The following is a 178,135-nucleotide window of genomic DNA, read 5'->3' as shown; positions in this document are numbered from 1 at the left end:
CGGAGCCGGGGAAGAGACAACCACCTTCTCTCGCGGAGGGGGGGGGGGGGGGGTGGGTTGGGTGTTCCCCCCCCCCCCCCCCCCCCCCCCCCCCCCCCCCCCCCCCCCGCCCGTCATCACAATCAGCTTCGGGGTGCCCCCACGAGGCCCCACCCGCAATGTCGCCGCCAGGCGACGAGCCGAGCGCGGCTCAGGACCCAGGCAACGCAGCCAACCGAGCCTCAATCCGCCCAATATCCGCCACCGCGGTCTCCCGCCGCACCTTGATCTTCTCGATCACCTGCTCCGGCGCCTTCGCGATAAACGCCTCATTCCCCAGCTTCCCCTCAGTCTGCGCCAATTCCTTCCGCGCAACCCCGAGGTCCTTCTCCAACCGTTTCCGCTCGGCAGCGACGTCAATGGTCCCGGAAGTATCCACCTCCACCGTCACCACGCCCCCAGCCAACGCGACCTCCAGCGAAGCACTGGCCGAGAACCCGTCCTCCGGCTCAGTAAGCCGCACCAACGACCGAATCGCCCCGGAATGCCCCTCCGGGAACGCCTCCCCGATCAACCGCGCAGCAACCTTCTGCCCCGGCTTCAACCCCTGATCCGCCCGGAACCGCCGAATCTCGGTAACCAGCTTCTGCACATCAGCGATCCGAGCATCCGCAACAGGATCCCCATACCCCTCAACCGCCGACGGCCAATCCGCGATCACCAACGACTCGCCACCAGTCAACGCCGTCCACAACTTCTCCGTCACAAACGGAATGAACGGATGCAGCAACCGCAGCACCGTGTCCAGCACATGCCCCAAGACCTTCCGCGTAGCCTCAACCCGCGCGGAATCCCCTTGGTACAACTGAACCTTGGCCAATTCCAAGTACCAGTCGCACAACTCATTCCACGTGAACTGATACAACGCATTGGCGACCTTCGCGAACTGGAAGTCCTCGAACAGTCCGTCCACTTCGGACACCAACGCCGCGAGCCGCCCGAGAATCCACCGATCGGACTCGGTCAACTCGGACGCAGCGGGAAGCGACCCGTCGGCAGTAGCACCGTTCATCATCGCGAACTTGCTGGCGTTCCACAGCTTCGTGCAGAAGTTGCGCGACCCCGCGGCCCACTCGTCCGCCAAAGCCATGTCCGCACCCGGATTGGCCCCGCGGGCGAGCGTGAACCGGGTGGCGTCCGCCCCGTAAGCGTCCATCCACTCCAGCGGATCGATGACGTTCCCCCGCGACTTCGACATCTTCTTGCCGTTGGCGTCGCGGATCAGCCCGTGCAGATAGACGTGGTCGAACGGCTGCCGCCCGGCCATCTCCTGCACCCCGAACATCATCATCCGAACGACCCAGAAGAACAGAATGTCGTACCCGGTCGACAGCACGCTGGTCGGATAGAACTTCGCCAGGTCGGCGGTCTCGTCCGGCCAGCCCATGGTCGACATCGGCCAGAGACCGGACGAGAACCACGTGTCGAGCACGTCCGGATCCTGCGTCCAGCCCTCGCCGGACGGGGGCTGCTCGTCCGGGCCCACGCACACGACCTCGCCGTCCGGGCCGTACCAGACCGGGATCCGGTGCCCCCACCACAGCTGGCGCGAAATCGTCCAGTCGTGCATGTTGTCGACCCAGTCGAAGTACCGCTTCTCCAGCTCCGCCGGGTGGATCTTCGTGCGCCCGTCGCGCACCGCGTCGCCGGCGGCCTTGGCCAGCTCGGCGACCTTGACCCACCACTGCAGCGACAGCCGCGGCTCCACGACCGTGTCGCAGCGGGAGCAGTGCCCGACCGCGTGCACGTACGGCCGCTTCTCCGCGACGATCCGGCCCTGCTCGCGCAGCGCGGCGACCACCGCGGGCCGCGCCTCGAACCGGTCGAGGCCCTCGAACGGACCGGGCACGGTGACCTCGGCGCGCTCGTTCATCACGGTCAGCATCGGCAGGTCGTGGCGGCGGCCGATCTCGAAGTCGTTCGGGTCGTGCGCCGGGGTCACCTTGACCGCGCCGGTGCCGAATTCCGGGTCGACGTGCCGGTCCGCGACCACCGGGATCTTCCGGCCGGTGAGCGGCAGCTCGATCTCGGTGCCGACCAGGTGCGTGTAGCGCTCGTCGTCCGGGTGCACGGCCACCGCGGTGTCGCCCAGCATCGTCTCCGCGCGCGTGGTGGCCACGACGATCGAGGCGTCGCCGTCGCCGTAGCGGATCGACACGAGTTCGCCGTCGTCGTCGCTGTGGTCGACCTCGATGTCCGACAGCGCCGTCTGGCAGCGCGGGCACCAGTTGATGATGCGCTCGGCGCGGTAGATCAGGCCCGCGTCGTAGAAGTTCTTGAACACCGTCTGGACGGCCTTGGACAGGTTCTCGTCCATGGTGAAGCGCTCGCGCGACCAGTCGACGCCGTCGCCGAGGCGTTTCATCTGGCCGAGGATCTTGCCGCCGTACTCGGCCTTCCACTCCCAGACGCGCTCGACGAACTTCTCCCGGCCCAGGTCGTGCCGCGACAGGCCCTCGCCGGCCAGCTGGCGCTCGACGACGTTCTGCGTCGCGATGCCCGCGTGGTCCATGCCCGGCAGCCACAGCACCTCGTAGCCCTGCATCCGGCGGCGGCGGCTCATCGCGTCCATCAGGGTGTGGTTGAGCGCGTGGCCCATGTGCAGGCTGCCGGTGACGTTCGGCGGCGGCAGTACGATCGAGAACGGCGGCTTCTCCGACGAAGCGTCAGCCGTGAAGTACCCGGCCGCTACCCAGCGGTCGTACATCGGGGCTTCCTCGGCGGCCGGGTCCCAGGCACCCGGAAGGTCGGTTTTCTGCTGCGGAGCGTTCTCGGTCACAATGGACAAGTCTACGAACCCGCCGCGGCGGGGTTACGCAGGGGGAAAGGCGGTGCGCCGATGACTCGGCCGGAGGATCCGGACGACCGGATGGAAACCCATCCCGACCTCATGGACCCCGAATGGCGCAAGCACGCCCAGCGGGACGCCTGGCTCGGCGCGAAGAAGGACATGAAGAAGCGGCGCAAGCGCGAACGCCGCAACGCTCCCGCCCCGGTCTACGGCCGCGGCGGCGCGGCGCCCAGCCGCTGGCCCGGCATCGCGGCGATCGTCGGCCTCGTGCTGCTGCTGGCCGCGGCTGTCGTGGTGCATCAGGTGCAGCCGGTCGGGGTGAACGACGGGAAGATCGGGTACATCCTCGGGCTCGGTTCCGCCGCGGAGACCAGCAGCCAGCCGCTCTAGCCCGAAGTCCGTGAAGGGCTCCTCGCGGGAATCAGATTCCCGCGAGGAGCCCTTCGCTGTTTTCCGGCCAAGGTGCACAGCCTGAACTCAACAGGCTAAACTGTGCTTATGCCCGACGACCCGACCGTCCCGCCGCACGTCGCCGAATCCGCCGGATGGATCCGCGGCGTCGTCGGCCAGCTGCACCGCAGGCTGCGGCAGGTCGACAACGCCGAGATCCTCACGCCGACCCAGACCGCGGTGCTCAACCGGCTGCACCGCGAAGGCCCGGCGACCCAGGCCGAACTGGCCGCCGCGGAGCACGTCCGGCAGCAGTCCATGGCGGCCACGCTCGGCGTGCTCGATTCGCTCGGCTACCTGAACCGCACGCGCGACCCCGCCGACGGCAGGCGCGTCGTGATCTCGCTCTCCGATCTCGGCGACAAGACCGTCGTCGGGATCCGCCAGCACCGCGACGAATGGCTCGCCGCCGCGCTGGCCGACGAGCTGACCGAAGACGAACTCGAAACGGTCCGGCGCGCGCTGCCCTTGCTGCAGCGGATCGCCCAGCGCTGACCGCACGGAACCCGAGGAGCACTGACGAATACCGCGACCGCCCCCGCGAAATCCCGTTTCGGCGCGCGCCTGGTGACCCCGCTGGTCGCGAGCGCCGTATTGAATCCGATCAACTCCACGCTCATCGCCGTCGCGCTCGTCCCGATCGGACAGGCCTTCGGCGTCGGACCGGGCCGCACGGCCTGGCTGATTTCCTCGTTGTACCTGGCCACCGCGGTCGGGCAGCCGGTCGTCGGACTGCTCGTGGACCGCTACGGCGCGCGGCGCGTGCTGCTCGGCGGCGCGTCGGTGGTGATGATCGCCGGGATCGGCGGGATGATCCCGATCTCCGTCGAATGGCTCACCGGGGTTCGGGCCGTGCTCGGCATCGGGACCTGCGCCGGATTCCCGGCGGCGATGGCGGTGCTGCGAAGGCGCGCCGACCAGAACGGCGAAGGCGTGCCCGCGCGGGTGCTGTCGGTGCTGGCGATGTCCTCGCAGACGATCATGGTGATCGGCCCGACCCTCGGCGGCGTGCTGATCGCGCTCTTCGGCTGGCCCGCGATCTTCGCGGTGAACCTGCCGCTGGCCGGGATTTCCCTCGTGCTGACTTTGCTGTGGGTGCCCAAGGACGCTCCCGCGGAGAAACCGGCCGAGCGGATCGACGTCGCCGGGATCGTGCTGTTTTCCGCCGCGCTGCTGGTGTTGCTGTGCTACCTGATGGCGCCCAGCGTCGGCGATCTGTGGCTGCTGGCCGCGGCGATCGTGCTCGGCGCCCTGTTCGCGAGGGTGGAACTGCGCGCCCGGAAGCCGTTCATCGACCTGCGGATGCTCGCCGCGAACGGACCCGTCCTGCGCACGTATTCACGCCAGGCACTGAGTTTCCTGGCGATCTACACGATCATGTTCGGCTACGTGCAATGGCTCGAAGAGGCTCGCGGGTTCGCCGAATCCGCCGCGGGACTGCTGCTCCTGCCGATGTCCGGGACCGCCGTGGCCGCGGCGGCGCTGTCCGGGCGGCCGACCGGCGTTCGGCTGCGGCTGGTGCTGGTCGGCGCCGCGCTCCTAGCCGGATCCGTCGCGCTGTTGTTCGTGAACGACGGCACCGCGCTGATCTGGCTGCTCGTGCTCGCCGCATTGTTCGGGCTGGCCCAAGGACTCACCAGCGTCGCCAACCAGACCACGCTCTACCGCGAAACCCCGGCCGAGACGATGGGCACCGCGAGCGGTCTTTTCCGGACCGCGCAATACCTTGGCGCGATCGTCGCGGCCACGATCATCGCCCAGTGCTACGGCGGGCACGCCGACTCCGGCGGGCTGCACCGGCTGGCCGTCGTGCTGATCGTGACCAGCGGCTTGCTGCTGATCGTGACCGCCGCGGACCGTGCGCTGGCGCGGGCCGAACGCCGCGCACGGGACGAGCGCGAGAAGGTGTGACGACCCCCGTCTTGGGTTCCGCACCGCGAAGGCGGACGATGTGCCCATGACTCGCGAAGCTCCGACTGGTGACGTGGACGAAGCCCGCCTCGAAGCAGGCAAGCCGAAAGGCTGGGCGGCCGGGATTCCGGGAGTCGCGGTTTCGCTCGCGCGCGGAGTGGAGCAGATGGGCCCGGTCCGCACCGCGCGCACGCTGCGGCTGCTGAACCAGCGGGACGGCTTCGACTGCCCGGGGTGCGCCTGGCCCGAGCCGCGGCAAAGCGACGGCGAGAAGCGAAAACTGGCTGAGTTCTGCGAAAACGGCGCGAAGGCGGTCGCCGAGGAAGCGACGAAACGCCGGGTCGGCCGCGAGTTCTTCGCCGCGCATCCGGTGTCCGAACTGAACGAGCGCACCGACTACTGGCTGGGCCAGCAGGGCCGGCTCACCGAACCGATGGTGCTGCGCGAAGGCGCGTCGCACTACGAGCCGATCTCCTGGGACGACGCGTTCGGCTTGATCGCCGGCGAACTGCGCGGCCTGGCGAGCCCGGACGAAGCGATCTTCTACACCTCCGGCCGCACCAGCAACGAAGCCGCTTTCGTGTACCAGCTGCTGGTTCGCTCGTTCGGCACGAACAACCTGCCGGACTGCTCGAACATGTGCCACGAATCGTCCGGCGCGGCGCTGTCGGCCACCACCGGCATCGGCAAGGGATCGGTGTCGCTGGCCGACATCCACCAGGCCGACCTGATCGTGGTCGTCGGGCAGAATCCCGGCACGAACCACCCGCGCATGCTGTCCGCGCTGGAGCAGGCGAAGGGCCGCGGCGCGAAGGTCATCGCGGTCAACCCGCTGCCCGAGGCCGGGCTGATGCGGTTCAAGAACCCGCAGAACGTGCGCGGCGTGGTCGGCAAGGGCACGCCGCTGGCCGACGAGTTCGCGCAGATCCGGCTCGGCGGCGACCTCGCGCTGTTCCAGGCGGTCGGGCATCTGCTGCTGCAGTGGGAGGACGCCGCGCCGGGGTCCATTGTGGACCGCGAGTTCGTGGAGAAGTCCACGCACGGCTTCGAGGACTGGGCCAAGCAGCGGAGCGAGGTCGACTGGCCGGAGACGGAGAAGGCGACCGGCTTGGCGCGCGAGCAGATCGAGCACGTCGCGCGGATGATCGCGACGTCGGAGCGCACCATCTACTGCTGGGCGATGGGGCTGACCCAGCACAAACACGCGGTGCCGACGATCGCCGAGGTCGTGAACCTCGCGCTGGTGCGCGGGATGATCGGCAAACCGGGTGCGGGCCTGTGCCCGGTGCGCGGCCACTCGAACGTGCAAGGCGACCGGTCCATGGGCGTATGGGAGAAGATGCCCGAGTCCTTCATGGACGCGCTGGACCGCGAGTTCGGCATCACCGTGCCGCGCGAGCACGGCTGGGACACCGTCGACTCGATCCGCGCGATGCTCGACGGCCGCGGCAAGGTGTTCTTCGCGATGGGCGGCAATTTCGCCTCCGCCACCCCGGATTCGGACCGGACCGCGGACGCGCTGCGGTCGTGCTCGCTGACCGTGCACGTGTCGACGAAGCTCAACCGTTCGCACGTCGTTCCCGGCCGCACCGCGCTGATCCTGCCGACGCTCGGCCGCACCGAACGCGACGAGCAGGAATCCGGCCGGCAGTTCGTGACGGTCGAGGACTCGATGTCGCAGGTGCACGCCTCGCGCGGACGGCTGGCCCCGGCGAGCGACGAACTGCTGTCCGAGGTCGCCATCGTGTGCCGGCTCGCGGAGCGGCTGCTCGGAGCGGACCACCCGGTGCCGTGGCGGTCGTTCGAAAAGGACTACCACCTGATCCGCGACCGCATCGCCGCCGTGGTGCCGGGCTGCCACGACTACAACCGCCGCGTCCGCGAACCGGACGGTTTCGTCCTGCCGCACGCGCCGCGCGACTCGCGCGAATTCACCGGCACGGCTACCGGCAAGGGCACGTTCACGGTGTCGGATCTGGAGTACCCGGAGGTGCCGGAGGGCCGGTTGCTGCTGCAGACGCTGCGCAGCCACGACCAGTACAACACGACGATTTACGGGCTGTCGGACCGTTATCGCGGCATCGAGGACGGCCGCCGGGTGGTGTTCGTGCACCCGGACGACCTGGCCGAACTGGGCGTCGCGGACGGCGAGATCGTCGATCTGGTCTCGGAATGGCGGGACGGGGAACGACGGGCGCCGAGCTTCCGCGCGGTGGCGTATCCGACGGCGCGGGGGTGCGCGGCGGCGTACTTCCCGGAGGCGAACGCGTTGGTGCCGTTGGATTCTGTCGCGGAGAAGTCGAACACGCCGGTGTCGAAGGCAGTGGTGATCCGGATGGAGCCGCACCGCCACGCGTGAGGGGGCGGAGAGCGACTCTTAGGCCGAACTGCTGTGCGCGCTGGCCGACTTCGCGGCATGGACCTCGGCAGACGTCTAGCCGCACGGGGTGGAAAGCGCCGCCGACGGCCGGATGGCCACTGCGGTCGTGAGGAGCGGCCCAGGTTCTCACTGGGCCGCCCCTCACGACGCCTCAGTCGATGCAGTTGTCCCCCTCCGACGTCACCGGCGGCGGCTGATCCGTCTTCACCGGCCCGCCAGCGCCAGCCCCGCCGTCCGACACCCCCGGTCCGGAGTAGACCTTCCCCAGCACCACCTGGATATGCCCGGCCGGAACGTCCGCTGATTCCTTAGTGGACAGTCCACCCAGCTCCTTCGCCACCTCCGCGCCCTCGGCGGCGAGCGCGGCCGGATACCGCACGATCGACGTCCGCTGGGCAGGCGCGTTGCCCGCGGCCGTCGCGGCGAATCCCTTGCCCTTCAACACATCCGCGACCCGCGCCGCGAGGCCGGAGGCACCCCCGGCGTTGGACACCTCGACCGCTGCTTTCGCCGCACCATCCGGCGCGGCGGGCGGCGCGGCCCCGATCAGCCCGGCCGCGAACGCTTTCACCTTCGCGGGATCCACCTGCACCGCGGTCGCCGTGGGATGGGACTTGTCGTACCGGTAGTCCTGGTTCTCCACCGGGATCGTCGTGAACTGGATGCCGCCGCCGGAAACCCCGCGCATCTTGCCGACGAAGTCCAGGATGTTCCACGACTGGTCCAGCACCACCGAGCGCTTCACCGCGTCGATGAGGTCGCTCAGCTTGCCCGGGTCGGCGAGCGTCCCGGCCGAGAGCACCTGGTGCGCCATCGACGCGAGGAACACCTGCTGCCGCCGCATCCGGCCGAAGTCGGTGCCGGGCAGGTTGTCGCGCTGGCGCACGAAGGCGAGCGCGGCTCCGCCGGAGAGCCGCTGTTTGCCCGCCGGGAAGTCCGCCCCCGAGTTCTCGTCCTTGGTGGCCTTTTTCAGGCACACCTCGACCCCGCCGACAGCCTTGCTGATCTCGGAGAAGCTCAGCAGGTTGACCTCGGCGTAGTGGTCGATGGTGACGCCGGTGAGGTCCTCCACCGCCTGCCGCGTCGCCTTGCGCGCCGCGGTCATCGACTCCTGCTCGATCTTGTCCTTGTCGGTCTCCCCGGCCGCGCGCAGCTTCGACGCCTCCGCTGCCTTGCCGCGGCCGAACGCGGCGTTGATCTTGCCTTTCCCGCCGGGCATCGAGACGTACGAGTCGCGCGGGATGGAGAACGCCTTGACCTCCTGCTGCCCGTCCGGGATCCGCAGCACGATCAGCGTGTCGGTGAGGTCGTCGCCGTTCGCGCCTGCGCGCAGTTCGTCCAGCACGCTCTGCGGCAGCGGGTTCCCCTGCGGGTCCTTCCGCGCGTCCCGGCCGACCAGCAGGATGTCCAGCGCCCCGTCGGCGTGCTTCTGGCCTTCGTCCACCGATCCGCCGCCGCCGATGACGTCGCTGCGGGTGATGTCGTCGAGCGCGCTCAGGGTCGAGAACCCGTACGCCGTTCCGGCGAACACCACCGTCGACAGCGCTCCGGCGATAACTTTTCCTGCGATCCGCACGCCCCTCTGGACGTCCGGCGAACCCGGCTTGCTGCATTCGTGACACAGCTCACAGCTCAGCGCAGGTGCGAGGCCCCGTTCATGTCCAGGATCGCGCCGGACGCCCAGGGCGTCTCCGCCGAGGCCAGGAACACCACCGCTTCGGCGATCTCCTCCGGCTCGGCGACCCGGCCGAACGGGCTCTGCTCCCGCACGGTGTCGGTGAGCCGGTCGGCGACGCGCTCGGTCGCGGTGAAGCCCGGGGCGACCGAGGTGACCGAAATGCCGTGCGGGGCCAGCTGGACCGCCAGCGACTGGCCGAACGCGTGCAGCGCGGCCTTGCTCGCGCCGTACGGCAGGTACTCGGGTTCGCCGCGGAACGCCCCGCGCGAGCCGATGTTCACGATCCGGCCGGGCACGCCGCGCGCGATGAGGTGGCGCGCGACGTGGAAGGAAACGTTGGCCGCGCCGAGCAGGTTGACGTCCAGCGTGTGCCGCCACGCCTCCTGCCAGTCCGCATAGGACATTTCGCCGATCGGCGTGCGGGTGGCCGGGGTCGTGCCGACCGCGGCGTTGTTGACCAGGACGTCGACCCCGCCGAGCTGTTCCTCGGCCACGTCGGCGATCCACTGCGCGGCGTCGGGGTTGCCCAGGTCGCCGGACACGAGCACGTGCCCGGATCCGGGCAGCGCCTCGAGCGTTTCGCGCGCGGCCTCCCGGTTGGATCCGCAGTGGACGGCGATCCGGTCGCCCCGGGTGGCGAAGGCGACGGCGATGGCGCGGCCGATTCCGCGCGAGGCTCCGGTGACGAGGACGTTCATTTCGCGAACAGCTGCGTCTCGTCGCGGAAAGCCTTGAACTCCAGCGCGTTTCCGGCCGGGTCGTGCAGGAACATCGTCCACTGCTCCCCCGCTTCGCCGGCGAACCGCTGATACGGCTCGATCACGAATTCGGTGCCCGCGGCCCGCAGCCGCCCGGCCAGCTCGTGGAACCCGTCGACGTCGAGCACCAGCCCGAAGTGCGGCACCGGCACGTCGTGCCCGTCGACCGGGTTGCGGCCCGCCTCCGCGCGAGCGCCCGGGACGACGTGCGTGACGACCTGGTGGCCGTGGAAGTTCCAGTCGACCCACGCGTCCGCCGAGCGGCCTTCCGCCAGCCCGAGCACGTCGCCGTAGAACTCGCGGGCTTTCGGCAGGTCGTCGACCGGTATGGCCAGGTGGAAGGCGGGACGGACAGCCATGCGGCACTCCTTCGGCGCGGGGATCGGTCTCTTCACGTTGACCGGCAGATGTCTGAATGTCAACATTAGGACGTGGAAGTCACCCCCCCTGAGGAAGGCGGCGCGCCGCGGGCTCGCCGACGAGGCCGCCGACCGGGTGCGCGAAGCGATCTTCGCCGGGCATTTCCGGCCCGGCGCCCCGTTGCGCGAGGTCGAACTCGCCGCCTCGCTGGAGATCAGCCGCGGTTCAGTGCGCGAGGGCATCGCGCAACTGGCGCGGGAAGGCCTGGTCCGCTGCGACTGGCACCGCCCGACCACGGTGGTCGACGTGACCGTCGAGGACGTCGAAGAGGTCTACTCGGTCCGCGCCGCCCTCGACCGGCTGGCTGCGGTTACGGCGCGCACAAACGCGTCCGCTGAGGATTTGGACGCACTGGATGCGCTGGTCACCGACCTGGAACAGGCAATCCGGTCAAAGGCCGACGGGCCGCACTTGCTAGCGCTGGACATCGCCTTCCACGACCGCGTGTACGCCGCCGCGGGCAACAGCCGATTGACCGAGGCGTGGCAAGCGGTGCGGTCGCAGGTGTTTCTGTTTCAGCTGCAACGGGTTTCGCTCGGGCATGAGCGTTACCGGGCCCGGGTGGTCGACGAACATCGCGAACTGGCGCAGCTGATCCGGAACGGGGACCGGGACCGGTTGGCCCGAGTGGCCGAGCAGCACGTGGAGTCCGCCCGGGAAAGCCTGCTCAAGCGCATCCGAACCGAGTAGTTCCCCGCATCCGCCGATCCTCTCGACCTGACAGGATCGCGGAATGGCCACCGAAACCGCCGAGCCGAGCCGGACGCGCGTCGCGCTCACCGGCGCGATGCACGGTCTCGGCGCCTTCCTGGCTTGCGCCCTGGTGCTGTGCGCGCTCGCCGTGGGGCTGGCGGCCGGTTCGAAGGGGCTGAGCCTGCCTGCCGTCTTCGCGATCCTCGTGCTCTTCTCATTCCAGCACTTCGGAATTTTCGCGCTGCCGATCGCCGTCGGAATCGGCGCGCTGGTCGCCTCGCTGGGTCAGCCGAAGCGAGCAGCGCGCCGCGCATGGCTCACGGTTTTCCCGCTCACCTTGCTGTTCCCGATCGTTTTCCTCGCCACGGCGACTATGCAACAGGCGTAGCCGCTTTCGCCCGCGTGAGCGCCTCTTCGATCCGCTTGTTGCTCGTCATGCTCATCGTCACCAAAGTCATCGACACGAGCACCCCCGCCGCCGCCACGTACGGCACTCGCACCCCGGCTGTCGCGGCGAGCCAGCCGCCCAGCACGGCACCCGATGGAGCGGCCGAGGCCGAGACCAGGCGCGACGCCGCGGCGACCCGGCCCATCAGCCGGGCCGGGACGATGACCTGGCGCAGAGAAGCGCCGAGCACCATGGTCGTCGCCATCGCGCAGCCGCACAGGGCGAACATCGCTCCGGCGAACCACGGGTTTCGGGCGAGGCCGAACGCCAGCACGGCGCCGCCCTCGATCACCGCGGTGACGGTGAGCGCGGTTCCGGTCCCGAGCCATTTCTCCAGCGGTCCGGCGAGCACCATCGCGCCTACCAATCCCCCGGCGGCTTCGGCGGCGAGCAGGAAGCCGTATCCGGCGGACTCCAACCCGAGGGCGTCCTTCGCGAATACCACCAGCACCGCTCCGAAAGCACCGAACGCCAGGTTCCCCACCGCGGGCCGCAGCGCGAGGCCCAGCAGCAGCCGTTCCTTGACTACGTAAGCGAAACCCTCCTTCGAATCCGCCCACACCGACCGGCCCGGCGCACGCTCCGGCACCGGTGTCGGCGGCAACGTCCGGATCAGCACCGCACTGGTCGCGTAGGTCAGCGCGTTCACCGCGAACGGCAGAGTTCTTCCCACGGCGAAAAGGAAACTCCCGACCGGCGGCCCGGCGAACTGCCCGGCGGCGGTGGACGCCCCGCGCAGGTAGCCGTTGGCCCGGCGGAGCAACGTCTGGTCCCGCGCCAGCAGATCCGGCAGGTACGCCTGCGCGGCGGTGTCGAAGAACAGCGTGCCGGTGCCGAGCAGGAACGCAACCCCGAGCAGAACGGGAATGCTGAGCCATCCCAACGCGCCCGCGGCCACCGTCAGCACCAGCAGCGCGGCCCGCACCAGGTCCGCGATCCACATCGTGCGCCGCCGGTCCCAGCGGTCGACCAGCGCGCCAGCGAACAGCCCGGCCACCGGATAGGGCGCGAGCACCGCGACCGTCACCAGACTGACCACCAGCGGATCGCTGTCCAGCACCACTGCTAGCAAGGGCAAGGCCGCGGCATACGCGCCGTCTCCGAGAGAACTGACCGTCGCGGCTGTCCACAAGCGACTGAACGCGGGAGGCATCTTCGTCTTGGTCATCGGGCAGCACCCGGCCCCGGACGGAAGAACGCGACCGCGACGGTGGCGGCGGCCTCGTCGGCGTCGCGGGCGTCCCGCACCTCGTCGAGCAGTTCGGCCAGCCGGCGCTCGAATTCCTCGAACCGCTCCTCGCTGATGCGCGTGTGCTGCATCCGGACGAACCGGCGCGAGCCCTCGGGCGCGGTCGAAAGGTCGTCGAGCGCGTGCCGCAGCAGCACGTCCCGCTGCCCCGCGGCCGGTTCGGGCAGTTCGATGCTTTTCCCGACGTGCGCGTAGTAGCGCTCCTGCACGCCGCGGACCTTCCGCGTGCGCACGACGTGCACGATCCCGGCGCGCTCCAGCACCCGCATGTGGTAGCTGGAACTGCCTTTCGCGATGTCCAGCTTCTCGGCCACCTGCGTGATCGTCGCGGGCCCGTCGCGCAGCACCGCGAGCACGCGGTGCCGCACGACGTTGCTCACGGCGCGCAGCTGATCGGTGGTCTCCACCTGGACAGATTCTTGGGGCGGGACGTAGCCCGCCTGGTCGTCCCCAGTCACGGGGACAATGGTCAACGACTCTTGACCATTTGTCCAGCCTTTATTTTTCCCTGGCGGTGCTCAGCCGCCGAACAGCCCGACCACCTTCCGGATCAGCTCGACCACGCCGTAGCCGAACGGGGCGAGCACCCACAGCCAGGCGATCACCAGCAGGAGGGTCCGGCCGCCGGAGCGGCCCTCGGCACTCGTCATCAGGCTTCACTCCCCACCGCGGCCGCACCGGCCGGTTCGTGGAATTTCTCCTTCACCGGGCGCACGCATTCGTTCGCGACGAACCCGACCACCAGCAGGCCGATCATGATCCAGAACGACAGCTGGTAAAGGTCCGGACCGGCCTTGCCGGCGGCCTTCTGGCTGTCGGCGATCCCGTCCACGATCAGCGGCCCGAGCACGCCCGCCGCCGACCACGCGGTCAGCAGCCTGCCGTGGATCGCGCCCACCTGATAGGTGCCGAACAGGTCCTTGAGGTACGCCGGCAGCGTCGCGAACCCGCCGCCGTAGAAGGACAGGATCAGCATCGCGCACAGCACGAACACGAGCTTCGAGCCGTTCGTGGTCAGCGCGATCACGAGGTACAGCAGCGCGCCGACGCCGAGGTAGAACCGGTAGATGTTCTTGCGCCCCACCAGATCCGAGGCCGACGACCAGACGAACCGGCCCAGCATGTTGGTCAGCGAGAGCAGCGCGACGAACCCCGCGGCGGACGCGGCGCCGACCGGGGCCGAGGTGCCCTTGAAGAAGTCGGTGATCATCGGCGCGGCCTTCTCCAGGATGCCGATGCCCGCGGTCACGTTGAGGCACAAGACAATCCAGAGACACCAGAACTGCGGCGTCTTCAACGCGTTCGCCGCCGAGACGTTCGCCGTGGAGATCATTGGCTTCGCCGCGGCCTGCTTCACCTCGCCAGCCGGACGCCAGTCGTCGGCCGGGACGCGGACGATCAGCACGCCCATCGTCATGAAGACCGCGTACACGATCCCGTGGATCAGGAACGCCGTCGCGATGTCGCCGGTCGTGGGCGAGGTGCCGAGCATCGCCGACGACCACGGCGACGCGATCAGCGCGCCGCCGCCGAAGCCCATGATCGCGATCCCGGTGGCCATGCCCGGCCGGTCCGGGAACCATTTGATCAATGTCGACACCGGCGAGATGTAGCCGATGCCGAGGCCGATCCCGCCGACCCCGCCGTAGCCGGCCACCACGAGCCAGAACTGCCCGGTCGCGACGCCGAGCGCGGCGAGCAGGAACCCGGTCGAGAAACAGACTGTCGCGACGGCCATCGCCCAGCGCGGCCCGTTGCGCTCGACCAGGGTGCCGCCGAACGCGGCGGACAGCCCCAGCATCACGATGCCGAGCTGGAACGGCAGGCCGGACTGCGTGCCGGACAGTCCCAGGGTCTTCTCCAGCGGCGTCTTGAAAACACTCCACGCGTAGGCTTGGCCGATCGACAGGTGGATGGACAGCGCCGCGGGCGGCACGAGCCAGCGGGTCCAGCCGGGCGGTGCGACGATGCGGGAACGGGCAAGAAAGCCGGGGACAGCCATCGGCGGTCTCCTCCCAACAGTGACGAGGTGCTGGGAATGGTTTACCAGATCCTCGGCGTTGCGCCGGATGACTGTCGAATGACCTGAGGCTGTCTTGTCGATGACGACAACCGACAGCGCCAAAGACGACAAAACGAGCGGGAGCGGGCGATGGGCAGAGTGACGGTGCGGCGGCCGGTACGGCGGATCTCCGCGACCGGGCAGCGGAGCCGGCCGGACTCGCTGGCCGCCGAAGAACCGCTCGAACTGCGGGTCGGCGGCAAGGCACTGGCGGTGACCATGCGCACGCCGGGTCACGACGTCGAACTGGCGCACGGATTCCTGCTGTCCGAGGGCGTGCTGGGGTCTCGTGAGGACGTGGCCGTGGCGCGCTACTGCGACGGGGTCGACGACCAGGGCCGCAACACCTACAACGTGCTCGACATCGCACTCGCCGAGGGCGTCGCCCCGCCGGACACCGGTGTCGAGCGGAACTTCTACACCACCTCGTCGTGCGGCGTCTGCGGCAAGGCCGCGCTCGACGCGGTGAAGCTGCGCAGCCGGTTCTCCCCCGCCGCGTCCGAGTTCACGGTGAAGACCGACGTCCTCACCCAGCTGCCGGATCGGTTGCGGGAAGAGCAGAAAGTGTTCGCCTCGACCGGTGGCCTGCACGCCGCCGGACTGTTCACTTCGGACGGTCAGCTCGTCGTCGTGCGCGAGGACGTCGGACGGCACAACGCGGTGGACAAGGTGCTCGGCTGGGCTCTGCAGGCGGGCCGGATCCCAGCGCCCGATCTGGGCTTGCTGGTCTCAGGCCGCGCCTCGTTCGAACTCGTGCAGAAGGCCGCGATGGCCGGTATCGGCCTGCTCGCCGCGGTGTCCGCGCCGTCCTCGCTCGCGGTCGAACTGGCCGAGGAGAACGGCATGACGCTGATCGGTTTCCTGCGCGGCGACAGCATGAACCTCTACACCGGGGACCAGCGCCTGCTCACCTGATCACGCCCCGGCGGGCACCCAGTTGCCGTGGAAGCCGTGCGGGACCCGGTCCGGCAACTGCACGGCGGCGACGGTTTCGAGGGTGCCCGCGTCGAGCAGGACAAGATCGCTGCGCGCCTCGGCGGCGTCGTAGACATAGCCCATCAGCACCCCCTCGTCCTCGCCCGCGTCCGCGCCGGACGGAACGAACACGAATTCGCCCGGCTCGCGTCCGGGACCGAACCGGTGCACGTCCACGGTTCCCTTGCGCAGGTCGTGTTTGTACACCGCGCCGGCGCTGCGCGCCCGGTCGTCGACCGCCGTCGAGTAGCCGTAGCGATGCGGCAGGCCGACCAGCCGCTCGTCCACCCGCGGGAACTCCTGGCCGTGCTCGTCGATCCGGTCCTCGACCACTTTCCCGAGCGCGAGATCGACGGTCCAGCGGTCGAGCGTCGGCTCGCCTTCGGCCGGACCGTGCAGCGCGCGGTCGAACATCTTCGGATGCCGGACCACGTCGAGCACGATCCGGTCGTCCTCGTCGTAGGCGTTGAGCGGGTGGAACACGTAGCACTGGCCGACGTCGAACCAGCGGACGTCGCTGTTGTCCCCTTCGCGCGGCATCACGCCGACGCGCGCCGGGTAGTCCGGATTCCATCGGTAGGGCAAGGAACTCACGCCGCGTCCGGTGCGCGCGGTCAGCGGGTCGGGCACGTCGACCGGCGCCGGGGCCTGGTCCGGATCGAAGGTGACCGGCAGGTCGTAGAACACGACATACCGTTCGGTGAGCGAGAAATCATGCATCATCGGCGCGCCGGTGACCTCGACGTCGACCGTGCGCCGCGCCCGGCCGTCGGTGCCGATCACCGAATACTGCACCCGGTTCCCGAGTCCGAATTGGTAGGAGACCGCGTGCAGCTCGCCGGTCCGCGGATCGCGCTTCGGGTGTGCCGTGTAGCCGAAGAGGGTGCCGTCGAAATCGCAGACGCCGAGGGTGTCCAGCTCCTCGCTGAGCTCCCACTGCGGCAGCCCGCCCTCGACGAGCGCGATGGTGCGCCCGGCGTGCCCGATGACGTTGGTGTTGGCCCCGGCTTCGTCAGTCCCGACCCGGCGGCTGCGGTACCACTCGGCCCGGCCGTCGCGCAGCCGTACGCCGTGCACCATGCCGCGGCCGAGGAACCAGTGGTGCGTTTCGGGATCCGGATCGGCCGGATTCGGCCCGTTGCGCAGGTAACGGCCGTCGAGGTAGTCCGGCAGCCGTCCGGTCACCGTCAGCCGGGTGCTCGTGTATTCGCGCTCGACCGGCGCGAAGTTGCCTTCGAGGAAGTGATTGTTCATGACCCGCTCCCGCCCATAACGTGGTTATGAGCACCGGTATAACAGGGTTATGGGATACTGGCAAGCATGAGCGAGCGGACTCGGGGCGAACACGCGCGGACGGAACTGGTCGAGGCGGCGATCCGGCTGCTGGCCGACGGCGGCGCGGAAGCCCTGCAGGCCCGCAAGCTGGCGGCCGAAATCGGTGCCTCCACGATGGCCGTCTACACCCACTTCGGCGGGATGGCCGCGCTCACCGAGGCCGTTGCGCGAGAAGGGTTCCGGCGGCTGATCGCGAACATGGCGACGGTCGGCCAGAGCGACGATCCGGTGGCCGATCTGTATCAGCTCGCCCTCGCCTACCGCCGCACCGCGGTGGAGCACCCGGAACTGTTCGCGCTGATGTTCCGCGAGGCCGGCGCGCAGGGCCAAGCGGTGAGCGATCTGTTCAAAGAGAACTCGGACACCGAAGCCGCGGCGTCGTTCCGGGGCATGGTCGCCACCGTCGCGCGCACCATCGACGCCGGACGCCTCAAGGGCGACCCGCTAGCCGTCGCCTCGCAGGTGTGGAGCGCGGTGCACGGCTACGTCACCCTCGAACTGCTGGGCCACTTCGGCCGGGGCGACCGCGGCGTGACCGAGGTGCTCGCGCCACTCTGCGTGACGCTGATCGTCGGCCTCGGAGACCGTCCTGCCGCCGCCCGGGCGTCCGTGGGTCTGATCACAACAACCGAGTGAAGATCCGCCGAGGGCAACGTTTCGCCCGTTCCTCACGTCTTACGCTATATGGGTGAGGGGGATCGGGTGAACGAGGAGACTGAGGGCCGAAGGCGGGTGAGCCGCCGGTCCCTGCTGATCGCGGGCGCTTCGGGCCTCGGCATCGCCGGGCTCGCGGTGGGCAGCGCGACCGGCGTAGTGCCGTACAACCAGGCCATGCAGCGAGCACTCGGCGTGACGTCGTCGACGCCGGTGACCCAGCTGGGCAGCATGCGGGTGGAACGCGTCTACTCGCACGCCCGCGGCCGGGAAGTCGATCTCGTGTTTTTGCTGCCGAGCAAGAAGCCGCCGGCCGGACTGCCGATCTCGCTGATGCTGCACGGCCTGCACGGTTCCGCACGCTCCGCTTCGCCGAGCGGCCTGCTGAAACAATTGGGCAGCGACGTCGCCCGCAAGGCCGTGCCCGCCTACGGCTTCCTCGCCGTCGACGGCGGCGACAACTACTGGCACCAGGTCCGCCCCGGCGACGACCCGATGGCGATGCTGCTGGAAGAAGTCCCGCAATGGCTGCGCGCCCGCGGCTTCGGCGGCACGGACGGCCTGCCGTTCGCGTGCGCCGGAGTGTCGATGGGCGGCTTCGGAGCGCTGCTGTACGCCCGCCGCCGAGCCGAACGCCGCCAGCCGCCCGCCGCGGTCGCCGCGATCGCGCCCGCGCTGATCACGTCGTGGCCGGAAATGGCGAAGCGGCGCATTTTCACCGGCATGACCGACTGGACTTCGCTCGACCCGCTGCGCCACCAGTCCGCCCTGCAAGGCATTCCGACGGCGGTTTACTGCGGGACCGAGGATCCGTTCATCACCGGAGTGCGGCGGTATATCGCGGAAACGCGTCCGGCCATTGGGTATACGGCACACGGAAAGCACAGCGACACGTTTTTCCGGACCACGGTGCCCAGCATGGTGGGATTCTTGGGGAAGCATTTGCGGCAGAAGGCGTGAGCTTGGTTCGCTGAGGTCAGAAGAGGCTCGCCAGTTCGTCGATCACGTGCGTCGGGGTGCCAGCGGCGAGGATTCCCGTGCGGAGTCGTTTCCAGTTTTCACCCGCAGCCGAACCGTCTACCTTTTGAGACGAACCGTCGAAATGCAGCGACGCTAGCGCTTTCTCACGTCCGCCCTCCCCGCCATCGGATTGCGGGGCGCGAAATCAGCCTTCGGACATCCGCACTACGTGAAAAGGACTTCCCGCGAGGGAATTACGAGACCCAGCGGGCCACGACCGACATCACCCAGAATCCGACCATCGCCGCCAGCGCCATCAGCAGCGACCAGCGCAACTGCTGCGCCCGCGTCTCCGATCCGCGCAGGCGGCGCAGGAACAGCCACGACACCACGAACAGCGGGATCGGCAGCAGCGGCAGCGCCGACAGCCGGGTGCCGACCGCGACCAGGCATACCAGGGTGAACAGCGCGAGCAGGATCTCGGAGGCGCGGAGCAGCCACGGGAACCGCGTCAGCACGGACGCGGCGACCCGTTCGCTCAGCTCCACGAGGCCGACCGGCGCGGCGGACGGCTCGGTTTCGGCGGGTACCGCTTCGCCGGGGTCGGCAGTCTCGTCCCCCCGGGGTGCGGTCAGCGGCACGGTTGTCATCCTGTCCATTATCGCGCCTGCCGAGGACACCCGGACAGCCGACTCCTGCTAACGCCCGGCGAGGGCCGGGTCAGGCCGACTTCTCGCCGCGCTCGCTGCGGGTGCGGCGCGACGGCTGGCGAGCCACGATCGTCGGGTTGACGTTCTCCCGCACGGTCTGCTCGGTGATCACGACCTTCGCCACGTCCTCGCGGCTCGGGATGTCGTACATGACCGGCTGGAGGACTTCCTCCATGATCGCGCGCAGGCCCCGGGCTCCGGTGCCGCGCAGCACGGCCTGGTCGGCGATGGCCTCGAGCGCGGTCTTGGTGAACTCCAGCTCGACGTTGTCCATCTCGAAAAGTTTCTTGTACTGCTTCACCAGCGCGTTGCGCGGCTGCGTCAGGATCGAGACGAGCGATTCCTTGTCCAGGTGGTTCACCGTCGCCACGACCGGGAGCCGGCCGATGAACTCCGGGATCAGCCCGAACTTGATCAGGTCCTCCGGCATGGTCTCGGAGAACACGTCGCTGCCCTCGATCTCGGCCTTGGTGCGGATCTCCGCGCCGAAGCCGAGGCCGCGCTTGCCGACCCGCTCGTTGATGATCTTTTCCAGCCCGGCGAACGCGCCCGCCACGATGAACAGCACGTTCGTGGTGTCGATCTGGATGAATTCCTGGTGCGGGTGCTTGCGCCCGCCCTGCGGCGGCACCGACGCGGTGGTGCCCTCGAGGATTTTCAGCAGCGCCTGCTGCACGCCCTCGCCGGACACGTCGCGGGTGATCGACGGGTTCTCGCTCTTGCGGGCGATCTTGTCGACCTCGTCGATGTAGATGATGCCGGTCTCGGCGCGCTTGACGTCGTAGTCGGCCGCCTGGATCAGCTTGAGCAGGATGTTCTCGACGTCCTCGCCGACGTAGCCCGCCTCGGTGAGCGCGGTGGCGTCGGCGATGGCGAACGGGACGTTCAGCAGCTTCGCCAGCGTCTGCGCGAGGTAGGTCTTGCCGCAGCCGGTGGGGCCGAGCATCAGGATGTTCGACTTGGCCAGCTCGACCGGCTCGTCCTTGGAGTCCTTCGGGCCGGACTTGTCGTCGGCCTGGATCCGCTTGTAGTGGTTGTACACCGCGACCGCGAGCGTCTTCTTCGCGTCGTCCTGGCCGATGATGTACTGCTCGAGGAACTCGTGGATGTCGGCGGGCTTGGGCAGCTCGTCGAGCTTCACGTCGCCGGCTTCGGCGAGCTCCTCTTCGATGATCTCGTTGCAGAGGTCGATGCACTCATCGCAGATGTAGACCCCTGGCCCGGCAATGAGCTTCTTCACCTGCTTCTGGCTCTTGCCGCAGAAAGAACACTTCAGCAGGTCGCCGCCGTCACCGATCCGTGCCATGGCCGTTGACCTCGTCCCCTCCGGTGCGCGAGCGCACCTGCACAACTGGATGGCGGCCCCGGGACTGCCAGGCGTTCCCGGAACCCACACGCATTGCCACCGACGGTACCCGCCCGGAGGCGCGGGCGGGAACACCCGACCCCCATAGGGCACGTCGACGACCGACAGTAGACCAGCGGGCCGGTGCGCGTCGCGGATTCGCCGCGCACCGGCCCGTCGCGGTCAGTTCGCCGAGGCCTTCCGGTACGGGAGCACCTCGTCGATCAGGCCGTAGGCCTTGGCCTCCTCGGCGGTGAGGATCTTGTCCCGCTCGATGTCGGCCTTGATCTCGTCCGGTTGCTTGTTCGTGTGCTTGGCCAGGATGACCTCCATCTGGCGGCGCACGCGCTGGATCTCGTTGGCCTGGATCTCCAGGTCCGAGACCTGCCCGTAGGTGCCCTCGGTGGCCGGCTGGTGGATCAGCACGCGCGCGTTCGGCAGCGCCATGCGCTTGCCCGGCGTGCCCGCCGCCAGCAGGACCGCGGCGGCCGAGGCGGCCTGGCCGAGGCACACGGTCGAGATGTCCGGGCGGATGTACTGCATGGTGTCGTAGATCGCCATCAGCGACGTGAACGACCCGCCCGGGGAGTTGATGTAGATGCTGATGTCGCGGTCCGGGTCCTCATGCTCGAGGTGCAGCAGCTGGGCCATCACGTCGTTGGCCGACGCGTCGTCCACCTGCACGCCGAGGAAGATCGTCCGCTCCTCGTACAGCTTGTTGTACGGGTTGGACTCCTTCACGCCGTAGCTGGTGCGCTCGACGTAGGACGGGAGGATGTACCGCGACTGCGGAGTCTGCGGGGCCCGGAAGTCACCCGGGAGCCGGAAGTTGCTCATGACGCTCTCCTGTGTGCTTGCGGGCTCAGTTGCTCGAGGTCAGGCCGCTGTCGCGGGTCAGCACGTGGTCGACGAAGCCGTAGTCCTTCGCCTCCTGCGCGGTGAACCAGCGGTCGCGGTCGCCGTCCTTGATGATCTGCTCGGTGGTCTGCCCGGTCTGCTCGGCGGTGATCTTCGCCAGCTCCTGCTTCCACTTGTTGAACAGGTCCGCCTGGATCGCGATGTCGGAGGCGGTGCCGCCGACGCCCGCGGACGGCTGGTGCATCAGGATGCGCGCGTGCGGGAGCGCGTAGCGCTTGCCGGGGGTGCCCGAGGAGAGCAGGAACTGCCCCATCGAGGCCGCCATGCCCATCGCGTAGGTCGCCACGTCCGGGCGGATCAGCTGCATGGTGTCGTAGATCGCGAACCCCGCGGTCACGGACCCGCCCGGCGAGTTGATGTAGAACCGGATGTCCGACTCCGCGTCGTCCGCGTCGAGCAGCAGGAGCTGCGCGGTGAGCCGGTTGGCGACCTCGTCGTTGACCTCGGAGCCGAGAACGACGATGCGCTCCTGGAGCAACCGCTCGAACACCGAGTCGGTGAGGTTGAGCCCCGCGGTGCCGGTCCGCCCCTCGGGCATGTGCTGCTTCACGTCTGCCTGCCTTTTCACCGGCGGCGGGCCGCCTGGAAGAGCCGCGCCGCCGCTGTCGTGTTCAGATGCTTGAGATCTTGCAACCGACCCTAACGAACTTGGGCGGTGCAGAATGCCTGACACCGCCCAAGTTCGCTTACAGCTTTACTCGGCCGGGGTCGCCGCCGCTTCTTCGGTGACCTGAGTCTCTTCGGCCGGGGCTTCTTCGTCCGTGCCGAACAGCTCGCTCAGGTCGACCTCGGACCCGGACGCGTCCTTCACCGTGGTGCCGCGCACGACCGAGGCGAGCGCCTTGCCGCGGCGGACGTCGGCGTAGATCGCGGTCAGCTGGCCGGACTGCTGGGCCCGCTGCACGTACTCGTCCGGGCTGACGCCGAAGCGCTGCGCCTGGTAGATGATGCGCTCGGTCAGCTCGCCGTCGTTGACCGACGTCTTCTCCTTGTCGGCGATGGTGTCCAGCAGCAGCTGCGTGCGGACGGCCTTCTCCGACTCCTCCTTGACCTCGGCGTTGAACTCGTCGAGGGTGCGGCCCTCGGCCTCCAGCGCCTTGGCGAACTGCTCCTCGTCGTGGTCGAACGGGTGGACCGCGTCGTGCTTGCGGTTCTCGATCTCGGCCTCGACGACCTTCTCCGGCAGCGGCACCTCGGTGCGCTCGAGCAGGATCTCGAGGACCTTGTCGCGTGCCTGGACGCCCTGCTGCATCTTCTTGACGCGGCCGAGCCGGGTGCGCAGGTCCTCGCGCAGCTCGTCGATCGTGTCGAACTCGCTCGCCAGCTGCGCGAACTCGTCGTCGGCCTCGGGCAGCTCGCGCTCCTTGACCGACTGCACGGTGACGGTGACCTCGGCGTCCTGGCCGGCGAACTCGCCCGCGACCAGCTTGGTGGTGAACACCTTGGTCTCGCCCGCGGTCGCGCCGACGATCGCCTCGTCGATGCCGTCCACGAGCTGGCCGGAGCCGATCTCGTAGGACAGGCCGGTGGTGGAGGCCTCCTCGACGGCCTTGCCGTCGACGGTGGCCGAGAGGTCGATCGACACGAAGTCGCCGTTCTGGGCCGGGCGCTCGACGCCGGTCAGGGTGCCGAAGCGGGCGCGCAGCTCGTCGAGCTGCTCGGCGACCTCTTCGTCGGTGGTCTCGACGTCGTCGACGCTGATCTCGAGGCCGGCGAGGTCGGGCAGCTCGATCTCCGGCCGCACGTCGACCTCGGCGCTGAACTCCAGCACCTCGCGGTCCTCGAGCTTGGTCACCTCGAACTCGGGCTGGCCGAGCGTCCGGACCTCGCCCGCGCGGACGGCCTCGATGTACTTGGCCGGAATGGCCTCGTTGACGACCTCGTCGAGCACCGGCGCGCGGCCGATCCGGCTTTCCAGGACGCGAGCGGGGACCTTGCCGGGACGGAAACCGGGAACGCGCACCTGCTGGGCGATCTTCCGGTACGCGGCGTCGAAGTTCGGCTTGAGCTCGTCGAACGGCACCTCGACATTGATCTTCACTCGCGTCGGGCTGAGCTGCTCGACGGTGCTCTTCAAGGTCTTCTCCTCGAGCGGTAAACGATGGGGGCGGACAGTCCCTCAGGACCGCCCCGGTCACCTGCTGACCGGGACATCCGAGTCTAGGCCAGAGGGTTGACAAGACGGCCTGCGGGGCACCTGCCACACCCGCACCGATCAGCGGACGCCGCCGCGCACCCGTAGCGTCGGGTACGTGGTTTCCGGGCAACAGAACGAAGGACCAGCCGCCGCGGCGACGCGCCTCACCGGTCTCAAGGCAGTCCCGCACGGCACCCCAGGCACGCTCAGTAAGGTCACACTGACCGACGGCGACCACCGTTTCGAGGCGATAGTGAAACGCGGCCACGCCCCAGGCGCGACCCGCGCCGAGGCAGCCGGACTCCGCTGGCTCGCCGAAGCAGACGCGGTACGCATCCCCCGGGTGCACGGCGCCGACGACACCTGGCTGGTACTGGACCGAGTGGCCGAGTCCACCCCCTCACACGCGGAAGAGTTCGGCCGAAACCTCGCCCACCTGCACGCGGCCGGAGCCCCAGCCTTCGGCGCCCCTCCCCCAGACGGCCCGACCGACGCCTGGATCGGAACCGCCCCGATGCGCAACTCCCCAGGCGACTCATGGCCGGAGTGGTACGCCGAACACCGAATCCTCCCGTACGTCCGAATGGCCTCCCACATCCTGGATCCCGCAGTATTCGAACGAGCCTGCACACGAATCCCGTCGATAGCTGGCCCACCCGAACCACCCGCCCGCCTGCACGGAGACCTGTGGAACGGCAACGTCCTGTGGGACGAAGACGGCGCAGTACTGATCGACCCAGCAGCCCACGGCGGTCACCGGGAAACGGATCTAGCGATGCTGCACCTATTCGGCTGCCCGCACCTAGACCGAATCGTCGCCGCCTACGACGAGTTCGCACCCCTGGCAGACGGCTACCGCGACCGAATCGCCCTGCATCAACTCTTCCCACTCCTGGTCCACACAGTCCTTTTCGGACGCTCCTACGCCGAACAAGCGACCACCGCCGCACGCTCGCTGGGCTGACCCCCGCGACTCACGATCCGTGAGGGCCACCTTCACAGACTCTGATTCCCTCAGGGTTCCCCTCACGACCAGCCACCCCACGCACCCAACGCCACATTCGAGCCCAAGCCCCACCACAAAACCGCAGCCCACACACCCACCTCATCGAGGCACCCAGCCCCTCCCCCACACCCCGATACGAAGCCTTCTCTGCGGTTCGGGGGTGCTTGTCAAGGCATCTTTCCCGCCTTGACAAGCACCCCCGAACCGTCAGCACAATCAACCTTCGGGGTGCCCCACGCAACCACCCCCGGCGCAATGTCGCCCCCAGGGCGACGAGCCGCCGCCCACAGCGCACTCACAGCGAGCACACATCGCCCCCACACCCGCAAACCGCACGCTCGACACATGAACTCCCGCGCGAGACCGACCGCCCACCCGGGCAGGCGATCCCTGCGCACGAAACTCACCCTCTCCACGATCACCCTCCTCTCCCTGGTCTGCCTCGCCATCGGCGTCATCAGCGAATTCGCCCTCCGAGCCTTCCTCCTCGCCCAAACCGACACCCAGCTCTCCGCCGCCACCGCCCGAGCCCTCGACTTCTCCACCCACCCAGCCCCTCCCTCCGACAACGACAACGACAACGAACGCACCCCCCTCGACGCCCCCGGCCAAGCCGCAGGCACCGTCACCGCCCTCTTCTCCCCCGACGGCACAACCGGCACCGGCGGCTGGCTCTCCCCCCACGGCCAGCGCATCACCCTCACCCCCGACGAACTGACCGCCCTCCGAGACCTCCCCACCACCGGCCGCCCCTACACCCGCACCATCGGCCCCCTCGGCGACTACCGCCTCACCGCGTTCCCCGTCCCCAACGGCATCGTCATCACCGGCGTCCCCCTGGCCCCTATGCAGCAAACCCTGCTGACCGTCGGCCTGATCCTCTTCGGCGTAGCCGCCGCCGGAGTAACCGGCGCTGCGTTCCTAGGCGCCTTCGCCGTCCGCCGCACCCTCCGCCCGCTGGACCGAGTCGCGGAAACCGCCTCCCGGGTCTCCGAACTCCCGCTGGACCGAGGCGACGTAGACCTCTCCGTCCGCGTCCCCGCTCAAGACACCGACCCCCGCACCGAAGTCGGCCAGGTCGGCGCGGCACTGAACCACATGCTCGGCCACATCTCGTCCGCGCTCGAAGCCCGGCACGCCAGCGAACTGCGCGTCCGCCGGTTCGTCGCCGACGCCAGCCACGAGTTGCGCACCCCGCTCGCCGCCATCCGCGGTTACGCCGAACTCGCCGGGCGGTCCGACAGCCACGCGCCGCCGGACGTCGCGCGTTCGATGGCCCGGATCGAGTCCGAGGCCGACCGGATGACCGCGCTCGTCGAGGACCTCCTCCTGCTCGCCCGCCTCGACGCGGGCCGTCCGCTGGACGTCGCGGAAGTCGACCTGACTCGCCTGGTCGCGGACGCGGTCGGCGACGCGCACGTAGCCGGCCCGCACCACGTCTGGCAGCTCTCGATGCCGGACGAACCGATCCTCGTGCTGGGCGATGTCCAACGGCTGCACCAGGTTTTGGCGAACCTGCTCGCGAACGCCCGCGTCCACACGCCGCCCGGCACGACGGTGGTCACCGCCCTGAGCCGGGCCGCGGACGGCAGTGCCATGGTGACCGTGACCGACGACGGCCCGGGCATCCCGCCGGACCTGCAGCCAGCGGTGTTCGAACGCTTCGCGCGCGGCGATTCGTCCCGGTCGCGGGCAGCCGGTTCGACCGGGCTGGGCCTGGCGATCGCGTCGGCCGTGCTGACCGCGCACCACGGCGCCATCGCCATGCGCAGCCGTCCCGGCCGGACGGAATTCGCGGTGCGGCTGCCGATCGCGGTCCCGGCTCAGCGCACGCCAGCAGCCAATGACCGCAAGTCCCACAGCGGGCACACAGGGTAGGCACATCCCGGCCCCAGCTCACGCCGCGAGGCTGGCCGCATGACCGCAGTCGCGACCTCCTCAGCCGTTCCCGCCGCGCCGGTACAGCGCGCCGAGCCGAGGTGGGTGCGTCCGGCCCTGGTGTCGCTGCTCGTCGCCACGGCTGTGCTGTACCTGTGGGATCTCAGCGCGTCTGGCTGGGCCAACGCGTTCTACTCCGCCGCCGCGCAAGCCGGATCGCAGAGCTGGAAGGCGTTGCTCTTCGGCTCCACCGACGCCGCCAACGGCATCACCGTCGACAAGACGCCCGCCGCGCTCTGGGTGATGAGCCTGTCCGCGCGGCTGTTTGGCGTGAACGCGTGGAGCATCCTGGTGCCCCAAGCGTTGATGGGTGTCGGCTCGACGTGGCTGCTTTACGCGACTGTCCGGCGCCCTTCGGGCGCGGCGGCGGGATTGCTTGCCGGTGTGGTCCTTACCCTCACCCCGGCAGCGGCACTGATCTTCCGCTTCAACAACCCGGACGCCTTGCTGGTCCTGCTCCTGATCGCCGCCGCCTACTGCGTGGTTCGGGCGATCGAAAAAGCCAGCCCCCGATGGATCGTTTTCGCCGGCGTGGCAATCGGATTCGGCTTTATCGCCAAAATGCTGCAAGCGTTTCTCGTCCTGCCCGCCTTCGCACTCGCCTACTTCGTAGCCGCGCCGGTCGCGCTGAGCAAGCGTCTCCTGCACTTGCTCGCCGGGCTCGCCGCAGTTGTGGTTTCCGCGGGCTGGTACCTCGCGGTCGTGGCGTTGTGGCCGGTCGCCGACCGGCCGTACATCGGCGGGTCGCAAAACAACAGCCTGCTCGAACTTACCTTGGGCTACAACGGTTTCGGCCGCATCACCGGCGACGAGACCGGCAGCGTCGGCGGAAGCCCGGGCGGCGGCTGGGGCAGCACCGGGCTGTTCCGGTTGTTCGGCGGCGAAATGGCGGGCGGCATCGCGTGGCTGCTGCCCGCGGTGGTGCTCGGGCTGGGCGCTGGCCTGTGGTTCACCCGGTACGCGCCCCGCACCGACCGCGGCCGGGCTTCGCTGCTGCTCTGGGGCGGCTGGCTGATCGTGACCGCCGCGGTGTTCAGCTTCATGGGCGGGATCATCCACCCGTATTACACCGTCGCGCTCGCCCCGGCGATCGCCGCGCTCGTCGGGACCGCCGCCGTCCAGTTGTGGCGGATCCGCGGCAATCCGGCCGCTGTCGGGCTGCTCAGCGGCGGCGTCGCGGTGACGACCGTGGCGAGCTACTTGCTGCTGAACGGTTCTTGGCAACCGTGGCTCGCGCCGACGGTCCTCGTCCTCGGCATTCTGGCGGCTCTCGCGCTGTTTTTCGTCCAGCACTTCGGCCGGACCGCCGCGGTGCTGGGGCTGGCCGTTCTGCTCACTGGCTCCGGGGCGTACAGCCTCGCTACCGCGGCGACTCCGCACAGCGGCGCGATTCCATCCGCCGGACCGAACACGCGGCAGATGTTCGGCGGCGGCGGACTGCTCGGCACCACGATGCCCGGCGCGAACCTGACCGCCTTGCTGCGGAACTCCGGCGACTACCGGTGGGCCGCCGCGACCGTCGGGTCCAACAACGCCGCCGGATACCAGCTCGGCAGCGGCAAACCAGTGCTCGCGGTGGGCGGATTCAACGGCACCGACCCGTATCCGACGCTCGCGCAGTTCGAGCAGTACGTCCGGCAAGGGCAGATCCGCTACTTCCTCGGCGACGGCATGACGATGCGCGGCTCCAGCGGCTCCAGCAGCGGAAGCGACGCCGCCGCCCGGATCGTCCAGTGGGTGGCCGAGAACTACCGAATGACCACAGTGGACGGTGTCTCCGTTTACGACCTGACTGCCTGATTCCTCGCCGTGCAGCCAAGATCACCCGAGCGGGCGTACGTCGCACAGCGCTGGCACAGGAACACCACAACGTGGCCAAAGCCCGGCGGACGACGGTGAACCCATGAACGCCACCGCCCCCTCCCGCAGCGGCGCCCCGCGGCCCGGGACGACTCCGGTCGGCCTCGGCGGCCCGCATCCCGTGCTGGACGTCGTCATCCCGGTTTACAACGAGGAAACCGACCTCGAACCGTGCATCCGCAGACTGCGGGCGCATCTCGCCGAACGCGCCGGCTACCCGTACCGGATCACCGTCGCGGACAACGCGAGCACCGACGAAACCCTTGCCGTAGCGGAGAAACTCGCCCGGGAGTTCCCCGAGGTCGAGGTGTGCCACCTGGACGAGAAGGGCCGCGGGCGCGCGCTGCGGGCCGCCTGGTCCGCCTCGGACGCCGCCGTACTGGCCTACATGGACGTGGACCTCTCCACAGACCTGGCCGCGCTGGACCCGCTCGTCGCGCCGCTGCTGTCCGGACACTCGGACGTCGCGATCGGCAGCAGGCTCGCCCGGGGCGCCCGCGTGGTGCGCGGGCCGAAACGCGAGTTCATCTCCCGCTGCTACAACCTGATTCTTCGCGGCACGCTCGCCGCCAGGTTCTCCGACGCGCAATGCGGGTTCAAGGCGATCCGCGCCGACGTCGCCCGCGCGCTGCTCCCCCACGTGCGCGACACCGGCTGGTTCTTCGACACCGAACTGCTCGTGCTCGCCCAGCGCGCCGGGTTGCGGATCCACGAGGTGCCGGTCGACTGGGTCGACGACCCGGACTCGTCGGTCGACCTCCTCGCGACCGCCGCCGCCGACCTCAAAGGCATCGCCAGGGTCACCCGTGCGACCCTCACCGGCGAAATCCCCGTGCACCGGCTGCGCGAGCAGCTCGGCCGCGAACCGATCGGCGTGGAGGCCCCCGGAGTGTCCCCGAGCCTGGTCAAGCAACTCGTGCGGTTCGCCGCGGTCGGCGTCGCCAGCACGGTCGCGTACCTGCTGCTTTTCCTGCTGCTGCGAACCATGGTCGGCGCGCAGGCGGCCAACTTCACCGCGCTGCTCGTCACCGCGATCGCGAACACCGCGGTGAACCGGCGGGTGACGTTCGGCGTCCGCGGCCGCGCCGGTGCCGGGCGGCACCAGTTCGAGGGACTGCTCGTGTTCGGCCTCGGACTGGCGCTGACCAGCGGTTCACTCGCCCTGCTCAACCACACCACCCATCCCGGGCTCGCCCTGGAGACAACCGTGCTCGTGCTGGCGAACCTCGCCGCCACCGTGCTCCGTTTCCTGCTGCTGCGGGGCTGGGTCTTCAATCCGCGCCGGACCGCTACCGAGGAGTCGTCTTGAGCACTGTCCTGTCCGCCCGGCCTGCCGCCTCGGAGACGCCGGACCGCGCGCAGCCGCGTTGGATCCGTCCGTCGGTGTCCGGCCTGCTGGCGCTCACCGCTGTCCTGTACTTCTGGAACCTGACCGCTTCCGGGTTCGGGAACTCGTTCTACGCCGCGGCCGTGCAATCGGGAACGCAAAGCCTGAAGGCGTGGCTGTTCGGTTCGCTGGACGCCGGGAACGTGATCACTGTCGACAAACCGCCTGCCGCACTGTGGGTCGGGACGGCTTTCGCGCGGGTCTTCGGGTTCTCCAGCTTCACCGTGCTCGCTCCGCAGGCGCTGATGGGCGTCGCGTCGGTGGGGTTGCTGTACCTGACTGTGCGCCGGGTTTCCGGGCCGCTGCCTGGGTTGCTGGCCGGAGCGATGCTCGCGCTGACGCCGGTCGCCGCGCTGATGTTCCGCTTCAACAACCCGGACGCGTTGCTCACGCTGCTGCTGATCGCTGGTGCGTACTGCACGGTGCGAGCGATCGAGAAGGCCAGCCCTCGATGGCTCGTTTTCGCTGGCGTGGCCATCGGTTTCGGGTTCTTGACGAAGATGCTGCAAGCTTTTCTCGTGCTGCCCGCGTTCGCGCTGGCGTACCTGATCGCCGCACCTGTCGCGTTGAGCAAACGGTTGCTGCACTTGGTTTACGCCGGGGTCGCGGTGCTCGTATCGGCCGGTTGGTTCGTGGCTTTAGTGGAGATCTGGCCTTCGGCTTCGCGGCCGTACATCGGCGGGTCGACCGGGAACAGCCTGCTGGAGCTGGCGCTCGGGTACAACGGGCTCGGCCGGATCTTCGGCGGGCAGGGCAACGGCGGTGGCATGGGCGGAGGTCCGGGCGGCGGCGGGAACACCGCGTTCGGCGGCAGCTCCGGCCTGGGGCGGATGTTCGGCGCGAGCTTCGGCACCGAGGTCTCGTGGCTGCTGCCCGCCGCGCTGATCGGCCTGGTGGCCGGGTTGTGGTTCACCCGGCGGGCCGCGCGCACCGACCGGACCCGGGCGTCGCTGGTGGTCTGGGGCGGCTGGCTTTTCATGACCGCGCTGGTGTTCAGCTTCATGAGCGGCACCGTGCACCCGTATTACGCGGTGCAGCTCGCGCCCGCGATCGCCGCGCTGGTCGCGATTTCCGGCCACGCGCTGTGGCGCGGCCGGGCGCATCCCGCGCCGCGAATGGTGCTGGGCGGGATGATCGCGGCGACCGCGGTGTGGGACTTCATCCTGCTCGACCGCACGCCGGACTGGTTTCCCGCGCTGCGTTGGGTGATCGTGGTGCTGGGGTTGCTCGTCAGCACGACGGTGGTGGTCGGCGTGCCGCGGCTGCGGACAGTGGTGGCCGGGCTCGCCGTCGCGATCGTCATCACGCTAGGCGTCGGCACTGCCGGGTACGCAGTGGAGACGGTTTCCTTGCCGCACAGCGGTTCTATCCCAACCTCGGGACCGCGTACCAGCGGCATGGGTTTCGGGATGATGGACGAGGCGAACGGGTCCGTCGGGCAGTTGCTGGGCGGAACGACGACGAAATGGGCCGCCGCGACGACCGGTTCGCAGTCGGCCGCGAGCCTGGAGCTGGCGAGCGGCAAGTCCGTGATCGGCATCGGCGGGTGGGACGGCAGCGATCCGGCACCGACGCTGGAGGAGTTCAAGCAGTACGTCGCGGCGGGCGAAGTGGCGTACTACGTCGAGGGCGGCCGGGGCGGCGGGTCGAGCGACATCTCCGAGTGGGTGGCGGCGAACTTCCCCGCGACCGCGGTCGGTGGCCAAACTGTCTACCAGCTCACCCGGTAGGCCGGGGAATCCTCAGCCTCTTCCCAGGAACGAGGCGCATTCTGGAACACACGGGGAGTCACCCGCCGCGAACGTCCGGGAGGTCACGATGGCCGGATATCCACGCTGGCACACCGCGAGCGAGCAGGGTCCGCGCGAGCGCAACGCCGACGCGGTGAGCGCCTGCGCGGCCGCCGGGGCGCGCGGAATCACCTTCGCACTCGCCGACGGCGTCGGGGACGACCCCGGCGCCGGGCGAGCCGCCCAGGTCGCCGCCGCGGCCGCCGCGCGCACCCCGCTGGAGTCCGGCCCGGTGAAGGCGATTCTGGCCGCACAGCAAGCGGTCCGGCGGCTGGGCGGCACCGGAGACGCGGTCCTCGTGGTGGCCATGCCCTTCGCCGGCGGGTACCGGATTGCGTGGGTCGGCGACGCGCGGGCGTACTCGTGGGACGGGTCGATGATCCACAAGCTGACCCGGGACCACACGATGGCGGAGTACTTCCGTTCGCGGCACCAGCCGTACTCGCCGCGGATGGAACACCTGGTGACCACGAGCGTCCGCACGACGAAGCCAGAGGAAATCGGCACGACGGAAGCCCCGAACGGCGGTCTCCTGCTCACCAGCGACGGCGTGCACAAGGTCCTGACGCCCGCCACCATCGACGAAATCCTCGCCGACCCGGCCCGCGGCGCCTCGGCTTTGGTCGCGACCGCCATCGCACTGGGCGGCCGCGACAACGCGACGGCGCTGTTCGTGGAAGCTCCGGATGTGGCCGCGCTGACCACCGAAAGGTTTACCACCGCGGCTTAAGCACGCTCGCGTTTGAGGTTCCGGTACTCGCGATAGACGAGCACGATGATGATCGCGTCGAGCGCGGCGAAGAACGGCAGCGCGATGGAGTGCGTTTCGAAGGCGCGGTAGATCTCGTACACGACGAACGCGGCGAGCACGATCATCGCGACCGGATAGGCGCGCACCCACTTGCGCGCGAGCGCCCAGACGAGGCCGAGCTTGAGCAGCCCGTGCGCCAGCAGGTACGCGACCGCGAACGTCTTGGTGCCCCCTCCGGCGAAATGCTCGGCCGCGGTTTCGAGATGCCGCGCGAGCGTGCCGGAGGGGTCGCCGAGCAGGTCGCGGGTGATGATCGCGTTGACGAACCCGGTGACCACCGTCGCGGGGATGAACGCCAGGATCAGCGCCCCGATCAGCTGAAGGGCCCCGTCGAGGCCTTTCAGCGTGATCGCGATCTTGAACAGCCGCTCGGTGGAACGGGTGGAGGTCTCCTCGCTCATCGGTCCAGGAAACCGGAAAAGGGCGCGGGGTGCTGGGTTGAAGGCCGGTTTCGGCCGGGTGATCCGGTTTGCACGGCCTGCGGCGTGGGTTGGGGATGGTGATCTGGTTCGCACGCCTTAAGGCCTGGCTGCGGGCTGGCGATCGGACTCGCAGCAACCTGCGGTCAGGTCCGGGCGAGCGATCCGGTTCACGCGACCTCCGGCCCGTGTGGACCGGCGATCTGGTGCGCACGCCTCATGGCCTGGTTGCGAGCTGGCGACCGGGCCCGCAGCGACCCGCAGCCAGCTCCGCGCGAGCGATCCGATTCACACGACCTCCGGCCCGTTTGGACCGGCCATCTCGTTCGCGCGCCTGACGAGTTCGCGGCGACGTGCGGCCATGCTCGGCGAGCGATCCGGTCCACGCGGCCCACCGCTGGGGTCGTTGCTCTCGCTCCAGTTGACAAGCTTGGGAACCGTTGATCGGATGCGCGCCGCGGCTCGGGCCATGGCTCTGGCGCGACCACAACTGCCCCCCTGCCCCCAACCTCGTTCCAGCATTCCCAGCACGCCCGGGCCGTTCCCCGGCCCCCCTCACTCGCGCTGCATCGCCACACCGCCCTTGCGCTGGCATTCCGGGCACCGCGCGTACCGTTTGGTGTGATTGTGCGGATCCTGCCCGAACACCGGAAAACACGCCGCGCCGCACAGTCCCAGGTACACCGGTCCGCAGCGCAGTGGCCGGCGTCCGACTTGATGGGCCAGCCGGGTCGCTTTCTCCGGTGCGCCCGCCTGGGGCAGCCAGCCGTGCGCGGGCAAGCTCGCCAGGACGGTCTCGTTCAGGTGATCGGCCCGGCGGATCAGGGCCCGGCCGAGGTCGAGGAGCCGCTCGCCGAGGTCGCGTACCGCGTCGGGGCGGGGGCATCGTTCGTCGAGGGCGCGGGTCAGGAAAGTGAGGTCCAGGGCCAGGGTGGCTTGCAGGTCGCGGATCCAGGTGACCAGTTCGGGGCCGGTGAGTCCCACGGCCGAACTGCGTTGTTCCGGCAGCCTGCTCCAGTGCCCGGTCATGCGCTGCTCCCAGCGAATGCCGAGCCGCCTGCGCTCCGGAGTCCCACTGTGGGGGCCGCCCATCGCGACCCCGCGCCGGGCGACCGTCCCGATGCCAGCGTGGGCGTTCCCGCCGTCTCAGGCACCGGCGGCATGGACCCAGATTTCGCTCTGAGCTTCTGGCTCTCCACAGCATTTGTCGCCGAATCCGGTCTCGCGGCGTTCCCCGCGCGCAAGGCCGTCACCGCAGCGCTCACGCCGGGCACCGTTCTTCGCCCGCGCGGGCCTGCCCCTCCTGGCGGAGCCATTCCTCCGCGCACCCGGAACACGTCGGATCGAACCAGTGGCCGCCGAGCTGCGGGACGTCCCGGCGGGCGACCGTGACTTCGGCCCCGCATAGTGCGGTGAACGTTTCCCCGGGTCGCGGCGCGAACGGCCCGTCCAGTGCGTGCCGTTTTCCTTCCGCCTGCTGCCATCTGAACACCGGACTCCTCCCCTTGTGCTGCTTGGAGTCCCATTTGGGATGTCGCCGCCGCGTAACGCAAGCCCCCGGCCCGGGTGATCATCGGGGACCGGATTTCCCTGCGGCCACAAGCACTTTCCGCGCGCACCGGGTTCCGAGCGCGGGTTACCGGCGGGTTAGATGTCACCAGATGGTGACACCCCCGGCAGACGGACGCCGCCGCGGCTGGTGCGGTGCTCGTGCTGCCTCAGCGATGCGAGGCGCGGCGGCAGACACGGGCGCAGCGAGGGGGAAGGCGGCGGGCGTCCGTTCGGCATCACCTCGCTTTCCGGAGTGCGGTCGCCGCAATGACTGCTGTCGCCAAGCGCATACGCAACCCCCGCGCGCGGGTTGTCACACGACCGTGGACCGGATAGGCGGCTCGCCCAGCAGGATCAAGCCACCATCGTGCGGCTGATCAGCACGTCGAGGCCCGGCCCGGTCAGATCGTCCGCTGCCGCGCGGCGGCCGGCCAGGGCGAGCAGCAAAGCCTCCGCCGGGCCGCGGACTTCGATGCCGTTCCCGGCCGCCCAGTCGACGTCGGTCGCGACCGCGCGCAAACCGGTCAGCCGGCGCGACACCCCGAGCGGAGGCGCGCGCAGCGACAATTCCAGCGCCCGGCGCAACCGCGTCGCCGGGATCGTCCGCGGCAGCCCGAGCGGACGGCGGATGTCCTGCTGATGGATCAGGCCGTCGAGGAACCCGACCATCCCGCCGAACTTGCCCAGGATCCTGCCCGGCTGCGGGTTTCGCCGCATCACTTCGATCAGTTCCTCCGGCGGGCGCACCCGGTACTCCGCGAGGCCGATCTCGTTGCACCGTTTCAGCGACAGCCCCGCACGGAAGAACCGTTGGGCCAGTTGGAGTCCGCCGAGTTCGTCGTAGCTCACGACATGCGCGATGACCGAGCGCACGTTCCAACCGGCACACAGCGTGGGCTCGTCCCACTGCTCCGGCGTCAGCGTTTCCAGGAAGTCCGCGAAATCGGCGCGCTCCTCGCGTGCCAGCGTCCGTGCGTCCATGCTCTCCCCATCGGCGGCGAACACTCACAGTAGCAGCGACGCGGCCCCGTTCGCCGGGTTGATCAAAATCGCGAACTCCACAGTGGAAGACTGCAAACCTTCACCCGATCGGGTTGAAGATGTGCGCATTGATAACGTCCGGAATAGCCCGGCAGATCGTGAATACCCGTTCCGGAAACTCCACTTCGGACGGGTTCGCCGAAGAATTTTCCGCCCCGGGTTAGCGCGACCGGCGGCGGGCATGCAAAGATAGCGTTGCCGCAGGCAGGAGGGGTTAACGGGGTGGAATATTCCATTCCTCGGACGCCCGCCGCGGCGGCCGGAACCAGTTCCCCTCGGGGGCGGGCTGGGAACTGTGTTCCGGCACTTTTCCGGCGGACAAGAAAGGATGCGCAATGACCGTTCCTGGCGCGGAAAATGCAGGCCAGGCATACCGTCGGACAGAAGAACCGGACAACGGCGACGACAGACCGTATGCCGTCGCCGTACGTCAACGCCCCAGCCGGGTGACCGTGACCTTTCACGAACCGGGCATGCCCCATCCGGTGCCACCCCTGCCCGCGCCGCGGCCGAGCAGGCGCCCGGCCTATCCGTCGTGGAAAACCACGCGGACGTCGGTCGAACTGGCCGCCCAGCAGCCGGACGGCGGCACTCGGCCGTGGCAGCTGATCGCTCTCCTGCTGGTCCTGCTCGTCGGGGCGACCGCGATCGTCTTCGCGACCGCTGGCGTCCTCGCCGGTCTCGCCACCGCGGGCGGCGTAGTTCTCGTGCACGTCACCGGCGCTGTTCTCCGCAGGCGGCAGACAGCGAGCCGGAACCTCTGACCACCCTCGAAGCGGACGCCGGCGGCGGCTCACGGCCGCCCGCGTTCTGCGCTCCCGGTGCCCGGTCGGGCAGGGCCGGGCACCGGGAGACGAGGGATGCTTGGTCCAGGTTCGCTTCCGAGTTCCCGCCGGGCGCCGACGACGGCGCACGAGGGCAGGTCAGCGCGGGCGCGCTACGTCCGCTCGGCCTGGGCCGGTGGAGCGTCTGCAGATGGTGACGCTCTGCGGGCGGCGGACTGGGCGGCGTTTTGGGAGCCGCTTTGGTGCGGTGCTTCGGGATGCGGTGCCTGAATTGTCCTGCGGGTGGAGTGGTTGGGTTGTCGCGGCCGAGCGGTGCAGTCCCACTGTGGATCGTGGCCTGGGCGAGGCACCTGAAATCCAACTCCGCAAAACCACGAAAAAAGCACCCCCACCCCCAAACAACAGCGAAATCCGCACCACCAATTCCGGAATTGCACGTGCGAAAGCACCCCCCAATGCACGCGAAGTGTCCATTCAGGTGAAATCCCCGGCGCACGGCGCGATTGATCCACCAGCCCACTACCCTCAGGAATATTCCGAACACATTCCGTTCCCTGCGGAATATTCCATTCCCCATCCGATAACGAGAAAACGAGGGGTTGCAGTGGACACCTACGACCCGCACGAGCAGCAGCACGCGCACCCGGCGCGGCACATCCCGGCGGCCGGCCCCGGCGCGCGCTTCCCGGACGGCGCCTGGCGGAAACCTTCCGCCTGCGGGCCGAATTCGGGCAATTGCGTCGAGGTCAACCTGGCCGCGGACGGGCTCGTCGGAGTGCGCGACAGCAAGATCGACAGCTCCCCCGTCCTGGTCTTCGACCGGGGCGAATGGGCGAGTTTCGTCGACGCCGTGCGGCGCGGGGAATTCGACGGCTGACCAGGCACGACCGCACGATCGGCCGCCGAAAACCCCGCCGTGGCGCGGCGAACCTTGCGAAAACGGCGCCGACCCGGCGCGCACAGTGCCGGGTCGGCGCATTATTATCGGACGTTCCCCCATCGGCCCCTGGACGAAATGACGGAGCCCCTGGTGACCACGCCGATCCGGCAGCCGCCGCCCTCCCTGCGGACCCAGCGTTCCCGGCTGGGCTCCCGGATCCTCAAGTGGCGCACCGCGCGCGGGCTGACCCAGGTCGAGCTCGCCGAAGGGGTCGGCTGCAAGCAGCCCAAGATCCAGAAAATCGAATCCGGCAAGGCGGGCACCCGGCCGGACGACCTCGAGCGGATCATCGAGGTGCTGGGCATCCCGCCCGCCGAGGCCGACCAGCTGCGGGAACTCAACCAGGCCAACGATCCTTCCGCGCGCCGTGCCGAGCGGAGGATGATCACGCCGCAGTGGTTCCGCGAGATTCTCGAACGGGAGCAGGCCGCGGCGGAAATCCTGAGCTGGACCGGCAACCGCATCCCGGGACTGCTCCAGTCGGAGTACTACATGCTCGCGCAGTTCCAGGCCAGCCGCCAGGAGCGGGTGACCGAGCGGGTCGCCGAACGCAAGGCGCGGCAACGGCTTTTCGACGCCTGCCCGGGTCCGCGGGCGGTCTTCATGCTGGAGTACAGCTGCGTGGAGAAACTCGTCTACGGCACCAGGACCAGCATCGCCATCGACCAGCTCGAGCACATGATCCGGATCGTCGAGACGCATCCGCGCGCCGAGGTCCGGATCCTCCCGCGCGACGCGGCCGCCTACCCGGACGAGGACTTCACCATCCTCCGCTTCGCCCAGCCCGACCTCGCCGATTTCGCTTACCAGGAAAGCAAGGTCAAGCTCATCACCGTGCCGGAGGGCCAGGACGAGTTCGCCTCCTACGAGGAGTCGTGGGAAGCCCAGCTCGCCGCCACCCTGCCGCGCGAGGAGTCCCTGCAGTACCTCAAGGAATGGGCGAGCCGCTGCGCGCCGCCCGCCCGCTGACCGCGGGTCCCGGACGAAAGGAACAGCCACCGGTGGCCGACGAACCCTTCCCGCCTCCCGGGGTCGACCTCGACCACCCGAGCGTCGCGCGGGTGTACGACTACTACCTCGGCGGCACCACGAACTGGACGATCGACCGGGATTTCGCCGACGAGGTGATCCGCGAGTTCCCGCTGATCCGCCCGATCGCGAAGGCCAACCGGCTGTTCCTGCACCGGCTCGTGCGGCACCTCGTCAAAAAGGGCGTGCGGCAGTTCGTCGACATCGGCTCCGGCGTGCCGACCATGGGCCACGCGCACCAGGTCGCCGACGAGCTCGCGCCGGGCGAGAGCCGCGTCTGCTACGTCGACTACGAACCGGTCGCCGTCGCGCATTCGGAAACCCTCCTGCGCGAATCGGGCGACCTCGGCCGGCACGCGGTGATCCACGCCGACATGCGCGACCCGCGACGGCTGTGGCAGCAGATCGCCGACACCGGCGTGATCGACGTCGAGAAGCCGCTCGCGCTGCTGCTGATCGCGGTGCTGCACGTCCAGCAGCCGCCCGCCGAGGACAGCGGCAGCACCGAGGACCTCGGTCCGGCGATCGTCGCGCAGTACCGCGATCTCCTCGCGCCCGGCTCGTTCCTCGGCATCTCGCACATCACCGACCAGGGCGTGCCGTCGGACGTGGAATCCGGCCTGGTCGAGCTGAAACAGCTGTACGACCGGTCGAGCAGCCCAGTGATCTGGCGGTCGCGCGAGGAGATCCAGGCGCTGTTCGGGTCGTTCGAGATGCTCGAACCGGGGCTCACCTGGACGCCGTCGTGGCATCCGGAGGAATCCGGCGAGGGCGCGCCGCAGGTGGAGTTCCAGACCCCGGCGCATTCGGTGATCCTCGCCGGAGCCGCGCGGAAACCGTAATTCGCTCGCTCCGGGCCGGAACCGCTGCGACCATCGGCGCATGCGCACGAGCACCGTGGCGGACCGGATCCGCGAGGCCACCGTCCTGCTCGGGGACGGACCGGATCGCCACCGCTTCCCCGACCCGACGGGATGGTGGCGCACGCCCGAACTGCTGCGGGATCTGGGACCGGCGCTGGCCGGGCTGTTCGCCGACGAGCAGCCGAATGTCGTGCTGGGCCTCGAATCCCGCGGCTCGCTGCTCGGTCCGCTGGTCGCGGTGGCGCTCGGCGCGGGCTTCGTCGAGGTGCGCAAAAACCGGTACCCGGCCGGTGATTCCGACCGGTGGCTCCAGCGCACCTCGCCGCCGGACTACCAGGACCGCCACCTCCGGCTCGGGTTCGGCCGGCGGCTGCTGCGAGCGGGCGACCGCGCGCTGCTGGTGGACGACTGGATCGACACCGGCGGCCAGGCCTTCGCCGCGCAAGCCCTGGTCGCCGACGCCGGGGCGACCTGGATCGGGGCCGCGGTGATTGTCGACGGGCTTCGCCGCCACGAGCCCCGCCGGCAGCTTCGCGTGCGGTCCCTTCTGCACTCCCGCGACTTCTGATCACCGGAACGCATCGGCGTTACGGCTGGCCCACGAAGCGAACGACGTCGCCGGACGGCCCAGAACGCGCTCCACGTCGGGGCTGAGGCGAAGCTCGTCCGGAACCGGCTGGCCGAGGATGTCGAGCGTCCCGTCGGCGACCGGCTCCGGCATTTGCTGCAGCATCTGGTCGCGGGCCTGCTCTCGGCTCAGCTCGACGAATTCCAGCGGCTCGCCGAGCGCGGCGCCGAGGATCTCCGTGCGCTCTCGCGGGCTCGTCGCCGCCGGTCCGGTGAGGACATACGTCTGTCCGGCATGGCCAGACCCGGTCAGCGCCGCCGCGGCGACCTCGGCGATGTCGAGCGGGTCCACGGCAGGAAGCGCGACCTCGCCGAACGGCGAGAAAACCTTGCGCTGAGCGCGAATCGACGGGATCCACGCGAAGGTGTTGGTCGTGAATCCGCCAGGGCGAAGGACTGTCCATTCCAGACCGGACTCGCGCACCGCTGCCTCCAGCGCGGCCAGCGGCGCGTACGAAACCGCCTCCGGCCGGGTCCCCGCGGCCTGTGACGACTGCACAACGATCCGCGAGACACCGGCGTCGGCCGCCGCTTGAACGACGGCTGCCCCGTCGACGTGCGCTCCCGCGCCGGAGACCAGCAGATACAGGGCGTCCGCGCCCTTCAAGGCCGGGGCCAGGCTGCCGGCGTCAGCCAGATCCACGACCATCGGGGTGACCCCGGGCAGCGACGGCGGCGGAGAGGACACCCCGCGGGAAACGGCGGTCACGGCGTGACCGGATTCCGTCAGGGACTCGACAAGCAGGCGGCCGACGTTGCCCGTGGCACCAGTGACGACGATCAAGACTTGCTCCTCAGCTAGGGGTCGTAAGCGACCCTGCGAGGCTAAAAGCCGCCGTACAGTAGGTTCCCCAGGGAAAGTATTGGAGCCGCATGACCGCCACCGCGCAGACCGGGGCCGATCCGCTGGCCGCGTGCCGGATCAGCCCGGCCGTCGACCTGCTGTTCAGCCGATGGACGACCCCCATCCTGTGGACGCTCAGCCAGTCCGGGCCGGTGCGGTTCAGCGAACTGGAACGACGGCTCGGCGCGACCGGGAAGGTCCTCACGCAGCGGCTCCGCCAGCTCGAACGGGACGGTTTGGTGCAGCGGCGCTACTACGCCGAGGTGCCGCCCCGCGTCGAGTACGAGATCACCGAACTCGGCCGCAGCCTGTCGCCGGTGTTCGCCGCGCTCGCGGAGTGGACCGACGAGCATTTGCCCGCCGTCGAGAAGGCCCGCGACGCCTACACTGGCCCGCTTCCGCGCTGACGCCCTCGGCTAACCGGCGAACTGCTCGTTCCCCAGCACACCTAGCAGCTGGATCTTCTCGAACGCCTCGCTGCGCGGCGGCGCGGTCAGCACCAGCAACGCCTGCGACTGGTCCTCGGTGAACAACACCTGGCAGTCCACCTCGATCTCGCCGAGCTGCGGATGCACGAGCACCTTGTGGTCCTCAAACCGTTTGGCCACTTGGTGTTCTTCCCACAGCCGCGCGAACTCCGGGCTCTCCCGCCTCAGCGCGCGCACCAGTTCGCCCGCCCGCGAGCGCGGGCCCATCGACCCGTGCACCACCCGCAGGTTCGCCACCAGCGCGCGGCTCTGCCGGTCCCGGTCGTGCTCGGGATAGACGAGCCGTTCGTCCGGGTCGGTGAACCACCGGTAGATCTCGCTGCGCGCCAGTCCAGTGTAGTGCGAGCGGTCGCCGTACAGCGCCTCCGCGAAGCGGTTCTGCACCAACACCTCGCCGAGGTTCGACAGGATGAGCGCGGGGGTGTCCGACAGCCGGTCGAGCACCCGCAGCAACGCCGGCGCGACGTGCGTCGCCGCGACGATCGGTGACGGGGCGTTGCGGCCCGCGAGGTGGAACAGGTAGTCCCGCTCGTCGTCGGTCAGCCGCAACGCCCTGGCCAGCGCGGCAAGCATCTGCTCGCTCGGCTGCGGGCCGCGTTGCTGCTCCAGCCGCGTGTAGTAGTCGGTGGACATCGCCGCCAGTGCCGCGACCTCTTCGCGCCGCAGTCCGGCTGCCCGCCGCCGCGCGCCCGCGGGCAGCCCGACGTCCTCCGGCCGCAATCCCTCGCGACGGCTGCGCAGGAAGACAGCCAGCTCAGCTCGATCCATGGCTCCAGTATCGGGCGGGCCCGGCGCGTCAGCCAGGGATCGCCGATCCCCCGATGCGCGGTCTCTGCCGCCGCCGCTTCCGGCCGCCGAAACTCAGTGGCATGAACATCACCGGAAACACCGTCTTCATCCCCGGCTCGACCAGCGGCATCGGCCTCGCTCTGGCCCGCGAGCTGCGGGCGAAGGGCAACACCGTCATCGTCGGCGGGCGGCGCACCGAACTGCTCGCGCGGATCGCCGCCGAGAACCCCGGTCTCGACACCGTGCGGATCGACACCGCCGACCCGGCGAGCATCGAAGCCGCGGCCAAGGAGGTGCTCGCCAAGCATCCGGACCTGAACGTGCTCGTGCCGATGGCGGGCATCATGCGCGTCGAGGACTGGCACCGGCCTGAGTCCTTTCTGGACAGTGCGGAAGCGACCGTGACCACCAACGTCCTCGGTCCGATCCGGCTGATCGCCGCGTTTGTCGAGCACCTCCAGACCCGTCCGGACGCCACCATTCTCACGGTTTCTTCCGGCCTCGCCTTCGCGCCGCTGAAAGCGACCCCGAGCTACAACGCGTCCAAGGCCGCCGTCCACATGCTCAGCGAATCGCTGCGGCTGCAGCTGGCCGACACGTCGGTCAAGGTCACCGAACTGGTGCCGCCGTCCGTGCGCACCGCGCTCCTGCCCGGCCAGGAGGAAAGCGAGTTCGCGATGCCGCTGGACGCCTTCGTCAGCGAGGTCATGACGCTGCTCGAAACGCAGCCGGACGCGCACGAAATCCAGGTCGAGAACGTCAAATTCCTCCGCCACGGCGAGGCTCGCGGCGACTACCACCAAGTGGTGGCGACACTCAACGCCGCGGACCCGCACGGCAAGTGAGCTACGCCAGGTAAGTCGTCCGTCCCGCCACGATCGTCGCGGACACCGGCATTTCCCGGAGCTCCTTCGCGGACAGTCCGCTCGGGTCGGCCGCCGTCAGCACCAGATCGGCCACGTCGCCGACCTGGACGCCGCGACGGCCGCCCGAGGACGCCGCCAGCGCGTCGGCGAGCGGAATGGCCTGCTCCGGATGCCACGGCGGCCGCTCGTCGTCGGTGCGCCCGACCGCGGCGGCGATCCCGTCCCACGGATCGAGCGGCGCGACCGGCGCGTCCGAGCCGAATTCCAGCCGGGCGCCCGATTCCAGCAAGGCGCGGTAGGCGTACGCGCGATCGGTGCGGTCGTGCCAATGCCGGTCGGCGACGTCGCGGTCGTCGGGCTGGTGCGCGGGCTGCACGCTCGCGACCAGCCCCAGCGCGGCGAACCTCGGCACATCCTCGGGCCGCAACAACTGCGCGTGCTCGATCCGGCCCGGACAGCCGACCTCGGCGAACGCGTCCAGCGCGATGGTGTTGGCGTGGTCGCCGATCGCGTGCACCGCCGGGGTCAACCCGTGTTCGTGCGCGCGGCGCAGCAACGGCACCAGTTCCTCCGGCGGCAGCTCCAGCAACCCCTTCTCGCCGGACCCCGGGTACGGCTCGTGGCAGTACGCGGTGCGGGTGTTGAGCGAGCCGTCGACGAACAGCTTGAACGGACCGACCGTGAGCAGCCCGTCTCCCGCTTCCAGCACATCCCCGGTGCGGTGTCCTCTTTGGATGGTCTCGTCCAGCAAATACCGGGCGACGACACAGGAAACCCGGGTCGCTGGTTTCGCGGCGGCGGCCCGGCGAGTCCAATCCGCGACCGTGTCCGCGTATTCGTAATCGACCACCGCCGTCACGCCCCGCTTCGCCGCGGCAGCCAGCGCGTCGGCGACCCAGCCGTCCTGGACGTCGACCGGCGCGGTCGGCAACGCGGCCGTGGCGCTCATGCAGTCGTTCTCCAGCAGCACACCGGTCGGATGCTCGCGGCCGATCAGCTTCAACGCGGCGGGACTGAGCCACAACGTGTGCAGATCCGCGCTGAACAACGCCACCGCGCGGCCCGGAAGCGCCCGCTGCAGCAGATCCTTGTGCGGCCGATCCGGCCACAGCCCGTCCCGGAACCCGACCCCGACGACGAGTTCCCCCGCCGGGGCGTCAAGCAGCTTCTCCATCAGCAGCTCGACCGCGCCCACCGCGGATTGCGCGCCGTCCAGCGGGATGCGCCTGCGGAAAGCGGCCCACTGGACAAGGTGCGCGTGCGCGTCGACCAGGCCCGGCAGGAGCGTGCCGCCGTGCCCGTCGAGCACGCGAGCGGCGAACCCGGTGCCAGCACCCGGTTCCTCGACCGCCGTCACGACACCGTCGCGAACCCGCACGTCAGCGAGCGGTCCCCGCAGCCCGGCCCGGACGCGACGGAGCAGAAGATCGTCCATGCGCCCACCCTGCCAGGCCGCCCCGTTCGGGTGAAGCGGGAATTCGGGTGCTGAGTCCGGCGTTGAAACGGGTATCCGGAAAACATGGCAGCCGTCGCCCGCCGAAGGGTCAGGGCCGGTCAGGAGCGCCGCCTTCACAAGCCGCGCAGGGTTCGACTCCCTCGGTTGCCGCTACGCTTTCGCTGAACCACGCGGTCGCGCGTGGACTGCTTTGATCGGCGGCTTGCTGGCCCGCGGTCGAACGGGCCGGACTGGGCTGAGGCCGACTCAGCCGTCGGGGAAGCTTCGACCTCCGGTTGCGAGGTGCGTGCCATCTGCTCTGCCCTGTGAGCTAGCACGTTTCGGTCAGCACGCCCTCTTTTCTGCCTCCCCGTCCCGTCGGCCCGCCCCGAACACTTAGCCCTTGCGCTAACCATTCTGGCCCGCGATACTTAGCCTCATGGCTCAGTATTCGACCACGCTCGACGGGGTCTTCGCCGCCCTCGCCGATCCGACCCGCCGGGCCGTCGTGCGGCGGCTCGGGCAGGGTCCAGCGAGCGTCGGGGACCTGGCGGACGAGGCGCCGATGACGTTGCCCTCCTTCATGAAGCACGTGCGGATGCTCGAGTCGCACGGGCTGATCCGCACCGTGAAGTCGGGGCGGGTGCGGACGTGCCAGCTCAATCGCGACCGGTTCGCGCTCGTCGAGGACTGGCTCGCCGAGCAGCGGCGCGTCTGGGCCGAGCGCACCGACCGGCTCGAGCAATTCGTCACCGGCCAGGAGGACCAGCCGTGAACCCCGACCTCGATCTCTCCCTCGACCGCGTCATCCGCGCGCCCCGCAAGCGCGTCTGGGACGCCTGGACCGACCCGGCCAGCCTCGCGCGGTGGTGGATTCCCGCGCCGCTGCGGTGTCGCGTCGACGAACTGGACGTGCGCGCTGGGGGTGCGTTCGTCACGCGGATGAGCGAGGACGGCGACACCTTCCTCCCGCACCTCGACGCGTGTTTCCTCGTCGTAGAGGACTACGAGCGGATCGTTTTCACGAACGCGCTCGACAGCGGCTGGCGGCCGGCGAAGCCGCAGCCGGTCGCGATGACGGCGGAGGTCGTCCTTCGCGATCACCCGGAGGGCACGGATTACCGCGTCATCGTCCGGCACGGGGATCCGGCATCGAGGCAACGGCACGCTGATCTCGGGTTCGCGGACGGGTGGGGCGCGGTCACCGCCCAGCTCGCGCGCATAGCGGAAAGCGGTTCCTGATGCAGGTGACGATCACGGCGTTCGTCACCCTGGACGGCGTCAGCCAAGGACCGGGATCGTCCACAGAGGACACCAGCGACGGATTCTCCCGCGGCGGCTGGTTCGTCCCGCATCTCGACCAGAGCTTCGTCCAGCGTGCCTCCGAGTGGCTGGACCGCGCCGACGGCCTATTGTTCGGCCGCCGTACCTACAGCTCGTTCGCTCGGGACTGGCCCGCCGTCGACGATCCCGGCGATCCGTTCGCCGAGCGGATGAATGCGCTGCCGAAGTACGTCGTGTCGAACACGATCGGAACCGGCGGCTGGGCGCCGACCACCGTGCTGCGCGGCGATCCCGCGGCCGCAGTCCGAAAGCTCAAAGCGCAGCCGGGCCGGGAGCTGCAGATCCACGGCAGCGCCCGGCTCGGAAACGCCCTGCTGTCCGCGGGAGTCGTGGACAAGGTTCGCTTGGTCGTGACGCCGACGGTGCTGGGGGCGGGACGACTCCAGTTTCCGCATCCGGCGTCGGCGACCGGGTTGCGGCTGACCCACCACGAAGCCACGCCCAGCGGCTTGGTGCTGCTGGAGTACGACGTCACCGGAGAAGCCGCGGTCGGCGACTACGACGGCGTGACGAACTTGGCGTCTTGAGCTTCACAGGCGGGCGGCGGAAACCATCGCCCGATAGACGTCGGTGTTGTCCAACGTCCCGTCGAGCCGGTCCGAACCGGGCCCGGTCGCGGTGACCGGGGCCGGGACGCCGCTGTGGTCGCCGGTCGTCCAGTCGACGGTCAGCGACAGTTTGGTGCCCGGCACGGGGAACGGGCCGTCTTCGTTGCCTTCGAGAGCGCCATCGGTGTCCTCGATGGCGAGTCCGCCAGTCTCGTGGTCGCCGCCGATGATCACCAGGGTGTCGGGGTGCGAGCGGGTGAAGCGAAGCACCTCGGCGACCGCCGCGTCGAGGGCCCGGCCCGCGTCGAGGACGCCGTGCGCGTTGTTCTCGTGGGACATTCCGTCGATGCCTTCTTCTTCCAGGAACAGGAAGAAACCACGCGGGTTGGCGGAAAGCGTGTCGAGCGCCTTCTTCGCCATCACCGGCAGCGCGACCTTCGGCTGGTACGCGCCCTTGCCGTCCGGGCCGTAGTCGACCATGTCCTCGTTCGCGAACAGCCCGAGCAGCCGCGGCGCGCGAGTGGCGGCGAGTTCGCTGGCGTTGCGGACATAGGTGTAGCCGGAGCGCTTCGCCTGCTCGATGAGATTTCCGTGCGTACTGCGGCTTTCCTCGCCCGGCTTGTCCGGCCACGCGCCGGGATCGCCCTTCGGCAGCCACCAGTCCTCACCGCCGCCGAGCAGGACTTCCGGGCGGCTTTCGGTGATGTACTGCTTCGCGATGTCGCTCTGCAGGTCCCGCGAAGGCACGTGCGACGCGAACGCGGCCGGCGACGCGCCGGTGACCTGCGCGGTGGTGACCAGGCCGGTCGATTTGCCTGCGCGTTTCGCCTGCTCGAGGACGGTCAGCAGACGACGGCCCTGCGCGTCCTGCCCGACCGCGCCGTTGCGGGTCTTGTGCCCGGTCGCCAGCGCGGTCGCCGCCGCGGCCGAGTCGGTGACGAGTTCTTCCGGGTCGTCCGGATCGGTGTGCACCATGCCGGTGACCGGGAGCCGGTTCATGAACAGGTCGCCCGCGCGGCCGGTCGTCGCGAGCCGGACGAACTCCCGCTGCGCCGCGCCCATGCCGTCGCCCTGGATGTAGACGATGTTGCGTGCCTTCGGATGCCAGCCGGAGTCCGCGACCGGATCGTCCCCGGCCATCGCGACCGCCGGGACCGCTCCGGCCGCCGCGAGCACGGCCGCGGCGAGCACCATCGTCTTGCGCATCCGGATCCTCCTTTAGTTAGGAAGCTTTCCTAACATGTTTCCCGGAGTCACCGCGAGAGGGTCACCTGAATGGCCGTGTCCGCCGACGGTGAACAGTGCCCCGCCGGGACCCGGCGCTCACTACGGTGGGACGCATGGAGACCGTCACGACGCGCACCGTCGAATACCCGGCCGACGGCCTCACCATGGTCGGGCGTCTCGCGCTCCCGGCAGGCACCGGTCGCAGGCCCGCGGTCCTGATCGGCCCCGAAGGCACCGGCCTCAACGACTTCCAACGCGAACGAGCCAACGCACTGGCCGAACTGGGCTACGTCGCACTGGCCTTCGACATCCACGGCGGCCGCTGGTTCACCGACCCCGACGAGATGCTGGCCCGCTGCCTTCCGCTGCTCGACGACCCCGACCGGCTGCGCGACATCGGCCGCGCGGCGCTCGACGTGCTGCTCGCCGAACCGCGGACCGATCCCGCCCGGATCGCCGGGATCGGCTACGGCACTGGCGGCGCGGTCGTCCTGGAACTCGGCCGCGCGGGCGTCGACCTGCGCGCGATCGGCACGATCAACGGGCTGGTCACCGGACGGCCGGGCGAGGCGGCGAACATCCGCTGCCCGGTGTGGGCGGGCGTCGGCTCGGAGGACCCGATCATGCCGCCCGCGCAACGGGAAGCGTTCGCTGCGGAAATGCAGGAAGCGGGCGTCGATTGGCGGCTCACGGTCTACGGCGGCGCCCAGCACGCGTTCCACCATCCGCCGATCGGGCCGGAGCAGAGGCTGCTCCCCGGCGTCGGCTACCACGCGAAGCACGCCGAGCGGGCCTGGCGCGACGTCGTGGCCCTGCTCGCGGAGAACCTCGGCTAGCGGACGAGAAACAGCCCAGGGTCAGCCAAAACGCCATGGATGGTGCGGCCCGCGGCGCCCAGTGTCGCGGCGGAATCCCCGAGGGCCGACGGGCTCAGCACCGGCACCGAGCCACGCAAGCCGGTCAAGCGCGTCCGCAGCACCGTTTCCGCGGCGGGAGCCAGCCAGGGAAACAACGGCCCGAAGATTCCGCCAAGCACCACGCGGTCCACATCGACCAGGTTGACCGCCGAAGCCAGCGCCAGCCCCAAAGCCTCCCCCGCCGCCGAGACGGCCGACAACGCCGCGTCGTCGCCCGCGGTCAAGGCCTTGACCAGAGAGTCCACTGTGGATACTCCGGCCGCGGCCAGCATCGCCTCCTGCCCGGCGTAGGTTTCCAGGCAGCCCACCGCACCACAACGGCACGGCGGGCCGGACGGGGAAACCAGTACGTGCCCTAACTCCCCGCCAGTGCCGCGGAACAACCGCGAGTCCACGACAAGTCCCGCGCCGATGCCGATCTCGCCTGATACGTAAAGGAAATCCGCCCCGCCCGCGCCGAACCACAGCTCGCCCAGCGCACCGAGGTTCGCCTCGTTGTCCACCGAAACCCGCACCGGCAGCTCCAGCGCAACGGGCACGTTCCGCCAGCCGAGGTTCGGCGCGCTCAGCACCACGCCGTCGCGCACCGGACCGGATACCGCGAGCACCGCACCGGCGACCGTCAAGCCCAGCTCGCGCGCTTCCTTCAGTTCGGCGGAAGCCAGCTCCCGCACCGCCTCCAGCACGGTTTCCGCCGGTGCCGCGCGGTTGTCGCGCTCGATCCGGACCGACCGGCGGACCGTGCCGGTGAGGTCCAGGACGCACGCGGCGAGATAGTCCACATTGGCCTCGAGGCCCAGCGACGCGATCCGGGCCCCGCTCAGCGAAACCTCGACTCCGGGACGCCCGCGTTCCCCCGCGCGCACCGCGGCGGTCTCGGCCAGGAAACCCGCGTCCAGCAGCGAGCCGACCAAAGTGGACACAGTCGATTTGGTCAGCCCGGTCAGCTCCGCCAGCGCGGCGCGGGTCAGCGGGCCGCCGCGGCCGATCTCGCCGAGCACCAGCTCCAGGTTCCGCGCCCGCATCGCGTCGTGCCGGACCGGTTCCATGCAGACCTCCGCTCTTGACGGCCGGGACGACCGTAGCGCAGTATTTAGTCTACAACGTGAACTAAATGAAAGGACGGGCATGGCCGACTACGCCCCCGCGCCGGAGGACAAATTCTCGTTCGGGTTGTGGACCGTCGGCTGGCCCGCGGCCGACCCGTTCGGCGTCGCCACGCGCCTGCCGCTCGACCCGGTCGAGAGCGTGCACCGGCTGGCCGAACTCGGCGCGTACGGCGTCACCTTCCACGACGACGACCTCCTCGCCACCGAACCGGACCGCGACACCGCGATCGCCAAGTTCAAGCGCGCGCTGGCGGAAACCGGCCTGCGCGTGCCGATGGCGACGACGAACCTGTTCAGCCACCCGGTCTTCAAGGACGGCGGCCTGACCAGCAACGACCGCGACATCCGGCGGTACGCGCTCACCAAGGTCCGGCGCAATCTCGACCTCGCCGCCGAACTCGGCGCGCAGACTTACGTCCTGTGGGGCGGCCGCGAGGGCGCGGAATCCGACGCGGCGAAAGACGTCCGCGCCGCGCTCGCCCGGTACAAGGAAGGACTCGACGTCCTCGCCGACTACGCCGTTTCGCAGGGCTACGACCTGCGGTTCGCACTGGAGCCGAAGCCCAACGAACCGCGCGGCGACATCCTCCTGCCGACGATCGGCCACGCACTCGGGTTCATCTCGCAGCTGGAGCGGCCCGAGTTGTTCGGGCTCAACCCGGAGGTCGGCCACGAGCAGATGGCCGGGCTGAACTTCGTGCACGGCATCGCGCAGGCGCTGTGGCAGGGCAAGCTTTTCCACCTCGACCTCAACGGCCAGCACGGGCCGAAGTACGACCAGGACCTGATCTTCGGCCACGGCGACCTCACCAGCGCGTTCTTCCTCGTCGACCTTCTGGAGCACGGCGGCTACGACGGCCCGCGGCATTTCGACTACAAGCCGCTGCGCACCGAGGATCCCGAGGACGTCTGGGTTTCCGCGGCGGCGAACATGCGCACTTACCTGATCCTGCGCGAGAAAGCCCGCGCGTTCCGCGCCGATCCGGAAGTCGCGGAAGCACTCGCCGCGTCGCGGGTGCCGGAACTGGCCACGCCGACGCTGGCGGAGGGCGAAACGCTGGACGACCTGGCCGCCGACGAATTCGACGTCGAAGCCGCCGGACGGCGCGGCTACCACTTCACCCGGCTCAACCAGCTGGCGCTGGAGCATCTGCTCGGCGTCCGATAAATCAGGCGACACGGGCCGCGATGGTGTTTTACCGTTGCGGCAACGCGTTGACGGAGACAAGTAGCGCAGGTGCCCGCGAGGGACAGAGAGCTGCCGCCGGTGAGAAGGCAGCGTCGCGGCCCTGCGCGAAGACACTCCTGAGTGCGGGGAGGAAATGCCCCGCCGGCCCGGCCGCCGTCATCCGGCCAGAACGAGGCCGCCCTCCGGCGGCGAAGGTGCGGTGGCACCGCGAGTGTCCCTTCTCGCCCGCACCCCCAAGGGGTCGCCGAGTGCGCTCAGGAGAAGGAATGAGTACCCGCACCCCGGTGGCCTGCCTGCGTGACCGCGTGGGCTCCACCGCAACTATCGCCGGCTGGGTGCACCGCCGGCGAGTGCTGAAATCCGTGGCTTTCCTGGTCGTTCGCGACCGGTCCGGGACCGCGCAGGCGGTGTTCGCCGAGCCGCCGGACGTCGCCGAGGAGACTGTCGTCCGGCTTACCGGGCCGGTGGTCGCGAATCCCCAAGCACCGCAAGGGGTCGAGCTGCGAGAGCCGGTCGTGGAGGTGTTGTCCGCGCCGGAGAAACGGCCGCCGTTCGATCTGTATCGGCCGGAGGTGGCCGCTGGTTTGCCTGTGGTGCTGGACAATGCGGCGGTCGCGTTGCGGCATCCGTTGCTGCGTCGGCGTTTCGAGGTGGCCGCGGCCAGTGTCGCGGCGTTTCGGCGCGTGTTGGACGGTCAAGGGTTCACTGAGATTCATACGCCGAAGATCGTGGCTACCGCGACGGAATCCGGGGCGAATGTGTTCCGGCTCGATTACTTCGGCCGTCCGGCTTACCTCGCGCAGTCGCCGCAGTTTTTCAAGCAGGCCATGGTCGGAGTGTTCGAGCGGGTTTACGAAGTGGGCCCGGTTTTCCGCGCCGAACCCCACGACACCGCGCGGCATCTAGCCCAATACACGAGCCTCGACGCGGAACTGGGCTTCATCGCCGACCATCGCGACGTGATGGCGGTGCTGCGCGACGTCGTAGCGGAGATGGCCGCTGCCGCCGGTCCGGACGCACCGTTCGTGCCGGAAGAGATCCCGTCGATCGATTTCGCCGCGGCGCAAGAACTTCTGGCCCGGCACACCGGCGAGGACCCGCACGGCGAACCGGACCTCGCGCCCGCGCACGAACGGTGGCTGTGCGAGTGGGCCGAGCGGGAACACGGGTCGGAATTTCTGTTCGTGACCGGGTACCCGATGGCGAAACGGCCGTTCTACACCCATCCGGACCCGGCGGACCCGGCGCGGTCGAACAGCTTCGACCTGCTCTTCCGCGGCCTCGAACTGGTCACCGGCGGCCAGCGGCTCCATCGCTACGCGGACTACCTGGCCGTGCTCGGCGAGGCGGCCGGGCAGTACTCGGACTACCTCGACGCGTTCGCCTACGGAATGCCGCCGCACGGCGGGTTCGCGATCGGGCTGGAACGGTGGGTCGCCCGAGTGCTCGGCGTGGCCAACGTGCGCGGGGCGACGCTCTTCCCGCGAGACCTGCATCGCCTGCGCCCCTGAGAAGTCCGTGAGGGGAACCCTGCGGGAAACAGGGTTCCCCTCACGGCACGTCACTTGGCGGCGAAGGTGAGCGACCCCAGCGCGGTCACCAGCGGCGCGAGCTCCGGAAGCTCCTCCGCCTCGGCGAGCGCGGCGGACAGCGCCGCGTCGTGCGTCGGGCGGGCGGCGGCGAGCAGCTTCCGCCCGGACGGGGTGACCTCGGTGTAGATGCCGCGCCGGTCGTCCTGGCACAGGTACCGCGAGAGCAGGCCGCGCTCCTCCAGCCGCGTGACCAGCCGGGTCGTCGCCGACTGGCTCAGCACCACGGCGTTGGCCAGCTGGCTCATCCGCAGGTGGAAGCCGTCCTGGCGGCCGAGCACGTCGAGCACCGTGTACTCGCTCACCGACAGCTCGTGCTCGCTTTCCAGCGCGCGGTTCAGCCGGTCTTCGATCCGCGCGTGCAGCGCCGCCAACGTCCGCCAGCCTTGCGCGCGCGCCTCGACGGCGTCGTCCGACACCGACATGGTGCACCTCCTCCAGACGGCCCCGGTTGCGGGCGGCCGCGGCCCCGGGCCTGACCGGCGCCGGTCTCGATGCCGCTGCAAGTATTGCGCGCGCCGGTAGTACCCACCTGCCACTGTACCCGCGACGAGCACGCGGCCTCGGCCGTCGTCTCCTGAGCCGCGGCTCAGCTTTCGCCCTCGCCCGGCGGCGAGTAAATTGTCCCCGCTGCCCCGGGGAAAGGCGATCGGCGATGACCGGCACTGGCGATTCGGACGCGGCCACGACCGCGAGACGGTTCGCGCTGGGCCGGTACGGGCCCGCCCCGCTGGTCCTGGCCGGCCGGTACGAGCTGCGCGAGCGGATCGGCGAAGGCGCGACGGCCTCCGTGCACCGCGCCGAGGACCTCGAATCGGGTGCCGAGGTCGCGGTGAAGCTCTTCCACGCCGGAGCGGTCGAACTGGGCCACAGCCGCCGGGACCAGGAAATCGCGGCCCTGCGCGCGGTGCGGCATCCGGGGCTGGTGGGCTTCGTGGACGCCGGTGTCGACGAGGGGCACGCCTACCTCGTCATGGACTTCGTGCCGGGGCCGAACCTGTCCGAATGGCTGCGCTCGGGACCGCTGCCCGCCGACCGCGTCGCGGAGCTGGGCGCGCAACTGGCCGAGGCGCTCGCTCACGTGCACGCGCACGACGTGACCCACCGGGATCTCAAGCCCGCCAACATCCTCATGTCCGGCGACGGCCCGCGGATCGCCGACTTCGGCGTCGCGCGCATCGTGGACGCGACCCGGGTGACCGACACCGGCGCGGTCGTCGGGACGGCGGCTTACCTCTCGCCGGAGCAGGTGCTCGGCGAACCGCCCGGCCCGGCTTCGGACGTGTACGCGCTCGGGCTGGTTCTCCTGGAATGCCTCACCGGCGTCCGCGAATACCCGGGCACAGCGGCGGAAACCGCGGTGGTGCGGCTGCACCGGTCGCCGAGGATTCCGGCGGGCACGCCGGAGCCGCTGGCCAGAACGCTGCGCGCGATGACCATGCGCGATCCGGAAGAACGGCCGTCCGCGACCGCCGTGGCCCGTGCGTTGCGCGGTACGGAACCGCTACGGTTCCCCATCAGAACGCGGTTCGCGGTCTTCCGCCGCCGCCACCGGGTCTCGCGGCGGCGCGCGGTGCTCGCGGCGGGTCTGCCGGTCGCGCTGGTCGCGGCGGGGACGCTGCTGCTCGCCACTCCGCTCCGGCCGAGCACCGGGTCCGCGCCGGAGCCCGGCCCCGCGCCGCTTCCGGTTTCTCCGCCCTCTTCCGCTCCGTCCGATTCACCGGATCCGAGTCCGCGGCATTCCTCGTCCGCTCCGCCGGTCCGTTCGGCTAACCCGGACAAGCCCGCGCTGACCACGACGGCGCCGCCGGGCACGACGACTCAGACAGTGGCCGCGCCGCCGGATCCGCCCAGCCAAGCGAGCCAGCCGTCCCAGGCCCCGCGGAAAACCCCGCCGGGACAGACCAGGCAGCCCCGGAACCCCAGCACCGGCCCGCCGAGCGACAAGCATCCACATTAGACAGACCGGGCCACCCGGTCGGCTGACCCCGCGCAATTCGGTGGCGAAGTCCGGCCCGGCGCGCGATCCTGGTGGCGAGCCGGGGAGGTGGCAGGCGATGACCGCACACGCACGTCGATTCGGACGGCAGTGCCGCGAGCACTTCGAGCGCCCGCAGCCCGCCCGCGCGGCCGAGCCGCGACCGGAAGCCGAAGCCGTTCCGGCTCCGGAGAGCGCGGCGAAGGCCGAACCGGAGCCGGAAGTCCAGCCCGGGAAGTGATTTCCCTTGCCGGGCGGGCGATTCCGGCTTACTCCGCGCGCGCCGCGGCCTCGATCGCCAGCACCGCGATGTCGTCGTGGCCGGAATTCCCGAGCCATTCCCGCACCGCCGCGCGCAACCGGCGCACGACCTCGCGCGCCGGTTGCCCGACGCAGTCCTCCAGCACCGTGTAAAGCCGTTCGTCGCCGAACAGTTCGGTGGATTCCGTGCGGTTGCGGGCTTCGGTGACGCCGTCGGTGTAGAGCAGGCAGACGTCGCCCTCGTCCAGATGCGCCGTCGCCTCGGCGAACCGAGCCTGCGGCGACACGCCGACCAGCGTGCCGGGCACGCTGATCTCCTCGACCCTTCCCCCGCGCCGCAGCACGAGCGGGGCGGGATGGCCGCCGGAGGCGAGGGTGAGGTCGAGCCCGGACTCCGCGGCCGTGACCGAACCGAGCACGAGCGTCGCGAACCGGTTGCTGCCGCCGGAGATCAGGAGTTCGTTGAGCAGCCGCAGCATCGTCCGGCCGTCCCGTTCGACCAGATGCAGCGCGGCCAGCGAATGCCGCACCCGGCCGGTCAGCGCGGCCGCCTCGGCGCCCTTCCCGCAGATGTCGCCGACGACCACGAACGCGCTGCCGTCGTCGCGAGGCAGGACGTCGTAGAAATCGCCGCCGACGCCCAGCACTCCGCCGGCCGGCTCGTACCAGAGTTCGAAATTCGCGCCGTCGACGTGCGCGGGCGGCGTCGGCAGCAACGTCGATTCGAGCCCGCGCGTGGCTTCCTCCTGGCGGGCGTAGCGCTGGGCGTTGGCCAGCGCCGTCCCGGCCGCGTCCGCGAACGCCTCGACCGCCTCGTCCTGCGCCAGCCCGAACGCGGGCTCGCCGCGCCTGCCGAGCAGCACCGCGCCCGCCATGCCGGAGCCGAACGAGACCACCGACACCTCGAGATGCCCCTCGAACGGCTCGGCGACCGCCGCGGGCAGCGCGGCGACTTCGGTCGCGGGCACCGCGCGGACCTCCGGCCGGGCGATGTCGGTGACCGCGTCGGAGACCACCGGCGCGAGCTGCGCCGGAACCCGCCGGATCCGGCCGTGGCCCGCCGCGCCGTGCTCGGTGCAGCTCCACCACTCCCAGCGGCCGCGGGTCGTCGGCAGCAGCACGAAGGCGCAATCGCCCAAAGCGGACGCCGCCAGCTCGGCGATCACCCGCGCCGTGCCGTGCCGTCCCCGGGCCAGCGCCAGTTTCGGACCGGCCTCGGCGAGGAACTCTTCGGGACGGCGGCGGCCGTCGTCCACCACGGTCCAGGCTCGCCAGCCGCCGGGCAGCGCGCGGACCTTGGCCGGCCGGTGGCCGACCTTGCCGGTGGTCTCGGTCACGCTGACCAATTCGGCCGGGCCTAACCGTTCGGCGGCCGCGTTGGCCCAGCGCAGGGAGCCTTCCGGGTCCTGCAGGAAGACCGGCTCCCGGACGTCGTCGAGCACCGAGCGCCAGAATCCCGCGTGCCCGGGCAGCTCGGAGCCGGGTGGCAGGGCCGACGCCGGAGCGGGCCGTGACACCATGCACGAACCTCCTGCCTCCGGGTCGACCTGACGGTCCTGGTCCTTCCAGGTTGGCACAGTGTGCGCGGGCGGACTGGGTCGAAGTGTAGGGCGAACCGTGGCAGGCTGGGTCGACGACCATGGCTGGCACACGCGTGGTGGGAAGGTCGGCAGAGATGACAGAGTCCCCCCAGACTTCCGGGCGCTCCCGGAACGCCGGGGCCCAGGAACCGGAATCCGTCCCGGCGAGCGAGGCCGCGGCGCTGGAACGGCTGCTCGCCGCGGTCCACGACCTCGGGGACGGCAACTTCCGCCGCCGCTTCGTGGCGCACGGCGACGGGATCACCGCCCGGCTCGCCTCGGCGTTCAACGACATCGCCGAGCGCAACCAGCGGCTGGTGACGGAACTCATGCGCGTGCGCACCGCGGTGGGCCAGGAAGGCAAGCTCACCGAGCGCGTGCGCGCCGAGATCGGCCCCGGCGGCTGGAGCGCCGCGGTCGACACGGTGAACGGGCTGATCGAGGACGTCAGCCGCCCGGTCGTGGAGCTGGACCGGGTGCTCGGCGCGGTCGCCGAGGGCGATCTGTCGCAGCCGATGGCGCTGCAGCTGGACGGCCGTCCGCTGCGCGGGCAGTACGCCGAGCTGGCGAAGACGGTGAACGGCCTCAACGCGCAGCTGTCGCGGTTCGCCGCCGAAGTGATCCGGCTTTCCCGCGAGATCGCCGGGGAGGGCCGCCTCGGCGGCCAGGCCGAGGTCCCCGGCGTGGCCGGGACGTGGCGCGACCTCACCGACTCGGTCAACTTCCTCGCCGACAACCTCACCGAGCAGGTCCGCAACATCGCCTCGGTCACCACCGCGGTGGCCCGCGGCGACCTCACGCAGAAAATCAACGTCGACGCCCGGGGCGAGATCCTCGAGCTCAAGAACACCATCAACACGATGGTCGACCAGCTCTCGTCGTTCGCCGACGAGGTCACCCGGGTCTCCCGGGAAGTCGGTTCCGAAGGGCGCCTCGGCGGCCAGGCGCGCGTACCGGGCGTGGCGGGCACCTGGCGCGACCTCACCGATTCGGTGAACCTGATGGCGGACAACCTGACCGACCAGGTCCGCAACATCGCCCAGGTCGCCACCGCGGTCGCGGCGGGCGATCTGACGAAGAAGATCGACGTCGACGCGCGCGGCGAGATCCTGCAGCTCAAGACGACGCTGAACACGATGGTCGACCAGCTCTCGTCCTTCGCCGACGAGGTCACCCGGGTCGCCCGCGAGGTCGGCTCGGAAGGCCGCCTCGGCGGTCAGGCGGAGGTTCCCGGCGCGGCCGGAACGTGGCGCGGCCTGACCGACTCGGTCAACCAGATGGCCGACAACCTCACCGACCAGGTCCGCAACATTTCGCACGTGACCACGGCGGTCGCGAAGGGCGACCTGACGCAGAAGATCACCGTGGACGCGCGAGGCGAGATTCTCGAGCTCAAGACCACGATGAACACGATGGTCGACCAGCTCTCGTCCTTCGCCGACGAGGTCACCCGAGTCGCCCGCGAAGTGGGTACGGAAGGGCAACTGGGCGGCCAGGCCACCGTGCCCGGGGTCGCCGGCATCTGGCGGGATCTGACCGGCTCGGTGAACTTCATGGCCAACAACCTCACCGCGCAGGTCCGCAACATCGCGCAGGTCGCGACGGCGGTCGCGCGCGGCGACCTGACAAAGAAGATCGCGGTCGACGCGCGTGGCGAAATCCTTGAGCTCAAAACGACGCTGAACACGATGGTCGACCAGCTATCGTCCTTCGCCGACGAGGTCACCCGGGTGTCGCGAGAGGTGGGCACGGAAGGGAAACTCGGCGGCCAGGCGACCGTGCCGGGCGTGGCGGGGACCTGGAAGGACCTCACCGACAACGTCAACTTCATGGCCAACAACCTCACCGACCAGGTGCGGAACATCTCCCAGGTCACCTCCGCCGTGGCGCGCGGCGACCTGACGCAGAAGATCACCGTCGACGCGCGCGGCGAGATCCTCGAACTCAAGAACATCCTCAACACGATGGTCGACCAGCTGTCCGCCTTCGCGGACGAAGTCACCCGTGTTGCCCGCGAGGTCGGCACCGAGGGCCGGCTAGGCGGTCAGGCGCGCGTTCCGGGCGTCGCGGGGATCTGGAAAGACCTCACCGACAACGTGAACGTCATGGCCGACAACCTGACCGTGCAGGTCCGGAGCATCGCCACGATGGCGAGCGCGGTGGCGAACGGCGACCTGTCGAAGAAGATCTCGATCGACGCGGCGGGCGAGGTCGCGGCGCTCGCCGGGACGCTGAACGACATGGTCGAGACGCTGCGCGCGTTCGCCGACGAGGTCACCCGCGTGGCCCGCGAGGTCGGCACCGAAGGCATCCTCGGCGGTCAGGCGCGGGTGCCCGGCGTGGCCGGGACCTGGAAGGACCTGACCGAGAACGTCAACTTCATGGCGCACAACCTGACCAGCCAGGTGCGGAACATCTCGCAGGTCACCACGGCGGTCGCGCGCGGCGACCTGTCGCGCAAGATCGACGTCGACGCCCGGGGCGAGATCCTGGAGCTCAAGACCACGATGAACACGATGGTCGACCAGCTGTCCGCGTTCGCCGCGGAGGTCACCCGGGTCGCCCGGGAGGTCGGCACCGAGGGCAAGCTGGGCGGCCAGGCCGAGGTCGAGGGCGTGTCCGGCACCTGGAAGCGGCTGACCGAGAGCGTGAACCAGCTGGCGGGCAACCTGACCACGCAGGTCCGCGCGATCGGCCAGGTCGCCACGGCGGTGACCGCGGGCGATCTGACCCGGCACATCACCGTGGACGCGTCCGGCGAGCTGGCGGACCTCAAGGACAACATCAACCAGATGATCGCGAACCTCAAGGAGACCACCTCCGCGAACCGCGAGCAGGACTGGCTGAAAACGAACCTGGCGCGGCTGTCCGGGCGGATGCAGGGCCACCGCGACCTCGCGTCGGTGGCGACGCTGATCCTGTCCGAGCTGGCCCCGCTGGTGAGCGCGCAGCAGGGCGCGTTCTTCATCGCGCACGACGACGAGGACTCCGCCGACGCGGACAAGCTGCTCGACTGCATCGCCGCCTACGGCCTCGCCCAGGCCCGCACCGGCCTGCGGTTCCGGCTCGGCGAATCGCTGATCGGCCAGGCCGCGGTGGACCGCAGGACGATACTCGTCAACGGCGCTCCCCCGGAGTACGCGCTGGTGTCGTCCGGGCTCGGCTCGGCCCCGCCGGTGAACGTGATCGTGCTGCCGGTGCTGTTCCAGGGCGAGGTGCTCGGCGTGCTGGAACTGGCGTCGGTCAACGAGTTCTCCGCGGTGCACCTGGACCTGCTGGAGCAGCTGCGGCACACCATCGGCGTCAACGTGAACACGATCCTGTCGAACTCGCGCACCGAGGCGCTGCTGACCGAATCCCAGCGGCTGGCCCAGGAACTTCGCGCCCGGTCCGAGCAGCTGCAGGCCCAGCAGGGCGAACTGCGCCGGTCGAACACCGAACTGGCCGAGAAGGCGGCGCTGCTCGCCCAGCAAAACCGCGACATCGAGGTCAAGAACATCGAGATCGAGCAGGCGCGCCAGGAACTCGAGGAACGGGCCGGCCAGCTGACGGTCGCCTCGCAGTACAAGAACGAGTTCATGGCGAACATGTCGCACGAGCTGCGGACTCCGCTCAACAGCGCGCTGATCCTGGCGAAACTGCTGTCGGAGAACCCGGAGGGCAACCTCACCGAGAAGCAGATCCAGTTCGCGAAGACGATCTGGGCGGCGGGCAGCGACCTCCAGCAATTGATCAACGACATCCTGGACCTGGCGAAGGTCGAGGCCGGGAAGCTGGACCTGCAGATGTCGGATGTGACGCTGCCGGAGCTGGTGAACTACGTCGAATCCCTGTGCCGCCCGCTGACCGCGGACAAGGGCCTGGAGTTCGCGGTCCTGATCGACCCGCCGGTGCCCGGCAGCGTGCACACCGACGAGCACCGCTTGCAGCAGGTGCTGCGGAACCTGCTGTCGAACGCCGCGAAGTTCACCGACGAGGGCGGCGTGCGCCTGCACATCCGGATGGCCGACCCGTCCGAGGTCGAACAGGAGTCCCTGCGCTCCGCGGCCGGGATCATCGCGTTCGCTGTCGAGGACACCGGCATCGGCATCCCGGAGGAGAAGCTGGAGGTCATCTTCGACGCCTTCCGCCAAGCCGACGGAACGACCAGCCGCAAGTACGGCGGGACGGGCCTGGGCCTGTCGATCAGCCAGCAGCTGACCGAGCTGCTGAGCGGCGAACTGCGCGTCAGCAGCGTCCCCGGCAAGGGCAGCACCTTCACGCTGTACCTGCCGGTCGGCGCCGCGAACCTCATCGCCCCCACGACCCCCGTGCGCCCGACCCCGAAGCTGCCGGTCCTGCCGAGCACCATCACCGTGGCCGAACCGAACAGCGCCCCGAAACGCTTCAACGGCGAAAAGGTCCTGATCGTCGACGACGACCTGCGCAACGTCTTCGCCCTCGCGGCGGTCCTGGAGCAAGCCGGACTGGAAGTCATCTACGCCGACACCGGCGTGGCCGGAATCCGGGCCCTGGAACGCCACGAGGACACCGCACTGGTGCTGATGGACGTCATGATGCCGGAGTTGGACGGCAACGCGACCATCGCCGCCATCCGCGCCGAAGCGGCCCACGAGGACCTGCCAGTGATTGCCGTCACAGCGAAAGCGACGGCAGAAGACCGCGAACGAACCCTGGCCTCGGGAGCGGACGACTACATCACGAAGCCGGTCGACACGGATCTGCTGCTGGACGTGATCGCCGCCCGCCTGGAGGCGGACGCGGCGTCGTCCGAGGTAGAAGCATTGGAGCGGGTGACGGGAATCGAACCCGCGTAGCTAGTTTGGAAGACTAGGGCTCTACCATTGAGCTACACCCGCAGCGCCCTCGGTGACCCGGGAGCGAAGCCAGCTTAGCGTGCCCGCTAGGGTGGGTCGTACACCCCCCGGGTACATGGGTTTCCGGAGGTTCGCGGAGGCTTGTTCGGAGGCTTGGCGGGGGTGCCGGGATGTGGCGCAGCTTGGTAGCGCATCCGCTTTGGGAGCGGAGGGTCGCAGGTTCAAATCCTGTCATCCCGACTCGGCTTCGGAGGGGCTGGACCTGCGGGTTCAGCCCCTTTTTCGTGCCGCCGGACGCGGTGCGGGAGCTAGCACAGCGCTTAGTGACACTCCTATTTGAGGATTTTCACACGCGCACCCGAGCCCTGATCCCCGCGCACAAGCCGCTGCTATTGCGATGCCGTGCGCTTCCTCCATCTCTGGCTCGCCGACCCGGTCGCGCCGCCGAAGCCGACGACCCCGACACGTGGCTGGCATCGGTTCCACCCGAACCGGCCGAACCAGAGGACTACGAGCCGAACCACGTCAAGCGGTGGATCGCCTACCGCCTCGCGACCACCAGCCCGGGCAACGCAAACAACAACTACCGGGCGCTGAACGCCTGGTTCAACTGGCTTGTGGCTGAGGAGGAGATCGAACACCACCCGATGGCCCGGATGAACCCTCCGCACATCCCGGACAAGCCGATCCCCATCACCCCGGTGGAGTTCATCAAGGAGGTGCTCCGGGACTGCCAGGGCCGCGATTTCCACAGCCGCCGCGACGAAGCGATCATCCGGCTTATCTGGGACACCGGCGGCCGACTGTCCGAGATCGCCAACATCGATCTGGAACGCGACCTCGACCTGTCCCGCCGCGTCGTCAACGTCCTCGGCAAAGGCAGCAAGTGGCGCGCCCTCCCCTTTGGTGCCGCCACCGGCAAAGCCCTCGGCCGCTACCTCCGCGTCCGCGCACGCCACCCCTACGCCGACACCACCACCAGGCTGTGGCTCAGCGACCACCGCCGCAGCACACCGCTCTCGCCGAACGGCATCAAAATCATGCTCCGCCGACGCGGCAACGACGCCGACGCCCACGGCGCGCTCGGCCGCAACCTCCACGCACACCTCGGACGGCACTTCCAGTCGCACACCTTCCTTAAATCCGGCGGCAGCGAAGGCGACCTGATGCTCCTCAACGGATGGACTACCGCACAGATGGCCCGGAGATACGGAGCCAGCGCCGCCACCGAACGAGCCCACGAATCCGCCGCAAAATCCGGGTTGGCGACGCACTATGAACCAAAGGCACGGGCTCGCGCTCCCGACCCGGGTCAGTGTCCGCAAGCGAAAAGGCGAGTCATCGGCGAACGTTGGGCCAAAATTTCTTGGGTTTGGCACCCCGACCGGGACCGCGCTCGACCGGGAGCGGTCAGGCACCGCGGGTCGATCACCGTTCAGCCCTCCCCTTCGTTGTCGGCGTGGTCGGCGGGACGCGCTGTATCTCACCCGCTTCGGGGTGGACCGGGCGCGCAGCAAGCCGGGCGTCGGCACCTGGATGCTCGGCCAAGCGCCGGCGGCAGGCCGCCGGACAGGGCAAGCGGTGCCTGGGTCCGGACGTCTGGAAGAGCAACACCGGCCTCCAGGATTACTACCGTCACCACGGGTTTCGGCATCTCCGGATAGTCGACGTACCTGGGCGCGGCACCAGCGCGCCGTTCCAGCGGCCGGTTTCCTGAAGCTCGCCTTCTGGACCGCAGCTGCGCGGCACGCGGCCGATCTGAAGACAGCCCGGCTATCGCTTTCGCGCGGCAGGAGCTGCCAATCGGGGGATCGTGGCCAGCAGTTCCTTCGTGTAGGGGTGGGCCGGTTCGGCGAAGACCGCGGCGGTCGGTCCGGCTTCTACCACCTCGCCGGAACGCATGATCATCACGCGTTCGCAGACGTCGGCCACCACGCCGAGGTCGTGCGTGATGAACAACAGCGCCACTCCGGTTTCCTCGCGCAGCCGGGCCAGCAGCTGCAGCACCTGCGCCTGGACCGAGACGTCCAGCGCCGACACCGGTTCGTCGCAGACGAGGATCCGGGGACCGGTGGCCAGCGCGCGGGCGATGGCCACGCGCTGCCGTTGCCCGCCGGAGAGCTGGTGCGGGCGCCGGTCCGCCAGCTCCGGGTGCAAGCCGACCTGATCGAGCAGTTCGGCGACGCGCGGGCGGCGAGCCGAGCGGGGACCGGGCACCGCCCCTCCGACGATCCGGCCGACTGTCCACCGTGGATCGAACGCAGCGGACGGATTCTGCTGGACGAACTGGATTTCCCGCCTTCGTGCACGTCGGCGCCGTTCCGGTTCGGCCGACCACGGTTGTCCGTCGAGCAGGACGGAGCCGGAACCGGGACGGGTCAGGCCGAGCACGACGCGAGCGAGGGTGCTCTTGCCGGAGCCGGATTCGCCCACCACGCCGAGCGCCTCCCCCGCGCCGAGGCGGAACGACACGTCGCGGAGGGCGATCCGGCCGCCGCGGTAGGTCTTGCCCAGGCCGCTCGCGGAAAGCACGGCGGTGGCGGGCTCGACGGGCGCCGGGCGCGCCTCGCCCTTGGGGATTGCGTCGATCAGCTGCCGGGTGTAGGGATGCTCGGGCCGGCCGAGCACGCGACCGGCCGGGCCGGACTCCACCAGCCGGCCGCCGCGCATCACCAGCACCCGGTCGGCCAGCTGGGACACCGCCGCGAGATCGTGGCTGATCAGCAGGATGCCCCAGCCCTGATCGCGGTAGTGCCCGAGCAGACCGAGAATCCGTTCCTGCACCACGACGTCGAGTGCGGTCGTGGGCTCGTCGGCAATCAGCAGCCGCGGACCGGTCGCGAGCGCCGAGGCGATCAGCGCACGCTGGCGCAGCCCCCCGGAGAGCTCGTGCGGGTACTGCTCGGCGCGCGTGGCGGGATCGTCGATCCCGGCCCGGGCCAGGAGATCCAGCACGGTCGCCGAGCGTGCCGCGGCGGTCTGCTTCGGCTCGTGCACGACCAGCGGTTCGGCGACCTCGGCGCGCACGCGGCGTAACGGATCGAGGCTGCTCAGCGCATCCTGCGAAACCAGGCCGACGCGTGCGCCGCGGACCTTCCGCCATTCCGCCTCGTCGAAGGCGAGCGCGTCGCGGCCTTCGACGAGCAGCCGCTCGGCACGCACGTGCGCGGTTTTCCCGGCGAGGCCCAGCAAAGTCCGGGCGGTCACGCTCTTGCCCGAACCGGACTCCCCCACCAGGGCAACGCATTCGCCCGCCGACACGGTGAAATCGACGCCGTGGACCACGGGGGCGGGATGGCCGTCGAACCGCACCGTCAGGCCGGCGACGTCGACGAGACGTTCGTCCACAGTGGTCATCGCGCTGCCCGCGCCCTCAGATTCCTGCCCAGTACCGTGAAAGTGACGACCACGAGCACCACACTCAGTCCGGGGAACACGGTCAGCCACCACGCGATGCCGAGAAAGTCCTTGCCGTCGGCGATCATCAGGCCCCACTCCGGGGCCGGCGGCGCCGGGCCGAGCCCCAGCAGGCTCAGCCCGGCCGCGGAGATGATGGTGGTCCCGGTGCCCATCGTGGCGAGCACGACGAGCGGGCCGGCGATGTTGGGCACCACGTGCCGGATCAGCGCGACCGAACGGCGGGTGCCGAGCACCTTCGCCGCCTCCACGTATTCGGCGAGCACGACCAGCCGCGCCTGGGAATACACCAGCCGGGCGTAGTTCGGCACCGCGGCCATGCCGATCGCGATCGCGACCCCACCGGCGTCGCCGCCGATCACCGCCACCACCAGCAGCGCGAGCACAATTTCCGGGAACGCCAGCAGCACGTCGACCAGCCGCATCAGCGGACCGGCCGCGAACCGCCCGCCGGCCACCGCGAGCGCGCCGATCACCAGCCCGCCCAGAACGCCGATCATGGTGGCGGACATCGCGATCGTCAACGACGCGCCGGCGCCGTAGACCACTCGCGAGTAGACGTCACGGCCGAGCTGGTCGGTGCCGAAGACGTGCGAGATGCTCGGGCCCTCGAAGGTGTGCAGGAAGTCCGTATCGGACGGCGACTGGGTGGCGAACACCGCGGGGGCCAGCACTGCCAGCAGCAACAGGGCGAGAATCGCCAGGCAGACCACGACGGTGCGGTTCTTGGGCTTTCCGCGCACCGAGACCGCGATGGACGTCACCGGTCGGCCTCCGCTCGCAACCGCGGATCGACGAACGGCAGCAGCAGGTCGACCCCCAGGTTGATCACCACGAACGCGGTGGCGGAAAGGAGCACCACCGCGGTCACCACCGGCAGGTCCCGGCCTGCCGCCGCGGCGACCAGCACCCGGCCGAGTCCCGGACGGGCGAACACGTTCTCGATCAGCACCGCCCCGCCGATCAGCATGCCGAGGATCCAGCCGGTGAGCGTCAACGCGGGCAGCAGGGAATGCCGCAGCGTGTGGTTCAGCCGCAACCGCCGGTCCGTCGCTCCGCGCGCACGCACGGTCAGCGCGAACGGCATTGCCTCCGCCGTGCGCACTTCCTGGGCCATCACCTGCGTCAGCGCGCCCGCGATCGGGAACGCCAGAGTGAGCGCGGGCAGCACCAAACCGGCCGGGCCAGTGTCGCCGATCGCCGGGAAGAGCGGGATCGCGAACGAGAACAACCCGAGCAGCAACGCGCCTACCCAGAACGTCGGCACCGAGACCGACAACACGCTGATTCCGGCGAGCACGGTGTCGGCCACCTTCCCCCGGCCGGTCAGGAACGCCGTCACCAGCACGGCAATACCCGCGCCCAGCACCGCCGCGGTGATCGCGAGCTGCAGCGTGGGGCCGACCTGCGACGCCAGCAGACGCGTCACCGGTTCGTCGCGCTGATACGACCAGCCGAGGTCTCCGTGCAGCAGCGAGCCCAGCCAGCGCAGATACCGTGTCCACAGTGGATCGTTCAAACCGTACTCGGCGACGATGCGGGCCCGCAGCTCCGGCGTCGGCGGCGGACCGGCGCCCAGGATCGCGGACACGGTGTCACCGCGCACGGAAAGCACGAGGAAACACAGCGTCGCCGCGCCCCACAGCACGAACACGCCGGAGGCCAGCCGGCTCACGACGTGCCGTGCGAATCCCCGGCTCATGCGTCGGCCAGCCAGAGATCGATGAGCGCGGGCGTGCCGGAATTCTCGTAGCGGACTCCGCGAACCCGGTCCGCCAACGCGAGCGACCGCAGCGAGGTGTAAGCCGGAACGACGTAGGCCTGCTCGATCACCCGATGCTGGACCTTGCCGTAGAGCAGGCTCTGCTCCTGCGGGTCGAGCGTGGCACGGGCGGCGTCCAGCCACGCGTCGAGTTGCGGATCCCGTACGCGGCTCTGGTTGCTGCCGCCTTCGGAAAGGAACCGCTTGGAGTGGAACAGCTCCCGCAGTACCCCCGGGTCGGCCGACGCCCAGGCGACCGACTTCAGGTCGTACTCGCCGGCGATCACCCGGCTGGCGAACTCGGCGGTGTCCACTGCAGACAGCACCACCTCGATCCCGGCCTTCCGCAGCGAATCCTGCAACGCCACGTCGAAAGTCCGCCGATCGGCGGTGCTGTAGTCGGCGGCGAACGGAAATTCCGCGCGCAAGCGCACCCCGCCACGAACGCGGTAGCCGGCACTGTCGCGTTCGGAGTAACCGGCCTCGTCCAGCAACCGGGCGGCCTTCTCCGGGTCATATCCCCAAGTGCCGGCCAGATCCGGGGCATAGTCCCGGGTCTTGGGCGTCAGCACCGACCAGGCACGCTGGTACTCGCCGCGGAAGACGCCCTTGACGATGGCGTCCAGATCGATCGACGACTGCACCGCACGGCGCACCGCCGGATCATCGAACGGAGGCCGCGAGACGTTCAGGTAGCAGCAATAAGGCGAACCGGGCGCCGGGTTCTCCTCGATCCGCATCCCGGCCTGTCTGCGCAAGGTGGACAACCGCGCCGAGGGCATCTCGTCGGCCACGTCGACCTGGCCCGAGCTGACCGCGCCGACGCGGGTCTGGTCCTCCGGCAGGAACGACACCCGACAACCGTCCAGATAGGACTCGCCGCGGTTGCCCGTTCCGGGCGGCGGCCAGTGGTAACCCGGCCGGCGGCGGAACACGGCTTCCTGGTTGGGCACCACCGATTCCAGGATGAACGGCCCGGTGCCGGCCAGGTACTTGCCCGAGGCCAGTTCCGTGCCGTGCTCCCGCAGCGCGCGTGGCGAGTGAAAGCCCAGGAACGTCGTGCTCAACGCGGGCAGCAGGGAGGAGTACGGCTCGCGCATCCGGAGCACGACGGTGTGCTCGCCGGCCACCTCCACTTTCGCAAGCGGACCGAGCAACGCCAAGGGGAAGCTGGATTTCGTGGCCGGGTCGACGATGTGCGCGAGATTGTCCCGCACCGCGGCAGCGTTGAACGGTTCACCGTCGGAGAACGTCACGTCGTCGCGGAGCTGGAAGGTGTAGTCCAGCCGGTCCGGCGTGACTGTCCACTTTGTCGCCAGCCACGGCTGGAAGGTGCCGTCCTGGCCGGCGGAGACCAGGGAATCGAAGACCGGGCGAAGCAACACCGCGGAAATGTCGGTGGCGGCAGTGTGCGGATCCCACGAGTCGGCCTGGGTGGCGACCGCCAGCCGGAGCGTGCCGCCTTTCCGCGGTGGTCCCGCGGTGTTCAGCAGCCGGGTCCCCTCGCAGCCGGCCAGCGCCAGGCCCAGTACCGCACCGCCGGAGAGCGCGAGGAAGCTCCGGCGAGAACGATCGGCTCGTGCGGGCTTCATCGGGCCCGCAAGGCGGTGATCACCGGCGCGAAGTCGGCCACCATCCGGTGGTGCATGGAAAAGGAACCGACGCCGAGCTCACGGGCGTCGGCGCGGATCTGCCCGGCGATCTCGTCGGTCGTGCCAAAGAGTGCGTGCGGCAGATCCAGCAGCTGCTTCTCGGTGAGCGTGGGCGCGGCTTCCGGCCGCAACTCGGCCGCGGCCGCGGACCGGTCGTGGGTAGGCACGAGGTGCTTGATGCCGAGGTCGATCTCCACCGGCCGGTCCGCCAGCTCGCGCACCCGGCCGATCTGTTCGGCGATCCGGGCGCGGCTGTGCAGGTGCAGCCCGCCGCCGGGCACGAGATCCGCGCCGACGATCGACACGATGTCGGCGCGTTCGGCGGCCAGCGGGAGGTCGTCGTCGGCGAAGACCGCGAGCAGCAACCGCGGCCGGCGGCCGGGATCGATCCGCGCCTCGACGGCGTCCAGCGCGGCCGCCACCGCCATGGGACCGGCCCCCGGCCCGGAGGGCCGCGGCACTCCCAGGCCGAGTTCGAACCGGCCGCCGCTGAGCGTGACCGCGGTGTCGACCTCGCGCGCCAGCAGCGCGGGGGACCACTGGGTGGGATCGACGAGGTAGGTGCCGGTGGCCGCGCCTGCGCCGGCCGCGACCGCGAGCGCCTGGAACGGCGCGCCCATGCCGAGGTGATCGCCGGTCACGACGGTGTCATAGCCCGCCGCCAGCACGGCTCTGGCCGCGGACTCCCATTCCTCCGGCGGAGTGAGCAAGAGGCTCGCGGCGAACCGGAGGTTCTCGGTGGTCACCTGGCGTCCTCCACAACGGTCGGATCGTGTTTCGCGGCCGGAGCCAATTCTCCGAAGCGCCGATAAGGCTGCGCTAAAGCCGTGCCAAGGCAGGATTCCGCGGCCGGGGGTCCGTTCTTAGAGTGCGCAACCATGACCAGTCTGAATCCGGCACCGCCGAGGGAAACCGAACTGCCCGAGTTCCCGATGCAGCGCACCTGCCCCTTCCAGCCCCCGCCGGGCTACGCGGCGCTGCGGGCGCACGGCCCGCTGACCCGGGTCGCGCTGTTCGACGGGCGGCCCGCGTGGCTGGTGACCTCGCACGCGGTGGCCCGCGAGCTGCTCACCGACCCGCGGATCAGCTCGGACTGGACCGATCCGGCGTTCCCGGTGCTCAGCCCGGTGCGCGGGGTGATCCAGAAGCAGACCGTGATGATCGGGATGGACGCGCCGGAGCACACCCGGTACCGGCGGATGGTGATCCCGGCGTTCACCGCACGCCGGATCAAAAGCCTGCGCGAGACGCTCGAGCGGATCGTCGACGAGCGGCTGACCGAGCTGCTGGCCGGCGAGACCCCGGCGGATCTGGTGGAGTTCGCGGTGGCCGTGCCCTCCGTCGCGATCTGCGGGCTGCTCGGCGTGCCGTATGCCGACCACGAGTTCTTCGAGACCGAGACGCGCAAGCTGGTCCTGCGCACCTCGGCCGAGGAGGCCGGGGCGGCGCTCGGCAACCTGCAGGAGTTCCTCGACGGGCTGATCGGGCGCAAGCTCGCCGAGCCCGGCGAAGGCCTGATCGACGACCTGATCGGCGGGCCGTACGCCGAGGGCCGGATCGACCGGCCGACGATGGTGCAGATGTGCACGCTGATGCTGATGGCCGGGCACGAGACCACCGCGAACGTCATCCTCCTCGGCCTGCTGACGCTGCTGGAGCATCCCGCCGAGTTCGCCGCCCTGCGGGCCGAGCCGGATCTGGTGCCGGGCGCGGTCGAGGAGCTGATGCGCTTCCTGTCGGTCGCCGAGACCATCCCCCGGGTGGCCGCGGCCGACGTCGAGGTCGAGGGCGTGCTGATCCGCGCGGGCGAGCCGGTGCTGCTGGCCAACTCCGCGATCAACCGTGACGAGCGGGCCTTCCCCGGCGCCGGCCGGTTCGACGTGCGCCGGGCCCCGCGCACGCACACCGGCTTCGGGTTCGGCACGCACCAATGCGTGGGCGGCAACCTCGCCCGGGCGGAGCTGGAGATCGTGTTCCGCGCGCTGGTCGCCCGGTTGCCGGAAACGGTGCGGCTCGCCGTGCCCGCCGAAGAGATCCAGCCGAAGGGGCCGGCCGGGCCGCAGGGCGTCTTCCGGCTGCCGATCACCTGGTGACAAGGTCGGCGTCCGTACCCGATAATGGGTCGCGGACGGCAACCCCGCGCTCGGGACGAACGGCATCTTCCCGCGCGCGGCATGGGTGGTCCCGGCGGTGTGGCCCGGACACGAATCCTGTTCTACGAACCAGATTGGGAAACCACTGCCATGTCCGCATCTCCCGTCCTGAGCGTCTTGGACACCCATCCGGTCTTCGAGGGCGTTCCCGCGCAGACCTCGATCCGCAACGGCCTCGAGCTGGCCCGTGCCGCCGAACGGCTCGGCTACCACCGTTACTGGGTCGCCGAGCACCACAACACCCCGGGGCTCGCCTCTTCCGCGCCGACCGTGCTGATCGGCCGGGTGGCCGCGGCGACCGAGCGGATCCGCGTCGGCTCGGGCGGGGTGATGCTGCCCAACCACCCGCCGCTGGTGGTCGCCGAGCAGTTCGCCACGCTGGAGATCTTCCATCCGGGCCGGATCGATCTGGGCGTCGGCCGCGCGCCGGGCACCGATCCGCTCACCGCGGGTGCGCTGCGCCGTTCGTCGGACCCGTTGTCCGCGCAGGATTTCCCCGAGCAGGTCAAGGAACTCGAGTACTACCTGGACGGCGGGAAGACCCCGCGCGGGCAGGGCATGGAGATCCGCGCGGTGCCGGAGATCGCGGTCCGGCCGCCGGTGTGGATGCTCGGGTCGAGCCCGTCCAGCGGGCTGCTCGCCGCCGAACGCGGCATGCCGTATGCCTACGCCAACCACCTGCGGCCGGACGCGGCGGAGGCGGCCACCAAGGCCTACCGGGAGAATTTCCGGCCGAGTGCGGCGTTCCCCGAGCCGTACGTGATCGTCACCGCGTTCCTCGTCGCCGCCGACACCGAGGAGGAGGCCGCCTACCAGTCGGGGCCGCTGGCGCACGCGCTGGTTGCCGGGCGCAGCAACCCGTTCGCGTTGTTCCCGCAGCCGGACGAGGCCGCGCGGCGCCCGCTGTCGGCAGCCGACCGGCACATCGTGCAGGCCTCGTTCGCCGGTCAGCTGATCGGCTCGACGGACACCGTGCGCACCCGGCTGGCGGAGCTGGTCGAACGCAGCGGCGCCGACGAGGTGATGGCCGTCGCCCCGATCGCCGAACACGCGGCGCGGGTGCACGCGTACGAGATCCTCGCGCAGTAACCACTGCGGACGGTGAAGGGAACCTTGCCGGGCTCCGATCCCCCGCAAGGTCCCCTTCACCGCTGTTCGCGGGCCGGGATCAGGAGCCGGTCAGCGGCAGCAGCACATCGTCCACTATGGACTCCAGCTGCGCAGCGGTGAGCATCGGCCTGCCCAGCGTGCAGTCGTACATCACCATCGCCGGCGCGACCGACGCGATCAGCGCGTTGCGCGGACCGGCGTCCACACCGCAGCGTTTCATCAGTTCCAGCAGGCGTTCCTGGCACGGGTCGAGCACCCGTTCCCGGAACAGCTCGCGCAGCATCGAAGTGTCCTCGCCACTGTGCGCCGCCACCGCCTGGAAGGCCGCGCGCTTGGAGTCGAACAGCGCCGCGTTCAGATAGGACACCAGCTCGATCATCCCGGCCCGCAGCGTCGTGCTCTCGGACACCTCCGGCGGCGGGGGCAGCATGTCGCCGAGGGTGTCACGGACCAGCTCGTCCAGCGAGCTCCACCGCCGGTACAGCGCGGCCTTGCCGGTGCTCGCCGCCGCGGCGATGCCGTCCATGCTCAGCCGGGCGTAGCCCACCGAGCACAGCTGCTCCACGGTCGCGGTGTAGACGGCGTGCACGAGGTCCTCGCCCCGGCGGCGGGTCTTGCGCGGCGGGGCCGCCTCCGTCATTGGTCTCTCCTCCGTCTTCCCGCGGGGTTTCCCGGATTCGCCACCGGGGCGCCCATCTCGGCCCTCGTCACCCGGCGCGCCACCGGGCGACCGTTGCCCACGCGCCGACCGGCTTGTATAGTGTACGGTGCCGTTCACTATACCGCCCGAACCACTCTCCCGGCGGGACCTTCCCCCGCCGGGGCCGTTCCGCGCCGCCCCCGGCCGCGTCCCGCCCCACCGTACCCGAGGAGAACCCATGTCAAGCTCGCCGCAGCCACCCGCCGAGCAGGGAACGGAGGCGACCACCCGCGTCACCGCGCTCACCCTGGCGATCATCGTGTCCTGCGAACTCATGCTGATGCTCGACAGCACGATCATGAACGTCGCGCTGCCGATGATCGGCGAAGGACTCGGCTTCAGTCCGAGCGGCCTGTCCTGGGTGACCAACTCGTTCCTGCTCGCCTTCGGCGGCCTGCTCCTGCTGGGCGGACGCGCCGGGGACATCCTCGGGCGCCGCCGGGTGTTCCTCGTCGGCGTCGCGATGTTCACCACGGCGTCGCTGCTGGCCGGGCTCGCGCAGAACCCGGCGTGGCTGATCGCCACCCGCGCGCTGCAGGGCGCGGGCGCGGCCCTGGCCGGACCGAGCACGCTCGCGCTGCTCACCACGAACTTCACCGGCGAACGCCAGGGCAAGGCGCTGAGCGCGTACTCCTCGGTGACCGCCTCGGCGATGACGCTCGGTCTCATCCTCGGCGGCATCATCACCACGCTGGTGTCCTGGCGCTGGGTGCTGCTGATCAACGTGCCGATCGGGGCGCTCGTGCTGCTGCTCGCGCCGAAGCACGTGACCGAGTCGCCGCGGCACAGCGGCCGGTTCGATCTCTCCGGCGCACTGACGTCGGCGATCGGCGTGCTGGCGGTCGTCTTCGGGCTCGTGCGTGCGGCCGACCACGGCTGGGGCGACCCGGTCTCGCTGGTGATCCTCGCCGCCGGCGTGGTCCTGCTGGCGGTTTTCGTGGCCGTCGAACGCCGCGCCGAGCAGCCGATCATGCCGCTCGGGCTGTTCGCCGACCGCGCCCGAGCGGCCGGGTTCACGAACATGCTGCTGGTGCCGATGGTGACCATGAGCTTCCAGTTCCTGATCATCCAGTTCTTGCAGCTGGTGCTGGGCTTCTCGCCGCTGCAAGCAGGACTGGCGTTCCTGCCGATGGCGGTCGGGCTGCTGATCACCTCGCGCAGCGCGATCAAGGTGCTCAGCCGGTTCGGCGCCAAGCCGACCGCGGCGGGCGGGCTGGTGCTGCTCGCGGCCGCCGCCGGCTGGCTCATCACGATCAGCGCGACGACCGGTTACTTCGGCGGGATCTTCGGGCCGATGTTGCTGGTCGGCCTCGGGCTGGGGTTGATCATCGTGCCGATCAACATGACCATCATGTCCACAGTGGAGCCCTCGGACGCGGGCGCCGCCTCCGGCGTTCTCCAGACGACGATGATGACCGGCTCAGCGCTGGGTATTGCGATCCTGTCGGCGATCTACGCGAGCACCGTGCACTCCGATTCGGCGGTGCGGATCAGCCCCGATTCCATCGCACTGGGCATGCGGCACGGCTTCGTGGCCAGCACCGTCTTCGCCGTCCTGGCGCTGCTGATCACGCTGCTGATTCTGAAAACCCCGGCACGTCCGGCTCCGGCGGCCGCCGTTCCGGAAGAGGCTCAGGCCGAGCCGTCCAGCTCGGCTTCCTGAGGTACGAAAGGTCTCGTGAGTGGCTACTCCGGTGCACACTGGGGCAGCCACTCACGAGCGTCAGCGGCAGGTGCGGCCGAAGCAGGCGCGCAGCGCGTCGCCGACGCGGTAGGGCTCGGTGCCGTCCGGGTCGACGGCGGCCACCCGGCCGTCCGGGCGGATGAGCAGACGGGTGCCCGGCGAGTCCACATCGGACACTTGTACCAAGGCCAGTCCGCAGGCGCCGGGCGCGCCGACCGCGTCAAGCCACTCCGGTTCGGTGTAGGTCAACGCGCCGCGGCCCTGCCGCAGGGCTTCCGCCACTTCGCCACCACCGAGGGTTTTCAGCCGGGCCGGGCTGAGCATGGTGCCCACGATGCCGTCCGGATCGGTGCCGTCCGGTTCCGGATAGCGCGCGTCCAGTCCGGTGACCAGGTCCACGAGGTAGTCGTTGACCTGGGGCAGACGCACCAGCGTGGCGAACAGGTCCCGCAGCTGCGGCACTCCCGGCGAGGGGGCGCCGAGGGCCAGCTGCGCGGCGGTGCTGTTCGCGGCGGCGATCGCGACCGGCTGCCGTTCCTGCTGGTAAGTGTCCAAAATGGTCTCCGGCAGCGTGCCGCGCAGCACCGCGGACAGTTTCCAGCCGAGATTCACCGCGTCCTCGACGCCGGTGTTGATCCGGGCTCCGCCGAGGGCAGGGAACACATGGGCCGCGTCGCCGGCGAGGAACACCCGGCCCGCGCGGTATCGTTCGGCCATTCTCGTGCGCTGCCGGTATCGCTGTGCCCACACCACTTCGGCAGCCGACGGCAGCTCGGCTCCGGTGACGCGGCGCAGGCCCGCGGTCAGCTCTTGCGAGCCGAGCGGGCCGGTTCCGGTGCCCGGCCGGGCGCCGAACTCGGCGGTCATGAACCGCAACAGGCCGTGCCCCGCCGGGGCGCCGGTGTAGAAACCGCCGTTGCCCGGGTGCCGGTGGACGCCGAACAGTTCCGCCGGCAACGCGGCGAAGTCGGCACGGAGGTCGCCGACGAGTCCGTACGACGGAATTTCCGTTTCGCTGGAACCGATTCCGGCCAGCCCGCCGACCGGACCGTCCGGGCCGTCCGCACCGACCAAATAGGACACTCGCAGTTCGTATTCGCCCTCCGGGCCCCGCAGCCGTGCGGTCACGCCGTCGGCGTCCTGAGCGAGGTCGAGCAGTTCGGTGCCGCGGCGAAGGTCCGCCCCGAGCGACCCGGCACGCTCGGCGAGGACCCGTTCGACCGCGCTTTGCGGAATGAGATAGGCGTTTTCCCGTTCCGCTGCCCGCACCGCCGGGTCGAGACCGACCAGCGCGAAATGCGCGGCGGGCAGCACCGTGCCGATCGCCCGGATCGGGTCGAGCCAGTTGCGCTGTGCTAGCAGCTCGGCGGTACCGATGTTGATCGCGATGCCGGGCGCGTCCTCGCGCGGCCTGGGGTTCCGGTCGATCAGCACGGCCGGGATCCCGACCAGCCCGAGCTCGCAGGCCAACGTCAAACCGGTCGGACCGCCGCCGACGATGAGAACACTCGGGTCCGGAAGGGCGATTACCACTACTCTCACCTCATTGTAAGAACCGTTCCGCGAGGTGCGGACGGCGTTGATCGGTCAGCGGGGCGCGAGGCCCTTGGTCAGTTCGGCATGCAGATACCGGACGAGATCGTGCGGCGTCGGGTTCTCGAACACCACGACCGGCGGCAGCAGCAGCCCGGTCGACTCGCAGAGCCGGTTGCGCAGCTCCAGCGCGGTGAACGAGGTGAACCCCGCGTCGGTGAACGGAGTGCGTGCGTCGACCGCGTCCATCGAACTGTGCCCGAGAACCTCGGCGGCCTGGCTGCGCGCGAGGTCCAGCAGCAGCTGGATCTGGCCCTCGGGATCCGCGGCGGCCAGCAGCCGGCGCAGCTCGTCGGACTCCTCGCTCGCCTCGGCGGCCGGGATCGGTTCGGATGCCGGGGCCCGCCAGGTGGCCAGCGCGGGCAGCACGACGGTGAGTGCGTCCCGCTGCTCCGGGGTCAGGGTCAACCGCGCGGCCAGGGCTTCGACGTCCGCGTCGTCCACTGCGGACCAGAACGCCGCGTCACCCCGTCCGCCGGACGGCCCGGTGAGCCAGTAGTCGTTGTGCTGGAATGGATACTTCGGCAGTTCCACGTGGCGGGCGGGGACGGCCGCGAACAGCCTCGACCAGTCGACGCCGGCCCCGCGCACGGAGGCCTGGGCCAAAGCCGTCATCAGGGAGACCTCAGCCGACCGCTTCCGCCGCAACATGGGCAGCGCGGTGACGTCCTGGCCGGACAGCGTCGTCTGGGCGAGCGTGCTCAGCACTCCGTCCGGGCCGGCTTCGAGCAGCAGCCGCGCCCCGCCGTCGTGCATTGCCCGCACCGCGTCGGCGAAACGGACCGGCATCCGCACCTGACGTACCCAATACGACGGATCGCGCAGCTCGTCCCCGGCCAGGGCGCCGGTGACCGTCGAGTACAACGGGATCCGGGCTTCGCGGAAGTCCAGTCCACTGATGGCTTCGCCGAATTCCTCAAGCATCGGTTCCATCAGCGCCGAGTGGAAAGCGTGACTCACCCGCAGCCGCACGCATTTGACGCCGCGGCCGCGGAGCACGGCTTCCACCGCGGCAACGCCTTCTTCGGTGCCGGACAGCGTCGACGCCTGCAGTGCGTTCACCGCGGCGATGCCGACCTCACCGGCCGGGCCGGAAGCGAGCGCGTCGAGCACCTCGCTCTCCGCGGCGGCGACCGAGAGCATCGCGCCGCCGGGCGGCAACGCGCCCATCAACCTGGCCCGCGCGGCCACGAGCCGGGCACCGTCTTCGAGGTCCAACACGCCTGCGGTGACCGCGGCCGCGATCTCGCCCACCGAATGCCCGCACACGTGCGCGGGAACGACGCCCAGCGAACGGCAGACCTCCACGAGAGACACCTGCAAGGCGAACAGCGACGTCTGCGCATACACCGTATGGTCGATGAGGTCGCCTTGACCGCCGTAGACCACGTCGGCGAGCGGCTTCGGCAGCACCGGATCGACTACCGCGGCAACGCGGGCGAAGGTGTCCGCGTAAGCACTGCCGAACACTCCGTTCGGGGATCGCAGTTCGGTGCCCATCCCCGCGCGCTGGCTGCCCTGACCGGTGAACAGGAAGCCCAGTGCCCCAAGGGATTCGGCCGATCCGGTAGCGCTTCCGCGGGCGGTCCGGCCGGCGGCGAGTGAGCTGAGACCGTGCCGGAGGTCGGCCCGGTCGGCGCCGATCACCACTGCCCGCAGCGGATGCCCGGTGCGGTTCGTGACCAGCGCGCGCCCGGCCGACCACAGGTCCACTGCCGGATCCGCGGCCAGCTCGGCCAGCCGGGCGGCCTGTTCCCGCAGCGCCCCGGCGGACCGCGCGGAGAAGACCCACGGCACCGGACCGCTGGGCGCCGGCCCCGCGACCTCGGCCGGTTCGGCAACCGGAGCCGACTCGACGATCAGGTGCGCGTTGGTCCCGCTGATCCCGAAGGACGAGACCGCGGCCCGGCGCACGGGTCCGCGTTCGGGCCATGCCATCGCCCGGCCGGCGAGCCGCACCCCACCGTCTTCCCATTCGACCCGCGAGGACGGGGTCTCGGCATGCAGGGTGGCCGGTACGACCCCGTGCCGCACCGCCTGGACCATCTTGATCACGCCGCCGACCCCGGCCGCTGCCTGGGTGTGGCCCAGATTCGACTTGAGTGAGCCGAGCAGCACCTCGTCGCCGGCGGCCCGGCCCTTTCCATAGACCGCCTGGAGTGCGGTGATCTCGATCGGGTCACCCAGCGTCGTGCCGGTTCCGTGGCCTTCGACCACGTCGATCGCCTCGGGGCCCAGGCCCGCGTCGCCGAGCGCCGCGCGGATGACTCGTTGCTGGGCAAGGCCGTTCGGTGCGGTGAGGCCGTTGGACTGCCCGTCCTGGTTGACCGCGGACCCGGCGAGTACCGCCAGGACGCGGTCGCCGTCGCGCTGCGCGTCGGACAGCCGCTTGAGCACCACGATCCCCACGCCCTCGGCGAATCCGGTGCCGTCCGCGTCGTCGGCGTACGAACGGCAGCGGCCGTCCGGTGAAAGGCCGCGCTGGCGGCTGAACTCGATGAACGGGCCCGGATTCGACATGACGGTCGCCCCGCCGGCCAGCGCCAGCGAGCATTCGCCGGCCCGCAGGGAGTTCATCGCCAAGTGCAGCGACACCAGCGAGGACGAACACGCGGTGTCAACGGTGATCGCCGGCCCGTGGAAGCCGAACGTGTAAGCGATGCGACCGGAGGCGACGCTCGGAGAGCTGCCCTGCCCGAGGAACGCCTCCAGCTCCGGCGGCGCGGCCCCGAGCCGGGTCCCGTAGTCGCTGTACATGAGGCCGACGAACACCCCGGTGTCGCTGCCGTGCAAGGAGTTCGGGTCGAGCCCGGCGTCTTCGAGGCTTTCCCAGCCGACCTCCAGCAGCAGCCGCTGCTGCGGGTCCATCGCGAGCGCTTCCCGCGGCGCGATGCCGAAGAACGCGGCGTCGAATCCGGCCGCGTCGTGCAGGAAGCCGCCGGATCCGGTCACCGAATGCCCGGTGCTGGCCGGATCCGGGTCGACCAGGCCGTGCAGCGCCCAGCCCCGGTTGTCCGGGAAGCCGGAGATCGCGTCGACCCCGCCGGCGACCAGCCGCCACAGCGCGGCGGCCGAATCGGCGCCGCCGGGATAGCGGCAGCCAGCGCCGATCACCGCGATCGGCTCGCGGCCGACCGCCTCGGCCGCACGCAGCCTGCGTTTGGTCGCCTGCAAGTCGATCGTGACCTTGCGCAGGTACTCCACCAGCTCCTGCTCGCTGGGCATCGGCTTCCTCCTCCAGGACGACGGGACGGGATTCGGCTCAACCGTCGACGGTGCTGTCGATGAACCGCAGCAAGGCCTCGGCATCGCCTTCGAGCAGGTCGGATTCGGCTTCCGCGACGCTTTCGGCGGGCGGGCGCAGCTCTCCGAGCAACCGGTGCAACCGGCCGGCCAGCCGCTCCCGGGTCGCCGCGTCCACGGTGGCCGCCAGCAGTACGCGTTCCAGCCGGTCCACCTCGGAGACCAGGTCCACGGCCGGTTCGGCCGGGCGCGCTTGCGTGAGTTCGAGCAGATGCCCGGCCAGCGCGGACACCGTCGGGTAGTCGAACACGACCGTAGTGGCGAGCCGGACGTCCGCGGCACGGGTGATCCGGTTGCGCAGCTCGACCGCGCTCAACGAGGTGAAGCCCAGTTCGGTGAACGGCTGGTCGAGAGGGACCGCGCCGACGTCCTCGTGGCCGAGCACCGCGGCGACGTGGCCTCGGACGAACGTCGTCACCAGCGCCGGCCGTTCGTCCGGTCCGGCGGCCGCCAGCCGAGCCGCCAGCCCGGCCCGCCGGGAAATCGCCGGCGTGGCGGGCGCGATGAGGCCGGCCAGCAGCGGGTGCGCACTGCTACCGCGGGCCCGCAGGCCCGCGAGATCCAGCCGAATCGGCACGGTGACCGGCTCCTCGGTGGCGAGCGCCGCGTCGAACAGGTCGCGGCCGAGCGCGTCGGTGATCGGCTGGATACCGGCGGCGGCCAGCCGGTCGAGGTCGTTCGCGGTCAGCGCGCCGGTCATGCCGCTCGCGGTCGCCCACAGGCCCCACGCCAGCGCGGCACCCGGCAGGCCCAGCGCACGGCGGTGCCGGGCGAGAGCGTCGAGGTAGGCGTTGGCCGCCGCGTAACTGGCCTGCCCGGCGCTGCCGAACGTCCCGGCCGCCGCGGAGAACAGCACCAGCTGCGCGTCGGGCACGATCTCGTGCAGGTGCCAGGCACCCCGCACCTTCGGCCGCAGCACCGCGTCCAGCCGCTCCGGCGTGAGCGTGTCCACCAGGCCGTCGTCGAGCACCCCCGCGGTGTGCAGCACCAGGCTGACCGATCGGCCGGCCAGCGCCGCGGCCACCGCGTCGCGGTCCCCGATGTCGCAGGCCACCGTGTCCACCTTGGCGCCCGCCTCGGCCAGCTCCGTGGCGAATTCCCCGGCACCGGGCGCGGCAGCGCCTTGCCGGCTGAGCAACAGAAGGGCACGGACGCCGTGCCGGGTGACCAGGTGCCGGGCGATGGTCCGGCCGAGCGTGCCCGAGCCCCCGGTGACGACCACGGTGCCTTCGCCGGCGCTCCAGCCGCGGCCGTCCGGCACACTGAGCGGCATCAGCCTCGGGACAAGGGTTCCCGACGAGTTCACCGACAGCTGTGAGTGTCCGCTCCGGAGTGCGGACAGCACCGCCGCGCCGTCCTGCGCGGCGGTTTCGTCGGCGAGGTCGAGCAGCACGACTCGGTCCGGGTGTTCGCTTTGGACGGTCCGCAGCAGACCCCACGCGGTCGCCGCCGCCGGATCGGGCACCGTGGCGGTCGCGCCGGTGGTGACCACGACGAGCCGGGCTTCCGGTGCGTCTTGCCGCCAGCGGTGGACCAGGCTCAGCGCGTCGCGTGCGGCGGTTTCGGCGGCCGACGCGTCGGTGCCGGACGCCGGCAAAGCGGTGAGCACGGATTCCCCGGTCACTGAACCGAAATCGGGTACCACACAGACCCCGCCGCCGGCCGCGATCAGCTCGGCGGCCAGCCGTTCCGCCGGACCGGCGAGCGCGGCCATCGAATCCGGCCAGCCGGCCGGCTCCGCGGGGTCCGCCGGAATCCAGCGCGACACGAACAACGCGTCGTCGACGACGGCAGCCGCGGCGAGGACGTCCGCAGGAACCGCACGCAGCGAGAGCGAGGCAATGCTCAGCAGGACCCGGCCGGTGCTGTCGGCGAGCACGACCGCGAGTTCGTCACCCCGCGGCTCGATCCGGGCACGCAACGGCCCGTCGGCCGCGCTGCCCCCGTACCGGCGGACGCCGGACCAGGCGAACGGCAACCGGATGTGCCCGGCGGGCAGATCGCCGGCCGGGAGCAGCCCGAGCACGTGCAAGGCGGCGTCCACAGTGGCCGGATGGACGTGGTAACCGGCCGCCTCCAGCGGTTCCACCTCGACATACCAGGTGTCCCCCGCCTGCCACGCGGCGCGCAAGCCCTGCAACGCGGGACCGTACTGGTAACCCTGCACGGCCAGGTCCGGATAGAGCCCGTCCACGGCGATCGGCTGCGCCCCGGCCGGGGGCCAGGCCGTCAGGTCGTCGGTCACCGGAGCCACGTCGGGAACCAGCGCGGCAGTGGCGTTCCGAGTCCACTCCGGACTGTTGACCCGGGAATGCACAGTGACCGCGCGGCGACCGGCCGCATCGGACGCTCCTACCGTGACGCGCAGCTCAGCACCGCCGTCCCGCGGCAGCACGAGCGGTGCGACGACGGCGAGTTCGGCCAGTCCGCACCCGGTCCGCAGCACGTCGGCGACGTGCAGAGCCAGGTCCGCGATCGCCGTGGCGGGCACCAGCGTGCTGCCGGAGACGGCGTGGTCGGCGACCCACGGATCGGCCGCGACCGAGATCCGCCCGGTGAAGACGGTGCTGCCGTCGGGCAGGTCCATCCCGGCGCCGAGCACCGGGTGCATCGCCGGTACGAGGCCGAGTGCGGCCGGATCGCCGGTGCCGCGGGCCGGCTCGGGCCAGAAGCATTCGCCCTGGAACGGATACGTCGGCAGGTCCGCGAGCGGCCCGGCGCTGCCCACCGCGGGGGTCCAGTCGACCGGCACCCCGGCGGTGGCCAGTTCCGCCACCGCGGCCAGCCAGCGCCGCCAGCCGCCGCGTTCGCGGACCAGCGTGCCGGCGACGACCGAGGCCGCGCCGCCCGTTGCGGCTTCCACGGTCTCCTCGACCGGAAGCCGCAACGTCGGATGCGGACTCGGTTCGAGGAACACCCGGTAACCCTGTTCGGCCAGCCCGCTCACCGCATCCCGCAGCCGGACCGTCCGCCGCAGGTTCGTGTACCAGTACTCGGCGTCCATAGTGGACGGATCGATCGCGGTACCGGTCACAGTGGACTGCACGACCACCGTGGTCGGCCGCGGCCGGATGCCGGCGAGGTCGCGCGCCAGCCGTTCCCGCAGCTGTTCGACCTGCCGGGTGTGCGACGCGTAGTCCACCGGGATGCGGCGTGCGGTGACCCCGGCTTCGGCGCATTCGGTCAGCAACTCGTCGAGTGCTTCGGGTTCCCCGGCGACGACTGTCGCGGTAGGACCGTTGACGGCGGCGATGGCGATCCGCCCGTTCCAGCGTTCGATCCGGGCGGCCGCTTCGGCGGTCGTCGCGACCATCGAGACCATGCCGCCCTGTCCGGCCAGTTCGCCGATCGCGATGCTGCGCCGGGCGACGACCAGCGCCGCGTCCCGCAGGGTGAGGGCCCCGGCCACGCAGGCCGCCGCGATCTCGCCTTGGGAATGCCCGATCACCGCGTCCGGGTAGACGCCGAAGGACTGCCACAGCCGGGCCAGGGAAACCATCACCGCGAACAGCATCGGCTGCACGACGTCGACCCGGTCGAGCCCCGGCGCGCCCGGTTCGCTGCGCAGGACCGCCAGCGGCGACCAGTCGACGTGCTCGGCCAGCGCCTCGGCGCATTCGGTGAACGCATCGGCGAACGTGTCGCTGTGGTCGAACAACTCCGCGGCCATGCCGGCCCACTGCGAGCCCTGACCGGGGAAAACGAAGGCGATCGGCCCGTCCGCGCCCCGCATGACGCGGCCGCTGACCACGGTGTCGACCAGCGGTTCGGCCGTCTCCCGCAACCCGTCGCGGAGACCGTCGGCGTCCTCGGCGAGCACGACCGTGCGGTACTCGAAGACGTCCCGGTGCCGGGCCAGCGTCCGCGCGACCGCAGCGGCCTCGGCCGGAACGTCAGCGGCAAGTCGCGTCGCGAGCTCGTGCAATGCTTCTTCGGATCGGGCCGAGAGCACGAACGGAAGGACCCTTGCCGGCTCGGCCACAGCGGGACCGGCCGGCTCCTCGGGCTGTTCCAGGATCACGTGCGCGTTCGTGCCGCTGATTCCGAACGACGAGACCGCCGCGCGCCGAGGGCGGTGCGCTTCCGGCCACGGCGTCGTTTCGGTGACCAAGGCGACCGCGCCGCTGTTCCAGTCGACCTTGCTGCTGGGTGCGTCGACGTGCAGGGTCGGGGGCAGCACCCCGTGCCGCAGCGCCTGCACGGCCTTGATCACGCCGGCGACGCCCGCGGCGGCCTGCGTGTGGCCGATGTTGGACTTCACCGAACCAAGCCACAGTGGACGGTCGGCAGGCCGGTTCCGGCCGTAGGTCGCCAGCAGAGCACTGGCCTCGATCGGGTCGCCCAGCCGGGTGCCGGTGCCGTGTGCCTCCACCAGGTCCACGTCGGCAGTACTCAACCCCGCACCGGCGAGCGTGTCCCGGATCAGCCGTTCCTGCGCGGCGCCGTTCGGGGCGGACAGGCCGTTGCTGGCGCCGTCCTGGTTCAGGCCGTGCCCACGGAGGACCGCGAGTACCGGGTGCCCGTTGCGGCGTGCGTCGGACAGGCGTTCCAGCAGTACGAGACCGGCTCCTTCGCCCCAGCCAGTGCCGTCCGCGGCGTCCGCGAACGCCTTGCAACGCCCGTCGGCAGCGAGCGCCCGCTGCCGGCTGAACTCGACGAAAAGGCTCGGCTTGGACAACACCGTGACGCCACCGGCGAGCGCCAGCGTGCACTCACCGGCACGCAGTGCCTTGGCGGCCAAGTGCATTGACACCAGCGAGGACGAGCACGCGGTGTCGACACTGACCGCCGGGCCCTGCAGGCCGAAGGTGTAAGCCAGCCGTCCGGAAAGGACACTGCTCGCCGTTCCGGTGACCACGAAGCCTTCACTAGCACCGGGATCGGCCATCAGCAGCGACGAGTACTCCTGGCCGTTGGTCCCGACGAACACGCCGGTGGACGTGCCACGCAGGTCGCTCGCACGCAGCCCGGCGCGTTCGAAAAGCTCCCACGCGATCTGCAGCGCGACGCGCTGCTGCGGGTCCATCGACAACGCTTCGCGGGGCGAGATGCCGAAGAACGCGGCATCGAACATCGTTGCGTCGTGCAGGAATCCGCCGGTGCGCACAGTGGACTTGCCTGCCGCGTCGGGGTCCGGGTCGTAGAGCGCGTCCGGGTCCCAGCCGCGGTCGGCAGGAAACTCGCCGATCGCATCGGCGCCTTCGGCGACCAGCCGCCACAGGTCCTCCGGCGACCGCACCCCGCCGGGGAACCGGCAGCTCATCGCGACGATGGCGATCGGGTCGTCCGCGGCCGCCACGTCGGTCCTCCGGCCGTCTTCGGTGGCGCCCTCGCCGAGCAAGCCGAGCAGGTGGGTGGCGAGCGCGTCCGGGGTCGGCTGGTCGAACACCACCGTCGTGGGCAAGCTCAAGCCGGTGGCCGCGACGATGCGGTCGCGAAACTCCACCGCCGTCAGCGAGTCGATGCCGAGTTCGGTGAACGGGCGTGCCGAGTCCAAACCGGACGGATCGGAGTGCCCGAGCACCACAGCGACCTGCTCGCGGACCAGGTCCCGAAGAGCGCGTTCCCGTTGTTTCGCCGGCAAACCGGCGAGCTCCGTGGTCGGAACGGGGGTAGCCGCCACCGTGGCCGGTGCGGTGAGCAGTGCGTCGAAGAACCGGGTCGGGCGGCTCGACGTGAACGCCTTGACGAACACTGGCCAGTCGATGTCCGCGATCACCGCGGTGGTGGCCTCGGTGGCCAGCACGTCGGCGAGCGCGGTGACGGCCTGCTTCGGGTCGAGTCCCCGTAGACCGCGTTTGCGCAGATACTCGGCGGCTTCGGCGTCGACCATGCCGTCTCCGGCCCACCGGCCCCACGCGATCGACACGGCTTTCTGCTTGCGGCTCCGGCGGGTGCCGGCGATCGCGTCCAACGCGGCGTTCGCCGCGGCGTACAAGGCTTGGCCGCCCGCACCCCACGTGCCCGAAACCGAGGAGTAGAGGACAAAGGCGTCGAGCTCGGTATCGGCGAAAATCGCGTCGAGGGCTTTGGCGCCTTCGACCTTCGCACCGCACACCTCGGCGACTTCGGCCTCGGTGATCGACTCTGTTTCGCCGCGCCACAGCGCACCCGCAGTGTGCACGACCGCGCGGTACGGCGCGTCAGCGTCCTTCGCGGCCGAGACCACCGAGGCCAGCTCACCGGCGTCGGTGACGTCGCAAGCCAGGATCTCGACCTCGGCGCCGAGTTCAGTCAATTCGGCACGCAGCGCGCCGGCGCCGTCCGCGGCCGGGCCACGCCGGCTGAGCAGCACCACCCGGGTCGCGCCGCGTTCGACGAGCATCCGCGCGACGTGCCCGCCCAGCGCTCCGGTACCACCGGTGATCAGCGCGGTACCGCTGGTACGCCACTGTCCGCCGTGGTCTTCGGCACGGACCAGCCGCGGGACGAACACACCGGCCGCCCGGACGGCGAACTGATCTTCCACACCCGGCTCGGCGAGCACCGCGCGCAGCCGCGCGGCGCTCCGCCGGTCGAGGGTGCCGGGCAGGTCCACCAGGCCACCACGGCAACCCGGTCGCTCGAGCGAGATCGTGCGCAGCAAACCCCATATCGCCGCCTGTTCCGGCCGCATGGCCCGGCGGTGGTCGCTCGGGACCGCGGCGACGGCGTCCCGAGTGACCACCCACACCGGAACTTCGATGCCGGCTCCGGTCACGGCGGCAAGCGCGGCAAGCGTGGCTGTGACGGAGCCGTCGGCCGCGACGACCACACCGGCGACATCGCCGATCGGGTCCGTAGCGAAAGCTTCCGGCGTGACGGTGCGCACGTCGGTGCCGAGCACGGCCACCAGATCCGCCGCTTCGCCGACGACAAGCCAGGTACCCCGCGGCACCGCGGCACTGGTGTCCACAGCAGACCACTGGACCTGCAGTTGCAATTCGGCGGCAGCAGCCCGCTGCGCCTGTCCCCGTCGCCAGGCCGCCAGCGCAGGGACCACCTCGGCGAGCGCGGCGCGGCCGGACTCCGGCAGGTCGAGCTTCTCCCCCAAAGTCGTGATGTCGTCCGCTTCCACGGCTGTCCAGAAGTCCGCACCGGTGTCCCTAATGGACGGTGCTGCCGGGTTCAGCCAGAGGTCGGTCCGCTGGAACGGATAGGTCGGAAGGTCAGTCCGCGTGGCACCGGTCCAGTCGAACAGCGAAACCCGGTCCGGAGACGGAGTCCGCAGCTGCGCGGTCACCACCGCGTCGAGCAGTGTTTCCGCCGCGTCTCGCTTTTCCCTCGCCGCGGCGGCGAACACGACCTCATCGGTGCATTCGCGGGCCAGCGCACTCAACGCACCGTCCGGCGCGATTTCCACCGCCGTCCGGACTCCGAGCTCAGTGAGCGTACGCACGCCGTCGGCGAACCGGACAGCCTGGCGGATATGCCGCGCCCAGTACTCCGGCGACCGGGCGTCCTCGGCAGTGAGCAGCCGACCGGTCACATTGGACACCACCGGGATCGAGGGGTGGTGGAACTCCAGCGCGTCCGCGATCCCGGCGAACTCGTCGAGAATGCCCTCCATGTGCGGGGAATGGAACGCGTGGCTGACCCGCAGCCGGGTGACCTTCCGGCCGGCCGCGGTCCACTGCGCGGCGAGTTCGTCCACCGCTTCCCGATCCCCGGACAACACTGTCGCTTGTGGACCGTTGACGGCCGCGACTTCGACGACGGAACGGTAGTCCGCCAGCGTCTCGCGCACCTCCCTCTCCGAGGCCCGGATCGCCGCCATCGCGCCACCGGACGGCGCGGCCGCCATCAACCGGCCGCGAGCGCCGACCAATACGCAGGCGTCCTCCAGCGACAGGACGCCCGCGGCGTGCGCTGCGGCCAGCTCGCCGATCGAGTGACCGAGCAGCACGTCGGGACGCAAACCCCAGGCGTGCAGCTGCCGGTAGAGCGCGATCTCCATGGTGAACAACGCGGGCTGAGTGAACTCGGTCCGGCCGAGCAAGTCCGGTTCATCCCACATCACCTGTCGCAACGGCGTCGGCAACTGCGAGTCGAAACGCTCGGTGATCTCGTCGAAAGCCTCGGCGAACACCGGGAACGCCGCGTGCAAAGCCCGGCCCATGCCCAGTCGCTGGCTGCCCTGCCCGGCGAATAGGAACGCCAGCCCACCGGTCACCGTGGACGGAGCGATCCGCCCGTCGGCGATTTCCGACAGCGTGGCGAGCAGCCGATCGCGATCCGCAGCGACGACGCCCGCGCGGTACTCGAAGAACGACCGTCCGGCCGCCATCGAGTACGCCGCATCCAACGGCCGAGGTGCAGAATCCGAACGCAGCAACGCATCCAGCCGCCGGGCCTGATCCCGCAGCGCGGCCACGGACCGTGCGGACAGCAGCAACGGCACCGCAGGCAGGGACACCGGCGTGTCGGCGGGCACGGAGGTCTCCTCGGCCTGCTCGACGATCACGTGCGCGTTCGTCCCGCTGATGCCGAACGACGACACCGCCGCACGACGCGGACGCTCGGCTTCCGGCCACGGCATCGCGTCCGCGAGCAGCTGCACCGCGCCACCGGACCAGTCGACATCGGGAGTCGGCTCGTTCAAGTGCAACGTCGGCGGCAGCGTACCGGCGCGCATCGCCATGATCATCTTGATCAGCCCGGCGGCACCAGCCGCCGCCTGCGCGTGCCCGATGTTCGACTTGATCGAGCCGAGCCACAGGGGCCCAGCGGGCCGCGACTGGCCGTAGACCTCCAGCAGTGCCCGGGCTTCGATCGGATCGCCGAGCACGGTGCCCGTGCCGTGGGCCTCGACGGCGTCGACGTCCCCGGCGCGCAGCCCGGCGGCCGCCAGTGCCGAGCGGATGACCCGGGCCTGGGCCGGCCCGCTCGGCGCGGTGAGGCCGTTGGACGCGCCGTCCTGGTTCACCGCGCTGCCGCGGATCACCGCGAGCACCGGGCGACCGTGCGCGCGGGCGTCCGAAAGCCGTTCGAGCAGCAGCAGACCGGCGCCCTCGCCGAGGCCGGTTCCGTTGGCGTCGCTGGAGAACGACCGGCACCGCCCGTCGGGGGACAGCCCGCCCTGCCGGGCGAACTCGACGAACACCTCGGGCGTGGCGAGCACCGTCGCCCCGCCGGCCAGCGCAAGCGAGCATTCGCCCTGCCGCAGCGACTGCACGGCCAGGTGCGTGGCCACCAGTGACGATGAACAGGCGGTGTCGAGGGTGATCGCCGGGCCGCGGAAGCCGAACTGGTAGGCCAGCCGGCCGGACGCCACGCTGTTCTGGGTACCGGTCATCCGATAGCCCTCGACGCCGGGATCCTCGGTGCCCGCGGCGTAGTCCTGGCCGATCACGCCGACGAACACGCCGGTGTCGCTGCCCCGCAGCGTGTTCGCGTCGATTCCGGCGCGTTCGACGGCTTCCCACGCGGTTTCCAGCAGCAGCCGCTGCTGCGGATCGGCCGCGATCGCCTCGCGCGGGCTCATCTCGAAGAACGCCGGGTCGAACCCGCCGGCGCCGGTGAGGAAGCCGCCGCTGCGGGCCGCGGCGCTGCCCAGCCCGCTGCCGGAGGCCAGCCCGGTCAGGTCCCAGCCGCGGTCGGCGGGGAACGGGGTGATCGCGTCGGTCCCGCTCGACACCAGTTCCCACAGGTCTTCGGGACCGCGCACCCCGCCGGGGAAGCGGCAGCCGATGCCGATCACCGCGATCGGCTCGTTCGCCCGGGCCTCGTGCTCGCGCACCTGCTGCCGCGCGGACTTGAGGTCGGCGGTGGCCCGGCGCAGGTAGTCGCGGAGCCGGTCCTCGGTCGAGCCGGCGTTGCCCTGCCGGTCGGTCACGGTCATCACACCTTCTGTTCCGGTGAGGCGGGTGGTGGTCATCTGCCGAGTTCCTCGTCGAGCGCGGCGAACAGCTCGTCGTCCCCGGCCTCGGCGTATGCGGAGGTCTCCACGGCGCTCAGCAGCTCGCGCAGCAGCCGGCCGACCGCCTCGCGTTCGTTCTCCGGGACCCCGGTCACGGCGTCTCGCAGCCGCTCCAGCTCGGGCAGCACCTCGGGTACCGCTTCGGCCGCACGCGACGCCGGTCCGATCCGGGTGCCCAGGTACTCGGCCAGTTCCGCGGGCGTCGGATGGTCGAACACCAGCGTCGCGGCCAGCGACAACCCGGTGGCGGCCTTGAGCCGGTTGCGGAATTCCACCGCGGACAGGGAGTCGAAGCCGATCTGCTTGAACGACTTGGCTTTCTCCACCGAATCGGCACCGCTGTGGCCGAGCACCGCGGCAGCCGTGGTGCGGACCAGGTTCAGCAAATGCCTGCCGCGTTCCACTGTGGACATTCCGGCCAGCAGGCCGGTGAACGACTCGGGGGTCCGCGCACCGGCCGCGGCGGCGAGCCGGACCGGACGCGGCCCGTCCTGGCGCAGCAACGGATGCGCGGTACCGGAACGCGACAGTGCGGCGCGATCGACCGGCACGGCCACCACCGCCGCCGGCCCGGCGGTCAGCGACTTGTCCAGCAGGCGCAGCCCGAGTTCGTCGGACAGCGCACCGAAACCGGCGCGTGCCAGCCGTTCCCGGTCGGCACCGGCCAAATGCCCGGTCATCGCACTGACGCGGGACCACAGTCCCCATGCGACAGACACCGAGGGAAGTCCGAGCGCCTGCCGGTGTTCGGCCAGCGCGTCGAGGTACGCGTTCGCGGCCGCGTACGCCGACTGGCCCGGATTGCCCATCACCGCGGCGGCGGAGGAGAACAGTACGAAAGCCGCCAGCTCGTGGTCACGGGTCAGCTCGTGCAGGTGCCATGCGGCCTCGACCTTCGGCCGGAGCACGGCGTCGAGCCGCTCGGGCGTCAACGAGGACACCATGCCGTCGTCGATCACGCCCGCCGCGTGCACGACCGCGGTGAGCGGATGCGCCAGGCCGTCCAGGACTTTGGCGAGATCGGCGCGGTCCGCCGCGTCACAGGCGACCACGGAAGCTTGCGCGCCGAGCTTCGCCAGGCGGGCGACCAGGTCCGCAGCGCCGTCGGCGGCCGGGCCCCGACGGCTGGTCAGCACGAGCCGGCGCGCACCGTGCTCCCGGACCAGGTGCTCGGCGGTCAGGGCGCCCAGCGCACCCGTGCCGCCGGTGATCAGCACGGTGCCGTCCGGATCGAGCGGAGCGGGCAGGGTGAGCACCATCTTGCCGACGTGCCGGGCCTGGCTCAGGTGCCGCAACGCCTCCGGCGCGCGCGGGGCCGCCCACGCGGTCACCGGCAGCGGGCCGAGGGTGCCGGCACGGAACAGCGGCAGCAGCTCGGCCAGCATCTGCCGGGTCCGGTCGTGGCTGGGATCGCGCACGTCGTAGGCGAGATACGCGACGCCCTCGTGGTCGGCGGCGACCTTCTCCGGATTCCGGATGTCCTGCTTGCCCATCTCCAGGAATCGGCCGCCGGGCGCGGTCAGCCGCAGCGAGGCGTCGACGAACTCCCCGGTCAGCGAGTTCAGCACGAGATCGACCCCGCGGCCGCCGGTCGCGTCCCGGAACTTCTCCTCGAACTCGGTGGTCCGGGAGCTGGCGATGCGCTCGTCCGGGATGCCGCGCTCGCGCAGCAGCGGCCACTTGGCCGGGCTCGCCGTGGCGTACACGGTCAGACCCCAGTGTTCGGCCAGCTGCAGGGTGGCCAGGCCGACCCCGCCGGTCGCCGCGTGCAGCAGCAGCGACTCGCCCGCGCGGGCCCCGGCCAGCTCGGCCAGTCCGTAGTACGCGGTCAGGTAGGCCACGCAGACCGTCGCCGCGTCGGGGAACGACCAGTCGTCCGGGAACGTGGTCAGCAGCCGGTGGTCGGTCACCGCGAACGGGCCGGTGGCACCGAGTTCGAACAGGCCGAGCACCCGGTCGCCGACCCGCAGATCCGGCACGTCCGGACCGAGGGCGACCACGACGCCGGCCGCCTCGGCGCCGACTGCCGCGTCGCCCGGGTACATGCCGAGGCTGATGATCACGTCCCGGAAGTTCAGGCCGACCGCGCGCACGGCGACCTTCACCTGTCCCGGCGCCAGGTCTTCGTCGACGTGCGGGGCGGGCGCGAAGGTGAGCTTGTCCAGCGAACCGTGCCCGGTCAGGCCCAGCAGCCACGGCCCCCGCGGCGGGGTGAGCACGTCGGGGTCCGCCGTGACCGGGGTCAGCGCCGGACGCAGGACGATGCCTTCGCGAATGGCCAGCCGCGGCGCGCCGGCCACCGCGAGCGCGGCCGGCAGCGCGTCGAGCGAGCGGGGATCACTGTCCACATCGATCAGCCGGAACCGGTCCGGATGCTCGGCTTGGGCCGAGCGCAGGAACCCGTCCGCGGCCGCTGCCGCGAGCGCGGGCGTCTCGCCGGGCCGGGCGGACACCGCCGCCGACGTCACGATCGCGAGTCTGCCTTCGTCCGTGGCAAGCCGGTTCTGCACCAGGGTCAAGGCACGGTGAGCCGCCTCGATGGCGGCCTGCGCCTCGGTACCGGGGGCGTCGAAACGGAGGACCGCGTCTGCGAGGTTGCCGGCCGGCCGGATGGCTTCACCGTCGAGCGTCACCGCTGGGGCATCATCGAGTTCGGCCGTGTCGACCGGATGCCACCGCAGCAGGTGCAGGGCTTCGGCCGTGTCGTCGGCACTGTTCAGGAGCTCCCGCAACGACACCGGGCGCGTCGCCAGTGCTTCCAGCTCGGCCACCGGGGCGTCCTGCGGGTCGTAGAGCCGCACGGTGTGCCCGCCCTCCGCCAGCTCGATCACCGCGCGTACCGCGGTCGCGCCCTCGGCGAAGATCTCCACCGCGCCGACGGCGAACGGCAACGCCACCGTGCCCGGTTCGGCCGCCACGGACGCGATCGCCAGCGGATGCAGAGCGGCATCGAGCAACGCCGGGTGAAGGGTGAAGCCGTCCTCACCCTCGGGCAGTTCGACTTCGGCGTAGTGCGTGCCGCCGGACTGCCACGCCCTGCGCAGGCCACGGAACGCGCCGGTGTAGTGGTACCCGGCTTCGGCGAGCTCGTCGTAACGGCCGGCCGGCTCGATCTCGTCACCCTCGGGCGGCCAGGCACTGTTGCGCACGGGGGTTGGACCGGATTCGGCGAGCGCCGCGGTCACGTGCTGCGTCCACGGGCCGCCCGGCACGGCGGAGTGGATTTCCAGCGTCCGTGCGGCTCTGTCCACAGTGATCTGAAGCCGGACCGCGGCATCGCTGAGCATCAGCGGCCGATGAAAGGTGACGTCGGCGAGCCGCGGGAAGCCGGACGACGCGGCGGCGTGCCAGGCGAGTTCGAGGAAGGCAGTGGCAGGCAACAGGACCCGCGAACCGACCTGGTGCCCGGCCAGCCACGGCTGTTCCCCGGTCGAGATCCGGCCGCTGAACACGGTCTGCTCGCGGCCGGCGACGGTGGTCACCGCTCCCAGCAACGGATGCGTGGCCTCGTCCAGGCCCAGCCCAGCCGGCTCTCCGGTGGGGCGAGCCGTGTCGAGCAGCCAGTAGTCGGAGTGGTCGAACGCGTAGGTGGGCAACTCGACAGCACGCGCGGCCGGGTGGTCGGTGAGCTTGGTCCAGTCCACCGGCGCACCGCGGGTGTAGGCCGCGCCGAACGACCTCAGCAGCCGGGACCAGCCGCCCTTCTCGCGGCGCAGGGTTTCGACGAACGCAGCCGGCGCACCGGCCTGTTCGATGGTGTCCCCGATTCCCGCCGCCAAGACCGGATGGGGACTGCATTCGATGAACAACGTGTGGCCGTCCCGCAGGGCGGCGATGACCGACTGTTCCAAAAGGACCGGCTGACGGAGATTGCGGTACCAGTAAGCCGGAGTCATTTCGGCGGTGTCGAATACGCCACCGGTCACCGTCGAGTAGACCGGCACTTGGGACGCGCGCGGGGTGATCCCGGCGAGATCGGCCGGCAGCCGCTCTTCGAGCCGGGCGACGTGTGCCGAGTGCGACGCGTAGTCGACCGGCACCCGGCGGGTGTCTTCTTCCGCGGCGGCGAAGAGTTCGTCCAGCGCGTCGGCATCGCCGGAGACGACGATCGAGGCGGGCCCGTTGACCGCGGCGATGCCTATCCGGCCCTCCCAGGCAGCGATCCGCTTTTCGACGTCGGCTCGCGCGGCGGCGATGGACACCATGCCGCCGAGGCCGCTCAGCTCCGTGATGGCGGCGCTGCGCAACGCAACCACCTTGGCACCGTCCTCAAGAGACAGTGCACCGGCGACGACCGCTGCGGCGATCTCGCCCTGCGAGTGCCCGATGACCGCACTCGGCTCGACGCCGTGGGCACGCCACAACGCGGCCAGCGACACCATCATTGCGAACAACGCAGGCTGCAGGACGTCGACTCGGTCGAGCGACGGTGCGCCGGGCTTCTCGGCCAGCACATCCAGCAAGTGCCAGCCGGTGTGCGGGGCCAGCGCATTCGCGCATTCTGCCATCCGCTCCGCGAACACCGGCGCGGTCGCGAGGAGTTCTTCGGCCATGCCCTGCCACTGCGAACCCTGTCCAGGAAAGACGAACACGGTCGCCGGCGCCGGAGCCGACGCGTCGATCTCGATCGGCTCGGCGGCAAAAACGCCCTCCGCGACCGCGGTCAGCTCCGCAGCCAGCTCGTCGCCGGTCGCGCCGGCCACGACTGTCCTGAGTGGATGCTGACTTCGCGTGGTGAGCAGCGAGTGCGCCAAATCCGCCGGGTGTGCGTCGACCTCCGCGAGACGGGCCGCCTGTGCTCGCAACGCGTTGACGCTGCGAGCGGACAGCACGAGCGGCACCGGCCCGTTCGGCGCCTCCGCCTCGGCTGCCGGCTCGGCTGCCGGAGGCGCCTCCACGACGACGTGGGCGTTGGTGCCGCTGATTCCGAAGGCGGACACCGCGCCGCGACGGGTGCCGGAACGTCGCGGCCACTCACGTTCCGTCGTCAGGACTTCCACCCCGCCGCCGTCCCAGTCGACCTTCGTGGACAGTCGATCGGCGTGCAGGCTGCGCGGCAGCCGGCCGTGCCGGATCGCCTCGACGAGCTTGATCACCCCGCCGACCCCGGCCGCGGCCTGAGTGTGGCCGATGTTGGCCTTGAGCGAGCCGACGAACAGCGGATCATCGGCTCGCTCGCGGCCGTAGACCGCCTGCAGCGCGGCGATTTCGATCGGGTCACCCAGCGGCGTGCCCGTGCCGTGGCCCTCGACGACGTCGACCGCGTCCGGATCGACCCTTGCGTCCCGGAGCGCGGCACGGATGACCCGCTGCTGCGCCACGCCGTTCGGCGCGGTGAGCCGGCTGCTGGCGCCGTCGGAGTTGACCGCGCTGCCGGGAATGACCGCCAGCACCTGGTTTCCGTCCCGCACAGCATCGGAAAGCTTGCGCAACGCGAGAACACCGACGCCTTCGCCCCAGCCGGTGCCGTCCGCGGATTCGGCGTAGGCCTTGCAGCGGCCGTCCGGCGAAAGCCCGCGCTGACGGCTGAACTCGATGAATGTCTGCGGCGACGACATCACGGTGGCCCCGCCGGCGAGCGCGACGGAGCACTCGCCCGCGCGCAACGCCTTTGCCGCCAAGTGAATCGCCACCAGCGAGGACGAGCACGCAGTGTCCAAAGTGAGCGTCGGACCCTGGAAACCGAAGGCGTAGGAAACCCGGCCGGAGGCGATGCTGCCCAGGCTGCCGTTGGCCAGGTGGCCCTCGAAACCGTCCGGGACCGTGGCGAACCGCGACGCGTAGTCGTGGTACATCACGCCGACGAACACGCCGGTGTCGCTGCCGCGCAGCGAGACCGGGTCGATCCGGGCTGATTCCAGGCTCTCCCAGGCGACTTCGAGCAGCAAGCGCTGTTGCGGGTCCATCGCCAGCGCTTCGCGTGGTGCGATGCCGAAGAATCCGGCGTCGAATCCGGCCGCGTCGTAGAGGAATCCGCCGGAGCGGGTGACCGAATGCCCGGCGCGGTCCGGGTCGGGATCGTAGAGCCCGCCGGTGTTCCAGCCGCGGTCGGCCGGGAACTCGGCGATCGCGTCCACGCCGCGGTCGACCAGCTCCCAGAGCCCGGCCGGGTTACGCACGCCACCCGGGTACCGGCAGGCCATGCCGACCACCGCGATCGGCTCGTGCGCCGCGGATTCCGCCTCCCGCAGCCGCCGCTTGGTGGTCTGCAGATCGGCGGTGACCTTGCGCAGGTAGTCGCGGAGCTTGTCCTCCGTGCTGCTGCCCGGGTTCGTCCCGGAGGGGTTCGGCCCCGCGTTGTTCACTGGCCCTGAACTGGTCATCCGGCTGGGTCCTCTCTCCGCCGAGCGATGGCGACGGCGCGAATGTGCCTTCCTACCTTCCCCGGCCGCGCCAAGGACTGCCTTCGATTGCGCTAAAGTCCAGCCAGAGCCGTCTCCAGCCGCGTCACTGTCGGCTCGTAGCCGCCGAGCAGCCGCAGGACCGACAGCACGCACCAGGTTCGCGAAGCGGCCACGTGCGCAGGTGAGCCGTGCACGTCGTCGTGAGTCAGCAGTTCCAGGTCTTTCACCTGTGTCCGCAGCACTTCCGCTTCGGCGGGCGGCACGATCTCGTCTCGTGAGCTGACGATGTAGCGGACTGGGATCGCCGGGGCGGACAGCTCGTCGTCGGTCAGTTCCCAGCCACGCGTACGCTCGGCCAGCTCGCCGGGCAGGCAGCCGACGAGATGGCAAAGAGTGTCCCGCGTGATCCGCGGAATCGTGGTTCCCTTCCGCAGCTCGTGAAAGAACTCGCGGATCGGTGCGCCGGCGGTGACCACTCCGCGGATCCGGTCGTCGTGCGCGGCGGCCCGCAATGCCAAGTGCCCGCTGAAACTCAGCGCGACCACGTGCGTCCGCTCCACTCGCGCCCGGCCGGCAAGCGCGTCCAGCACGGAGGGGAAGATCTGCCAGCTGTCCCGGTCGTAGCACCAGGTGTTCTCGCCGACACCCGGCAGTTCCGCGACCACGCCCGCCAGTCCCAGCTGGTCGAGCTGCAGCAGCACCGGCGCGTACTGCTCCTTCGGCGCGACGATTCCGCCAAGCAGCACGACAAGCGGTCGCCGTTCCGCGGCTGAAAGGCCGACCGTCCACAAGCGAATGTCGCCACGTCCGGACTCAAGCCGCATTTCCCGCAACGGAGTCTGCGCCGCCCTCTGGGTGAACACGTCGATCCCCACCTGTGCGGCCGCGGCCCGCGCCGGACCGTCGACGAAAGGGAAACGGGCAATGGCGGCCAGGGCGCCGGCCGCCGGAAGATCCCCGCGGGCACGGGCTTCTTGCGCCTCGCGGGTCCATTGCACGGCCCAGGAAGCAGGATCGCCTTCGAGGTCGTTGGCGATCCCGGCGAGCACCCGGTCGAGCACGGCGGGCTCGACGTTCTGGTTGGCCGCGTGCACGCCGATGAACTGGCGCAGCTGCGCGATGTCGTTGGTTTCCCGGCTCTGCCGCGCGGTCATCGGACAGCGACCTTCCCGTTGGCCCGGCTGTTCGCCGGCTCGTCGTAGTGGGCGAGGCCTTCGACGAGGTCGGCGAGCACGTCCGCGGCCTCGGCCCCGTCGATCACCCGGTGGTCGAACGCCAGGCTGAGCCGGAACGTCGGCACCACCGCGATTTCCCCGCCGACGACCACCGCGCGCTCGGCGATGCGGCCGACGCCGAGGGTGATCGTGGTTCCCCCGGCCGAATGGAACCCGTCCACCGGGCGGTGTCCCAGCGACGTCACCGAAAACGTGCCCAGCAGCCGGGCGCGGCCGGCCAGCGGGCGGACTGCCTTCCGGTAGGCCACGCGCCCGATCAGCGCGGGCAGGCGGTGCAGCTTCCGCGCGCCGGCGAACTCCGGCATGGTGTCCGGATCGCCGTCCCGGTAGTGCTCCACCTGCGCCTGGATGGTGTCCAGGCCGGCGTCCTCCAGCCCGGGCAGCACCGCGGCCAGCACCACGCGCTTGCCACCGATCCGCCGGTCGAGCGCGAGTTTCCCGGCCACCGAAGGAAACCGGGCCACCTTGGGCCGGATGCCACCGGTGATCGCCGCGTTCGCTTCCGGATGCGCGGCGAGTACCCGTCCGCCGATCTGCAGGAGATAGCTGACGATCGAGTACCGCCTGCCTTCCGCGGCGGCCTTTGCACGGTGGGCCAGCAATGCCCGCGCGTCGACCTCGGTGTCCAGGAACACTGGGGAGAGCGACCGGAACTCCCGCAGGAAAAACAGCGTGTGCCGGCGCTGGGGGGCGATCGGCGTGATCTCGGGCCGGTTCACACTGCCTCCAGGGTCAGGCCGCCCTTGAGCCATTTGCTGGACTCGACGGCCACTGCGACCGCGCGGTCCCCGGGGGCGATCCGGTCGGCCAGCCGGTCCAGCTGCAGCAGCGGCAGCGCGTTGCCGCAGTTGCCGACTTCGGCCACGCAGGACACTTCCTCGGCGCCGGGCAGGCCGAGACCGGCGACGATCCGCTCGGTCATCCGGCCGGACAGCTGCGGAGGCAGCAGGAAGTCGACCTCGCCCGCCGTCCAGTCGGCCTCGTCGAGCAGCTCGGTCACGATTTCCCCGGCCAGGGCGGGCACCGACTCCTCGACCGCCTTGAAGTCCTCGGCCACCGACGGGCGCGGATCATCCCGGTCGGCCGGGCCGAACCAGTCCAGCTCGTGCCCCGGCGGGCGGCCGCCGCCGACCAGCCGGGTGAGGATCCGGCGGATCGCGATCGCGCCGGATTCCGGCTCTGCGGACAGCACGGCCGCGCCCGCGCCGTCGCCGAACAGCACGCAGTTGATCAGCTGGGTCGGCGGCAGCGCGCGGAAGTCCGTCTCCAGGTCGAAGTGCTTGGTGCAGCTGTCCCCGGCGAGCACGAGCACCCGGCGGGTACCCGGGTCGGCGGCCAGCTTGGCGCCGAGCGACAACGCCTGCACCGCGCCGGTGCAGCCGGATTGCAGCTGATAGGTCGGCACGCCGTCGATGCCCAGCCGGTCGGCGATGATGTTCACCGTGGCGGGCATCAGCATGTCCGGGGTGGCGGTGCCGAGCACGACCGCGTCGACCTCCCCTGGCGCGATGCCGCCGGACTCGAGCGCGACCCGCCCGGCCTGCTCGCCGAGATCGGCCAGCGTGCCGAGGGGTTTCCCGGTGTCGAGATCGAACGACAGGTGCCGGCCCCTGGTGCCGACGAAGGTGTCGACCCACTGCTCCCACAGCCGGTCCATGCCGAGCCGTTCGCCGAGCGTCGCGTTGTCGATGGGGTCTCCGGGCAGTGCCGACCCGGTCGAGACGATGTGTGCCACCGGCGGGCTTTCGTTACCGGGCATGGGTTTCCTCCAGAACGCGTGCGGGGGCCGCCCGACGGGCAGGACCGGCCGGGCGGCGAAGGGGAAAGGGGCCGGGGTGCTCAGACCGCGATCGGCCGTGCCCGCAGATCGATGTCCGCGGCCAGGATTTCCTGCTGCAGCAACTGAAGCGGACGGCCGGGTTCGAGCCCGAGGTCCTCGGCGATGCGGGCGCGGGCCTTGCGGTAGACGGCCAGAGCCTCGGCGCGCCGGTCGCAGCGGTAGAGCGCGGTCATCAGCTGCCGGTAGTACACCTCGTGCAGCGGATTCTCCGCGATCATCGCGTACAGCGAGCTGATCAGCTCCCGTTCGCAGCCCAACGCCAGCCCGGCCTCGACGAGCATTTCCTGGCCTTCCTGGCGCAGTACTTCGAGCCAGACGGTGAATCCGGTGAGGATCGGGCCGCTGCCGGCCTCGGCGAGCGCCGGACCGCGCCACAGCGCGCGGGCCTGGCTCAGCGCGGCCGAGGCCTCCGCGTACCGGCCGGCCTGCAGATGGGTGCGGCCGGCTCGGGTCAGCGCCCGGAACTCGTCGAGATCGCAGCCGCCGGGTTCGACGGCGAGGCAGTAGCTGCGCCCCCGGGTGGTGATCGGATTGGCCCCGCCGGCCGACAGGTACCGGCGCAGCTGGGACACGTACACGTGCAGTGTGGCCATCGCCCGCCGCGGCGGGTGCTCCCCCCACAGTTCGGTGATCAGCTGGTCCGCGGAGACCACCTGGTTGGCACGCACGAGCAGCACCGCGAGCAGATTCGCGACCTTCCCCGGCAACGCGGTCAACGCAGTGGGAACCCCGTCCGACACCTCGACCACCCGAAGAGGTCCCAGGAGCTCGAATCGCATCAGATTTCTGACCTCCTACCCCAGAACATCCGCGGGTGTCCCCCAGCGGATCGAACGAGGAAATTCTTTCAGAGCTCCGTTGCCGCCCACATCTGCAAAATTACGTAATCGGAAAGTACGTAACCGGCTACGCAGAAGTAGCGACCATGATGCGACGAAATCTCGAGGATGTAAACAATGGCACACCGAATCCGCGGAAAATTGGCGAGACCGGGCAAGGGCTGCTTGAGACGGATCAGCGGTCGTGAAGGAGATTCTTCACGACCGCTGATGGGCAGACCGCGCCCGAGTCAGGGCGCATGGGCGACGATCCGGGCCAGTTCGGCGCGGGATTCGATGTTGAGCTTGCGGTAGATCCGCCCGAGGTGCACATCGACCGTGCGCGGGCTCAGCGACAGCTGGGCGGCGATTTCCTTGGTCCGTTTGCCCTGTCCGGCGATGCCGGCGATCTCGCGTTCGCGGTCGGTGAGCGTGCCGAGCGTGCTGCCCTCGGCCGCGGCCGGGGCGGCCGGCGCGTCGAGGTCCCGCAGCTGCGCGTCGAGGCGCAGGTACACCTTGCCCGCTCCGCATTGCCGGGCCATCGCCTTGGCCAGCACCAGCAGCGAACGCGCGTAGTCGAGCCGCCCGGCCTCGCGGGCGCATTCGGCGGCGTGGCTGAACGCCCGGGCCTGCGCGCCGATCATCGCCGACGCGCCGAACAGGCCGCCCGCCCGGCGGTACAGCTCGGCGGCGGCCGCGGGGTCGCCCTGTGCGCGGGTCAGGTGGGCCCGGGCGAGCAGCGCGTACGCCCGCTGGCAGGCCAGGTCGAGAACCTCGGCGGCCTTGTGCGCCCGGTCGGCCCAGTCCGCGGCGACCGCGTGCGGTTCGTTATGCGCCAGCGCTTCCAGCGTCAGTACCTCATAACAGCGGGGCCGCAGGATGGCCGGCAGGTCGGGCAGGTCCCGCCCGCCGCCGTTGTGGATGATCAGGGCCACCGAACGGCGCAGGTCGCTGTCCAGTTCGCCGGCCGAGGCGAGGAAAGCCGCCGCGTTGACGCCCAGCCAGCTGCGGCCCATCGGCAACGTCGAGATCGCGCCGACGGCGGTGCCGCCGTCCTCGTGCGCGTCGCACTGCAGCTCCAGCGCCTTGGCGATCTCGGCCAGCGGTGCGGCGTCCAGATCGAGCGCGATCCGGTGCGCGGTCGCCGCGGCCTCGCCGCCTTCGGCATACATGCCTCGGCGCTGCAGCAGCACGCTGAGGCAGATGTTCACCAGCGGAGCCAGCGGCCGCGGCCCCCGCCTGTCGACTACCGTGGCGGCCCGCCGCAGATGCCGTTCGGCCGGCACCTGCCTGCCGGCCAGCAGTTCGGACCAGCCGAGCAGGACCAGTGCGCCGGGATCGGCCTCGGCCATCCGGTCGAGCGCGGCCGCGGGCGGGTCGTACAGCGAGCGGTCGGCGACGCCTTCGGCATCGGCGCCGGTGCATTCGACCGCGCCCCGGTAGGCCCGCAGCACCAGCGCGACCGCCAGCGACGGGCCGCTGCCGTACCGGCGCGCCAGCCGGAACGCGGTGTCCACGTCGGCCGCGGCGACGGTGTGCCCGAAGGTCAGCGCGATCAGGCCACGGGCGAGCAGCAGGTCGGCGACCGCGGGCGGCGGATCGGCGGGCAGTCCGGCGAGTTCGGATGCGATCATCCCGTCCGCCTCGGTGGCGCGCCCGGACAGCGCGTCGAGCGTGGCGCACAGCGCGACCGCCTGGGCGCGGATGGCGGCGGGGGTCTCCGCGCGCTCGCCGAGCAGCGGCACCAGCACGTCCCGCGCTTCGGCCGGGCGCGTACCGGCAAGCGCCCTGGCCAGCAACAGGATCAGCTCGGCCCGCCGGGTCGGCTGATTGCGCCCGCGCAGCGCGGCTTCCAGGAACCGGGCGGCCGCGTCCGGATCTCCGGCCATGCGTTCGCGCGCGGCGGCGACCAGCACCTGCACGTCCTCCGGGCGACGGCGGTGCGCCAGCCGTTCCAGGTGCACCGCGCGTTGCACTGCCCCGGCGCCCTGTTCTTCCAGCACTTCGAGCGCGGCGCGGTGCACCTGCGCCCGGGCATCGACGTCCAGGTCGACGTACACGACCTGGCGCAGCAACCGGTGCCGGAAGGCGAACACGGTCTGCCGTCCGGTCTCACGCAGCACGTCGCGGCGGACCAGCTCGGTGACCGCGGCCAGCGCCTGCTCGTCGGGCAGCCCGGCCACGTCGGTGGCGGCCTCCAGCTCGAACCGGTCGCCCAGCACCGCACCCGCACGCAGCAAAGCCGTTTCGGCCGGCCCGAGCGTGGCCAGCTCGCCGGAGATCAGCGCTGCGATCTGCCGCGGGATCTGCGCGCCGAACGGATCGGGTTCGGTAGTCGAGCGCGCGAGGTAGGTGTAGGCCTGCGCGAGCAGGTACAGCGGCACGCCGGCGCTCTCGCGGTGCAGCCGGTCGAGCCATTCGTCATCAGCGCTCAGCCCGACCAGTTCGGCCGCCTGGGCCAGGCTGAACGGCGGCAGCTCGATCCGCTCGACCTTCCCGCTTTCCATCCCGAGCGCCAGCAGGGTGCGCAGCTGCCGCGGGCTCTGCCGGGGCCGGTGGGTGAGCACGACCAGCACGTCGCCGTCCCGCGGATCGTCCTGCTCGTCAGTCAGCCCCTCGAGCAGATCGAGCGTGCGCTGGTCGGCGTAGTGCGCGTCGTCGATGAGCAGCACCCGTTTGCCGCCGTTCCCGGACGAACGCCCAGAATCGTCATCGGGGACCGCGGCACAGCCGGTCGCCGCCGACCACAGCTGATTCGCCGAATCGCCGCGGGAATGCGCGCCGCCAATCCGGTAAACCTGTTTCGTGGGGTTGAAGCGCAGGCAGCGCACCTGCAGCCCGATTTCCCGCGCGGCGTGGTCGACATCGGCCACGATCCGCGATTTCCCCATTCCGGGTTCGGCCGGGATCTCGACGAATCCTCCGCCGAGCCGGTAAAGCGCCGCGAAAATCCGTCCCCGTTCGACTGTGTCGACGAGCCGCGGATGAAGCCCCCGATCCACGGACCCCCCAGGTATGGTCACGTTCCGGCCACCTCCCCCAGCGCCGGCGAATCGATACTCGCCCGAGTCTAGGACCGCGGTGCTTCATTGCCAACAAGTACCGGATCATGAGACTCGTTCGCCGCGCCGCGCGACGATCACCGCGCCGGACAAGCCTTTTCACCCGCGCGGGATGCCCAGCGCCACTCCGCCGGCTGTGACGCAAGCCACCCCCCACTCCATGAGTGGCGACGCCGATTCTCGCCGGTACAGCCACTCACGAGGTCCTAAGCGGCGCCTAAGCGAGATTTCAGCGGGCCCCACCAGCATCGGCGGCATGGATTCGACGCGCTCCCCCGGCTCTGCGGTGGACTGGCTGCGCGAGCGGCTCGCCGACGGCGACCTGCCCGCCCGCTATCCGGAGCTGGCTTCGCTGCTCACCACCGCCACCCCGGCCGAGCTGCGCCAGGCCGGAACCCTGCTCCAGCGGGTCGAACCCGAAAGGGTGCTCGACGCCCATCCGGACACCCCGCTCGTGCGGGTGGCGGTGACCGGGCATGCCACGCTGGACGCCGTCCGTGGCCCGCTGACCGGGGAATTGGCACGACACGGGCTGCTGGCGAAAACTACGATGACTGATTTCGACAGCTATCTGTTCGAACTGTCCGACTCCGGCAGCGAGCTGTACCGCTGCGACCCCGATCTCGCGCTGTGCGTGCTGGACCCGTGGATGGTGTTCGACGAGGTTCCGACGCCATGGCGGGTCGAAGACGTCGAAGCCGTGCTGAAGGCGAAGCTGGCGTTGCTGAACGGGCTCGCCCGCACGTTCGCCGAGGCCGCACGCGGAGTGCTGGTGTTCAACACCATCCCGCTTCCGGCCCAGTTCCCGGATCAGCTGGTCGACCTGCGCTCGCGGGCCGAACTGGGCGCGGTGTGGCGCGAGGCGAACGCCGCGCTGCTGCGCATGACGCAAGACCACCAGGCCGTCGTCGTGCTCGACCTGGAACCCATGCTCGCCGGTGGCGTCCCGTTGTCCGACGCGCGGATGAGCGTGTACGCCAAGGCGCACCTTTCCGCGGAGCTGCTGGCCCGGTACGCGCACCGAGCCGCGCACGTGGCCCGGGTGCTCACCGGCCGCACCAAGAAGGTGCTGGCGCTGGACTTGGACAACACGCTCTGGGGAGGAATCCTCGGTGACGACGGCATCGAAGGCATCGAGATCGGCGACGGGCACCGTGGCGAGGCGTTCGCCTCGTTCCAGCGGGTCGCCAGGCAACTCGGCGGACAGGGGGTTCTGCTGGCCGCGGTGAGCAAGAACGACCTCGAACCGGTCGGCAAGGTGCTGCGCGAGCACCCGGGAATGGTGCTGCGCGAGAAGGATTTCGTGCGGGTCTCGGCCGATTGGCAGCCCAAGCATCTGCGCCTGGCCGAGCTCGCCGCCGATCTCGACGTCGGCGTGGACAGCGTGGTGTTCGTCGACGACAGCGCCTACGAATGCGGTGTCGTGCGGGAGAAACTGCCCGAGGTGGCGGTGGTTGCGGTGGACGCCGAGCCGGCCCGGCACGTCGAGCGGCTGCTGGCCGACGGCTGGTTCGACACCCGGGAGCTGACCGCCGAGGACCGCCACCGCCCCATGCGGTACCGCGAAGAGCTGGTGCGCAAGGACTTTCTCGCCTCGTTCGATTCGGTGCGCGACTATCTCGCCGAACTCGGCGTGCGGGTCCGGCTGGCCCGGCCGAAGCCGGCCGAACTCGCCCGGATCTCGCAGATCACCTTGCGTACCAACCAGTTCAACCTGACCACCGAACGGCTGCAGCCGGATCGGGTGCACCAGCTGGCCGCCGATCCGGACGCACTGCTGCTGGCCGTGCACAGCGCCGACCGCTTCGGTGACAATGGCCTCGTCGGCGCGGTGCTCGGCTACCGCCGTGACGGTGGCCTCGACCTCGACAACTTCCTGCTCAGCTGCCGGGTGTTCTCCCGCGGCATCGAGCAGGCCACGCTGGCCACCGTGCTGGCGCATGCGAAGGCCACCGGTGCGCACCAGGTCCGCGCGTTCTACCGGCGGACGGCCAAGAACGGCAAGGTCGCCGAATTCTACCCGCGCAACGGGTTCACCGTCGTCGCCGAAGGCGACACCGGCACCGTCTTCCGGCACGACCTGGCCGAGATCGCCGCCGTACCGGAGCACCTCGAACTGACCGCCGACTTGGGGGAGAGCAACCCGTGACCACGATCGAGGACTTCCTCGGCCTGCTCAACACCGAGCTGGGCATGGCGTGGACGTCCACCGACCTCGACCTGGCCCTCGACGATCTGCCGGAGTGGAACTCGCTGCACCTGCTGAGTGTGCTGACCCGGCTGGAACAGCACACCGGGCACGAGGTTTCGCTGCCGGATGCGCTCACGGCCACGTCGCTGCGCGGTCTCTACGACGTAGCCACGGCTCGATGACGGCGAACCACACCGTCGCGTCCTCGCTCGCGGTCGACCCGCCGCCCACGTCGGGCGCCGGGCTCCGGGTGTTCTGCTTCCACCACGCCGGCGGCACCGCCTCGGTGTTCGCCGGCTGGCAGCGCGAACTGGGCCCGGCGGTGTCCGTGCATCCGGTCCAGCTGCCCGGCCGCGAACGGCGGCTGCACGACGCGTATCCCGACGATCTGGCCGCACTCGTCGCCGAGCTGGACGCGGAACTGGCGCCGTGGCTGGAGACTCCGCACGTGTTCTACGGCCACAGCATGGGTGCGCTGGTCGCGTTCGCGCTGACCCGCCATCGCCACGCCCGGGCCGCACGGCTGCCCGAAGTGCTGGTGCCCGGCGCGTTCGGCGATCCCGCGGCACCGCCGCCGCTGGAGATCGTGCCGTCGATGTCCGACGACGAACTGGTCGATCGGCTGATCGGGCTGGGCGGGATGTCCGACGTGGTTCGCCGCTACCCGCGGTGGGCCGGCCCGGCACTCGCGCTCGTCCGGGCGGATCTGGGGCTGTGCCACAGTTTCCACGCCGGTCCGGCGGTGCCGATGCCGGTGCCGATACATGCCTTCGCCGGTGCCGAGGACCCACTGCTGGACGCGTCCTCGGTGAGTGCCTGGGGTGCGCACACCTCGACCGGGTTCACCGTGGACGTGGTGCCCGGCGGGCATTTCTTTCTCGCGAACCCGGCCTCGCGCGCCCGGGTGCTCGCCGCGGTGGCCGCCCCGGCCGGGACCCGCGCGCACTCACTTCAACGCAGGTGAAGTGCGCCTTTGCCCGGCGCACGCACGATGATTCGACGGTTTTCCCTTTCCGGACGTCCTTCGGCGCGCCCTCGATCAGGCGGGCCGGTGGCGTGGACTACAGGTGGTGAAACACGGTGGCAATGGACACCGACCGGGTTCCAGGCGCGGACGAGCCGGTCGCCTGGCCGATGTCGGCCGGCTCCGGGGAAGCACTGACCGGACAGGCCGAGGCGCTGCGCGAGCACGTGCGAGAGCATCCGGAGCTTTCCGCGGCGTCGATCGCGGCATCGCTCGCGGCGCGGACTCCGCTCGAGCACCGCGCCGTCGTGATGGGCGGAGACCGCGCCGAATTGCTGGCCGGACTCGACGCCGTGGTGACCGGCAAGGCCTCGCCCGCGGTCGTGCGCGCGACCGCCTTGCCCGCGCAACAACCGGTGCTGGTGTTCCCGGGCCAGGGTACGCAATGGGCCGGCATGGGCGCGGAACTGCTGGACACGACACCGGCTTTCGCGGTCGCGATGCGGGACTGCGCCGCCGCGCTGGCCGAGTACACCGGCTGGTCGGTGATCGACGTGCTGCGTGGCACCGATGGCGCACCCCCACTGGACGGCGGCGTCGCCGTGGTGCAGCCGGTCCTGTTCGCGGTGATGGTCTCGCTGGCCCGGTTCTGGGAGTCGGCCGGACTTCGGCCGGCCGGCGTCATCGGTGCCTCGCAGGGCGAAATCGCCGCGGCGCACCTCGCCGGCGCGTTGTCCCTCGCCGACGCCGCCCGTGTCGTTTCCTTGCGGGCACAGGCCTTGTCCGCGGTCGCCGGAGACACCGGGATGCTTTCCGTGCCGCTGCCCGCGGAGACCGTGGAGCACGATCTCGCCCGGTATGCCGGGATCACCGTCGCCGCCCGCAACGGACCGTCCGCCACCGTCGTGGCAGGATCCTCGGCCCAGCTCGCTGAGCTGAAGGAAAGCTACGCCGGGAAAGGGGTGCGCGCCCGCACGGTGAACATCGACTATGCCTCGCACAGCGCGCAGGTGGAGCCGATCCGTGAACGGCTGCTGGCCGATCTCGCGAACATCGTGCGCCTCGACACCGATGTACCGTTCTATTCCACGGTCACCGGCGCGCTTCAGGCCGGCAGCGGCCTCGACGCGGGGTACTGGTTCCGCAACGAACGCTCCCCCATCCGTTTCGACGCCGCGTTCACCGCCGCGCTCGACGCCGGGCACCGGCTGTTCGTCGAGGTCAGCCCGCATCCGGTGCTGACCGTCGGCGCGCAGCAGATCATCGACGGCGGCCACGACGCCGCGGTGATCCCGACGCTTCGCCGAAATCAGGGCGTCGTCCGGCTGCTCACCTCGGTCGCCGCCGCCTACGCGCACGGCGCCCCCGTCGACTGGTCCGCTGTCCTGCCCCCGGCTCCGGCCGTCGAACTGCCGGCCGCTGCCGGGAAAGGCGCCTCGAGGGAAGCCAAGTCCGGGAAGGCGCCCTCCGCGACGTCTTCCGAGCGCGATTTCCTGCCCGTGGTGTTGTCCGCGGTCAGCGCGGTGCTGGCCAAGCCCGCCGAGGATCCGGCGTCGACCTTCCGTGAACTGGGCTTCGACTCCCTGGCCGGCGTCGAGTTCGGCGAGCAGCTGGCCGCGGTGACCGGCCGGCGGATCCCGGCCACGTTGATCTTCGACCATCCGAGCCCGGCCGCGGTCGCGGCTTGGCTGTCCGGTGCCGCTGAACCGGCGGCGGCGCACCGCGCGCGGCGGGACGGCGAGGACGACATCGTCATCGTCGGAATGGGCTGCCGGTACCCGGGAGGCGTGCGCGGCCCGGAAAGCCTATGGCAGCTCGTCGCCGGCGGAACCGACGCGATCTCCGAGTTCCCCACCGGCCGCGGCTGGGACCTCGACGCGCTGTATCACCCCGATCCCGACCACGCCGGCACGTCGTCGACCCGCCATGGTGGTTTCCTGCCCGACGCGGGCAGCTTCGACGCCGAGTTCTTCGGGATGAGCCCGAGGGAAGCGCTGGCCACCGATCCTCAGCAGCGGCTGATGCTCACCACCGCGTGGGAGACCTTCGAGCACGCCGGCATCGATCCGCGCGGGCTGCGCCGGAGCCGGACCGGCGTGTTCACCGGCGTGATGTATCACGACTACGGCGCACGGCTGGACCCGGCACCGGCCGGTTTCGAGGGTTTTCTGCTGGCCGGCAACACCGCCGGGGTGGTGTCCGGGCGGATCGCCTACGCACTCGGCCTCGAGGGCCCGGCGATCACCGTGGACACCGCGTGCTCGTCTTCGCTGGTGGCGCTGCATCTGGGCGCCCGTTCGCTGCGAGACGGCGAAAGCGACCTCGCGCTCGCCGGCGGCGTGACCGTGCTGGCGACCTCGCACATCTTCCGCGAGTTCAGCCGGCAGCACGCGCTTTCGCCGGACGGCCGGTGCAAGTCGTTCGCGGACGCGGCCGACGGCACCGGCTGGGCCGAGGGCGCGGGCCTGGTGCTGCTCGAACGGCGGGCCGACGCGGTCCGGCACGGGCACCGGATCCTGGCCGTGCTCAAGGGATCCGCGATCAACCAGGACGGCGCGTCGAACGGCCTCACCGCGCCGAACGGACCGTCGCAGACCCGGGTGATCACCGACGCGCTCGCCACCGCCGGCCTGTCCGGGTCCGAAGTGGACGTTGTCGAAGCGCACGGCACCGGCACGACGCTCGGCGACCCGATCGAGGCGCAGGCGCTGCTCGCGACGTACGGGCAGGACCGAACGGAGCCGTTGCTGCTCGGTTCGCTGAAGTCCAACATCGGCCACACGCAGGCCGCCGCGGGCGTCGGCGGGGTCATCAAGATGGTTCAGGCCATGCGTTACGGCATGGTGCCGAAGACCCTGCACATCGACGCGCCGAGCAGCATGGTCGACTGGTCGGCGGGTTCGGTCGAGCTGGTGACCGAAGCCCGCCCCTGGCCCGCTGTGGAGCGGGCCCGGCGCGCGGCGGTGTCGTCGTTCGGCATCAGCGGGACCAACGCGCACGTGATCCTGGAAGCTCCGGAACCGGCGGAAACCGAGCCGCCCCGCCCAGTTCCGGCCGTGGTGCCGTGGGTACTGTCCGCGCGCACCCCGGAAGCACTCGCCGAACAGGCCGCGCGGCTGCGAGCCGCGACAACGCTCGATCCGGTCGCTGTCGGACGGACGCTGGCGACCGGGCGGACCCGCTTCGGCCACCGGGCGATCGTACTGGGCACGACTGCTGGCGAATTCACCGCCGGGCTGACCGCGCTGGCCGAAGGGCGGCCGTCGCCGGACGTCGTCACCGGCGTCGCGGCCCGGGGGAAGGTCGCGTTCCTGTTCAGCGGCCAGGGCAGTCAGCGCGCGGGCATGGGCCGTGAGCTGGCCGGCCGGGAGCCGGTCTTCGCCGAAGCCCTGCACCAGATTTGTGCCGCGATCGACGAGCACCTTGGCCGCCCGCTGCTGCCGATCATTCTCGCCGGCGACAGCACGGAGCTGGACCGTACCGAGTTCACGCAGCCCGCGCTGTTCGCCGTCGAGGTGGCGCTGTACCGGCTCGCCCGCTCACGGGGACTCGTGCCGGACCTCCTGCTCGGCCACTCCATCGGCGAACTGGCCGCCGCCCACGTCGCCGGCGTGGTGAGCCTGGCCGATGCGGCAAAACTGGCGGTGGTTCGCGGCCGGCTGATGCAGGCGGCTCCCGAGGGCGGCGCGATGGCCGCCGTCGAAGCGGCCGAGGCCGAGGTGACCGCGGCCATCGCCGAACTCGGCGGTGGCGTGGACATCGCCGCGCTCAACGGCCCGGCATCCGCGGTGCTCGCCGGGCATCCGGACCGGGTCGACGCCGTCGCGCAGCGGTTCGCCGGAATGGGCAGGCGGACCAAGCGGCTGCGCGTCAGCCACGCGTTCCACTCCGCGCACATGGACGGCGTGCTCGCCGAGTTCGAGCGCGTCGCGTCCAAAGTGGACTGGCGGGAACCCCGGATCCCGGTCGTCTCCTCGGTGACCGGTGCGCCGGCGGAAGAACTGTCCTCCCCGGCGTACTGGGCGCGGCAGATCCGCTCGACCGTGCGGTTCGCCGATGGCGTCCGGGCGCTCGCCGACGCCGGGGCGACGATATTCGTCGAGATCGGCCCGTCCGCGGCGGTGACCCCGGCCGTCGCCGGGACGCTCGACACCACGGCGGTGGCCTTCGTCCGCGGTCCGGAGACGGAAGCCACGGACTGGCTCCGGGCGCTGAGCACGGCCCACGCGGCCGGCGCCGAGGTCGACTTCGCCGCGGTATTCCCCGAGGCGCCGCGGGTCGAGTTGCCGACTTATCCGTTCGAGGAGAAGACGTACTGGCTGGCTCCGGTCGCTTCGGCCGATTCCGCCGCGCTCGGAGTCGACGCGGCCGCACATCCGTTGCTGGGCGCGGACGTACGGCTCGCCGCCGCGGGCGGGGCGGTGTTCACCGGTGTGTTGTCCCGGGAAACCGCGCCGTTCCTGGTGGACCACAGCGTCGCCGGCGCCGTCCTGGTGCCCGGGATGGCGTGGGTGGAAATCGCCGCTTTCGCCGGGGACCAGCTGGACCTGCCGGTGGTCGAAGAACTCACGCTGAGCGCGCCGTTGGTACTGCCGGAAAACGCGGCGTACCGGCTGCAGGTGTCGGTCTCCGGCGAACAGGACGGCCGTCGCGAGATCGAGGTGCACTCCCGTCCCGCGGCTGAGCCGGATGCCGAGTGGACCCTGCACGCGAGCGGATCGCTGAGCGCCGCGGAGCTGCCTGCGGCGCAGCCGTTCTCGTGGTCTCCTTCGGGAACCGCCTACGACGACCTCTACCCGGCGCTGGCGGAGCGCGGATACGACTACGGCCCGGCGTTCCGGTGCGTGGTCAACGCCTGGCGCGACGGCGAAGACATCTACGCCGAAGCGCGGTTGCCCGAAGGCGTCGACGCGGACGCTTTCACCATCCACCCGGCGCTGCTCGATGCCGCGTTGCACGTGGTGGTGCTCGACTCGCCGGATCCGGCAAAACCGTTGGTGCCCTTCGCGTTCAGCGAAGTCCGGCTGTCCGGCGGGGCGAACGCGATCCGCGTGCGGGTCCAGCCGGCCGGCGAGCCGGATCAGGTTGCGCTGACCGTGACCGACCAGCACGGCGTCGAAGTGGCGCGGATCCGCGCGATGACGTTGCGTCCGATCGCCGCCGACGCGTTGCGCGCGCCGGCTGACTCACTGCTCGAAGTGCGCTGGCAGCCGATCACCGCCCCGGCGGCGGAGCCGGCCGGGCAGGTCGCCGTGCTCGGCGAACCGCCGGAGTGGTTGCCCTACCCCGCTCTCATGGGCGGCGAAACCCCGGACACCGTCGTGGTTCCGCTGACCGACGGGCATGCCCGGACGGCGGTCGGCACGGCGTTGCCCGTCGTACAGGGCTGGCTGGCCGACGACCGGTTCGCCGGCTCCCGGCTGGTCGTGATCACGCGGGAGAGCACCGACCTGACCGCGGCCTCGTTGTGGGGTCTGCTGCGGTCCGCGCAGACCGAAAATCCGGGCCGGATCACGCTGATCGCGCGCGCCGAGGACGCCTCGGCCGCCGCTATAGGCCGGGCGATCGCGTCCGGCGAACCACAAGCCGCCGTGCAGGGCGAAGTCATCACCGTGCCGCGGCTGGTCCCGGCCGCGCCGGCAGCCGAATCCAGCACCGTCGACTGGACCCGCGGCACGGTCCTGGTCACCGGCGGCACCGGATCCCTCGGCCGCCTCGTCGCGCGGCATCTCGTCGAGCGGCACGGCGCACGGAAGCTGCTGCTCACCAACCGTTCCGGCCGGGGGAACGACGTGGTCGCGGAGCTGACCGAACTGGGCGCGGACGTCCGCGTCGCCGCGTGCGACTCCGCCGACCGGGCCGCGGTGGACGAACTGCTCGCGAGCATCCCGGCGGAGCACCCGCTGATCGCGGTCGTGCACACCGCGGGAATCCTCGACGACGGCGCGTTCTCCGCGCTCACGCCGGACCGGTGCGACGCCGTGTTCCGGCCCAAGGGCGGGGGCGCGTGGCTGCTGCACGAGGCGACCGCGAACCTCGATCTGCAAGCCTTCGTGCTGTTCTCCTCCATCGCCGGCACGGTCGGCACCGCGGGCCAGGCCGGATACGCCGCGGCGAACTCCTTCCTGGATGCGCTGGCACGCCACCGGCACGCTGCCGGGCTGCCCGCGACGGCTTTGGCATGGGGTTTGTGGGACACCGGCGACGGGATGGGCGGCGCACTCGACGAAGCCGACCGCGCGAGGCTTGCCCGTACGGGCGTGGCCGCGATCTCCGTCGAAGAAGGTCTGGCCATGTTCGACGCCGCACTGGCGCATGCCGCACCAGCGCTGGTCACCGCGCGCGTGGACCGGGCCAAGCTGACCGACGGCCCGGAGCTGCCCGCGGTGCTGCGGTCGATGGCCAAGCCGCGCCCGCGTGCCCACAACGCCCAGTTCGGCGCCCGGCTGCGCGGCCTTCCGGCAGGACAGCGGGCCGCGGAAGTGCTGGAACTGGTCCGCACGCAGGCCGCCGAGGTCCTCGGTTACGCCGGTTCCGGCACGGTCGATCCAGACCGCGCGTTCCGGGAACTCGGCTTCGACTCGCTGACGTCGGTGGACCTGCGCAACCGCCTCGGCGCGGCCACCGGAACCCGGCTGCCGACCACAGTCACGTTCAACCATCCGACGGTGCGTTCGCTCGCCAACTTCGTCCTGGACCAGATGTTCGGAGCGGCCGGCGACGTGGTCACCACGACGGCCGAGTCCGCTTCGGACACCGACGACGACGTGATCGCGATCGTCGGCATGGGTCTGCGTTACCCCGGCGTCTCGTCGCCGGAGGACCTGTGGCGGCTGGTGTCCGAGGAGATCGACGCGACGTCAGAACTGCCGGACGACCGTGGCTGGCCGCCGGATCTATACCAGCCGGATTCGGACGTGCCGGGCACGTCGATCGCCAACCGGGGCGGATTCCTGCACCAAGCCGGCGAATTCGACCCGGCGTTCTTCGGGATGAGCCCGCGGGAAGCGCTCACCACGGATCCGCAGCAGCGGTTGTTGCTGGAGACGGCGTGGGAAGCGTTCGAGCATGCCGCGATCGATCCGGAAAAGATGCGCGGCTCGAGGACCGGTGTGTTCGCCGGCGTCATGTACGACGACTACGGCGGCCGGCTGCAGGGCCGGGGCGCCGCGCCGAACTACGAGGGTTACCTCGTTTCCGGCAGCACCGGCAGTGTCGCTTCCGGCCGTGTCGCGTACACCATGGGCCTCGAAGGACCCGCAGTCACCGTCGACACGGCATGCTCGTCGTCGCTGGTGGCACTTCACCTCGCGGCACAAGCACTGCGTAACCGGGAATGCGATCTGGCGCTCGCCGGCGGCGTGACGGTGATGGCGACCCCCGCGACGTTGCTGGAGTTCAGCCGGCAGCGCGCCATGTCGCCGGACGGCCGGTGCAAGGCATTCGCCGACACCGCGGACGGCACCGGCTGGGGTGAAGGCGCGGGCATGCTGCTCGTCGAGCGCCTGTCGGACGCCCGCCGCAACGGCCACCGCGTGCTCGCGCTGGTGCGTGGTTCGGCGATCAACCAGGACGGCGCCTCCAACGGCCTTACCGCGCCCAACGGCCTCGCCCAGGAACGCGTTGTCCGCCAAGCCCTGGCGAGCGCACGACTGTCCGGAGCGGACGTCGACGCCGTCGAGGCACACGGCACCGGAACCCGGCTCGGCGACCCGATCGAGGCGCAGGCGCTGCTGGCCACCTACGGCCGTGACCACACTCCGGACCGGCCGTTGCTGCTCGGTTCGGTGAAGTCCAACATCGGGCACACCCAGGCCGCCGCCGGCGTGGCCGGGGTGGCGAAGATGGTCCTGGCCATGGAACACGGCGTGCTGCCGCGTTCCTTGCACCTCGGCGAGCCGAGCCGGCACGTGGACTGGTCGGCGGGTGCCGTCCGGCTGCTGGCCGCCGCTGAACCGTGGCCGGAGGTGGACCGGCCGAGGCGGGCGGGCGTGTCGTCGTACGGCATCAGCGGCACGAACGCGCACGTCATCCTGGAGCAGCCGGAACCGATCGCGGAACAGGCGGCCGCGCAGCCTCCCGCTGTGCCGTGGATCGTGTCGGGCACTACGCCCGAAGCGTTGCGCGCGCAGGCCGCTCGTCTGCATGCACGGCTGTCCACCGGGGACATCGACCCGGTTTCCGTGGCGACCACGCTTGCGACGGGCCGGTCCCGCTTCGAGCACCGCGCGGTAGCCGTCGGCACCGAGGCGGCGGAACTGCTGGCGGGTCTCGCCGAGATCGCCGACGGGGGCGCGCCGGGAATCACCGAACTACCCGGACGGACGGCGTACCTGTTCACCGGCCAAGGCAGCCAACGTCCGGGAATGGGTCTGGAACTCGCCGCGGCAAGCCCTGAGTACGCCGCCGCTTTCGACGAGGTTTGCGCGACCGTCGAGCCGCTGATCGGCCGTTCGCTGCGGGCGCTGATCGCTGATCCCGACGGTGCGGAAACCCTGTCGCGCACGGAGTTCGCGCAGCCGGCGTTGTTCGCCGTCGAGGTCGCGCTGTTCCGGATGCTCGAGCACGCCGGTCTTCAGCCGGACGTACTGGCCGGGCACTCGATCGGCGAAATCGCCGCAGCACACGTCTCCGGGGTGCTGTCGCTGGAAGACGCCGCTGCTCTGGTTTGTGCCCGCGGCCGGCTGATGCAGTCCCTGCCGGCGGGCGGGGCGATGGTGTCCGTCGCGGCCACAGAGGACGAAGTGCTGGAACTGCTGGCGGGACACGAAGGCGCCGCAGGCATCGGCGCGCTCAACGGTCCTGATGCGACTGTCCTTTCCGGATCGGACGATGTGGTCACCGCCATCGCCGGCCAGCTCGCCGCGCGGGGCCGCAAGACGAAGCGGTTGCGCGTGAGCCACGCGTTCCACTCGCCGTTGATGGATCCGATGCTCGCCGAGTTCGAAGCGGTGGTCTCCGGCTTGGCGTTCCGGCCGGCGCGGATCCCGATCGTCTCCACTTTGACCGGAGCCGCGGCCACGGACGAAGAACTGGCCGATCCCGGGCACTGGGTACGCCACGTCCGCCGTCCGGTGCGGTTGCTCGACGCGCTGCGGACGCTGCACGCCCAGGGTGTCAGCCGGTTCCTGGAACTCGGGCCCGACGCGGTCCTGACCGGTGCGGTCGCCGCTTGCCTGCCGAGCGGCGCCGAGGTGCACGCGGTGCCGGCGCTGCGCCGCAACCGGCCGGAACCGGTCACCGCGACGACCGCCCTCGCCACAGCGCACCTGCGTGGTGCGGCAGTGGACTGGACCAGGTTCCTCGGCCGCCGCCTCGGCGCGGAGCTGCCGGCCTACGCGTTCCAGCGGGAGCGGTTCTGGCTCGACGGCCAGGCGGTCCCGGCCGACCCGACCGGCATGGGCCTGGGCACGGTGGATCATCCGCTCCTGGGCGCGGCGGTCGAACTTCCCGGCGACGGCGGCACGGTCTTCACCGGAGAGCTCTCACTCGCGCAGTACCCGTGGCTCGCGGATCACGCGATCGGCGGAACGGTGCTGGTGCCGGGAGCGGCGCTGGCCGATCTCGCGGCGTGGGCCGCGGCTCGGTCGGGCGCCCCGTCGGTGACCGAACTGATCCTGCAGACCCCGTTGGTGCTGCCGGAAACCGGCGGTGTGCCGCTCCGGCTGGCGGTGTCCGGTTCACGGACCATCACCGTCCACTCCGGACAGACCGATCCGGTGAGCGGCGAGACCGAGTGGACGCTGCACTTGACCGGCGCACTGGGCGACGACGACCCCACCGCGGAATCCCTCACCGAATGGCCGTCTCCGTCCGCGACCGCCGTCGACATCGAGGGCTTGTACGGCGAACTCGCCGACCACGGTTACGGCTACGGCCCGGCGTTCCAGGGCCTGACCGCGCTGTGGACCGACGGTGACGACCTGCTCGCCGAGGTCACGTTGCCCGAGGAGGCACCGGCCGCGGCCGACGGGTTCGTCCTGCACCCGGCACTGCTCGATTCGGCACTGCACCCGCTGGCCCGGGCGGCCGCCGCAGCCGGCGTCGTACGGCTTCCGTTCGCCTGGTCCGGAATCCGCGTCTTCGCCGAGGGCGCGACAGCGCTGCGGGTACAGCTGCGGCCCACCGGCCCGGACACGTTCCGCCTGCTGATGACCGACGTGACCGGCTCGCCGGTCGCCGTGGTCGACGCGCTGGCCGTGCGGGGACCGGACGCCTCCGCGTTGAACGCCTCGGTGCCGGGCATGCTCGGTCTGGACTGGGCTCCCCAGCCGCTGGCCGAGGCGCCCGCCGCGCCGCTGGTGGCGGCCGGGCCCGGCGCGGCGGACTTCGCCGCCGCGGCCGCCGCAGTGGGCTGGGACGTCCGCACCCACGTCGACGTCACCGAGGCGCTGGCCACCGACCCGAGCCGTTCCGGGGACCTGCTTTACGTGGCCGCCGCACCGGCGGAATCCCAGCTCCCTGACGCGACTCGAGCCGGGACGCACGCGATGCTCGCCGCGGTCCAGACGTGGCTGGCAGCCGGCCCGGGCGACGGCCGCCTGGTCGTGCTGACCAGCGGTGACCTGGCCGGTTCCGCGCTGTGGGGACTCGTCCGCAGTGCGGAGACGGAGAACCCGGGGAACTTCGGCCTGGTGGATCTCGATGCCACGGCGGAGTCGCTGCGGGCCCTGCCCGGGTTGCTCGGCACGCGGGTTTTCCAGGCCGCGCTGCGGGACGGCGCGGCCACCACACCCCGGCTGACCCGCCTGCGCGTTCCGCCGGGCGAAGCTCTCGACCTGGCCGACGGCACCGTGCTGATCACCGGCGCGGGCGGTGCGCTCGGCCGGTTGACCGCGCGGCATCTGCTCACCACGCACGGCGCGCGTCACCTGCTGCTGACCGGCCGGCGTGGTCCGGACTCCCCGGCGGCCGTCGAACTGGTCCGGGAACTGACAGAGCTGGGTGCCGAAGCGACGTGGAAGGCCTGCGATGCGGCCGACCGCGAAGCCGTGCGCGTGCTGCTCGACGGCATCCCGGAGGAACGTCCGCTGGTCGGCGTCGTGCACGTCGCGGGTATCCTCGACGACGGCACGATCGGCTCGCTCACCTCGGAGCGGTTCGACTCGGTGACCGGCGCGAAGATCGACGCGGCTTGGCATCTGCACGAACTCACCCGGCACCTGGACCTGCGGGTGTTCGCGCTGTACTCCTCGGTAGCCGGCGTGCTGGGCACCGGTGGCCAGGCCAATTACGCGTCGGCGAACACCTTCCTCGACGCGCTCGCCAGGCATCGCGTCGAGCACGGCCTGCCCGCGGTTTCCCTCGCGTGGGGTTTGTGGAACGGCGACGGGATGGGCGATTCACTGTCGCAGGCCGATCTCGCGCGGCTGTCCTCGCTGGGGCTGACCGCGATCGAGCCGGACCACGGCTTGAAGCTGCTCGACGCCGCACTCACCGGTGGCCATCCGGTGGTGGTGCCCGCGCCGCTGGATTCAGCTCTGCTGCGGGAAAAGGCGAATGCCGGGACGTTGCCGGCGATGTTCGCCGGACTGGTGAAGGCGCCGGCGAAACGGGCCCCGGTGGCAGACGGCTCCTCGTTCGCCGCGACGGTCTCCGCGGCCGCCGAGTCCGAACGGCTGCCGCTGGTGCTGGACAAGGTCCGCTCGGTCGTGGCGAAGGTGCTCGGCCATCAGGACGCCACCCGGATCGGCGCGGAGACCGGCCTGCTGGATCTCGGTCTGGACTCGCTGACCGCCGTAGAACTGCGCAACGAATTGGGTGTGGTGTTCGGCCTGCGGCTGCCGACCACGGTCGCGTTCGACTATCCGACCCCGGCAGCGTTGGCCGAATCCGTCACCGCGGCACTGAAACCGGAGACCGGGCAACCGCTGTCCCTGGAAAAGTTGCTGGCATCGCTGGACGAGGCAGCCGTGACAGCGGACGAGGCCGGCCGAGCGGAACTGAAGGCCAGGCTGCAGCGTCTGGTGTCCACACTGGACTCGCCGGACAACGCGGCGCTGGACACGACCACCGCGTCCGATGACGAGATGTTCGCGTTCATCGACAACCAACTGTCCCACTGAAAATCCCTTGGGAGTGGTGGCGACGACAAGAACAGTCGCCACCACTCCCGAGGCGTAGGCTCTCCGGCGACGCTGTCGACCGCTACCTCGACCAGCGGATCACCAGAATCACGGACGTCACTCCGCTCGCCGGCGTGTCCACCGCTATGTCAGCTCCGGCAATCTCGACGCCGCTGAGAAAGAACTGCCTATCGAACAGGTCTACCCCGTGCCTGCGACTATCCGCGGGCTCATCGGCGCCAGCGAACCTCAGCCGGGCACGCTCTCCTCATGAACGATCTCAACGGCGCCAGCTGCTCGCAGCAGCCAGTCCAGAGCGCCTAGAGCCGTCGGCCAGCCCGAAACCTCGACGGTCACCCGGAGCGTTCCGTCATGCTCAACCTTGGCATCCCACCAGAACCATTGGCGCTCCAACGGACTAAGCCAATAAAGCCAGTCCGCCAAAGTCCATCGACGCTCAGATTCCGCTCTGACCTTGTCAGCAGGCCCCAAAGTGCGCCACCAGGCCAGCCAGCGTTCAGCGTCCTCACGCCGCATCTCCTCACCGCACGCCGCTACGAACCAGGGCGGAATGAGCGCCCTCCATTCCTCCGCGGTCGGCCACTCCGGCCCGGAATGCTCCAGGATCGTCAACAACACAGCGCGGGACCGGCTGAGGATCTCGGTGCCGATGCCTCCACACGCGAGGACATCAACAGTGCCGACCCCGCCGGCCACCTGGCCAGAACGCGGGCCGCCCATCAGGTGCCGTCGCTCCTCTGGACCAATCACCACAACTCTCCTCCGCCCCGAACAATATTGCCGAGCAGATTCCCGAACTGTTCCGATCGAAGCCCGAATTGATCGACCGCCTTGTTTACGCCCACGACAAATGGGTTTCCGGGAAACTGCCGTGCCATTGACTCTGGAACTGCCGCCGCGCGCAACTCGTCGACGTAGGATGTCGGCACCTCGAACGTCTTGATCTGTGTCCCTTCAAACCCCTGCTCCAGCCGGCGCTCAAGGCAGGAGAGCGCCCGACTCTCTTGACCGAAGTTCAGGAACAAGGTATTGCCGCCCTTGATCTCGACATCGCCCGGGGGTTGATATCCAGGCGTGCATTTCCTGGTCCATCCGCTCGAAAGACTGTCGTAAATCCGCCGACGTCGGCATCTCGCGCGTCGCCTGATCTATCGTACAGGCCAGAACCGCACTCCCACGCTTGAGCTGACCGCGCCCCGTCAGTGCGCGCCAGTCCCCCGCTCGTACACCCGCCGTCGAGTTGAGTGTTGAGCGGCGGTAAGCGGCCGGGGGCGGACAGACCGTCCGGCTCGGAATCTACAGCGAAAGCAACGGGGCCGTCTGCCGGATTCTGCTCGGCGACGAGGTCCGTGATGATCGGCGAGCCGGAGGCCCCGGTGGCCGCGGACTTCGTGCCGGGCCGGGGGCCGATGCCAGGCCGCGCACCCGAGGACCTTCAGCGTGCTCGGCGTGTACTACCCGCCCCGGTCGCGGTCAGCCCCGCGGTAGCCGGTCGGCGATCTCGTCGAGGACCACATCGCGATGGCCTTTCACGGGCGTATCCCGCCCGCTACGCCAGCCTGCGGCCCGAACCCCGAGCTGGACGTCACCGCCGCGCTCGCCACGGAACGTCGTGAAGACAGCTAAACCGCCAATCGGGGCCCCGCCTGTAACACCGAGCGACGCCGCCGCGACCTCGACTGCACCAAGGCCCGCGCGGCGGGAAGCACACGGCACCTCCACGACGAGAGGGACGTCGATGACCACTCAATACGACGTGGTGCGAGAGACACCGACCGGCGCGTCGTACGAACGCATCGCGTTCGGCCGGATCAACGTCCGCGGCGCGGAACCGCTGGGAGAGCGAGCCCAGGCCCGGTACCGGTTCCTGATCCGGCTCTTCGAAGAACGGCTGGAAGCCAAACGGCACACTGAGGTCGTCGCCGACCCCGTCGGCGATTACGATGATCCCTGGTATCTCAGCATTTTCACCTTGGCGGACCTGCCCGACGGCGACTACGGCTGGCTCGCCGACCGCTTCCAGCTCCTGACCTTCCGCCGCCGCAGCGACGACGACGAAGGCCCGATCATCGCGATCGACACCCACGACCGCTGGTTCGCACTCAGCCCGCCGGAGCGAATGTCGGTCGGCGACGCACGATCCGAGACCGAAGCGCTGTTGCGCGCTGTCGTCGGCCAATGGGGACAAAGCAGCGAGTTCTCCGGCCTCTACGACCTGGACTTCGTCTCCTCCGGCACCCGCGTCGCGGAATGGCTGGCCGCGCACCAGGTCATCAGCGAACTGACACTGTGGATCAAACGCACGAACCCCGGCGTCGACCTCACCGAACACCGCAAACTGCTTGCCGCGTACAACGCGGACGAAGAGGAGCGCACCCTGCGCGCCACGAAAAGGTCGAGTCTCGAGATCGACGACGAACTGATCGAGTCGATCAGCCCCGACCTCGCCAACGGGCACGTGCAAGTCCGCGCCCGCGGCGAGACCGAAAAGGGCGACGTCGAGGAGATCGACACCCGCGAAATGCCGGACGAAGAACGCCTCGCGAACGGACACGCAGCACTGTCCACGTTGGCGGCGCGGGTGCTGACAGCGTTGCTCGGCCGCCTCGATCTAGCCCCATGACACTCCCGGAATCGCCGCGCGCGGAACAACCGGTCAAGTGGGAGGGCAACGCGGCTGCCCGGACCTTCTGGAAATACGCGAAATTCGGACCGCGCCAGATGTGGTGGGGCGAATGGGCCGCCATTCTTCTCGGAAGCGGCGGAGGCTGCTGGGTCGCGTTTGCCGCCGCCGACAAAGCGAAGGACCTGATCGCCATCGGAGCGGCACTGGTAGGCGTCGTGATCGGCGGCGTCATCGCCGGCATGGCGATCCAAGCCGCCGGACTGGACACAGAATTTCTCCGCAAGCTCAACAACCTGGGCATCGCGACCGAGCGGTACCTCACGCCGTTCCTCAGCACTACCCTGATCGGCGTGCTCGCGATCGCCATGTTGATCGCCTGGGGCGCGGTGGCACAGATACAACCCCAGTGGATTCCCGGGATCCTCGGCGCGGCGGCAGGCGGACTGGCGCTGTGGTCTCTCGCCAGCCTCTTCCCGGCCCTCGGCACCCTGATCCAATTCGTCGGCCTACGGCAAGAAGCCATCGGCAAGCTCAACGGAACCGGCCGCTGAACGTGCGGCCGTCCATGACCTGTCCGCTGTGAAGCGCCCGGTTCCACCGCCGCCGTCCGGCGGTCCGGCAGCAGTTCGCTCAACGGCTCCGGGATCCGGCGGGGCGAGGACAGGTTCGGTCCGCAGCCCGCCGTCGGCAACAGCATTGACCAGAGACCTGTTTCCCGGCAATGCCTTCGTCCGCGGGCGATCGACGCCTCGCGCGCGCCGAACATCCGCGGCACGACGAGCACCGCGTCATGCCCGGCCCGCCGCGCCCGGCCCAGCGCCACGATCGGCCGGGCGTGGCCTCGGGTGCCGAGTGTCAGCAACAGCCTTCATCCGGCCGCGCCGTGCCGGTCCAAGTATCGGGCCATCATTTCCCAATACGCCAGCAACAATCCCATCTGCACCGCCGTCGCCCCGGCAGCGGGCCCGAGCCTGCGGCGCCGCGCCGCCGTCATCGCCGCGAGCCCGGCCGCGGTCGCGGCGATGTTGACCGCCATCGCCGCGTCCCGGGGCCGTCGCCCGATCCACAGCTCCTCCCCCAGCATGGCCCGCGACGCCCACGCGTCCGTGTGCCCGGGCTTGCCGAACACCACCGGGTTCGCCGCCAGCCACGCGCCGACGAGCGCGGCGTGCGACCACTTCCGCGTCCACACCGGAACCAGTACCAACGGCGTGCTCGCCCATCGGGACCACGCACTGAGCGGATGGCAGTGGCGGGCGAACACCCACCGTTTAACCGAAGACTTCATGTCACGACCCTATCGAATTTTCGGAAATTTCCGAAGACTCGGATAAGCTAGTATTCCGGCAAGCACTCTGGAGGACGATGACCGAGCACATCGAGGCCGCCGAGCGACTGGCCCTCACCCTGACCCGCCACGGCCTGCAGCGGATGACCGCACGGGTACTGGCCATGCTGTTGTTCAGCGACCAGGAGACCGTCACCGCCGGCGAACTCGCCGACCGCCTGACCGCCAGTCCCAGTTCCGTCTCCACCGCGCTCAAAGCCCTCACCGCGGCCGGGCTTGTCGAGCGAGTTCCCGCACCCGGCAGCCGGCGCGAGCACTTCCGCTTCCCCGACGAAGGCTGGGCGACCCTGATGTCCGCCCAGAACGCCGTCGTCCAGGAAATGCAGGACGCGGCGGCGGCCGGTATCGAGTTCACCGGCGAGGACAGCGTCGCCGGGCGGCGCCTGGCCGACATGCGCGACTTCTACGCCCACCTGATGCGCGAACTGCCCGCCGTCATCGACCGCTGGCGGGCCGCTCGCGACGGCTGAGCCGTGAAGAAAGCGCACATCCGGTTCGTCCTCCGCAACGGGCTGACCAGCGATCTGTCAGGGTGACCGCCGGAAGCAGCGAAGAGCTTCCCTCAAGACCTGCCCCCACGGCTTGACAGCGATCCCAACGGCGGTAGCCGAACGTGGCTTCACGCGCCACTGCTTCGCCCCGGCGGACGGTCAGGCGGCCGATGCTGCTGTTCGCTTTCGCGTTCGCCGTGATGGCCGACCCGGTGTCTTCGGTCGCCTACGCGATCGAGGCCGCGCTGCGGGCGCTGCACGGTCGACTTCACCCGTAGCGCCGTCCGTATCATCGCGGAGGCGACCCGGGCCGCGCGGACCGGAGGACGCTTCGTCGTAGCGAACGGGGGCCGCTCTCAGCGTGCGACGCGACGGACCAATTTCTCGGCATCAGCAGACTCCTGCCGCTTGCCTCCCTGATGCGACCCCGGTGCCGGACTTGCCGAACCCGCAGAGGTCCATCCAATGCACCTCACTTGTCACAGTTACGTCTTTTTCCGTCTCTCGTGCACACCAGAAAGATGACCAGGCCCGCGATGACGATCGCGTCCAGTATCGCCGGGAGGTATTGAAACCTGTCAAGCATGAAACTGGAAACTACAATCATGGGTATCGCGACGAAGATGCACACCAGGAGGTAGATCTTCATCTCCTTGCGCGTTTTTCGCAGCTTGTCAGTCATCATCACCTTCGGTATCGCCAGAAGCGGGGAATGAATTTGAAGAGCCGTCGCACCGGGCCCAGTTGCTCAAAGATCTTCTTCAGGCGAGATTGGGAAACGGCGTGCCGCACAGGCTTCAACCAGTTTTTGAACGCCGTCAAGCCGTGCGCGGCGACTCCGCTGACAATCAGGGATGCCGAGTGAGAGATCATCTGCCCAGGGCTGAGATAGCACGACCTCGCGCTGAAGCGGAAGCCTGCTTGAATAAAGCACGATCCCACATGGTTCGCCGCCAATCCGCCGAGGATCGACAACCCGCAGGTGAATACGCCTCGGCAGCCTCGGACGGTGAGCTTCCCGGTGACAAGGGTGAAGATCGTGTTGGCCGTGTCCTTGACCCAGCCAGTATCCCGCGTTCTGTTCCACCACTCGTAGATAGGGCTTTTCCCGTCGATGTCGGTCTTGTTGACAGGGTCGGCCGATGCGTAGTCGTAGTCGTTTGCCGATCCGCCTTCGACGGGGTCCACGGAGAGGAAGCGGCCGAAGGCGGGACTGTAGGGCCTGGCTCCCATTTCGACGAGCGAGAGCGCGCCGGCGTGTTCATAGGGACGCTGGTACTGGCCGAGCCAGCCGAAGGTCATCTTCCCGGGCTGATTGGCCGGGACGGCCTGCGGGTCGCTGGTGCCGTCGGCTTGCAGAGGCTGCCCGAACGGGTCGTAGCTGTAGAGGTCGCCAGTGCGCGTGCCGGTGCCGCCGGTGGAGAAACAGACATCGCCGCGGATTGTGGTGTGGTCGTATTCCGGAGTCGCGACACCGTTGGAGTAGGTGAAGGTCAGCAGCACCCCGCCGGGCAGCGAAAGGGTGCGGGTGAGGAGCCGCTTGTCCGAGGCGAGAGTCAGATCGGCGGCGTCGCCGCTGCCGGTGTAACCGTAAAGGACGGCGTTCTGGGGATCGCCCGCAGTGGCGTCGCGGCGCACGATCCGGTCGATGGCGTCGCGGGCGTAGCTGACGGCGGCCGCATGCGCGGGATCGCCACCGGTGGTCGATGCGGTGAGGTGCCGATCAGCGGTGTCAAAGCCCAAGTTCGTCGTGACCGGGCCTTGGGTGTATCGGATGGTGTTGCCGTGAGAGTCGTAGGCGATGCCGGTAACCGGGTTGGCACCGGTGGTGGCGGTGAGCCGGTCGGCGTCGTCGTAGCAGTACGACGTGGCGGTGGTCGTGGTGCCGACTTGGTCGAGCAGCCGGACCCGGTTGGTGTTCAGGCCCGCGTTGGGTTGCGTTCCCGCCGGGCAGCCGGGGTCGGCCGCGGAGCCGAAGTCGTAGGTGAAATGGTGGCCGGACGTATAGGCCTCGGTCAGCCGGCCGCTCGCGTCGTAGCGATAGCCGGGACCGCCGGGATTCGGATCGACGCCGTTGAGGGTCTCCTTGTAGATCGTTCCCGCACGGGTCCGGGAGACAGCGGACACGACTTGATGTCCGTCACCGGTCTTCCACGTCAGGGACGTCGACCGCCCTGCGGGGTCCTTTCCTACCGCGGCCAGGGAGGTTCCGTTGGAGTAGGTCGCCGACGCCAGTTCCCCAGCGCTGTCGTACGCAACGGTCGCGAGGACGGTCGTGCCGAGCTTCGTAGTGAGGACGCGTCCGGCGTCGTCGTAGGCGAAGGTCCTGGTTTGCGCCAGGTCCGCGGCGTTCGGCAGCGTGAGCAGCTCTTGGGTGACGCGCCCTGCCTGGTCGTAGGTGCTGTCGGTCCGGACGCCATGAACGTCGGTGTACGACACGGGGCGGCCCAGCAGATCGGTCTTGGTGACGACAGTGCCCGCGCCGTCGGACACCGAAGCGGTCAGAGGATCGCCGTCCACCGCGTAATCGTAGGTCACCGTCCGCAGTCCGGCGGTGGTGTTTGCGGGGTAGGTAATTCGAACAGGTCGGCTTCGCGCGTCGTAGACGGTGCAGATCCAATCGCCGCTGGTCGCCTTCGCGACTACTCGCCCGGCGCTGTCGTAAACCTGTTCGTCGGTGCGTGCGCTCCCGGCAGCCGGAGAGGGAGAGGTGGCGACCTTCGGCATCCCGGCTTGGTTGACCGCCGGGCTGCCGGCCACGCACGGGTCGGCACGAGCTTCGGTGTCGCCGTAGTACACGTAGCCGTACTTCGCCCCGGTAGGCATCGTTTTGCTCGTCTTGCGCAGATACCCCGTGCCTGGCGGCTCGTATCCGACTGATCCGCTGATCTTTTTGCCGCCCGCGTCGCTCAGGCCGGAAGTGGCCAGACCGTAGACGGGATCTACGCCGTTCTCGTCGTACCTGGTGGTCCCTGCTTTGTCCGGCACGCCGTCCGATTCCGAAGCGGTCGTGGAGGTTTGGAGGCCGTAGCGCGGGCGCAGCGCTGTTCCCGGAACGAGCGCTTCGGCTTTGCCGGGGGCGATCCAGTTGAGGTCGAGTTTGGCGTAGCCGCCGTTGTCGTAGTAGTCAATGCGGATTTTCTTGGCCTGGCCGGCGGCGTCGCTGTGGACGGTCGCTTCACGCCAGGCCGGGCTGCTGACCTGCCAGTAGTCCATGACCAGCTGGTCGTCAACCCACATGCGGATGCCGTCGTCGACATTGGCCCGCAGCTTGTAGTCGCCCGCAGCGGGAAAAACAATTTCGCCGGTCAGCCGCAGGGAGAACGAGTCCGCACTCATTCCGGGGACGACATCGTTGCTGTACTCCCAGGAGCTCTTGATGCTGCCGTCCGCGGGACCGATACCGGTGCGATGAACTCTCGGGACGCCGGACAGGGTCGGGTTGTCGTAGTAAGCCGCAGCGAGGCCGTTGACATTCTCGTCGTAACCGGTCCGGGTGTGCGGCACGGTGGCAGCACACGCCGCGGTCGGCGCCGCACCGTCGAAACAGGACGCCGGAGCAGGCCCGTAAGTGTCAACCGGTCGATCCGCGGCGTCGTAGACGGTGGTCGACCTGCGGCCCGCCGGGTCGGTCGAGGTCAGCCGCTGGTCTTTGACGCTCCAGGTCTGGCTGGATACCTTGCCGGTCGCGTCCGTTGTGGACAGTGCCCGGTCCGCCTCGTCGTAAGTGACCTTGCTGGCGAACCCGGTGGCCGGTGTCAGCCCGGCGGTGTCGGTGTAGGTGGTGCGGTTGGCCGGGTCGTAGCGGTAGGTCGTCTTCGGCCGCGGTTGCCCGGGTGCGGATGCGGGTTCGGTGACGTTGGTGACCTGGGTTTTCCCGTTCTGGCCCGCGTAGCCGATCGTGGTGTAGTAGTCGATCAGGTTCCGGCTGGCCGGGTCGGCCGCGACCCAGTCCGCCGCCAGCGGGCTGCGGACCGCGGTGACGCGGCCGCCTTCGTCGTAGAGGTAGTCGTTGTTCTCCGCGCCCGGGTCTTCGATTCGCGCGAGGCGGCCCTGGACGTACCACAGCGCGGTGTCGCTGCCGTCCCAATAGCTGACCCGGCACAGCATCTGCGACGGCGGCAGCGCGTCCGCGCCTGCGGGGACCTTGATGCTGCCGTAGCAGTCGTCGCCCGCGCGGTTGTAGTGCAGCGTGTGCGCGCGACCCGACACGGGATCCTTGATCTGGGTCAGACGGGCGGGTGCGCCGGTGTAGATGTTCTGCAGCGCGGCGGGTTTGCGCGAATCCAGCGCCGAGGACTGAGTGTCGAGTTTGCCGTCGGCGCGGAAGGTGAACACGGTGCCGCCGTCGTGCAGCGTGACGCGACCGCCGGTGTCGAGCGCGAGGACGCCGTCTTCGCCCTCGGGCGGGGTGTAGCCGCCGGTGCTCTTCTTGGTCCAGGTGTGCTTGGCACCGGTAGCGTCGGTGAGCACGATGTTCTGGTCGGTGATCTTGGCTTCGGTGTAGCTCGAGCCGTCCCCGTCCAAATCGGCCGACAGCGTCCAGCCCTGCGGCAAAGCTGGGAGGTCGTTGGTGAACAACCAGTCCGCCGGAACGATCTGCGGGGCGACGGTGGTGTTGTCGGTCGTGCGGACGAACAGCCGCATCTTCGCCGCGCCGGTGGCCTCGGCGTTCTCGACCTTGATCGGCACCCGCTGCCCCGCGGCCAGCGTCACGTTGGTCGATTCGGTCCAGTTGACGTCGCTGGGGACGCCGACGTCGTAGACCTTCGCCCCGTTGACCCACACGACCGCGCCGTCGTCGTGCACGCCGGCGAACTGGTAGGTCCCGGCGACCGGCGCCTGGAAGAAGCCTTCCCAGCGGGTGACGAACCAATCCGCGGGCAATGCGGGCGGGAACGGCGACGCGGTCCCCCAGTCGACGTTGACCTGCGGTTCAGTGCGCACCAGCACGGGCTGCTGGGCGTCGCTGATCAAGCCGTTGTGCGAGAGGTCGACAAAGTAGGACGCCTTGAGCCCCTTCGTTTCCCGCTGCTGGGAGTTGAACGTGAAGCTCAGCCCGGCGTTCCCGCCGACGGTCGTGAATGACGGGGACTGCTGCGACAGCGACGCGTTGCCGTTGGCCAGGTTCACCGTCACCGGACCCGCCTCGTCGGCCGGAGAAGGGCCGCGCTCGCCAATGCGCTGGTCGGCTTTCAGGTGCCCGACCCAGGTCGGGGTGACCGTGGTCGAACCGCTGAACGTCATCGCCTGCCACGTGTAGGCGACACCGTCCTGCAGCACCCCGGGCGGGATCGTCCAGGTCGGAGCGGGCAGACAGCCGGACTCCACGACCACGCCGGACTTCGCGTCCGAACCGGTCGCGACGCGGAAGCAGTACTTGACCGCGTCCCCGTCCGGGTCGGTCACCGGCTTGACCGACAAGGTCGGCGTCAGCGTGGTGACCACCGAGTTGTCCGCCGGAGCCACCAGCGTCGTCGCGGGAGCAGGACTGCCGGTGTCGACAGTGAGAGTGGCGTTGAGGTTCTTGTACGTCCAGACGCCCGGGTTCTCCGCGCCGAGCATCATGAAGAACACTGAGCCGTCGCGGGCGTTGACCCGGTCGCGGATAAAACTCGTCAAGCCCTCGCCGACGAAGCTGCCGACGTCGCCGACCAGCGCGCTGGCCATGTAGCCACCGACGCCGTTGAAATGGAATCCCGAGGCGTGGTAGAGGTTCGCGTTCCAGGTCTTGACCGAGCCGACGACGCTCGTGTTGCGGGTCAGGTCCATCCGCGCGCCGACGACGGTCTTGCCGAACAGCGGCGCGTAGTCCATGTGGAACACGCTGCGGTTGTAGGTGTCGCCTTTGGCCTGGCTGTTGCCGATCCGCAGCCCGCACGCGTCGCAGTTCGTGCCGTCGGAACGGTAGGAATGCGACTCGGTCACGCCGTAGGTGAACGTCGGGTCGATCGACACCGGGTAGACCCGCTTCGGGTCCTTCAACCAGCCCGCGTCGACCGAGACGGTCAGCCACCACTCGTCGCCGGCCTGCTCGAGGTTGTAGGCGCCGCCGGTCATCGCGGGCGCGGTGTCGCCGTTGCCCGCCGAGTCCCAGGTCTCCACCGGCGGCAGCACGATCTTCGCCGTGCCGTCCTTGTCCAGCAGCGACACCGACCCGGCCTTGGCGTCGAGTTTCGGCGTCAAACCGCCGGTGTTGAGCTTGAACCGCCAGCTCGACCGACCGTCCGCGGGCGGGCGCTTGAGCTTGATGGTCTCCTTCACCGCGCCCGGCGTGACCTCGTACTCCAGATCCGTGCCCGCGGCGACCTCCGGGTAGGTCACCGAATCGCCCTTTACCGCCGCCGGTACGGGAGCGGCCTGATCCAGCGCGAGACTCGCCGTGTGCCCGGCCGACTCGACCTGCAGTACCGCCGCATCGTCCGCCTTGGCCGCCAGCGAGGGGCTCAGCGGATGCTGGTCCGCATCGGATCGCTTGGTCGCCGGGTCGGCTTTCAAGGTCGTGTCGACCGGCTGCCACGCGCCCTTGTCATCCTGGAAGTTCTGCGGCTGATTGGACTGCCGTACCGAACGAGTGCCGTCCGGGTTCTCGTACTCGGTCGCGAACATCGACCGCGACACCGGCTTCGAACGCTGCGGGTCGAAATGCGTCCCCGCGCCGCCGTCCAACCGCGACAACCCGGAAAAGTCCGCCGTCGACGGCTTCGCCAACTCCGGAGCACGCGGCGACGGCGACGACAGGAACGGGACATCGTGCGGATCGACCCTCGCCGGGGCTTCCGCCGGTCGCGCCGGAGCGGCGACCGCTTCCGTGGTGCTGCCCAGCAACACCGCGATCAGCAGCACCAGCACAGCTCTGAGCACACGGCTCGTTTCGGCAGCACGCGACAACCGGCGCACGACGAATGTCCCTCCCCGCGACGCGAACTCCAGCTCACGCCAACCCGAAAGCACGGCACCGGCAGTGCCGCGCGACACCGGCCGGAGGGGGTTCGCCTCTCACGGCCGAGGGCAGGCCGGAGAACCAGTTCCTCCAGCCCGCGAACCAGTCATCGTTTTGTCCGTATTGTTCCGTTACATGCGGAATCGAGAGCAACGACACTCTTGTCCAGGCCGCTTCGGATGCGGTAAAGCGGCAGGTCACGCGTCAACCCGCCACTGCATAGGGCAGACAGGGTCGGCAAGCAGCCGACCGGGTGAGACCCCCTCGCTAGGAGAAGTCTTGAACCGCGCTCGTTTCGCCACCCTCACCGCGCGTCCTGTTGCTCGAAGACTCCGCGCTGGGATCGTCGCTCCGGGGGCGTTCGCCAGCGGGTTCGGGTTTGAGTCCTGCCGGCAGCAGGCCGCGTGCTCGCCCCCTGCGGAAACGGCCGAGCAAACCCCAGCTCTAAGCAAAGGTGCAACGAGCCGACCCGGCGGCTCTAGAGCTCGTTCTCTCGGCGCGGATTACGCGGCGACGGTGATCGCACGTCTCACTCAACGCCCTTCAAGTTGCTGGACAGCCCCGCGTACCTCGAACTCCGATCGAACTACCTTGACGAGCCGATCAGCCCGAGCGGCACCGGTGCCCAGCCGGGCACGCAGCGTGTCAGCGGATATCGGCTCCTGGCGAGCTGCACGATGCGCCGCATCTTCTCGCCGCGCCTTGATCAAGAGCTCATCGTTTCGCATGGTTCTGCACCGAATTGTCTAGCAGCGGGTACTTCAACAACTTCGTTTCACACCTGTGGCGCGCAATTTCGTCTGCGCCGTCGCGCCCGGCGCGACGCAGGCGCTGCAACGGTGTGACAGCGACGAATGATCACCGAAATGCTGGCGGAGGTGATGGCACTATGGCGACGAATCAGAACACGCGAGACTATGCCCTGCCCTGCGGCCGCGATCTCGAGACGATGTGGGAGCAGAGAACCGGTCGTGCCGACGCCCACGAATCCGCCTGCCCCCACTGCCGTTCCGCACGGGAAGGCCTGCAGGTCCCGCACAATCTCACCGGCGAACTCGCGACCGAGGACATTGAGCCGCCCTTCGACCTGACCAGCCGAATCATGTCCGCAGTGCGGGCCGAAGCGAGCACCGGACGACATGGTGGCGCTACCGAAGAGTGAGCCTGGCCCGGTACAGACCAGCGCCCAAGCGATGGCCACAACGCTGCGAGACGCCGCGGACAACGTCCACGACGTGCGTGCCCTCCGCTGCCGCGTCAAAACCACTCGTAGTACCGAGAGCGGCGATCATGCTCGAGGTGAGCCAGGAATCGGCGGTCGGCGACTGCGGAGCCGGTGACACGTTGCCGTCGGTGCATGATCGGGTGGCTGCCGCCGGGACGGAGTGGACCGGGCTGCGCTTGGTGCGGCTTCACGGTATGCCGCAGACCACCACCAACCCGGCCGCCCGCCGAACCCGAGGATCCGGTGCTGCCGCGACCCCGGCCGCTCTCGACAGCCCCGCCGTCGGCGAGCACCACCGGATCATCACACCGGCCAAAACCCGCACCACACGCGGAAAGTCCAGTAATTGACCCAAGTGGACACTCCGAGTGGGACCGGGTCCTGGAAACTCACGTGATCCGACCCGTCTCGGCGAATGTGCCCGAGTTCCGCTGGTATCACGGCGTGGAAATGGCTGGCCCTGTGGTGTCGGTGCTGTGTTCTGCGAGCACGATTCGGGCTGTCGAAATCGGTGAGAGTCCCGTGATACCCAACGACCAGAAGACGCCCGATTCAGGCTCGCCACGCCGGAGCGACCGCAGGATCAGGCCCGCACGTTCTAGGCCACGACGAATTTCGCGCGTTCTCTCCCGGCCAATTCGTCCTCCCGACGTGAGCCGCAGCGAGGCCTGAGCACTACGCGATGGTTTAACCGGCCCCGGAGACGGTATTCATGTGCGAGGTATCCGCCACCGCAAACTCGCCGAACACGTGAAACTGGCACCGCCACCTTCACGAATAGCCGAAAAGCTGATGTTCTGCGCCGTTAGCTTTCGGTACTCGTGAACTGGCGGGACACAGCGAGATGTACGGCCGCTGATGCTGGCGGAGCGCTCCTTGGTCGCACGTGGTAGCTCGCGGACTGCTTAAGTGGCACGCAAACGCTGGCACAGGTGACATCAGTAGCAAGCGTGCTGCTGCCATTGGTACCAGGCACCGTATCGGTAGACCTGGGTGCCGAAGCAGGTCCGGATTCCCGGGCGGTCGTCGACCATCGGTGACGGCGCGTAAGCACCCGGCCCGGGCCGGGTCGGCTGTGAGGCCTTGCCAGGGTTCCAGATGGTGCTCACGCTGCCGAGGTAGGCATTGAACGGCACCGCCGCCAGCAACCACGCGGACGCGCAGGCGTCGGAGTGGTACACCTCCACGTAGGCGGCAACGTCGCCATTCGTGCCCCATGCCCGCCAAGTGCCCAGATAACGTGCTCCCTGGCTGCACCCTGTGGCTGATGCGCTCCGGCCTGCGCACGAAGGTCCATAACAGGGCGCTGCTTGGGCGGTCTGCGGGCCCGCTACGGTCAGGCCAGTCAGCAGCAGCGCGCCGATCAGAGATCTTGCGACAAACGGCTTCGAGTTCTTCATGTGGCCTTCTTCCCTGGTTGTGCTGTGAGCTGACTGATCATCGGTTGTGCCGTTGCCTGCCCTCGAGCGCACGTGCGCGATCCAGTCGTGCTGGACTGAACGGGTCCGGCGATGTTCCAGGGCCCTGGCCGGGCGCGGTACGCCAAGCACGGAAGGTTTCGGCAAGTCGACGCACGACGGGGTCGTTCGGTGAGCCGTCCAACGCGAAGTGGCTTTCCATCGGAGTGCGGGGATCGTCGCCGCCCCAGCGAACGGCACCGCCGCATTCGGCGAGGATGTCCCGGATGACTGCGACTTCGGCCGGGAGGAACCCGCCCTGCGCTCCCAGCGGGTAACGCTGAGGCTGCAGAGCGACTGCGGTTCCGGACAGATAGTCCGACTCCAGCGGGGTTACTCCGCTGCGATCGACACGGTAGCCAGTGACATCGCCGCGTTCCAGACGCCGGATTTCGTAGTGGAACCGGCGCGCGACGTGGACGAGAAGGGCAGCGGCGTCCCCGTCGACGAGTTCGACCTCAGCCATCGACCCCTCGATCCGGTGTCGGTGCACGGCGCTGGGCGAAACGACCGACCAGCCGTTTCGGGAGACTGGCGCGTTCCAGTTCATGCGCTGTGCGGGGTGAGCCGCGGCGAACCCCGCCGGTCGGATCAGCGCGCTGCCGCCAGCGAGCGCGAGGCCGGACAGAAATCGGCGCCGATTCACGGATCCGCTCATCGTGTTCACGCCGCCAATCCGCTGATCAGTTTCGCGTAGCCGCTGATGAAGGAGTCGAGGTCGTCGCGGAGGATATCCGCCGGTTGCGGACAGTCCATACCGATCAGACCGGTCCGGAAGCCCGCGACGACGAGATCTTGGTCTGCCAGCAGAAGCGAGCGAGCTGCCGATTCGACCTCTGCGAGCCGGCCGTTGTGGCGACGGTGGAAGAAGCTGGTGAATCTCGTCAGGTGTCCGCCGCCGTAGTGGGCACGCATAGCCTGATTGATCGGGGTGCCGCCTCTGACCGCCATGCCGATCAGATAGCCGTCGACATCGTCGATCAAATCGTCCAAAGCGAACGTCGACGGGATGGTGAGTTTGGCAAGCCGGTCGTGGCAGAAAGCCTCGCCCGACGAGTAGCGGGGGTCGCTGGTCTGCCATTCGCGGTAGAAGGTGCAGAGGTCACCGCCCCAGCCGCCGAAGTCCCCTCGCGTCACCGAATCGGCGGTACCGGCGTCCTTGAGGTAAATCGCGTTCGCCGCCGCGCCGAAATGGTCGATGTCGACCGGGATCCCGTAGAACGGATCCCTAAAGGTCGCCATCTTCTGCGGGCCGTGTTGCTGAGCGTAGTCGATCCACGCGCGGTCGACGTCGCCGATCAGCACCTTCCAACCTTGATAGTAGTCATCGACGTACTTCGGGAACCGCAGGAATTCCATCACCCGCAGACTCGGGTCGCTCCGGCCGTAGGCCAGTGCCGTGTCGTAGAGCTGATCGATATAGCGGAGGTACCACTCGACCGGCGACATCGTCCCGCCGACATCGCTCCGGCCGGCACCGCCATCGGCGCCGGGCCGTTGGACGTTGCGATCTAGGTCGAAGACGTCGCCGCCCGCTGAGAACTGGAACTCCTTGATCTGGGTGAACGACCAGTTCGCCGGCATCGGGAAGCCGAGGTTTCCGGAGAAGCCCCACGACATGCCTGAGACGAACGAGTACGCCGCGTACGCCTCGTCGGTTACGCGGGAACACACATTCCGCGATCCGTATACGCCTGCGACGTATCGCTTTCCTTTGCTTGCCAGCCCCGCCTGGACGCCGTGGAAGTAGGGCACGATGTTGCTGGTGATCTCCTCGTCCATGGCGTCGTAGTCGACAGCGAAGTAAATGACGACGCCGGGGTTGAACCCGTAGCCGACAGCGCGATCGTGAGCGCGCTGCGCGTGCTGAAAGCCTTGGCTGTAGGTGAAATCGCCGAGGTCGCGTGCACCGTATTGCGAGATCGGGACGACGCGCAGCCCGCCGTCGAAGATAGCGTCGAGCTCACCCGGCTGGATCTCCTTGTCCAGGGTGCTGTCCGGGTCTTCGTCCAGGTAGCGGCCGACAGTCAGGTAGCCCGCCGCCCGCATAGCCTGCGCTCGGGACGGCGTGATGTGAAAGCGCGTGTCGCACGCCGAGACGGGCCGATCGGGGTCACCGCAGGAAATCAGGAGCTGTGCCCAGGTCTGGTAATCGCCGCGGCCGTTGACGGGAAGAGCGGAGAAGTCCTGGAAGGCGCGAATATAGGTGCCGAGGAGGGCGTCGAAGGTGTCCTTGAAACTGGTGTGCACCGGGCCGTCGCCGCTGGGAACTGTCCCGTTGAACACACATGCCGCGCTGAAGAGCTGGACGAAGACACCCGTCGAGCCGGACGAGAGCTGGTGAGCCCGAAGGCCGTTCTGAGTCGTCGGACCGAAATTTCCGGTTGCCTGGTCTTCAGGGACGCCGAACTCGTATTGCAGTGCCCTCATCAGCGCTGTCTGCACGTCGCGGGAGTAGAAGCCTTCGCTTGGGATGATGTACGAGGACGCTTTGGTCCAGTACCGGCGGTTCAGCCACTGCTGGATCTCCCGCACCTCTCGGCTGCCACCGGGAAGCAGGACATAGGCGTCCATGGTGAGAATGGCTTTGAAGACCTTCGGCGGGGTGAAGCCGTTGGATGAGTCGATGCCGGCGTCGCTCTTGAGGTCGCTGACCGCCTGCACGGTGCTGCCATCGTAGGAACCGGCGGTGTCGCCGCCCCAGTAACCCTTGCAGAACAGGCCGTGCTGGAGGATCCGGATGATGTTGGCGTTGCTGTAACCAGGTCGGACGTCACCGCGTTGCGCCAGCAGCGACAGTGTGGTCGGACCGAAGTTGGTCGACAAGGTGGTGATGCCCAGTTCATGCTGCAACCCATGGGTGAGCGAGAACATCGTGGCCCACCCGGTGAGTCCGTTTTCCGTGCACGGCTGGTACCCCGGCACGGTGCGATAGGTGGCGTTGACCCACTGCTGAGCTTCGAGAACCTTTTGGTCCATGTCTTCCCTCGCGGATTTGTTGCGCCGAGTCGCGGCTGATCGGGCTCAGACGCAGGCCGTCTCCGTTACTCCCCACGAACCCCAGATGACAGCCTTGACACACAGCGACGGCGAATAGATCATCCGGGACCAGGCGACCGCTCCGTTCGAGTTGCCGTACCCGGCGGTATATCCGGTCTGCTGCACGGCTTTGATGTTCCCGGTCGGGAAATTGGCTCGCGCCCAATTGGTCTTGCACGTGGGCGACCAGCGGATCTCGACATACTGCCGGCCGTATGTGCCGTATACGCCGGCAGAGGCGACGGTGTAGGCGTCCGCTGCGCAGTTCGTGGACATCGGGTCCTGTCCGGAGCAGTAGTCCCCGTAGCAGCCGACAGCTTGCGCGGACGCGGAAGCTGTCGGTGAAGCAAGGGAGACAGCCGCACAGCTCAGCGCGGCGAGTGCCAGGCTCACAATATTCGTTTTCATGGCAAGAGAACCCTTTCAGGGCGCATTGTCCAGAGAATTCCCGGCGGTACCGGAATTACAACTTCAATGTTTGCACGCTCAGCGTTCCCGCACCAGGGGACATTGGTACCCGGCGACGCCGAATAGACGTCAGTTCACGGGAAGGTCGACGCACACGGCAGGAGTCGGCGGCAAGTATGCGGTGTCGTCGCAATCCAGCCGCCGGTAAAGACTGCCGCGAATGTCGGATGCCGTGCGCACTGCCCAGCTGTCCACGCTTCCGCCACAACCGGCTCTTACCTGGTATTCGCCGCCGAAGCCGAGCGAGAAGGTGTAGCGTGCCGCATTCGCCCCGCCGCGGCCAGCAGCCGAAGCCCAACCGGATCCGCCGGCGGATGCCTCGATCCAGGCTCCGACCACACTACTGCCCGATCGACAGGAAATATCGACTGTCAACGTCTTGGAAACCGCACGCGGCAGTACGACAAAGAGTACCGCCCAGATGACGATCAGAATCAACAACAAGGAATACGACAACCAGAAATCTGGTGGTTTCCGTCCTCGCGATTCGCTTTCCCCCGGGATCACGGGAACCTCGAACGCACTGTCTCATCGAGGAAAAATTCCCAGTTTTGACTCGCATAGCGGATTAGCTCCGCACTGGGCGAACCGTCGGCAACGCAGCCGGGGTCGAATTCGAGCAGAATCTTGCGCATCTCGTCCATCCGCTTCTTGACGGTGTTCGGTTGAACTCCTGCCGTCTTCGCGATCGTCTTGTGCTGATGTTGGCCGAGTGCCATCGCCCGCCAGATGAGCAACCGCGAAGGCGAGGAAAGAATCGTGTCCCGCAAGGGCTTTGCGAAGCTCGGCGTGAGATACATCTCCAGCACGGGATGCACGTAGGCTTGTCCCGCGGTCGCCGCCGCCACCGCGTGCGGCAGGTCGGTGATCGCTTCCTTCGAGCACAGCACCCGACAGCCGAGGATCTCGTGCGCGAAGATCATGTGCAGCCGACGGTTGGCTTCTCCGCTGCTCCAGAGAACCGGTCTCGCGGGGATGTCCGGTCGCGTCACTGCATCGAGAACGGCCAGGCCGCTCAGGTGCAGCCGGTCGTCGAGCGTGACCAAGCCCCGACGCCGACGCGTTTCGAACTCGTCCGAGTCCGAACGGAACAGCATGTCGGCCACCACCACGTCGAAGTGTCCGGCGGTGAGCATCTCTATCGCCTGCTCCGGCGCGTGCGCGACCTCGACGGCGTATGAACCGACCTGTCGCAGGATGTGGGCTGCCATGTCGGCCGCGACGCCGAGGTCTTCGACGATCAGGACCCGTACGCGGTTCATCGATCCCCCCGGAGCGGCAGCATCAGCCGAATTGTCGTCCCGCGATCGCCGGACTCGGCGAGGACGAGTGATCCGCCGAGCGGCCTGACGTCATCGCAGATACGGCGCATCGTGGTGCCAGGTGCGGAGAATTCGTCCGCGGACAAGCCGGGCCCGGTGTCGCCGACCGTCAGGATCATGACGTCGTCCTCCAGGCCAAAGCCGAGGCGGACCGATCCGCCTCCGTGATCAACAGCGTTCTTCAGCAGGTCGACCAGGCCGCGTTCCAGCACCATCGCCCGGTCGTTCGGCAAAGTCAGGCCGCCCAGCCGAGGTGAACTGAGCAATGTGAGGCGGTCGCCGAACAGGCGGATCGCGTTTTTGAAGATGTCGACGGCACCGACTTGCGGATCTCCGAGAAGGAGCTGGCGTCTGCGCTCGTAGACGACGTTGCGCAGCTTCTGCGCGGCGTCGTCGGCGTTCTCGCCGGCCGCGATGCCGCGAACGGCGATCTCGACGTGAGTATGCAAATCGCCCAGGGCCGCCTCGTAGCTGCGCACCAGGGCTTCCGACTGAACGGTCACGGCGATGCGGCACAGTTTGGCAAGGCCCTTGCCCACCAGGTACCAGACCACCGCCCAGGCCGCGTATTGCCCGAGGCTTTTGATGTGGGCGCCAGTCAGGTTCCAGGAATTCATGGTGCCGACGATCAGCAAGGGATGGACGACGATCGCCACGATGAGGCCGGTTTCGATCGCCCACCGGCGGCGTCTTCCCCGAAAGCCTCCCCACGGATAGAAGGCCAGGACTGCCAACGGGATCAACGAGAAGTTCCCGACCTGGACGCCGTAGCCGTAGCCGGCGAAATCACCGGGAAGGAGCAGGTTCGCGATCGCCAACTGCATGACGAACATCTCGGCGATCCATACGCCGGTCCAAGCGTGGCCGCGAGTCAGCGGACCTCGACAGCGAACGACGGCCGCCGCCAGGACCAGGTGCCCCGCTGCCAATGCGAAGAGTACAGGGACACCGCCGGGACGGTAGCGGTCGTTAATGGCGGACGTCGCCAGGTTGGTTGCCTGCAGCAGCAGGGCCATCGCTTCGAACGGCCTGATCAACTTGTAGGTCGTACGCGCGCGCAAGACGGTGCTGTGCCCGGCTCCGGAGAAGTCCCTCATCAAGCGCCCTCCATACCGGGCCGGCGTGCCGTGCCGAGGACCCGGTCACCAAGAGATATCTCGTAGCACTCACCAGAGCCAGGGGACAAAAGTCCACGCACGACCAGTCGCCAGCATGCCTCGGCGCGTTACGCCATTGTGGTGCAGGACGACGCAATTGATCGAGAACACCCACCGCTCGCCGTCGAGGGTCGATCGTCGACCAGCCGAGACGGCCATCAGCAGTGCTGAGAACCTGGTGCGCAGGGCCGCACGGCCGAACACCATTTCGGGATGCAACCGCCGAGCCGGAGCGGCCGAACGTCGAGGTGGCTCGCAGCCGGCGAACAGTCCGCCGGCTGTAACGTCGGGCGATGCGGTCTCGACTAGTGGTCGTGTCACCGGAACCGGATCGAGTGCGGGACGTAGGCGACGAGAGCCGAATAGCGGTAATAGTCGTCGGCTACGGCAGCAGGCAATGGCTCGTGTCGTGCTTCAGTTCGATCATGGCCGACATTCCGGAGTCCGCTCTCGTCTATTTTGTCGACAACCGGTCAGGCGACGGCAGCAGCGAACTCGTGCGTTTCCAATTCCCTCGAGTGACTGTGATCCTGGAAAGCGGAAACCGCGGGTTCTCCGGAGGCTGCAACGACGCGCTGCTCATGGCCTTCGCGGCCGGCGCGCGCTTCGCGGTACTCCTCAACCCCGACACGCGGTGCCGCGAAGGATTCATCGGCGGTAGCACGACCTTCCTGAAGGAAAACCCGGACTTCGCGGCGGTCGGGCCGATGCAGATCCGGTACGGCCAGGAAGACCGCGAGCCCAACCGCTGGTCCACCCGGGTATTGGTGGCGGGACACCACGACGTGCTGCACGACTGGCTGCCCGCCACCCGTCGCGCGCCGGCGACGCCGTGGGACGGTTCGCCGCTGGTCGAGTGCCGCTACGTCCAGGGAGCCGCGATGGCCATCAGCGCAGACGCGGTGAGCGTGGTCGGCGGCTTCGAGGAATTGTTCGAAGTCTTCTTCGAGGAAGCGGACTTCTGCAGGAAAGCCCGGGCGGGCGGATTCCGCATCGGGATGCTGACCGGACTCTATGTCGAACATCGCGGTCGCGGAGTGCGAGACGGCGACCGCAACCGGATGTACCACCGGATGAAAAGCAGGTACATCTATGCCATGACCGACCACGAAACCTCGCCGGCGGACCGGCGGCGGTTGCTGGCGCGGTGGGCGTGGCTCGACTTCAGGGGGTGCCTCGCCGGACGCAACATCGACGGACCATTGCGGACGAGCGTCGTCCTGCGAGCCCTCGTCGCAGTCCTGACCGTTCTTCCTCAAATCCGCAGGCTGCGGCTCAGTCGGGCGATCGCGGCAGGAACCGCGTGACCGACCGCGACGGGCAACTCGTCCGTTCGACCGGCCACCCCGAGGTGTATCTCGTGGCCGGAGGCCAGGCACGGCACCTCACCGATCCGCGCACCTTCGAAGCGCTGAAGCTGAACTACTTCGACGTCGTGGAACTGCCGCCGGCGGAGATGGCGCGACTGCCCGTCGGCCCGCCGATCACGCTGTCCGCCGCCCCACCGGATGCCGGGCCGCATCGAGGCATGGGCGAACGACCGGGCAGCCTTCGCGAAACGGCCGGCAGACGCCGGAACATCCGGCTCGCGGCCGGCGTCGCCGCCCTCGCGCTGCTGCTGTTGTGCCTGGTGCTGTTCTTGCCCGGCATCCTTGTACCGGCCACGGGGCTCACCGCGGACGCCAGGATGCAGTCGATGTCCGGGGTCCGCACGAGCATCGTCCAACTCGTAGGCGGCATGGCGCTCGTCGCCGGGCTCTACTTCACCCTGCAGAACCTTCGTCTCAGCCGTCGCGCGTTTTCGGCCAGCACCAAGCAGCAGTCGATCGAGCGGTTCTCGCGGGCCGTCGAGTGTCTGGGAGACAAAGACCGGCTCGAGGTCCGGCTAGGAGGCATTCACGTTCTGCGCCGCATGGCCGAGGATTCGCCGGAAGACCGAGAGGTCGTCTCGCAGATTTTTTCCACCTTGCTGCGCGAACACCGCGGCAGCGGGAACACCGCGCGGCACGGACGGGCCGAACCGGACGTGACGGCCCTGGTCTCGTCACTCGACCGGCTCAACTGCCGGGACAGCAGTCTCGAACCGATCGACCTGTCGTGCGCGGACCTCGGGTACCTCCGATTGCGCGCACTGAACCTGACCCGCGCCGAACTGGCAGACGCCTCCCTGGAATGCGCGCGGATCGAGGCGCTCGACCTGACCGATGCAAACCTGATCCGCATCGACGGCCGAGGTGCCGATCTGCGGCGCAGCTCCATGGTCCGCGCGGTGGCCCGCAACGCGAACTTCGACGGAGCCGATCTGTCGTGGTCGGACCTGAGATTCGCGGCATTCATCCTGGCCAGCATGCGCAACTGCAGCCTGGTCGGCTGCGAACTCGACGGCGCGCTGCTTGTCGGGGCCGATCTGCGTGGAGCCATCTTGCGCAGCACCGACTTGTCGGGAGCTGATCTCTCCGGTGCTGACCTGCATGGCGCGAAGGTCGATCGCCAGACCTGCTGGCCCGCCGGTTTCGATGTAGAGACGGCAGGCGTCGAAACCGGCACTTGACGACATCCGAGGAGCGCACGGCCGGCCTGGCGATCGCCTGCGATCGGAGAAGCCGCCGTCTGGTCGACGAGCGCGCCGCTCCCCTGCCCTTGCCAGTACTCACCGGGTCCTCAAGCGAGAGTCGTACCGTCTGATACGAATCCAGCGATCCGTTGGCCGGATCTACTGGTCCGCTCGCGCATCCCCAATTTCGGCCAAGAAAGTCTCCCCGTCGCCCAACGGAGGGGCGATGTCGTCCTGTCGAGGGGTCACAATCGGCACCACAGTCACCAGCGCGGGGATGGCCTCAGGCTGCAGCGGATCCTTGCGGGAGCCGTCGCCTTCGGCGAACTGGCCAAGGGCGACATCAGCGCAGCCCGCACCGCCGCGGCCGCCATCGACCCGCCTTCGCCACTGTCCGAAGCGATCCGGCAAGCGACCTTGGCACGGACAGCGCTCCAGATCAGTGCCGTCGTAGCTATCGCACGTGCCGAACGCGACTGGCTCGACGCGCCGCAACGGACTGAAGTCCAAGCATCAGCTGGTGCGCAGGCACCGGCGATCAGCTACCACATCGAGGCAACCTCCGCGTCACGCTTAGCGCGGCGACGCCGACGTCCGAGGAGCCCGGTCACGGATCGGATGCCAGAGATGCTCATACTCGGAACGAACACCGCCCCAGTACGCCGATAGAGGTGATGGGTGGCATGCCGTAGACGAATCTGGCTATGCATAACCGATGCGCTCTGCACGCTTCAAGATAGCTACTATTCGGCTCGCGTCACGCTAAGTATCTCTCCGAGCCTTTTTAGCCCCTTTCCTTCTCCGTGAGGCAACATAAGCAAACCAAGCGAAAATGAGGGCAGAGACGACCAGGAAGCCAATACTCCACGCCGATGCCTGCTCAGTCACGCTCCGAGCCGCAAGGATGGTCATGCCCAACCACAGGAGACCCGCCAGCCGGACCGCGCCGTCAGACCGTGCCCACCGCGTCAGCGACGCGGTGGGCACGGTTCTGTTTCGACCTGGCTCGCCCTTCGGCTCACTCACGATTCGCTCGCTTGCCCTTGACGCCCGCATATGCGAACAATGCACTCAAAAGAGCGCAACCCGCACAGATCACAATGCCAAGCACAAGGTAAAGGGTCGTCGTGTGGTTGACGGCCATTACCGCGCCGATCACGGCGCCCACGAGCAGCGCCAAACTGGCAACGAAGATTCCGCGCGGGGGTGCCGGTTTAGTGCCGTCGTGGTTCATCGAGTTCTCCTATTCTGTTGACACCGTCGAATACATCAAGGACCCGTTGGAGACAGGGACACGCCTGCAATTCCTGCGGCGCAGCCTACCCCCAAAAGTACTGTATGAGTAATTGCCTCGCCAGCGGGGACGTACGCGCCCGCATACGTTGCGAAAACGCCGAAGGTACGTTCGGCGCCGACCGCGCCTGAGACGCAACCGTACGCGCCCTTGAGGACTTTGCCCGCGGTGCTCAGCACACTCTTCCAGCTGAAATCGCCTGTGGGGTCGGTGTTGTTGATGGGGTCGTTGTGGGCGTAGGCGTAGTGGTTGGCTTCTTGTCCGGTGGGGTCGGGGGTGAGGAAGCGGCCCCAGCCGGGGAAGTACCAGCGGTAGCCCAAGAGCATGTCGACGCCGTACTGGTATTGGCCGAGATAGTGGAACGGGTTGTCGGCCGCGTTGGGTCCGGCGGCGGTGCTGCCGCCGTAGGGGGCATAGCGATAAGTCGCAGCCACGGCCCCGGCAGTGGAGATGAGGGCGATGACGCTGCCCTGGTAGTCGGTGACGACGTTGTAGCGCGTCCCGGCGCCGGTTTTCTCGGTGACAATGGTGCCCTTGGGGTCGCGGGCGAGACTGGTGCGGGCCCCGTTGTGCACGGCTTGGGTCATGCCCAGCGCGGTGGTGGTGAACCGGTCCGTGGTGGTTCCGCCGCTGGTGGTGTAGGTGAGCTGATGAGGTTGGGTTTGGTCGAGGGTGTCGTAGCTGGCGGTGAAGCTGTTGCCCGCGGCGTCGCTGCCGGAGACGAACTGACCCGTGTCGCTGTAGTTGTTGGTCTCAGTCGGGTTGCTCGACCCGGTGAGGTTTCCGGCGGTGTCGTAGCTGCGGGCGCGGCCGTCGCTGACGAGCTGATCTGCGGCGTTGTACGTGAAGCTCGCCGCACCGAGGTTGGTCATGTTGCCGGCATTGTCGTAGGCGTAGCCGGTCGCGCCTGCGGTCTTCAGGCGCTGCAGGCTGTCGTAGGCGTAATTGGTGGTGCCGGTGCCGTCAGTCGCGGACTGCATCTGGTCGGAATCCGAACCGTCGGCTCGGGTGTACTTGTAGGTGCTTTGCAGCAGCTGGGTTCCAGTGCTGTTCTTGACGGTGAGGCTGATCTGGCGGCCGGAGTTGTCGTACCCGTTGGTCTGAGTGCCCGCTCCGGGCCAGGTGGTGCTGGTGCGACGGTCGGCGTTGTCGTAGCCGAACGTCGTGGTCTGCCCGAACGGATCCGCCAGCGAGGTGAGCCGGTTCGCCGCGTCGTAGCCGTACGCAGTAGTGCCACCCGGGTCCGTCGTGCCGGTGAGGTTGCCGGCGAGGTCGTAGCCGTAGGCGACGTGCTCGTCCGGGCCGGCGTCGTCGCTGCGAATGTCGGACAGCACCTGCCCGCCTGTGTCGTACGTGAAGGCGTGGGTGGCAGTGGCTGTGTCGCGGCGGATGAGGCTGCCGTTGTGATCGTAGGCCGCGGCCTGCAGCACGGTGTCGTCGCTGTGCCTCGTGACGGACACGACGCGGTCGAGCTTGTCGTAGCCGTAGTCCAGCCGGATTCCGCGCCCGTCGGTCACCGAGGAGATCCGCGACAGGGAGTCGTACGTATAGCGCGTAGTCCCGAGCGGCGTAGGCGGCGTGACGGTGGTGAGGTTTCCGGCGTTGTCGTAGGCGTAGCTTGTGAGGTGGCCGTTGCCGTCGACGCTGGTCGACACCTGCCCGAACGGCTGGGTGTAGGTCAGGGTCTGCAGGTCGGCGTTGAGCCCGTCGGAGCGGATTTTGGTGACGTTGCCAGCGTTGTCGTAGCTGCGGGAGATCCTGTCCCCGGCCGGATCCGTCACCGTAGTCGGCAGGTGCGGGTGCGCGGCGTCGGTGTAGCCGACACTGGTTTTCGCGCCAGTAGGCAGCTGGGTGCCGATGAGGTTGTTGAGCGGATCGTAGCTGTTGGTCGTCGTGTTGTTCAGCCCGTCGGTCGTGGTCTCCACGTCGCTGTTCGCGGTCCACTTCGCCGCCTGCACGTGGCCGAGTGCGTCAGTGGCCGAAGTCTGCCGCCCCTGGCTGTCGTACTTGTACGTCGCCGAATGCGAATTCGGGTCAGTCTCGGTGGTCTGGCCGCTCCCGTAACCGAACATGGTGTTCGCTGTACCCGCTTGCCGCGGCACTGACACCTTCGTGACCCGGTGCGAGGCGTCGTACGTGAAGCTGTACGCGGTGCCGTTGGGGTCCTGGATCGATGCCAGGTCTCCGGTCGGCGTCCAGGTCAGGTGCATCGAGGTGCCGGAGCGGTCGGTGAAATCGGTCAACTGGGACGCGGTGTTGTACCGGTAGGTCGCCGCCGTGGTGCCGGTCGGGTCGGTGATCGCCGAGACCAGCCCGTTGCTGTAGCCGAACGTGGTGACGCGGCCCTGGGTGTCGGTGATCGACGCGGTGGTGCCGTCGGAGTTGTAGCGCGGCGTGACGGTGTTGCCGTTGCGGTCGGACTCCGACAGCAGCCAGCCCGCCGGACTGAACGTCCAGCGCTCGTTGGAACGGTCGAAGATCAGGCTGTACTTGCCGTCCGAACCCTTGCTCAACTCGGCGTGCACGCCGGGAGCTTCGGTGTAGCTGCCGTCGGACTTGTGCGTGAAAGTGGCGCAGTAGCCCGAATCGCCGTGCAGCACCACATCGGCACCGTTGAAGGTCAGGCCGACGTCCTGGCCGTGGCTCAGCGTCCAGCCCGTGCCGAAGCTGCCGTTGCCCGGACGCTGGTTGTTGTACACCTGGCTCAGGGAAAGGTTCTCGCCAGTGCCTTTGACCGTCAGCTGCCGCTGCCTGATGGTCAGGTTTCCGTCGTGAGTGTTGACCGAAGCTTCCATTCGGTCGGAAATCTTGAACCTCTCCAACGGATACTGCGGCAGCAACCCCGTCTCGTTTGCCCCGCACGGCGCGACCGCGGCGGCGCTCACACCGGGCTTGTAACCCGGCCGCCAGTTCGCGGCCGGCGGCTGGCCCCCGGTGGGCGTGTGGTTCACCGTCGTCGGCGGAGTCCACACCGTCGACGGCGGCGCCACCTTACGCGGTGCGGCGGACGCCGCGTGCGGTATAGCGACCACCAGCGCCCCCAACGTCACGGCGGAAACCGCCAAGGCAGATCTGTGCCTCATATTCTTCCCCTCGAACGAACTGAGTGCAGCACGAACCGCGCCGGGACAACCAGGCCCGAGGTCTACAGGCCATGCACGACACCAGAACGGCGCGGCAGAACACGATCATGCAAACGGCTTCATCGCCGCGAGCGCTTGCTTCGTCACAACAACAGACCGAAATGACCGTTAAATTCCCTTACTTCACTCCTGCGGAGCAGCGGCAGTGGACTGGACCTCCTTAGCCCACCGCTTCCGGACGAGTCGGACCGCCAACCGCGAAGACGCGGAAACCCTAGCCAGCAAAGAAAAACCTCGCGTTTAACACCGTTCTGCCAGCGATACAGAGGTAAAAGCGAAGAGTTCAGCGGAACGCCGCTCTGCATCAAGACGAAGTCCGCTCCGCGGCCCAGAGACGTCATCCGGATCCATCCACCCCGTGGCCGCTCCAACCCCGTCTGACCATGACCGAACGACACCATGAAACAGAACCTCGGTGCCGCCGCCGAATGACACGCGGTCGGCGCGAGGGACAGCCACCGACACTGTCGTCCGCCAACCGGTGCCCGCAGAGCGCGCAGCCACCAGCACGGTCAGTGGTGGATCAGCCGATGGCGTGACGCGTCGCCAGCCAGGCCTCCACGAGGGAACGGGCGCGGACCGCACGCAGCCCAGCACACCCCGGACGGGACTGTGAACGCCGCGGAGCCTCCGTGTGAACCGACTGTCCCGACCGCAGGTGACGCCCCGTCCCGCACAGCCGGTCCACACCGGCCGGACGAGCCGATCCGCGCCGTAGCGGCACCGCGTGGGGAGCGCTCCAGACAGAACGCGTTCCGCGCCACCGATCCTCGCAGGAGGACATCATGGCTGGCGACACGGTCATCACGATCAGCGGCAACCTCACCGCGGACCCCGAACTGCGTTTCACCGCGAACGGCACGTCCGTCGCGAACTTCACCATCGCCTCCACGCCCCGCACTTTCAACAAGCGGACCAGCGAATGAGAGGACGGCGAGGCGCTGTTCATGCGCTGCACGGCGTGGAAGCACCTGGCCGAGCACATCGCGGAGTCCCTCAAGCGGGGAGCCGGCGTCCTCGCCCAGGGACGTCTGCGGCAGCGCACCTTCGAGACGCGGGACGGCGAGAACCGTATGTCGACGACATCGGCCCTCGCTCTGCTACGCCACCGCCAAAGTCACCAAGGCCACCCGCCAGGCCGGCGACGCCCAAGCCGAGACCGACCCATGGACAACCGCTCCCGAACTGGGGGAGCCAGTCGATCGGGCAAAGATCACCGCTCGCACCGCCGGAAGCCACAACCCGGAAGTTTGTCAGCGTTCCGAACGAGCCGAGCCCGAGGAATGCGAACAAACCACGTCAAACAGTGGATCACCTACCACGGTGCCCCGACCAACCCCGACGACGCGACCCCAGTCGTGCCACGGGCACGACTGGTCTCATTCTCGCCGATTTGGCGTGCTCGCCGCATGCCAGCGAAGCGGAAGGAAGACTCGGCACTCACCAGCTGCTGGGCAATACCCTCGCGTCGCGTCGAAGCTCAGAGGGGTGGACGACGTCGTTGCGCATGGCGGTGGGGCCGGACGATCCCGAGAAGCAGGCCGCATAGTCCGGCCCACCGCCGGTTGAACATCAACTGTCAGTCCGCAAACTCGCTCGCTGTTTCCAAGCTTCGAACAGGGCGAGTGCAAGCCAATGACCGTAGCGACGAGCCATGTCCTCCGCCGTCTCCCGATCTACGTCATTGGTTCGACGAAGCGGATCAGCACCACGAACGAGAAGGTAAGTCGTAATGTCGACATGCAATGGATTTCTCGTTTGCGTATGACCATCGCCTTCAACCTCGATGGCATGATGCAAAAGCGTCATCCCATTGCATTCTTCGTCGACGTCGACGCCTTTGTCCAGCAGGTTCCGCAGAGCAGGAAGGTCACTCATCTCGACCGCAATATGCGCAGGCGTCATATATTCAACCACAACAACACCCTGTCCACCGCATGTGACATCTACTTTAATCCCCGGAAATTCTTTGTTGAATTGATGGATCACCATCCTACACGACGAACAAGCGGGCAACTCCGTGTAAAAACTCACTGTACCGCGAACCGAGGCCGAGGGTGACCCAATCGGTTCGCAACATAGGTCAAGATTTTAAGCCCTGTATCCAGTTCCCGATCATTTGAACCGGCCGGAAAAGCCATATACCTGTGCGAGTTTCCATCCACGCCAGGCCTGGGAACTGTCCCACCCCGCTCAGGCGTCCCACTTACTGAGGTCAAGCTCATCGAACCCTGGCCATCGATCGAAACTTCGGCTGCAGCAATATTCGCGTCAGCTCGAACCGGCCCGGCCGACGCACCGAACTCCCTGATCGCTTTGGCCACCGCCTGCGCAAGATTCCGAGCAGCTTCCGCTTTCGATCCCGCACCAACCGGACTGTTCTCCACGACAATCGTGGCCACTCCTGCTTTTTCTGCGTCGCGGCGTGGTAGCGAAAAGCGGGAACGATGCAAACCCACTCCAAGGTGTCCTGTCCGGACACGGCCTGGGCCTGGCTGCGCGCCGGGCCCAGGCGTTGCCTCGCTCAGGAGCAGATCGCCTTGTCGATCAGCGAATAAAAAGTGGCGTTGTCGGGTCCGCGACCCAACGTCAGCGACGCTTCCACGCGGCGCTTCCCGTCCGCGCTGGTGAACGCGACCGTCCCGTAGCCGGGAATCCCGCCGGTGTGGCCGAAAACCGGAATCCCGCACGGAGTGGTCCGGGTCTGCAACCCGAGGCCGTACTCGTCGGTCGCTGATCGTGGGGTGGTCATCTGCCGCAGCAGCGCCGGGGGAACGAGCCGCCCGGCCGCGAGCGCTTCGACGAACTTGTCCAGGTCCGCGGTGGTGGAGATGATCTCGCCCGCGGCACCGGCGACGCTCGGGTTCAGCTCGCTGACGTCGACCAGCTTCCCGTTCATTTCCTGGTAACCGTGTGCGTGGCGGCCGGGAATCCGGGTGCGGTCGCCTGGAACCGTCGTGTCGTGCATGCCGAGCGGGCGCAGGATCCGCTTGGCCACCTCGTCGCCCCACGCGTGCCCGGTGGTCCGCTCGATCAGCATGCCGAGCACGGTGTAGTTGGTGTTGGAGTACGAATACGCACTGCCCGGCGGGAAATCGAGCGGGTGCGCGGCCGCGATGGCGACCAGCCGCTCCGGCGAAAAGTGCTGGTAGCGAACCTTCTCCAGATCGGTGCCGGCAAGGGAGACCGTCCGGAGGTAGTTGTAGAGCCCGCTGGTGTGCTGCAGGAGCATCCGCACGGTGATTTCCTTGCCTCGCGGCAGCAGTCCGGGCAGGTACTGCTCGACCGGGGCGTCGAGCCCGAGCCGGTGCTCGGCGACGAGTTGCAGGGTCACCGTGGCGACGAACGACTTGGTCGTGCTGCCGATCCGGAATCGTCCGGTCGGCGAGAGCGGCTTTCGAGAGTCCAGTTCGGACACTCCGGCGGTCACGGTGCGGGCGTGTCCATTTCGGACCGAGCGGATCTGTACGCCAGTGGCGCCGGCCGCGACCGCTTCTTGCGCGACCGTGCGCACGGGGTCAGTCGTGGTCGGGGCAGCGGGGGCGAGCAGGGCAGCGGTCAGCACAAACGGCACAGTGGTGAGCATCGGTTTCCTCGTTCCGTATCGGGTACTCAGCGGCAGAAGACTTTGTCGAGCAGGGCGCGCGTCCAGTCGAAGTCCGGGCCGCGGCCCAGCGTCACCGAAGCCTCGACACGCTGTTTCCCGTCCGGACTGGTGAAGGCGACGGTCTGAAACCCGGGAATCCCGCCGGTATGCCCGAACACGCGCACGCCGCACGTGGTGTCCGGGGTGCGCAATCCGAGCCCGTACTGCTCGGTCGCGGACCACGGTTTGATCATCTGCGCCAGCAAGTCCGGCGGTACCAGCCGCCCCGCTGCCAGCGCCCGGACGAACTTGTCCAGGTCCGCGGTGGTGGAGATCATCTCACCGGCCGACCAGGCGACAGTCGGGTTCAGCTCGGTGACGTCGACCAGCTCGCCGTTCATCTCCTGGTAGCCGTGCGCGTGCGGCCCCGGGATGCCGGTCCGGTCCTCGGGAACCGAAGTGTGGTGCATCCCGAGCGGGACCAGGATGCGCTGCGCCGCTTCGGCGCCCCACGCGTGTCCGGTGGTCCGCTCGATCAGCATGCCGAGCACGATGAAGTTGGTGTTGGAGTAGGCATGTTTGCTGCCGGGCGGGAAATCCAGCGGTTTGGCGGTCGCGATCGCGACCATCGACTCCGGCGAATGGTGCTGGTACCGGATCTTCTGAAAGCCCGCCCCGAGCAACGGCAGGGACTCCGTGTAGTCGTAGAGCCCGCTTGTGCGCTGCAGGAGCATCCGCACGGTGATGTCGCTGCCGTGCGGCAGCAGCCCGGGCAGGTAGCGCTCGACCGGGGCGTCGAGCTGGAGACGGCGTTCGGCGACGAGTTGCAAGACCACAGTGGACGTGAACATCTTGGTCGCGCTGCCGATCCGGAATCGTCCGGTCGGCGAGACCGGCTTTCGGGAGTCCAGTTCGGACACTCCGGCGGTCACGGTGCGGGTATGTCCCCTTTGGACCGAGCGGATCTGCACACCGGTCGCGCCGGAGGAAACGATCTCCTGCGCGAGCGTGCGAACCGGGTCCGCGACGGCGGCAGCGGGAACGGCGGGCGCGAGCAGCGAAGCGGCCAGCGCCAACGACACAGCGGGCAGCACCGGCGTCAGTCCTTGTTCCGCACGGCGAACCGCACGATCAGGATCACCAGGCACGCCACCGCGATCCCGCCAGCGATCATCCCGAACATGCTGTCCAGCCCGGTGAAACCACCGATCAAGTTCGTCGCGGCGCTGGCGATGAAGATCAGCCAGAGCAGGGCAGTGACTGTCGGGCCGCCGATCTGGCGGCTGTGCGAAACTTCCTGTTCCATGCCGAAAACACTAGAAACCGCCGGTGTCCGCCACCATGCCTTAAACCCCCAACTTCACGGTAGCGCCAGCGCTACCATTTTCCGTTCAGACAGGCCAGCACTCGCCGGTGTTCATTGTCCTCCGGCAGTCGCGGCTTCGCGAAGATGTCGCGGACGCGCTTGAGCACCGTGCCGTCGCTGGCCACATACTGCGCGCACTGCCGAATCGTTGCCGGAAGAGAAGCTGTCGGCGAGGCGTCCGCTCGAGTAGCTATGACGCGCCGTGGCCAGGAAGTGGTGCCGGTTGCGGGTCGAGGCGTTCGCGGACAAACGATTCGACCGTGTTCCACTGCCAAAGTCTGCCGTGTTGTCCGGGTCGCGGCATGTCGTCGGTTGAATAGGCGAGGTCTCCGGCAGATCGGTTCTCGACCAAGACAATCGATGGATGTCGGAGACCTCGCGGCCACCCCTGGCCGGTAATCCCATTCCGGCCGTTAGCTCGCGATGACAAGCCGACGAATACGCCCGCCACTGTTCCGCCAACGTCGTCTCGCGGAATGCGGGGACCAACGCCGACGGCGGGAGCGCTGTCGTCCCACCGACCGCTACGGCATCGTTCCCTGCCCGCTCCTGCCAGGCGAGGCGACAGCGGACTCCCGGCTATTGATGTTCTGGCTGCGGCCGACGCACGGCCATGACGACGGCGGCAGCCGCGACGAGCGCGCTGGCGCCCAGGACCAGCCACGCTGCCTGGCCCATCCGCAGATACAGCCAGCCGCCGGCGGCTGGGCCGAACGCGGTGCCGGCGCCGACCATGAACTGGAAGCTGCCGATGTAGCGTCCTTTCTGATTGCCTCCCACGACCGCGGGGTAAGAGAAAAACGTTGGTCCGCTGAAGATCTCGCCCAGCGACCACAAAGCGGTGCCGGCGATGATGATCGCGGGCAGCGGAGGCAACCCGTACACCACCATGCCGGCGCCCAGCAGCACCATGCCGAGCCCGAGTGCCACGTATTTCGGCCAGCGCTGCGTCACTTTGGTCATCAGCAATTCGAAAGCGATGACGATGAACGCGTTGAGTGAAACCGCGGCCGTGTACCAGATCGTGTCGAGTCCGGCGGAACGCACCATCAACGGCAGGGTCGACAGGTACTGGACGTAGACGGCGGAGTAAATGAAGGTCGCCAGCAGGAACAGCAGGAAGCGGCGGTCCTGGAGAAGGGCGAGGTAACCGCCTGGCCGGAGCGGGTCGGCGGGGCCGGGCTGGACCGGGGCCGAGGGAGTGCCGGGCGACGCGGGCGCCAGCACGCGCCAGGCTGCCGCGGCGAAGAGCACGGCGATCAAGGCCTGGCCCCAGAACATGAAGTCGTACTTCTGGTGGTCGAGGTTGATCAGACCGTAGCCGACCAGCGGCGCCGCCATCACTCCGACGTTGATGGCGAACCGGTAGATCGCGAAGATCATCACCTGGCTGTGCGCGGGAGTGCGCTCCGACAGCAGCGTCGACGAGGCCGGACGGAACATCTGCGCGCACAGGCCGGCCAGGGCGACCGCCGCGAGGATCAGGCCGTAGCCGGGCAGGAACAGCAGCGCGACGGTGAACACGCCGGTGCCGCCCATGCTCAGCACGATCACCGCGCGCGGTCCCAGCCGGTCCACGAGGGTGCCGCCGATGAGGGAGCCCGCGATCCCGCCGCCGCCGTAGACTGTCAGCCCGAGCACCGCCTGGCTCGACGAATAGCCCAATGAGGCCACGTACAGCACGAGAAACACGTTGAGGGAGCCGCTGAGCCGGTTGAGCAACACGCCGAACAGCACAGTCCGGACCGCCGCCGGCGCCTGTCCGAAGGTGGACCAGATCCCCGCTTCGGGAGCCGGCTCGGTCTCCGCGCCCGCGGTGCCCGCCTCACTCATCGGCGGCCACCGCCGGGCTGATCCGGATCCGCAGCGCGGCTCGCACCCGCTGTTCGAGTTCGTCCAGTTCGGCCGGAGACGGTGCGTCGATCAGGAACGTCACGGCCCGGTCGTCGGACTGGGCGAGACGGGAGAGGGCCTGGCCGCGTTCTTTGAGGACCAGCACGCAGCGCAGCGCGGGCGGATCCTCGGGAGCCCCCGGTTCGATTTCGGGCCACGAGCCGTGTTCGCCCACCCAGCGCGGTTCGACGCCGGGCCAGTCCAAGAGCACGTCGTCGAGCCTGCCTTCGGCGTGGTCGAGGTAGACCTGGCGCGCGTGCCGCCGCGGCGCGGGATACGCGGCGGGCTTGCCCAGGGCCACGTTGAGGATCTGCGGTTCGAGCGGCTCGCCGGTGGCGAGGGCGTAGAGCGTCATCAGGCCGTCGCCCGGGGTCCGGCAAGCGACCTCCATCAGCACCGCCCGACCGGACTCTTCCACCCGCCATTCCGCGTGCGTGGTCCCGTTCTCGAACGCCAGCCGATCGAGCATCCGCTGGTTCGCCGCCAGCAGGACGTCCCGTACGTCGTCGCGGTCGCTCGGCACGGTGTGCGCGAGTTCGACGAAGGTGCGCAGGTGGGATTCGGTGGTCTCCTTGCGGGTAACCGAGGCGAACAGGGTCTCCCCGTCCTGCACCAGGCTCTCGACCGAGAACTCCTGGCCGGCGATCTTCTCCTCCACCAGCACTGTCTCGTGCGCGGGATAGGACTCCAGCTGCGCCCGCAGCTCGTCCCGGCCGCGGACGGTGACCACTCCGGAGCTGGAGGTCCGGGCCGCGGGTTTGACGACCGCGGGGAAGCGCACCGCCGCCAGGTCCGCCGCACCGCGCTGCTCGGGCGCGACGACCACCGAGGCCGGGCTGAACTCCCGGAGATACCACCGTTGCAGGTATTTGCTCCGGCAGGCACGGGTCGCCCGGGCGCCAGGCCCCGGCACACCGAGGCCGTCGGCCAGCACGCCGGTCGGCTCGACCAGGGTCTCCCCGATCGCGTAGGCGCCGACGATGTCGTACCGGTCCCGCCAGCCGAGCGCGGCCGCGACGACGCCCGCGGTGAACGAGCCTTCGCGGTCCAGCGCTCCGTCCACGAAGCCGACTTCCTCGATCAGCGCGGCCGGATGCGCGGGATCGGCTTGGCTGGCCAGCGCCTCGTCCCGGAAGCGCGCCGGGGTCAGGAAAAGAACCTTCAGGCCCTCCTGGGCCAGCGTGCGCAGGAACAACGGGTTGCGGCCGACGACGAAGAAAGCGCCGCTGAGGATGAACGCCCTGGGTTTCATGGTTGTTCACGGTAGGGTCGCGACGCTTCGGCGACCGCCGAAGCGTCCGGGGCCAGCAGACCGTTCTTCACGAGTGCGTTGGTGACCCGCTCGGCTTTGAGCGCCACCATGCTGAACGAACTGGACGAGTCGAGGCCGTGCGACGCCTCGCCCGCGCTCGGCACGAACACGAGCGGATTCGCGCCCTCGACCGTGGCGAGCGAGAAGTCGTGGTTGACCACGGGACGACCGCGGCTGTCCGTCCGCAGCACCACGGCTATTCCTCAGCAGCCCAGTCACCGCGATTGTCCGAACGCTCGAATCGAAGCCTCTCGAAGTTCGCAGCTGTTCAGGCGGCGACGGCGGCGAGACCGAGGGGCTTCATCGTCGTCCGCTGACGCCGCGGCATGAGACCTGAGGTCAGGTCTCAGCACGACGGGCGCTAGACCTCAGCCAGCCATTCCCAGTCACCGGGCACAGCTCGCAGTCGCGTGAAACCTTCTTCCAGGCAGCCACCGAGACTGGACGATTCAGTACGGATAAAACTCCGCCCACCGAGCCCTGGACCCGACATCACCAACGTCCAAGGCTTACCGCCTTCCGCCATTCTCTCGTCATCCACCTTGAGGATCACGGTGACGCCCAAGCGACCCAGCTTCTCCATGAGCCGCGCGATATCCGTCACTTTGCTCCGCTCCCCCGGGCAAGATCAGCGCCAATGATCCAAATTTCGTACTCCTCGGTTGTCGCCCCGCAAATCGCTCGACCGTCCATGGACATCGCCACAAATTCAGGCTCGCCAGGATAGGTGACGAGATGGCGCGCAGGAGAAAAATCTTGACCGCGGCGGACGTGAGCCCACGGCATGCTTCCGATCCGCTCACCCGCGACGCTGATCAAAAAATGGCCGTCGCTCCCGAAAATTCCGAGCTCTTCCGCGGTCGCCTCCCAGCCACGGTCGACTTCGCTCAGATATTCGTCCACATCAGACTCGTGGCTGACGCGAACAGCCGGAACAGCATCGCCCCTGGCGACAATTCTCCAGGCGCTCTCCGGAGAAGGGTCATCGAAAGAGCAGCTAGCCTCCACCACTACAAGACCCGCGTCGCGAAGCATCTTGTTTCGAAGCTTCTCTTCCGGAAAGCACTCATTCATTACAAAAGCATAGTCGATGACCATCAAAACCCGGAAGCGCTCGACCCTTCCCGCAACGATCGCCCCGCGGAGACGGTCGTTGCGGGAAGCGGGGACGCCTACACCGCGTCAATGAGCTCGGCCACCGCCTCCGAACGCGGCTGGAAGACGTCCAGCACACCCACTGCCCGCAAGGTCGGGACCAGCTCCTTGAGCTGACCGACGATCTGCTGGTGCTCGGCACCTCCCGGTTCGACCTGCTCAAGTTGCTTCACATTGGCCACGAACGCCGCGACGGCGCCTTTGCGGACCTCGAGCCCGCCGAGGGTGGTGCGGTCGACGCCGTCGGGCAGGACGTCTTCGGGGCGGATCGGCTTCGGCATGATTCCTCCTGAATATGCGTGCACCGTGCACGCAGTTGCGACCCTAGCGCATGTGCGTGCGCGGTGCACGTAAAATTGCGGACATGACACAGGACACCCCGGCGCACGCCGACGCGCAGCGCATCGCTTCGGCGATCGGCACGCTGCTGCTGCGAGCGAACCGGATGCACCTCTACGACACGCTTCTCGAGGGACACGCCGGCATCGACCGGTGGACTTACCCGGTGCTCTCCGGCCTCGCCCGGATCGGGCCATCTTCCGCCAGCGAGCTCGCGGATCAGATCGGCTTGGATCGCACCGTGACGACCCGTTACGCATCCCGGCTCCAGGCGGCGGGGCTGTTGACCAGGCAACCCAGCCCCCACGACCTGCGAGCCACCGTGCTCCAATTGACCGCGGAGGGCGAACGTTGCATCCAGAGGTTGCGCGGACGGCTCAACGATCTCGTGCTGGAGGCTCTTCCGGGCTGGTCGCCCAGCCGGATTCATGCCTTCGCGCGGGACTTCGATCAGGTCGTGCAAAACCTCATCGGGACACCGGCTGCTGGAGACCCCCCAGTCGCCTGAATTTGGGGTAAGGCCCGCTCGAGCTCACCGGCCCAGCAACGCCTTCGCGATATGGGTCACCTGAATCTCGTTGCTGCCCGCGTAAATCATCAGCGATTTCGCGTCCCGCGCCAGTTGCTCGACCCGGTATTCGGCCATGTAACCGTTGCCGCCGAAGAGCTGCACCGCCTCCATCGCCACTTCGGTCGCCGCTTCGGAGGAGTACAGCTTCATCGCGGAAGCTTCGGCTAGGGTGATCTCCTTGCCCTCGCGCATTTTCTCCAGGCCGGAAAACACCATGTTCTGCACGTTGATCCGGGCGATCTCCATTTTCGCCAGCTTGAGCTGGACGAGCTGGAAGCGGCCGATCTCCTGGCCCCACAGGGTTCGAGTCTTCGCGTAGTCCACGCACAACCGGTGGCATTCGTTGATGATGCCCAGCGCCAGCGCGGCCACACCGATGCGCTCCAGCGCGAAACCAGACTTGACCTCGTCCGCGCTGTCGCCGGTGGCACCGCCGGGTTCTTTCTCGCCGAGGAGCCGGTCTTGGCCGAGTTTGACGTTGTCGAAGAACAGTTCGCCGGTGGGCGACGACATCATTCCCATCTTCTTGAACGGTTTGCCCTGGGTCAGGCCGTCCATTCCCTTGTCCAGCACGAAGGTCAAGACCTTGCGCGCGCGTGGATCGGTGCCGTCGCCCTCGTCCAGCTTGGCGTAGACCACGATGACGTCCGCGAAGGGACCGTTGGTGATGAACGTTTTCTGGCCGTTGAGAAGGTAGCCGTCGCCGTCGCGGCGGACGGAGGTTTTCATGCCGCCGAACGCGTCGGAGCCGGAGTCCGGTTCGGTGATCGCCCAGGCTCCGACGTGCTCGAACGTGGCCAGTTTCGGCAGCCAGCGTTCCTTTTGCGCCAGGGTGCCTTTCGCCAGGATCGTCTGCGCGGTGAGGCCGAGGCTGACCCCGATCGAGGCGACCAGCCCGAGGCTGACTCCGGCCAGTTCGCTCGCGGCGATGACCGCCATCGCTTCCTGCCCGCCGAACGCGCTCCCCCGGCGGGGCGGTTTCGGCTCGCCCGCCGCGAGCGCGGCTTCTTTCCGTCGCTGGCTTTCCAGCAATTTCGCGATGCCTTCCCGCGCCATGGCGTCGATGCCGAAGCTGGCGAACAGTTTCCGGATGAGGTCGTACGGCGGGAGTTCGCCTGATTCCAGTTCGTCCGCGCGCGGGCGGATCTCCTTGTCCACGAACTCGCGGACGGCGTCGCGGATCAGGATTTCGGTCTCGGACCACTCGATCATGGAGTTCTCCCGCGAGAAAGGGAATTCAGGCCCAGCCGGCGAGCCGGGATTCTACTTCGGACAGTGTCCACGCCTGATCGGTCTCGGTCGTCTCGGCGACGGTCCATCCCTGGAGTTTTTGGATGCAACCGCCCTGCACGGCGAAAACCTGGCCGGAGTGCGGGCATTTTTCCGTGGCCAGGTAGGCGACCAGCGGGGCGATATTGGCCGGGGAGAAGGCGTCGAACTCGCCTTCGGGCACCTCTTGGGCGAAAATCGCGCCCATTCCCGGGGTCGCCAGCGTGAGCCGGGTGCGGGCGATCGGCGCGATCGCGTTGACGCGCACGCCGTAGCGTTCCAGTTCTTCGGCAGCCACCAGGGTGAGCGCGGCGATCCCGGCTTTCGCGGCGCCGTAGTTCGCCTGTCCCGCGTTCGGCACGGTGACCCCGGACGCCGACGCGGTGTTGATCACCGACCCGGCGACCTGCTCGCCCGCCTTCGACCGCGCTTTCCAATACGCCGCCGCGTGGTGCAATACGGCTGCATGTCCCTTGAGGTGTACGTTGATGACCGAATCCCATTGTGCTTCGGTCATTCCGGCCACGAACGCGTCGCGCAGGATGCCCGCGTTGTTGACCACCACGTCCAGCTTGCCGAATTCGGCCACCGCCTGCTCGACCAGCGCCTTCGCCCCATCCCATGAGGCGACGTTTTCGGTGCTGGCAACCGCTTTTCCACCGGCCGCGGTGATCTGTTCGACCACTTCTTGGGCCGGGCCCGCGTCGGAGCCCGCTCCGTCGTTGGCGCCGCCCAGGTCGTTGACGACGACGCTCGCTCCCTCGCTGGCGAACAACAGCGCGTGCTCCCGGCCGATTCCGCGACCCGCGCCGGTGATGACGGCTACCCGTCCGTCCAGTTGTCCCATGGTGATTCTCCTTGGTACGCAGGGGTTTCCGCGCGGTCAGTCCGCCAGCTCGGCGAGACCGTCCTTGAGCACAACGGTTTCGCCCACCGTGGTCTCGTAGGCATACGAGGTCGCGCCGCCGGCCGACCCGGCCTTCCAGACGCGGGTGGTGATGTTCTGGCCGGGCAGCACTGGTTTGGCGAAACGCACCGCAAGCCGCTTCAACCGGCCGGTGTCCGAGCCGCCGACCTCGGTCAGCACCGCCCAGGAAGCGAAGGCCATCGTGCACAGGCCGTGCACGATGATCCCCGGCAGCCCGGCGGCCTTCGCGATCTCCTCGTCCAGATGGATCGGCATCGGGTCGCCAGCGGCCGGGCCGTACCGGAAGGTCTGGTCGTCGTCGATGTGCTGGGTCCGGACGGCGACCGGTTCCCGTCCGCGCAGGGACTCGTCGAACCGGTGCTCCGGCGGCTGCGTGCCGACGGTGTCGCCGGTGTCGAAACCGCGGACGAAAAAGGTCACGTACTGTTCGTTGACCAGACCGCCGTCCTGGTCGCGCGTTTCCAGGTAGACACAGGCCGCGGTGCCGCTGCTCAGCCCCTTCCAGCCGGTCATCTTTCCCTTGGCGACCAGCTGGTCGCCGGGCCGGATCGGGCGGTGGAAACGGAAGTCCTGTTCGCCGTGCAGCACCTTGCCGAGCAGCGCGGTCGGCACCACCTCCAGCGCCGGTTCCAGCAGCGACTGGAACACCGGGACGATCGCGAACACCGGGCTGGCGACGTCCCCGGCGCGGTGGGCCGGGACGGGGTCGTTGGTCGCTTCGGCGTACTCGGCCAGGCGTTCCCGGGTGACCTCGAAAGAGGTTTCCTCGGTCCAGGCGTCGAGCCCGTTCCGGTCGAACTGGAGTGCGGTGTCGGCCATTGTCTCGATGCTCCTTTGCGGGCCGAGGGAATTAGCTGACCAGCGCGGCGAATTTGCCCAGCGAATCGTCGAGCTGTTTCTTCGCGTCTTTCTCCACGGCTTTGCCCATCGCGCCGACGATCATCTGCCCTTCGAATCCGGCGGCGATAGAAGCTTTGGAGCCGCTTCCCTCAGACTCGACGGAGAGCGTGAAAGTGCATTTGACGCCCGCCATGCCGACTCCGGAAATGACCAGCCGGTTGGGCGCGTCGTACTCGTCGACCGTCCACGTGATGGTGTTCGGCATGCCGAGCATGGTGACCACCTGGGTCGCCTGGGCGCCCTTGCTGAACTCGGCGGGCACCTCGCCCTTCCACTTGCTGTGAATGGTCAGCCAGTGCTCGAAATTCCGGGGATTCGAGAATTCGGCCCAGACCCGCTCCGGCGGGGCGGCGAGTTCGGCGACGGCGTTGACCTGACCCATGGTTCCTCCTGGTTGCTGGCGGGGAATGCGCGGTTCAGCGTTCGGCGCGCTGGTAGGCGGTGACCACGGCGGCACCGCCGAGGCCGATGTTGTGCTGCAGTGCTGCGGTGACGCCGTCGACCTGGCGGGCGCCCGCCGTGCCGCGGAGCTGCCAGGTGAGTTCGGCGCACTGCGCGAGGCCGGTGGCGCCGAGCGGATGTCCTTTGGAGATCAGACCGCCCGACGGGTTCACCACCCACTTGCCGCCGTAGGTGGTCTCGGCGTTGTCGATCAGGTGCCCTGCCTCGCCCTCGCCGCAGAGCCCGAGCGCTTCGTAGGTCAGCAATTCGTTGGCGGAAAAGCAGTCGTGCAATTCGATGACTTGAAAGTCGGCGGCACCGAGCCCCGACTGCTCGTACACCTTGCGCGCGGCCTGGACACTCATGTCGTAACCGACGATGTTCTTGGCGGTTCCGTCGAAAGTGGAGCGGAAATCGGTCGTCATCGCCTGGCCGACGATCTCCACTGCCTGGCCGGCGAGCCCGTGCTTGTCCACAAAGGACTCACTAGCCAGAACCGCCGCGCCCGAGCCGTCCGAGGTCGGCGAGCACTGCAGTTTGGTCAGCGGGTCGTAGACCACGCGCGAATTCTTGATGTCGTCGAGGGTGTATTCGTCCTGGAACTGCGCATACAAATTATGCACCGAGTGCCGGTGGTTCTTCTCGCCGATCTTTGCGAAGTGCTCGGCCGTGGTGCCGTACCGCTGCATGTGCTCGCGGCCCGCCGCGCCGAACATCCACGGTGCGGGCGGGAAAAGCACCTCGGAGATCTCGGCGAGGGCCTGCATGTGGTTGCCCAGCGGCTGTTCCCGGTCGTTGAACGTCGAGCCGAGGGAACCCGGCTGCATCTTCTCGAAACCGAGCGCCAGCGCGCAGTCCGCCTGACCGCTCTTCACCGCCTGGGCGGCGAGGTAGAGCGCGGCCGAGCCGGTCGAGCAGTTGTTGTTGACGTTGACCACCGGGATGCCGGTCATCCCCAGTTCGTAGAGCGCGCGCTGGCCGGAGGTGGATTCGCCGTAGACGTACCCGGCGTAGGCCTGTTCGACCAGGTCGTAGGTGATCCCGGCGTCGGCGAGAGCGTTGGCGCCGGACTCCTTCGCCATCTGCGGGTAGTCCCAGTCCGGACGGCTTCCCGGCTTCTCGAACTTCGTCATGCCGACACCGACGACGTACACCTTGTTCGCCACCCGCGGACCTCCTCGTCGTCTGCCCACCGGACAGCCGCGGCGCTGCCCACGGCACAAACATACATGCCGTCCTGTATTTATCAAGACCAAGCGACAGGCCACTACGGCAATCCGGAGAGCAGGCTGCAGGACAGGAGGGATTTGCGGCCTTGAACTTACAAACAGACTTGAAGGTAAGTTCGGCTCGTTGGGTAGAGGTTATTCGGCGGGCTTGCGCACAAGCTCGACCCCGGCGGCGGAGAGCACCTGCTCGCCGACGATCTTGAGGTGCGCCTTCGCGCGCCGCCACCGCTGGTCGAGCTGGGCGTCGCCGACCACGCTGCTGCCCATCAGGATCCCGCGCACCGTGTCCATCGCGGTGTAGGCCCAGTGCAGGAACTGCGGATGGTCGGCGAAACCCGGCACCAGTTCCGCGCCGAAGCTCAGGAGCGCGGCGTCGACCATCGGCTCCACCTGGCGCATCTTGGCCCGCAGGTCCGGGTCGGTGCGCGCGGCCGTCCAGAGTTCGGCCGTGGCCGCGAAAATCGGGCCCTGATGGGTGTCCCAGAGCAGGTCGAGCGCCGCGTCGAGGACGTCGTCCGCTCCGCGCAGCCGGTCCACCTGCTCCAGCGCGGCATTGGACCGTTTGACCGCGAGATGCCGGACGGCGGCGGTCACCAGGTCGTTCTTGGTGCGGAAATGGTGCACCTGCGCGCCTCGGGTGACCCCGGCGAGTTCAGCGACGCGCGTCGTCGTGGTCCCCGCGTAGCCGTATTCCACCAGGCAGTCGATCGTCGATTCCAGCAGGCGCTGCCGCGTCGCCGCAGTACGCTCTTCCTGCGTACGGCGACTGGGGCGATTCTGCACGACCGACACAGCAAGCAGCCTAGCAATCCGTCCGGTCCGCGCCGCCTGGGAAGGTCCGCGCACCGGCGGGTGGGGTCATTTCAGACCCACGTGGGCGCGGGCCGCCGCTTCCGGGCGGCCCGGGATCAGGGCGCGGGTCAGCGCGTCACGGCTGATGTTCGACGGATGACGCCGCGCGTTTTCGGCGTCCTCAGCGTGCTCGCGGCCTGGCTGCGCGACCGTTCCGGTGGCGCTGACGGCGATCACCCGCGGATTCCGCCGTCCGCCGCCGGAGATGACCTTCGAAGAACAGCACCGGAAACTGCCTGCGCGAACTGATCCGGACGGCATTCGCTGAAATCACCGGCGGCACCTTCGTTAATCAATGGGGAGCGTCCCCGGATTCGGGTAGATTATCCGATATCTCGGTCTGCCCGGGAACGACGACCCGTGAGTTCGGGTCCGGTACGAGGGGAATCAGATGCACAAGGGTTTTGTCCTGCCGGTCGGCCGTGCGGCCGCGGCGATCGTCGCGGTCGCCGCGCTGGCGTCGTGTTCGTCGCCCGCCGCCAGCAATCCGCCGGAAACCGCCCCGGCCCGCGCCGAGGTTTTCGGCCCGGCCGGGTACCGCGGAATCGCCCCGGGGATGGCTAAAGAAGCGGCCCTGGCCACCGGGAAACTCGCCACCGCCCCGGTATCCCAGCTCGACGGCTGCACGGTCCTGAGCTGGCAGGGCGGCCCCGCCCCCGACCAGGCCCGCCTGGCCGCCGAGGCCGAGGCTCAGCGCAAGGCCGACGACCTCCACGCCAAATCCGACGCGGCGGACCGGGATTCGAAAGAAATCACCGGCCATTCCGCCGCGGATTCCGCGAAAGCCGCCGCCAAAGACGCCGAAGCGGCTCAGCTCGCGGCCGATTCCGCGATGGCCAGTGCCGATCTGGCAGTCAAACGAGAAGAGCGCGACAAAGCATTCGCCGCGGCTGGTGGCGCGTCGTTCGGCAAGAACGGCCTGCACGCGCTGGGCGCCCCGCCCGAGGCCAAAACCGCGGAAGGCATCGGAGCCGGGTCCTCGGTGGCCGACCTGCACAAGGCCTACGACGCGCGCGGCCTGAAACTCGGCCCGGCCGGACGGTTCGAGCTGCCCATTCCGGAAAAGCCGGGCTGGCATTTCGCCTTCACCCTCACTGCCGACAACGCCGCCGTCAGCGGAGTGACGATCGCCGAGAGCGCCCTGAAGTGCCAGTGACGCGAGGCGACGCGGGCTGTTGAGTCCATTGTGTACGCAGGATGGCTTCCTTGCCGCCGTGGGCGAGGAGGCCGTCCCGGAAAGACACATCGCTAGCGGGCGGCAGTGTCCGTCGCGGAGGGCTGGGTGAGACTGTTGCCTTGCGTCGGGCCAGACGACGGACGGTTCAGCCAGCCCGGCTCCAGGCCGGAATCCGCCTCGGGCTGATCCGGTTTTCGGCCTGCGGAGCCAACTCCCGGCCTAAGCGAAGCCGCCTCCGGCTCAGTCGATTTCGGCACGTAGGACCAACGCCCCGCCGAGCTGAAACCGCCTTCGCCGCAGCAGGTTTCGGCGCGGAGCCGACGTCCGCCGGGCCGACGCCGCCTTCGGCTCACCAGGTTCCCGCGGGGAGCCAATGCCCCGCCAGACCGAAACCGCCCTCGCCTCACCAGATTCCAGCGCGGAGCCAACGCACCACCGGACCGAGGCTGCCCGGATCACCCGATTCCGGCCCACGGAGCCAACGCACCACCGGGCTGAACCGCCATCGCCTCACCAGATCCCGCCCCGCCGAACCAACCCCGGCCGATCGCCCGCCCGACGGAAGCCGCCTCAGGCGGTGCCGTTCTCCGAACCCCCGCCGAACTTCGCCCACACCTTGCTCGCCGTGTCCGCGACCGTCTCGCCCACTTCGGTGAAGACCTTCGTCAGCGGGTCGGCCGAAGACGTCCAGGAGTCCTTGTACGACTTCGCCGCCGCCTTGAGGTCGTCCTTCCAGTCCGTCACCGGGGCGTCGTCGTCGCGGCGGGGGTAGTCGCCGGTCAGGATCGCCCGGTATTCCTCGGACGCGGCCCATTTCTGCAGCTGCGTCGCCCGGACCACGGCGAAGGGGTGGGTCTCCGTCTCGACGTACTTCAGTTTCAGCAGGCTGTCCCGGATGTCCTCGCCCGACTCGTATTCCGCTCCCTGCTGGAGGAACGACGGGACGTCGATGCGGGACGGGTCGACGCCGCCGGCGAGGTGGATCTGCGCGCGCAGCGCCGCGGTCGGGTCCTGGCCGCAGAGCAGGCCCGCGCGGTCGCACGACAGTTCGGCCTTCCGGTACCACTCGCTCAGCGCCGCGATGATCGCCCGGATGCCGAGCGCGCTGACCGGCGTCCAGGACATCGCCATCTGGAGGTTGATCAGGCGCACCATGATCGTGCGGTAGACCGCGTGCCCGGACAGCACGTGCCCCATTTCGTGGCCGATGGCGAACCGCAGCGATTCGTGGCTCATCTTCTCCACCAGCCCGGTGCTGACCCGGATGAACGGCTCGTCCATGCCCAGCGCGGACGCTTGCAGCCGCGGGTCCTGGTAGACGAACAGGTTCGGCACGGCGGGAAGATCCAGCGTCTCGGCGCATTCGTGGCGCAACCGGTCGAGTTCCGGGTACTGCCGCGGCCCGACGCGGATCGACGACGCCAGCGCCATCAATCGTTCGCCGCGTTCGTTGTAGAACCCGGAAACGGCCTTGATCACCTGCGCGAATCCGGGCACCGCGCGCAACGTGGCGAGCGCGCCGCGGTCGACCGGGTGCTCGTAGGCCCGCGGGCTGATCCCCGGGAACCGGACAGCGGCACGGTGCGTGGATTCGAGTGCGTCAGTCATTGCTCCCCCATCAAGTCAGCAGCAGCTTACTCAAAGACGATCACGCCGGAACCACGGCTTCCCGGGACGCCAGCACGGACGAGCAGCCGTTCGCGTGGCTGGCCGAAGGATGGTATGGCTGGAGGAAGGTGATCAAGCATGCCGCTGTCTGGAGGTTTCGCATGCGTGTCTTCGTCACCGGTGCTTCCGGCTGGGTCGGCTCGGCCGTCGTGCCGGAACTCCTCGCCGCCGGGCACCACGTCACCGGGCTCGCCCGTTCGGACGCGTCGGCAGCCGCCGTCGAGGCCGCCGGCGCGACGAGCGTCCGCGGCTCTGTCGAGGATCTCGACCTGTTGCGGGACGCCGCCGCCCGCGCCGACGCCGTTATCCACCTCGCGTTTCCGGTCGAGCGTTCCCTGTCCGGCGGGATGGCCGAGGCCGTCGCCCAAGACGTCACCACGATCCGGACGCTCGGCGAGGGGCTCGCCTCCGGCGGCGCGATCGCTGTCGCGTCCGGGACCGCGGGACTGGCCCGGCACGGAGTGCCGGCCACCGAGCACGATCGTCCCTCGCCCGGCGCGCTCCTCGCCGCCCGGCTGCCCTCGGACGACGCCGCGCTCGCGCTCGCCGAGCGGGGTCTCCGACCGACTGTCGTGCGGCTCGCTCCGACCAATCACGGCAAGGGAGACAACGGCTTCGTACCGCACCTCATCGAGACAGCTCGCCGGACCGGTTTCTCCGGCTATCCGGGCGACGGGTCGGCGCGCTGGCCCGCGGTGCACGTCCGCGACACCGCCCGGCTCTTCCGGCTGGCGATCGAGGTCGCTCCTGCCGGACATTTGCACGCCGTCGCCGAGGAAGGCGTCGCGCTCCGCGACATCGCCGCGGCCATCGGGTGCCACCTCGGCCTCCCCGTCCGATCGGTGCCGACGGACCAGATCGACGAGCACTTCGGGTTCCTCGGGATGTTCCTCAAACCGGACAGCCCCGTCTCCAGCGCCCACACCCGAGAGGTCACCGGCTGGGTCCCGGCCGAGGTCGGCCTGCTCGAAGACCTCGACCTGGGGCACTACTTCGCACCGGCCCGGGCCGCTGGCTAGCGCTGCCAGCGCGCTCCCGCGATCCCGGACAGCGCTCGGCGCCAGTGAATTCCCGGCGGCCCGGCCCGCCCGGCGGGATCGCACGGATTGGATACGATTGGTCACGACTGCGGGGAGGCAGCGTGGCGCAAGGACCTGAAGAGCCCATCCCGGGCGTGGACCTCGACCGGCCCAGCGTGGCGCGGGTCTACGACTGGTACCTCGGCGGCACGGCCAACTGGGCGATCGACCGCGAGTTCGGCAAAATGGTCCTGTCGGCCTTCCCGGCCGGGATGTACTGCGCCCGCGCCAACCGCGCCTTCCTGCACCGCGCGGTGCGGCATCTGGTGCGGCTGGGCGTCCGCCAGTTCGTCGACATCGGTTCCGGCGTCCCCACGATGGGCAACGTGCACCAGATCGCCGACGAGGCGGCACCGGATTCCCGCGTCGTCTACATCGACCGCGAGCCCGTCGCGGTCGCGCATGCGCGGATCCTGCTGGAGCGGCACGGGGATTCCGAGCGGCACGCGGTGATCCAAGGCGACCTTCGCGAACCGGACGAGCTGTGGCGAGCCGTCGAGGACACCGGTGTCATCGACCTCGACCGGCCGATGGCGCTGCTGGTCACCGCGGTCCTGCACATCCAGCAGCCCGGTCCGGACGGGCGCGATCTCGGGCCGGAGGCCATGGCGCGCTATCGGGAATTGCTGCCCTCCGGCTCGTATCTCGTGCTGTCACAGCTCACCCACGAGGGATTGCCGGACGACATCGCCCGGCAGCTGCGGGCGGTCATCCAGCTGTACGACACCAATGTCAGCAAGCACGTGCTGCGCTCGAACGCCGAGATCCGCGCGCTGTTCGGCGACTTCGAGTTCCTGGAGCCCGGCGTCACCTGGACCGCTGCCTGGCATCCGGAGGAATGCGGGCCCGACGCACCGGTGATCGACTTCGCGGATCCGAGCGAGGCCGCGATGCTGGCCGGGGTCGCGCGCAAGCCCTGAACTGAACGGAAGCCGTTGCGGTGCACCGAGAATGCGCACGCGGGATCCGCCTGGCAGGACGTGGCCCGATTTTGTCTCGGCGACATCGCGCACTTCACGAGCCGGCGCGCGGGTGCAGTTCGGCCCGCAACAGCATGGCGTTGCGGTAGATCCCGTCGGGCGGGGCGGTCGTGCCGCCGTCGGTGGTCACGTAGAGAACCCGGCCTTCCTCGCCCGGAGCCCACACCGCGCTGGACGGCCCGACGAGGAGTTCGTCGAACGGATCTCCCGCGACGTGCCGGACTTCGCTGCCGTGGCGGGGAACGAGCGGCACCCGGTCCAGCGTGTTGGCGCGATGCCTGGTGACGTAAGCGAATCCGGCCTGGTCGTCGACGGCGAAGTCGTCGGCGTTGTCGATCGCGGCGACGAATTCCGCGGCACCGGCCGGATCGAGCGTCACGGGGTCGACCGGCACCCGCATGAAGACTTTCTGCGCGGTGGACGTGTAGTAGAGGTATCCGGTCCGCGCGCTGTACCGGACGCCGTTGACGCCCGGCTGCCGCGGCGGGGCGATCTCGGCGTCCGGGTCGTCGGCCATGGTGTCGTGGGCCAGCCAGACCCGGGCCCGCGCGCTCCGGGCCTCGGCGTCGAGGTCGACGCGCCAGATCAGCCCGGCGAAGCAGTCGGCGACGGCCAGCACTCCGTCGCCGAGCAGGCAGCTGCCGTTGAGTGCGCGCACGCGTTCGTCGAAGGTGAAGACGACCTCCGGCGTCACCGGCTCGCCGGGCGTCCAGCCGGTGAGGTCGAGCCGCACCAGATGCGATTCGTGGGTGGTGTACCCCTCGGTCAGGCTGAGCAGGAAGACGTCCGGCCGGACCTCGGCGATCCCCGTCACCGGATGGTCGAACCGGTGCACGAGAACGGGGCGTCCCGGCTCCGGCACGACCCACAGCTCCTGCTGCAGGAGGACGGTGACCAGCACCGATCCGTCGGCGCGGACGGCGAGGTTTTCCGGGAAATACTTCTCCGGGAAGGACGCGACCGGGGTCAGCGTGACGCCGGGAACGGGAGTCATGGGCATGCGAGGCACCTCCGGGCGGTAAAAGAGGACGGACATCCGCTTTTCTTTTACGCTAGGCTTCGGCTGCGAGAGCTGTCAAGGAGAGGGGACCGCCGGTGCCGAAGGTGAGCCAGCAGTACAAGGACGGCCAGCGGGAGCAAATCCTGGCGGCCGCCCGCCGCTGCTTTCTGCGCAATGGCTTCCACCGCACGTCGATGCAGGACGTCTTCACCGAGGCAGGCAAGTCCGCGGGCGCGGTGTACCGGTACTTCCCGAAGAAGGAGGACATGATCGTCGCCGTCGCCGCGCAGAACCTCGACGACGTCACCGGCGTGCTGCGCGCCGCCCTTGCCCGCGGCACTGGCGAGAACGTCGTCGGCGAGGTGATGGCGGAGCTACTGGAGGCCGTGACCGGTCTGCACCGCGACCGGCAGCTGGCGAGCATGGCGGTGCTGGTCTGGTCGGAAACCCAGCGAAACCCGGAGCTCGCCGACCGGCTCGCCGCCGCGTCGGCCGAGATGAGCGGCGAACTGGCCGTCCTCGTCCGCAGCCGGCAAGCGGCCGGGGCCTGGACCGGCGCACCGGCCGAGGATCTCGCGCAGGCGATTTTGGCTTTACTGCCCGGGTTTCTCTTCACCCTGGCACTGTCCGGACCGGACAGCGCCGCCGGATTCCCCGACGCGGTCCGCACACTTTTGCGGCACTGAGCCTGCCGGGTTTGCGTCTGCCGACGGGAACGGGTGAGATGCTCTGATGCTCAACCCGTCCGAAGTAACCCCGGTCCCCTGGCGCAACGGAGCGGGCACTACCCGGGAACTCGCCGCCTACACCGATCCCGCGGGCGAAACGCTCTGGCGGATCAGTGTCGCGGATCTTCTCGAAGACGCGCCGTTCTCCGCTTTTCCTGGAATAGAACGGCTTTTCACCGCTCTCGGCCCGCTCCAGCTGACGATCAACGGGACCGCGACGGACCTCCAGCCCGGCGATCAGATCCGGTTCGCCGGGGAGGACACCGTGCGCGTCGCCCTCGACCAGCCGACCCGGGCGCTCAACGTGATGACCCGGCGCGGGCGGTACCGGGCCGAGGTCGTGCTCCGCTCTCCGGGCGAGGACGGCGCGGACACAGCGGTCGCGACGGTCGAACTTTCCGGGCGAATCGCCGATGTTTTCCTCACCGCGCTGGCATGATGCAGCGATGACCAGCACCGCCCGGCGCATGTTCGAGCTCCTGGAGCCGATCTGCCTCGTCACTTTCTTCGCCCCCGAATGCAACGAGGAACTGAGCGCCCTCGGCCACCGCACCTACTGGGACGGCTATTTCGCCAGCCGGGCCGCGCCGCTGGGCCGGGTATCGGCGGAGGTCGTGCACGCGGCGTTCTACAACTTCGCCGACGGCGAGGCCGCGCGGCACATCCCGAGCGCGTGGGAGACGATCCCGGCCGAGGCCTCCCTCGCCGCCCGGGAACGGGGCAGCGCGGCCTCGGTGCGCCGGATCCTCGGCGACGAACTGGCTGGTTCGCCGGGGCTGGCGCGCGCCGCTGACCTGACCGCCAAGGCCGCGGCGAGCGCGCCCACCGAGGGCCGGGTGATGTACGCCGGAATGCGGGCGCTGCCGGTGCCGAGCGATCCGGTCGCGCGGCTGTGGCACTCCGCGACCGTGTTGCGCGAACACCGCGGCGACGGGCACATCGCCGCGCTGGTCAGCGCGCGGATCGGCGGCGCGGAGGCGCACATCCTGTCCGCGCTGGAGATGGGGATCCATCCGCCGGAGTCGTTCGGGCGCGTGCATCATCTGCCGAAGAAACGGCTGGCCGCGATCATGGCCGGCCTGCACGAACGAGGACTGGTCGACGCCGACGGCCGGTTCACCGACGCCGGTCGCGAGCTGAAACAGCACATCGAAACCTTGACCGACGAACTCGCCGCCGCGCCGTACGACGCCCTGCCGGCCGACGAACTCGAAGAGCTGATCGCCGAGCTCGAACCGATCACCGCGCGGTTGGAGGCAGCGGGTTCGCGGTGATGTAACGGGACCGCGCCTCGCCGCGACTCCGGGGCAACCGAGCCACAACGAGGTGTCTCATGTCCCTTGCCAGAGCCTTCGCCACCACCACCGCCACGGCTGAACCGACGAGCGGCAACCTCGGCGACGCGGCGCCAGGGGGCACGAAGAACGTCAGCGACTTCGTCACCGTTCAGTCGCTGACGAACTTCGCCGCCATGACCGGCGCCGTCTCCGCGGCCTGGGGCGGCGCGCAGCGTTTCTGGAATCCCTTGCACGGCCAATGGTTTCCGTTCGCGCTCTGCGCCTTGTTCGGGGTGATCTCGCTGCTGGCTTCGCGGCCGGGCGAGACGGCGCTCGACGCCAGCGGCGCCCCATTGCAGAACCAGCCAGCCGTGCTGGTCCGCTGGCTTCAACCGTCGTTTATCGCACTGATCAACGTTTTCGTGCTCTACGGGGCCGTCGTCGGGGCGACCACGGCGATCAAGTGACCTCAGTCGTGCCGCGCGCGGCCAGGCGGACGGCCTCCATCGCCGCCACTTCCTTGGGCGTTCGGCGTTGCGCGCCCACCCCGAGGAATCCGCCCTCCTGATTCACCTCGGCCACGACGGTGGCGATCTCCACCAGGAATTCGCGGAAGTCCGGCAGTTCCGCCGGTGCGGTGCCGGCGACGATCTCCGCGGCCGAACGAATGGTCTTTTCCGCGTACGGCAGGTATTCGGAGTATTTGACGCCCGGCCGCAGGCCCGTCTCGAAGGCCGACGAAGCGGCGACCTCGCGGATGAACCGCCGCGGATGCGCGACGCTCGCTTCCCGCAAGGTTTTCACCAGCGCGAACATTTCGTCCGAATCGACGCCGCCGACGGAGAGCCCGACCAGGACCCCGGACGCCATCATCGCCCGCTGCAGGGTCGCCCATTCCTCGGCGGTGAAGTCCTCCTCGCCCGCTCCGCCGCGGGCCCGCCCGTCGCGGACCACCTGCATGCCCACGCTGGCCACCAGGTGCGGGATGCTGCGCGCGACCCGCAGCTTCCGCGCCCGCGCCGCTTCCGGCAGCTCGTCCCAGGCGACCAGCTCGGGATGCTCGCCGGGCAGCTGCTCGGTCCGCCACCGGTCGTGTTCGCGCTGGGCCAGCAGCAGGACCTCCTCGTCGGCGAACACCACGGCGAGGGCGGGGTCGAAGGCGGGCACCATCACGCAGCCGACCAGCGCCAGCTGTTCGCCCAGCTGCCGGGCCTGGGCGCGGGTGAGCGCCTTGTGCTCCTCCGGAGCCTGGTCCCAGCGGAGCGGAGCCAGGGCGGGGACGGTCCGCTGGGCGTGGCCGTCGACGTCGTGGATGGCGCGCGCGAGATCCTCGATCAGCTCGCCGCGGGTGTAGCGGCTGAGGTCCTCGATCAGCCGGTCCTGCGCCTCCAGCCGGGCTTTCATCCGGCGGCATTCGTGCAGGACCGCCTCGCCGTTGAGGAAGGTCTGCTCGGACCGGCGGTCGCCGGCCTGGCCGAGCACGCCCTGGCCGACCATGATCACGATCATGAAGACCAGCTGCACCAGCGTGGACAGGAAGGTCATGAACGCGAACGGGTACGGGTCCAGCCGCTGCACGCCCAGCGCGGCCAGGCCCATCCAGACCACCTGCGTCCCGGCGGCCAGGTAGAACGCCCACATGCTGCCGAGCCGCTGGGTCAGCCAGGCCGCGATCCGGCCGTTGACGCTCACCGCCTGGTCGAGCGCCTGCGGCGGCCGCTGCACGCGGTGCTGCTGGATCCACGGATGCGGGCTCGACTCCAGCAGGCTCACGCCGCGGCTGAGCACCCGGTCGTGCCGGTCGAGATGCCGCTGCAGGTCGGCGATCTGCTCGAAGACGGCTTCGGCGTTTTCGTAGGTCTGCACCGAACGCCGGTCGGCCGCGCCGCCCAGCACCCGCTGGCCGACCAGGATCACCAGGCACAGCACCAGCTGCACCACGTTGTCCAGGAACAGCAGGAACGCGAACGGGTACGGGTCGGCCGCGCGCAGCGGGCCCCAGGTCGCCAGCGCCATCCACCCGGCGACGAAAACGAGGACGACGTACAGCGCGGGCATCGACCCGACCGCGCGGGTCAGCGCGGCCGCGAACGCGCCGTTGAACCCGACCTGTTCGTCCGCGGTCGTGGCCGGCCGCCGCGGCAGGCGCGGGAGCCGGGGCCGGAGGCGGCGGTTCACCCGATCTGTCCGGATTCCGCGGCCGCACCGGCATTTCCGCGCGTTTCTTTGTGCTCGCTGGATCCGTGCCGCGTCACCGTCGAACCCCTTCCCGTTGCCACCCGGTCTCCGCGCACCAGTATCCCGGCGCGGTCCGGGAGGGGTCCACGGCGCCCGGTTCGACTGTCCACTGAGGACTGCCGGACCGCGTCCGGGAAAGCGTTTCTTCCCCGCCGGAGCGCCGCGATCCGATTTCCGGTTCGTGCCCGCCCGGCAATGCTTTAGCCTCGTCCCGTGGATCGGGGAGGCTGCTGAATGGCGCTGGAGTTCCGGGTGCTGGGCGAGGTCGGCGCGATCGCGGACGGCGAACCGCTGGCCGCCGGGCACGCGCGGCAGCGGCTGGTGCTCGCCGCGCTGCTGCTCGACGCCGGGCGCGTCGTTCCGGCGGGCCAGCTCGTGACCCGGGTGTGGGGCGAGCATCCGCCGTTCCGCGTCGCGAACGCGCTCCAGACCTACATCGCCCGCCTCCGCCGCGTCCTGCAGCCGCACGGCGGAGGCATCGAACGCCGTTCCGGCGGCTACGTCCTCCCGCTGCCAGAGCCGGACGCGCTCGACCTGCACGAGTTCACCGATCTCGTCGGCCAGGCCCGCGCGACCGCCGACGACGCCGAAGCCGCGCGGCTGTACGAACGCGCCCTCGGCCGCTGGCAGGGCGACGCCTTGCTCGGGCTCGATTCGGAGTGGGCCGACGCTGTCCGCCATTCCCTCGCCCGCCAGCGCGCTGCCGCCGAACTCGACTATGCGGACCGGCAACTGCGCCGAGGACAGCACGGTACCGTCCTCGATCTCCTGGCTCAGCGCGCGGACGAATACCCGCTGGACGAACGCATTGCCGCCGCGCTCATGCGCGCTCTGCATCACAGCGGCCGCAGCGACGAAGCCCTCGCTCGCTATCAGCGCACCCGCACGATGCTTCTCGACGAACTCGGCGCCGACCCGTCACCGCAGCTGCGCGCGGTGCACGCGGACATCCTCGCCGCGCAGGCTCCCGCGCCGCCGCGGGCGTGGGCCGCGCCCGTCCCCCAGCAGCTCCCGCCCCCGCCGCCTCGGTTCACCGGCCGCGACGACGAACTTCGCCACCTCGACACCCTCACCGGACAGCACCCGACGGTTCCCGTCACCGTTCTGCACGGCGGCGGAGGCATGGGCAAAACCGCCCTCGCGCTGCACTGGGCCCACCGGCAAGCGGCGGCGTTTCCCGATGGCCGCCTTTACGTCGACCTGCGCGGTTTCAGCCCGGACGAGGACCCGACCGCGCCGGATGCCGCGCTCCGGGGTTTTCTGCACGCGCTCGGCGTCACCGGCGCCGCCATCCCCGCCGAACCCGATGCGCAGACCGCGCTCTACCGCTCCCTTCTCGCTGGGAAACGCGTCCTCGTCGTCCTCGACAACGCCCGCGACTCCAGCCAGATCACGCCGCTGCTGCCGGGCGATCCGGGGTGCGCCGTCGTGGTCACCAGCCGCGATCGCCTGACCAGCCTGACGACCAAGCACGGAGCCACACCGCTCGCGGTCCGGCCGTTGCCCGCGCCGCACGCCCGGAGCGTCCTGATCGCCCGGCTCGGCCCGGACTGCCTCGACGCCGACCCCGATGCCGCCGAACAGCTCGTCACGCGCTGCGCCGGTTCGCCCCTGGCGTTGGGAATTCTCGCCGCCCGCGCCGCCGAACACCCCGGCTTCCCGTTGTCCGCGCTGGCGGCCGAACTGACCGACGTGCGCGCGCTCGACGACGGCGACGCCAGTGTCGCCGCGGTCCTGTCGTGGTCCCTGCGCGCACTCCCGCCGCAGCACGCCGAGGTGTTCGAACTGCTCGGTCTCGCACCCGGACCGGACATCAGCGTCCGCGCGGCCGCCAATCTCACCGGGTCCGCTCCGGACGCCACCGCGGCGATTCTCCGTGCGCTGGAACGGGTTTCGCTCGTGGAACAGGACGCGCCCGGCCGCTACCGGATGCACGACCTGGTCCGTCTTTTCGCGAAGACCCACACCCATCTCCCCGCCGAGGTGCGGGACGCGGCCTTGCTTCGCGTGACCAGCTACTACACCGGCACCGCGCTGGCCGGGAACCGGGTCCTTCATCCGCACGGCGTCCTCCCGCACGGCATCGACACCGGACACGACCATCCCTATCCGCACGAACTCCCGGACGCCGACGAAGCCCTCAGCTGGTTCGACGCCGAGCACGACTGTCTCCTCGACACCCAGCGAACCGCCGCCGCGCAAAGCTGGCACCGCACCGTATGGCACCTCGCCTGGTCCCTGACGGCCTATCACTACCGACGCGGATTCCTCCCCGAGGACCTGGCAGTCTGGACCGCCGCGGTCGAAGCGGCCGACATCCTCGGCGAACCGGAAACCCGCGTCCTCGCCCATCGGCGCTACGGTCTCGTCAGCGCACGCAACGCCCGGCACGAAGAAGCGCTCGAACACCTCGCCAAGGCCCTGGAACTGGCCGGCCGCGGCGACGCGCGCGTCCGGGCGATCATCGAACACGATCTGGCGCAGACCTGGGGACTGCGCGGCGACCACCGCGCCGCGCTCCGGCACGCCGAGCGGTCGCTGGACCTGTTCCTGCCGCTCGGCAATCCGGTCTGGGAAGCGCAGGCGCGCAACGGCGTCGGCTGGCATCTGACCTTGCTCGGGCGGCACGACGAGGCCCGCCCCCACTGCGAACGGGCACTGGAGCTGTACCGGAAGGAGAACCATCCGGCGGTCGCCGATGTGCTCGACAGCCTCGGGCACATCGCCCACCACACCGGCCGCCACGCCGAAGCCGTCGAGCACTACCGGGAGGCGCTCGCGCGGTACCGGGAATCGGGCACTACGTATCTGGAAGCCGACACCCTCGTCCACCTCGGCCACACGCACCGCGAGAGGGGCGATTCCGCCAAGGCCCGCACGGTGTGGCAGCTCGCGCTCGACCTGTTCCGCGCACAGGGCCGGTTCGCCGAGGCGAAGTCGGCGGAAACCGCGCTGGCCGGGCTGGACGCCGGGAAATCCCGGTCGGCGCCGGGGTGAACCGTTTCCTTGATCCGGAGCGCTTTTCCGCGCGGCTCCACGGCCGCCGGGGCCCGGGGTGTGCCTGGCCGCGGAGGTCCGGCAAGCTGGACCTGTGTCCATGGATTCAGCGATCGGCCATTCCGCCAAGCGGCAGTTCGAATGGTTCGTCAACGAGCACCGCGAAGCGCTTCAGCACTGCCTGGACGGGCTCACCGAGGAACAGGCCCGACGGTCGCTCGTGCCGTCGAAGACCACGTTGCTCGGGCTGGTCAAACACGTGACCTTCGTGGAGAAGGTCTGGTTCGACGAGGCCGTCACCGGACGGCCGCGCGCCGAGATCGGGATCCCGGAGACGCCGGACGAATCGTTCGTCCTTTCCGACGACGACACCATCGAGTCCGTTCAGCGGGCGCATCGCGAAGCGTGCGAGGCGGCTCGCGCGGCCACCGCGTCGCTCGAGCTGACTGACATCCTGCCCGGCAACCGGCGCGGGCCGTTGCCGCTGCGGTTCGTTTACCTGCACGTGCTGCGCGAGATGGCGCAGCACTGCGGGCACGCGGACATCCTCCGCGAGCAGATCCTCGCGGAGGACGGACCGGCTACTTCTTGACCGGGTACGCCTTGGGCGAGCCGTCCTTGTCGACGCCGGCCGCGGCGTACTTGCTGACCCAGTCCGGCACGAAGCCCACCTCGGTGGACAGGTCCTTGCCGGTCTTGGCGTCGAGGACGATCGGCTGCTTTCCGTTGGTGTAGCCGTACAGCGCGCCGTGCCAGGCGACGGTCAGACCGCCTGGCGGGACGCGGTTCGCGGCCTGGTCCGGCAGGCTCCACAGCTTGGTCCCGGTCTTGGCGTCGTAGGCGGTCAGCACGCCGGAGTCGGTGCAGGCGAGCACCGACTGCTCGTCGTACAGGCAATCGCCGTAGGAGTCGGGGCCCAGGTTCCGGGTGCCCTCCGCGGAGAACTTCTCCGCGCCCGTTGCCGCGTCGAGGAATTTCAGGAACGCGTGGCCGGTGCTGTACTCGTTCGCTTTCAGGACCACCATCGCCGGGTCGCCCTGCAGGATCTCGACCGTGCTCGACTTCGCGGCGCCGACCCACTTCTGCTGGCCGGTGGCGACGTCGAGCGCGGTCGCCTGAACCATCGACGAATTCTCGGCCACGTTGGAGTCGACGCCGACCACGACGTCGCCGTTCAGGCTGCCCGCGACGTAGTCCTTGCGTTCCCAGAGCTGTTTCCCGGTCGCCGGGTCCAATGCGACGGTGAGGTTGCCCTCCGACTGCGAGAAGGTGGCGATGACCGCTTTGTCGGTGGCAGCGACGACCTGCGTGACGGAACGGCTCCCGCTGATGCCGTACTGGTCGTCGGCGATCTTGGTGTTCGCCTGCCAGGCCTTGGCCCCGGTTTCCGGGTTCACCGCGATGACCGCGAGCGCGAGGTAGCCGGGTGTCGTGCCCTGCTCGGGCATCCGCAGCGGGACGGCTCCGACGGCGAGTTTGTCGGTGACGAGCGGCGGACGCGGGCCGCTCTGCTCGACGAACGGCCCGTTGTGCGCGTTCGGGTCGGCGGCCGGGCCCTCGATCCGGGTGTTCCACTTCTCCTTGCCGGTGAGCACGTCGACCGCGCTCAGCGACTCGGGGGCGATGATGTAGCCGGTGCGGTCGCGCAGCGTCATGAACTTCGACGTCACGGAGCCGCCCAGATTGGCCTGCAGCGCGGTGCGGGGCAGCGAGACGCCCTTGCTGGTGTCGAACGCCAGCGGCGGGTCCGCGGTCACCGCCTCCGGCTCGGCGGACGAGGCAGGCGCCTGCTCCCCCGGCTTTTCGGCGGGCAGCCCGGTCGGGACGGACCCGCCGCCGCACGCCGCCGCGGCGGCCAGCACCCCCAGACAAACCGCAGTGATCAACGTTCGCCGCATCGGTGTCCCCATTCTCCCGAATCGCCGCTCCATTCGGAGTCGTCCGGAACTTAGCCGACAGAACGGCCGCATGTGCACGAGATCGCGCAAATACGACGAAAAAGGGTGCCCGCACCTTGTCGCGGCGCTGACCCGGACGAGTGACCCATCCGCCGCCGGTCCGGCGACGAATGCCTGGCATGACCTCCCGCCTGCGGTTCGTTCCGGCAGCACTGTGCGGCGTGCTCGCCTTGGTCGCGATGCTGGCTGCCGGTGAAGGACTTCGCGGAGCGGACCTTCGGCACTTACGACAAGGCCGTCTTGCTCGGCGGCAGGGCGGTGGTGCTGCTGCTCGTGTCCGCGACGGCTGGGTTGCTGTCCCGGCGAACGCAGTGGCCGGGTCTCGCGGCCACTGTCGCGTTTGGACTGATCGGCGGAGTCGCGATGGCAGCGCGACCGGATGGCATTCCGCGACTTTTCTCGCTTCCTGACCAATCCGGCTCCGCACCGGCGCCGAATCCCTGCCGAACAATCCACTGTGAACGGAGAATTCCCGTGAAGACCCTTCGCCTCGCCGGTATCGGCGCCGCTGCCGCCCTCGCCCTGACCGCGTGCGGCAGCAGCACCGACAACAACGCCTCCAGCGGCAGCAGCCCGTCGGCGACGCCGTCCTCGGCTCCGATGTCCGCGCCGATGTCCAGCAGCGACTCCGGCGTCACCACCAACGACCAGGTCTTCGGGCCCGCCTGTTCCCAGCTCCCGCAGGGCAGCGCGCCGGGTTCGCTCGACTCGATGGGCCCGCAGCCGGTCGCGTCGGCCGCCTCGACGAACCCGCTGCTCACGAAGCTGGTCGCGGCGGTCAAGGCCACCAACCTGGTCGACACGCTCAACAGCCAGCAGGCCATCACCGTCTTCGCCCCGGCCGACCCGGCGTTCAACGCGCTCGGCGACGCGAAGTTCAAGGAACTGGCGGCCAACCCGAACCAGCTCGCGCCGATCCTGCAGTACCACGTCCTCGGCAAGCGCTACGACGCCAAGGGCCTCGCCCAAGCCGGCACCGTCACCTCGCTGAACACGGCGGCCGGACCGCTGAAAATCGAGGGTTCCGGCGAGAACATGACCGTGAACGGCGCGAAGATCCTGTGCGGGAACATCCCGACCAAGAACGCGACCGTCTTCGTCATCGACAAGGTGCTCACCCCGGGGACGAACAAGAACTGAGCCATCCGGTCCCGGCGCGCCTCCCCCGCGCCGGGGCCGGTTTCCCGCTCAGCCGAGCGAAAAGCCGCGGGCACAACAGTCAAGATCGGTGAGGACCACGGCATCGCGCCGGACAGCAGCGCGGCGACGTTCCGACGCCCGGGCTCTCGCCGACGACGGCGCGTTCTCAACCCGGCGGCAGACCGTTTCCTCAGCGTCGCGCGTGCCGCATGATGACCCGGTGGACTTCGAACCGCACCGCGGCGAACTGACCGCCTACTGCTACCGGATGGCCGGCTCGTTCCACGAGGCCGAGGATCTGGTGCAGGAAACGCTGCTGCGCGCGTGGAAATCCCGCGACCGGTACGACCCGGCCCGCGCCTCCCTCCGCACCTGGCTGTACCGGATCGCGACGAACGTCTGCCTGACCGCGCTGGAAGGCCGGGCCCGGCGTCCGCTGCCGTCCGGCCTCGGCGCTCCGAGCGAAGACCCGGGCGCACCGCTGCGACCGTCGACGGACATTCCCTGGCTGCAGCCGTTTCCCGACGCACGCTGCGACGCCGACACCCGCGCCGGGCTGCGGCTGGCGTGGATCGCGGCGACACAGGTGCTTCCAGCGCGCCAGCGAGCGGTCGTCGTGCTCCGGTCGGTGCTCGAATTCAGCGCGGCCGAGGTCGCCACCCAGCTGGAGACGACCGTTCCGGCGGTCAACAGCGCACTGCAACGAGCCCGCGCCGCACTCGCCGACGCGGGCGAGATGGACGACATCGCCGAACCGGGCGACGCGGAAACCCAGGCCGTGATCGACCAGTACGCGCGAGCCTTCGAGGCCGCCGACGTCGAAGCGCTCGTCCGGCTGCTCACCGACGACGCGATCCTGGAAATGCCGCCGGTCCCGCTCTGGTTCCGCGGCAGCGGGGACTACGGCCGGTTCATGCACCGGGTGTTCGAGATGCGCGGGACCGGCTGGACCGTCCGCGGCCTGACCGCCAACGGGCAACCCGCGCTCGCCGCCTACACGCCCGACCGCCAGCTGCACACCCTGCAGGTCTTCACCGTGGCCGGCGGGCGGGTTTCGCACAACGTCGTGTTCGCCGACCAGCGCGTTTTCGAGGCGTTCGACCTGCCGCTGAAAATTTTTAGCCGCGACCGATGAGTTCGGCCGGGGCCGCCGGTAAGTACTGGCGACCACCGACTGAAAGGGATCTGCCCATGAGCGTCATCGTCATCGCCTTCACCACCCTCGACGGCGTCGCGTCCGATCCGGACGGCTCTTCCGGCACCCCCGGCGGCGGCTGGGCGTTCCGGCACGGCCCGGAGTCCGTCCAGGGCGACAAATTCCGCCTCGGCAGCACGCTGGACGACGGCGTCCTGCTGCTCGGCCGCACGACCTGGCAGCTGTTCTCGGGTCTGTGGCCGCACCGCGACGACCCGTTCTCGCAGCGGATGAACGCCGTGCCGAAGCTGGTCGCCACCAGCACTCTGACCGACACCAGCGCGTGGCGGAATTCCTCCGTCCTCGACGGCGATCTGGCCGACGCGGTGAAACGGGAAGAACGCGACGTCGTCATCACCGGCAGCTTGCGCGTCGTGCACACGCTGATGGCCGCGGACCTCGTCGACGAGTACCGGCTGCTGATCTTCCCCACCATCCTGGGCAGCGGCACCCGGCTATTCCCGGACGGACACGGGCCCGCTCACCTGGAATGCGCATCGGTCGAACGTGTAGGCGCGGCAACGCTTTCGCGGTATGTGCGCGAGAATTCGGTGGAAGGTTCCGAGCGGTAAGCACTACCGTCACGGGCCATGTTGCTGCTCGTTTCGGGCGCGTCCTGCGTCGGCAAAACCACCGCCCGCCTGCACGCGCGGCCTCTGCTCGACGCCACGTACGAGACCGCCGAACTGAGCACGCTCGGCCCGGTCCCGGCGGCGCAGACGGTGGCGTGGCGGCAGGAGCGGGTGGAAGTCGCGGTGCGGCGGGCGATCGCGCTCGAAGCCGAGGGCAGGCATCTGCTGCTGGCCGGCGATCCGGTGCCGGTCGGCGAAGCACTGGCCGCGCCGAGTGCCGATCGGATCGACATCGCCGCCTGCCTGCTCGACGTCGACGACGAGGCCCATCTGGCCCGGGGGGGGCGGCGGGGGGGGGGGGGGGGGGGGGAAAAAACAGCCGCGGGGTGGTTTCTCGCGCCCAACCCCGACCCCGGGCGCACTCCCGAAGCAAGCACAAACGAACCCCCGCTGAAAACACGCCTG

General features: G+C 69.4%; 134 protein-coding genes, 2 tRNA genes and 2 pseudogenes. 62 read left to right on the top strand and 76 right to left on the bottom strand.

Features of this window, described 5'->3' with window-relative positions:
* Positions 1-190: 190 nt before the first annotated feature.
* Positions 191-2,818 (bottom strand): valine--tRNA ligase, encoded by a 2,628-nt coding sequence (locus ACZ63D_RS19880; RefSeq protein ID WP_465355790.1) that lies wholly within the window; start codon positions 2,816-2,818, stop codon positions 191-193.
* A gap of 60 nt (positions 2,819-2,878) precedes the next feature.
* On the opposite strand from ACZ63D_RS19880, the gene ACZ63D_RS19875 reads away from it, so the two are divergent.
* From ACZ63D_RS19875 to ACZ63D_RS19860, 4 genes are all read left to right on the top strand, one after another.
* A complete protein-coding gene (locus ACZ63D_RS19875) occupies positions 2,879-3,220 on the top strand; it encodes a hypothetical protein (RefSeq protein ID WP_465355789.1) in 342 nt (113 codons plus the stop codon).
* 108 nt (positions 3,221-3,328) lie between these two features.
* The gene (locus ACZ63D_RS19870) at positions 3,329-3,775 is read left to right on the top strand and encodes a MarR family winged helix-turn-helix transcriptional regulator (RefSeq protein WP_465355788.1); all 447 of its coding nucleotides are present in this window, start codon (positions 3,329-3,331) and stop codon (positions 3,773-3,775) included.
* Between the two features lie 72 nt (positions 3,776-3,847).
* Positions 3,848-5,191 (top strand): MFS transporter, encoded by a 1,344-nt coding sequence (locus ACZ63D_RS19865; protein WP_465355787.1) that lies wholly within the window; start codon positions 3,848-3,850, stop codon positions 5,189-5,191.
* Positions 5,192-5,237: 46 nt separating this feature from the next.
* Complete coding sequence (locus ACZ63D_RS19860) at positions 5,238-7,550, top strand: FdhF/YdeP family oxidoreductase (protein ID WP_465355786.1); 2,313 nt, start codon at positions 5,238-5,240, stop codon at positions 7,548-7,550.
* 172 nt (positions 7,551-7,722) lie between these two features.
* On the opposite strand, the gene ACZ63D_RS19855 is transcribed toward ACZ63D_RS19860, so the two are convergent.
* The 3 genes from ACZ63D_RS19855 to ACZ63D_RS19845 are packed head-to-tail and all read right to left on the bottom strand — an operon-like array spanning position 7,723 to position 10,366.
* Positions 7,723-9,147, bottom strand: coding sequence for an LCP family protein (locus ACZ63D_RS19855; RefSeq protein WP_465355785.1), 1,425 nt, complete (start codon positions 9,145-9,147; stop codon positions 7,723-7,725).
* 56 nt (positions 9,148-9,203) lie between these two features.
* Positions 9,204-9,947 carry an SDR family NAD(P)-dependent oxidoreductase gene (locus ACZ63D_RS19850; RefSeq protein ID WP_465355784.1) on the bottom strand — a complete coding sequence of 248 codons (744 nt, stop codon included), beginning with the start codon at positions 9,945-9,947 and terminating at the stop codon, positions 9,204-9,206.
* The gene (locus tag ACZ63D_RS19845; protein WP_465355783.1) at positions 9,944-10,366 is read right to left on the bottom strand and encodes a VOC family protein; all 423 of its coding nucleotides are present in this window, start codon (positions 10,364-10,366) and stop codon (positions 9,944-9,946) included. Before ACZ63D_RS19845 ends, ACZ63D_RS19850 begins: the two co-directional genes overlap by 4 nt.
* Between ACZ63D_RS19845 and ACZ63D_RS19840 the strand changes: the two genes are divergently transcribed.
* The gene (locus tag ACZ63D_RS19840; RefSeq protein ID WP_465355782.1) at positions 10,365-11,117 is read left to right on the top strand and encodes a GntR family transcriptional regulator; all 753 of its coding nucleotides are present in this window, start codon (positions 10,365-10,367) and stop codon (positions 11,115-11,117) included. The two genes, ACZ63D_RS19845 and ACZ63D_RS19840, sit on opposite strands and share 2 nt — an antisense overlap.
* Before the next feature lie 43 nt (positions 11,118-11,160).
* The gene (locus ACZ63D_RS19835) at positions 11,161-11,508 is read left to right on the top strand and encodes a hypothetical protein (protein WP_465355781.1); all 348 of its coding nucleotides are present in this window, start codon (positions 11,161-11,163) and stop codon (positions 11,506-11,508) included.
* Here the strand turns inward: ACZ63D_RS19835 and ACZ63D_RS19830 are convergent.
* Genes ACZ63D_RS19830 through ACZ63D_RS19815 form a run of 4 tightly spaced genes read right to left on the bottom strand, consistent with a single transcriptional unit; the run spans position 11,492 to position 14,819 of the window.
* Entirely contained in the window at positions 11,492-12,736 is a 1,245-nt protein-coding gene (locus ACZ63D_RS19830) for an MFS transporter (protein ID WP_465355780.1), read from the bottom strand. The genes ACZ63D_RS19835 and ACZ63D_RS19830 overlap by 17 nt on opposite strands.
* Positions 12,733-13,275 (bottom strand): ArsR/SmtB family transcription factor, encoded by a 543-nt coding sequence (locus ACZ63D_RS19825; protein ID WP_465355779.1) that lies wholly within the window; start codon positions 13,273-13,275, stop codon positions 12,733-12,735. The genes ACZ63D_RS19830 and ACZ63D_RS19825 overlap by 4 nt, the downstream gene beginning before the upstream one ends.
* Positions 13,276-13,335: 60 nt before the next feature.
* A complete protein-coding gene (locus ACZ63D_RS19820) occupies positions 13,336-13,467 on the bottom strand; it encodes an MFS transporter small subunit (RefSeq protein WP_255409770.1) in 132 nt (43 codons plus the stop codon).
* Positions 13,467-14,819, bottom strand: coding sequence for an OFA family MFS transporter (locus tag ACZ63D_RS19815; RefSeq protein WP_465355778.1), 1,353 nt, complete (start codon positions 14,817-14,819; stop codon positions 13,467-13,469). Before ACZ63D_RS19815 ends, ACZ63D_RS19820 begins: the two co-directional genes overlap by 1 nt.
* A gap of 150 nt (positions 14,820-14,969) precedes the next feature.
* Here ACZ63D_RS19815 and fdhD point away from each other — a divergent pair, with 150 nt between their 5' ends.
* Positions 14,970-15,794, top strand: a complete 825-nt coding sequence (gene fdhD, locus ACZ63D_RS19810; protein WP_465355777.1) for a formate dehydrogenase accessory sulfurtransferase FdhD — start codon at positions 14,970-14,972, stop codon at positions 15,792-15,794.
* On the opposite strand, the gene ACZ63D_RS19805 is transcribed toward fdhD, so the two are convergent.
* Complete coding sequence (locus tag ACZ63D_RS19805) at positions 15,795-17,108, bottom strand: carotenoid oxygenase family protein (RefSeq protein ID WP_465355776.1); 1,314 nt, start codon at positions 17,106-17,108, stop codon at positions 15,795-15,797.
* A 66-nt stretch (positions 17,109-17,174) separates the two neighbouring features.
* Between ACZ63D_RS19805 and ACZ63D_RS19800 the strand changes: the two genes are divergently transcribed.
* On the top strand, positions 17,175-17,825 hold the full coding sequence (locus tag ACZ63D_RS19800) for a TetR/AcrR family transcriptional regulator (RefSeq protein ID WP_465355775.1): 651 nt from the start codon (positions 17,175-17,177) through the stop codon (positions 17,823-17,825).
* A 48-nt stretch (positions 17,826-17,873) separates the two neighbouring features.
* Positions 17,874-18,803 (top strand): alpha/beta hydrolase, encoded by a 930-nt coding sequence (locus ACZ63D_RS19795; RefSeq protein WP_465355774.1) that lies wholly within the window; start codon positions 17,874-17,876, stop codon positions 18,801-18,803.
* Between the two features lie 254 nt (positions 18,804-19,057).
* Here the strand turns inward: ACZ63D_RS19795 and ACZ63D_RS19790 are convergent, their stop codons facing one another.
* The 5 genes from ACZ63D_RS19790 to tig form a co-directional block, all read right to left on the bottom strand.
* A complete protein-coding gene (locus ACZ63D_RS19790; RefSeq protein WP_465355773.1) occupies positions 19,058-19,453 on the bottom strand; it encodes a hypothetical protein in 396 nt (131 codons plus the stop codon).
* A 70-nt stretch (positions 19,454-19,523) separates the two neighbouring features.
* On the bottom strand, positions 19,524-20,819 hold the full coding sequence (clpX, locus tag ACZ63D_RS19785; protein WP_009081145.1) for an ATP-dependent Clp protease ATP-binding subunit ClpX: 1,296 nt from the start codon (positions 20,817-20,819) through the stop codon (positions 19,524-19,526).
* 222 nt (positions 20,820-21,041) lie between these two features.
* Entirely contained in the window at positions 21,042-21,695 is a 654-nt protein-coding gene (locus tag ACZ63D_RS19780; protein WP_465355772.1) for an ATP-dependent Clp protease proteolytic subunit, read from the bottom strand.
* A gap of 25 nt (positions 21,696-21,720) precedes the next feature.
* The gene (locus tag ACZ63D_RS19775; RefSeq protein WP_037813861.1) at positions 21,721-22,326 is read right to left on the bottom strand and encodes a ClpP family protease; all 606 of its coding nucleotides are present in this window, start codon (positions 22,324-22,326) and stop codon (positions 21,721-21,723) included.
* A 144-nt stretch (positions 22,327-22,470) separates the two neighbouring features.
* Positions 22,471-23,853, bottom strand: a complete 1,383-nt coding sequence (gene tig, locus ACZ63D_RS19770) for a trigger factor (RefSeq protein ID WP_465355771.1) — start codon at positions 23,851-23,853, stop codon at positions 22,471-22,473.
* Positions 23,854-24,028: 175 nt separating this feature from the next.
* Here tig and ACZ63D_RS19765 point away from each other — a divergent pair, with 175 nt between their 5' ends.
* The 6 genes from ACZ63D_RS19765 (at position 24,029) to ACZ63D_RS19740 (ending at position 32,624) form a co-directional block, all read left to right on the top strand.
* Complete coding sequence (locus ACZ63D_RS19765) at positions 24,029-24,877, top strand: fructosamine kinase family protein (protein WP_465355770.1); 849 nt, start codon at positions 24,029-24,031, stop codon at positions 24,875-24,877.
* A 387-nt stretch (positions 24,878-25,264) separates the two neighbouring features.
* Positions 25,265-26,797: a sensor histidine kinase gene (locus tag ACZ63D_RS19760; RefSeq protein ID WP_465355769.1), complete on the top strand. Its 1,533-nt coding sequence runs from the start codon at positions 25,265-25,267 to the stop codon at positions 26,795-26,797.
* Between the two features lie 39 nt (positions 26,798-26,836).
* On the top strand, positions 26,837-28,657 hold the full coding sequence (locus ACZ63D_RS19755) for an ArnT family glycosyltransferase (RefSeq protein WP_465355768.1): 1,821 nt from the start codon (positions 26,837-26,839) through the stop codon (positions 28,655-28,657).
* Positions 28,658-28,760: 103 nt separating this feature from the next.
* On the top strand, positions 28,761-30,026 hold the full coding sequence (locus tag ACZ63D_RS19750; RefSeq protein ID WP_465355767.1) for a bifunctional glycosyltransferase family 2/GtrA family protein: 1,266 nt from the start codon (positions 28,761-28,763) through the stop codon (positions 30,024-30,026).
* Positions 30,023-31,834 carry an ArnT family glycosyltransferase gene (locus ACZ63D_RS19745; RefSeq protein WP_465355766.1) on the top strand — a complete coding sequence of 604 codons (1,812 nt, stop codon included), beginning with the start codon at positions 30,023-30,025 and terminating at the stop codon, positions 31,832-31,834. The genes ACZ63D_RS19750 and ACZ63D_RS19745 overlap by 4 nt, the downstream gene beginning before the upstream one ends.
* 88 nt (positions 31,835-31,922) lie before the next feature.
* The gene (locus tag ACZ63D_RS19740) at positions 31,923-32,624 is read left to right on the top strand and encodes a PP2C family protein-serine/threonine phosphatase (protein ID WP_465355765.1); all 702 of its coding nucleotides are present in this window, start codon (positions 31,923-31,925) and stop codon (positions 32,622-32,624) included.
* On the opposite strand, the gene ACZ63D_RS19735 is transcribed toward ACZ63D_RS19740, so the two are convergent.
* The 4 genes from ACZ63D_RS19735 to ACZ63D_RS19720 form a co-directional block, all read right to left on the bottom strand.
* Positions 32,621-33,106 carry a DUF2127 domain-containing protein gene (locus ACZ63D_RS19735; protein ID WP_465355764.1) on the bottom strand — a complete coding sequence of 162 codons (486 nt, stop codon included), beginning with the start codon at positions 33,104-33,106 and terminating at the stop codon, positions 32,621-32,623. The genes ACZ63D_RS19740 and ACZ63D_RS19735 overlap by 4 nt on opposite strands.
* 573 nt (positions 33,107-33,679) lie before the next feature.
* The gene (locus ACZ63D_RS19730) at positions 33,680-34,153 is read right to left on the bottom strand and encodes a hypothetical protein (protein ID WP_465355763.1); all 474 of its coding nucleotides are present in this window, start codon (positions 34,151-34,153) and stop codon (positions 33,680-33,682) included.
* Positions 34,154-34,385: 232 nt separating this feature from the next.
* Positions 34,386-34,616 carry an HC3 family zinc finger protein gene (locus ACZ63D_RS19725; RefSeq protein ID WP_465355762.1) on the bottom strand — a complete coding sequence of 77 codons (231 nt, stop codon included), beginning with the start codon at positions 34,614-34,616 and terminating at the stop codon, positions 34,386-34,388.
* Between the two features lie 413 nt (positions 34,617-35,029).
* A complete protein-coding gene (locus ACZ63D_RS19720) occupies positions 35,030-35,656 on the bottom strand; it encodes a maleylpyruvate isomerase family mycothiol-dependent enzyme (protein ID WP_465355761.1) in 627 nt (208 codons plus the stop codon).
* Positions 35,657-36,189: 533 nt separating this feature from the next.
* On the opposite strand from ACZ63D_RS19720, the gene ACZ63D_RS19715 reads away from it, so the two are divergent.
* The 5 genes from ACZ63D_RS19715 (at position 36,190) to ACZ63D_RS19695 (ending at position 39,901) form a co-directional block, all read left to right on the top strand.
* The gene (locus ACZ63D_RS19715) at positions 36,190-36,480 is read left to right on the top strand and encodes a hypothetical protein (RefSeq protein ID WP_465355760.1); all 291 of its coding nucleotides are present in this window, start codon (positions 36,190-36,192) and stop codon (positions 36,478-36,480) included.
* A 676-nt stretch (positions 36,481-37,156) separates the two neighbouring features.
* The gene (locus tag ACZ63D_RS19710) at positions 37,157-37,378 is read left to right on the top strand and encodes a DUF397 domain-containing protein (protein ID WP_465356295.1); all 222 of its coding nucleotides are present in this window, start codon (positions 37,157-37,159) and stop codon (positions 37,376-37,378) included.
* A 153-nt stretch (positions 37,379-37,531) separates the two neighbouring features.
* Positions 37,532-38,410 carry a helix-turn-helix domain-containing protein gene (locus ACZ63D_RS19705; RefSeq protein ID WP_465355759.1) on the top strand — a complete coding sequence of 293 codons (879 nt, stop codon included), beginning with the start codon at positions 37,532-37,534 and terminating at the stop codon, positions 38,408-38,410.
* Between the two features lie 32 nt (positions 38,411-38,442).
* Entirely contained in the window at positions 38,443-39,312 is an 870-nt protein-coding gene (locus tag ACZ63D_RS19700; RefSeq protein WP_465355758.1) for an SAM-dependent methyltransferase, read from the top strand.
* A 40-nt stretch (positions 39,313-39,352) separates the two neighbouring features.
* The gene (locus ACZ63D_RS19695; protein ID WP_465355757.1) at positions 39,353-39,901 is read left to right on the top strand and encodes a phosphoribosyltransferase family protein; all 549 of its coding nucleotides are present in this window, start codon (positions 39,353-39,355) and stop codon (positions 39,899-39,901) included.
* On the opposite strand, the gene ACZ63D_RS19690 is transcribed toward ACZ63D_RS19695, so the two are convergent.
* Positions 39,902-40,744, bottom strand: a complete 843-nt coding sequence (locus ACZ63D_RS19690) for an NAD(P)H-binding protein (protein WP_465355756.1) — start codon at positions 40,742-40,744, stop codon at positions 39,902-39,904.
* An 89-nt stretch (positions 40,745-40,833) separates the two neighbouring features.
* Between ACZ63D_RS19690 and ACZ63D_RS19685 the strand changes: the two genes are divergently transcribed.
* Positions 40,834-41,211 (top strand): winged helix-turn-helix transcriptional regulator, encoded by a 378-nt coding sequence (locus tag ACZ63D_RS19685; RefSeq protein WP_465355755.1) that lies wholly within the window; start codon positions 40,834-40,836, stop codon positions 41,209-41,211.
* 9 nt (positions 41,212-41,220) lie between these two features.
* Here the strand turns inward: ACZ63D_RS19685 and ACZ63D_RS19680 are convergent, their stop codons facing one another.
* Entirely contained in the window at positions 41,221-42,060 is an 840-nt protein-coding gene (locus tag ACZ63D_RS19680; RefSeq protein WP_465355754.1) for an MmyB family transcriptional regulator, read from the bottom strand.
* A 101-nt stretch (positions 42,061-42,161) separates the two neighbouring features.
* Between ACZ63D_RS19680 and ACZ63D_RS19675 the strand changes: the two genes are divergently transcribed.
* Positions 42,162-42,926 (top strand): SDR family oxidoreductase, encoded by a 765-nt coding sequence (locus tag ACZ63D_RS19675; protein ID WP_465355753.1) that lies wholly within the window; start codon positions 42,162-42,164, stop codon positions 42,924-42,926.
* Between the two features lies 1 nt (position 42,927).
* Here the strand turns inward: ACZ63D_RS19675 and ACZ63D_RS19670 are convergent, their stop codons facing one another.
* Complete coding sequence (locus ACZ63D_RS19670; protein ID WP_465355752.1) at positions 42,928-44,382, bottom strand: amidohydrolase; 1,455 nt, start codon at positions 44,380-44,382, stop codon at positions 42,928-42,930.
* Between the two features lie 439 nt (positions 44,383-44,821).
* Between ACZ63D_RS19670 and ACZ63D_RS19665 the strand changes: the two genes are divergently transcribed.
* The 3 genes from ACZ63D_RS19665 to ACZ63D_RS19655 are packed head-to-tail and all read left to right on the top strand — an operon-like array spanning position 44,822 to position 46,253.
* A complete protein-coding gene (locus ACZ63D_RS19665) occupies positions 44,822-45,157 on the top strand; it encodes an ArsR/SmtB family transcription factor (protein ID WP_465355751.1) in 336 nt (111 codons plus the stop codon).
* A complete protein-coding gene (locus ACZ63D_RS19660; RefSeq protein ID WP_465355750.1) occupies positions 45,154-45,624 on the top strand; it encodes an SRPBCC domain-containing protein in 471 nt (156 codons plus the stop codon). Before ACZ63D_RS19665 ends, ACZ63D_RS19660 begins: the two co-directional genes overlap by 4 nt.
* Positions 45,624-46,253, top strand: coding sequence for a dihydrofolate reductase family protein (locus ACZ63D_RS19655; protein WP_465355749.1), 630 nt, complete (start codon positions 45,624-45,626; stop codon positions 46,251-46,253). Before ACZ63D_RS19660 ends, ACZ63D_RS19655 begins: the two co-directional genes overlap by 1 nt.
* Positions 46,254-46,256: 3 nt before the next feature.
* On the opposite strand, the gene ACZ63D_RS19650 is transcribed toward ACZ63D_RS19655, so the two are convergent.
* A complete protein-coding gene (locus ACZ63D_RS19650) occupies positions 46,257-47,480 on the bottom strand; it encodes an alkaline phosphatase (protein ID WP_465355748.1) in 1,224 nt (407 codons plus the stop codon).
* 134 nt (positions 47,481-47,614) lie between these two features.
* Here ACZ63D_RS19650 and ACZ63D_RS19645 point away from each other — a divergent pair, with 134 nt between their 5' ends.
* Positions 47,615-48,337: a dienelactone hydrolase family protein gene (locus ACZ63D_RS19645; RefSeq protein ID WP_465355747.1), complete on the top strand. Its 723-nt coding sequence runs from the start codon at positions 47,615-47,617 to the stop codon at positions 48,335-48,337.
* Here ACZ63D_RS19645 and ACZ63D_RS19640 read toward each other — a convergent pair.
* Positions 48,334-49,467, bottom strand: coding sequence for an ROK family protein (locus ACZ63D_RS19640; protein ID WP_465355746.1), 1,134 nt, complete (start codon positions 49,465-49,467; stop codon positions 48,334-48,336). The two genes, ACZ63D_RS19645 and ACZ63D_RS19640, sit on opposite strands and share 4 nt — an antisense overlap.
* A gap of 79 nt (positions 49,468-49,546) precedes the next feature.
* On the opposite strand from ACZ63D_RS19640, the gene xylA reads away from it, so the two are divergent.
* Together xylA and aspS are read left to right on the top strand one after the other, a co-directional pair.
* Positions 49,547-50,695, top strand: coding sequence for a xylose isomerase (xylA, locus tag ACZ63D_RS19635; RefSeq protein ID WP_465355745.1), 1,149 nt, complete (start codon positions 49,547-49,549; stop codon positions 50,693-50,695).
* A gap of 287 nt (positions 50,696-50,982) precedes the next feature.
* A complete protein-coding gene (aspS, locus tag ACZ63D_RS19630) occupies positions 50,983-52,227 on the top strand; it encodes an aspartate--tRNA(Asn) ligase (RefSeq protein WP_465355744.1) in 1,245 nt (414 codons plus the stop codon).
* A 50-nt stretch (positions 52,228-52,277) separates the two neighbouring features.
* On the opposite strand, the gene ACZ63D_RS19625 is transcribed toward aspS, so the two are convergent.
* Positions 52,278-52,730: a MarR family winged helix-turn-helix transcriptional regulator gene (locus tag ACZ63D_RS19625; protein ID WP_465355743.1), complete on the bottom strand. Its 453-nt coding sequence runs from the start codon at positions 52,728-52,730 to the stop codon at positions 52,278-52,280.
* Between the two features lie 230 nt (positions 52,731-52,960).
* Between ACZ63D_RS19625 and ACZ63D_RS19620 the strand changes: the two genes are divergently transcribed.
* Positions 52,961-54,265, top strand: coding sequence for a serine/threonine-protein kinase (locus ACZ63D_RS19620; protein WP_465355742.1), 1,305 nt, complete (start codon positions 52,961-52,963; stop codon positions 54,263-54,265).
* A gap of 97 nt (positions 54,266-54,362) precedes the next feature.
* Complete coding sequence (locus ACZ63D_RS19615) at positions 54,363-54,524, top strand: hypothetical protein (RefSeq protein ID WP_465355741.1); 162 nt, start codon at positions 54,363-54,365, stop codon at positions 54,522-54,524.
* Between the two features lie 28 nt (positions 54,525-54,552).
* Here the strand turns inward: ACZ63D_RS19615 and ACZ63D_RS19610 are convergent, their stop codons facing one another.
* Positions 54,553-56,064 (bottom strand): PP2C family protein-serine/threonine phosphatase, encoded by a 1,512-nt coding sequence (locus tag ACZ63D_RS19610; RefSeq protein ID WP_465355740.1) that lies wholly within the window; start codon positions 56,062-56,064, stop codon positions 54,553-54,555.
* 155 nt (positions 56,065-56,219) lie between these two features.
* Between ACZ63D_RS19610 and ACZ63D_RS19605 the strand changes: the two genes are divergently transcribed.
* The gene (locus ACZ63D_RS19605) at positions 56,220-60,941 is read left to right on the top strand and encodes a HAMP domain-containing protein (protein WP_465355739.1); all 4,722 of its coding nucleotides are present in this window, start codon (positions 56,220-56,222) and stop codon (positions 60,939-60,941) included.
* Here the strand turns inward: ACZ63D_RS19605 and ACZ63D_RS19600 are convergent.
* Positions 60,910-60,983, bottom strand: a tRNA-Gly gene (locus ACZ63D_RS19600). The genes ACZ63D_RS19605 and ACZ63D_RS19600 overlap by 32 nt on opposite strands.
* A 124-nt stretch (positions 60,984-61,107) precedes the next feature.
* Here ACZ63D_RS19600 and ACZ63D_RS19595 point away from each other — a divergent pair.
* Positions 61,108-61,181, top strand: a tRNA-Pro gene (locus ACZ63D_RS19595).
* Between the two features lie 44 nt (positions 61,182-61,225).
* A complete protein-coding gene (locus tag ACZ63D_RS19590) occupies positions 61,226-62,605 on the top strand; it encodes a tyrosine-type recombinase/integrase (RefSeq protein ID WP_465355738.1) in 1,380 nt (459 codons plus the stop codon).
* A 109-nt stretch (positions 62,606-62,714) separates the two neighbouring features.
* On the opposite strand, the gene ACZ63D_RS19585 is transcribed toward ACZ63D_RS19590, so the two are convergent.
* The 5 genes from ACZ63D_RS19585 to ACZ63D_RS19565 are packed head-to-tail and all read right to left on the bottom strand — an operon-like array spanning position 62,715 to position 68,518.
* On the bottom strand, positions 62,715-64,298 hold the full coding sequence (locus ACZ63D_RS19585) for a dipeptide ABC transporter ATP-binding protein (protein WP_465355737.1): 1,584 nt from the start codon (positions 64,296-64,298) through the stop codon (positions 62,715-62,717).
* Entirely contained in the window at positions 64,295-65,122 is an 828-nt protein-coding gene (locus ACZ63D_RS19580; RefSeq protein WP_465355736.1) for an ABC transporter permease, read from the bottom strand. Before ACZ63D_RS19580 ends, ACZ63D_RS19585 begins: the two co-directional genes overlap by 4 nt.
* Positions 65,119-66,060 (bottom strand): ABC transporter permease, encoded by a 942-nt coding sequence (locus ACZ63D_RS19575; protein ID WP_465355735.1) that lies wholly within the window; start codon positions 66,058-66,060, stop codon positions 65,119-65,121. Before ACZ63D_RS19575 ends, ACZ63D_RS19580 begins: the two co-directional genes overlap by 4 nt.
* Positions 66,057-67,712 carry an ABC transporter substrate-binding protein gene (locus tag ACZ63D_RS19570; protein WP_465355734.1) on the bottom strand — a complete coding sequence of 552 codons (1,656 nt, stop codon included), beginning with the start codon at positions 67,710-67,712 and terminating at the stop codon, positions 66,057-66,059. The genes ACZ63D_RS19575 and ACZ63D_RS19570 overlap by 4 nt, the downstream gene beginning before the upstream one ends.
* Positions 67,709-68,518, bottom strand: coding sequence for an LLM class flavin-dependent oxidoreductase (locus ACZ63D_RS19565; protein WP_465355733.1), 810 nt, complete (start codon positions 68,516-68,518; stop codon positions 67,709-67,711). Before ACZ63D_RS19565 ends, ACZ63D_RS19570 begins: the two co-directional genes overlap by 4 nt.
* A gap of 132 nt (positions 68,519-68,650) precedes the next feature.
* Between ACZ63D_RS19565 and ACZ63D_RS19560 the strand changes: the two genes are divergently transcribed.
* Positions 68,651-69,865, top strand: coding sequence for a cytochrome P450 (locus ACZ63D_RS19560; protein ID WP_465355732.1), 1,215 nt, complete (start codon positions 68,651-68,653; stop codon positions 69,863-69,865).
* Positions 69,866-70,015: 150 nt separating this feature from the next.
* Positions 70,016-71,014, top strand: a complete 999-nt coding sequence (locus ACZ63D_RS19555; RefSeq protein WP_465355731.1) for an LLM class flavin-dependent oxidoreductase — start codon at positions 70,016-70,018, stop codon at positions 71,012-71,014.
* Between the two features lie 79 nt (positions 71,015-71,093).
* Here ACZ63D_RS19555 and ACZ63D_RS19550 read toward each other — a convergent pair whose 3' ends face one another.
* Positions 71,094-71,675: a TetR family transcriptional regulator gene (locus tag ACZ63D_RS19550; RefSeq protein ID WP_465355730.1), complete on the bottom strand. Its 582-nt coding sequence runs from the start codon at positions 71,673-71,675 to the stop codon at positions 71,094-71,096.
* 238 nt (positions 71,676-71,913) lie between these two features.
* Between ACZ63D_RS19550 and ACZ63D_RS19545 the strand changes: the two genes are divergently transcribed.
* Positions 71,914-73,398 carry an MFS transporter gene (locus ACZ63D_RS19545; RefSeq protein WP_465355729.1) on the top strand — a complete coding sequence of 495 codons (1,485 nt, stop codon included), beginning with the start codon at positions 71,914-71,916 and terminating at the stop codon, positions 73,396-73,398.
* 60 nt (positions 73,399-73,458) lie between these two features.
* Here ACZ63D_RS19545 and ACZ63D_RS19540 read toward each other — a convergent pair whose 3' ends face one another.
* The 9 genes and pseudogenes from ACZ63D_RS19540 to ACZ63D_RS19500 all read right to left on the bottom strand — a co-directional run bounded on the left by ACZ63D_RS19540 (position 73,459) and on the right by ACZ63D_RS19500 (position 101,452).
* Positions 73,459-74,961, bottom strand: a complete 1,503-nt coding sequence (locus ACZ63D_RS19540; protein WP_465355728.1) for an FAD-dependent monooxygenase — start codon at positions 74,959-74,961, stop codon at positions 73,459-73,461.
* 45 nt (positions 74,962-75,006) lie between these two features.
* Positions 75,007-78,234: pseudogene (locus ACZ63D_RS19535) on the bottom strand (type I polyketide synthase); the annotation flags it as partial.
* A gap of 40 nt (positions 78,235-78,274) precedes the next feature.
* A complete protein-coding gene (locus ACZ63D_RS19530; RefSeq protein WP_465355727.1) occupies positions 78,275-88,171 on the bottom strand; it encodes a type I polyketide synthase in 9,897 nt (3,298 codons plus the stop codon).
* The gene (locus ACZ63D_RS19525; RefSeq protein ID WP_465355726.1) at positions 88,168-94,536 is read right to left on the bottom strand and encodes an SDR family NAD(P)-dependent oxidoreductase; all 6,369 of its coding nucleotides are present in this window, start codon (positions 94,534-94,536) and stop codon (positions 88,168-88,170) included. The genes ACZ63D_RS19530 and ACZ63D_RS19525 overlap by 4 nt, the downstream gene beginning before the upstream one ends.
* 92 nt (positions 94,537-94,628) lie before the next feature.
* Entirely contained in the window at positions 94,629-95,711 is a 1,083-nt protein-coding gene (locus ACZ63D_RS19520; protein WP_465355725.1) for an alpha/beta fold hydrolase, read from the bottom strand.
* Complete coding sequence (locus tag ACZ63D_RS19515) at positions 95,708-96,511, bottom strand: 2-oxo acid dehydrogenase subunit E2 (RefSeq protein ID WP_465355724.1); 804 nt, start codon at positions 96,509-96,511, stop codon at positions 95,708-95,710. The genes ACZ63D_RS19520 and ACZ63D_RS19515 overlap by 4 nt, the downstream gene beginning before the upstream one ends.
* Positions 96,508-97,551, bottom strand: a complete 1,044-nt coding sequence (locus tag ACZ63D_RS19510) for a 3-oxoacyl-ACP synthase III family protein (RefSeq protein ID WP_465355723.1) — start codon at positions 97,549-97,551, stop codon at positions 96,508-96,510. Before ACZ63D_RS19510 ends, ACZ63D_RS19515 begins: the two co-directional genes overlap by 4 nt.
* A gap of 80 nt (positions 97,552-97,631) precedes the next feature.
* On the bottom strand, positions 97,632-98,411 hold the full coding sequence (locus ACZ63D_RS19505) for an AfsR/SARP family transcriptional regulator (protein WP_465355722.1): 780 nt from the start codon (positions 98,409-98,411) through the stop codon (positions 97,632-97,634).
* A gap of 290 nt (positions 98,412-98,701) precedes the next feature.
* Entirely contained in the window at positions 98,702-101,452 is a 2,751-nt protein-coding gene (locus ACZ63D_RS19500) for a LuxR C-terminal-related transcriptional regulator (protein WP_465355721.1), read from the bottom strand.
* A gap of 316 nt (positions 101,453-101,768) precedes the next feature.
* On the opposite strand from ACZ63D_RS19500, the gene ACZ63D_RS19495 reads away from it, so the two are divergent.
* From ACZ63D_RS19495 to ACZ63D_RS19480, 4 genes are all read left to right on the top strand, one after another.
* Positions 101,769-103,661 (top strand): HAD-IIIC family phosphatase, encoded by a 1,893-nt coding sequence (locus ACZ63D_RS19495; protein ID WP_465355720.1) that lies wholly within the window; start codon positions 101,769-101,771, stop codon positions 103,659-103,661.
* Entirely contained in the window at positions 103,658-103,885 is a 228-nt protein-coding gene (locus ACZ63D_RS19490) for a hypothetical protein (protein ID WP_465355719.1), read from the top strand. The genes ACZ63D_RS19495 and ACZ63D_RS19490 overlap by 4 nt, the downstream gene beginning before the upstream one ends.
* A complete protein-coding gene (locus ACZ63D_RS19485; RefSeq protein ID WP_465355718.1) occupies positions 103,882-104,667 on the top strand; it encodes a thioesterase II family protein in 786 nt (261 codons plus the stop codon). The genes ACZ63D_RS19490 and ACZ63D_RS19485 overlap by 4 nt, the downstream gene beginning before the upstream one ends.
* A gap of 122 nt (positions 104,668-104,789) precedes the next feature.
* Entirely contained in the window at positions 104,790-116,732 is an 11,943-nt protein-coding gene (locus ACZ63D_RS19480) for an SDR family NAD(P)-dependent oxidoreductase (RefSeq protein WP_465356294.1), read from the top strand.
* 249 nt (positions 116,733-116,981) lie between these two features.
* Here the strand turns inward: ACZ63D_RS19480 and ACZ63D_RS19475 are convergent, their stop codons facing one another.
* Positions 116,982-117,503: a hypothetical protein gene (locus tag ACZ63D_RS19475; protein ID WP_465355717.1), complete on the bottom strand. Its 522-nt coding sequence runs from the start codon at positions 117,501-117,503 to the stop codon at positions 116,982-116,984.
* Entirely contained in the window at positions 117,500-117,778 is a 279-nt protein-coding gene (locus tag ACZ63D_RS19470) for a hypothetical protein (protein ID WP_465355716.1), read from the bottom strand. The genes ACZ63D_RS19475 and ACZ63D_RS19470 overlap by 4 nt, the downstream gene beginning before the upstream one ends.
* A 713-nt stretch (positions 117,779-118,491) precedes the next feature.
* Here ACZ63D_RS19470 and ACZ63D_RS19465 point away from each other — a divergent pair.
* Positions 118,492-119,376, top strand: coding sequence for a DUF4747 family protein (locus ACZ63D_RS19465; protein ID WP_465355715.1), 885 nt, complete (start codon positions 118,492-118,494; stop codon positions 119,374-119,376).
* Positions 119,373-119,930: a hypothetical protein gene (locus tag ACZ63D_RS19460; RefSeq protein ID WP_465355714.1), complete on the top strand. Its 558-nt coding sequence runs from the start codon at positions 119,373-119,375 to the stop codon at positions 119,928-119,930. Before ACZ63D_RS19465 ends, ACZ63D_RS19460 begins: the two co-directional genes overlap by 4 nt.
* Before the next feature lie 317 nt (positions 119,931-120,247).
* Here ACZ63D_RS19460 and ACZ63D_RS19455 read toward each other — a convergent pair whose 3' ends face one another.
* A complete protein-coding gene (locus ACZ63D_RS19455) occupies positions 120,248-120,667 on the bottom strand; it encodes a DUF6653 family protein (protein WP_465355713.1) in 420 nt (139 codons plus the stop codon).
* Between the two features lie 77 nt (positions 120,668-120,744).
* Here ACZ63D_RS19455 and ACZ63D_RS19450 point away from each other — a divergent pair, with 77 nt between their 5' ends.
* Complete coding sequence (locus ACZ63D_RS19450) at positions 120,745-121,197, top strand: GbsR/MarR family transcriptional regulator (protein ID WP_465355712.1); 453 nt, start codon at positions 120,745-120,747, stop codon at positions 121,195-121,197.
* A gap of 493 nt (positions 121,198-121,690) precedes the next feature.
* Here the strand turns inward: ACZ63D_RS19450 and ACZ63D_RS19445 are convergent, their stop codons facing one another.
* Both ACZ63D_RS19445 and ACZ63D_RS19440 read right to left on the bottom strand, forming a co-directional pair.
* On the bottom strand, positions 121,691-121,900 hold the full coding sequence (locus tag ACZ63D_RS19445; RefSeq protein ID WP_465355711.1) for a hypothetical protein: 210 nt from the start codon (positions 121,898-121,900) through the stop codon (positions 121,691-121,693).
* Positions 121,901-121,902: 2 nt separating this feature from the next.
* The gene (locus ACZ63D_RS19440; RefSeq protein WP_465355710.1) at positions 121,903-128,082 is read right to left on the bottom strand and encodes a PA14 domain-containing protein; all 6,180 of its coding nucleotides are present in this window, start codon (positions 128,080-128,082) and stop codon (positions 121,903-121,905) included.
* A gap of 968 nt (positions 128,083-129,050) precedes the next feature.
* On the opposite strand from ACZ63D_RS19440, the gene ACZ63D_RS19435 reads away from it, so the two are divergent.
* Positions 129,051-129,323 (top strand): hypothetical protein, encoded by a 273-nt coding sequence (locus tag ACZ63D_RS19435; RefSeq protein WP_465355709.1) that lies wholly within the window; start codon positions 129,051-129,053, stop codon positions 129,321-129,323.
* A 137-nt stretch (positions 129,324-129,460) separates the two neighbouring features.
* Positions 129,461-129,736, top strand: a complete 276-nt coding sequence (locus ACZ63D_RS19430) for a hypothetical protein (protein WP_465355708.1) — start codon at positions 129,461-129,463, stop codon at positions 129,734-129,736.
* Positions 129,737-130,324: 588 nt separating this feature from the next.
* Here the strand turns inward: ACZ63D_RS19430 and ACZ63D_RS19425 are convergent.
* From ACZ63D_RS19425 to ACZ63D_RS19395, 7 genes are all read right to left on the bottom strand, one after another.
* Positions 130,325-130,573, bottom strand: coding sequence for a hypothetical protein (locus ACZ63D_RS19425; RefSeq protein ID WP_465355707.1), 249 nt, complete (start codon positions 130,571-130,573; stop codon positions 130,325-130,327).
* Between the two features lie 250 nt (positions 130,574-130,823).
* A complete protein-coding gene (locus ACZ63D_RS19420; RefSeq protein ID WP_465355706.1) occupies positions 130,824-131,309 on the bottom strand; it encodes a hypothetical protein in 486 nt (161 codons plus the stop codon).
* Between the two features lie 197 nt (positions 131,310-131,506).
* Positions 131,507-133,822, bottom strand: a complete 2,316-nt coding sequence (locus ACZ63D_RS19415) for a glycoside hydrolase domain-containing protein (RefSeq protein ID WP_465355705.1) — start codon at positions 133,820-133,822, stop codon at positions 131,507-131,509.
* Between the two features lie 45 nt (positions 133,823-133,867).
* Positions 133,868-134,290, bottom strand: coding sequence for a DUF2690 domain-containing protein (locus ACZ63D_RS19410; RefSeq protein WP_465355704.1), 423 nt, complete (start codon positions 134,288-134,290; stop codon positions 133,868-133,870).
* A gap of 129 nt (positions 134,291-134,419) precedes the next feature.
* Positions 134,420-134,857 (bottom strand): hypothetical protein, encoded by a 438-nt coding sequence (locus tag ACZ63D_RS19405; RefSeq protein WP_465355703.1) that lies wholly within the window; start codon positions 134,855-134,857, stop codon positions 134,420-134,422.
* Positions 134,854-135,561, bottom strand: coding sequence for a hypothetical protein (locus ACZ63D_RS19400; protein WP_465355702.1), 708 nt, complete (start codon positions 135,559-135,561; stop codon positions 134,854-134,856). The genes ACZ63D_RS19405 and ACZ63D_RS19400 overlap by 4 nt, the downstream gene beginning before the upstream one ends.
* A gap of 47 nt (positions 135,562-135,608) precedes the next feature.
* Positions 135,609-136,769 carry a sensor histidine kinase gene (locus ACZ63D_RS19395; protein WP_465355701.1) on the bottom strand — a complete coding sequence of 387 codons (1,161 nt, stop codon included), beginning with the start codon at positions 136,767-136,769 and terminating at the stop codon, positions 135,609-135,611.
* A gap of 353 nt (positions 136,770-137,122) precedes the next feature.
* Between ACZ63D_RS19395 and ACZ63D_RS19390 the strand changes: the two genes are divergently transcribed.
* Positions 137,123-138,136 (top strand): glycosyltransferase family 2 protein, encoded by a 1,014-nt coding sequence (locus ACZ63D_RS19390; RefSeq protein ID WP_465355700.1) that lies wholly within the window; start codon positions 137,123-137,125, stop codon positions 138,134-138,136.
* On the top strand, positions 138,133-139,380 hold the full coding sequence (locus ACZ63D_RS19385; protein ID WP_465355699.1) for a pentapeptide repeat-containing protein: 1,248 nt from the start codon (positions 138,133-138,135) through the stop codon (positions 139,378-139,380). The genes ACZ63D_RS19390 and ACZ63D_RS19385 overlap by 4 nt, the downstream gene beginning before the upstream one ends.
* 1,021 nt (positions 139,381-140,401) lie before the next feature.
* On the opposite strand, the gene ACZ63D_RS19380 is transcribed toward ACZ63D_RS19385, so the two are convergent.
* Together ACZ63D_RS19380 and ACZ63D_RS19375 are read right to left on the bottom strand one after the other, a co-directional pair.
* Positions 140,402-140,617, bottom strand: coding sequence for a hypothetical protein (locus ACZ63D_RS19380; protein ID WP_465355698.1), 216 nt, complete (start codon positions 140,615-140,617; stop codon positions 140,402-140,404).
* A 35-nt stretch (positions 140,618-140,652) separates the two neighbouring features.
* Positions 140,653-143,760 carry an RHS repeat domain-containing protein gene (locus ACZ63D_RS19375; protein ID WP_465355697.1) on the bottom strand — a complete coding sequence of 1,036 codons (3,108 nt, stop codon included), beginning with the start codon at positions 143,758-143,760 and terminating at the stop codon, positions 140,653-140,655.
* An 845-nt stretch (positions 143,761-144,605) separates the two neighbouring features.
* Here ACZ63D_RS19375 and ssb point away from each other — a divergent pair.
* A pseudogene (ssb, locus tag ACZ63D_RS19370) lies at positions 144,606-145,011 on the top strand (single-stranded DNA-binding protein); the annotation flags it as partial.
* A gap of 381 nt (positions 145,012-145,392) precedes the next feature.
* Here the strand turns inward: ssb and ACZ63D_RS19365 are convergent.
* From ACZ63D_RS19365 to ACZ63D_RS19320, 10 genes are all read right to left on the bottom strand, one after another.
* Entirely contained in the window at positions 145,393-145,887 is a 495-nt protein-coding gene (locus tag ACZ63D_RS19365) for a deaminase domain-containing protein (protein ID WP_465356293.1), read from the bottom strand.
* 457 nt (positions 145,888-146,344) lie between these two features.
* Positions 146,345-147,406, bottom strand: coding sequence for a serine hydrolase domain-containing protein (locus tag ACZ63D_RS19360; protein WP_465355696.1), 1,062 nt, complete (start codon positions 147,404-147,406; stop codon positions 146,345-146,347).
* Positions 147,407-147,432: 26 nt separating this feature from the next.
* Positions 147,433-148,500 (bottom strand): serine hydrolase domain-containing protein, encoded by a 1,068-nt coding sequence (locus ACZ63D_RS19355; protein ID WP_465355695.1) that lies wholly within the window; start codon positions 148,498-148,500, stop codon positions 147,433-147,435.
* A 5-nt stretch (positions 148,501-148,505) separates the two neighbouring features.
* Positions 148,506-148,712 carry a hypothetical protein gene (locus tag ACZ63D_RS19350; protein ID WP_465355694.1) on the bottom strand — a complete coding sequence of 69 codons (207 nt, stop codon included), beginning with the start codon at positions 148,710-148,712 and terminating at the stop codon, positions 148,506-148,508.
* 639 nt (positions 148,713-149,351) lie between these two features.
* A complete protein-coding gene (locus tag ACZ63D_RS19345) occupies positions 149,352-150,605 on the bottom strand; it encodes an MFS transporter (RefSeq protein ID WP_465355693.1) in 1,254 nt (417 codons plus the stop codon).
* Complete coding sequence (locus ACZ63D_RS19340; protein WP_465355692.1) at positions 150,598-151,917, bottom strand: ATP-grasp domain-containing protein; 1,320 nt, start codon at positions 151,915-151,917, stop codon at positions 150,598-150,600. The genes ACZ63D_RS19345 and ACZ63D_RS19340 overlap by 8 nt, the downstream gene beginning before the upstream one ends.
* Positions 151,914-152,171, bottom strand: coding sequence for a hypothetical protein (locus ACZ63D_RS19335; RefSeq protein ID WP_465355691.1), 258 nt, complete (start codon positions 152,169-152,171; stop codon positions 151,914-151,916). Before ACZ63D_RS19335 ends, ACZ63D_RS19340 begins: the two co-directional genes overlap by 4 nt.
* 167 nt (positions 152,172-152,338) lie before the next feature.
* Positions 152,339-152,581, bottom strand: a complete 243-nt coding sequence (locus tag ACZ63D_RS19330) for a hypothetical protein (protein WP_465355690.1) — start codon at positions 152,579-152,581, stop codon at positions 152,339-152,341.
* A complete protein-coding gene (locus ACZ63D_RS19325; protein ID WP_465355689.1) occupies positions 152,578-153,075 on the bottom strand; it encodes a hypothetical protein in 498 nt (165 codons plus the stop codon). Before ACZ63D_RS19325 ends, ACZ63D_RS19330 begins: the two co-directional genes overlap by 4 nt.
* Before the next feature lie 74 nt (positions 153,076-153,149).
* On the bottom strand, positions 153,150-153,413 hold the full coding sequence (locus ACZ63D_RS19320) for a hypothetical protein (protein ID WP_465355688.1): 264 nt from the start codon (positions 153,411-153,413) through the stop codon (positions 153,150-153,152).
* 83 nt (positions 153,414-153,496) lie between these two features.
* Here ACZ63D_RS19320 and ACZ63D_RS19315 point away from each other — a divergent pair, with 83 nt between their 5' ends.
* A complete protein-coding gene (locus ACZ63D_RS19315; RefSeq protein ID WP_465355687.1) occupies positions 153,497-153,979 on the top strand; it encodes a MarR family winged helix-turn-helix transcriptional regulator in 483 nt (160 codons plus the stop codon).
* A gap of 24 nt (positions 153,980-154,003) precedes the next feature.
* Here ACZ63D_RS19315 and ACZ63D_RS19310 read toward each other — a convergent pair whose 3' ends face one another.
* The 7 genes from ACZ63D_RS19310 to ACZ63D_RS19280 all read right to left on the bottom strand — a co-directional run bounded on the left by ACZ63D_RS19310 (position 154,004) and on the right by ACZ63D_RS19280 (position 159,838).
* A complete protein-coding gene (locus ACZ63D_RS19310) occupies positions 154,004-155,254 on the bottom strand; it encodes an acyl-CoA dehydrogenase family protein (protein WP_465355686.1) in 1,251 nt (416 codons plus the stop codon).
* 25 nt (positions 155,255-155,279) lie between these two features.
* Positions 155,280-156,158 carry an SDR family oxidoreductase gene (locus ACZ63D_RS19305; RefSeq protein WP_465355685.1) on the bottom strand — a complete coding sequence of 293 codons (879 nt, stop codon included), beginning with the start codon at positions 156,156-156,158 and terminating at the stop codon, positions 155,280-155,282.
* 36 nt (positions 156,159-156,194) lie between these two features.
* Positions 156,195-157,058, bottom strand: coding sequence for a MaoC/PaaZ C-terminal domain-containing protein (locus tag ACZ63D_RS19300; RefSeq protein WP_465355684.1), 864 nt, complete (start codon positions 157,056-157,058; stop codon positions 156,195-156,197).
* A 31-nt stretch (positions 157,059-157,089) separates the two neighbouring features.
* Positions 157,090-157,521, bottom strand: a complete 432-nt coding sequence (locus tag ACZ63D_RS19295; protein ID WP_465355683.1) for a type II toxin-antitoxin system Rv0910 family toxin — start codon at positions 157,519-157,521, stop codon at positions 157,090-157,092.
* 34 nt (positions 157,522-157,555) lie between these two features.
* Positions 157,556-158,746 (bottom strand): lipid-transfer protein, encoded by a 1,191-nt coding sequence (locus ACZ63D_RS19290; RefSeq protein ID WP_465355682.1) that lies wholly within the window; start codon positions 158,744-158,746, stop codon positions 157,556-157,558.
* Positions 158,747-158,944: 198 nt separating this feature from the next.
* Complete coding sequence (locus ACZ63D_RS19285; RefSeq protein ID WP_465355681.1) at positions 158,945-159,601, bottom strand: TetR/AcrR family transcriptional regulator; 657 nt, start codon at positions 159,599-159,601, stop codon at positions 158,945-158,947.
* Between the two features lie 66 nt (positions 159,602-159,667).
* Positions 159,668-159,838, bottom strand: a complete 171-nt coding sequence (locus tag ACZ63D_RS19280; protein ID WP_465355680.1) for a hypothetical protein — start codon at positions 159,836-159,838, stop codon at positions 159,668-159,670.
* Between the two features lie 214 nt (positions 159,839-160,052).
* Between ACZ63D_RS19280 and ACZ63D_RS19275 the strand changes: the two genes are divergently transcribed.
* Positions 160,053-160,817, top strand: a complete 765-nt coding sequence (locus ACZ63D_RS19275) for a hypothetical protein (protein ID WP_465355679.1) — start codon at positions 160,053-160,055, stop codon at positions 160,815-160,817.
* A gap of 591 nt (positions 160,818-161,408) precedes the next feature.
* On the opposite strand, the gene ACZ63D_RS19270 is transcribed toward ACZ63D_RS19275, so the two are convergent.
* Positions 161,409-162,446, bottom strand: coding sequence for a M48 family metallopeptidase (locus ACZ63D_RS19270; protein WP_465355678.1), 1,038 nt, complete (start codon positions 162,444-162,446; stop codon positions 161,409-161,411).
* A 161-nt stretch (positions 162,447-162,607) separates the two neighbouring features.
* Here ACZ63D_RS19270 and ACZ63D_RS19265 point away from each other — a divergent pair, with 161 nt between their 5' ends.
* Positions 162,608-163,525 (top strand): NAD-dependent epimerase/dehydratase family protein, encoded by a 918-nt coding sequence (locus ACZ63D_RS19265; RefSeq protein ID WP_465355677.1) that lies wholly within the window; start codon positions 162,608-162,610, stop codon positions 163,523-163,525.
* A gap of 122 nt (positions 163,526-163,647) precedes the next feature.
* On the top strand, positions 163,648-164,505 hold the full coding sequence (locus ACZ63D_RS19260; protein WP_465355676.1) for an SAM-dependent methyltransferase: 858 nt from the start codon (positions 163,648-163,650) through the stop codon (positions 164,503-164,505).
* Between the two features lie 94 nt (positions 164,506-164,599).
* Here ACZ63D_RS19260 and ACZ63D_RS19255 read toward each other — a convergent pair whose 3' ends face one another.
* Positions 164,600-165,565 (bottom strand): SMP-30/gluconolactonase/LRE family protein, encoded by a 966-nt coding sequence (locus ACZ63D_RS19255; protein WP_465355675.1) that lies wholly within the window; start codon positions 165,563-165,565, stop codon positions 164,600-164,602.
* Positions 165,566-165,660: 95 nt separating this feature from the next.
* Here ACZ63D_RS19255 and ACZ63D_RS19250 point away from each other — a divergent pair, with 95 nt between their 5' ends.
* From ACZ63D_RS19250 to ACZ63D_RS19235, 4 genes are read left to right on the top strand one after another with little or no spacing between them, the layout of a single operon-like run.
* The gene (locus ACZ63D_RS19250) at positions 165,661-166,251 is read left to right on the top strand and encodes a TetR/AcrR family transcriptional regulator (RefSeq protein ID WP_465355674.1); all 591 of its coding nucleotides are present in this window, start codon (positions 165,661-165,663) and stop codon (positions 166,249-166,251) included.
* Between the two features lie 46 nt (positions 166,252-166,297).
* On the top strand, positions 166,298-166,732 hold the full coding sequence (locus ACZ63D_RS19245; RefSeq protein WP_465355673.1) for a HutD/Ves family protein: 435 nt from the start codon (positions 166,298-166,300) through the stop codon (positions 166,730-166,732).
* Between the two features lie 7 nt (positions 166,733-166,739).
* Positions 166,740-167,567: an SCO6745 family protein gene (locus ACZ63D_RS19240; protein ID WP_465355672.1), complete on the top strand. Its 828-nt coding sequence runs from the start codon at positions 166,740-166,742 to the stop codon at positions 167,565-167,567.
* Positions 167,568-167,626: 59 nt separating this feature from the next.
* Positions 167,627-168,037 carry a hypothetical protein gene (locus ACZ63D_RS19235; RefSeq protein ID WP_465355671.1) on the top strand — a complete coding sequence of 137 codons (411 nt, stop codon included), beginning with the start codon at positions 167,627-167,629 and terminating at the stop codon, positions 168,035-168,037.
* Here the strand turns inward: ACZ63D_RS19235 and ACZ63D_RS19230 are convergent.
* The gene (locus tag ACZ63D_RS19230) at positions 168,030-169,748 is read right to left on the bottom strand and encodes a DUF1003 domain-containing protein (protein ID WP_465355670.1); all 1,719 of its coding nucleotides are present in this window, start codon (positions 169,746-169,748) and stop codon (positions 168,030-168,032) included. The two genes, ACZ63D_RS19235 and ACZ63D_RS19230, sit on opposite strands and share 8 nt — an antisense overlap.
* Positions 169,749-170,042: 294 nt before the next feature.
* Between ACZ63D_RS19230 and ACZ63D_RS19225 the strand changes: the two genes are divergently transcribed.
* Both ACZ63D_RS19225 and ACZ63D_RS19220 read left to right on the top strand, forming a co-directional pair.
* Complete coding sequence (locus ACZ63D_RS19225; RefSeq protein WP_465355669.1) at positions 170,043-172,805, top strand: AfsR/SARP family transcriptional regulator; 2,763 nt, start codon at positions 170,043-170,045, stop codon at positions 172,803-172,805.
* A 100-nt stretch (positions 172,806-172,905) separates the two neighbouring features.
* On the top strand, positions 172,906-173,397 hold the full coding sequence (locus tag ACZ63D_RS19220; protein WP_465355668.1) for a DinB family protein: 492 nt from the start codon (positions 172,906-172,908) through the stop codon (positions 173,395-173,397).
* Here ACZ63D_RS19220 and ACZ63D_RS19215 read toward each other — a convergent pair.
* A complete protein-coding gene (locus ACZ63D_RS19215; protein ID WP_465355667.1) occupies positions 173,387-174,703 on the bottom strand; it encodes an outer membrane protein assembly factor BamB family protein in 1,317 nt (438 codons plus the stop codon). The genes ACZ63D_RS19220 and ACZ63D_RS19215 overlap by 11 nt on opposite strands.
* 534 nt (positions 174,704-175,237) lie before the next feature.
* On the opposite strand from ACZ63D_RS19215, the gene ACZ63D_RS19210 reads away from it, so the two are divergent.
* The 4 genes from ACZ63D_RS19210 to ACZ63D_RS19195 form a co-directional block, all read left to right on the top strand.
* Positions 175,238-175,903, top strand: coding sequence for a fasciclin domain-containing protein (locus ACZ63D_RS19210; protein WP_465355666.1), 666 nt, complete (start codon positions 175,238-175,240; stop codon positions 175,901-175,903).
* 202 nt (positions 175,904-176,105) lie between these two features.
* Positions 176,106-177,038: an RNA polymerase subunit sigma-70 gene (locus tag ACZ63D_RS19205; protein WP_465356292.1), complete on the top strand. Its 933-nt coding sequence runs from the start codon at positions 176,106-176,108 to the stop codon at positions 177,036-177,038.
* Between the two features lie 56 nt (positions 177,039-177,094).
* Complete coding sequence (locus ACZ63D_RS19200; RefSeq protein ID WP_465355665.1) at positions 177,095-177,670, top strand: dihydrofolate reductase family protein; 576 nt, start codon at positions 177,095-177,097, stop codon at positions 177,668-177,670.
* 18 nt (positions 177,671-177,688) lie between these two features.
* On the top strand, positions 177,689-178,135 hold a 447-nt coding region (locus tag ACZ63D_RS19195), incomplete at its 3' end, for a hypothetical protein (RefSeq protein ID WP_465355664.1).

This window comes from Amycolatopsis sp. NPDC104775 (assembly GCF_055583325.1).
The sequence above is the reverse complement of the archived record's forward strand: the minus strand, read 5'-3'. Positions and strand labels throughout refer to the sequence as shown.

Coding starts and splice junctions, on each gene's coding strand:
- ACZ63D_RS19860 (WP_465355786.1), top strand. CDS start 5,238: ATGACTCGCGAAGCTCCGACTGGTGACGTGGACGAAGCCCGCCTCGAA.
- ACZ63D_RS19320 (WP_465355688.1), bottom strand. CDS start 153,413: ATGCCGAAGCCGATCCGCCCCGAAGACGTCCTGCCCGACGGCGTCGAC.
- ACZ63D_RS19715 (WP_465355760.1), top strand. CDS start 36,190: ATGCCCCATCCGGTGCCACCCCTGCCCGCGCCGCGGCCGAGCAGGCGC.
- ACZ63D_RS19215 (WP_465355667.1), bottom strand. CDS start 174,703: ATGCGGCGAACGTTGATCACTGCGGTTTGTCTGGGGGTGCTGGCCGCC.
- ACZ63D_RS19820 (WP_255409770.1), bottom strand. CDS start 13,467: ATGACGAGTGCCGAGGGCCGCTCCGGCGGCCGGACCCTCCTGCTGGTG.
- ACZ63D_RS19240 (WP_465355672.1), top strand. CDS start 166,740: ATGACCAGCACCGCCCGGCGCATGTTCGAGCTCCTGGAGCCGATCTGC.
- ACZ63D_RS19345 (WP_465355693.1), bottom strand. CDS start 150,605: ATGAGTGAGGCGGGCACCGCGGGCGCGGAGACCGAGCCGGCTCCCGAA.
- ACZ63D_RS19655 (WP_465355749.1), top strand. CDS start 45,624: ATGCAGGTGACGATCACGGCGTTCGTCACCCTGGACGGCGTCAGCCAA.
- ACZ63D_RS19570 (WP_465355734.1), bottom strand. CDS start 67,712: ATGAAGCCCGCACGAGCCGATCGTTCTCGCCGGAGCTTCCTCGCGCTC.
- ACZ63D_RS19760 (WP_465355769.1), top strand. CDS start 25,265: ATGAACTCCCGCGCGAGACCGACCGCCCACCCGGGCAGGCGATCCCTG.
- ACZ63D_RS19340 (WP_465355692.1), bottom strand. CDS start 151,917: ATGAAACCCAGGGCGTTCATCCTCAGCGGCGCTTTCTTCGTCGTCGGC.
- ACZ63D_RS19840 (WP_465355782.1), top strand. CDS start 10,365: ATGCGGCACTCCTTCGGCGCGGGGATCGGTCTCTTCACGTTGACCGGC.
- ACZ63D_RS19675 (WP_465355753.1), top strand. CDS start 42,162: ATGAACATCACCGGAAACACCGTCTTCATCCCCGGCTCGACCAGCGGC.
- ACZ63D_RS19510 (WP_465355723.1), bottom strand. CDS start 97,551: ATGCCCGGTAACGAAAGCCCGCCGGTGGCACACATCGTCTCGACCGGG.
- ACZ63D_RS19680 (WP_465355754.1), bottom strand. CDS start 42,060: ATGGATCGAGCTGAGCTGGCTGTCTTCCTGCGCAGCCGTCGCGAGGGA.
- ACZ63D_RS19740 (WP_465355765.1), top strand. CDS start 31,923: ATGGCCGGATATCCACGCTGGCACACCGCGAGCGAGCAGGGTCCGCGC.
- ACZ63D_RS19735 (WP_465355764.1), bottom strand. CDS start 33,106: ATGAGCGAGGAGACCTCCACCCGTTCCACCGAGCGGCTGTTCAAGATC.
- ACZ63D_RS19585 (WP_465355737.1), bottom strand. CDS start 64,298: ATGACCACTGTGGACGAACGTCTCGTCGACGTCGCCGGCCTGACGGTG.
- ACZ63D_RS19200 (WP_465355665.1), top strand. CDS start 177,095: ATGAGCGTCATCGTCATCGCCTTCACCACCCTCGACGGCGTCGCGTCC.
- ACZ63D_RS19485 (WP_465355718.1), top strand. CDS start 103,882: ATGACGGCGAACCACACCGTCGCGTCCTCGCTCGCGGTCGACCCGCCG.
- ACZ63D_RS19380 (WP_465355698.1), bottom strand. CDS start 140,617: ATGAACCACGACGGCACTAAACCGGCACCCCCGCGCGGAATCTTCGTT.
- ACZ63D_RS19780 (WP_465355772.1), bottom strand. CDS start 21,695: ATGAGCAACTTCCGGCTCCCGGGTGACTTCCGGGCCCCGCAGACTCCG.
- ACZ63D_RS19750 (WP_465355767.1), top strand. CDS start 28,761: ATGAACGCCACCGCCCCCTCCCGCAGCGGCGCCCCGCGGCCCGGGACG.
- ACZ63D_RS19525 (WP_465355726.1), bottom strand. CDS start 94,536: ATGACCAGTTCAGGGCCAGTGAACAACGCGGGGCCGAACCCCTCCGGG.
- ACZ63D_RS19310 (WP_465355686.1), bottom strand. CDS start 155,254: ATGATCGAGTGGTCCGAGACCGAAATCCTGATCCGCGACGCCGTCCGC.
- ACZ63D_RS19480 (WP_465356294.1), top strand. CDS start 104,790: ATGGACACCGACCGGGTTCCAGGCGCGGACGAGCCGGTCGCCTGGCCG.
- ACZ63D_RS19620 (WP_465355742.1), top strand. CDS start 52,961: ATGACCGGCACTGGCGATTCGGACGCGGCCACGACCGCGAGACGGTTC.
- ACZ63D_RS19465 (WP_465355715.1), top strand. CDS start 118,492: ATGACCACTCAATACGACGTGGTGCGAGAGACACCGACCGGCGCGTCG.
- ACZ63D_RS19495 (WP_465355720.1), top strand. CDS start 101,769: ATGGATTCGACGCGCTCCCCCGGCTCTGCGGTGGACTGGCTGCGCGAG.
- ACZ63D_RS19755 (WP_465355768.1), top strand. CDS start 26,837: ATGACCGCAGTCGCGACCTCCTCAGCCGTTCCCGCCGCGCCGGTACAG.
- ACZ63D_RS19875 (WP_465355789.1), top strand. CDS start 2,879: ATGACTCGGCCGGAGGATCCGGACGACCGGATGGAAACCCATCCCGAC.
- ACZ63D_RS19790 (WP_465355773.1), bottom strand. CDS start 19,453: ATGACAACCGTGCCGCTGACCGCACCCCGGGGGGACGAGACTGCCGAC.
- ACZ63D_RS19685 (WP_465355755.1), top strand. CDS start 40,834: ATGACCGCCACCGCGCAGACCGGGGCCGATCCGCTGGCCGCGTGCCGG.
- ACZ63D_RS19350 (WP_465355694.1), bottom strand. CDS start 148,712: ATGGAACAGGAAGTTTCGCACAGCCGCCAGATCGGCGGCCCGACAGTC.
- ACZ63D_RS19560 (WP_465355732.1), top strand. CDS start 68,651: ATGACCAGTCTGAATCCGGCACCGCCGAGGGAAACCGAACTGCCCGAG.
- ACZ63D_RS19625 (WP_465355743.1), bottom strand. CDS start 52,730: ATGTCGGTGTCGGACGACGCCGTCGAGGCGCGCGCGCAAGGCTGGCGG.
- fdhD (WP_465355777.1), top strand. CDS start 14,970: ATGGGCAGAGTGACGGTGCGGCGGCCGGTACGGCGGATCTCCGCGACC.
- ACZ63D_RS19295 (WP_465355683.1), bottom strand. CDS start 157,521: ATGGGTCAGGTCAACGCCGTCGCCGAACTCGCCGCCCCGCCGGAGCGG.
- ACZ63D_RS19225 (WP_465355669.1), top strand. CDS start 170,043: ATGGCGCTGGAGTTCCGGGTGCTGGGCGAGGTCGGCGCGATCGCGGAC.
- ACZ63D_RS19665 (WP_465355751.1), top strand. CDS start 44,822: ATGGCTCAGTATTCGACCACGCTCGACGGGGTCTTCGCCGCCCTCGCC.
- ACZ63D_RS19835 (WP_465355781.1), top strand. CDS start 11,161: ATGGCCACCGAAACCGCCGAGCCGAGCCGGACGCGCGTCGCGCTCACC.
- ACZ63D_RS19730 (WP_465355763.1), bottom strand. CDS start 34,153: ATGACCGGGCACTGGAGCAGGCTGCCGGAACAACGCAGTTCGGCCGTG.
- ACZ63D_RS19670 (WP_465355752.1), bottom strand. CDS start 44,382: ATGGACGATCTTCTGCTCCGTCGCGTCCGGGCCGGGCTGCGGGGACCG.
- ACZ63D_RS19640 (WP_465355746.1), bottom strand. CDS start 49,467: ATGGAACCGGTCCGGCACGACGCGATGCGGGCGCGGAACCTGGAGCTG.
- xylA (WP_465355745.1), top strand. CDS start 49,547: ATGGCCGACTACGCCCCCGCGCCGGAGGACAAATTCTCGTTCGGGTTG.
- ACZ63D_RS19415 (WP_465355705.1), bottom strand. CDS start 133,822: ATGGACCAAAAGGTTCTCGAAGCTCAGCAGTGGGTCAACGCCACCTAT.
- ACZ63D_RS19870 (WP_465355788.1), top strand. CDS start 3,329: ATGCCCGACGACCCGACCGTCCCGCCGCACGTCGCCGAATCCGCCGGA.
- ACZ63D_RS19255 (WP_465355675.1), bottom strand. CDS start 165,565: ATGCCCATGACTCCCGTTCCCGGCGTCACGCTGACCCCGGTCGCGTCC.
- ACZ63D_RS19505 (WP_465355722.1), bottom strand. CDS start 98,411: ATGCGATTCGAGCTCCTGGGACCTCTTCGGGTGGTCGAGGTGTCGGAC.
- ACZ63D_RS19395 (WP_465355701.1), bottom strand. CDS start 136,769: ATGAGGGACTTCTCCGGAGCCGGGCACAGCACCGTCTTGCGCGCGCGT.
- ACZ63D_RS19450 (WP_465355712.1), top strand. CDS start 120,745: ATGACCGAGCACATCGAGGCCGCCGAGCGACTGGCCCTCACCCTGACC.
- ACZ63D_RS19805 (WP_465355776.1), bottom strand. CDS start 17,108: ATGAACAATCACTTCCTCGAAGGCAACTTCGCGCCGGTCGAGCGCGAA.
- ACZ63D_RS19445 (WP_465355711.1), bottom strand. CDS start 121,900: ATGACTGACAAGCTGCGAAAAACGCGCAAGGAGATGAAGATCTACCTC.
- ACZ63D_RS19245 (WP_465355673.1), top strand. CDS start 166,298: ATGCTCAACCCGTCCGAAGTAACCCCGGTCCCCTGGCGCAACGGAGCG.
- ACZ63D_RS19555 (WP_465355731.1), top strand. CDS start 70,016: ATGTCCGCATCTCCCGTCCTGAGCGTCTTGGACACCCATCCGGTCTTC.
- ACZ63D_RS19420 (WP_465355706.1), bottom strand. CDS start 131,309: ATGGCTGAGGTCGAACTCGTCGACGGGGACGCCGCTGCCCTTCTCGTC.
- ACZ63D_RS19315 (WP_465355687.1), top strand. CDS start 153,497: ATGACACAGGACACCCCGGCGCACGCCGACGCGCAGCGCATCGCTTCG.
- ACZ63D_RS19815 (WP_465355778.1), bottom strand. CDS start 14,819: ATGGCTGTCCCCGGCTTTCTTGCCCGTTCCCGCATCGTCGCACCGCCC.
- ACZ63D_RS19720 (WP_465355761.1), bottom strand. CDS start 35,656: ATGGACGCACGGACGCTGGCACGCGAGGAGCGCGCCGATTTCGCGGAC.
- ACZ63D_RS19550 (WP_465355730.1), bottom strand. CDS start 71,675: ATGACGGAGGCGGCCCCGCCGCGCAAGACCCGCCGCCGGGGCGAGGAC.
- ACZ63D_RS19695 (WP_465355757.1), top strand. CDS start 39,353: ATGCGCACGAGCACCGTGGCGGACCGGATCCGCGAGGCCACCGTCCTG.
- ACZ63D_RS19265 (WP_465355677.1), top strand. CDS start 162,608: ATGCGTGTCTTCGTCACCGGTGCTTCCGGCTGGGTCGGCTCGGCCGTC.
- ACZ63D_RS19460 (WP_465355714.1), top strand. CDS start 119,373: ATGACACTCCCGGAATCGCCGCGCGCGGAACAACCGGTCAAGTGGGAG.
- ACZ63D_RS19220 (WP_465355668.1), top strand. CDS start 172,906: ATGGATTCAGCGATCGGCCATTCCGCCAAGCGGCAGTTCGAATGGTTC.
- ACZ63D_RS19270 (WP_465355678.1), bottom strand. CDS start 162,446: ATGACTGACGCACTCGAATCCACGCACCGTGCCGCTGTCCGGTTCCCG.
- ACZ63D_RS19325 (WP_465355689.1), bottom strand. CDS start 153,075: ATGGTCATCGACTATGCTTTTGTAATGAATGAGTGCTTTCCGGAAGAG.
- ACZ63D_RS19300 (WP_465355684.1), bottom strand. CDS start 157,058: ATGGCCGACACCGCACTCCAGTTCGACCGGAACGGGCTCGACGCCTGG.
- ACZ63D_RS19455 (WP_465355713.1), bottom strand. CDS start 120,667: ATGAAGTCTTCGGTTAAACGGTGGGTGTTCGCCCGCCACTGCCATCCG.
- clpX (WP_009081145.1), bottom strand. CDS start 20,819: ATGGCACGGATCGGTGACGGCGGCGACCTGCTGAAGTGTTCTTTCTGC.
- ACZ63D_RS19605 (WP_465355739.1), top strand. CDS start 56,220: ATGACAGAGTCCCCCCAGACTTCCGGGCGCTCCCGGAACGCCGGGGCC.
- ACZ63D_RS19795 (WP_465355774.1), top strand. CDS start 17,874: ATGGGTGAGGGGGATCGGGTGAACGAGGAGACTGAGGGCCGAAGGCGG.
- ACZ63D_RS19845 (WP_465355783.1), bottom strand. CDS start 10,366: ATGGCTGTCCGTCCCGCCTTCCACCTGGCCATACCGGTCGACGACCTG.
- ACZ63D_RS19615 (WP_465355741.1), top strand. CDS start 54,363: ATGACCGCACACGCACGTCGATTCGGACGGCAGTGCCGCGAGCACTTC.
- ACZ63D_RS19850 (WP_465355784.1), bottom strand. CDS start 9,947: ATGAACGTCCTCGTCACCGGAGCCTCGCGCGGAATCGGCCGCGCCATC.
- ACZ63D_RS19520 (WP_465355725.1), bottom strand. CDS start 95,711: ATGACCGCGCGGCAGAGCCGGGAAACCAACGACATCGCGCAGCTGCGC.
- ACZ63D_RS19610 (WP_465355740.1), bottom strand. CDS start 56,064: ATGGTGTCACGGCCCGCTCCGGCGTCGGCCCTGCCACCCGGCTCCGAG.
- ACZ63D_RS19530 (WP_465355727.1), bottom strand. CDS start 88,171: ATGACCACCACCCGCCTCACCGGAACAGAAGGTGTGATGACCGTGACC.
- ACZ63D_RS19435 (WP_465355709.1), top strand. CDS start 129,051: ATGGCGACGAATCAGAACACGCGAGACTATGCCCTGCCCTGCGGCCGC.
- ACZ63D_RS19545 (WP_465355729.1), top strand. CDS start 71,914: ATGTCAAGCTCGCCGCAGCCACCCGCCGAGCAGGGAACGGAGGCGACC.
- aspS (WP_465355744.1), top strand. CDS start 50,983: ATGAGTACCCGCACCCCGGTGGCCTGCCTGCGTGACCGCGTGGGCTCC.
- ACZ63D_RS19830 (WP_465355780.1), bottom strand. CDS start 12,736: ATGACCAAGACGAAGATGCCTCCCGCGTTCAGTCGCTTGTGGACAGCC.
- ACZ63D_RS19235 (WP_465355671.1), top strand. CDS start 167,627: ATGTCCCTTGCCAGAGCCTTCGCCACCACCACCGCCACGGCTGAACCG.
- ACZ63D_RS19575 (WP_465355735.1), bottom strand. CDS start 66,060: ATGAGCCGGGGATTCGCACGGCACGTCGTGAGCCGGCTGGCCTCCGGC.
- ACZ63D_RS19645 (WP_465355747.1), top strand. CDS start 47,615: ATGGAGACCGTCACGACGCGCACCGTCGAATACCCGGCCGACGGCCTC.
- ACZ63D_RS19650 (WP_465355748.1), bottom strand. CDS start 47,480: ATGCGCAAGACGATGGTGCTCGCCGCGGCCGTGCTCGCGGCGGCCGGA.
- ACZ63D_RS19305 (WP_465355685.1), bottom strand. CDS start 156,158: ATGGGACAACTGGACGGACGGGTAGCCGTCATCACCGGCGCGGGTCGC.
- ACZ63D_RS19275 (WP_465355679.1), top strand. CDS start 160,053: ATGCACAAGGGTTTTGTCCTGCCGGTCGGCCGTGCGGCCGCGGCGATC.
- ACZ63D_RS19360 (WP_465355696.1), bottom strand. CDS start 147,406: ATGCTCACCACTGTGCCGTTTGTGCTGACCGCTGCCCTGCTCGCCCCC.
- ACZ63D_RS19410 (WP_465355704.1), bottom strand. CDS start 134,290: ATGAAAACGAATATTGTGAGCCTGGCACTCGCCGCGCTGAGCTGTGCG.
- ACZ63D_RS19800 (WP_465355775.1), top strand. CDS start 17,175: ATGAGCGAGCGGACTCGGGGCGAACACGCGCGGACGGAACTGGTCGAG.
- ACZ63D_RS19400 (WP_465355702.1), bottom strand. CDS start 135,561: ATGGCAGCCCACATCCTGCGACAGGTCGGTTCATACGCCGTCGAGGTC.
- ACZ63D_RS19375 (WP_465355697.1), bottom strand. CDS start 143,760: ATGAGGCACAGATCTGCCTTGGCGGTTTCCGCCGTGACGTTGGGGGCG.
- ACZ63D_RS19390 (WP_465355700.1), top strand. CDS start 137,123: ATGCGGTCTCGACTAGTGGTCGTGTCACCGGAACCGGATCGAGTGCGG.